Annotated in this window: 191 protein-coding genes, 3 tRNA genes and 1 pseudogene (1 of these 195 cut by a window edge); 104 read left to right on the top strand and 91 right to left on the bottom strand. The window is 37.2% G+C overall.

All coding sequences use genetic code 11. The features are described 5' to 3' along the window. Window positions 1-461 carry the 5' portion of a phosphatase PAP2 family protein gene (locus DSM03_RS09960; protein ID WP_128760369.1) on the bottom strand. Its footprint begins 112 nt before the window's first position, so 461 of the gene's 573 nt are visible here — the first part of the coding sequence; the start codon lies at window positions 459-461; the stop codon falls past the left edge of the window. Next, window positions 462-692 carry a hypothetical protein gene (locus DSM03_RS09955; protein WP_128760368.1) on the bottom strand — a complete coding sequence of 77 codons (231 nt, stop codon included), beginning with the start codon at window positions 690-692 and terminating at the stop codon, window positions 462-464. Between the two features lie 290 nt (window positions 693-982). Between DSM03_RS09955 and DSM03_RS09950 the strand changes: the two genes are divergently transcribed. Next, complete coding sequence (locus tag DSM03_RS09950; RefSeq protein WP_128760367.1) at window positions 983-2428, top strand: sodium:solute symporter; 1446 nt, start codon at window positions 983-985, stop codon at window positions 2426-2428. Here the strand turns inward: DSM03_RS09950 and DSM03_RS09945 are convergent. Beyond that, complete coding sequence (locus DSM03_RS09945; protein WP_128760366.1) at window positions 2399-2764, bottom strand: CoA-binding protein; 366 nt, start codon at window positions 2762-2764, stop codon at window positions 2399-2401. The genes DSM03_RS09950 and DSM03_RS09945 overlap by 30 nt on opposite strands. Window positions 2765-3169: 405 nt before the next feature. Between DSM03_RS09945 and DSM03_RS09940 the strand changes: the two genes are divergently transcribed. Next, window positions 3170-5617 (top strand): TonB-dependent receptor, encoded by a 2448-nt coding sequence (locus DSM03_RS09940; RefSeq protein WP_128760365.1) that lies wholly within the window; start codon window positions 3170-3172, stop codon window positions 5615-5617. Between the two features lie 189 nt (window positions 5618-5806). Here DSM03_RS09940 and ytxJ read toward each other — a convergent pair whose 3' ends face one another. After that, a complete protein-coding gene (gene ytxJ / locus DSM03_RS09935) occupies window positions 5807-6199 on the bottom strand; it encodes a bacillithiol system redox-active protein YtxJ (protein ID WP_128760714.1) in 393 nt (130 codons plus the stop codon). Between the two features lie 236 nt (window positions 6200-6435). Between ytxJ and clpB the strand changes: the two genes are divergently transcribed. The 8 genes from clpB to DSM03_RS09895 all read left to right on the top strand — a co-directional run bounded on the left by clpB (window position 6436) and on the right by DSM03_RS09895 (window position 16433). Further along, on the top strand, window positions 6436-9039 hold the full coding sequence (gene clpB, locus DSM03_RS09930; protein WP_128760364.1) for an ATP-dependent chaperone ClpB: 2604 nt from the start codon (window positions 6436-6438) through the stop codon (window positions 9037-9039). A gap of 652 nt (window positions 9040-9691) precedes the next feature. After that, the gene (locus tag DSM03_RS09925; protein ID WP_128760363.1) at window positions 9692-11368 is read left to right on the top strand and encodes an alpha/beta fold hydrolase; all 1677 of its coding nucleotides are present in this window, start codon (window positions 9692-9694) and stop codon (window positions 11366-11368) included. Window positions 11369-11854: 486 nt separating this feature from the next. Next, window positions 11855-12235, top strand: coding sequence for a response regulator (locus DSM03_RS09920; RefSeq protein WP_128760362.1), 381 nt, complete (start codon window positions 11855-11857; stop codon window positions 12233-12235). Between the two features lie 10 nt (window positions 12236-12245). After that, window positions 12246-13376, top strand: a complete 1131-nt coding sequence (locus DSM03_RS09915) for a sensor histidine kinase (protein WP_128760361.1) — start codon at window positions 12246-12248, stop codon at window positions 13374-13376. Window positions 13377-13652: 276 nt separating this feature from the next. Continuing rightward, on the top strand, window positions 13653-14198 hold the full coding sequence (locus DSM03_RS09910; RefSeq protein ID WP_128760360.1) for a hypothetical protein: 546 nt from the start codon (window positions 13653-13655) through the stop codon (window positions 14196-14198). A gap of 169 nt (window positions 14199-14367) precedes the next feature. Continuing rightward, window positions 14368-14775, top strand: coding sequence for a GNAT family N-acetyltransferase (locus DSM03_RS09905; RefSeq protein ID WP_128760359.1), 408 nt, complete (start codon window positions 14368-14370; stop codon window positions 14773-14775). A gap of 129 nt (window positions 14776-14904) precedes the next feature. Next, window positions 14905-15519 (top strand): hypothetical protein, encoded by a 615-nt coding sequence (locus DSM03_RS09900; protein ID WP_128760358.1) that lies wholly within the window; start codon window positions 14905-14907, stop codon window positions 15517-15519. 659 nt (window positions 15520-16178) lie between these two features. Beyond that, window positions 16179-16433 (top strand): hypothetical protein, encoded by a 255-nt coding sequence (locus tag DSM03_RS09895; RefSeq protein WP_072979841.1) that lies wholly within the window; start codon window positions 16179-16181, stop codon window positions 16431-16433. 175 nt (window positions 16434-16608) lie between these two features. On the opposite strand, the gene DSM03_RS09890 is transcribed toward DSM03_RS09895, so the two are convergent. Next, the gene (locus DSM03_RS09890) at window positions 16609-17052 is read right to left on the bottom strand and encodes a VOC family protein (RefSeq protein ID WP_128760357.1); all 444 of its coding nucleotides are present in this window, start codon (window positions 17050-17052) and stop codon (window positions 16609-16611) included. Window positions 17053-17260: 208 nt separating this feature from the next. Beyond that, the gene (locus DSM03_RS09885) at window positions 17261-18724 is read right to left on the bottom strand and encodes an alpha/beta hydrolase family protein (protein WP_128760356.1); all 1464 of its coding nucleotides are present in this window, start codon (window positions 18722-18724) and stop codon (window positions 17261-17263) included. Between the two features lie 1186 nt (window positions 18725-19910). Between DSM03_RS09885 and DSM03_RS09880 the strand changes: the two genes are divergently transcribed. Continuing rightward, window positions 19911-22226 (top strand): TonB-dependent receptor, encoded by a 2316-nt coding sequence (locus DSM03_RS09880; protein WP_128760355.1) that lies wholly within the window; start codon window positions 19911-19913, stop codon window positions 22224-22226. A gap of 80 nt (window positions 22227-22306) precedes the next feature. Here the strand turns inward: DSM03_RS09880 and DSM03_RS18975 are convergent, their stop codons facing one another. Beyond that, on the bottom strand, window positions 22307-22483 hold the full coding sequence (locus tag DSM03_RS18975) for a hypothetical protein (protein ID WP_161567066.1): 177 nt from the start codon (window positions 22481-22483) through the stop codon (window positions 22307-22309). A 541-nt stretch (window positions 22484-23024) separates the two neighbouring features. Here DSM03_RS18975 and DSM03_RS09875 point away from each other — a divergent pair. From DSM03_RS09875 to DSM03_RS09850, 6 genes are all read left to right on the top strand, one after another. Then, a complete protein-coding gene (locus DSM03_RS09875; protein ID WP_128760354.1) occupies window positions 23025-23561 on the top strand; it encodes a hypothetical protein in 537 nt (178 codons plus the stop codon). A 123-nt stretch (window positions 23562-23684) separates the two neighbouring features. Next, on the top strand, window positions 23685-24872 hold the full coding sequence (locus tag DSM03_RS09870; RefSeq protein WP_128760353.1) for a BamA/TamA family outer membrane protein: 1188 nt from the start codon (window positions 23685-23687) through the stop codon (window positions 24870-24872). 149 nt (window positions 24873-25021) lie between these two features. Beyond that, entirely contained in the window at window positions 25022-25840 is an 819-nt protein-coding gene (locus DSM03_RS09865; protein WP_128760352.1) for an oxidoreductase, read from the top strand. Between the two features lie 197 nt (window positions 25841-26037). Continuing rightward, window positions 26038-27255, top strand: coding sequence for an exonuclease SbcCD subunit D C-terminal domain-containing protein (locus tag DSM03_RS09860; RefSeq protein WP_128760351.1), 1218 nt, complete (start codon window positions 26038-26040; stop codon window positions 27253-27255). A 3-nt stretch (window positions 27256-27258) separates the two neighbouring features. After that, window positions 27259-30282 carry an AAA family ATPase gene (locus DSM03_RS09855; protein ID WP_128760350.1) on the top strand — a complete coding sequence of 1008 codons (3024 nt, stop codon included), beginning with the start codon at window positions 27259-27261 and terminating at the stop codon, window positions 30280-30282. 106 nt (window positions 30283-30388) lie between these two features. Beyond that, a complete protein-coding gene (locus DSM03_RS09850; RefSeq protein ID WP_128760349.1) occupies window positions 30389-30778 on the top strand; it encodes an acyl-CoA thioesterase in 390 nt (129 codons plus the stop codon). Between the two features lie 76 nt (window positions 30779-30854). On the opposite strand, the gene DSM03_RS09845 is transcribed toward DSM03_RS09850, so the two are convergent. After that, on the bottom strand, window positions 30855-31433 hold the full coding sequence (locus DSM03_RS09845) for a hypothetical protein (protein ID WP_128760348.1): 579 nt from the start codon (window positions 31431-31433) through the stop codon (window positions 30855-30857). Between the two features lie 418 nt (window positions 31434-31851). Between DSM03_RS09845 and DSM03_RS09840 the strand changes: the two genes are divergently transcribed. Continuing rightward, window positions 31852-33243: an aminopeptidase P family protein gene (locus tag DSM03_RS09840; protein WP_128760347.1), complete on the top strand. Its 1392-nt coding sequence runs from the start codon at window positions 31852-31854 to the stop codon at window positions 33241-33243. Window positions 33244-33246: 3 nt separating this feature from the next. Next, a complete protein-coding gene (locus DSM03_RS09835; protein WP_128760346.1) occupies window positions 33247-35499 on the top strand; it encodes a S9 family peptidase in 2253 nt (750 codons plus the stop codon). Window positions 35500-35805: 306 nt separating this feature from the next. On the opposite strand, the gene DSM03_RS09830 is transcribed toward DSM03_RS09835, so the two are convergent. The 5 genes from DSM03_RS09830 to bcp all read right to left on the bottom strand — a co-directional run bounded on the left by DSM03_RS09830 (window position 35806) and on the right by bcp (window position 41050). Beyond that, window positions 35806-36312, bottom strand: coding sequence for a hypothetical protein (locus tag DSM03_RS09830; RefSeq protein ID WP_128760345.1), 507 nt, complete (start codon window positions 36310-36312; stop codon window positions 35806-35808). A gap of 106 nt (window positions 36313-36418) precedes the next feature. Beyond that, window positions 36419-36790 (bottom strand): hypothetical protein, encoded by a 372-nt coding sequence (locus DSM03_RS09825; RefSeq protein ID WP_128760344.1) that lies wholly within the window; start codon window positions 36788-36790, stop codon window positions 36419-36421. 112 nt (window positions 36791-36902) lie between these two features. Continuing rightward, window positions 36903-38723, bottom strand: coding sequence for a cytochrome-c peroxidase (locus tag DSM03_RS09820; protein ID WP_128760343.1), 1821 nt, complete (start codon window positions 38721-38723; stop codon window positions 36903-36905). Between the two features lie 82 nt (window positions 38724-38805). After that, on the bottom strand, window positions 38806-40365 hold the full coding sequence (locus tag DSM03_RS09815; protein WP_161568057.1) for a PhoX family protein: 1560 nt from the start codon (window positions 40363-40365) through the stop codon (window positions 38806-38808). A gap of 235 nt (window positions 40366-40600) precedes the next feature. Next, on the bottom strand, window positions 40601-41050 hold the full coding sequence (gene bcp / locus DSM03_RS09805) for a thioredoxin-dependent thiol peroxidase (RefSeq protein ID WP_128760341.1): 450 nt from the start codon (window positions 41048-41050) through the stop codon (window positions 40601-40603). Window positions 41051-41132: 82 nt separating this feature from the next. On the opposite strand from bcp, the gene DSM03_RS09800 reads away from it, so the two are divergent. Both DSM03_RS09800 and DSM03_RS09795 read left to right on the top strand, forming a co-directional pair. Then, complete coding sequence (locus DSM03_RS09800) at window positions 41133-41789, top strand: endonuclease III domain-containing protein (protein WP_128760340.1); 657 nt, start codon at window positions 41133-41135, stop codon at window positions 41787-41789. A 1-nt stretch (window position 41790) separates the two neighbouring features. Beyond that, entirely contained in the window at window positions 41791-42156 is a 366-nt protein-coding gene (locus DSM03_RS09795) for a hypothetical protein (protein ID WP_128760339.1), read from the top strand. Between the two features lie 59 nt (window positions 42157-42215). Here DSM03_RS09795 and DSM03_RS19040 read toward each other — a convergent pair whose 3' ends face one another. Then, on the bottom strand, window positions 42216-42362 hold the full coding sequence (locus DSM03_RS19040; RefSeq protein ID WP_164918327.1) for a hypothetical protein: 147 nt from the start codon (window positions 42360-42362) through the stop codon (window positions 42216-42218). 58 nt (window positions 42363-42420) lie between these two features. Continuing rightward, window positions 42421-43005 (bottom strand): RNA polymerase sigma factor, encoded by a 585-nt coding sequence (locus DSM03_RS09790; protein ID WP_128760338.1) that lies wholly within the window; start codon window positions 43003-43005, stop codon window positions 42421-42423. 230 nt (window positions 43006-43235) lie between these two features. On the opposite strand from DSM03_RS09790, the gene uvrA reads away from it, so the two are divergent. The 13 genes from uvrA (at window position 43236) to DSM03_RS09730 (ending at window position 59002) form a co-directional block, all read left to right on the top strand. Continuing rightward, window positions 43236-46019: an excinuclease ABC subunit UvrA gene (gene uvrA / locus DSM03_RS09785; protein WP_128760337.1), complete on the top strand. Its 2784-nt coding sequence runs from the start codon at window positions 43236-43238 to the stop codon at window positions 46017-46019. A 232-nt stretch (window positions 46020-46251) separates the two neighbouring features. Then, window positions 46252-46803 (top strand): hypothetical protein, encoded by a 552-nt coding sequence (locus DSM03_RS09780; RefSeq protein ID WP_128760336.1) that lies wholly within the window; start codon window positions 46252-46254, stop codon window positions 46801-46803. Window positions 46804-46939: 136 nt separating this feature from the next. After that, window positions 46940-48355 (top strand): tRNA uridine-5-carboxymethylaminomethyl(34) synthesis GTPase MnmE, encoded by a 1416-nt coding sequence (gene mnmE / locus DSM03_RS09775; RefSeq protein ID WP_128760335.1) that lies wholly within the window; start codon window positions 46940-46942, stop codon window positions 48353-48355. A 293-nt stretch (window positions 48356-48648) separates the two neighbouring features. Beyond that, window positions 48649-50685, top strand: a complete 2037-nt coding sequence (locus DSM03_RS09770) for a S9 family peptidase (RefSeq protein WP_128760334.1) — start codon at window positions 48649-48651, stop codon at window positions 50683-50685. Window positions 50686-50830: 145 nt separating this feature from the next. Further along, the gene (locus DSM03_RS19110) at window positions 50831-51157 is read left to right on the top strand and encodes a Fic/DOC family N-terminal domain-containing protein (RefSeq protein WP_236638756.1); all 327 of its coding nucleotides are present in this window, start codon (window positions 50831-50833) and stop codon (window positions 51155-51157) included. After that, entirely contained in the window at window positions 51151-51915 is a 765-nt protein-coding gene (locus tag DSM03_RS09765; RefSeq protein WP_236638755.1) for a Fic family protein, read from the top strand. Before DSM03_RS19110 ends, DSM03_RS09765 begins: the two co-directional genes overlap by 7 nt. Before the next feature lie 184 nt (window positions 51916-52099). Next, window positions 52100-52324 carry a type II toxin-antitoxin system ParD family antitoxin gene (locus DSM03_RS09760; RefSeq protein WP_128760333.1) on the top strand — a complete coding sequence of 75 codons (225 nt, stop codon included), beginning with the start codon at window positions 52100-52102 and terminating at the stop codon, window positions 52322-52324. Further along, window positions 52324-52617 (top strand): type II toxin-antitoxin system RelE/ParE family toxin, encoded by a 294-nt coding sequence (locus DSM03_RS09755; protein ID WP_128760332.1) that lies wholly within the window; start codon window positions 52324-52326, stop codon window positions 52615-52617. Before DSM03_RS09760 ends, DSM03_RS09755 begins: the two co-directional genes overlap by 1 nt. A 57-nt stretch (window positions 52618-52674) precedes the next feature. Then, window positions 52675-54318: a class I SAM-dependent DNA methyltransferase gene (locus tag DSM03_RS09750; protein WP_128760331.1), complete on the top strand. Its 1644-nt coding sequence runs from the start codon at window positions 52675-52677 to the stop codon at window positions 54316-54318. Beyond that, window positions 54318-55697 (top strand): restriction endonuclease subunit S, encoded by a 1380-nt coding sequence (locus DSM03_RS09745; protein WP_161567064.1) that lies wholly within the window; start codon window positions 54318-54320, stop codon window positions 55695-55697. Before DSM03_RS09750 ends, DSM03_RS09745 begins: the two co-directional genes overlap by 1 nt. Then, complete coding sequence (locus tag DSM03_RS09740) at window positions 55694-57412, top strand: restriction system-associated AAA family ATPase (protein ID WP_128760329.1); 1719 nt, start codon at window positions 55694-55696, stop codon at window positions 57410-57412. The genes DSM03_RS09745 and DSM03_RS09740 overlap by 4 nt, the downstream gene beginning before the upstream one ends. After that, window positions 57412-58452, top strand: coding sequence for a hypothetical protein (locus tag DSM03_RS09735; protein WP_128760328.1), 1041 nt, complete (start codon window positions 57412-57414; stop codon window positions 58450-58452). Before DSM03_RS09740 ends, DSM03_RS09735 begins: the two co-directional genes overlap by 1 nt. A gap of 103 nt (window positions 58453-58555) precedes the next feature. Then, entirely contained in the window at window positions 58556-59002 is a 447-nt protein-coding gene (locus DSM03_RS09730; protein ID WP_128760327.1) for a hypothetical protein, read from the top strand. 316 nt (window positions 59003-59318) lie between these two features. Here the strand turns inward: DSM03_RS09730 and DSM03_RS09725 are convergent, their stop codons facing one another. From DSM03_RS09725 to DSM03_RS09705, 5 genes are all read right to left on the bottom strand, one after another. Further along, on the bottom strand, window positions 59319-62138 hold the full coding sequence (locus DSM03_RS09725; protein ID WP_128763134.1) for a M16 family metallopeptidase: 2820 nt from the start codon (window positions 62136-62138) through the stop codon (window positions 59319-59321). Window positions 62139-62230: 92 nt separating this feature from the next. Next, on the bottom strand, window positions 62231-63577 hold the full coding sequence (locus tag DSM03_RS09720) for a RagB/SusD family nutrient uptake outer membrane protein (RefSeq protein WP_128760325.1): 1347 nt from the start codon (window positions 63575-63577) through the stop codon (window positions 62231-62233). 10 nt (window positions 63578-63587) lie between these two features. Further along, window positions 63588-66992: a SusC/RagA family TonB-linked outer membrane protein gene (locus DSM03_RS09715; RefSeq protein ID WP_236638753.1), complete on the bottom strand. Its 3405-nt coding sequence runs from the start codon at window positions 66990-66992 to the stop codon at window positions 63588-63590. A 148-nt stretch (window positions 66993-67140) separates the two neighbouring features. Further along, on the bottom strand, window positions 67141-68295 hold the full coding sequence (locus DSM03_RS09710; protein ID WP_128760323.1) for a FecR family protein: 1155 nt from the start codon (window positions 68293-68295) through the stop codon (window positions 67141-67143). Between the two features lie 102 nt (window positions 68296-68397). Beyond that, on the bottom strand, window positions 68398-68922 hold the full coding sequence (locus tag DSM03_RS09705) for an RNA polymerase sigma factor (RefSeq protein ID WP_161567063.1): 525 nt from the start codon (window positions 68920-68922) through the stop codon (window positions 68398-68400). Window positions 68923-69447: 525 nt separating this feature from the next. On the opposite strand from DSM03_RS09705, the gene DSM03_RS09700 reads away from it, so the two are divergent. From DSM03_RS09700 to DSM03_RS09680, 5 genes are all read left to right on the top strand, one after another. Then, window positions 69448-69783, top strand: a complete 336-nt coding sequence (locus DSM03_RS09700; RefSeq protein WP_128760321.1) for a BfmA/BtgA family mobilization protein — start codon at window positions 69448-69450, stop codon at window positions 69781-69783. A 675-nt stretch (window positions 69784-70458) separates the two neighbouring features. Continuing rightward, window positions 70459-71865, top strand: coding sequence for an alpha/beta hydrolase (locus DSM03_RS09695; RefSeq protein ID WP_128760320.1), 1407 nt, complete (start codon window positions 70459-70461; stop codon window positions 71863-71865). A 1201-nt stretch (window positions 71866-73066) separates the two neighbouring features. Beyond that, window positions 73067-73438, top strand: a complete 372-nt coding sequence (locus tag DSM03_RS09690) for a response regulator (RefSeq protein WP_128760319.1) — start codon at window positions 73067-73069, stop codon at window positions 73436-73438. Then, window positions 73428-74576, top strand: coding sequence for a GAF domain-containing protein (locus DSM03_RS09685; protein ID WP_128760318.1), 1149 nt, complete (start codon window positions 73428-73430; stop codon window positions 74574-74576). The genes DSM03_RS09690 and DSM03_RS09685 overlap by 11 nt, the downstream gene beginning before the upstream one ends. Before the next feature lie 672 nt (window positions 74577-75248). Then, window positions 75249-77159 carry a S9 family peptidase gene (locus DSM03_RS09680; protein WP_128760317.1) on the top strand — a complete coding sequence of 637 codons (1911 nt, stop codon included), beginning with the start codon at window positions 75249-75251 and terminating at the stop codon, window positions 77157-77159. A 293-nt stretch (window positions 77160-77452) separates the two neighbouring features. Here DSM03_RS09680 and DSM03_RS19105 read toward each other — a convergent pair. Beyond that, window positions 77453-77622, bottom strand: a pseudogene (locus tag DSM03_RS19105) (IS3-like element ISLbl1 family transposase); the annotation flags it as partial. Between the two features lie 148 nt (window positions 77623-77770). On the opposite strand from DSM03_RS19105, the gene DSM03_RS09675 reads away from it, so the two are divergent. From DSM03_RS09675 to DSM03_RS09635, 9 genes are all read left to right on the top strand, one after another. After that, window positions 77771-78373, top strand: a complete 603-nt coding sequence (locus DSM03_RS09675) for a 3-keto-disaccharide hydrolase (protein ID WP_128760316.1) — start codon at window positions 77771-77773, stop codon at window positions 78371-78373. A gap of 116 nt (window positions 78374-78489) precedes the next feature. Further along, window positions 78490-78828, top strand: a complete 339-nt coding sequence (locus DSM03_RS09670; protein ID WP_128760315.1) for a hypothetical protein — start codon at window positions 78490-78492, stop codon at window positions 78826-78828. A 651-nt stretch (window positions 78829-79479) separates the two neighbouring features. Beyond that, window positions 79480-80991, top strand: a complete 1512-nt coding sequence (locus tag DSM03_RS09665) for a helix-turn-helix domain-containing protein (protein WP_161568056.1) — start codon at window positions 79480-79482, stop codon at window positions 80989-80991. A gap of 48 nt (window positions 80992-81039) precedes the next feature. After that, window positions 81040-81465 carry a barstar family protein gene (locus DSM03_RS09660; RefSeq protein WP_128760313.1) on the top strand — a complete coding sequence of 142 codons (426 nt, stop codon included), beginning with the start codon at window positions 81040-81042 and terminating at the stop codon, window positions 81463-81465. 113 nt (window positions 81466-81578) lie between these two features. Next, window positions 81579-82766, top strand: a complete 1188-nt coding sequence (locus DSM03_RS09655) for a DUF748 domain-containing protein (protein WP_128760312.1) — start codon at window positions 81579-81581, stop codon at window positions 82764-82766. 148 nt (window positions 82767-82914) lie between these two features. Then, complete coding sequence (locus DSM03_RS09650) at window positions 82915-83457, top strand: hypothetical protein (protein WP_236638750.1); 543 nt, start codon at window positions 82915-82917, stop codon at window positions 83455-83457. After that, window positions 83457-84308 (top strand): ABC transporter ATP-binding protein, encoded by an 852-nt coding sequence (locus tag DSM03_RS09645; RefSeq protein WP_128760311.1) that lies wholly within the window; start codon window positions 83457-83459, stop codon window positions 84306-84308. Before DSM03_RS09650 ends, DSM03_RS09645 begins: the two co-directional genes overlap by 1 nt. After that, window positions 84305-85138, top strand: coding sequence for an ABC transporter permease (locus tag DSM03_RS09640; protein WP_128760310.1), 834 nt, complete (start codon window positions 84305-84307; stop codon window positions 85136-85138). Before DSM03_RS09645 ends, DSM03_RS09640 begins: the two co-directional genes overlap by 4 nt. Continuing rightward, a complete protein-coding gene (locus DSM03_RS09635; protein ID WP_128760309.1) occupies window positions 85135-85785 on the top strand; it encodes a hypothetical protein in 651 nt (216 codons plus the stop codon). The genes DSM03_RS09640 and DSM03_RS09635 overlap by 4 nt, the downstream gene beginning before the upstream one ends. A gap of 21 nt (window positions 85786-85806) precedes the next feature. Here DSM03_RS09635 and DSM03_RS09630 read toward each other — a convergent pair whose 3' ends face one another. From DSM03_RS09630 to DSM03_RS09620, 3 genes are read right to left on the bottom strand one after another with little or no spacing between them, the layout of a single operon-like run. Beyond that, on the bottom strand, window positions 85807-87780 hold the full coding sequence (locus DSM03_RS09630) for a heavy metal translocating P-type ATPase (protein ID WP_128760308.1): 1974 nt from the start codon (window positions 87778-87780) through the stop codon (window positions 85807-85809). A gap of 41 nt (window positions 87781-87821) precedes the next feature. After that, entirely contained in the window at window positions 87822-88238 is a 417-nt protein-coding gene (locus DSM03_RS09625) for a Fur family transcriptional regulator (protein WP_128760307.1), read from the bottom strand. A 42-nt stretch (window positions 88239-88280) separates the two neighbouring features. Beyond that, window positions 88281-88622 carry a winged helix-turn-helix transcriptional regulator gene (locus DSM03_RS09620; RefSeq protein WP_128760306.1) on the bottom strand — a complete coding sequence of 114 codons (342 nt, stop codon included), beginning with the start codon at window positions 88620-88622 and terminating at the stop codon, window positions 88281-88283. 107 nt (window positions 88623-88729) lie between these two features. On the opposite strand from DSM03_RS09620, the gene DSM03_RS09615 reads away from it, so the two are divergent. Then, complete coding sequence (locus tag DSM03_RS09615) at window positions 88730-89362, top strand: nitroreductase family protein (protein WP_128760305.1); 633 nt, start codon at window positions 88730-88732, stop codon at window positions 89360-89362. 74 nt (window positions 89363-89436) lie between these two features. Here DSM03_RS09615 and DSM03_RS09610 read toward each other — a convergent pair whose 3' ends face one another. From DSM03_RS09610 to DSM03_RS09565, 10 genes are all read right to left on the bottom strand, one after another. Continuing rightward, window positions 89437-89748, bottom strand: coding sequence for a hypothetical protein (locus DSM03_RS09610; RefSeq protein ID WP_128760304.1), 312 nt, complete (start codon window positions 89746-89748; stop codon window positions 89437-89439). Window positions 89749-89907: 159 nt separating this feature from the next. Then, window positions 89908-91653 (bottom strand): hypothetical protein, encoded by a 1746-nt coding sequence (locus DSM03_RS09605; protein WP_128760303.1) that lies wholly within the window; start codon window positions 91651-91653, stop codon window positions 89908-89910. After that, complete coding sequence (locus DSM03_RS09600; RefSeq protein ID WP_236638776.1) at window positions 91646-93796, bottom strand: tryptophan-rich sensory protein; 2151 nt, start codon at window positions 93794-93796, stop codon at window positions 91646-91648. The genes DSM03_RS09605 and DSM03_RS09600 overlap by 8 nt, the downstream gene beginning before the upstream one ends. A gap of 65 nt (window positions 93797-93861) precedes the next feature. Next, window positions 93862-95100, bottom strand: coding sequence for a BatA domain-containing protein (locus tag DSM03_RS09595; RefSeq protein WP_128760301.1), 1239 nt, complete (start codon window positions 95098-95100; stop codon window positions 93862-93864). A 1-nt stretch (window position 95101) separates the two neighbouring features. Further along, entirely contained in the window at window positions 95102-95998 is an 897-nt protein-coding gene (locus DSM03_RS09590) for a DUF58 domain-containing protein (RefSeq protein WP_128760300.1), read from the bottom strand. A 3-nt stretch (window positions 95999-96001) separates the two neighbouring features. Then, window positions 96002-96994 carry an AAA family ATPase gene (locus DSM03_RS09585; protein WP_128760299.1) on the bottom strand — a complete coding sequence of 331 codons (993 nt, stop codon included), beginning with the start codon at window positions 96992-96994 and terminating at the stop codon, window positions 96002-96004. 9 nt (window positions 96995-97003) lie between these two features. Beyond that, a complete protein-coding gene (locus DSM03_RS09580) occupies window positions 97004-97624 on the bottom strand; it encodes a DUF4159 domain-containing protein (RefSeq protein WP_128760712.1) in 621 nt (206 codons plus the stop codon). Window positions 97625-97757: 133 nt separating this feature from the next. Then, window positions 97758-99074, bottom strand: coding sequence for a TldD/PmbA family protein (locus tag DSM03_RS09575; protein WP_128760298.1), 1317 nt, complete (start codon window positions 99072-99074; stop codon window positions 97758-97760). A gap of 33 nt (window positions 99075-99107) precedes the next feature. After that, window positions 99108-100748 carry a TldD/PmbA family protein gene (locus tag DSM03_RS09570; protein WP_128760297.1) on the bottom strand — a complete coding sequence of 547 codons (1641 nt, stop codon included), beginning with the start codon at window positions 100746-100748 and terminating at the stop codon, window positions 99108-99110. Window positions 100749-101118: 370 nt separating this feature from the next. Continuing rightward, window positions 101119-102501 (bottom strand): glycoside hydrolase family 28 protein, encoded by a 1383-nt coding sequence (locus tag DSM03_RS09565; RefSeq protein ID WP_128760296.1) that lies wholly within the window; start codon window positions 102499-102501, stop codon window positions 101119-101121. Window positions 102502-102777: 276 nt separating this feature from the next. Here DSM03_RS09565 and DSM03_RS09560 point away from each other — a divergent pair, with 276 nt between their 5' ends. Beyond that, entirely contained in the window at window positions 102778-103188 is a 411-nt protein-coding gene (locus DSM03_RS09560; protein WP_128760295.1) for a hypothetical protein, read from the top strand. 138 nt (window positions 103189-103326) lie between these two features. Then, window positions 103327-103539: a hypothetical protein gene (locus tag DSM03_RS09555; protein ID WP_128760294.1), complete on the top strand. Its 213-nt coding sequence runs from the start codon at window positions 103327-103329 to the stop codon at window positions 103537-103539. Between the two features lie 58 nt (window positions 103540-103597). On the opposite strand, the gene DSM03_RS09550 is transcribed toward DSM03_RS09555, so the two are convergent. From DSM03_RS09550 to DSM03_RS09515, 8 genes are all read right to left on the bottom strand, one after another. Then, window positions 103598-105154: an NAD(P)/FAD-dependent oxidoreductase gene (locus tag DSM03_RS09550; protein WP_128760293.1), complete on the bottom strand. Its 1557-nt coding sequence runs from the start codon at window positions 105152-105154 to the stop codon at window positions 103598-103600. 111 nt (window positions 105155-105265) lie between these two features. Further along, a complete protein-coding gene (locus DSM03_RS09545; RefSeq protein WP_128760292.1) occupies window positions 105266-106027 on the bottom strand; it encodes a glycoside hydrolase family 16 protein in 762 nt (253 codons plus the stop codon). After that, window positions 106027-108312: a beta-glucosidase BglX gene (gene bglX, locus DSM03_RS09540; RefSeq protein WP_128760291.1), complete on the bottom strand. Its 2286-nt coding sequence runs from the start codon at window positions 108310-108312 to the stop codon at window positions 106027-106029. The genes DSM03_RS09545 and bglX overlap by 1 nt, the downstream gene beginning before the upstream one ends. A gap of 2 nt (window positions 108313-108314) precedes the next feature. Further along, entirely contained in the window at window positions 108315-109961 is a 1647-nt protein-coding gene (locus DSM03_RS09535; protein WP_128760290.1) for a family 16 glycosylhydrolase, read from the bottom strand. A 20-nt stretch (window positions 109962-109981) separates the two neighbouring features. Then, entirely contained in the window at window positions 109982-112102 is a 2121-nt protein-coding gene (locus DSM03_RS09530) for a hypothetical protein (protein WP_128760289.1), read from the bottom strand. A gap of 14 nt (window positions 112103-112116) precedes the next feature. Continuing rightward, complete coding sequence (locus tag DSM03_RS09525; protein WP_128760288.1) at window positions 112117-113595, bottom strand: RagB/SusD family nutrient uptake outer membrane protein; 1479 nt, start codon at window positions 113593-113595, stop codon at window positions 112117-112119. Window positions 113596-113605: 10 nt separating this feature from the next. Then, a complete protein-coding gene (locus tag DSM03_RS09520; RefSeq protein WP_128760287.1) occupies window positions 113606-116641 on the bottom strand; it encodes a SusC/RagA family TonB-linked outer membrane protein in 3036 nt (1011 codons plus the stop codon). A 248-nt stretch (window positions 116642-116889) separates the two neighbouring features. Continuing rightward, window positions 116890-119715: a triple tyrosine motif-containing protein gene (locus DSM03_RS09515; RefSeq protein ID WP_128760286.1), complete on the bottom strand. Its 2826-nt coding sequence runs from the start codon at window positions 119713-119715 to the stop codon at window positions 116890-116892. Between the two features lie 106 nt (window positions 119716-119821). Between DSM03_RS09515 and DSM03_RS09510 the strand changes: the two genes are divergently transcribed. Further along, window positions 119822-120562, top strand: a complete 741-nt coding sequence (locus tag DSM03_RS09510) for a tyrosine-protein phosphatase (protein WP_128760285.1) — start codon at window positions 119822-119824, stop codon at window positions 120560-120562. Here DSM03_RS09510 and DSM03_RS09505 read toward each other — a convergent pair. From DSM03_RS09505 to DSM03_RS09490, 4 genes are all read right to left on the bottom strand, one after another. Further along, window positions 120559-121554: a polysaccharide biosynthesis protein gene (locus DSM03_RS09505; RefSeq protein WP_161567061.1), complete on the bottom strand. Its 996-nt coding sequence runs from the start codon at window positions 121552-121554 to the stop codon at window positions 120559-120561. The genes DSM03_RS09510 and DSM03_RS09505 overlap by 4 nt on opposite strands. Window positions 121555-121565: 11 nt before the next feature. Beyond that, window positions 121566-122708: an aminotransferase class I/II-fold pyridoxal phosphate-dependent enzyme gene (locus DSM03_RS09500; protein ID WP_128760283.1), complete on the bottom strand. Its 1143-nt coding sequence runs from the start codon at window positions 122706-122708 to the stop codon at window positions 121566-121568. A gap of 1 nt (window position 122709) precedes the next feature. Continuing rightward, entirely contained in the window at window positions 122710-123690 is a 981-nt protein-coding gene (locus DSM03_RS09495) for an MraY family glycosyltransferase (protein WP_161567060.1), read from the bottom strand. 177 nt (window positions 123691-123867) lie between these two features. Then, on the bottom strand, window positions 123868-124287 hold the full coding sequence (locus tag DSM03_RS09490) for an OsmC family protein (RefSeq protein ID WP_128760281.1): 420 nt from the start codon (window positions 124285-124287) through the stop codon (window positions 123868-123870). 134 nt (window positions 124288-124421) lie between these two features. Between DSM03_RS09490 and DSM03_RS09485 the strand changes: the two genes are divergently transcribed. The 3 genes from DSM03_RS09485 to DSM03_RS09475 are packed head-to-tail and all read left to right on the top strand — an operon-like array spanning window position 124422 to window position 126260. Continuing rightward, a complete protein-coding gene (locus DSM03_RS09485; RefSeq protein WP_128760280.1) occupies window positions 124422-124895 on the top strand; it encodes a hypothetical protein in 474 nt (157 codons plus the stop codon). Next, window positions 124896-125672, top strand: coding sequence for an aldose 1-epimerase (locus DSM03_RS09480; protein ID WP_128760279.1), 777 nt, complete (start codon window positions 124896-124898; stop codon window positions 125670-125672). It abuts the gene before it with no gap. A 45-nt stretch (window positions 125673-125717) separates the two neighbouring features. Beyond that, complete coding sequence (locus tag DSM03_RS09475; protein ID WP_128760278.1) at window positions 125718-126260, top strand: DUF4377 domain-containing protein; 543 nt, start codon at window positions 125718-125720, stop codon at window positions 126258-126260. A gap of 2 nt (window positions 126261-126262) precedes the next feature. On the opposite strand, the gene DSM03_RS09470 is transcribed toward DSM03_RS09475, so the two are convergent. Continuing rightward, complete coding sequence (locus DSM03_RS09470; RefSeq protein ID WP_128760277.1) at window positions 126263-129190, bottom strand: FAD-binding and (Fe-S)-binding domain-containing protein; 2928 nt, start codon at window positions 129188-129190, stop codon at window positions 126263-126265. A gap of 140 nt (window positions 129191-129330) precedes the next feature. Between DSM03_RS09470 and DSM03_RS09465 the strand changes: the two genes are divergently transcribed. Then, window positions 129331-129822 carry a hypothetical protein gene (locus DSM03_RS09465; RefSeq protein WP_128760276.1) on the top strand — a complete coding sequence of 164 codons (492 nt, stop codon included), beginning with the start codon at window positions 129331-129333 and terminating at the stop codon, window positions 129820-129822. A gap of 76 nt (window positions 129823-129898) precedes the next feature. Here DSM03_RS09465 and bshA read toward each other — a convergent pair whose 3' ends face one another. The 8 genes from bshA to DSM03_RS09425 form a co-directional block, all read right to left on the bottom strand. Beyond that, a complete protein-coding gene (gene bshA, locus DSM03_RS09460) occupies window positions 129899-131053 on the bottom strand; it encodes an N-acetyl-alpha-D-glucosaminyl L-malate synthase BshA (RefSeq protein ID WP_128760275.1) in 1155 nt (384 codons plus the stop codon). 73 nt (window positions 131054-131126) lie between these two features. After that, window positions 131127-134042, bottom strand: a complete 2916-nt coding sequence (locus DSM03_RS09455) for a serine hydrolase domain-containing protein (protein ID WP_128760274.1) — start codon at window positions 134040-134042, stop codon at window positions 131127-131129. A 10-nt stretch (window positions 134043-134052) separates the two neighbouring features. Beyond that, the gene (locus DSM03_RS09450) at window positions 134053-134538 is read right to left on the bottom strand and encodes an ABC transporter ATPase (RefSeq protein WP_128760273.1); all 486 of its coding nucleotides are present in this window, start codon (window positions 134536-134538) and stop codon (window positions 134053-134055) included. Between the two features lie 179 nt (window positions 134539-134717). Next, the gene (locus tag DSM03_RS09445) at window positions 134718-135509 is read right to left on the bottom strand and encodes a (Fe-S)-binding protein (RefSeq protein ID WP_128760272.1); all 792 of its coding nucleotides are present in this window, start codon (window positions 135507-135509) and stop codon (window positions 134718-134720) included. 31 nt (window positions 135510-135540) lie between these two features. Beyond that, window positions 135541-135975, bottom strand: coding sequence for an LNS2 domain-containing protein (locus tag DSM03_RS09440; RefSeq protein ID WP_128760271.1), 435 nt, complete (start codon window positions 135973-135975; stop codon window positions 135541-135543). Between the two features lie 33 nt (window positions 135976-136008). Then, window positions 136009-137352, bottom strand: a complete 1344-nt coding sequence (locus DSM03_RS09435; protein WP_128760270.1) for a 4Fe-4S dicluster domain-containing protein — start codon at window positions 137350-137352, stop codon at window positions 136009-136011. 5 nt (window positions 137353-137357) lie between these two features. Beyond that, window positions 137358-138308 carry an MlaD family protein gene (locus DSM03_RS09430; protein ID WP_128760269.1) on the bottom strand — a complete coding sequence of 317 codons (951 nt, stop codon included), beginning with the start codon at window positions 138306-138308 and terminating at the stop codon, window positions 137358-137360. A gap of 58 nt (window positions 138309-138366) precedes the next feature. Further along, the gene (locus tag DSM03_RS09425; protein WP_128760268.1) at window positions 138367-139464 is read right to left on the bottom strand and encodes an N-acetylmuramoyl-L-alanine amidase family protein; all 1098 of its coding nucleotides are present in this window, start codon (window positions 139462-139464) and stop codon (window positions 138367-138369) included. Window positions 139465-139693: 229 nt separating this feature from the next. On the opposite strand from DSM03_RS09425, the gene DSM03_RS09420 reads away from it, so the two are divergent. Both DSM03_RS09420 and DSM03_RS09415 read left to right on the top strand, forming a co-directional pair. After that, a complete protein-coding gene (locus DSM03_RS09420; protein ID WP_236638748.1) occupies window positions 139694-142411 on the top strand; it encodes a putative LPS assembly protein LptD in 2718 nt (905 codons plus the stop codon). Window positions 142412-142435: 24 nt separating this feature from the next. Continuing rightward, complete coding sequence (locus tag DSM03_RS09415; protein ID WP_128760267.1) at window positions 142436-142816, top strand: RidA family protein; 381 nt, start codon at window positions 142436-142438, stop codon at window positions 142814-142816. Between the two features lie 77 nt (window positions 142817-142893). Here DSM03_RS09415 and DSM03_RS09410 read toward each other — a convergent pair whose 3' ends face one another. The 4 genes from DSM03_RS09410 to DSM03_RS09395 form a co-directional block, all read right to left on the bottom strand. Further along, window positions 142894-143754, bottom strand: a complete 861-nt coding sequence (locus tag DSM03_RS09410) for an N-acetylglucosamine kinase (protein ID WP_128760266.1) — start codon at window positions 143752-143754, stop codon at window positions 142894-142896. Window positions 143755-143820: 66 nt separating this feature from the next. After that, window positions 143821-144822 carry a type I glyceraldehyde-3-phosphate dehydrogenase gene (gene gap, locus DSM03_RS09405; RefSeq protein WP_128760265.1) on the bottom strand — a complete coding sequence of 334 codons (1002 nt, stop codon included), beginning with the start codon at window positions 144820-144822 and terminating at the stop codon, window positions 143821-143823. Window positions 144823-144851: 29 nt separating this feature from the next. Further along, window positions 144852-145838, bottom strand: coding sequence for a 6-phosphofructokinase (gene pfkA / locus DSM03_RS09400; protein ID WP_128760264.1), 987 nt, complete (start codon window positions 145836-145838; stop codon window positions 144852-144854). Between the two features lie 221 nt (window positions 145839-146059). After that, a complete protein-coding gene (locus DSM03_RS09395) occupies window positions 146060-150388 on the bottom strand; it encodes a translocation/assembly module TamB domain-containing protein (protein ID WP_236643947.1) in 4329 nt (1442 codons plus the stop codon). 280 nt (window positions 150389-150668) lie between these two features. Here DSM03_RS09395 and tsaD point away from each other — a divergent pair, with 280 nt between their 5' ends. Then, complete coding sequence (gene tsaD, locus DSM03_RS09390; RefSeq protein WP_128760262.1) at window positions 150669-151706, top strand: tRNA (adenosine(37)-N6)-threonylcarbamoyltransferase complex transferase subunit TsaD; 1038 nt, start codon at window positions 150669-150671, stop codon at window positions 151704-151706. Between the two features lie 2 nt (window positions 151707-151708). Next, on the top strand, window positions 151709-152422 hold the full coding sequence (locus tag DSM03_RS09385) for a 16S rRNA (uracil(1498)-N(3))-methyltransferase (RefSeq protein WP_128760261.1): 714 nt from the start codon (window positions 151709-151711) through the stop codon (window positions 152420-152422). 8 nt (window positions 152423-152430) lie between these two features. Here the strand turns inward: DSM03_RS09385 and holA are convergent, their stop codons facing one another. Next, on the bottom strand, window positions 152431-153459 hold the full coding sequence (gene holA / locus DSM03_RS09380) for a DNA polymerase III subunit delta (RefSeq protein WP_128760260.1): 1029 nt from the start codon (window positions 153457-153459) through the stop codon (window positions 152431-152433). Window positions 153460-153569: 110 nt separating this feature from the next. On the opposite strand from holA, the gene DSM03_RS09375 reads away from it, so the two are divergent. From DSM03_RS09375 to DSM03_RS09365, 3 genes are all read left to right on the top strand, one after another. Then, window positions 153570-154016: a type I restriction enzyme HsdR N-terminal domain-containing protein gene (locus DSM03_RS09375; protein ID WP_128760710.1), complete on the top strand. Its 447-nt coding sequence runs from the start codon at window positions 153570-153572 to the stop codon at window positions 154014-154016. Window positions 154017-154025: 9 nt separating this feature from the next. Next, window positions 154026-155024 (top strand): glycosyltransferase family 2 protein, encoded by a 999-nt coding sequence (locus DSM03_RS09370; protein WP_128760259.1) that lies wholly within the window; start codon window positions 154026-154028, stop codon window positions 155022-155024. 90 nt (window positions 155025-155114) lie between these two features. Continuing rightward, a complete protein-coding gene (locus tag DSM03_RS09365) occupies window positions 155115-155945 on the top strand; it encodes an OmpA family protein (protein WP_128760258.1) in 831 nt (276 codons plus the stop codon). A gap of 78 nt (window positions 155946-156023) precedes the next feature. Here the strand turns inward: DSM03_RS09365 and DSM03_RS09360 are convergent, their stop codons facing one another. The 9 genes from DSM03_RS09360 to tgt form a co-directional block, all read right to left on the bottom strand. Next, window positions 156024-156641, bottom strand: a complete 618-nt coding sequence (locus DSM03_RS09360) for an L-threonylcarbamoyladenylate synthase (protein WP_128760257.1) — start codon at window positions 156639-156641, stop codon at window positions 156024-156026. 3 nt (window positions 156642-156644) lie between these two features. Continuing rightward, window positions 156645-156854, bottom strand: coding sequence for a hypervirulence associated TUDOR domain-containing protein (locus DSM03_RS09355; RefSeq protein ID WP_128760256.1), 210 nt, complete (start codon window positions 156852-156854; stop codon window positions 156645-156647). Window positions 156855-156948: 94 nt separating this feature from the next. Then, window positions 156949-157485: a DUF922 domain-containing protein gene (locus DSM03_RS09350; protein ID WP_128760255.1), complete on the bottom strand. Its 537-nt coding sequence runs from the start codon at window positions 157483-157485 to the stop codon at window positions 156949-156951. Then, a complete protein-coding gene (locus DSM03_RS09345) occupies window positions 157485-158735 on the bottom strand; it encodes an asparagine synthetase B (RefSeq protein ID WP_128760709.1) in 1251 nt (416 codons plus the stop codon). The genes DSM03_RS09350 and DSM03_RS09345 overlap by 1 nt, the downstream gene beginning before the upstream one ends. A gap of 161 nt (window positions 158736-158896) precedes the next feature. Continuing rightward, window positions 158897-160459: a replicative DNA helicase gene (gene dnaB, locus DSM03_RS09340; RefSeq protein WP_128760254.1), complete on the bottom strand. Its 1563-nt coding sequence runs from the start codon at window positions 160457-160459 to the stop codon at window positions 158897-158899. A gap of 169 nt (window positions 160460-160628) precedes the next feature. After that, entirely contained in the window at window positions 160629-161582 is a 954-nt protein-coding gene (locus DSM03_RS09335) for an acetyl-CoA carboxylase carboxyltransferase subunit alpha (RefSeq protein ID WP_128760253.1), read from the bottom strand. 94 nt (window positions 161583-161676) lie between these two features. After that, a complete protein-coding gene (locus DSM03_RS09330; protein ID WP_128760252.1) occupies window positions 161677-162594 on the bottom strand; it encodes a DMT family transporter in 918 nt (305 codons plus the stop codon). Then, on the bottom strand, window positions 162581-163657 hold the full coding sequence (locus DSM03_RS09325; RefSeq protein WP_128760251.1) for an LptF/LptG family permease: 1077 nt from the start codon (window positions 163655-163657) through the stop codon (window positions 162581-162583). Before DSM03_RS09325 ends, DSM03_RS09330 begins: the two co-directional genes overlap by 14 nt. Further along, a complete protein-coding gene (gene tgt / locus DSM03_RS09320; protein ID WP_128760250.1) occupies window positions 163658-164788 on the bottom strand; it encodes a tRNA guanosine(34) transglycosylase Tgt in 1131 nt (376 codons plus the stop codon). A 197-nt stretch (window positions 164789-164985) separates the two neighbouring features. On the opposite strand from tgt, the gene DSM03_RS09315 reads away from it, so the two are divergent. The 3 genes from DSM03_RS09315 to DSM03_RS09305 all read left to right on the top strand — a co-directional run bounded on the left by DSM03_RS09315 (window position 164986) and on the right by DSM03_RS09305 (window position 167567). Next, window positions 164986-165831, top strand: coding sequence for a transketolase (locus DSM03_RS09315; protein WP_128760249.1), 846 nt, complete (start codon window positions 164986-164988; stop codon window positions 165829-165831). Between the two features lie 84 nt (window positions 165832-165915). Next, window positions 165916-166869, top strand: coding sequence for a transketolase family protein (locus tag DSM03_RS09310; RefSeq protein ID WP_128760248.1), 954 nt, complete (start codon window positions 165916-165918; stop codon window positions 166867-166869). Window positions 166870-166982: 113 nt separating this feature from the next. Next, a complete protein-coding gene (locus DSM03_RS09305) occupies window positions 166983-167567 on the top strand; it encodes an outer membrane beta-barrel protein (RefSeq protein ID WP_128760247.1) in 585 nt (194 codons plus the stop codon). 69 nt (window positions 167568-167636) lie between these two features. Here the strand turns inward: DSM03_RS09305 and DSM03_RS09300 are convergent, their stop codons facing one another. Continuing rightward, entirely contained in the window at window positions 167637-168533 is an 897-nt protein-coding gene (locus DSM03_RS09300) for an FKBP-type peptidyl-prolyl cis-trans isomerase (RefSeq protein WP_236643946.1), read from the bottom strand. Between the two features lie 85 nt (window positions 168534-168618). Between DSM03_RS09300 and DSM03_RS09295 the strand changes: the two genes are divergently transcribed. Genes DSM03_RS09295 through DSM03_RS09285 form a run of 3 tightly spaced genes read left to right on the top strand, consistent with a single transcriptional unit; the run spans window position 168619 to window position 170094 of the window. After that, window positions 168619-169002: an RNA-binding S4 domain-containing protein gene (locus DSM03_RS09295; RefSeq protein ID WP_128760246.1), complete on the top strand. Its 384-nt coding sequence runs from the start codon at window positions 168619-168621 to the stop codon at window positions 169000-169002. After that, window positions 168992-169594: a methyltransferase gene (locus DSM03_RS09290; RefSeq protein ID WP_128760245.1), complete on the top strand. Its 603-nt coding sequence runs from the start codon at window positions 168992-168994 to the stop codon at window positions 169592-169594. The genes DSM03_RS09295 and DSM03_RS09290 overlap by 11 nt, the downstream gene beginning before the upstream one ends. After that, window positions 169591-170094, top strand: a complete 504-nt coding sequence (locus DSM03_RS09285; RefSeq protein ID WP_128760244.1) for a phosphoribosyltransferase family protein — start codon at window positions 169591-169593, stop codon at window positions 170092-170094. The genes DSM03_RS09290 and DSM03_RS09285 overlap by 4 nt, the downstream gene beginning before the upstream one ends. Here the strand turns inward: DSM03_RS09285 and DSM03_RS09280 are convergent. Next, window positions 170086-170604, bottom strand: coding sequence for a shikimate kinase (locus DSM03_RS09280; protein WP_128760243.1), 519 nt, complete (start codon window positions 170602-170604; stop codon window positions 170086-170088). The two genes, DSM03_RS09285 and DSM03_RS09280, sit on opposite strands and share 9 nt — an antisense overlap. A 121-nt stretch (window positions 170605-170725) precedes the next feature. Between DSM03_RS09280 and DSM03_RS09275 the strand changes: the two genes are divergently transcribed. From DSM03_RS09275 to DSM03_RS09265, 3 genes are all read left to right on the top strand, one after another. Then, window positions 170726-170798 (top strand) — tRNA-Lys (locus DSM03_RS09275). 70 nt (window positions 170799-170868) lie between these two features. Next, window positions 170869-170941: transfer RNA gene (locus DSM03_RS09270), tRNA-Lys, on the top strand. Window positions 170942-170999: 58 nt separating this feature from the next. After that, window positions 171000-171082 (top strand) — tRNA-Leu (locus tag DSM03_RS09265). A gap of 71 nt (window positions 171083-171153) precedes the next feature. Here DSM03_RS09265 and DSM03_RS09260 read toward each other — a convergent pair. After that, on the bottom strand, window positions 171154-171801 hold the full coding sequence (locus DSM03_RS09260) for an SDR family oxidoreductase (RefSeq protein ID WP_128760227.1): 648 nt from the start codon (window positions 171799-171801) through the stop codon (window positions 171154-171156). A 174-nt stretch (window positions 171802-171975) separates the two neighbouring features. Between DSM03_RS09260 and trxA the strand changes: the two genes are divergently transcribed. Further along, entirely contained in the window at window positions 171976-172272 is a 297-nt protein-coding gene (gene trxA, locus DSM03_RS09255; RefSeq protein ID WP_128760226.1) for a thioredoxin, read from the top strand. 5 nt (window positions 172273-172277) lie between these two features. Here the strand turns inward: trxA and DSM03_RS09250 are convergent, their stop codons facing one another. Beyond that, a complete protein-coding gene (locus tag DSM03_RS09250; RefSeq protein ID WP_128760225.1) occupies window positions 172278-173396 on the bottom strand; it encodes a DEAD/DEAH box helicase in 1119 nt (372 codons plus the stop codon). 212 nt (window positions 173397-173608) lie between these two features. On the opposite strand from DSM03_RS09250, the gene DSM03_RS09245 reads away from it, so the two are divergent. From DSM03_RS09245 to DSM03_RS09205, 9 genes are all read left to right on the top strand, one after another. Continuing rightward, window positions 173609-174469, top strand: coding sequence for a ChaN family lipoprotein (locus DSM03_RS09245; protein ID WP_128760224.1), 861 nt, complete (start codon window positions 173609-173611; stop codon window positions 174467-174469). 135 nt (window positions 174470-174604) lie between these two features. Continuing rightward, a complete protein-coding gene (locus DSM03_RS09240; RefSeq protein ID WP_128760223.1) occupies window positions 174605-175279 on the top strand; it encodes a TetR/AcrR family transcriptional regulator in 675 nt (224 codons plus the stop codon). Window positions 175280-175285: 6 nt separating this feature from the next. After that, the gene (locus DSM03_RS09235; protein ID WP_128760222.1) at window positions 175286-176953 is read left to right on the top strand and encodes a peptidase domain-containing ABC transporter; all 1668 of its coding nucleotides are present in this window, start codon (window positions 175286-175288) and stop codon (window positions 176951-176953) included. A 6-nt stretch (window positions 176954-176959) separates the two neighbouring features. Further along, window positions 176960-178309, top strand: a complete 1350-nt coding sequence (locus tag DSM03_RS09230; RefSeq protein WP_128760221.1) for an HlyD family secretion protein — start codon at window positions 176960-176962, stop codon at window positions 178307-178309. Further along, window positions 178306-179712: a TolC family protein gene (locus DSM03_RS09225; RefSeq protein ID WP_128760220.1), complete on the top strand. Its 1407-nt coding sequence runs from the start codon at window positions 178306-178308 to the stop codon at window positions 179710-179712. Before DSM03_RS09230 ends, DSM03_RS09225 begins: the two co-directional genes overlap by 4 nt. Window positions 179713-179797: 85 nt before the next feature. Continuing rightward, window positions 179798-180616, top strand: a complete 819-nt coding sequence (gene map / locus DSM03_RS09220; protein ID WP_128760219.1) for a type I methionyl aminopeptidase — start codon at window positions 179798-179800, stop codon at window positions 180614-180616. A gap of 21 nt (window positions 180617-180637) precedes the next feature. After that, the gene (locus DSM03_RS09215) at window positions 180638-181177 is read left to right on the top strand and encodes an HNH endonuclease (protein ID WP_128760218.1); all 540 of its coding nucleotides are present in this window, start codon (window positions 180638-180640) and stop codon (window positions 181175-181177) included. Beyond that, window positions 181177-181941 carry a class I SAM-dependent methyltransferase gene (locus tag DSM03_RS09210; RefSeq protein ID WP_128760706.1) on the top strand — a complete coding sequence of 255 codons (765 nt, stop codon included), beginning with the start codon at window positions 181177-181179 and terminating at the stop codon, window positions 181939-181941. The genes DSM03_RS09215 and DSM03_RS09210 overlap by 1 nt, the downstream gene beginning before the upstream one ends. 5 nt (window positions 181942-181946) lie before the next feature. Further along, a complete protein-coding gene (locus tag DSM03_RS09205) occupies window positions 181947-184037 on the top strand; it encodes a T9SS type B sorting domain-containing protein (RefSeq protein WP_161567059.1) in 2091 nt (696 codons plus the stop codon). Here the strand turns inward: DSM03_RS09205 and DSM03_RS09200 are convergent. The 8 genes from DSM03_RS09200 to DSM03_RS09165 form a co-directional block, all read right to left on the bottom strand. Beyond that, a complete protein-coding gene (locus DSM03_RS09200) occupies window positions 184030-185043 on the bottom strand; it encodes an FAD:protein FMN transferase (RefSeq protein ID WP_128760216.1) in 1014 nt (337 codons plus the stop codon). The genes DSM03_RS09205 and DSM03_RS09200 overlap by 8 nt on opposite strands. Window positions 185044-185046: 3 nt before the next feature. Further along, entirely contained in the window at window positions 185047-185406 is a 360-nt protein-coding gene (locus tag DSM03_RS09195) for a Na(+)-translocating NADH-quinone reductase subunit F (RefSeq protein ID WP_128760215.1), read from the bottom strand. A gap of 86 nt (window positions 185407-185492) precedes the next feature. Next, window positions 185493-186800 carry an NADH:ubiquinone reductase (Na(+)-transporting) subunit F gene (gene nqrF / locus DSM03_RS09190; protein WP_128760214.1) on the bottom strand — a complete coding sequence of 436 codons (1308 nt, stop codon included), beginning with the start codon at window positions 186798-186800 and terminating at the stop codon, window positions 185493-185495. 1 nt (window position 186801) lies between these two features. Next, window positions 186802-187533: an NADH:ubiquinone reductase (Na(+)-transporting) subunit E gene (gene nqrE / locus DSM03_RS09185; protein ID WP_128760213.1), complete on the bottom strand. Its 732-nt coding sequence runs from the start codon at window positions 187531-187533 to the stop codon at window positions 186802-186804. 51 nt (window positions 187534-187584) lie between these two features. Beyond that, window positions 187585-188232: an NADH:ubiquinone reductase (Na(+)-transporting) subunit D gene (locus tag DSM03_RS09180; protein ID WP_128760212.1), complete on the bottom strand. Its 648-nt coding sequence runs from the start codon at window positions 188230-188232 to the stop codon at window positions 187585-187587. 2 nt (window positions 188233-188234) lie between these two features. Next, a complete protein-coding gene (locus tag DSM03_RS09175) occupies window positions 188235-188969 on the bottom strand; it encodes a Na(+)-translocating NADH-quinone reductase subunit C (RefSeq protein WP_128760211.1) in 735 nt (244 codons plus the stop codon). Between the two features lie 2 nt (window positions 188970-188971). After that, the gene (locus DSM03_RS09170) at window positions 188972-190183 is read right to left on the bottom strand and encodes an NADH:ubiquinone reductase (Na(+)-transporting) subunit B (protein ID WP_128760210.1); all 1212 of its coding nucleotides are present in this window, start codon (window positions 190181-190183) and stop codon (window positions 188972-188974) included. Between the two features lie 5 nt (window positions 190184-190188). Then, window positions 190189-191541, bottom strand: coding sequence for a Na(+)-translocating NADH-quinone reductase subunit A (locus DSM03_RS09165; protein ID WP_128760209.1), 1353 nt, complete (start codon window positions 191539-191541; stop codon window positions 190189-190191). Between the two features lie 243 nt (window positions 191542-191784). Here DSM03_RS09165 and DSM03_RS09160 point away from each other — a divergent pair, with 243 nt between their 5' ends. From DSM03_RS09160 to DSM03_RS09140, 5 genes are all read left to right on the top strand, one after another. Next, window positions 191785-193044, top strand: a complete 1260-nt coding sequence (locus DSM03_RS09160; protein ID WP_128760208.1) for a type IX secretion system plug protein — start codon at window positions 191785-191787, stop codon at window positions 193042-193044. A gap of 99 nt (window positions 193045-193143) precedes the next feature. Beyond that, a complete protein-coding gene (locus DSM03_RS09155) occupies window positions 193144-194379 on the top strand; it encodes a DUF3667 domain-containing protein (RefSeq protein ID WP_161567058.1) in 1236 nt (411 codons plus the stop codon). Between the two features lie 2 nt (window positions 194380-194381). Beyond that, complete coding sequence (apaG, locus tag DSM03_RS09150) at window positions 194382-194768, top strand: Co2+/Mg2+ efflux protein ApaG (RefSeq protein WP_128760206.1); 387 nt, start codon at window positions 194382-194384, stop codon at window positions 194766-194768. A 131-nt stretch (window positions 194769-194899) separates the two neighbouring features. Beyond that, window positions 194900-196525, top strand: coding sequence for an L-glutamate gamma-semialdehyde dehydrogenase (gene pruA, locus DSM03_RS09145; RefSeq protein ID WP_128760205.1), 1626 nt, complete (start codon window positions 194900-194902; stop codon window positions 196523-196525). Window positions 196526-196677: 152 nt separating this feature from the next. Beyond that, window positions 196678-196956, top strand: coding sequence for a hypothetical protein (locus DSM03_RS09140; RefSeq protein WP_128760204.1), 279 nt, complete (start codon window positions 196678-196680; stop codon window positions 196954-196956). Window positions 196957-197008: 52 nt separating this feature from the next. On the opposite strand, the gene rsmG is transcribed toward DSM03_RS09140, so the two are convergent. Beyond that, window positions 197009-197638 carry a 16S rRNA (guanine(527)-N(7))-methyltransferase RsmG gene (gene rsmG / locus DSM03_RS09135; RefSeq protein WP_128760203.1) on the bottom strand — a complete coding sequence of 210 codons (630 nt, stop codon included), beginning with the start codon at window positions 197636-197638 and terminating at the stop codon, window positions 197009-197011. A 140-nt stretch (window positions 197639-197778) separates the two neighbouring features. On the opposite strand from rsmG, the gene DSM03_RS09130 reads away from it, so the two are divergent. Together DSM03_RS09130 and DSM03_RS09125 are read left to right on the top strand one after the other, a co-directional pair. Continuing rightward, window positions 197779-198885 (top strand): fatty acid desaturase family protein, encoded by a 1107-nt coding sequence (locus tag DSM03_RS09130; protein ID WP_128760202.1) that lies wholly within the window; start codon window positions 197779-197781, stop codon window positions 198883-198885. A 15-nt stretch (window positions 198886-198900) separates the two neighbouring features. Further along, window positions 198901-200097: a pyridoxal phosphate-dependent aminotransferase gene (locus DSM03_RS09125; RefSeq protein WP_128760201.1), complete on the top strand. Its 1197-nt coding sequence runs from the start codon at window positions 198901-198903 to the stop codon at window positions 200095-200097. Between the two features lie 73 nt (window positions 200098-200170). Here DSM03_RS09125 and DSM03_RS09120 read toward each other — a convergent pair whose 3' ends face one another. The 4 genes from DSM03_RS09120 to trkA all read right to left on the bottom strand — a co-directional run bounded on the left by DSM03_RS09120 (window position 200171) and on the right by trkA (window position 204747). After that, window positions 200171-200731, bottom strand: a complete 561-nt coding sequence (locus tag DSM03_RS09120) for a fasciclin domain-containing protein (protein ID WP_128760200.1) — start codon at window positions 200729-200731, stop codon at window positions 200171-200173. Window positions 200732-200823: 92 nt separating this feature from the next. After that, window positions 200824-201801, bottom strand: coding sequence for a YpdA family putative bacillithiol disulfide reductase (locus tag DSM03_RS09115; protein ID WP_128760199.1), 978 nt, complete (start codon window positions 201799-201801; stop codon window positions 200824-200826). Window positions 201802-201884: 83 nt separating this feature from the next. Then, complete coding sequence (locus DSM03_RS09110; RefSeq protein WP_420813132.1) at window positions 201885-203348, bottom strand: TrkH family potassium uptake protein; 1464 nt, start codon at window positions 203346-203348, stop codon at window positions 201885-201887. Between the two features lie 49 nt (window positions 203349-203397). Further along, window positions 203398-204747 carry a Trk system potassium transporter TrkA gene (trkA, locus tag DSM03_RS09105; protein WP_128760197.1) on the bottom strand — a complete coding sequence of 450 codons (1350 nt, stop codon included), beginning with the start codon at window positions 204745-204747 and terminating at the stop codon, window positions 203398-203400. Between the two features lie 217 nt (window positions 204748-204964). On the opposite strand from trkA, the gene ubiE reads away from it, so the two are divergent. From ubiE to DSM03_RS09090, 3 genes are read left to right on the top strand one after another with little or no spacing between them, the layout of a single operon-like run. After that, on the top strand, window positions 204965-205693 hold the full coding sequence (gene ubiE / locus DSM03_RS09100) for a bifunctional demethylmenaquinone methyltransferase/2-methoxy-6-polyprenyl-1,4-benzoquinol methylase UbiE (protein ID WP_128760196.1): 729 nt from the start codon (window positions 204965-204967) through the stop codon (window positions 205691-205693). A 4-nt stretch (window positions 205694-205697) separates the two neighbouring features. Then, window positions 205698-206399, top strand: coding sequence for a type IX secretion/gliding motility protein PorT/SprT (gene porT, locus DSM03_RS09095; RefSeq protein WP_128760195.1), 702 nt, complete (start codon window positions 205698-205700; stop codon window positions 206397-206399). Further along, a complete protein-coding gene (locus DSM03_RS09090) occupies window positions 206399-207148 on the top strand; it encodes a class I SAM-dependent methyltransferase (RefSeq protein WP_128760194.1) in 750 nt (249 codons plus the stop codon). Before porT ends, DSM03_RS09090 begins: the two co-directional genes overlap by 1 nt. A 32-nt stretch (window positions 207149-207180) precedes the next feature. Here the strand turns inward: DSM03_RS09090 and DSM03_RS09085 are convergent, their stop codons facing one another. Beyond that, window positions 207181-207753, bottom strand: a complete 573-nt coding sequence (locus tag DSM03_RS09085; protein ID WP_128760193.1) for a GNAT family N-acetyltransferase — start codon at window positions 207751-207753, stop codon at window positions 207181-207183. A gap of 15 nt (window positions 207754-207768) precedes the next feature. Continuing rightward, window positions 207769-208482: a TrmH family RNA methyltransferase gene (locus DSM03_RS09080; protein WP_128760192.1), complete on the bottom strand. Its 714-nt coding sequence runs from the start codon at window positions 208480-208482 to the stop codon at window positions 207769-207771. Window positions 208483-208487: 5 nt separating this feature from the next. Here DSM03_RS09080 and tamL point away from each other — a divergent pair, with 5 nt between their 5' ends. From tamL to rpe, 12 genes are all read left to right on the top strand, one after another. Continuing rightward, window positions 208488-211082, top strand: coding sequence for a translocation and assembly module lipoprotein TamL (gene tamL / locus DSM03_RS09075; protein WP_128760191.1), 2595 nt, complete (start codon window positions 208488-208490; stop codon window positions 211080-211082). Window positions 211083-211151: 69 nt separating this feature from the next. Beyond that, window positions 211152-212219, top strand: coding sequence for a class II fructose-bisphosphate aldolase (fbaA, locus tag DSM03_RS09070; RefSeq protein WP_128760190.1), 1068 nt, complete (start codon window positions 211152-211154; stop codon window positions 212217-212219). A 181-nt stretch (window positions 212220-212400) separates the two neighbouring features. Beyond that, on the top strand, window positions 212401-213258 hold the full coding sequence (accD, locus tag DSM03_RS09065; protein WP_128760189.1) for an acetyl-CoA carboxylase, carboxyltransferase subunit beta: 858 nt from the start codon (window positions 212401-212403) through the stop codon (window positions 213256-213258). 93 nt (window positions 213259-213351) lie between these two features. Then, entirely contained in the window at window positions 213352-213621 is a 270-nt protein-coding gene (rpsO, locus tag DSM03_RS09060; protein ID WP_128760188.1) for a 30S ribosomal protein S15, read from the top strand. A 255-nt stretch (window positions 213622-213876) separates the two neighbouring features. Then, a complete protein-coding gene (locus DSM03_RS09055; protein WP_128760187.1) occupies window positions 213877-216099 on the top strand; it encodes a polyribonucleotide nucleotidyltransferase in 2223 nt (740 codons plus the stop codon). 371 nt (window positions 216100-216470) lie between these two features. Then, window positions 216471-217277 (top strand): pyrroline-5-carboxylate reductase, encoded by an 807-nt coding sequence (proC, locus tag DSM03_RS09050; protein WP_128760186.1) that lies wholly within the window; start codon window positions 216471-216473, stop codon window positions 217275-217277. A 3-nt stretch (window positions 217278-217280) separates the two neighbouring features. Further along, window positions 217281-218051: a glutamate 5-kinase gene (gene proB / locus DSM03_RS09045; protein ID WP_128760185.1), complete on the top strand. Its 771-nt coding sequence runs from the start codon at window positions 217281-217283 to the stop codon at window positions 218049-218051. A gap of 57 nt (window positions 218052-218108) precedes the next feature. Further along, window positions 218109-219308 carry a glutamate-5-semialdehyde dehydrogenase gene (locus DSM03_RS09040; RefSeq protein ID WP_128760184.1) on the top strand — a complete coding sequence of 400 codons (1200 nt, stop codon included), beginning with the start codon at window positions 218109-218111 and terminating at the stop codon, window positions 219306-219308. Window positions 219309-219535: 227 nt separating this feature from the next. After that, window positions 219536-222259 carry an ATP-binding protein gene (locus DSM03_RS09035; RefSeq protein ID WP_128760183.1) on the top strand — a complete coding sequence of 908 codons (2724 nt, stop codon included), beginning with the start codon at window positions 219536-219538 and terminating at the stop codon, window positions 222257-222259. A 235-nt stretch (window positions 222260-222494) separates the two neighbouring features. Then, entirely contained in the window at window positions 222495-223358 is an 864-nt protein-coding gene (locus DSM03_RS09030) for a sigma-70 family RNA polymerase sigma factor (protein ID WP_128760182.1), read from the top strand. Between the two features lie 129 nt (window positions 223359-223487). Next, complete coding sequence (locus tag DSM03_RS09025) at window positions 223488-223958, top strand: BLUF domain-containing protein (protein ID WP_161567057.1); 471 nt, start codon at window positions 223488-223490, stop codon at window positions 223956-223958. 42 nt (window positions 223959-224000) lie between these two features. Beyond that, the gene (rpe, locus tag DSM03_RS09020) at window positions 224001-224660 is read left to right on the top strand and encodes a ribulose-phosphate 3-epimerase (RefSeq protein WP_128760180.1); all 660 of its coding nucleotides are present in this window, start codon (window positions 224001-224003) and stop codon (window positions 224658-224660) included. Between the two features lie 901 nt (window positions 224661-225561). Here the strand turns inward: rpe and DSM03_RS09015 are convergent. From DSM03_RS09015 to DSM03_RS09005, 3 genes are all read right to left on the bottom strand, one after another. Further along, window positions 225562-227481 carry an OmpA family protein gene (locus tag DSM03_RS09015; protein WP_128760179.1) on the bottom strand — a complete coding sequence of 640 codons (1920 nt, stop codon included), beginning with the start codon at window positions 227479-227481 and terminating at the stop codon, window positions 225562-225564. A 12-nt stretch (window positions 227482-227493) separates the two neighbouring features. Then, window positions 227494-228417 (bottom strand): PorP/SprF family type IX secretion system membrane protein, encoded by a 924-nt coding sequence (locus DSM03_RS09010; RefSeq protein WP_128760178.1) that lies wholly within the window; start codon window positions 228415-228417, stop codon window positions 227494-227496. Window positions 228418-228452: 35 nt separating this feature from the next. Continuing rightward, a partial coding sequence (locus DSM03_RS09005) for an Ig-like domain-containing protein (RefSeq protein WP_128763133.1) occupies window positions 228453-230686 on the bottom strand: 2234 nt, incomplete at its 5' end.

Here is a 230686-nt window from a genome sequence, read left to right as displayed (position 1 = left end):
ACTCCCACATAAATACGACTGTATCCAACTAAAATTGCCCAAAACAACAATACCGGGAAGATCCATTTGTATTTTGCCTTAAGTAATAAACCTACAAAAACAGCTAAAGCCATTGAGCTTGCAGCGTGTGCCGAAAAATACCCAAAACTCCCACAACGAACTGCTATAAAGCGCGCTTGCTCCATAATGCCTTCTTGACGGCAGGGACGCAAACGCTCAAAACCATGCTTAAAAACATTAGCAAGTTGATCTGTAGCTGTTATCAATAAAGCGACTGTTACTAAAGTGAGGAGTGTTCCTTTAAGACCAAAACGTTTAAAAATCAAGAACAATAAAACTGCATAAAGCGGGATACTCGACCATTTATCGGTAAGAAAAAGCCAAAACGGATCCCAAGTCTCTGTCCCCAGATTATTGAGGTAAAGAAACAGTTCGTAGTCCAGTTGCTTCAACACGTTCATCTACTCTTCTTCGTAGCGTGCAACCTCCCTGTCGTAAAAATCTGTTGCTGCCTGAATTAATCCTTCTGCTTCTGTTGCGAGTTCATCCTCATCATTTTTATCAAAATCTTCAAACCACTCTACATCATCGGTTTTCAAATCGATTATAAATCGTGGAAAATCGGTGTGTAAAACAAAAATAGATTCGGGATAATCTGTATTATCGCCCAGTATAAACTTAGGAAGTTCCATAGTTAAATTGTTATTGTTAAATAATCGCCAGACCAGCGAAGTATTCAATTGCTGTTGTCGTTTCCATTGCTGATAAAAAACACGAATCAGAAATGGGACTGCAAAGGTAAGTTTAGTTTACAGAATTCACCCAATAATCAAGATTTTAATACGAACTGATCAGTCTACATCTCAAGCAAAAATTCTATGAATATCATACAGCGTTGCCTCACTTGATCACAAATAAATAAGATGAAGTTTTATATCTTATCTTCGTCCACAGTTTTACAAATCCTATTTTTTTACGTTTTATGCAGCCCACAACCATTTTGCTACTCATTGCAGGCTACTTTATCACCTTAATGCTGGTTTCTTATTTTACCGGTAAAGGAGGATCTAACGAAGACTTTTTTAAAGCAAGTAAACAATCGCCGTGGTATTTAGTCGCTTTCGGAATGATTGGCGCTTCGCTTTCAGGTGTTACGTTTATTTCAGTTCCGGGTTGGGTAGAAGCCTCTCAATTTAGCTATTTTCAGGTGGTCCTGGGATATACAGTGGGTTATGCAGTGATCAGTTTAGTATTGCTGCCGCTGTATTACAGACTCAACTTAACCTCTATCTATACGTATTTAGAAGGTCGTTTTGGTACTGCATCCTATAAAACCGGCGCTTCCTTCTTTTTATTGAGTAGGGTAGTTGGTGCAAGTTTTAGGCTATATCTCGTGGCTAATGTGTTGCAATTGTTGGTTTTTGACAGTATGGGCGTCCCATTTTGGGTTACGGTTACCATCACGATTTTACTCATCTGGTTGTACACCTTTAAAAGCGGAATTAAAACCATTGTATGGACAGACACCCTGCAAACCTTATTTATGCTGACAGCGCTAGGAGTAGCAATCTATTTTGTCTCTGCAGATTTAGGATTAAATGCCGGGTCTATATTCGATTTTATTGCCGAAAGCAATAGGAGTCAAATGTTCTTTTTTGACGACTGGAAGAGTCAGGATTTCTTTTTTAAGCAGTTTATTAGTGGAGCTTTTATTGCAATTGTAATGACTGGTCTTGATCAGGATATGATGCAAAAAAACCTCACCTGCCGAAGCCTGAAAGATGCTCAGAAAAACATGTTCTGGTTTACACTTGTTCTTACGGTAGTAAACTTTGTTTTTCTTGCTCTGGGTGTGCTGCTTACCGTTTATGCACAAAAGAATGGGATTGAAGCTTCTAAAGATGATCTTTTCCCTTTTATAGCAACAAAAAGCGGACTTGGCTTTGGGATTGCTATTTGTTTTATTCTGGGGCTTATTGCTGCTGCATATTCTAGTGCAGATAGTGCGCTCACCTCGCTTACCACTTCTTTCAGTATAGATATTTTAGGTATCGAAAAGAAATACGATCAGACCAGGCAGGTAGCCATCAGAAAAAAGATTCACATCGCTGCTTCAGTAATTCTGGTGCTGGTAATTATTGGATTTAAATATTTAATAGCAGATGAAAGCGTGATCGCAAAACTTTTTGTTTTTGCAGGTTATACGTATGGCCCATTATTAGGGTTGTACGCTTTCGGTCTTTTTACAAAATGGAATGTAAAAGATAAATGGGTTCCACTAGCCGCAATAGCCAGTCCTATATTAGGCTATATAATCAGCGATCTGAGTATGCAGTATCTCAATTTTGAATTTGGTTTCTTTATTTTAATCCTCAACGGATTACTAACCTTTTTGGGCCTAGTAGCTATTCGTACTCAAAAGCACTAAAGTACAGGCAGACTCGGCTTCAATCCCTGCAGTTTCCAAAATTTTATAAAATTCCGGGTTTTCAGTACCGGGATTAAAAATCACCCGTTTGGGCTTAAGCCCTAACAGATACTCGTAATATTCTTCTTGACGCTGCGCATTGAGGTACAATGTCACCGTATCTATACCTTTCAGATCAGGTTTTCCGGTTTGAATGGTTATCCCCGTAACGGTACCTTCTCGCAAGCCTATTGCAACTACAGGCTGTTCCTTTTGTACCAAACGATTGATCGCCATATAAGAATAACGAATGGGTTTTAAGGAGGCACCCAGAACCAGCGTTTTTTTTGCTTTCATAAATCAAAGTTAAATGATTACGGCAGGTGTAACAATATCTTTTTTTAAATGGTCTATGTAATAGAAGTCGACTTCCAAGTTTGAATCGTTTAAAATTAGTTTTGATGGTTAGTGTTAATTTCTAACGTTCAGGCTTGAAAACCCGGGATTTAGCGGTCCCGGGTTTTCTTTATTTTATAACCAAGTACTTTTATACGCAACTTTAAATTTCACTTCCTTCACAAACCCTTTAAATTCAATATATTAGGATATATAAAATTTAGATTATCAAATAAATGTAAATTTTACTGTAACAGATTTAGCACATGTTCGTCTTTTAATAAACCGCTAATCACGGGATACTTTGTTTCTGCTAATATGCATTACAAAGTATTATGTTAAATCATCTATCAAAATCGAACAGTTATGAAATCTAACCAAGGGCTATTCAGCCTACTTTTTATTCTATGTACAACGTTGCTTTTTGCACAGCCCAAACCTACAGATGTGGTCACCGGTTCTGTAACGGGAGTTGTCATAGACGCAGACCTCAATCAGCCCATTCCTTATGCCACTATCGTCATTAGTAAATCAAATGGTGAAACGCTTACTGGTGGAATCACCAACGATGATGGCGTATTTGAAATCAAAAAAATACCGGAAGGGATCTACACGCTAAAAGTTCAGTTTATAGGCTATGAAGCTTTTGAACGTGACTTAAAAATTGACCGTCAGCACCGAGAGCACGATATGGGCAAACTCAATTTGAGTCCGGTTGCAGCAGAACTAGACGCGGTAAATATTGTTGCAGAACGCACTACCATTGAGCAAAAAATTGACCGCAAGGTTATTAATGTGGGAAAAGATCTTACTACTGCAGGAGCTTCTGCTGCAGATATTATGAATAACATTCCCTCTGTAAATCTTGATCAGCAATCCGGAGCACTTACCCTGCGCGGAAACAGTAATGTACAGGTTATGGTTGATGGTAAATTATCTAACATTCCACCAGACCAATTATTGAAGCAATTGCCTTCTAATTCGATCAAAAAAATAGAATTGATCACCAATCCTTCGGCCAAATACAATCCTGATGGAATGAGCGGGATCATCAACATTGTATTGCACAAAAATGTGAACATAGGTTTTAACGGAGACGTGAGTGCCGGATTAGCTTACGAGAAGAATCCACAATTCAACAGCGGTTTAAACCTAAACTACCGCAACGGTAAATTCAACCTATATTCTAATTACAGTAATACCATCGCAAAGCGCGCTAATTATGGTACTATTTTTCGCGAAGGTGATAATTCTACTCAGTTTTTTGATATGCTAAATGATCAAAACTCACATCTATTAAAAGTGGGACTGGATGTGTATTTAAATGACAAAAACACAATTTCGGTATTTACTTCTCAAAACAGCTTTAAAGGCGAGCCGGGCGGAACCATCAACATTGTGTATGAAGATGATGCTACGCGTAATTTGCTTCAGGATTTTGGAGCGGATATGGACAATTATTCTCAACAGTATAACTTTGACTATAAACTTGATTTTGAAAAAGAAGGTCACAATATTGAGTTTGAGGCAGACTACAACACTTTTGATGCTGATGAAGACACTTATTTTGATTTTACAGGAGCCACTCAGCTTTCTGACTATGAAGATTTTGTAAATACTAAAAGAGACCGAACGACTCTAAATCTAGATTATGTAAATCCGTTATCTGATAGTGAAAAGTTAGAATTGGGACTTCAGGCGATCTTGTTCAATACAGATATTGGTTACAGCAGTACGGGGCAATCATTCAACTCCAGCGGAAACCTCATCCCTACTCCTAACACACAGTTTGATTACAGCAGAGATATTTATTCGGCTTATGTGACCTATGGTAAAAGTTATAAAAAATGGTCTTATCAGGCAGGCGTGCGCGCAGAGCAGGTAAACGTTGCCGCAGATACCAATAGCGTAAGAGCATTTACTAATGACTATTTTGAGTTATATCCTTCGGCTTATGTGACCTTTAATCCTTCGGAAAAAAATCAATATCAGGTAAGTTACAGCCGTCGTATAGACCGTCCCGGAGTTGGTCAAGTAAATCCGATTAGAGAATGGAGTTCTCCTCTGGTTACCGAATATGGTAACGTAAACCTGAGACCGCAGTTTACCAACTCCATTGAAGCAAACTATACTCGTTCTTTTGAAAAAGGAAGCATTACAGCCGGCGTTTTCTACCGAATTATAGACGACCTGATCAATCAGGCAGTATATGTAGACCGTTTTAATCTGGATCGGATGGTGTTGACCAATGACAATTTTGATGCTACGACTGCATATGGTTTTGAGGTAAGCAGCAATTACAAGCCGTTAGAATGGTGGAGTATTAATGCTAGTTTTGATTTGTTTAATCAAACACAAATGGGTATCACAGAATCTTTAGATCCTAATATTGAAAACCCAACAACTGCAGACATCACACAGAACACTAAAGAGATCGAAAATACGATGTATAACATACGTATGATCAACAACTTTACAGCAACAAAACAATTGACATTTACTGCTTTTGCAATGTTTAGAGGTCCCGGAAAAGGCATACAGTTCTCAAACAAGTCGATGTTTATGACAAACATAGGCGCCCGCTACTCCATTTTTGAAGGTAAAGGAACAGTAAGTCTAAATTACAACGACATCTTCAATACGATGAAAGCACGCTTTACAGCTACCAATCCTTACACACTACAGGGACAATTTAACTGGGAAAGCAATACGTTTTATGTAGGATTTAACTACCGTTTTGGCGATAGTAAGTTCCGTGCGAAAAAACGTAAAAGCCGGGAAGACAATGTAAAAGACGATAGCGGAATGTTTTAACAAAATTTTAAATAAATTATTATATTATCATTTTTTTCACCATATTTGACAATATTACCAACCAACCTGTTAAAAACTACGGTTATTGTTTATTAGATTTAGCCGTCTTTGTATAAATAACCATTTAATAGGTATAAAAAACCCGAAGCGCTTGCTTCGGGTTTTTGCATTTATATACACTGTGCATTTCTAGAGTTTAGAACGCAGGCTTTCTGCATCAATAGCTCCGTGAGAAGTATGGTACACTGCTGTTCCATTTTTGATAAGTAAAATTTGCGGACTCTCATGTTGTACATTAAATTTTTCTGATATTGCACTGCTTATATCACGATGTGCTTTTAAGTCTAAGAAATAAGGTTCTATCTCCTTCTTATCATAATCATACGCATGCTCAAAACTACGCAAAGCCATTTTACTGATTCCACAGGTGGTACTGTGTTTAAAAATTAAAACCGGCACGGCATTAGAAACTTCAACGATCTCATCCAACTGTTGCTCACGCTCTAGCTGAATCCAGTTCATTTCTTTTATCTCTTCTTTTGCGATATCCCTCGCACTTTTAAACTTGTCAAAAAATCCCATTGATCGTAAACTTTTAAATTTCATTAACGCCCATTAGTTGAAGGCCGGCGTAAATTTAAGGAAACCAAGTGGGCTTTTGTACTAAGGATATCCAAACAAAATAACCGACAAAAAGACAGTGAAATCAAGCTCCTTGACTGACGAAAAGTCGGTTAAGTACACTGGTATAGTAGTTGCCATTGCTTACCCGAAAACAATACAACGATCCTCTCAAGAGGTATAAACATATAAACACGATGAACTTTAATAATTTTACGATCAAATCACAAGAAGCCATACAGCAGGCCCAGTCGCTTGCTCAGGGGTATGGCCATCAGCAAATTGAGAATGAGCATATTTTTAAGGCCATTCTTGAAGTTGATGAAAATGTTACTCCGTTTCTGTTACAGAAACTGGATGTGAATATCAATCTGCTCAAACAGATTTTAGAAAGCACGCTTACCAGCTTTCCTAAAGTAAGCGGCGGCGATATTATGCTGTCTCGAGAAGCGAGTAAAACGGTTACCGAAGCGGGTAACATCGCCAAAAAAATGAATGATGAGTATGTTTCGTTAGAACACCTCATACTCGCGATTTTTAAATCGAGTTCTAAAATAGGTCAGATCTTAAAAGATCAGGGCGTTACCGAAAAGCATCTCAAAGCAGCGATTGAAGAATTGCGTAAAGGCGACCGCGTTACCTCGCAAAGTGCAGAAGAAACGTACAATTCATTAAGCAAATACGCTAAAAACCTCAATCAGCTGGCCCGTGACGGAAAGCTGGATCCGGTTATTGGCCGTGACGAAGAAATACGCCGAATCCTTCAGATTCTATCGCGTCGTACCAAGAATAACCCGATTCTCGTAGGAGAACCCGGTACCGGTAAAACTGCAATTGCAGAAGGTCTTGCCCACCGTATCGTTGACGGAGATGTACCTGAAAACCTTCAGGAAAAACAGATCTGGGCGCTAGATATGGGTGCGTTGATCGCCGGTGCGAAATACAAAGGCGAATTTGAAGAGCGTTTAAAAGGGGTGATCAAAGAAGTGACCACTGCAGCAGGAGACATCGTCTTATTTATTGACGAGATCCATACCCTTGTGGGTGCTGGCGGCGGTCAGGGCGCAATGGATGCCGCAAACATCTTAAAACCTGCTTTAGCCCGTGGTGAATTACGCGCAATAGGTGCAACGACCCTAGACGAGTATCAAAAATACTTTGAGCAGGACAAGGCCTTAGAACGTCGTTTTCAGAAAGTAAATGTTTTTGAACCGGATACTGAATCTGCGATTTCCATTTTACGTGGTATCAAAGAAAAATACGAGACCCATCATAAAGTGCGAATTAAAGATAATGCGATCATTGCGGCTGTGGAGCTTTCGCAACGCTACATCACCAACCGTTTTTTACCCGATAAGGCGATTGACCTGATGGATGAAGCAGCTTCTAAAATGCGCATGGAAATCAACTCTAAACCCGAAGAACTCGATGTTTTAGACCGAAAGATCATGCAACTAGAGATCGAGATCGAGGCGATTAAGCGTGAAAAAGATGAAAGTAAACTCAAGTCACTCCACGCAGATCTGGCGAACTTAAAAGAAGAGCGTAACGAGATCAATGCGAAGTGGAAAAGTGAAAAAGATGTGGTAGACAATATTCAGAATGCAAAGCAGGATATTGAAAACTATAAGCTCGAAGCGGAGCGTGCGGAGCGTGAAGGAAACTACGGTCTGGTAGCAGAATTACGCTACGGCAAGATCAAACAAGCTCAGGAAGAACTTGAGAAATTGCAGGTAGCTTTGGCCGGTCAGGGGGAGAATACCTTGATCAAGGAAGAAGTAACCAGTGAAGATATTGCAGAAGTTGTCGCAAAATGGACTGGAATACCGGTGACCAAAATGCTGCAAAGCGAGCGCGAGAAACTTCTGTATCTTGAAACCGAACTCCACAAACGTGTGGTTGGGCAACAGGAAGCGATTGTCGCAGTGAGTGATGCGGTACGCAGAAGCCGTGCCGGCCTGCAGGATCAAAAACGACCTATTGGTTCGTTCTTATTCCTCGGGACCACCGGTGTGGGTAAAACCGAACTTGCAAAAGCACTGGCGGAATATCTGTTTGATGACGAAAACAACCTGACCCGTATTGATATGAGTGAATATCAGGAGCGTCACAGCGTAAGTCGTCTGGTAGGTGCGCCTCCGGGATATGTAGGTTATGATGAAGGTGGACAATTGACAGAAGCCGTACGTCGCAAGCCGTACAGTGTGATCTTGCTCGACGAGATCGAAAAAGCACATCCAGACACGTTTAATATTTTACTGCAAGTGCTGGACGAAGGTCGACTTACGGATAACAAAGGCCGCTTAGCCGACTTTAAGAATACCATCATCATTATGACGTCTAATATGGGTAGTCATATCATACAGGAGAAATTTGAGAGCATCAAAGATCCTGAGACTGCGATGGAAGGTGCTAAAATAGAAGTGCTGGGAATGCTGAAACAGACTATACGGCCTGAGTTCATAAACCGTATTGACGATATTGTGATGTTTACACCGCTTACGCGAAAAGACATCAAGAATGTTGTTGGTTTACAACTCAAAGGCGTGACTAAAATGCTGGGCAAACAAGGCATCACCTTAGATGCTACCTCTGAAGCTATTGCCTATCTCGCAGACAAAGGCTTTCAGCCAGAGTTTGGGGCTCGCCCGGTAAAACGTACGATTCAGAAAGAAGTGCTCAACCAGCTTTCTAAAGAAATCCTGAGTGGTAAGGTAACTACAGACAGTATCATTTTACTGGATGCCTTTGATGACGAACTCGTGTTCCGCAATCAAAACGATCTGGTCAATAACGACTGAAGAGCTCTGGTTGTCTAATAACTTAGAAGCGATCACTAAATAGGTGGTCGCTTTTTTTGTATTTTTAGATGTTCTCTTGCTTCAACACCTATTATAAAGTTGCCCCACTTATCTCAACTAATTATCTCATTAGCATATTATAAATACTCATTTTACATCCCGATTAATGGTGTCGGACAACACTATAAACTTATCGATTATAAACCGTATTTATAGGTTTAAAGTAATTGTGAGTAAAATTTCAAACAGTAGTTATTTCATCAAAATGAGGATTTAATCCTTACAGAAGAGACCAAAATTCAACAATAGATTGATTTTATAGTTTTTAGAACACGTATGATTTTTTTTTTAAAATCTAGAAAACATTTCTGAATATAACGTTGTAATGCAAAATAATAAGTTAAAATACATAATTAGTATTGCGATTTAAAAATTAAAAAACAACTTTATTATTTATATCACAACTTATAAAGAATCAAAAAAAACTTAAATACTCATCAAACGGACACTTACAGGTAAACACAATTCAAAATTAAAATTTATATTTACAGTTATAAATATTACTATTCCTAATTAAACAATATTTTAACATTTAATTAGTAAGAATAAACTACCCAAATTTTTATTTATAAAATATAATTTCCCCAATTTCATGAAGCCTAAAACGCGATATACTAAGAGTGGTTGTCTTAATATTGCCTATCAGTCTTTTGGATCTGGATCAATAGATCTGGTATACATACCTGGATGGGTTTCTAATATTGACCTCATGTGGGACTGCCCGGAGTTGGTTTATTTCTTTGCAGAACTAGGTAAAATCACCAGAGTCATCTTATTTGATAAGCGAGGGACAGGTCTTTCTGATCGGATTACCGAAATTTCTACCCTAGAAGAGCGTATGGACGATATACGTGCGGTAATGGATGCTGTAGGATGCAAAAAAGCTGTTCTTTTTGGTCATTCTGAAGGTGGATCTGCTTCTGCATTATTTGCAGCCACCTACCCTAACCGTGTTATTTCACTCATAACTTTTGGTATTTTTGCTAAACGCCGGTATGCACCAGACTACCCGTGGGCCCCTTCTGATGAAGAGCGTCAAAAGCTGTATGACATGATTGAGAATAACTGGGGCAGTGCAGAAAAAGATCTTGCAACTCTCGCTCCATCTATGTCTAAGAACACGGTGTTTATGAATTGGCTTGCAAACTACTTTAGGTCTGGAGCAAGTCCTAGTGCAGCACTTGTACTTACCAAAATGAATACCGAAGTGGATATCATTAATATTTTGGGATCTATCAAGGTACCGACTCTTATCCTACAACGTACTAACGATATTGATGTCAAAATTGAAGAAGGACGTTTTATTGCAGAACGTATCCCTAATGCTAAATTTGTAGAACTTGAGGGTGATGATCATCTATTTTGGATAGGGAACACATCACAAGTACTCAAAAACATTCATGAATTTATAACGCAAGAAAGTCTTCAACTCTATGAAGAACAGCTCTATACAATAGGAGCTGTAAAGATCATCTCAGAACAAAGACCCAGTGATAATGAACTCGCACAGCTTTCTGAATATGTAAATCACCACCGCGGTACAATCTTACTTAAGGAGGATGCTTTTTTTGTAGCTGTTTTTGAGGGACCCAGCAGAGCAGTTAATTGTGGTTTAGGTCTTATTGAAACGGCACAACGATTTGGTGCAGAAATTGTTATTAGCGTACACATTAAAGAATGTTCCGTAAATGAATCCCATTTCATCAACAGCGAGACTAGAAAGCTAATAGAAAAAATACTTAATGTGGCTTTGCCCAATCAAATTTTAGTCACCCAAACTGTAAAACATCTTTTATCTGGAGTAGGTCTGAGTTTTAAGAAACAGAGTAAGATCATATTAGATCCTACTATAGGTGAAGGCGAATCATTATTTGCTATTAAAGATGAGCTGAGTCTGAAAAATGAAATTGTGAATCCCATTCCCATCACATTACCATCTAATGATTCGTTCTTGGAAGATGTACTCAAAATCATTGATAACCATCTAGAGGATTATTACCTTGGTGTTGAGCTTTTGTGCAAGCAAATAGGCATGAGCGAAAGGCAATTACAACGCAAACTTAAAGCCACTACAAATAAGTCTCCTAACCAACTTATCTCATCGGTACGGTTGCACCGCGCTAAAGAACTCCTTCTGCAAAATGAACATAAAATTTCAGAGATCGCATATCAAACCGGATTTTCAAATCCTTCTTACTTCTCAAAATCTTTTAAGAGAGAATTTGGGTTAACTCCTTCTACTTTACAACAAAAATGTAATCAATTCTAAAAAACACTGAATCACCTTTATAAATCAAATTAGTAATAAAAGAAATCATTCGTAGTCCCCCAATGTCGGAAAAATTACAACACCTAAATACTCAATTTTATTTTGTCGTAAATATTATATCATTTGGCGTTTATGTGACATACGCTAGTGTAGCTCTATTAATACTTTTGCACACAGATTTAAACAAACAAAATTCAATGAATAAACAATTCAAATTAAAACCGCATTTTAATCATTTTGATCATAGACCATTTCACATAATATGTTGATTAAACCCACAATAAAAAACCGAAAGCCTTAAAATCTTATTCACTTAAAAACTGAGATCAAATTCTCCAAATATTAAATACTCAGTTCTTGAATAAATCCTGAAATTTTTGATTTCAAAACACGCATTTAACTAACAAATTCTACATATATAATGCTTATCTCCAAGCCCTTAAACAAAACTTTAAGCACTAAAAATGTATTTTTTAAATCTGAATTATGCTAAATCAAGATTTAAAAATATTAATTATAGACGATGACCCTATATATCATTTAATGATCACCAAATTATTAAGAAGTATTGGATTTCATAACATCAGGAATATTCAAGATTCCGTAGAAGGTTTGAACTATTTACTTAAAAATAAGCAACTGCCAGACATTTTACTTTTAGATATAAATATGCCTACTAAAAATGGATGGGACCTTTTAGATTCTCTGATCACTTCAACTGTAAACTTAAATGATATGCCTATTTATATAGTTACAAGTTCAATCGACAAGTGTGATATTAAAAAATCAACTCAGTATCCTGTTTCAGGTTTTTTAAATAAACCCCTTGAACCAGAGACATTAAAAAAAATATTAGTAGCTATTTAATTTAAAAACTGTGAAAACCCGAATATCTTATGATAGTATAGATACATCTACTCAAAAAAAGTTAGATGATCTGGTTTTTCTGGCTAGTCAGATTTTTAAAAGAACACGCTGTTTTATTTCAATATTTGAGCAAGGCAATGAGTTGTTAATCTCCCAAAAAGGCTTAGAGCTGAATCATTCTTTAAATGAAAATCCTTTTTCTAATTACTTGTTTAATTCTAACAATCAACCCGTATTTGTTTATAATGCATTAAAGGATGAGCGATTTAATAAAAGTAGTTTAGTCACCGGGACACCAGCTGTTAGATTTTATGCTGGTATTCCACTTGTTTCTTGTAAGGGAGTTATTTATGGTACTTTTTCATTAATGGATCGAGAGCCTGGTGAACTTAATAAAGATGAATTGACAGCTTTAAAAATACTTTCCCATAAGGCAATGTCTGAGCTGAATAGCAATAGACTTGTTTTAAACCAAAATAGCGCAGTAAAGGAATCTTATAAAGAATTATCTATTCTAGAAAATACAGAGTCATTTTTTTTAAAGAAAACGACTCACGAATCTTATTATGAAAATGCTTTATTTGAGATAGCTTTTGATGGGAACGCAAAACTCTTTTTTGTTAATTTTTTAAGTTCAGGATTTATACATCTGTATCCGGATATTGATCCCAATTTAAAAGTAGTGCCTCCTCTATTTATCTTAAAAAGATTAAGTAAACTAGATCGTTTTTCTTTTACCAAAGCTTTTCTTACAAGTATGCAGTCTGAGAAAGAATTAAAATTTGAATATTTAAAGAAATTCAAAAACGGTGATAGTGCCTGGTACCGTATTATTTTTTCGAGCGAAAAGAAGCCAAATGATAAATGGCTAATACACGGTATGGTGAAAAATATCACCTATGAGAAAGAATACAAAGCGGCCTTAAAAAAAATACTTTTTGATATTTCTCATATCATTAGAAAACCCATCACTACAATAATTGGTTTGTCAGATCTTTTAAATACAGTTGAAGATATATCGCTCAACGAAAGAATAGAACTGGTTAATTTGATTTCATTAGCCGCAAAAGATTTAGAAAAGCATACGTTGGATTTAAATTCGTATTATCAAAATAAAATGGATAATTTGGATATCCCATAATAGAAACTGAATCTTCTCTTTTATGCAATCAAAACGATCTGGTCAATAACGACTGAAGAGCATTAGTTGTCTAAAAACTTAAAAGCGATCACTCAATGGGTGGTTGCTTTTTTTTATGTTAAAAATTGAAAGGTTTCCAATGAAAACTTTTATCTAAAAACACTGATAACATTTAGATTAAATAGTTAAAATGGGTAGTTTTAAATTATGCTTAAAGTCCTGCGATATAATAGTGGCTTTATAAATGGGAAAATATCGGCTTCAAATAAATAAACCGTGACTAAAAAGAAAAAGAATCTGGATTGGCTAATCAAAAACTATATGCCTTTCTTCAATGAATTTGGTATGACCGAGAAAAACATTGTCAGTCATTATGAATTTTGGAAAAAAGAAGGCTCGGCAAGTATTGAAAATTATTTATGGTATTTATTCAATACTCTACTAGATGAAAATTCTAAACAGTCAACTAAACTAATAGATTTTTATAAGCGAAATGCAAGAATTTATTCTCAAATGATTTCATTTAGGAGAAAGTTTGAAAATAAAAAAGCTAATGAGATTCAAAAAGCGTACAACTTTAATCAAATAAATCTTGACTTAGAATCAATGAAGGATTCAAATCTAGAAATTGAATTTTTGATAGTTGGCGTGAATGATTGTAAACAAAGTGAACGAATCTCAAATAAACCAATTACGAAAGAGCAGGCTTTACTAAATAATACGATTCCTTATGATATGTGCTCAAGGAATACAGGCTGTGTTTGCCTCGTAGCAGTCAGGCCCAAACGAGACTCTGATGGAAAATTAATTTGGAAAGAATGACACTTTGATTTCCTAAGTTACCACACGATTTTGTGCTGTGATAAGTAATTAAAATTAGAGCAGAAAGCATAAAAAGCTCATCAAGGAACACAAAGTTGTTAACGCGCAATTCTATCTCGTGATAAGCAGTTAGTATACCGATAATATAGGGTTCATAAATAAGAACGAAATGAACATTAAACTTTCAGAAGAAAAGCAAATTGATACCACACAACTACTGGAATTGTATAAAGCCAATACGTGGAGTTCTGCTGATAAGCCAGTAGCATTGAAAAATGCGCTATTAAATTCGCATACACTTTTAACGGCCTGGGACGGTGATAAATTAGTGGGACTAGGCAACGCCATTTCAGACGGTTATCTTGTTGTTTATTATCCGTATTTACTGGTTCACCCGGAATACCAGGGCAAGGGAATCGGTAAAATGATTGTAGCAAAATTTCAAGAAATCTATAACCATTTTCATATGCAAATGCTAACCGCAGATGGGAAAGCCATTGACTTTTATAAAAAAGTAGGCTTTGAAAAAGCGGGACAAACAGTCCCGATGTGGATTTACAAGGGTAACGAACATTAAACTCAAAACAAGCTGTAGCTAATTGAATGATCTGTCTGCTTATCGCTCGTTGCCAAGTGATAGTATTGCGTGGTAAGCAGTTAGAAATATCTTCGCGTAATTACTAACTTGTAGGGCTAAGATCAAAAAATGAAAAAGCAAACTGAAATTAATCTTACTGATTTAAATCAGCTACGCTCGTCCGGAAAACTCTCTTTGGAACTATATTTTATTCAATCTCTTATCTTTTTGTGTCAAAAAAGAATTGTAAAAGTAATAGAGCAATCAAAAGATCATAGTTTTACCAATCGTGATTTGTTCTTAGTAAATATTGGCAGCGAATTTTTCTCCTATAATTCTGAAACTGAAGTAGCTCAATTCACGCATTGTCTGTCTGAAAAAACACAAACTGTTGAATTAAAAAATTTCATTGAATTAACACTTGGAGATAAAATTGCCAATCAAAAATCGATTAAGAAAAATATCAGAACTAAAACCTCTGCTACATTCATTCCACACAATAAAGATTTAAAGGCAGTTCCTACCGAATCCAAATACCTTAATTTTATTCCGGTATATAAAACTGATACGCCTCTGGTTGAGAAAAACGATAAATTAGAGGATGTTTTTATCGTTGCAGAATTACAAGATCAGATTGAATTATTTGATCGGGTCTATGAACAAGCAAAAATTTATATAACTGATAAAAAGAATAATTCAAAAAGATGGCATTGGGGTAAAGCAAATGCTTCAGGTGCCACATAAATATCTCTGAGGGTAAAGACCCGCTATTGCCGCGCTGCCTGTCCCAATGACCACAGGGAATTGTATCTCCCAATAGGCCGTTAGAAATATCAAAGTGCAATACTAGGCGCAACGGCACAGAAATTACACCAATAAAAAACGCTTGTATCTATAACTGAACTTATTGGAGATTTTTTTGGTCACCTTTTTAAAGTAATAGGCGCCGCCCTACGCTGGGCTTTTGGTAAACTTAAATGGTCAAATGGTAAGCCATTGACATTTAAAGAATACCTGTACGGCCCAAATCCAGATCATTCATTTGCAGATGAAGATGAGACAACTAATGCACTAATTGGAGGTATTGTATTTTTTACACTAGTATTAGCTCTATTAATACTCTTTATTTTTTAGTAAGATTTCAAATCAAAAAACAAAAACACTCCAAGCACGTGTTTCCGCAACCTGGCCCAAAGCATATTTGGAATTGTAGTGCGTGATAAAACGAATAAAGACATATCCTAACTTTTCATCTGGAGCAATATAAGCCCTATAGAGTTAGGGGCATTTCCTATAAAAAATAAGAGAGATTACCTTTTTAAAAAGGGTTAACTACACTGATTATCTAACCTATAGCCGCATTAAGTTTGCTTAACAGTATTAATCATTAAAACTTTTAAGCTATGCCACATTATGCACAGGGAACTTCAGGATGGACAAAATTAAAAGGGTATCAGGCCCTATGGGATCCTAAAATTGATTTGGGTAAATTCTATTTTACCACCTTTCAGGGAAAACGAGAGGAAACTCCGTATATGACCGCAGAAAATTTCGCCCGGGTTATCGATATCCTTAGAAACGAAACCCCGGTATATGGAAACGCCAGTACAGGATCTGTAACCACTCAAGCCGAAGAAGTAGGTGAAGAAGAGAGTTAGTAGCAAGAAACGCTCAGATACTCTTTATCTGCCAACCAGAACTTAAGCTAAGCCTACATGAAATGTGTAGGCTTATTTTTTCACACCTTTTGCTGCGCCGTTATTAACTCGAAAAAGATAGAATAAGCTAAGCGCGATACAATCGCGCAGGTATTAATCGTATTTTAATTAAGAATCAACCCTTCCCCTGATACTTCGGGTCGTAGTCAATCATCCACTCGATCCCATATTTGTCGCGAAACATCCCAAAATAAGAACCCCAGAAGCTATCGGCGAGTGGCACTTCAACCTTTCCGCCTTCAGACAGTCCGTTATACAGGTGGTCTGCTTCTTCCCTGCTGGCTGCACTGATTGAGATTTTACTTCGGTTTTCCTTCAGATTTAAAGGTCCAAGGGCAGGGTGAATATCACTGGCCATTAAAATATCGTCTTGACCTATGGGTAACGCGATGTGCATAACGCGGTCGCCATCTTCCGCGCTAAACGGAAAATCAGGATTGGGCGGCATATCTTTAAAGCGTATCACCATTGCGAACTCCCCTCCAAAAACCGATTTGTAAAAATGGAATGCCTCCTCGGCATTTCCGTCAAAATGAATGTATGGGTTGATTGAAGCCATAATGTTTAAGAAATTGATTGATACTAAACTCAAAATCAGCAATACTGCTACTCTAAAATAATGAAGATTTTGATACGGTTAATCGAAGTTTCTCAATAAATAGAACGCTTCCGATTAGTAAGCATTTGTTTTCTTTCAATTACCCGAAAAAATTGACGGCGCTTAACCAGATGAATTCTGATGTAATTGAATCACGCAACTGCAAACCTTACTGAACGCTGTCCCCCTTAAAAACCTGAAACTCCAGCAGGCCTGATTTTTCAAAGTCTTGCAGATTAGCTTCGGGCTTCTTTTTAAGATGAAAGTCAAAAAACCGCGTCACCAAATCGCTAACAATTTCGATTCCTTCTTCTGCATCGATGCTTCCGGTGCCCGCCAATGCCGGAACCGGGACCATAAACGGGATATCCATAAAATTGGGATGACCCGAATTCAATAATTTGGCCTCATAAAAATAATCGGTGCTCTTTTTGCTGTAGATGTGCGCGTTGATGTCTTCGTGCTCAGCCGGCCAGTCTGCTGATATATACAGGAAAGGTTTTTGAAACACCGTATCGATCTTAGTGCCCCATTGTATTCCGTCTAAATTAACTCCAGCCCTAATGCGCTCATCTGTAAGAGCAAGCTTCCCCGCCGCGCCCCCACCTACCGAATGTCCAAATACGCCAAGTTGATCCAACCGCATACTTCCTTCAAAAAATCCGTCTGCATTCCAAGCCGGTAATCTATCTAAAATGTCCTGCATATCTGTGACCCAGCGGTTCTGTATATCGTTTTCAAAATAATCTTGTATCGCATCACGTACGATAGGATGCCGCTGCTCAAAATCAAGCCCCCTTTTAAAAACCTCTTGAATAGGCGTTATGGTTTGCATCTGATCTGCTGCAATTTGCTGCTGGTAAGCATAATTAAAATATCCTGCTTCGCCATCTGGAAAAGCAGAACCCAGACTCTCATAGGTATGATTCATATTGATCACGATATACCCCTGGCTGGCTACTTCGCTGAGCAAGGCATAATAACCGGTTGCTTTAGAACCATAGCCATGTGAAAATAACAACACCGGAAACGCCCCATTTGCAACTGCTGCTTTAGGATAGACATAGGTATCTACGTAATCCAGATAATTTAGCGCCGAAGCAGGCAAACCATATTTGGTTGCAAAACCAGTCCGGCTTACGGGATCTACATACGTATCGCGTTTGGCATCTGCAGCAATTGAATCTGCGGGATACCAAATTTTTAAAACCAGTTTTCTGGTGTCGTTAGGATTGGCTGTAATGGGTTCGTCACGGTTAGTATCCACATAAACCGTATCTGTACCCACGGCATAAGGACCCCGAGGCTCGGGCAAATCAAAAACCGGAAGCGCAGCCGGTAAGATCCAGGCAGGAATTAGTAAAAGCGGAAACAGTACAAAGCGCAAAACACTTAAAACAGAAATTTTAAACACTTTAGAAACATCTGCTGTATATATTCGAATAGCTAAGATCACTGCCAAAACATAAGCCGGAAGGAGTTGCCAGCGATAGCCTTCTAACACAAGTTGAAGCATGACTACAGTGACCAAGCCAATGAGTATAAATTTTACACTAAAGCGCAGTGCGAATCTTTTCCATAAAAAAGGCAACAGGGTAAGTGTGATTAACAGAATGATTTCAAAAAGTCTCATAAGTCCGTATACATTTTATTAAAAGTGTTCATAAAACTAAATGATCCCTCAGTTGATTACGAGGTAGAATCCCTGTCAGAATACGTTATCTACCGCTGAAAATCAACCTGATGAAACATATAGGCTTTGGCCAACTCAAATATCCTCTTGTCGCCGCACAATTGCATCACGTACTAAACATGTATAAAACGGTATGATAAATACTTTCCTCTTGACATAAGACACAACTTGTAGTATATTAGCCATACACAATTCAAAATCAAACCACTACGCACGTTTAAGCATCAGTGTATGGTGAGTTCAGTGGTCACTATGGTTTTATAAACTTCCTAAAAAAATACGTTCACCCGAGGTTCACCCGCAGTTCACCCATAGTTCACCCGTGGTTTACCCATACATACCCTATGGATAAGGCATAGATAGAGCATAGATAACGCATAGATCATTAATAGATAACCGCCACATGACCAGAGGTCGTACCAAGGTTTTGGGTAACAACGTCTAATATCAATGTGTGATACAATCGCCCTAAAGCCTATCTTTTATAAGTTATCCTGAAATTTGGGATCAAAAAATACCATCCCCTCCATCCCATATGTATCACAGAACACCTCAAAATACGAACCCCAAAATACTTGGTCAACAAACACGTATCCCTTCCACCTTTAAAAAAAGCTTTAAATAAAGTTTCGGTCTCTTTTTGGGTTTTGACTGATTGCGATTGTACTTCAGTTTTAATGAATTTTAATGCCCTAGCCAAGGGTGAATAACGCGTGTTATTAAGATATAATTCTGTTAATAAGCAATGTGATAGGAATCTTGCGGTTTGCATGTTCTGCACTAAGTGGTAAATCAGGATTCTTCGGGTAAATCTTTAAAGTACCTCTCCTTTAATGCTTCACCCAATACCGATTTTTTAAAACTAAACACCTCTTCTTAATGACCCTTAAAAGAAGTGTGTGGATGGAGTGAAGCCATAATTTGAAGCTTAAAAGTTTAAAATTAAGTCAGATTTTAAACTTTTAAGGTAGTGTTACAGCTGTAGCATCCGAAAAAATTAGGATTAACCTCCTACGGTCGTGCCTGTTATAAACTCCTATATAAAATATATTTATTTTTATTTATTCTAAATAAAAACATTCAGTACATTCGCATCGTTATTTATAATCAATCTAATTAATATTCAATGAACAAATCAATACTCATGCTGCTGATTCTCCTGCAAACAGCCCTCTTTGCACAGCAGTCTCACACGCTTTCTGGTAAGGTGCTGGATGCTAATGCTAATGCGCTGAACAACGCCAATGTATATCTCGAAAATACCAATTATGGTACCTCAACAAATGCTTCTGGATTTTACAAGCTGAGCAATGTAAAGCCGGGAACCTATACACTTATCATTTCTGAAATGGGCTTTAAAACCTTGCGAAAAGCAAACATTAACGTAAATGGAGATCTTACTTTTAATGTAGAACTTCAGGAAGATGTAAGCGCATTAGATGACGTACTTATTTCCGGTCACGGTAAGACCCAATATGTAGAACGCAATCCTTCACCTTCGCTGCGTTTAAAACAAGACCTTAATAAAGTACCGCAAAACATTCAGGTTATTAGCGCTGACGTTATAGAAGATCAGCAAGCCATCAGTATGATGGAAAACATTACACGGAATGTAAGTGGCGCCCAGATGATTGAACACTGGGGGAATTTTGCCCGTATCAATATGCGTGGTTTCAGAATTCCTCCCTTTAGAAATGGCCAAAACGTACTTTCTACTTGGGGGCCACTCGCCGAAGATATGGCGCTGGTAGAGCGTATTGAAGTGGTAAAAGGTCCGTCTGCTTTTATGTTGTCCAGCGGAGAACCCGGTGGACTTTACAATGTGGTGACTAAGAAACCAACCGGAGTTTCTCAAGGAGAAGTTGGCCTGATGACCGGAAGTTACAACACCTTACGCGCCACCCTTGATGTAGAAGGTAAACTTTCTGAAGACAACAAACTACAATACCGTTTTGTAGGTGCAGGAACTACTCAGGAGGCACATCGTGCATTTGAAGAACAAAATCGTTACACGCTTGCGCCTTCGGTAAAATATTTAATCGATGAAAAAACTTCGGTTACCGCTCAGTACACCTATCAATATTATAAAACGCGTTTAATAGGTTCGGCTTACGTTTTCGCTCCCAGTGAGTATGCCAGTCTTGACCGTGATTTCACCCTGTCTGATCCTAAGTTAGGTCCGGCTATTATGCAAGAACATTACGGACTGGTAAATTTTGAACATCAATTGGATCTCAACTGGACTGTAAATGCCCAATTAGCTTATCTTAATTACCAGCACAGCGGTTCCAGTTTATGGCTTGACGGTACTTTTGGCGTTCAGGAAAATGGTGATTTAATACGTAGCCTAAGTATCTGGGACGCTAAAGAAGAAAAAAAATTGGGACAGGTTTTCATAAATGGTAAAGCTAAGACCGGTGCGGTAAGTCATAAAATTTTAGGTGGACTGGATTTTGGTAAGAATGAATATATAGCAGACTGGTCACAGGCGATCAATATTGATACAGAAGAAAATCCATATAATATTTACAATCCGCAGCCGCTCGCTGTAGCACCAGTCTTTGACCGCTCTGTACCTTTAACACAGCGTACCGCAGGCTTTATCAGCAGCGAGTACCTGGCGTATTATGTTCAGGATGAGCTCGGATTTTTTAATGATGATTTAAGACTAACCCTGGCGGGTAGATATACCGAAATGAAAACCAATTCTTACGGCTCTACTTCTACAGACAAAGTAGTTACCCCGCGTATAGCTGCTTCGTATTCAATATTCGATAAGTTAAGTGCATATGCCATGTATGACCAGTCGTTCTTACCTACTCAGGGAGCAAATGCCGATGGAAATGCTTTTGATCCGGTTACTGCTCAAGATATTGAAGGAGGGTTTAAATATGAGTTCGGCGATGGAAAGTGGAATGCTACCGCAGGGTATTTCAACATTCAAAAAGATAAAATCTTAGTACCGGGACCAGATCCTAACTATTCCATTCAAATCGACAGCGATGTGACTTCAAAAGGTTTCGAATTTGACCTGAGAGGAGAAATCCTCAACGGTCTGGGGGTGGTGCTGAACTATGCGAATACCAATGTAGAAGACGGAGACGGAAACAAAGTGGTAGGCTTCTCCAAACACATCACCAACGGATGGTTCAACTATAAATTTCAAGAACGTGCTTTAGAAGGATTTGGAGTTTCGTTAGGTTATCAATACCTCGTAGAGCGTTCAACCTGGGCTTGGGGCGCTGACGGCGAAACCGATCTCCCGGATTACTTTAGAATGGATGGCGCATTGTCTTGGGAAAATAGCAAATTCCGTGTGGCGCTTAACATCAACAATGTGTTGAATGAATACCTATACAGTGGTGCCGATTATGGTTCTTATGTATACTGGCAAAGTGAGCCGGGGCGTAATTTCAGACTCAGTTTAAATTATAGGTTTTAGAATTTATTTGCTCTTTATTCTAGACTTTAGATGCGATCACCTGCGGGTGATCGCATTTTTAAGATCTAACTATTTTGACATTAGTCTGAAATATTCTTAAAATCATCAAATTCAGCAGCTAACTTTTTAGCTTCCTCAATAAGTGTAACAGGATATCTATTCAACGCTAATATGCGAATTGCATTGCGGTTTTTAAGTTTTCCGGCCTTGAGTTTGTAATCAAAAATAACATCGATTGATAACAACCCGGAGCTCATCAAAAGAGCTGAAGATTTTTTTGCTCAAGACGCACGAGTAGAATTGATTTGTGCTGATGAATCAACGTGAATAAGAAACTATAACGGCGAAAAGTTTGATCTGATTTTTGCAGATGCCTGGCCAGAAAAATACAGTGAAATAGATCAAATTTTAGAACTTGTGAAAATGGGTGGTTTCTATATTATTGACGATAGGAAGGCACAACCCAATTGACCTGAAGGGCTTCAGGACAATGTAGATCAACTCGTTGAATATTTAGAAAACAGAAAAAACTTTAACCTCACAAAAATGAATTGGTCAACCGGTATCATTATCGCTACAAAAAAGAACTAAGAGAGCAGTAAAAGAGTAAACTACTTCGGGGTAAGCGTGTCTGCTGACAAAGACAGGCCCACTAGGCATTTATTAGAAACAAATTTTCAATTTCGCGGCAAGTCTCGGGGTATTAAACCCTTTGGGTTACTCATAAAAATATAATCACGACTAATAAGGTATGCTTTTATATATTTACCTTATCAATCAAATAGTTATTATTCTCCAATGAAATACATTTTACTCCTTAGCTTTTCTTTTTGTACTCTTTTTACACTAAATGCTCAACAACAATCCGGTGTAGAAAAAAGGCTGTTTTCAGTAAACATTTTGACTCCGGGCTTAGAATACGAAGTTGGGCTAACCAATACAACCACATTAGATCTTAGATTAGGTACTGGCTTCGCGTATCGCAAAGGCTTTTTTGGAGAAGGATATGGTGTTTACCCTATTTTTAACATACAATACCGCTATTATTACAATTTTAAAAAAAGGAATAATAAAGACAGAAACACTACAAATAACAGCGCTAATTACTTGGCTTTAAGTGGTGCATTACAAACTGGCAAACCTATAATTGGTAATCTGGAGTATTATGAAGATTACTTTGGCGTGATTGGGCCAATCTGGGGATTGCAACGATATTACAAGAGCGGGTTTAAGTTAGATCTCAATTTAGGAGGCGGTCTTGGTTTTACTGATTATAATAAAGCGTATTTCTCTCCAATTTTAGGCTTTCGCTTGGGGTGGTTACTTTTTAAATAGACTGCAATTCTGTATTTAATCAATCAGGATATAGGGTAATTCAGCTTAAAAATTAGGATATCCTTAGATATTGAGTTGGTTTTTTTCAGCTTGTAAAAGGCTATTTTTACCTGAAAACTTACTATGCTGAGAAAATTATGTTTCCTAATTCTAAAGCTTAGCTTAGTTCTCTTTTTGGGTCTCAAGATGCAAGCACAGGATACAGAATCTAAAGCTGAACAACCAAAAAGAGGATTTATTTCCCGTTACATCAACAACATCTTTAACGACACTGTCTCAAAAGAAAAAGCACAATTCTTAATTTATCCGGTAATGGGGTACCGCCCGGAAACAGGTGTTGAATTTGGAGTCGTTCCGCTGTATGTCTTCTATGCTAATGAAGATGTAAACAACAGACTTAGTGAAATAAATGCGTATGCTTTTTTTACGTTAAATGGTCAATACGGTCTTCGTATCAATCACGCTGTATATGCTGATCAGGACAAGTGGTTCTTTCTGGGTGATTTAGATTTTGAACAATTTCCGCTTAAATATTATGGCATTGGCAATACGGTTCCTAAAGAGAATATCGCTTTAGTTGATGCAACCCAAATACGGATCAAAGAGCGGGTTTTGAGAAACGTAGCAAAAAACTTTTATGTCGGTTTAGAAACTGATTTTAGAAGTCTGAGTAACATAACCTTTAAAAGTCCGGGTGAAGAAGAATCTTTAGTTGATTTTGATTTACCATTCGGAGCCGAAGGCACGACCAGTTTTGGTATGGGATTAGGATTGGTTTATGACGAGCGGCATAATGTATTGAATGAGCGCGATGCATTTTTCAGTGAGTTTGCCTATATCAACTACAATCCGTTCTGGAAAAGTGATGTAAAATATCAAATCATCACTACTGATAATCGATTTTTCAAAAAAATAGGAAAAAACGATGTGCTTGCTGCACAGCTTTTGGGTGAGTTTAATTTTGGAGGTGATGTCCCGTTTAACCAGCTCTCCTTTATGGGAGGAGAGAATATGATGCGGGGGTATTTTAAAGGGAGATATAGAGATCAGAATCAGCTTGCTGCTCAAATCGAGTATCGTTTCTTACCGCTCAAATTAGGGTTTACGAATCGTATTGGAGCTACAGTATTTACCGGTATAGGTGAAGTTTTTGATGGGTTTGATGAAATCAAAATGAGCAATCTAAAATGGTCTGCCGGTGCCGGTGCCCGTTTTTTACTCTTTCAGAAAAAGGATATTTATTTACGCTTTGATTATGCGTTTACTCCAGACGGAAATAATTTCTATTTAAGTATTGGTGAAGCTTTTTAAATACAGATTATCGTGTAAAATTAGCTGTCAAATCTCACCTCAATCTGAAACAAAAACATATAGTATTTAAGGTTATTTAATTTAAAGTATACCCTAAAACCGAAAGTGCTGCATTATTGAGTACCTTCAAAAGAAAAAGTAAAGCTACTATGCAAAAAGTTATTTTAATCACCGGGGCGAGTTCAGGTATAGGAAAGTCTACTGCCAAAAATTTACTTGAAAAAGGCCACACCGTTTATGGGGCAGCACGCAGAATTGAAAAAATGCAAGATCTCGAAAAAGTAGGAATGCATACGCAGTTTCTCGACCTGACCGATGAAGAATCTATAAAAACTTGTGTAAATACTGTTCTTGAAAAAGAAGGACGTATTGACGTGCTGATCAACAATGCCGGTTACGGATCTTACGGAGCCATAGAAGATGTTGCTATTGAAGAAGCAAAACGTCAGTTTGAAGTGAATATTTTCGGATTGGCGCGCATAACACAATTAGTACTCCCAGGTATGCGAAAAAATAAGCAGGGGCGTATTGTAAATGTTTCATCAATGGCAGGTAAAATATATACCCCTTTTGGCGCCTGGTACCACGCTACAAAACACGCACTTGAAGGCTGGAGCGATTGTTTACGCCTCGAATTGAAAGCTTTTGATATAGATGTGGTGATCATCCAACCGGGTGCTATAAAAACCGATTGGGGAACCATTGCAGCTAAAAACCTGAAAGAAAATTCAGGGTCTGGTGCTTATGCTGACTTTGCCAATGCTGCTGCAAACAGTATGCACAATGCTTACACCAGTGATCGCTTAACTGATGTTGGAGTTTTAGGAAAAACCATTGCCAAGGCAGCAACAGTAGGAAACCCAAAACGCCGATATGCAAAAGGTTTTATGGCAAAACCTGCAATGGCCTTACGCAAATGGCTAGGCGATGGGATTTATGAAAAGATTATTATGTCTCAGTATAAATGATGTTTAACACAATGTCATTCTAAAGTTTCTGACACTAAGTTTTCTTTAGCTAATATACTATTCGCTTAATATTCGGGTAGAAGCAATTAGCGATTATAGCTTTCAACTTTTTCACATTTAACCTTGAACAACCTTTCCGTTCTACTTATCAATTTTTGTAACTTCGGCTTTCCTCCTACGCGACTAAAATCGGGCACATGAAAATCCTGCATACCGCCGACTGGCACATCGGTAAAAAATTACATAAACACTATTTACACGCAGACTTTGAGCGCTTTATCAATTGGCTCATTCCGCTTATGCGTGATAAAGAAATCGAATTATTATTGATTTCTGGGGATGTATTTGATTTGGCCAATCCGTCTGCCGAAGCCCGCCGGCAGTACTACCTCGCGCTTAAAAAACTGAGTTCGCTCAATTGCAAAATAATCATTACGGGAGGGAATCACGATTCGCCCACGATGTTAGACGCACCCCGCGAAATCCTCGAAGCCCTTAACGTACACATCATTGGCGGTCTGCCGCAAAATCTTACCGACTGTCTCATCCCCGTGCCCAATAAAACTGGTGAAACCGAACTTGTGGTCGCGGCGATTCCGTTTTTACGGGATAGCGACCTGCGTGCTGCGGAAGAAGGCGTCACCTATGACAATCGTATTGAAGCCATTCGCAAAGGTATTGAAGCCACGTTTGCACAGGCAGCAGACCTGTGTAATCAAAATTATCCCGATCTGCCTGTGGTCGCTATGGGACATGTGTATGCCGCAGGCATCGAACCTTCAGACAGCGAACGCGATATTCAGATCGGTAATCAGGCGGCTTTTCAGGCGAGTCAGTTTGGGGATTATTTCAGTTATGTGGCGCTGGGACACATTCATAAGCCCCAACGTGTAAGCGCTACGATTCCTACGTTTTACAGCGGTTCGCCGCTTCCGCTTTCATTTAGCGAACGTAAAGACGAAAAACGGGTGTTGATTCTGGATACCAAAAACGGATTTGAACCTAAAAGCATACCCATTCCCACGTTTAGGGCCTTATATAAAGTGAGTGGCGATCTGGAAACCCTAAAAGCCAAATTAAACGCGCTTGCCCCAACCGGAGAATTGACAAGTTTGATAGAAGTCGAACTGCTCGAAGATCATTTTGACGCCAATCTAATCGCTCGGCTGGATGAGCTGGTGACCGGCTTTAACACACCGGGTCTTGAAATTGTAAAACACCGTGCGACTTTTAAAAACCGATTGAAACAAACCGGTCAGCTTTTTGAAACCCATCAGCATCTGGAAGATTTAAAACCCCAGGAAGTTTTTGCTAAAATGCTGGAGCAGCACAGTTACGATCCCGATACCAAAGCACAGGTGGGACAGGCTTTTCAGCAGATTGTAGAACAGCTCAATACCGCAGATCCCGCATAGACTATGAAAATTTTAAAAATAGACTTTCAGAATATCAATTCGCTACGCGGGGAGCATCATATCGACTTTACGCAAGAGCCTTTTTTGCAGAATACCTTGTTTGCCATCACGGGTCCTACGGGTAGTGGGAAAACGACCATTCTTGATGTGATTTCGCTGGCACTGTTTAATCAGGTGCCGCGTCTGGGTAAAATGAGTACAGGTGAAATCCTGAAAAAAGGAGCCATTCTTACCCGCAATCAGAGTGAAGCTTACGCTCGTATCACCTACCAGTGTAAAACCGGAATTTTCGCCAGTACCTGGTCAATTTCTACCGCACGCACGGGTAATCTGCGGGATTATCATATGGAAATCTCCAATCTGGAAACCGAAACCATTTTGGACCTGAAAAAGTCTGACGTTCCTACTAAAAATGAAGAATTAATCGGACTCAGTTACGATCAGTTTATTAAGTCTGTGGTATTGGCGCAGGGCGAATTTGCTAAATTTCTGCAGGTACCCAAAAAAGAGCGTGGAGCTTTATTGGAAAAAATAACGGGTACCGAAATCTACCGGCGCATCGGGCAGGAAGTGTATTTGAAGCATAAAGAACGTGCAACAGCAATTGAAGCCAAAAAGGCTAAAATTGAAACCTTTAAAGAGCAACTGCTTGATGAAAATAGGTATACCGAAAAGCAACAGGAAGCCGAAAACTTAAGTGCCGAAAAGAAGCAACTGCAGCAGGAATTAGAACGCTTAGTCAAAGAGATTGAACTGAAAAACAAGCTTCAAAAAGAAGAACACGAACTTCAAAAAACCACTGAAGAACTCAGTCAACTTGCGCTGCAGCAAAAACAATTTGATACCGAAAAAGGAGCGCAACTCAAAAAGCACCAGGAAATTCAGTTGTATGCTGATGACCTCAACCGCTGGCAAAGTCTACAGGAAAAGAGCGTTGAAAAACAACAAGAAATCACCACAGCTAAAGCTGCAATAAATAAAGCCGAAGCGCAGCACGAGGTTCTCAAAAAGCAATTTGCAGAAACGTTTAATTTAGCGATTAGTCCGGCTGATTTTCAAGAAAAAACAGAACGCTACAAAGCAGCAGTCCGGGAGCTGATTAATGCGCGTGCTGAGATTGCGACCACCTATAAAACAACCAAAAATCACATTGAAAGTCTTGCTAAGCCTCTGCAACTTGAGGAGACCTTAGCCAAACCGGAGACCTTTCAGAGAGAAGTCATCAAAGAGCAGGAAAGTAAGCGAGTGATGTATTCCAAACTTGCCACCGACTTTGATTTGCAAAATAATTCAATAACCCAGCTTCAGGAAAACTTACAGCAAAAACTGAAACAACTGCGACTGGCAGAAAAGGCAGAAACCGATTTAAAGAATCTTAAAAGCCAAATTCAGGAGCGGCAAACCGAGCTTGAAAAGATTGACAAAGAAAAATCCGGTTTACCCGATCAACTCAAAGAAATCGCTGCAAAAATCGAACTGAAAGAAGCGCAGCTACTGGCCAAGAAAAAAAGCCTGGAGGTCGAGCAATTGCAAAAAAAGCTGGAGGATTACCGTCGGGATTTAAAAGATGAAGAGCCCTGCCCACTTTGCGGGGCCCTGCATCATCCGTATGCAGAACATTTGCCGGAAATAGAAAACGGACTCCAAACCGAGGTAACACAACTGGAAGTAGCACTTAAAAGTCTGAATTCAAAACAGATTGAAATTCAGACTTCGTTCAATCAAAAAAAGGTTGATGCTGAAGCCTTAGAAAAAAGAATACAGGTTTTCACAGACCAACTCAAAACCGCGGAAATCGATTTCAACACTCAATTTGCAGCCGTGCTTCAAGAGCGACAGGATCAGGCTTTTTCAGAACTGGAAAAAGACCTGGAAGAGCAGGAACAGAAACTGACTCAGGCTAAAAGAGTACAGGAAGAGTTAGTGCTGCTTCAAAATTTAAAAAACGAAACGGAAGCTTTATTGGAGTTGTTGACTCAGGGAACCCAAAAAGCCGAGGCCATTAAAACTCGCTTTAACGGGTCAAATTTCGAATCTGAAATCAGTACTGCAGAAAACACCTGGAATCGCAACGAGCAAATCCTGACGCAGCAAAGTCGGACTTTTAAAGAGGCGGAAAAAACGAATGTATCTTTAAAAACACAAATTCAGGCACTTACCACTTCCCTACTCGAACAGCTCCGCCAAAAAGGATATGAAAGCATTGAAGATGCCCTGAAGGAACGATTAGATGCTTCAACCGCTCAAAATTGGACGCATGAACAACAGCAATTGCAAAACAACGGCGTTCGTTTAAAAACACTGCAACAGAAGCTGATTGACGAACTGAAAACTTTGAAAGAAACTGCGGGGCCGTTACCGCTTGAGGAATTGCTCGCACAACGCCAGACCAAGGCTGAAACGCTTGACCAAAAAGAAAAACGGGCTCAGGAAGTTTCCCGTGCGGTTTTAAACCACAAAGAAAATCTTCAAAAAATCAAGGAGCTGCAAGAGCAGATCGAGAACGAACTTGACCAGTCTAAACACTGGCAAATTTTGTTTGAGCTCATCGGCGATGCCACCGGAAATAAGTTTAATGATTTTGCACAGGATTTAACCCTTGCTCAATTATTACAACTTGCTAACAAACGGTTGGAACAGCTTACCGACCGCTACCGTATCGATCAACCCACAGGCGATGAAGACGACAGTCTGGTTGCAATTGACGAGCATATGGGCGGACAACGCCGTTCGATCAAAACCCTGAGCGGTGGAGAAACCTTTATCCTGAGCCTGGCTCTGGCGCTGGCTTTATCTGATCTCGCTTCGCGAAATATTGAAATCAACAGCCTCTTCATCGACGAAGGTTTTGGCACACTCGATCCTGAGACCTTAGATCAGACTTTAGATACGCTTGAGGTGCTGCAAGCCGAGTCGGCTAAGATGATCGGCGTCATCAGTCACGTAGACAGTTTAAAAGAACGCATCGCGACTCAAATTCAGCTTACCCAAAACGGACAGGGATACAGCACCTTAAAGGTGGTTTAACGCTATCTAAAATTTCTATTATCCCATAGAGGAAACGAGCTGTGTTTAGCCAAATTTAGGAGGTATAAATCCTAACTTTACAATAGAAATTTTAAAGACACATATCATGAATTTCCACACCCGAAAATGGATCAAACCACAAGATTTAAACCCCAACCGTTCCCTTTTTGGAGGTCGGCTTTTAGAGTGGATTGACGAAGAAGCTGCTTTGTACGCAATCATTCAATTAGAGAATCCGCGTACGGTGACTAAGTATATCAGCGAAATAGATTTTAAAGCCAGTGCCCGAGAAGGTGATATCGTAGAAATAGGTATTGAACCGGTGAAATTTGGCTCTGCTTCACTGACGTTGAAATGTGAAGTCCGTAATAAAATGACCCGACAAACCATTATTACCATAGATAAAATTGTTATGGTGGGTCTGGATGAAAACGGTAACGCCAAACCGCACGGTAAAACAGAAATCGAATACGTTAAAGACAGACTGGACGACTGATTTCAAAATTCCTTAAAAATAAAAAAGAGACCCTTGCGGGCCTCTATTAAATATTAATGATAAAGGGCTGTAAATTTTAGCTTCTGCTATAAATCACATCAGCATCTTTTACATTTTGAGGTAAATCCTCCATGGCATTATAGTAAGCATTCATATTATTAAATACACGGTCAGGGCGTTCTCCAATAATGATATATTTTACACTCATATCAGGAGCATTTAAGTTAACCTGATCCTGAATACGCATTTTTTTGTCTTGCAGATCAGTTCCCATATCTTCAAGCTTTGCGATTACAAATAACATTTTATTACTTGCACGAACTTCTTGAATGTCTAATGATTTTTCGGTATCTGCAATTTCTGCTTCTACAACGAGACTGCGCTCGATGTTTTCTTCGTCAGGCATGTTGACATCGATAGTTGGAACTTCTACCTCTTCTTCTTCCATCACTACAACGAGTTTAGGAACTTCTACAGTTTCAGTACGTGTGCTAATATCTACATCTGCCCAATCCACATCATATTCGGGTAATTCACCAGCTTCAGCATCAACATCTACATCTACTTCTGGTAATTCAGCACTATCTTTTTTTGTGACATCACAGCTTGTAAATAGAATAGTTGCAACTGCGATTGGAAGTATTAATTTTTTCATCTTTAGTTATTTTTAAGGTTATTAAGTAAAGCCAAGCTATCAACTGAATGCACCAAAATCCGTTAATGTCTTCTCAATTGATACTATTTTAACCTTAAACTCTCAAAATGTTAAGGTTTTTAGTATGAATTACACATCAATAATAGGTTTTGTAAAGGTTTTAGCTAATAAGTGCATACAATAGGGCAATTGCTGTTTATTCAGTCCCGATGCATTTTAATAATTTAGCAGCCCATGCCCGGTTTTTGGCGCTCTATATTCACAGAAATCTTCAAACCGGTGACGTAAACTACCTCGGGGCAAGTCCACGAGGATTCGTTAGAAACAAATTATCAATTTCAAGGCATCCCGATACCTATCGGGACGGAATATTAAACCCTTTGGCGTTGCCAATAAATTTTAAAACTTTTACACCTTTATGTTCCCTAAAAACACATACGTCAACAGACGAAACATCTTAAAACAAACCCTAAAAAGTGGCATCATACTGTTACCAGGTAACGGAGAAAGTTCGATGAATTATGCCGACAACTGGTACCCCTTTAAGCAAGACAGCAGCTTTTTATATTATACCGGGATTGATCACATTCCAGATCTCTATTTTCTGATCAATATAGATACCGGCGAAGAAATCCTTTTTGGAAACAATGCGACTCCCGAAGAAAAGGTTTGGATCGGCTCACCGGAAAAATTGGAAAGCTTCGCTGAAAAGTCAGGCTTCAATACTGTAAAGCCTTTAGATCAGGTTGCTTCTTATTTAAAAACCCAGTTAGATAAAGGCCAACACGTACATTACTTGCCCCCGTATCGCGGAGCTCAAAAGATTGCAGTTAGTAACTTATTAAACATTCCCCTTGCAGAAGTGGAAGCGAACAAATCAACTGCACTCATACAAGCTATTGTAGCACAGCGCGAACGTAAATCTGCTGAAGAACTTGTAGAACTGCACGAAGCGGTAAACATCACGCGTAAAATGCACGAGTATGCCATTAGAAATACAAAACCCGGAATGACCGAAATGGAAGTAGCCGGTGCTTTAAATGGTATAGCAGTAAGTGGCGGTGGTGGTCTTGCCTTTCCTATTATTTTAACTAAAAACGGACAATACCTGCACAACCACGCGACAACAGCAAAACTGAATGAAGGTGATCTGGTTTTATGCGATAGTGGTGCCTATAACAAAATGGGTTATGGGGGGGATATGACCCGTACCTTCCCTGCAAGCAAAACCTTCACCCCACTTCAAAAAGACGTCTATAATATTGTGCTCAACGCTCATAATACAGCAATTGAAGCTTTAAAACCGGGAATTCGTTTTAAAGAGGTGCATCTCTTAGCTTCTAAGAAGTTAGTAGAGGGGCTCACTGATTTAGGTTTGATGAAAGGGAATGCAGATGATGCTGTTGCTGCAGGAGCACACACCTTGTTCTTTCAATGTGGATTAGGCCATATGATGGGGCTTGATATTCATGATATGGAAAATATGGGCGAGCAGTATGTAGGGTACACGCCAGAACTTAAAAAAAGTACAGAATTTGGTTTAAAATCTTTACGTCTGGGTAAAGAACTCCAAGAAGATTTTGTGCTTACTGTAGAACCGGGCCTATATTTCAATCCGTTTTTGATTGACGAGCGCAGAGCTCAAAATAAGTATATGGATTTTGTGAATTATGAGGAAGTGGAAAAGTTCAAAACCTTTGGCGGTATCCGCGTTGAAGAAGATTTTGTAATCACAAAAGAAGGCAGTGAGCTTTTAGGGGAGCCACTTGCAAAAACTGTAGCAGATATTGAAAAACTAAGAAACAACTAAATCATGAGAATTTTAAAACACCTATTCGTTGTATTAGTGGTAGCCCATATAGGGCTTTCTGCTACCGCTCAGGAGCAAGATCCTGCTAAACTCACTTTAGATCGAATTTACTCATCTGAATTTAACGGTGACAATGCCCGCTCCATCAGCTGGATTAACGATGGTGACGCTTTTGTAACCATAGAGCGTACGGATTCTGGAGAAGATCAATTGATCAGATATGAGAGTAAATCTAACGATCAGGCAGTCTTTTTAAGTGCCGAGGCGCTTACACCTTCCGGAGCAAGTCAAGCTTTGCGTGTAGCAGATTTCAGCCTTTCTAAGGATGAAAGCAAAGTATTGATTTTCACCAATACCAGTCGGGTGTGGCGTTCTAATACAAAAGGCGATTACTGGGTTTATGATTTGGATACTAAAAAGCTGAAGCAACTCGGAACCGAGCTTCCCTCCTCTTCGCTGATGTTCGCCAAGTTTTCGGATGCTAACAAAAATGTCGCTTATGTTTCGGGGTTCAATTTATACGAAGAAGACTTCAAAACGGGTGAAGTAACGCAGCTTACCAAAGATGGAACCGGTGATATCATCAACGGAACTTTTGACTGGGTTTATGAAGAAGAATTTGGGGCTCGTGATGGTTTTCGTTGGAATCCTGATGGAAAACACATTGCGTATTGGCAACTGGATGCTTCAGAAATAGGCACGTTTTATATGATAAACAATACAGATTCGGTGTATGCTAAGCCTATTCCCTTGCAGTATCCTAAAACCGGTTACGATCCGTCTTCGGCTAAAGTAGGTATTGTTAATACCGAAACTCAAAAGACCCATTGGATCGCTGTACCGGGAGATGCCGTGCAACATTACATTCCTGCTATACAATGGATTCATGAAGACCTCTTATTGATTCAGCAACTAAACCGCAAGCAAAACACACTTAAGATCTTTACCTATATACCTTCTACAGACGCGATTAAAAACGTGTATACCGAAACAGAAGACACATGGGTTGATCTGGGTTATCCTGATGTTTCCGCCAATCAATGGGGTAAAAACGACTTGTTACTCACCGATGATCAGTCGGCTTTTTTAAGAATGAACGAGAATGACGCGTGGAGACACATTTATAAAGTGCGTCTTAAAGATGGTAAAAAGACGTTGTTGACGCCCGGTGCTTATGATGTAGCGGCTTTTTATACTGCAACAGATAAAGAAGTATTCTTTTCGGCTTCGCCAGAAAGCCCTGCGCAACGCTATTTATTTAAAGCATCACTAAGTGGAAAAGGAAAACCTCAGCGTTTGACTCCGTCAACATTTGAAGGAATCAATACGTATCAAATCGCTCCTAACGGAAAATATGCTATTCACAATCATACCGATGTAACTACACCAACTACAACACGTTTGATAAGTTTACCCAAGCATAAAACCATTAAAACCTTAGTTGACAATCAAGAACTAAAAGACAAACTGGCAACTTTAACCATACCGGAAACTGAGTTCTTTCAGATAGAGACCGAAGACGGTATTGTGGTTGAAGGTCGTATTACGAAGCCAACAGATTTTGATGCTTCTAAAAAATACCCGGTATTGTTTCACGTTTACGGTGAACCCTGGGGGCAAATGGCCACCGATAATTTCATAGGTCTATACGACATCTTTTTAGCGCAAAATGGCTTTGTGATTATCAATATGGATAACCGCGGTACACCTTCTCTAAAAGGAAGTAACTGGCGAAAGTCTATCTACCGAAAGGTAGGTGTGGTCAATTCTCGCGACCAGGCGATGGCGACAAAAGCTCTTTTGAAAAAATGGAGCTTCTTAGATGAAGACCGCGTTTCGGTATGGGGCTGGAGCGGCGGCGGTTCGATGACATTAAACTTGATGTTTAGATATCCTGAACTTTATCAAACCGGAATGGCTGTAGCTGCTGTAGCCAATCAGCTGTTTTACGATAACATTTATCAAGAGCGTTATATGGGACTTCCGCAGGAAAACAAAGAAGATTTTATCGAGGGTTCGCCTGCATCCTATGCAAAAGATCTAGAAGGTAATTTATTGGTGGTTCACGGTACCGGTGATGATAATGTGCATTATCAAAATATGGAGTATCTGGTAAACGAACTCATCGAAAACAATAAACAGTTTACGATGATGGCCTACCCGAACCGTTCACATGGTATTTATGAAGGCGCTAACACCCGCAGACACTTATATACGTTACTGACTAATTATTTATTCAGTCATAACGGTAAATAAATTAGTTTGAAGGCAAGCCTTGGGATAGTAAACCCTTTGTGGTACCAATAAAAAAACCTCGAGGAGCAAGACCACGAAACATTTGTTAGAAACAAATGTTCAATTGCTAAGCAAGCCTTGGGATATTTAAACCCATTGGCGGTGCCAATAAAAAAACCTCGGGGGCAAGACCACGAAACATTCATTAGAAACAAATGTTCAATTTCTAGGCAAGCCTTGGGATAGTAAAACCCATTGGCGGCGCCAATAAAAAAACCTCGGCTTCTTAGAAGACCGAGGTTTTGCCTATATAGGGGGAAAGGCAAATTAAGCAGCTACATGGTGAGCTGTTTTAATATGGAGTTGCTGAGCAATGGTATTTTTCCACTGCTGAGCGCGTTTCTGTTCAAAGTTTTGAGACGCATCAAAAAGTGAATCGTAAAAATTAAGTGTTACAGGAGTTCCAGTTCCTTGAGGAGTCAAGGTTAAAGCAAGATGCTCTAAAGTTGTGGATACCTTTCCGTCAATGCGTTTGGTTTTTAAATCTTCAAGGATATTCACCTGACTGAATTGAGTAAGGTCCAGGTATTCAAAAATGAGTTTATCTTGTATGATTTGACCATACAATAAAACATTTTTAGTCGGATCAATAGCTATTTGACGACCGTTCCACTTTTCGCTTTGCGCGAAAGACAAATCATTTTTAGAGGCCTCTTCTTTAAATTTAGCGTTGATCTTTTTGGTGGTGTTTGATCCAAAAAAGATAAAGAATATATAAGGTACTGCAACGATTCCCACCACAATGGCGAAAACCAAAATCATATCTATTTTCATAATAATAAGGTATGCTGTTTTTAAAATAGTGAAGGGATGCAAAGCATCACAAAGACGTATTACAGATTAACAAACTGCATACGTGAGTTTTAAAAAAGAATACAGATTACGGAAATAAATGGAATGGAAATATAAGCACCAGCCTGGCACACGACGGATTGATGAGTAGAGATCGCTCTAAATAGTTGGAATAAGCCGATAACGTAAACAGGTAAGGATGCTTTCCTGAGCCACTAAAATTACTAAAGCGATCTGCCTGCTGTTGGTGCAGTTCAACACTTACCGAAACTTCTTGCTCTTCAAGCGTGAGTTGCTCAACGGTAACCGCTTTGTCATTGGCACGCTCAATAACCGCCGTATGGTTTGAGGTATCGTGTTTTTGTAAAGAAGTCGTTTCTGAAGAAAAACCATACGTCGTCTGCCCTACTCCAAAAAGCAGGAACAAGAACATACATACAGAATAGATAAATGCCTTCATTACAGGCACAAAGTTAAAACAGCAACCTGTTAAGTTGTTGCTAAAGTTTGAACTATTTTACACAGCCACCCACATTTAAATATAATGAGCCTCAAACGCGCTTTAAAGAAAGCTAATATTCGGTTTCCTGAGGGACATCTGTAAGAGTTTTTAAGAAATCTACCAGAGCTGTTTGCTCAGTATCAGTAAGATTGAGAGCATCAAAGGGCAAAGTCTGGTGCGGTAAATCAAAGCCCAGACCACCACCGCCTCCCTTATTGTAAAAATCAATAACTTCTTCTAAACTTTGATATACGCCGTTATGCATATACGGCGCGGTAAGCGACACATTACGTACCGTAGGGGTTTTGAACATTCCTAATTGTATAGGCTCATTATACATAAAATAAAAACCCAGATCATCATCAAGTTGTTTATTAGCAACAGTCTCCGGAACCCCTATAACTTCTTTTTCAGTATCGGTAAAAAATGGCGGAACGGTTCCGCTGGTCAAGGGCATAAAGTGACATGTTGCGCACAAAGCTTTTCCCATAAACAAGTTCATACCCAGTTTTTCAGACGCTGTGAACGTGTCTACTTCGCCTCTGATATTCTTATCAAATTTAGAACTGAAACCGTTAAGCGTAGATATATAAGCCGAAAGTGCTTTTATGGTTTCGTCATTACTCCATTTACGGCGCGTACCAAATACTTCTTGAAAAGCTTTATAATACGTAGAATCTTTCAGGACCTCATCAGAAAATTCATGAACACTGCTGTTGAATTCCTCTTTATTGGTGAACACGCCCGAAATTTGCGCCAGTAAAGTCTCGGCTCTGCCATCCCAGAAAAAACCACGTTGAAAGATAGCATTGACCAAGGTAGGTGAATTGCGTTTTAACGGATTACCCGAGTTATTCAGATTGGTTACGAGTCCGTCTGTATAAGCCAACTTCGGATTGTGACAGGTCACGCAAGCCATATCCTTCGCCTGAGATAAGTTCTTATCAAAGAACAAGCGTTTGCCCAATGCAATTTTAGCTTCGGAAGGATTGCGATTGGTGATCGCCCTGAAGTATTCTATATTAAAAGAATCTTCTTCAAAAAAAGTGGGTGCATCAAAATTGAAGGGCTTATTCAACACAGGCTCCCATAAACCGGAAGTTTTGCGAATAGCAACCCAACTGCGCGTTATGGGATTGAAGTAATCTCTGATAAACGTATAACGGTCAAAAGTCTCAAAATCAACATTTGTCTCAATAAATGCAATCGCATCCTGAATCTGATATTTAAATTCCTGATCTAATTGGGCATCGTTTTCAACAATACGCTCAGCAATACTCAACTCATAAACACGTTGCAAACTTTGCAAGGATTGTTGGGTTTCTGCGAGCCCCAAACCGCTTACCGGCGTATCAAAACCGGCAATCGCCAAACTTATCATACGCATCAATTGCTGATGCGTAGCGATAAAAAAACGTTCTGCATTGAGTTCGCGCTGGGTGATATTGCCTTTTAAAATTTCTAAAAGTCCTTTGGTAAGCCGCAATTCATTTTGATAAATCGCTGCATTCGCCACACCTTCGTAAATAGACTCTTCCAGTTTTTGCAAACCAACAGGCTCCAGAACTTTCTGAGAATCGTCGGTCAAAAAAGGCAAGGCCGGTCCGTTAGCGCGATGTCCTACTTCAGGATTTATATACGATGCATAGGGTTCTGCTTTTTTAAAAGCAACACGAGCTTTTTTGAAGTATGTTTTAGTCTTAGGATCTTCAATAGGCGTTAGTGCCAGAGAATCTAAATACTGTATAGCAGTATCCAGATGATTTTTATAATATTCCTGAGCAGGTTGCCAGTCTACCAAAGCGGTGAGTTGATCCTGATCTTTGGTTTCGGTCTTACATGAAGTAACAAATGATGCAATGAGAATACCGGTTATTAAAATACGCTTCATACTAAAAAAAGATGCTGTTTGTATTTATGACAAAACCTCCACATGTTTGTGGAGGTTTAAAGACGTTAAATTATAAACTGACTTATCTAGGTAAACCTTGCAATAAGATTACCTGAGAACCTTGTCTGTTCTCACGACCGTCTATGATGTGCCCATCTAATCCCTTAAAGAAATCATCAGTCCAATAATGCGGTTGTAGCGCCAAAATAAAAGTACCCGCTACTCCTACTTTATCAGAAACATCAATTAAAGAACCAAACTCTCCGTTATACACAACGCCGGGATCTTCAGCTAAATTTTGATCAACTTTTAAACGTAAAACCACATCGATGTTATCACCATTTAGATCACTCTGGTAGATGTAGGAGTTGTGATTTCTAGAGAATGAGTTAGGGTCTTCCTGAAAGTATACATAGTTTTCAGTCACACAAATATTATCTGGACTTTGTAAGCTAGACAGGTTACCATCTGCATTATTGGTATCCGTGTTACCACTTACGACCTGAGTCAGTTTTCCGGTTAAAGGAGCAGCTTCATCCAATTCTAATTTATAGAGTGTTCCCCAGTCATTATAAGTACCTGCACCCGGACCTCTACCGGTTACCGCAAAATATACATTGCGGTTATTTGCCGCAGAACCTTTCTGATAATCTACATCTTCAACACGCATAAAAGCAGAAGCACCAACCGCTACACAAGCGTCTTCCATCTCACTCACACTCAAAGAAGAAGCATTAGGAATCGCTACAAACTCCACATCATAACTAGCTCTAAAATCAAGATCACCCTCATTGTAAATCTGATCTGCAGCAACATCAACAATACCACCGTTACCATCAGAAACCTGCTTTAATTTTAAAACATATACATTACCTCCTTCTAAATCGGCATCACCGTTTTCTGAGTAATACAACACTACCTGGCCTTCAGAACCACTAGAGTCATCATCACCACCTATAATTACGGTTTTACCGCTATAAGCGTCTTTAGGTAATGGTACTGCATTCTCCCAGGAAAACTCTCCCAATGCTGCCAGACCAAAATCTGCAGTGGGCGTTGGAGTCTCAACTAAAGGGTCTATCGCTTTTACTTTATTACTGTAGCTTTCTGATGCGGATAAGAAAATATCTTTAGCTCCACCGTGAATGGCGGCTTCACACATCGTAGCGCTACATTGACGTGCCCAGTCTGAAACACCTGAGTTTAACAAGTAATCACCTTTTACAGGAATCAAATTCTCATCTAAGAAAATACGTGAAACAGCATAGTGATCTTCATTATTCACCACATAGATATACCCATCGCTGTTAGGATCTTTTAAAAATCCTGCTCCATCAGCAGAACCTGCCATTTGAAAGTTAGTTTCCCCGATCACATCAGAAGTACTGATCAACGAATAAGGCTTAACAAAGTTAAAAGCCGGTGACATTTGTACGAGTGGAGCTAAGCTTGATTTGTTTGCAAACATTGCTGCAGTTGGGGTAAAATCTTCACCATCCTCACCGTCAATGCCGTCGGTTCCATCAACGCCATCAACTCCGTCTGCTCCATCAAGACCGTCTTCGCCTTCACAAGCAATAAATACAATACCTAGTGATGCGAGTATCATCAGATTAAAAAGAAGTTTTTTTAGTGTAGTCATTTTTAAATAAAGTTTGATTTTTAGTTTCAAACAAATCTATTCTTATGACGCGTCAAGAAGGTTAATTCAGTATCGTGGTTGAATTAACTTTGAATTAATTGAATATTAAAAAGGTTACCTAAACATCACTATTTAAACCTGTTCTAAAGACTTGTGTTAATGAGATCTAACGGATAACAAAAAAAAAGACCGCTAATAAGCAGTCTTTCAATTATTTATTTAAAATAAAATTCTATTATTCTAAAATCTGCGCAGCGTGATCTTTTGTTTTTACTTTTCCGATGACACGTGTTACCGTTCCATTCTCTACAATAAATGTGGTGCGATGAATCCCGTCGTATTCTTTCCCCATAAATTTCTTAGGTCCCCATACCCCAAAAGCATTGATAACTGTTTTATCTTCATCTGCTAATAACGGAAAAGGAAACTCATATTTTGTTTTAAAATTACTTTGGCGTTTTTCTGAATCTGCACTTACTCCCAACAGCTCGTAACCTTCAGCTTGTAGCTCTTTGTAATGATCTCTCAGGTTACACGCTTCAGCTGTACAACCCGGTGTAGAAGCCTTAGGATAAAAGAACACCACAACTTTTTTAGTTGCATAATCACTCCATGTAACTGCGTTACCGTCCTGATCTGTTGTTGTAAAATCTGGTACTTGATCTCCTTCTTTAAGCATGTTCATATCGGTTTAATTTTAGTATTATTACGCTAATTTATAATGAAGCACGTGCTTCTTTTGCAATCAGACCCTAAAATTACAGATAATGACTAAAGCTGATAAGGTAACCTTTGTTATAGATACGTTAAAGCGTTTGTATCCGCAAATTCCCATCCCGTTAGATCATAAAGATCCATATACATTGCTCATCGCTGTTTTGATGAGTGCGCAAAGTACCGATGTGAAAGTAAATCAAATAACACCGCTTTTATTTGAAGTTGCAGATAATCCGTACGATATGATAAAGCTTTCTGTGGAAGAAATACGGGAGATCATCAAACCGGTGGGCTTGTCGCCGATGAAAGCAAAAGGTATACACGGCCTCTCCCATATTTTAATTGACAAGTACAACGGAAGGGTTCCTGAAAGTATTGAAGAACTGGAGCAATTACCGGCTGTAGGTCATAAAACGGCGAGCGTTGTTGTGGCACAGGCGTTTAATATACCGGCATTTCCGGTAGATACACACATACACCGGCTCATGTACCGCTGGAATTTAACCAACGGTAAAAACGTAGTTCAAACCGAAAAAGATGCCAAGCGACTTTTTCCTAAAGATCTTTGGAACGAACTACACCTGCAAATCATTTGGTACGGGCGGCAATACAGTCCGGCCCGCGGATGGGATCTCAATAAAGATATCATCACCGCAACCATAGGTCGCAAAAGTGTTTTAAAAGAATATTATAAAGGGAAGAAATAGGGTGAAAACTATAAAAATTAATAGAGACAGTGTAGCTGCAGGAGATGATATAGATTCTCATTTACAAGAGATCACAATTCAATCCAATTGGAAAATATCAGATATCATCAAACACATTATTCTTAACAACTACCTCCCCTTAATAAGCGGTGGCAAAGCAACTTGGAGTGTAGCTATTGAAAATCCTATAGCTATTCTCACTCAAGAAACGAAATTCAAACCCAAATTGATTTGCATGCCAGAATATCCATATTCGGGCGAAACCTATGAAGTAAATATTAAACAAATTCATTTTAACTATCACGCTCAAGATGACCCTGAAAATGTATATAAAGTTTTAAGTCGTTTTAAATTGCCTCGGTCTTAAAAAATGATCTTAATAACCTTAAATCAAAAAGCCCCGCTGTTTAGCGGGGCTTTTCAGTTTTAATTGAGAAGGTTCTCAATCTTCCCAAATTTGGTATTCATAACACTTAAAGCCTTAGAATAATTTAAAATGCGGTTAACCGTCTCTTTAGAAGGTTGTAAGTTTTTATCGTGATCACACGATTTCTTGGAGTAAATGTTTTCCATCAAATGACGTTTGGTTAATAGTCTACCTATAACGCACACTTTTTAGATTTAGTTTATCTCAATTTGTTAAAATTATATTGTTTTTTTCAATCACCTTTCTCAGGTTGATCAACGCATAACGCATGCGCCCCAATGCCGTGTTGATGCTTACATCGGTACGCTCTGCGATTTCTTTAAAACTCATGTCTTTATAGATACGCATCAAAAGAACATCACGTTGATCTTCAGGCAATTCCTCAATGAGTTTACGCACGTCTTCTTCTACCTGATCTTTAATAATACGCTTTTCGGCGTTTAGATCGGGATCTCCCAAAACAGAAAATATGTTGAAATCGCCGGTATTATCAAATTTCGGCATGCGCTTGTTCTTTCTAAAATAATCAATCACCAGATTGTGCGAAATACGCATCACCCAGGGTAAAAACTTTCCCTCTTCGTTATATCCGCCGCGTTTTAAGGTGCGAATTACTTTGATAAAGGTGTCTTGAAAAATGTCTTCAGTTACATCCCGGTCGTAAACCTTAGAATAAATAAAACTATATATGCGTTGTTGATGTCTCGATATTAAAACAGAAAGTGCCGCTTCATCGCCCTGTATGTAGTTGCTGACCAGGACTGCGTCAGTTATTAACATATCTTCCATATAATTACTTTTGTAGGTTAAAGTTGATCCTTTGGGGATCGGTCAAAATTTTAAAAAGTAATTTTCAGATATAGGCCTTTCGCTATTTGTTAATATTGAGTCAAATATAACAACTTTCATTCCAAATAAACAACACCCCTTCTACAATTTTAACATTAACAGGACGTTGGGCAAATCTTTGATGGGTTATCCATACTATAAATTATCTTTGCACACCTATACTTATTGCTATGATCATTGACGTTTCTAAAGCGGACCCTAAACAGAATATCATCATTAAAGGGGCTAAGCTTCACAACTTAAAAAATATAAATACCATAATCCCCCGTAATAAACTGGTTGTAATTACCGGTTTATCGGGTTCAGGTAAGTCTAGCCTTGCATTTGATACACTTTATGCCGAAGGACAACGCCGCTATGTGGAGAGTTTGTCTTCGTATGCCCGCCAGTTTTTAGGGCGTTTAAACAAACCCAAGGTTGACTATATAAAAGGTATTGCCCCTGCTATCGCTATTGAGCAAAAGGTTAACAGTACCAACCCGCGTTCGACCGTGGGAACTTCTACTGAGATTTATGACTATCTCAAATTACTTTTTGCACGCATCGGGAAGACCTACTCTCCTAGTTCTGGAGACGAAGTCAAAAAAGATACTGTCACGGATATTGTTGAATATGTACGTGCTTTTGAAGAGCGCAGTAAATTGTTATTGTTGGCTCCATTTATTGTTGAAGAAGGGCGAAAGGTTGAAGAAAAACTCAATATCCTGCAGCAACAAGGGTATGCACGCATTAAAGTTAACGACAAGGTGGTGCGTATTGAAGAAGCCGGAAGCATCCAAAAAACAGATACACTCTTTTTGGTTGTTGACCGAATCATTAAAAAAGAGGATGAAGACTTTTACAACCGGCTGGCAGATGCCGTACAAACGGCATTTTTTGAAGGTAAAGGCGAAGCTTTTATAGAGGACCTTACTACGCATAAACAACGGCATTTCAGCAACAGTTTTGAGTTAGACGGGATGAGTTTTCTCGAACCTAATGTGCACCTATTCAGTTTTAACAATCCGTATGGGGCTTGTCCTACTTGTGAGGGGTATGGTGATGTTATAGGTATCGATGAAGATCTGGTAATCCCCAATACGGCACTTTCAGTTTATGAAAATGCGATTTTTCCGTGGCGTGGGGATAGTATGAGTTATTATAGAGACCAACTCGTGAATAACGCGTATAAATTTGATTTCCCGATACATAAACCGTATTTCGAACTTTCTAATGATCAAAAAGATTTGATCTGGAACGGAAACAAACACTTTGAAGGCTTACATTCATTCTTCGAATTTTTAGAATCAAAAGCTTATAAGATTCAGAATCGGGTAATGCTTTCGCGCTATCGCGGAAAAACCCGTTGTAAAACCTGTGGGGGCAAACGCCTGCGGAAAGAAGCCAATTACGTTAAGATTGGAGGCGCCACGATCACAGATCTGGTAGGTTTACCGCTTGATAAAGTAGCAGACTTCTTCAAACAGTTAGAGCTGAGCGAACACGATACCAAAATAGCAAAACGTCTGTTGACCGAGATTGAAAGCAGATTAGAGTTTCTTTCAAAAGTGGGGTTGAATTACCTCACGTTAAACCGAAAATCCAACACCCTTTCCGGGGGAGAATCGCAGCGTATCAATCTGGCAACTTCTTTAGGAAGTAGTCTGGTAGGATCTATGTATATCTTAGACGAACCCAGTATAGGTCTGCATCCTAAAGATACCGAGCGGCTGATTGAGGTGCTTAAAAATCTTCGTGATCTGGGGAATACGGTGATCGTGGTAGAACACGATGAAGACATTATGAAAGCTGCCGATGAGATCATTGATATTGGTCCGGAAGCCGGAACCTTTGGAGGTGATGTGGTCGCTGTAGGCACATACGACGAGATCCTTAAAAGTGATTCGCTTACTGCGAAATACCTCAACGGGGAACTGGAGATCAAAGTCCCCGAGACCCGCCGAACTTCTAAATATTATGTAGATATCATCGGTGCCCGCGAGAATAATCTGAAGAATATAGATGTCCGTTTTCCATTGGGGGTTTTTGTTGCCGTGACCGGAGTTTCCGGAAGCGGTAAAAGTACGCTGGTTAAAAAACTCTTATACCCTGCTATGCTTAAAGCGACGGGTGGGTACGGAGAGAAAGTGGGACAAATGACCGGCATCGAAGGCAAATACGATAACATCAATCATATAGAGTTTGTAGATCAGAATCCTATAGGGCGTTCTTCACGCTCTAACCCGGTAACGTATATAAAAGCTTATGACGATATCCGATCTTTATATGCAGGTCAGAAACTGAGTAAAATCCGTAATTTTCAGACCAAGCATTTCTCGTTTAATGTAGATGGCGGACGTTGTGAGAACTGTAAAGGTGAAGGCGAAGTAACGATCGAAATGCAGTTTATGGCCGATGTACATTTAGAGTGTGAAGTCTGTAAAGGAAAACGCTTTAAAAAAGAAGTACTCGAAGTCACTTTTGAAGGTAAGAATATAGACGACTTGCTCAACCTGACCATTGATGATGCGATAACATTCTTTAAAGAGCATAAGCAAGATAAAATTACGCGCAAGCTCAAACCGCTTCAGGATGTTGGTCTGGGTTACGTAACGCTGGGACAAAGCTCATCTACCCTTTCGGGCGGGGAGGCGCAGCGTATTAAACTGGCCTCATTTTTAGTAAAAGGTACCACCAAAGAAAAAAACCTGTTCATCTTTGACGAACCAACAACCGGTTTGCATTTTCATGATATTCAGAAATTGCTTACTTCCTTTCAGGCATTGATTAAAAAAGGACATGCTATATTAGTAGTAGAACACAATCTGGATCTGATCAAATGCGCAGATCACGTGATCGATCTGGGGCTTGAAGGTGGCGAGAACGGCGGACATCTAATTGCTTCCGGTACTCCGGAAGAGGTTGCTAAAACTAAAAATTCCTATACCGCAGCGTATTTGAAAGAGAAACTATAATTCTTACTCCTATAACTAGGATTCAAAAGTGCGAATTTTTACAATTCGCACTTTTTTTTCGACCAAGAACCAAACAATACAAAATACTTAAAAACAGTGTTTTAATAACAAAACACAATCTTCAAACTAAGCAATTTAAACTTCATTTTAATTTTTGGCACGCGGTTTGAATTGTATTAAGCGTAATCAGATTAGAACAGCTATTAAGTCCTGATCTATAAACTTTAAGACCATGAAACGCACTTTATTTTTAGTAGCAGCAAGTTTCCTAATTGGAGCTACTGCGCAGGCATCAGAACACATCACAACGGCTGAGCAAAATACAAGCAATAGCGTGCGTACCTACATGCAGCCTGTGGTTTTTATTGAACAGGGTATTGAGTTTTTGATCTACCCGGATGGAACTCTTGATTTTAATGCAACACCAGCATCTATACGCCTCAATGGAAATCATGTACGTCCAGTATATTATAACCCCAGAGATGTATATGGTACAGGTGCTAATTATCGCAGAGGTTATGTGAAATATTACCAAAATGGACAGGTAGCACAAATAGGCGGTATTACCATAGGGTATTTACACAACGGACAGGTGAACCGAATAGGTGACATTCCTGTAAACTATAAAAAAGGTGTTTTAGATAAAGTAGGAAATTTAAAGATACACTACGACCGTAGCGGTCGCATCTATAAGCAGACCGGAAGCATTTATAAAGGAAAAAAATATAAAAAAGAAGCGGTGCAGATCCATACCGTGTATGGGGATCGCAGTCGCAGATCGTAATGATAAGACTCGTCTGATTAACGAGTTATAGTTTGATTTTTTGGTTGGTTAGTTAGTTGAAAATCCCCGGTACATGTATTTGTCCGGGGATTTTTTATAAGCGCTCTTCAATGCAATATTTTGTAATTTTGCGGCTATGCACATTCAAGATACCATCGCTGCACTAGCCACTGCTCCCGGAGCCGGAGCAATTGCTGTAATACGCGTTTCAGGAGCCAACGCTTTAGACGTGGTCTCCTCTGTTTTTAAAGCCAAAAACGGAAAGATTCTTAAGGATCAGGAATCTCACACCCTTCATCTGGGGAATATTGTAGACGGCAAGCGTATTATTGATGAAGCTTTGGTTTCAATCTTTAAAGGAAAACGTTCGTACACGGGGGAACCTACAGTAGAGATCTCGTGCCACGGAAGTTCGTATATACAACAGGAAATTTTACAAGTGCTGTTTAGAAAAGGTTGCCGTGCTGCAAAGGCTGGCGAATTCACCTTGCGTGCATTTATCAACGGGAAGATGGACTTGAGTCAGGCGGAAGCCGTGGCAGACCTTATTGCCAGTGACAATGCCGGCTCTCATCAGATCGCTATGCAACAAATGCGGGGTGGGTTTTCTAACGAAATTGCTCAACTGCGTCAGGAGTTGCTCAACTTTGCTTCGCTGATCGAACTCGAGCTCGACTTTGCTGAAGAAGATGTGGAGTTCGCTAACCGGGAAGAATTTCAGAATCTTATTTCTAAAATTACCCGCGTACTCAAGCGACTTATCGATTCGTTTGCTACCGGAAACGTCATTAAAAACGGAATCCCCGTAGCGATTGTAGGCGAACCTAATGTGGGAAAATCTACCTTACTCAATGCCTTGCTTAACGAAGAACGTGCGATTGTAAGCGATATCGCAGGTACCACGCGTGATACTATAGAAGATGAAATCGCTATTGGTGGTATTGGTTTTAGATTTATAGATACCGCAGGAATACGAGAAACCGTGGATGTCATCGAAGGGCTGGGCATCAAAAAGACCTTTGAAAAAATCAGTCAGGCACAAGTCGTATTGTATCTAATCAACGCCGATAAATTTAAATCTCAACCCGAACTTTTTAGTCTTGAAATTCAGAAAATACGAAACCGTTTTCCGGATAAGCCTCTGGTTCTGGTCGCTAATAAAATGGATCACCTCAATACAGAACAACAGCAGACCATCTACAACCAACTTTCTGAACTGATACCTGAGGATTCAAAATCTACCGTTTTACTCATTTCGGCCAAAACCGGTACGGGTGTAGACGAACTTAAAGAGCAACTCCTGCAATTTGTAAATACGGGTGCGCTTCGCAACAATGAAACCCTGGTGACCAATTCGCGTCACTACGATTCGCTGCTCAAAGCTCTGGAAGAAATAGAAAAAGTACAACTGGGTATTGATGCCGGACTAAGCGGTGACCTACTCGCCATAGACATTCGCGAGGCTTTATATCACTTTGGTGAGATCACCGGGCAGGTAACTAACGACGAACTGTTGGGTAACATTTTTGCTAATTTTTGTATCGGAAAGTAATCTTTCCTTTAAACCATATCAGCTCCCCATATGGTGCAAATGCATCATAAGTCCTTTTTTGCGAGAAGAATTTGCAAAAATCCTTTTTAGATGCGGTTGATGATTATCTAAGCTAACGCATTTAATTTGCTTCATAGTTTCTATAATAAAATGGTTGGTGTGTGAAAGTTTTAATTGCATTGCTTAAAGACTTTCATTAGGAATTAGTATGAATTGGTATCTTCCATCACCTATTTTTGATGAATAAAGTGCAATCAATTAATATTCAATCTCAATCGAACTCATAAAATTTTATGAAAAGAATACTCTTATTTATCATTGTCCTATTAGGTATAAATAATACTATAGCACAACAACTAAAGAATCCTTCTTTTGAAGAGGTACTTTCCTTAAAAGCTGCTTCCAACGCAGTTATTTCTCCTGACGGAAAAAACGTCGTATTTCAATTACAAAATGTGGATTGGAATGAGAACAGGTATGATACCGAACTATGGATATCAAAAAATGGTAATCCACCATTTCAACTGACCAATACAAAAGAAAGTAGTAGTAATCCTAAATGGTCTCCTGATGGGGAATGGATTGCTTTTTTATCTACAAGAGGGGAAAATAACCAAATTCACGCTATTCGTTTAGCAGGCGGAGAATCCTTTCAGGTAACCAATACTAAAAGTAATATTTCTGATTTTGAATGGTCACCAGACAGTAAGCAAATCGGTTTCCTGCAACCAAAAGATAATTCCAAAGAAAAAGAAAAAAGAGCAGATAAATATGGAAGCTTTGAGGTAGAAGATAAAGAGTACGCTAACAACGAAATTTGGGTTATTGATTTTAAACCAGAAGCGTTGAATCAAACACTTTTACCGAATCAAATCAATGATTCTACCTACCTAAAAAGCCTAGAATCAAAGAAGCTATTAGACAAAGCTTCTTTTTCTATCAATAGTTTTAAATGGTCACCAGACGGTAGTAAAATTGCTTTTGACCATCAACCTGATGCCCTTATTAATAGTGATATACATTCTGATATTTCTATTTATGATCTTGATTCAAAAACCTATAAAACCCTAGTAAGCAATAAAAGCTATGATGGTTTGGCCTGTTGGTCCCCAAGTGGAAAAGCTATTCTTTATCAAACTGTTTTAAGCGACACAACGTCTTATTATTATTCTAACATCAAACTTTTTAGAATCGATATCGATGGCGCTAATAAAAAGCAGTTAGCAATAGACTTTGACGAAAACTTAAACAAGTTATCTTGGAATAAAAATGGAATTTTTGCTAATGCCTGGCTAAAAACAAAAAATAGATTACTACACATTAATCCTGAAAATGGTAAGGCTGAAGTTTTGGGTAATCTACCAGAAAGAATAAGGGATTATTCATTTTCAAAAAATGGTCAGAAATTAGCATTTACAGGGGTGAATGACGCTGATCTGGCCGAGATTTACGCTGCTGATTACCCAATAGAGAAAACGGAAAGTATAACAACATTTTCAAAACAGATTGAAAACTGGTCAACTGCAGATAGTGAGGTAATAACGTGGGAAAGTAATGATGGAACGCTCATAGAAGGTATCCTTGATAAACCAAAGGACTACGATCCTAAAAAAAAATATCCGTTGATGGTAATTATACATGGCGGACCGACTGGAATTTCATATCCAGAAGCAACAGCCTCCTACGTATACCCCAGGTTACAATGGCTCAATAAAGGAGCTCTGATATTAAGACCTAACTATAGAGGTTCTGCTGGGTATGGGGAAACGTTTAGAGCATTAAATGTAAAAAACCTTGGGGTTGGAGATTCTTGGGATGTTCTTTCTGGAGTTGCGTATTTAGAGAGCAAAGGGGTAATTGAAGCCGATAGTATTGGATGTATGGGCTGGAGTCAGGGAGGGTATATTTCTGCCTTTTTAGCAACCAACTCAGATAGATTTAAAGCTATTTCAGTAGGTGCCGGCATTTCAGATTGGATGACGTATTACGTAAGTACAGACGTTCATCCATTTACGCGTCAGTATTTAAAGGCAACCCCTTGGTCTAATAGAGAGATCTACGAGAAAACCTCTCCCATTACTAACATTGAAAATGCATCTACCCCTACCCTTATTCAACATGGGGAATTTGACACGAGAGTACCTATAGCTAATGCATACGAACTTTCTCAAGGCTTAAAGGATGTAGGCGTTGAATCTGAATTAATTATTTACAAAGGTTTTGGTCACGGTATCAATAAGCCAAAAGAAAAATTAGCAGCAATGTGGCACAATTGGAACTGGTTTGCGAAATATATTTGGGGCGAAGAACTGGAATTGCCTCAACAATAATTTTATGTTGAAACTAAAAAATACGTTATGCTAATATAATGTAACAGCACGAGGGTAATCATTACCCCTAAATATTAAACAAGGGTAATTTTTCAATATATTTACGCGCGTTAACGCGACGCACGTAACCAGTACTCCTGTTCAAATGACAGCATTTAATCGAGATGCACCCTATAACGAGCTTCCTCTTCTACCTTCAAAAATCAATTTGGAAACGGTAAAAGTATTGCGAAAGACTATCGATGCCAGTAGAGCATTAGCTCGGCTAAATGGTATGCTCACTAACTTGCCCAATCCTACATTATTTTTAGATACCATTCATTTACAAGAAGCAAAAGCTAGTTCTGAAATTGAAAATATTGTAACAACTAATGATGATCTCTATAAATCTATAGTTGCTGATAAAAGCTTGGAAACCCGGCAACTAAAGAGGTTATCAGTTACAAAGAAGCACTTTGGAAGAGTTTGTTAGACCTAAAAGAACGTCCATGTATTAGTACTAATCTATGCATTGAAATAGTACAACGTATTAAAAAAAATACAGCAGGTATTCGAAAGACACCAGGAACTGCTCTAAAAAGCAGTAAAGGAGAAATAATTTATTCTCCACCGGCAGGAGAAGAAGTTATAAGAGAGAAACTAGCAAATTTAGAAACCTTCATCAATGGAGAAGATAATCTGGACCCGTTGATTAAAATGGCGCTAATGCATTACCAATTTGAAGCAATACATCCGTTTAGTGATGGTAATGGGAGAACAGGCCGTATTCTGTTATTACTGTATTTAAAACTTGAAAAGTTATTAGATATGCCTGCTATTTATTTGAGCGAGTATATTATTAAGAATAAGGCAGATTATTACAGGAAACTACGTGATGTTACCGAAAATAATGATTGGGAATCTTGGATACTCTATATGCTTGAAATGGTAGAATTTACAGCAAATAAAGGTTTACAACGTCTAAAAGACGTAACTGATTTGATGCAGCAGATGACAACTGAAATTAAAGAGACCTTACCCAATGTCTACACAAAAGAACTAGTGGAAATAGTATTCAGATTGCCCTACACAAAACGTCAATTCTTAATTGATGAGAAATTAGGTACACCAAAAACAGTTGGTAATTATCTAATGGCTTTAGAAGAAGCAGGGTTTTTAACTTCGGAAAAGGTAGGTAAGGAAAAATTATATCTCAATCATAAGTTAATGGCTATTTTGGAAAAATCATAAATTTTCAAGTTTCCAAGGCTAGCATATTTAAAGACTCGTATTCATTCAAATAACATAATCTGAAATATTACCCTTTAATATGTTGATATTTGGGAAATGCACTTTGGCTCGATCGCAAAAAACCTTAGGAAAGCTTTACTTTTTATTTATATTATCTATATTTATCAAATATAGATAATTTGTTATGAATATTAGTTTCACTAAAAAACAGGAAGAGTATATCGCTAAGCAAGTCGCTTCTGGAGAATATCAAAATAACAGCGAAGTCATAAGAGATGCCTTAAGACTTCACGGCATCTATCGCGAAAAGGTAATACAAGATTTAAGAAAGGAAATTGAATTAGGCTGGGATGGTCCGGATAGTTCGATGACAATGGATCAAATTCTTGCATCCAAGAAAAAATCGTGATGAATCACTTTACCTTATCTAAAAAGACCCAGGAAGATATTGACGCTATTTATGAGTTTGGGGTTCACAAATTTGGAGAAAATCAAGCCCTAAATTATTTACTAGAAATGCGTTCTCACTTGGAGCTTCTTTTAAGTAATCCTGAAATAGGTAAACAACGTAATGAAATTAAAGATGGACTATACAGCCTCCCCTACGCCTCTCACATCATTTTTTATCGAATTCTAAAAAATCATTTAAGGATTGTTAGAGTCCTACATGGGAATAGAGATTTGAGGAAATTTTTAAAATGAGATAAATTTCATAATAGCCTCTTAAAAAGATAATTCTCACAAAATATTAATTAAAAGATGTTACAAAGCAATCCAAAATTAAGAGCTTTAATCATTAGTCTTTGGAATACTTTCTGGAGTGGAGGTATCGCAAACCCTATTACAGCTATTGAGCAAATAACTTATTTGCTATTTGTAAAAAGACTAGACGAACTAGAAAGCAAAAGAGAAGAAGACGCAAAATATGATTCTAAGTTCAATGGACTTTACACACCTTGGATAGATGAAAGCCTTTACAGATCAAAGACTAATGCTACTGAAGACGAAAAAAAGGAATTATTAAAAAAACGCAAAGAAGCGTTAGAGCCTAGACCAAGAAAAGAATTAAAATGGAGCTTCTTTAAATCTATGCCGGCAGACCAAATGCTTCTTCACTTTAGAAATAATATCTTCCCACATATTAAAGACTTAAATGACGAAAGTTCTTCATTTACAAAATATATGAAGAATGCCGTTTTTATCATTCAAAAACCCTCCTTGCTTAAAGAAGCCGTCAGAAAAGTGGATGAAATCTTTATTGAAATTGAAGCAGATGCTAAGGATGGTAAACAGTCATTTCAAGACATACAAGGTGATGTTTATGAAATGCTATTAAACGAAATTGCTACCGCTGGTAAAAATGGACAATTCCGTACACCTAGGCATTTAATTAAATTATTAGCAGAATTAACTGAACCCAAATTAGGACATAAAATAGCAGACCCAGCTTGTGGCACAGGTGGTTTTTTATTAGGTGCTTACCAATATATTTTATCAGACCTAGTACGTAAAAAAGAACCTGACTTATTACAAGTAGATGAAGATGGTTTTGAAAGAGCCTCTATTTCTTCTGTATTAGATGATAAGAACAAAAAAATATTAAACGATAGTATTTATGGATTTGATATAGATACCACTATGGTACGCTTGGGACTTATGAATCTTATGATGCACGGGATAGATAATCCTCATATAGAATATAAAGACACGCTGAGTAAAAACTATAATGAAAAAGGACAATATGATATTGTATTAGCTAATCCACCATTTACAGGAAAGCTAGATAAAGGAGATGTAAACCCAGATTTAGGAATTGATACAGGCTCTACAGAGTTATTATTTTTAGCACGTATTTCTAAAATGTTACGTTCTGGTGGTAAAGCAGCAGTAATTATTCCCGAAGGTGTTCTATTTGGTAGCTCTAAGGCTCAAAAAGCGACTAGAGAAATACTGTTAAGAGACAACCAACTAGAAGCCGTTATTTCTTTACCAGCTGGAGCGTTTAAGCCTTATACAGCTGTAAAAACAGCTATATTGGTTTTTACTAAGGTAAAAGAAAACAGTAAAAAATGGCATACCGAAAGAGTATGGTTTTATTCTTTAGAAAATGACGGCTATAGTTTAGATGATAACCGTAGAAAACTAAAAGAAAATCCATTACCAATAGCGAAAAGTGAATACACCGCTAGAAAAACAGCGGAAAATACGGACCGTAAAAACTACTTTTTTGTACCACTTACTGAAATAAAAGAAAACGACTTAGACCTAAGTTATAACCGCTATAAAGAATACGAATATACTGAGCAGAACTACGACCCACCTAAAGAGATTTTAGCCAAACTACTTGAAATGGAAGAAGGTATTTTGGCAGATATGCGAGAACTAAATGAATTGATAGGATGATGGAAAATTATAACTTATTTGATATTTCTACACCTAAACAATGGAAAACCATAAGCTCTAAAAACCTAAAAGAAGATGGGGAATATCCTGTTTATGGAGCGAATGGTATTATAGGATATTATGACAAATACAATCACGAAGAAGAAACTGTTTTAATAACTTGTAGAGGAGCTACTTGCGGAAGTGTTAATCTGTCTAAACCATTTTCATATATAAATGGAAATGCAATGGCTATAGATAATGTAGATAACTCTAAGATTAACACAAAATATCTATTCTATTTCTTTAAACAATACAACTTCAATAATGTAATTACAGGAACAGCTCAACCTCAAATTACTAGAACGAGTTTAAAAAATGTTACCGTAATTATTCCCGACCTCCAAACCCAAAACAAAATAGTAGCTTTATTAGACAGAGCCAATGCTTTGGTAAAACAAAGACTAGAGAGCATTGATTTATTAAATGAGCTTTTAAGAGCTCGGTTTTTGGAGATGTTTGGGGATTTAGTCATTGAGAATTATGAAAAATTTAAACAATTATCAGAAATAGCTTCTATTACGTCTGGAATTACAAAAGGAAGAAAAACCAAGCAAGAAATAATAGCTAATATTCCTTATTTAAGAGTTGCTAATGCTCAGGATGGATATTTTAATCTAGAAGAAATAAAAACTATTAATGTCACAAAAAATGAAATTGAAAGGTATAGTTTACACAAACTAGATATACTAATAACTGAAGGTGGAGATCCTGACAAGTTAGGAAGAGGAGCTGTTTGGGAAGAAGCAAATAGTAATTTTATATTTCAAAATCACCTATACAGGATAAGAATAAATGATTTAGAGGAGTATTCTGCATTTTGGTTAAGCTATTTAATTAGTAGTTATTATGGAAAGTATTACTTTCTCAAAGAAGCTAAACAAACTTCAGGTATTGCAACAGTAAATAAAACTCAAGTAAGTAAATTTCCAGTACCAAATATTCCAACAACTAAACAATTTGAATTTGAATCTTTTTACCACAAGATACAAACCCAAAAAGAAAGCTTAAACCAATCTAAAACCGAGTTAGAGCAATTGTACAATAGCTTATTACAAAGAGCTTTTAGTGGGCAACTCAACTTCAATGTAGATATAGAATTAGATGCTTTATTAGCTGCAATTGATATTGAACAAGACACCGACAAAGAAAAACACGATATCAAAGAAATTGCTACAGTCTATGCAGGAAGATTGTTAGAACGTATAGAAGAGCAAGAATTTGAAAACCAAATCCAATATCAACAAGCCAAACAAGTTTTGTTTCAAATGCTAGGAGAAGGCATTGTAGAACAAGCTTATGATGAAGAGGCAGAAGCTGTAAAACTGAAATTAGTATGAAGCTACTAAACCTTACCATACAAGATGAGTTTAGAAGCTTACACAAAGGCTTTAGCATAGATTTTCATAAGAATTTTGATTCTATGGATACGTTTCAGCCTTTTTGTTTTGCAGGTTTAAATGGTAGTGGGAAATCAAATGTTTTAGAAGCTTTAGCGTCCATTTTCTATCATTTAGAGTTTTGTGTATCAAAGTTTCGTCCCCAAAATTTTGATAAACATTTTAAACGGAATATTAGCACGCCAGATGCCTACACTTTGCAATATTTAATTGGTAAGAAAAATGAGTATCCAAGTAGCACCGAAGACTTAGTAAGAGTTGTAATCATAAAAGAGAAGAAAGCACCAGCAACGATTTATGTTTATACAAAAGTAACAGATGAAGTACCAGATTTAACTATGCCTTTAGGTCAAACCGAAAATAATGAAGGTGCTAAATTATATCTTCCTGATTTGGTTGTAGCTTATTCTTCGGGTGAAAATGAAATACTTAGCCTTCCCTTTATAAAAAATCGCTTAATCAATTTTGATAAGTATTGTGAAGATTATAAGAAGAACGAAATTTTTGGAGAACCTGAATCTAGTTTAATCTACATAGACGAAGGAATGAGTCAGGCTGTTTTACTGGCAGCACTTTTATTTGAGGATAAGAATACATTAAAACCATTAAAAAAAGAATTAGGCATACTGGCATTAGAAAGCTTTAGTATGCAGTTATATAATCACGGTATTCCTTTCAAGACGCAAAAGGAAATTGTTTATAATCCAATATTACTTCACGTTCAAGACACGTTAGAAAAACTAAAAAAATGTGCCACTTGCTGGAACGAATTTGATGATGGAATTGAAAAAGATGAATATACAGGGCCTTTCAATATTTTAAAACTAGATTTTTATATTAACGATGCTACTAAGACAGCCTTTAGAGCACATTTTAAAAATTCTTTTGAATTATTCCGGTTTTTTCAGGTGTTGTATGAATTAAATTCAAACATAGTTTCCAAAGGAATTAAGGAAGAAGTATACAGCTCAAAGGGGTTTTACACTAAAGGAAAATTACCCATTGCTGCTCCTAACGATAGCGTTTTTCATTTCCTTGATTATAAAATTCTAAAAAAGATAAAAGGAAAAACAGAGCCTAAAGCATTATTGTTGAGAGAATTTTCAGATGGAGAACAACAATTTTTACATACAATTGGTATTTGCTTAATGCTTAAAGACCGCAGAACGCTGTTATTGTTAGATGAACCTGAAACACATTTTAATCCATCTTGGAGAGCAAAGTTTATCAAAATTTTGAATGACAGTATTTATGCAGGTAGGTTGAAAAAATCACCAAATGGCGATTTTAATGTTCATTTATTAAAAGATGTAATTCTAACCTCTCATTCACCATTTATAATTTCAGATTGTATGCCAAATAATGTCATTTTCTTTGACAGGCATAAAGAAACAGAACTTGTAGAGGCAAAAAGTGCAAAAGAATTAGAGTTTAATACATTTGGAACTTCTGTAGAAACCATACTCGATGAGTTGTTTGATTACAACCAATCTATTGGAGACTGGTCAAACGAAGAATTACTGAAAATTCAATTTGATAGTATAAAAACAGAAACAGATAAAAAAGAATTAAAGAAGAAATTAAGAGTTTTGGGGCCATCCATTGAAAAGGATTTAGTCCTGGCAAAGTTGAATCGTTTAGAATTAGAAGGATAATGTTACGACTGTATACACCAATAAAGCACGATATTTTTACACTACACACGCTCTTAGAGAAAGTTGTATGTGATGTTTGGTGCACAGCCAATACTGATAGCTGTGATGGCAAATTAGAAAAAGCATTTAAGAATATTTATAATTATTCCTACAAGTCTACGCCAAAAGTCAAAAAGACCTTGAAAGATGAAGTAGAGCGTATTTATGAGAAATTTAAAAATTTCAATCAGCATCAGAAAAATCTAATTAAAGCATCATTTAAAGTAAGTAATTCAATTGAAGAACTCTGTAAGGGAACAATCTTGAGCTATAACAAAGAACTTCCACTGGATGTTCATAATGATATAAAAGACTTATTTAAATGGTGTTATGAAAATTTATTAGAAAAGGGCAAAGTTGCTGGTGATAAAATGGAATATTACAATCAATTAATAAAACATCCAGATAACGATTATAATGTCTGCCCTTGTTGCGGATTAATAGATATTGAATCATCAGAAAGTATCTGCAGAGAGGATTATGATCATTACTTACCAAAATCTAATTATCCATTTGCAAGTGTAAACTTTTTAAATCTTATTCCTATTTGTAAAAAATGTAATCAAGATAGAAAAAAAGCAAAAGACCCGATAGAAAAAGGTAGGGTTGCATTTTATCCATTTTCTTCTGAAAGGCATAACATAGAAATAAACCTCAATTATATAGCGGATATTAATAAAACAGATAAAGAATTAAATTTCCAAGATCTAAATATAATTTTAAGTGGTCAAAAGGATAAAATCGAAACTTGGGATTGGCTATTTGATATAGTAACTCGTTATGAAGACAATGTAAAAACCTTCTCTAAACGATTTTTAAAGGAAATAAAAAGAAGGCATGACAGATTTCAAAAATTCGATAGTTCTTGGACGTATTTGAATACATTAAATGAATTAATTGATGACTATCAATATGACTATTACGATGAAAAAAAGTTTTTAAAAATTGCATTTTTAAAAGCAATAAAGAATGATTCGAAATTCAAAGCTGTGTATGAATAATTTTTTAGAATGGAAATAAATCATTGTTATTTACTCAAATAATTGTACCTCGTATGTACCTCACTACTCCCCTAACCTATTATAAATAAAAGAAAGTTACTTATTGTATCGAGATACACTATTTATTGAAAAACTCATTGAAAAAGGGCTTTGTAATGAGTTTAGAATTAAATTAACGGATACCCCACATACCGTAATTGTTGATTCAATGGTGATTCATTTAACTACCACATCAGATACTTTTAAGAATCTAAATCTTAAAGGAACCCGTACTCAATTTCACTTCTTAGAAAATGATAAAACTATTGATAGTCTTAAGATAACCTTGGATAACGGGTCCGTTCTTTCGGCAAATGGTTCTATATCAATCAATGCCCTACTAGGTGAAATAGAAGAGAATTCGAGTTTAAATTTTACAAACTCCAAAATACAATCTGCAAAAATCAAAATTGGTAAAAATTCGCAACTTTCTATTGATAATGGATTTTATCACAATCCTGACCCAAAAGCGAAACTCATTTATGAAAAATTAAATGAGGACGATAACTAATCTCAATTTATAATCTATATGCCGTTTTTAATAATGTAATTTTCAATGATTTGAGCTGAATTCGTGCGAACTTTTTCTCAGCTGTAGGCTGAGAAAAAGCGGCTTATTTAAAGTTCTTAAACACAATTCTAAAAAATGGATTGCGTTCATTTCATTCTAAGCGACACGAAAATTTGCTTTCAATTCTAGGTTTAAAAAACTATCACTAATAGATTACATTACCCAAAGCACCCGTTTCCTTTTCGATAAGGATGAAGTTTTTATATTCAAGCAATCGAAAAGGAACTAGGAGTGACTATGTAAAACAGCTAATTAATTAGTCCTCTGGGAGTAATATGAACTCTGCGTAATTGGTATTATCAAAATAATGCTGTGCAGCTTCCTTAAAATAATCGGAATCAATCGCTGCTATTTTTTCCTTATAGTCTAAAAAGCTTCCATAATCACGACCCAAGGTATAAGCCTCTTTTATTTTTGAAATCCAAAAAGCATCGTATTTTAGAAACTCTTCCGTTCGGCTTAATTCTGCTTCTTTTATTTTATTTAAATTTTTATCGGAGACTCCATTTCTTTTAATATCTTCAATTTCTTCAAAAACTTTATTCTTTAGTGCCTCTATATTATTGGGATCGCAAGTAAAACGAACTTGCATTCTATACCATTCATAAGGTCTATCAGTAGTAAAGCCACTCACTCGAACTCCATAGACACCTCCCATCTTTTCCCTTAATTCTTCAGTAAGTCTGATTTTTAAAACTTTAGCTAGTAAATTCAGCTCTTCAGCTGTCTCTGGAGAATAGTTAAGCTTTCCGGTATAGCGCATATCTACATCAGCTTTATTTTCGATTCCTTTCTTAACAACTTTCTTTACATTTCCTGTAACTCTTCTCAGTCCTATGTCTTTCCAAGTGCTGTTTTCCTTAAGATCTGCAGGTAAGCTGGCTAAATAGATTGTAGCCAACTCTTTGATGTGTTTAGGTTCAAAATTACCAGCGAGCAAAAACGTAAAACCATTTGCATTTGAAAAACGCTCTTTATAAAAATTAAAAACCTCATCTATTTTAAGATCAGATTCAATTTGATCGGCTTCAAGCGGAATTGCTCGTAGGTGATTGTTCATCATCGTTTTGGCTATTATTTTTTCAAAATAAGAACCTGGGCTATCATCATTCCCTTTGTATAATTCAATTAGATTCTCTTTATGGGATTGAAAACTATTTTGATCTTTATTCGGTGCTGTAAAGTATAAGTGAGTCATTTGAAACATACGTTCAAGATTCTCTCGGTTACTACTTCCCGATATAAGCTCTTCGTAATAATTGATATAAGGAGTGACACTTATGTTTTTACCCATATTCAATTTGGTAAGCTGAACATTGGAAATAGAATTTATACCACTTTCTGAGATAATTCTACCTGATTCGCGAGCAGATACATATATACTGTCAGGCGCTATTGAACTTCCACCTTCACGGAAACCACTCATTTTAATCATATCATTTTGAAAAGTTGTGGGCTTTACAATTACAGTCACACCATTGGCAAATTCCCATGTCGTTGCATCAACTTTTTCGTTATAAGATTCTTTAACTAATTCTCCAGGCTCCGGCTTATTCTCCATAAGCGCTACGTTTGCCATATCATCAACATAGGGTTTTAACTCCAGGTTTTTGACCTCGCTTAATTCTGAAAGTAATGTTGTTTCAGTAGGTAATTGTTCTGAATCATTTTCTGGAGCAGTAAGAATAACCGCAATATCAGTTGTATTCACCCAATTTTCAGCTATTGTATTTACGTCCTCTAAAGTTATTTCCGGTAGCGTTTCTTTATAAAAATTAAATCTAAAATCTTCGCTTACTACAGGATCTTCAAAAGTGAAATTATCTATTAAAGCTTCCACATAAATACGATGTGGGATTTTGTCTGATTCAGTCTTGAACAATTCTGCATTTTGAATCATTTCATCTTTATAACGATCCAATTCTGTTTGAGTAAATCCAAAACGTCTAGCACGCTCACTCTCCTTAAGAAGCGCCTTATAACCTTCGAGTGCTTTACCTTCCTTTAAATTTGCTCGTAAAAAGTAGCTGTCTTTGTTTCCTAAGAAAAAACCTATTCCTGCAGCACCTGCTAAAAATGGAGTGTCTTTACTTTGAGCAATTTCTTCAAGACGTGCTCGTAGCATTCCGGAATATAATTTCTCTAGCATAGATGTTCTATAATCCTCAAAAGATATAGTATTATCGTGCTCCTTCTTATAATATATGGCTACAGAAGTTTTTTGAGTTTCCTTATCCGTAATAATTTTAGCAGCAGGTTTCTGGGCAGTTTTTATTTGATAAACCGTTCTTTCTTTAGGTTCCTCAGTTGGTTTAAGGTCTTTAAAAAGTTGGTTAACTTTCATTTCTATATCCTCTGCATCAAAATCTCCTACGAGTACAAGTGCCATCAAATCTGGTCTGTACCAATCCCTATAAAAACGTTTCATCGCGTCATAGTCTGAATTTATAATAACGTCAAGTGATCCTATTGGCAAACGATCTGCATAGCGTGCATTATTAGTAATCACAGGTATTGACTGATCGTACATTCTGGATCCTGCACCACTACGTGCTCGCAATTCTTCCGCCACTACCCCGCGCTCATTATCTATTTCTTCATCAGAGAACGTAATTCCTCCTGCCCATTCTTTTAAAATTTGCAAGCTGGTATTAAAGATGTCATCATCATCTGTGGGAACGGTAAGTTTATAAACTGTCTCGTCAAAGCTGGTGTGTGCATTTAAATCTGCACCAAACTGCACCCCTATACTTTGTAAATAATCTATAAGTTCATTTTTTTTAAAGCTTGTCGTTCCATTAAAAGCCATATGCTCTACAAAGTGAGCTAAACCGAGTTGATCTTCATCTTCTAATATTGACCCCGCATTGATCACCAGTCTCAATTCAGCTTTATGTTCTGGACGGGTATTATTTTTAATATAATAGGTTAATCCATTATCTAAGGTTCCGGTAACCACTGATGGATCTAAGGCTAATTGCTGATCTAAATCTGAAAAATCTGTTTGCTGTTGTGCACATACAGTGGCCATAAAGCCTAGTAATAACATACTTAGGTTTATAAATAAACGTATCATAAATATCTTTGTTTTTAAGGTAAGAGAATTACTTGCTGTTTTTTACAACGAGCAATCCTGAATAGAAAAAATTTAGGTTCTAATGCTACTTATTAGAAATTATAACCTGGGTTTTGATCGGTCAAATCAATAAACTCATTACCCTCTATTTCTGCTAAGGGTAGTGGAAGTATGTATTGATCTACACTTGTGATTGTTGATTTAAGCTCCATGGCCTTATCAAACCGTATTGCCGCAAACCAGTCAGATCCATTTTCAAAAGCGAGTTCTTTGATGATTTCTTCAAAAATTAAGTCCAGCACTTCTTCATGAGTAGTTGCTACCGCATCTGCATTACCTGCTCTATTGCGTATTACATTAAGAGGTATAAGGCTAGCTTCTATACTTGCTCCATTACGTGCAAGCGCTTCTGATTTTATAAGATACATTTCTGCTAGTCTCAGAAAGTAAGTAGGTCTAAAGGTTGTTTCATTATTTGTTTTGAGTACCGTTGTTCCTGAGTATGTAAATGGCTGTCTGGGATCACCTGTCATCAATTCGGGAAACCAAGTTGTTCCTGCTCTTCCCGAATAAAACCGCTTTCTATTATTTTGATCGGTATCCGAATCTGCATCTCTATATATTTGCAAGATGATTTCTTGTGAGTTTAAACCTTTGTTAAAAGTCTCTGCATAAGTAGGCTCAAGTGTTCGTGTTCCAGAATTAATAACGGCCTCAGCCAGTGCAGCTGCTTCTGTATAGTTACCCATAAATAATAAAACCTTAGCTTTTAATGCTTGAGCAGCAACCTTAGAAGCTCTATAGTTAACACTAAACTCGGGTGCGTTTTCTATAGCAAAATCTAAATCTGTAAGAATTTGATTATAGCATTCTGAAACCGTACTACGAGGTTTACTACGGGTTACAAAATTAACCGGTTCAGTTCTGATAACTACACCCAGCTCACTGGATAAATTATAAAACTGACCGAAATAGCGCAACAAATCAAAGGTTGCCATTGCACGTAAAAAATGAGCTTCTCCAATAATTTCTGTCCGCAGCGTGGGAGTTATCTCACTATCCGGAAGTTCCCGAGTAAGTTTTATACTGTTGTTTGCAGCATCCATAACCGTATAAATGATCTTCCAAAAATTATTGATATTGCCATTATCAGATAATAAATCATTCTCCGCAAATTGAGCATTTGCACTTCCTCCTCCGGCTGTACTCATCGTACCAATCATTGCGCTGGGAATCAATTCAGAATACATATAATAATGCGATACTGTAAAAGAAACAATCTGCCCGTATGCTCCATTAAGAAGGGCTTGGGCATCATCACTATTTTGGATAACATTATCCGGAACTAGATTATTAGGTGGATTTTGATCTATAGCATCAACAATTTCACAAGAAACCGTAATTAGTGCTAATAAGCTATATATTATATATTTTTTCATATGTGTAGAATTAAAATCTTAAGTTGACACCTACGGTATAGGCACTTTGAAGCGGGTATCGGTTCGTATCTCTCCCAGAACCGGAGATATCATTATCAAATAAGCTTCCACCTTGTGGATTTGCACCTGGATAATTTGTAACTGTAAATAGGTTTTGAGCTATTGCATATATTGCAAGGCCATTAATAAACGAAAAACGCTCTAAAAATTCTTTTGAAAAATCATAGCGGAGATTAAGCGTGTTTAGTCTTAAATACGAACCGTCGTGCACATAAAAGCTCGAGATTTTACCATTTCCATTAGGATCACGATATACTGATCTTGGAACGTTGGTTGGGTTTTCTGCAGTCCAGGCATTAAGGACATCGATGGTCTTATTTTCACCAAGAAATGAATTCTGAAAGTTTATACTTCGTGACTGTGAGAACCATAATAGGTCATTTCCTATTGCATAACTAAACTGCGCCGAAAGTGATAGTTGTTTGTATCTAAAAGTATTCGTAAAACCTCCATAAACATCTGGTCGCGCATCTCCTATCACTTGTTGATCAAAAGATGATATTATGCCATCGGGAATACCGTCTGGGCCTGAGATATCTTTAAAACGAATATCTCCCGGTGAGGTCTCCTCATCTTGATAGACTCCACCCGGAGCACTGGAGTTTAACCCATCAATTGTTACCTGATCTTGAAAAATTCCTTCTGCAACATATCCGTAAATCAAACCTATCGGGCTTCCTTCACGTAGGCGCCCACCATTACCGGGAATTCCTGTTACAAATCCCTCACTATCCTTATAATCATCTGATATCTTCACCAATTTATTGCTGTTTTTGGTAGCGTTGATTCGTAAATCCCAAGAAAAATCTTTAGCGCGTATCACATTAAAGTTTACTAAAAGCTCTAAACCTTTATTTTGGGTTTCTCCTACGTTTGCTAAAATTGCATTAGATCCCGTATTACCCGGAGGTATGACGTCAAAAATCGCATCCTTCGTGTTCTTCTCATAATAGCCGAACTCTCCCGATATACGGTTATTTAAAAGACCGAACTCTATGCCGAAATCAAGTTGTTGGGTGGTCTCCCACTTTAATTTGTCATTACCCAACTGGGTTAAAATCACAGCGCTTCCTGCATAGAAATAGGTTTCGTAAAGAGTGCGCCACTGGTAAGGACGAAAATCTTGCTGTCCTGTAGTACCTAAACTCGCTTTAAACTTTAAATTGTTTAAGGTTTTGTCTCCCTTTAAAAAGCGTTCCTCCGATGCTCTCCAGGCAACAGCAGCCGCTGGAAAGAATGCATATTTATTTTCTACAGCAAACTTTGAAGAGCCATCTACCCGACCCAAGACTGTTAATAGGTACCGGTCGTCATAATCATAGTGTACACGACCAAAATAAGAATGCAAACCAGAACCCTGACTTGTTGAGAGCCCACCATTGCTAGAGGTAGCATTGCTTACATTACTTAAAACTCCATTGCTGAAACCTTCTCCAAAGGCTTTATTGTAAGAAGAAGTTACTTTTTCAAAAGTAGTCCCAAGTACACTCTCAATATTGTGTAAATCATTAAAGGTCTTGGAATACGTAAGATTTGAATTCCACTGTACCACAGAAGATTCAGTTCTACTGTCTTGCGCATACCCCGCTCCATTACCTTGCAAGCGACTCCATCCACCACGGTATAAAAACTCAGGGTAATAACTATTTTGCTTTCCAATATTATAGTTAATCGATAATCGGGTTTCTACTTTAAGACCTTCTACAAGTTCTAATTGGGTGAAAAATGTTCCTAGAAATAAAAATGTCTTATTACTGTTTACCGCTTGTGATAGTGCTTTTGGATTTTCCAAATTATAACCATCTGAAAATGAATAGTTACCTTCTTCATCAAAAACAGGTAGATCAGGTCTATAGACATAAATACGATCAAATAAACCGGAATCTGCCGCATCCTGATCAGAATAAGTCGTTTGTAGACGTGTACCAAAACTCCACTTTTCGGTAGCCTTCGTATTCAGATTTAAATTTAAGGTATAACGTTTTCTAGACGCTCCTTCTAATGCGCCTTGCTCATTAAGTGCAGACATTGACGTTGAATACTGGGTGCTTGCGTTACCACCACGTATACTCAAGTTGTAATTTGAAGACACCTGATTGGATGGATTAAGTTCTTCTTCCCAATTTGTATTTGCTGTACCAAAATAAGAACCATCTCGTATACTTTGTGAAAAAGCATCTGTACTCGAACTGTTATTTACAGCTGTAAACCACACATCCTTAAATTGGTCTGCATTAAGCACATCTAGAGTAGGTGTATTTTGAACAGTTGTTGAAGCACTAAATTCAAATTGCGTTTTGCCGTCTTTGGTTCCTTGTTTTGTGGTAATTACAATTACACCATTAGCAGCTCTAGAACCATATATTGCTGCTGCAGATGCATCTTTTAAAACCGTAATCGATTTAATATCACTGGGATTAATGTTTCCAATAGGCGTGCTTAGTCCCTGATTGTCCAATTCCTGCCCCAGATTACTACCTTCGGTTCCCCCAATAGGAATATTACTTTCTGCGACTACGGGAATCCCATCGATTACATATAAAGGTTGATTAGAACCAAAAAGCGAAGTGGTTCCACGTATGCGTATTTTGGAAGCCGAGCCTGGTTGACCACTAGGCGAACTCACATTTACACCCGCAACGAGACCTTGCAGACCCTGATCGATATTGATAGTCGGTGCTTGATTTTGAAAACTTTCCATATCAACAATACCTACCGAGCCGGTAATGTTTTCTTTTTTCACCTGCCCATATCCTATTACAACAACCTCGCTCATTTCTTCAAGTGACTCTTTAAGCGTAATATCAATTTGGTTGCGACCGTCAATAGTAGTCTCTAAAGTTTCAAAACCTACATATGAAAAAACAAGGGTCGCTTCAGGGTCTGCAGTAATTGAATAGTTCCCGTCAAAATCTGTAGAAACACCTTTTTGTGAATCTTTGATTTTTACAGTGACCCCGGGGAGCATAACTCCTTTACTATCCTGTACTGTACCCGTGATCTGCATTTGCATCGCATTTTTTGAAGCTTCTATTAATGCGCTTACAGCTACTTGTGGAGAAGGCTTAAGTACAATCAGATTTTTCCGAATAACATAATCTGTATGTGTACTGGCCAAAATCTGATCAAGAACAACCTGAATTTCTTCTTCATTAAAATTGATATTCAATAATTTATCTGTATCAAATGTTTTTACATTGTAGATAAATTTATAGTCAGTACTTTCCTCGATTTGCTCCAAAACTTCTTGCACACTTACATGGTTGAGATTTAGTGTAACCTTGAGTCGTTGGGAATAAGAGTTTGCTTGTAAACTAAATAGGGAAGCAAACAATAATAGCGTAGTTAGTTTCATCGCTAAAGAATGTTGTTGGAAACAAGACATTACATGCCTTGTACAAATAGGTATTTTCATACATTTACAGTGTTAGGTTAATTAATTTGAACTAGTTGACTTACATTTATTAGATCAGGGAATGTTGACGCATTTCCTGATCCTTTTTTTATATATCTGTTATTGTTATCACATTATCCTTATACGTAAAATTGAATGGGGTATCTATAGCAAACGCTTCCAACACTTCGGTTACGGTTTCTACATCAAAACTGGCGTTAAAACGTTCCTCTTTAATCGTAGTGTTTTTATTGATTACCCTCACACCGTATTTACGTTCGATTTTCTTTAGGATGTCAGAGAATGAAGCATCTCTTATAATTAAGCGTCCAGCTAACCAAGCTGTATGCTCCCACATATCAGCATCGGTTACGTTTAGAGTTGCTTCTTGTTTGGTATACAGTCCTAATTGATTTGGTGAAAGCATAATTGATTGAGAGTCTTTATCTAAATCATCATACATTTTGACAGAACCTTCAACAAGAGCTACTGCCACAGTGTTATCTTCACTATAGGAATTGATATTAAAAGATGTTCCCAGTACCTCTACATTAACTCCATGTGTATTTATAATAAAAGGCTGCTTTTTGCTTTTACTCACCATAAAATAGGCCTCTCCTTTTAACGATAGCAAACGCTCTTGTCCCGGTTTAAAATTAACCGGATAAGTAAGTCGGCTTCCTGCATTAAGACGCACAACAGAACCATCACCTAGTTTTAAAGTAAACGTATTCCCGTTGGGTACATTCAAAGTATTGTATGCAATTTCTTTTTTAGCTTGTGAAAATTTATAGCTTAAGGTATCCGCTTGTTGAGATGCGATTTGTGATCCTGCTTTATCAAATAGCTTGATAGTCCTTTCTGAATCAATCACTTCTATTGCTCCATCTTCAGTCTCTATACTCAGGGTATTCGAATAGTCAGTAACATCTTTAAACGGACGATACAAAAAATTTAGAGTAATCAGTATACCAGCTACAGCAGCAACAGCAGCATAATGCCAAAAACTCAACTTTCTACGAACTGGCATTTGAACAATAGTCTTGCGACTTTCAACCTTATTTAAAACCGCTTCCCAGGCTTTGTGTGTATCCAGATTTTGTAATTCCTGTAAATCACCTCCTTGTGATTTAAGTAAAAGTAGTTTCTCGTAAAACTTTTTATTTTCAATAGATTGGTTAATCCAGTTGTCAAATAAAACTGCTTCTTTGGGATTTAAACTACCGTTGAGTTTCTTTATAAGAATATCTATTTCTCCTTGCATAGCAACCACTTTAATTAAGGGTTCTACTAATTAAGAGCAGGAAAAATTACTTTGGGGTGACTCGAATTCCGAAAATATTTAAAAAAAGTGAAAATTTAACATTTAAAAGCTAGTAAAAAACCATAAAACTTGAGCAATCCTCATCGACTCACGTAAGATCTTATATGCTTTTTTAATATGTGTTTTGATGGTATTTTTAGAAATGTTGAGACTATCTGCTGCTTCTGTGTATTTATATCCATGCAATACACAAAGCTCAAACGCTTTACGACATTCTTTTGGTAATAATTGCAATTCGTTCAAAAGAAGCTGAGATTCCTCTTGTTTTATAAGTTTTGCTTCTTGCGTAAGAGCTATTGAAGCGATGCGATCTTCTACTGGAGTTAAAGAGTTGGTTTTTGATTTATTACGCAGTTCTTTTAAACAACTGTGATAAATACTTGTTTTTATATATGCTTTGAGATTATTTATATGATCTAAATTATCGGAGTCTAATAACCTAACAAAAACATCTTGTACAATATCTTGTGCATCATCCTTATCAAGTAGATACCCATATGCATAAATACATAACGCCTTATATTCCTCTTGGAAAATAGATTTTATGAAAGTATCATTAGTATTCAAATAGGTTCTATCAAATTTAATTGTTAACGATAATTGAGAAAATGCAAAATACAACACTGATAAATAGTGTAAAGGTATTTTTAGGAATAGCCATTTTCAGAGCACCAAAATTACAATTATAGCATATTTCAATCTTAAGTTTTAAATTCTTTAAATCTAAAAAACTTACCTTTTTTCATATGTATAACAGTTCATTCCTTTTTTCCTGAAGAACTAATTGAGCTTGAAACACTTTGCATAATTAGGCTCCACAATAACACCTTTTATAAAAATTATCCTCAATTCAATAGTTTAAATAGATAACAAACCATCGTAAATACTTCAATGATAACTATGGGTGCTAAACTAAGGGGATAAGCAAGAGGGTAACACGCTGTGCGATGTTACGGACATTATTTTTACGACTAAAACATTGTATTTCAAATATTTAATCCAGTTATAAATTTTTGGGATAAATAGTTTAAAAAGGTTTCTCAAGCCTTATTTATAGGGCAAGTGATTATCCTAATTTTAAATTTTAAAGCTATGAGTCCTAAATTTTCCAGAATCAATTTTCATACAGAAACTGTTGAGCGCTTTAAAAAGTACGCCATAGCAAATGATGCGAATTATACTAAAACCTTAGAAGCCATTTTGAACTTTTTTGAGAAGTATTCGATCAATCCTTTTGTACCCTTTGATGATTCCGTACACAGTTTACACCTATTAATTGATAAGCGCATAGATGCTGTTAAATCAGTCTTAAGAACAATTGAAAAAGAGCAATTGAAGCCAACCGAAGAACTATTAGAACGCTTGTTTAAAGGTCAAAATGATAAAAAAAACTTGCTTGTGGAGGGAAAGAATCTTAACATGGAATAGTCTTGTCTTGAAGCTTGGGACGATTAGCTTTTTGATACAATTTTCTATTAGATGATTAATAGAATTAGCAGAAAATTTCTTTACTTTTTTTCACAAGCTTTTACTGCTATTTGACTACTACGCTAGTAAATAAAAAAGGAATTAATTTTTCGTTTAAAAAAAAACCTGTCTTTTGTGAAGGCCTTTTAGAAAGAAAATATTCTGAGTGTTTCAGCAAAAAGGATATAGCGATTTACATTGTGTAGGAATGTCGCTCATTTATGGTTAATTAGCGTAGTGCTACTCTCTTAAGGAGATTTTAAGGGAAAAGTCTTATTTCTTAATTTAGAGAGCGCATCCAAATCGCTTAAAATGACGTTTACTCACTCTGGAAAAATAGTTACTAATTGCGCTTCTAAATCGTGTCGCTCTCTGGTGTAACGCGCTATAAATTTCCTTTAAGGATCTATGCTAGTTAATTCAAAATGCATTACCGATACACACTCTGTTATGTCATGAGCCAAATAAATTATTAACTTCAGTTTACTCTACATTGAAGGTGTAACTTTTAGTGGAAAAAATAAAACAACTAAAATTTAAAATTCCGGGCTCTCTAGGCAACCCTCACTATAAAATCGGCGTCTTATTAAGTGAGGATTATTCCTTGCATAAACTAACTTTTAAAACCTATTCCTTTTGAAAAATCGCATTCCTTTCGTTATCCTTTTTATCTATTTCCTAAACCTCGTTCCTGTACAAAGTCAATCATGTCCCGAGCTTGACAGCATACCTGAGCTCAAAGGCTCGGTTTGTTTTACCGCCAAAGCTCCTTTAAATTATAAAGCAGGTGATACCAGTAAGATTGAGTTATTTATTAGAAAATTCCCGGCTGTTCAAGAGCGTAAAGGTTCCATCTGGTTGATCCCGGGAGGACCGGGAGAATCAGGAGCGAGTATGTACCCTTTGATCGATCAGTTCTCCAAACTCTTTCCGAATCTGGATATTTTTATTCCAGACCACAGAGGCACCGGATACTCCAGTAAACTATGCCCTCAAGAAGAAGCTGTAGACTCACCTGATGGCATGGCCTTGGTGAATGACGAGTGGGGCTCCTGCTTTAATTATATGTATACTAATCTGGATTACGTAAAATCCTTTACTATTACTAATGCAGCTAAAGACCTGAGCTTATTGATCAATACCTATTCTGGTTCCGGGGAACGCTATATCTATGGGGTGTCTTATGGAACCCAACTCGTATTGCGCTTATTACAATTGGAAACTGTAGCTTTTGATGCAGTTCTTTTAGATTCTCTGGTTCCGCATCAAGAAGATGTTGCTTATGATTTGAGTCACCGCTCGTTAGTAACCAATGATGTTGGATTGTCTTTGCTTCAAGACCTTGATCAAAGAAATTCTAATGAAGAATCTCTGAAAACTCAGTTGAAAGCTATTTTAGAACGTGCTAAAACCGATACAGCGTTTGGCGCTCAACTGCCCAAACAAGACTTGACCATCCTTTTGGGAATGATGCTCGACCTTCCTACTGTACGGAATACCATTCCGGAAATTATAAAGGGACTTCAGGACGATAACTTTGATCCGCTGCAGCAGGCCACACAGCAAATCACCTCCTTTTATACAGACTATGGTGCCGCTTATCCCTCTGCTACCAATTCTATTCCATTGACGCAGGTGATCACAGCTTCAGAAAATAATCTAAGACCTGAAATGACTAAAGCAGAAGTAGCTCTGGAGTCTGAAGAATTGCTCTTTAAAAGTCCGCTCCCCAACCTCATTGCTGAAAACTCCATGCCTACCTATACGCGTGATACCTACTTTGGAAAGACACCCAGTCAACTGCCACCAACCTTAGTTATCAATGGAACGCTGGATCCTAAAACCCATATTGATGGCGCAGAACGACACTATAAACTTCTTGCTGAAAAGAACCCTTCAGTATCTTTTGTAAGGGTTCAAAACGCACCACACTTTATCGCACTTTTTGCTCCACACGTATTTGACAAGGTAGTAACCGAATTTGTAAACAAAGGTGCTATCAAAAATCAGACAGTTACTGAGCAAAGCCTTTTAATTGATTGAAAGCTGTTCTAATATCCTTGTTTTCTAAATATAATTTTGGAACTTATAAGTTCACTCACGCCCGTTGTATATGCCCTGTAACATGTAGTGAGCGTAAACCTCACTACGGGCATAAAAGTACCCTGGACCCTAAGGTTCATTATATAGTTCATTTAGAGTATCGGTTAGTGTTCTTTCATCAGCACGGCTTCGTTTCTTGAGTTAATTCATAAACAAGCTCACGCCTTTATATGCCTCATGACATTTAGTGAGGTTCAGAGACCTCACCTTCCGCGTATATAAGCACCCTCTAAAAATTAGTGATCTAACGAATCCGAAATCGAGGAAAGACCCGGTACCTCCTGTCAGCATAAAACAATTAGACAAACCTACTTTTTAGGATTTATAAAAAAAAACCAAAAAAACATTAACTCAACTTCTTCAAATCTGACGGTTTGATAATTCATACTGTTTAATTTGAGTAGAGAAACAATCCGAGAATTAAAAAATTTAGAAGTTAGATTTGATGTGACAACCTAATGGGAAAAAATCAAAATTTCTAACACGTGATTAACAGATCACGGTTGTACACCTATTTTACAGCTCAAGCACCTTAAAGCCCTATAAATAAAGGATTCGAAGATATTGTATCGGAAACAGATACTATTTTAGTTAAACGGAGTTCCTGAATTTTACCAAATCCTTATCAACAGCTTACTTAAAGTGCACTAATGGTTGCAGATAACGTACCTCTCCATTTTGATCATAACAAAACCATCAAATTTTAGTTGGACCAAAATAGAGCTAAAGGAAAAACACGATATGTTTCCGGAGCAAAAATTCAAACGATACCGATCAATTTGAGTTATAGGCTCCTGAGATAATCTCAATGCCTGTTATGGAATACAAAGTATTTGGAAACCTTATCGTTTAAAGACAAATACATAAATCGTACTGCGTTGTTGAATTCGTAATACATAAACTAGGCTTTTAGATATATAATTTAAAACAGAAAATGACTGTTAAAGACTAAGGCTTTTGAATGAAAAAGCATCAGGAAGTACTCTTAAATCATATTTGATATTTATCAAAAAATAAGTATAAGTGAACAAAAAGGCATGTGATCTTTTTATAAAAAATCGACAAAACATCTATTTTTGCTGATTTAATACATTTTGCTTAAATTCTTCCGTTAAACTTACTTTAACGTCAAATATTAAAATTGGAAATAGAAATACTCATAGTTGACGACGACCCTATATTTCATTTAATGATAAGTAATCTATTAAAAAACTTAGGAGTATCAAAGATTAAAAGTATTTTGGATCCTAAGGAAGGTTTAAATTATTTACTAACCCATAAAGATGTACCCGACATATTATTTTTAGATATAAACATGCCCAAGCTCAGTGGGTGGCAATTACTCGATAGTTTAAATAATTCTAAAGTAGATCTCTTGAGTATGAAAATTTATATTGTGACAAGCTCCATTGACAAATATGATAAGGATAAATCTAAAGAATATAACATTGTAAACTTCCTAAATAAACCTCTTAAACCAAATACCCTGCGGAAAATAGTAGTTGAATTTTAGTATTAAAAGTGCTTTGAAGAACCTGATAAATTATAGCTCTATAAATACCGAACCTCAAAAAGAGTTGGATGATCTTGTTTACCTCGCAAGTCAAATTTTTAATACCCCAATTTCTTTAATTTCTATACTTGAAAAAGACAGACAGGTGTTTAAATCAAGAATCGGACTCGAGTTGGATCAATCTTTAAAAGAAGATTCTTTCTGCCATCATACGCTTCATCATCCAGACCAACCATTAATTGTAACCGATGCGCTTAGTGATAATCGCTTTATTAAAAGTCGTCTGGTTACAGGCTATCCAAACATTAGATTCTACGCAGGTATTCCTCTTAAAAATAGTAAAAATGAAATTTTTGGAACTTTTTGTATTATAGACAAGAAGCCAAGAGTAATAAGTGAAAGTGAAATTAAGTGCTTAGAGATACTATCTAGGAAAGCAATGTTTCATCTCAATTCAAGAGAAATTATTTCAAATCAGAAGAAAGTCCTTAAAGAAACCTCTAAAAAAATTATTAACCTTGAACGAATAGAGACTTCCTTAAATAAATTAAACACTATTTCGAATTATGAGAATGCTCTTTTTGAACTGGGTTTTAAACAAAATTCTAATGGGTTCTTTTTACGTTTCCTCAGTGAAGGCATTAAAAAATTATATCCTGATTTAAATACCAGTTTAGAAGAAATCACTGCGGTCTATATTTTAAGAAACTTAAATCCAAAACAGCGCTTTAAAATTATTAGACGTTTTTTAACCAGTTTAAATTCTGAAAAAGAAGTAAAGTTTGAATATCTAAAGAACCTCAACGGCAATAAAGTCTGGTATCGGGTGATTTTTTCAAGTGAAAAGAAAGAAGCTGATTCTTGGCTAGTTCATGGTATTGTTAAAAACATCACCTATGAAAAAGAATATCAAAGTGCTCTAAAAAAAATACTTTTCGATATTTCTCATATTATTAGAAAACCCATAACAACCATAATCGGTTTATCTGATTTGTTGAGCAACAATACCAATTTAAAACTCGATGAAAAACTAGAAATTGTCAATCTGATTTCAATGGCTTCAAAAGAATTAGAGAAATATACCGTAGGTCTGAATTCTGATTATCAAGACAAAATGGATAATTTAATTGATTATTGATCTTTCTAAGAACAAAGAGTTTTCTTCTCTTTAAACTTACTAAAAACTGTACCCGATCAGTTGAGCATGTTCGTATTCAATTTATTTTAAAAGGGTTTATAACGAGATCCTTTTTACCTTACCCGAAAAATTTGTTTTATTGATTTTTTAAATAAACATCCTACTACTTGGGGGTCTAAGTAAAAGGTCTTCCTGGAATTTAAAGCTTTTAAACTTAGATTTCACGAAGTCTGTTAATTGAATAGATAAAGATATAGTTCCCAAAAGTGCTTGTGCTTACAGCAAGCTAAAGCAGGCTCATTAATACATATAAAACGAATATAGGGCAAAGAATGTTGCGGATTTACTTGCTCTCCGGATGTGTTAGTTCTGCTGAGTTTAAAAAAAGTGCACAGTACAATTTAAAATCGCCTTTAAGAAGCACCAAAGCATCTATCTCAAAAGAACTGGAATTGCTTACTTCTTGACAAAATAAGTGGTAATCTTAATCCTCTCGTTGTTCTTTCTAATTAGCTATCAATTTAAAGAGCATCAAACTGAAGCCGTTTAAAATACATACTTCGTGATCGCTTAATTGGAAATTCCTACGGATTTTCCGCTGGTTCATTCCCTTTTTGCTAAATTAATGCCTTAATCACACCACGATCCTTACACCTCAACGTTAGTACCAATATGAGAAATTACATTACCTCAATAGTAGTATTACTAGTTTTTCAGACAACGCTCTTGGCTCAAGATAATATTGTCGCATACGGTATTCCTGATAACGTATTTAAAAAAGAATACGCTGAAATCAATAAATACAGAAGTCAAATTAATTTCCCACCTTTTATAGGTTGGAGTTTAGACAGTAAAAAAATGCTATTTAATGGTGGTAAGAGCATGTATGCAATGAAAAATTATAAGTCTGAAATTAAAGAATATAAAAAGTCTAGCCAAAATTTTAGTTCTCATCTGTCACCAAATCATAAATATTTTCTCTATCAAGAAGATGAGAACGGAGATGAAGAGTATCAACTGTTTGTATACGATATAGCTAAGAATACAAATAAAGCACTATCAAAAAAAGGAGACAAAACTTACGACCCGTTTTGGAGTTCAGACAATAGTAAAATTGCTTATAAATCCAATAAAGAAAAGGCTGCACGTGTTGATTTATACGTACGAGATATTTCGAAAGAAAATAAGGCAGAACTCGTTTTTAAGGACTTTTCGGATGATGGACAGATATATGATTGGAGCTCTGATAAAGAACTAATCTTAGCTGTCAAAGTTATTTCAGAGAATGATAAAGTACTGTATCTAATTAATGACAATTCTTACGCAATTGAACAATTAAATTCTGGTAATACTGAAGTAGCTTATTCAGATGCTAAATTTATCCCTAATAGAAATGCCTGTTTCATAGTTTCAGATGAATTTTCAGAATTCTTACAACTCCATTATTATGATTTGGCAACTAGAGAGTTTACGACAATTACTACAAATATACACTGGGATGTTGAAGCGATAACCATTGATAAACAAGGACAGAAAGCTGCATTTAGTACTAATGAAAATGGATTATCACAACTTTACATTTTAGACATACCTACTCTAAAATATACTAAAGTGAATGAGGTCCCTAATGGTATTATAAGCGATTTGACCATGAATCCAAAAGGAACAGAAGTTGGGTTTAATTTTTATTCAAGCACCTTCAGTAGAAAGATTTATGGATATACTATAAAAGAGAATAGGTTAAATCAATATACGAGAAAAGGTAAACCACAAACAGATTCAATCGTTTTTGTAAAGGCAGAACCCTTTACATTTAAAAGTATTGACACCAAAACAAACAATGAATACAAGATACCTGCATATATCTATAAATCCAAAAAAGAATCATCACCTGTTTTCATAGACATTCATGGAGGCCCTGAATATCAGGCTAGAGCTTCTTTTAATGGCTTTTATCAATATTTAGTGAATGAACTGGGTGTAACGGTGATAGTTCCAAACATTAGAGGCTCCAATGGCTATGGAAAGACCTATATGAAAATGGATGACGGTCTCAATCGAGAACATGCTATTCAGGATATAGGAGGGTTACTCAAGTGGATTAAACTTCAAGATTATTTAGACGAAAATCGTGTTGCTATTCACGGAGAGTCTTATGGTGGTTATGTGGTTCTTGCCTCACTTGCAAAGTTTCCGAACGCTATAAAATGTGGAATCGACATCGTCGGTATTTCGAATTGGATTACGTACCTAAATAATACAAGTGCTTACCGAAGAGATTTGAGAAGGGTTGAATTTGGTGATGAACGCAATACGGAAATGAATACCTACTTAAAGAAAATCTCACCGGTTAATCAGGTCAATGACATAAAATCCCCATTGCTAATTTTTCAAGGATTACATGACCCTAGAGTCGATTATAGAGAAGCTGAACAGATGTATGAGTCCATAAATAAGCAAGAAAAAGAGGTTTGGTATGTCTTGGCCAAAGATGAAGGTCACGGATTTCATAAATACAAGAACTACTTATTGCAAAAAAATCTTACGATATCATTCCTTAAAAAACATTTATCTATAGAATAAATTCTGGTGCTAACAGTACTGCCTGTTGCAAAAGTTAGCAAAAAGATAACATAGGGTTTATAAGCAATTTAAAGGTGGGTCTTAATTCATGGGATGCAAGGAACCTGTGCTGAGTTAAGCGAATTAAAACCATATCACGAGCTGTTGTTCTTGAATATTTTAATCTTAAATAAATTAAAATGAACTAAAAGATGCCAATCCCCCTTTTTAAAAATACCCTGTTTCATTCAGCTTCTTTGAACTATTTCATTAAACGAGCTATCTCTTTTTATTAATCGGTCATGTACCTTGCGCGGTAAAAGTATTTTTGCCACAATTCTTGTGCACTTTACGCCACCGGTAAAGAACAGCAGGTAATACATCCAAGTCCTCACAATCTTGTGCCACACGGCCTTTGCTACAACTCAATTCTAATGCTTTTTGCTTAAGCGCTGTAATACTATTTGGCTTAACGTCTTGTAATTGCTAAGTTAAGGACCTGTAATCAGCAGCATTCAGCTATAGGTCCAGTTTAATGTAGTATTTCCAGTCAATGGAATTTAGAAATAGTAGCGTGAAAGATTAACATAAAAAATAATCGTAATTTACCAACTAGTGAAAAGTAAAGTAATATGAGAAAAGTAGTTTTAGCTGGTTTAGTACTGATTTTCTGTTTCGGATTTCAATTGCATGCTCAGAAAAAATCGCTGTTCAATGGAACGAATCTAGAGGGTTGGACAAACTATGGTACTGAAAAATGGTATGTTGAAGATGGATTATTGGTTTGTGAAAGTGGCCCGGATCAGGAATACGGTTATTTGGCAACAGATAAACAGTACAAAGATTATGTTCTAACCTTAAAATTTAAGCAAGAAGCAGATGGTAATAGCGGAGTTTTTATTCGTTCTACAATTGAAGGGACTAAAATTTCAGGTTGGCAGGTAGAAGTAGCTCCAAAAGGAATGCACACAGGGGGTGTTTATGAGTCTTATGGCAGAGGATGGCTGATTAAACCAACTCCTGAAAAAGAAGCGGTATTAAAAGAAGGAGAATGGAATGCAATGAAAATTAGAGTGGTCGGTGATGAATTAACTTCCTGGTTAAACGGCGAAGAAATGGTCTCGATTGCTGATGAAAAAATTGGAAAGGGAGTGGGTTCTATTGCTTTACAAATTCATTCTGGAGGCGGAATAAAAGTGAAATGGAAGGATATTATGATTGAAGAACTAAACTAGTTTGATTAATGAAGCAGAATAAGCTGCATGAGCCAATTGTTAACAGCAAAAGAATACAAGGGTGTGCAACGAAGAATTCCATTTCTCAAGCAATTGAAAAATATTAGATACCCTCTATGATCGGATTAATTTTACTGTACTGGATCGGAAAATACTATTATCAATTAGCAGAAGCTCACGGTAAAAGCAAATGGGGTTTTGCCATGCTGGGCATTGTTGCCTATTATGTGGGTGCTGTTGTTTCAGGTATCGTATTAGGTATTGTTATAGAGCTTATTGCTCCGGGTTATTTTGATACGATCAATGATTTTCTGCTGAGTCTGATGCTCCTTCCTTTTGGTATTGCCTGTACCTATTTACTCTACTATTATTTCAAAAGATCCTGGGAAAAGCAGGCCCCAAAGATCAGTATTGAAAAAAGCGATACTAATGAACAAACGGAGGTTGGTCTTTAAATAAGCGATAGACTTATTTAGAAACCTAAATCTATAAAACCTGACTCATCATTAGCTAAATAAAGAGCAAACAAATTCTAGTAATAAGATGATTAATGATGCCATAATTCTATTTTAAATTAACAGCCCCCTAAGAGGTTTTAAAGGACGATGATTAAGATTAAATTAGTTGTTTTTATTTTTAGAATACTAGGGTTCAAACATATCCCTAATACCTAGAACAGCAAATTACTGTTACCCTTGATTTATAAATAACGACCTGTATTTTATAAATCCAGATATAAGGAAAAAAAATAAAAAACTCAATTACAAGTACTTAAAAAGCTATTTCACATATAAATGCAGTTAAATACTAAACTCATAAACTCAACCAAAAAGCAGCAAGAATAGTTATGAAAACCTTTAATTTGTAGGGTTCAAGGTTGACCAATTGCATTCAGTATGATTAAACAGTTCTTCGCAAAAAAAAATCTCCCCAATACTGTTTTAGTAAATCTTGTCTTGATTCTTTTTTTAAATACTACAATTTGTATAGGTCAGGAATTACAAATTGAATGGAAACAAAAAAGCCTCACTTTTAAGCAAATCAAAGACAGTATAGCGTCTAAATATCCAGATTTAGAATTGGCGCGTCCTTACGCACAGATGTATTTGGATAAAGCCAAACTCAAAAATGATTCCCTAGAAATAGCTACCGGTTACGATTATCTTGCGCGCTTATACGATCCTCTCATAAATATAAAATATGCTGATAGTGTTATTTTATACTCCTTAAATTCAAAGCATAAAAATTTTCCCACAGTTGGCTACCAAGTAAAAGGGTATTGGCTTTATCAAATGGGAAACTATCAAGAAGCCATAGATGCCTATTTATTAGCCTACAATTCAGCTATTGAAAAAAACAACATACCAAGGCAAATAGAAAGTGTTAACGCTATTGTGGCGCTAAAAGACAGATGGGGAGATTCTAAAGAATCTTTGATTTTACTTAAACAGCAGCTCAAACTAATCAAGAATCAAACCAATTATCGAACTGATTTTAAAGAAGATTATTTATACAACCTTTATAACACTACATTATCCTACCAGAGAAATAAGCAGTATGATTCTGCTTCTATCTTTATAAATAAAGGAATACAGGAGAGTCTGGCATTACAAGATTCGTTGAGCTATTATGATTTTGTTTTTACCTCAGGAATAAATTTGTTGAAACAAAAGGATTTTCTGAAAGCTAAAGACAGTTTAGAAAAATCGAAACCGTATATAGACAACTATAGATTACAAATTTACCATTCTAATTTAGCCAGAGTTTATAAAGGACTGGGCGATTTAGAAAAATACGAAACACATCTGAAAATCACAGACTCTTTATACGAAGTAGGAAAAGACCCTTCTCCTGATTTAAGGAACATTTATAGTGAACTTGCTGATATCTACAAGTCTAAAGGAGATGTAGTTCTTGAGCTCAAATACATTAATAAACAAATAGCTATTGATAGCGTATTGACTGCTAATGAAAATTACATCAGTACAGCTATTGTTAAAAAATATGACATTCCTAAATTAAAATCAGAAAGAGACCAGTTGATTAAACAACTTAATGACTCAAAAAGTTCCCGTACATTAGAAAACTATAGTGCTATTAGCATCTCTGTTGTTCTTACACTACTATTGGCTTATCAGTTTTTTAAGAGATATACCTACAAAAAGAGGTTTCAACATCTGATGGAGACTAGGGCTGGTGATTCCGAAGATAAAAAAAACAGCGCCGTTGAATCAGCATCCCAGGCACTAGATATTTCAAATGAACTGGTGGCTGAGATTCTGACTAAATTAGAGGTATTTGAAAAAAGCAAAGGCTTTTTAAATAAGGATTTAAAGTTGTCCACTTTAGCAAATCAGTTAGAAACAAATTCTACTTATTTATCGAAAACGATCAATGCCAAAAAGGGAAAGAACTTTTCAACGTATCTCAAGGATTTACGCATAGAATACGCTGTTAAACTCTTAAAATCAAATCGTAAATTAAGAAGTTATACGATTACAGCGATTGCTCACGAAGTAGGTTTTAAAAGCTCTGAATCGTTTTCAAAAGCTTTCTTCTCCAAAACCGGTATCTATCCTTCTTATTTTATTAAACAGCTAAATAAAGCGGATGCTTAGTGTTACTGATCGATCACAAATACAAAGCAATCTTAAACTCTAAACGCCATGCAAAAGCCCAAGGTCTATACATTAAACGCTGCTCGCTTTGATACACTTGCTGGTTTTTATACCACACTGTATCGCGTGATTCCCTTTTTACCAGAGTATAAACCGGCCCACAATCTCGATGCGCTTCATGATGTGCTTTATTCCGGTTTTGGTAAGCTTCCGGTTATTTTGATTTGGAAACATGCACATAAAAGCAAACAAGACTTGGGCTTCGAAGCCACTCGGGATTTCTATCAGAGTAAACTACCTCAGGGTATTAAACCCTGTGGCGGTACCAATAAAACTAATAGCGGTAATCCTTATAACATCCAATGGGTACATAACAAGATAACCGCATTAGAAAATGATCAGGGAGAAACACTTTTTGAGATTCTACTGGAGCTATTTGCAGCGCACAAAACCTTTCGACTCATCCTCAATTAGAACTATTTTGTATATCTGTACGATTTAAAAGCGCGCTTAAAGCTTAATATTCCGTTAAGCAGCGCGCGTTTTTCCAAGAAGCTTAATAAATTGGCTGCTTCAAACGCTATATCATGGCAGATTCAGAGACGAAAAGATCGCGCTACAAGAAAAAAAGATATGTGATTCCCATAGTTCTGATCGCACTTTTAATTGCATTCAGAATTTATCTTCCCACTCTGGTTAAAAACTACGTAAATAAAGTACTGGCCGATATCCCGGGCTATTACGGTCAGGTAGCAGATATAGATATTTCTTTGTACCGTGGGGCGTATGCCATTGATGGTCTATACCTTAATAAAGTAAACGCAGATACGCAGGTCCCTTTCTTAAACTTCCCTAAAACCGATATTTCAGTGGAATGGAAATCAATTTTTAAAGGTAAAATTGTTTCCGAAATTGAAATGCTTAGTCCGGAAATTATTTATGTTTTTGAAGATCAACAAACCAACAATTCGGAAGGGGATGCAGATGTTGATGACTGGACCAAAGCCATAACAGAACTGGTTCCATTAGAAATAAACCATTTTGAAGTACACGATGGAAAACTGGCTTTTGTGCAACTTGCTGCAGATCCTAATGTTGACCTTTCAATAGAAAAACTCGAACTCACCGCAGACAATTTGCGTAACGTGGTAGCACAAAATCGGGTACTCCCCTCGCCTATAAAAGCAACCGGAATTTCTTTTGGTGGCGGAAAAATACAGCTAGACGGTGCACTCAACATCCTCAAAGAAATTCCGGATATGGATATGGAGCTTTCGCTACAACAAGCCAATGCCACCGCACTTAATGATTTTACAAACTATTATGCAGGGATAGATTTCGACAGCGGTACAGTAGAATTATACAGCGAGCTTGCCATTGCAGACGGTTACCTGAAAGGCTATATGAAACCGCTTCTAATAGATACTAAACTCCTTGGTCAAGAAGATGGTTTCCTGGAAACTTTGTGGGAAGGCTTTATCGGCTTTTTTAAATTTGCTTTGAAAAATCAACGTACTGATACCCTGGCTACCGAAATACCACTTTCCGGGGATTTAAATAATATTAAGGCCGGTGTATGGCCAACGATCGGAGGGATTTTAAAGAATGCCTGGATTAAAGCATTTAAGGGAGAAACTGACGATTCTATAGAGTTTAAGGATGCGTTTAAGGAAGAGGCTACTTTAACCGGAAAAGAAAAAAGAGAAGCCAGAAGAGCAACTAGAAAACAAGAACGGGAAGAACGCAAAGCAGCTAAAGCGAAAGATTCGGTATAGTATCGTAACGTTTCGCTTCAAAACCGTGAACTCCTATTAAAAGGAATGGCATTTTTTAGTTATTCCTGAAAAATTAAGTTAATCTATATGCTAAACAATATTTAAATCTGCTATTTGTTTATTATTGCAACTAATAGGTCTCCACTTTATGATGCATTACAGCGATTTGCCGAAGCAGCCTACGGTTTTTATGTCTTACTGGAATGTAGGTAAATTACTCTATGGCGCGCTGTTTTTATTTATTTTGGAAACGGTTTTTTACTACACTAAATTTCTGGAAGCCTATACAGAAGAAACCATCCTTATTATCGCATTCTGGCTTTGGTCCCTGATGTTTTCATTTATTCATATATTTTTAGTTACAATGGATGTCTGGTCGCGTTTTCAGAATTACAAACGGGTAAAAGATCATTTATTTCAGCACGGCTTTACGCCTAAAATCGCAGAGCATTACCGGGGAAGTAAATGCCAGCGTATGGCGTTGATAGCTGCAGCTAAAGAACTGGGTATGGAAACCGAAATCAAACAATACTATTACGAACTAGGTGTAAAATGGTATCATTTTATACCTCAGTTCATGGTTCAGGACCCCTGGTTTCCCTTTAAAAAATACTTTTGGTCCAGAACCTTTTTAGAGAAATATTATGAGCCTAAATTTGATTTTAGAAACGCTAAAAAATTAACGGCTTAATGCTACACGCAACAGAATTAAGCAAGTCTTACAAATCGGGTAACGCGCTTCACAACTTTTCTATTGAATTAAAACCGGGTGTCATCTCTGGCTTATTAGGCAGAAATGGAGCAGGCAAAACCACTTTATTTAAGATTCTGTGCGGTTTGATTACTCCAGATTACGGCACGGTGGCTGTAGCATCCAAACGAGCAAAACCAATAGGTGCAGTTATTGAACAACCCGGCTTATACGGCTACCTAAACGCCTATGAAAACCTTAGACTGTTCGCGCAAATTCAGAAAGCTCCTGCCGATGTAAATAGCGTCAAAAACTATCTGGAAAGCGTGGGACTACCCGTAGACCGTAAAGATCCTGTACGCAACTTTTCTATGGGCATGAAACAACGTCTGGGCATTGCGATTGCGCTACTCAACGATCCGGATATTCTGATTCTTGACGAACCCTTTTCGGGTCTTGACCCAACCGGTGTTGCTTCGCTTATCAAACTGATTAAAAAACTGGCTACTCAAAATATCGCTATTTTGCTTTCTTCGCACTTGATGACCGAATTGCAAAAGTGTTGTGACTATCTCTATGTCATAGACAACGGGACTTTGGTAAATAAAGGGGAAACCAGGATGCTACTTGACGGATTAATTTCGAGGTATACGATCACTGCTACTAATATTGAAACGAGCAGAACACTCCAACCCTACTTAGTAGCTGCTGAAAAAAATACGGCCTCTATCAAATGCAGCAGTGAACACATACCGGGAATCTTACAAAATGTATTGGAAGAAGGTTTTGCGGTAACTTCATGCCTGCCTGATATCACCTTAGAACAATTGGTAATTCCGTTAGCACCATGATGATCCCATTATTAAAAGCCGAATTGTTCAAACTTTTTCGCGAAAGTAAAACCTGGTATGCGATAGGAGCAGTTCTATTGATTGAAGGCATTATCCTAACCGCTGCATATTATCAAGGTGCCACCATCTTAGAATTGCTCTTAGACAACCTCAGACAATCTTTTTATTTTGAAGGAAATCTGCTCAATGGCAACTTGCTGTTGTACATTATCCTGAATTCGCTGTGGTTTAATTTACCGCTCATTTTGATGATCGTAAGCTCTGCCCTCATCACTGAAGAATACAAAAACGGAACCTTAAAAACCTTGATGTTACAAGCTGTGAGCAAAGGGCAACTCATCACAGCAAAATACATCACTTCCTTTATTTTTACAGCACTTATTCTGGCCTTGCTGATGCTCACCACTTTTATTCTAGCTTACAGTATTTTTGGCAGCGGAGATCTGGTCGTGTATTTAGGAACGCTTAATTTTTTCCCGGCAGACGAGGCTTTTAAACGCATTTGCTTCGCTTTTGCTTCCGGTTTGTTGAGTATGCTGTTTTTTACCACGGTTAGTCTTACGCTGGGGATTTTGCTTAAGGAACCGGCTAAAACCTGGATTGCTTCAGCTTTTTTTCTGATTTTATGCTCGTTATTGCTTAAAGCTGATTTTGGTTTACCCACTGTAGAACGTTTCTTTTTTCCGAAGCTTACCAATGCGTGGCAGCATTTTTTTGATTATGAATTGGATATAAATTCTATTTTGATAGACAACCTGTTACTTGCAGGATATACCGTGTTTTTTGCTGTAGTAGGGATTTATCTGTTTACTAAAAGAGATATAGGATGATAAAATACTTATGCCTAATTGCTGCACTATGTTGTGTTTTATACACTTCGGCTCAAGAGATTGATACTGATTTAATTGCGATTAAAGAACGTATGGATGCAGTGAATGGGTTTACTGCAGATCTCGAACTCGACTTAGAAGCTCCTTTCATCAATATGCCCACCAAGCACGCGTCTATGGAATATCAAAAGGGAAAAGACATCAGGTTTTCTAGTGATGATTTTGTGGTCTTACCCAAACGCGGACTCGATTTTGCTTTGTCTGAATTATTTGAGCATCCCTTTATTACTGTAAACCGCGGTGAAGAAACACTTCACGGAATCTCTGTAAAAGTACTCCATGTGATCCCTACCGGGGATGAGTCTGATATGGCTTTAGCAACGCTGTATCTTGATACTCAAAATCAACGTATCGCCGCTTCTGAAATTACTACCAAAAAACAAGGCACTTACAAGCTGGATATGAAATACACCGCAGCTCAGGATATTTTACCCGATTACGTCGAAGTTTCTTTTGCTATCGAAAAGCTCAAAATACCCTTGAATTTTATGGGTAGTGATACCAAGATAGATCGAAAAACCATGCGTAATATGGATACCAAAACCGGAAAGATCAAACTGAAGATCACCAATTATAAAATCGATTAATCACGGGTTATCCTAACCGGGTTACCACTTCATATTCTGCAAACGCACGGCATTTAAAATTGCCAGAAAAGCAACACCTACATCAGCAAATACTGCTTCCCACATAGTGGCCAAACCACCTGCTCCCAGAATAAGTACAATGGCTTTTACTCCAAAAGCCAACGCGATATTCTGCCAAACGATCTTGCGGGTAGATTTCCCTATTTTAATCGCCTGTGCCACTTTTGAAGGTTGATCAGTCTGTATGATGATAGCTGCTGTTTCTATTGCTACATCACTCCCTAAACCTCCCATAGCTATCCCCACGTCACTGGTGGCTAATACTGGTGCATCATTAATACCATCACCTATAAACGCAACTTGAGTCGTTTTATCTTGTTGTAGTCGCTCCACTTCGTTCAATTTATCTTCCGGAAGTAAACCTCCTTTTGCATAATCCAGACCGAGTTCGTTTGCGGTTTGTTGCGTAATGGCATCTTTATCCCCTGAAAGCATGATGATCTGCTTGATTCCGGCTTTTCTAAGCTGGATTACGGCTTCTTTCGCATCGACTTTCAATTCATCTGCAAGCACCACATAGCCCGAAAATGCAGTGTCAACAGCAACCATAACAACAGATTCTACGATCTCATCCACCTCAGCAGGCACAGGAATATTATGAGCAGTCAGCAACGCTTTATTTCCTGCCAGAACGGTTTTTCCATTCACGTTTCCTTTTAAACCTTTACCGGCGATTTCTGAAACTTCGCTTGCAGAAAAAGCAACGCCTTGCACATGGTATTCACCCACAGCGGTTGCAATAGGATGTGTAGATTGAGCTTCTATAGCGGTAAGGTAATTCATCAATTCGTCTTCAGAAAAACCCGATTTGTTTTCAATCTGTTTGATCTTAAAAACACCTTGAGTTACGGTTCCGGTTTTATCCATCACCACGGTATTTATCTTAGTTATCGCATCTAAAAAAGAAGCTCCTTTAAATAAAATCCCGTTGCGCGATGCAGCCCCCAGTCCCCCAAAATACCCTAACGGAATCGAAATCACTAAAGCACACGGACATGAGATTACCAGAAAGATCAACGCTCGATATAACCAGGCTCTAAAAACATAATCTTCCACAAAAAAGTAGGGTAACAGCGTAACTGCAATTGCAAGAACAACCACGATAGGTGTATAAACCCGTGCAAACTTCCGGATGAATAACTCGGTTTTAGACTTTCTGGAGGTTGCATTTTGAACCAAATCTAAAATACGGGCAATCGAACTGTCTTTGAATGCAGCTGTGGTTTCCAGTTCGATAACGCTTTCCAGATTGATGCTTCCGGCATAAACCGGCGCTCCTTTTTTTACCGTATCGGGTTTACTTTCTCCCGTTAATGCAGCCGTGTTTAGAACTGCTTGATCACTCAGTAACCTTCCATCTAAAGGAATCTTCTCTCCTACTCGTACCTGAACCTTTTCGCCTACAGCAACTTCATCTGGTTCAACAGCGGTAAACGCATTCTGACGAAAAACCAATGCTTCATAGGGTCTTACATCCAGTAGGGCTTTGATATTGCCTTTAGCCTTGTCTACCGCAGCATGCTGAAACAACTCACCCACCGCATAAAACAACATCACGGCAACCCCCTCAGGGTATTCTCCCAATGCAAATGCACCGATAGTCGCTAGGGTCATTAAAAGAAATTCAGTGAAAAAATCCCCGTTACGAATATGCTCCCAGCCTTCTTTCATCACCGGGAATCCCACCGGGATATAAGCTACTATATACCACGCCAAACGCATGTATTCTTTAAAGAAAGTAACTTCAAAGTAATCTAAAGCAATGCCGGTAACCAGTATCACAAAACTAAATATACCCGGAATATAGGTCTTAAAGCCAGCTCCTTGGTCTCCGTGATCGTGATTGTCATCTGCGTGATTAGGCCTTTTTGTATTCGTAGAACAACAGCTGTCGTTCTCGTAGGTAGGTGTGGTATTTTGAGCTTCTGTATTCATAGGTGCAAGGTCTATAAATAAGCAATGCAACAGAAGTGCAATTAATAGGCACTACAACTATCGCAGATGCCTTTCACGACCAGATTGGCATCCTCAGCCATAAAACCTTCGGGAAGGTTGATGTGTGGTATTTTATGTTGAGTAAGACAAATGGTCTTATCGCAGGAATTACAATGAAAATGTAAATGCAAATCCCTATCGATTTCACAATTACAGCCCGGTTCACACAAGGCGTATTTCAACACGCCGGTACCATCATCTATTTGATGTACAATCCCTTTTTCTTCAAAGGTTTTTATCGTTCGGTATAAGGTCGTACGTTCGGCTTTTTGAAATGCCTGTTCAACATCGGTTAAGGCCAGCGCATTGTTTTTCTCAGCCATATATTTGTATATTAAAATACGCATCGCCGTAGGCCGTATGCCGTTACTGTCTAATTTGCGTTCTATTTCGGTCATTACAACGTATTTTAAATGGGTTCAGAAAATGAAACTTTATAATTAGTGCGTTATCAGCTCCCGATGCTTCAGCCCCCAGGTTGCTATTACTTCGGTTAACTCTTTTAACGAAGCGCCATAAGGTGTTATTTTATAATGAACACAAACCGGCTTTGTATGTGCTACGGTACGCTCAATGAGTTTATTCATTTCTAAATCTTTCAATTCCCTACTCAGCATTTTACCGCTAATGCCGGGCACTTGACGCATCAATTCTGAATAGCGCATTCCTTTATAACACAAACAAGCTATGATTGAAACCTTCCATTTGCCGCTTAATACATCCATCGTATCGTGAATTGCCCGTATTTTTTCATTGCAGGTTAACAGCTTCACATCTTCCATTTCAATTGCTTTAAGTGGTTACTCAAATGTCACTGACACTTTACGTCACAAAGTTACTTTATGTCACTAAGCTTAACTAATTTTGCTTCTTATAAATAAATAGTACTATGAGTTTAATAGAAGATCTTAAATGGCGCTATGCAGCTAAAAAAATGAATGGCGAGCAGATACCAGAAGACAAATTAAATTATATTTTAGAAGCTGCCCGCCTGGCTCCTTCTTCATCAGGTTTACAGCCTTATAAGATATTTGTGATTTCTAATAAAGAATTGCTGAATAAAATTAAAGATGTAGCTTGGAATCAAAGTCAGGTTGTAGACTGTTCTCATCTGCTTGTTTTTGCTGCTTGGGATGGTTATACTGATGCGCGGGTAAGTGCGGTTTTTAATTATACTATGGATCAACGTGGATTGCCTCATGAGACTATGGATGATTATAAACAAAACATCATGAGTTTATACGAACCTTTAGGAAAAGAGTGGCAAGCTGACCACGCCGCTAAACAAAGTTATATTTCATTTGCGATGGCTATAGCTGCAGCAGCGGAGCAAAAAGTGGATGCGACCCCTATTGAAGGCTTTTTACCTCCTGAAGTCGATAAACTTTTAGAACTTGAAGGAAGCGGGTATAAAAGTACCTTGCTTCTGACTTTAGGGTATCGCGATGCGGATAACGACTGGCTTGTGAATATGAAGAAAGTGCGTACCCCAAAAGAGGATTTTATTACAGAAATAAAATAACACGTCAAATACAAGCACAAAAAAGCCCGGAGTTCCGGGCTTTTTTTTTATTAATGAATCAGGGGATTTATTAATTATTTTCTTACAGTTTCTATTATACCTTGCGTTGATGAAGTTGGAGTTCTTTCTACAGGAGTATACACAACTTTAAAAGTCTTACCTTCTAAATTACCGTTTATTAAATCAGGACTTTTAGTCTCTTCATAAGCCTCTAAAACAACAGCTTGTTGATTGGTGTTAGTAAAAAAGTAGTAACCACCTTCATACCCGTCAAATGTAAGTTGATTTTGAACAACATCCTCATGCACTGACGCTGTTGATTCTGGGCTATTAAAGCCGCTTAAACTGATTACTACGATACTAAATATGGTGATTAAAGTTTTCATTATTCTCTTATTTATACCTCTAATTTACAAAGCATAAACCCCTAAACAAGATGTCTTAATCATACTTTAGCATCAAATACTAAAGCTTTCCTAATAAACAACCCAATACATCATTTTTTAAGAAAAACCTTAAGATTTAGCGTCTTAACAATAATCTTTTTAATCCTTTGCCTGTTTGGGTTCCAGCCATAAATATCCCATTGCCAGAAGGAAAATCATAAGGAAATACAACGGGTTAATAGCTTGTTTTAAATAAAGGGGAGTTTCTTCAGAAGCGCTGCTTTTGAAATAATTTTCGTTTGCCAGTATTCGCGCTCTGGATGATTTTGCCTGCCAGTCTAAAGAATCCAAAACATAATAAGAATGGGTTGAAACAATAGAATCTGTTTTTAGTTGCAATTGATGCCAGCCGGATTGTTCTGGGTAAAAAGTAACACTCCACAGATCTTCAATATCAGGATCTCCCGAAACAGGAAGTGAAGCTCCGCTCGCATCTTGTACTTTAAAATCGTTTAACGTGGTCCTGAATTGTATGTCATAGGGTTCATTTTTATAAACCGACTGGTGAGAATCCTCCCAATACACCACTTCATCTTCAGCTCTTAAAACTGGTTTTAAAAGTTCACTCCACACCGCTTTATAAGCAGCTTTATTTCCTTTAAGCTGTAAGGCATAGGTATTTGTCAATACTGTAGTACTCACGCTACCAAAACCCAAAAATCGCTGAGCTGCCAGTAAAGAATTTCCACTTTTTAAAGTCGCATTTATATCTGAGCTGGGATTAAATAAATATCCAAATATTGAGACACGCACTCCGTTTTCTAAGTTAATTTCGCTTAGTGACGTACGCGTAAACTTAAAATTCAACAGCGGTTGATTCCCGTAAAACAAATTTTCGTCTGGCATTAGAAAAACACCCATTCCCTGCTGCGCTACTGCTGTACGAACCGCATACTGTTCTTTTCTCGAAAGCGAATTCCAGGCTCCTCCATCCAGAATCACCAGATCTATAGTTTCTAAAACTGTAGTATTTAAACTTTGAAGCGTTTCCCGTTCCCGGTTAAAATACTCATACTTAAACTTACCTTGCGTCAAGCGGTTGCGAACTAAAACTTTATGATTCAATGCTGCTAAGAAGTTCTTCAGATACTTGATCTCAAAAGTAGGAAAGGCATTAAGCATTAAAATATTCAACTGCTGTTTGGGAAGCACATGTAATGGAAGTGGTTCGCGTTGAATTTCAATCCCGGTGGAATCTTTTTCTACCAACTCATATACAAAATTGCCCGGTGCTTTTAATCTCGCTTGAAGCGAAAAAACCGTATCCTGACTTCTGTTGAATCTCACAGAATCGATCGCTAGATTTCCCGGAGCTTCTAATACGATTTGATTTCCTATTTTAGGTTTAGCATACTGTGCTTTTACATTCCATGCATCACCTTCAACCGCACTCGTTTTATAATTCACGTTGTTGATACCGGCAGGAAATGCTCCTGATAAAAATGCTACATTTTTGTCTGCTAACTGCCAGAAATCGTAGGGTTGAACCCCGGTTCCCAAAATGAATACCTTACGCAAAGAATCCAATTGAGATTGTAGTATATGATCGTTATAAATCACTTCCTCGAGCTTTGGATTCGTTTTTTTAAGACTATCCAACTGACTTTCTTGATAACCTTGGGTCAACAATACACCTTGTTTGCCTTCGATTTCAAACCTACTTGCCGGCTTCAATGCTAAAACCGCTAAAGCTAAAATTGCTACCAAAGCAACCCCGATGCGTATCACAAAAGTACTGCTGCTTTTTCGAGACCATTCTTTGATTAAAAAAACCACAAAAAGAACAACTGTACTGAACAGCACAGGAATCCAATAATCGATATTTATAAAAGTAAAATCACTCATCAGCGTCTAACTTTTTAACCAGCAACGCGTCTAATTTGCTATAATGTGACTTTATTTTTGAAGGATTTGCTTCCTGCTCGGGTAATGCTTTTAGGAGTCCGTTTTGTAAACGTTTTAAGTCTTCAACTTGGGTATTCAGGTTTTTAGAAATCCACCGCAGTTGTTGCAAAGTCTCTAAGTAATTTCCCGGATGCTCTATCGCCAAAGCTGCCAATTCATTACCTGCCGCTTCAAAAGTTTCTTGATCTACAGAAGTTATTTCCCTTTGATGTGCAATCAATTGTTCTAATCTGCTAATCGCTTTCCGCAAAGCTTTAAAGTTTTCAGATTCTTTAAAATCTTCTTGCTTTGTAAAACTATCCACATCTTTGAGTTCACCACTCAAGCGCTTATCTTCTTTTATAGGTGGCGGGTCAAACCCGATGCGATGCACGTAAATACGGGAACTATTTTTTAGTTCCTGAATCAGTTCTAAGGCTTCATATTGATACGGCAACGATTGTTTTGGGTCATACATACGCAAATGCAACTCAGCATCCCACATAATGTTTAATGCCGCTCGCAGCTTACGCTTAAGCGACTTCGCAAAAAGCGTCGATTCCTCAGGATCATCGTGGTTGTGCACATACTTTTCCAGTGGATTTTCCTCTTCACCTTCTTTCTCTTCGTGCTCATGCTCATCTTCCACAAGATTATGCTCGTTAGCACCGTCATGCTTGTGTGAGTATTCTGCAAGCAGATCATCGGTTTCAGCTTCAATCGCTCCGGGGTCTCCTTGCTGTGCAGCCAGACCACCTTCTGCTTCATCCCCCATAAATTCCCCGTATTTTAACCGCAAACTTTTCTGGTCAAATGCCAGTTCATTACTGGTAGTATTAAACGCTTTAGTACTAAGTTTAGACTTGTTTTTGATCAGTTTTTCGGTGTCAATGATGAGTTGACGCTGACTTCTAAAATAATCAGGAATCAGGTCTACTCCCATCCCGCCGGCCTCCACAAACTCATACTGGGTCGTGTCTTTAATCACGGCAAAATAGGTTTCACTTCGGGCGATATTAGGTTTAGGCGTTTTTAAATCTTGCGCCTGAATATAAAAATAGAGTTCATCTCCCGGTTCCATGTTAAGAGCATCCAAATTGATTTTTTGTAAAAGCGATTGCTGTTTAGTTCCTGTTGCTATGGCAGTATTAAATGCAATTTTCTCCTCCCTAAACTTCACCGATTCTCCCGAGCCCCGACTCACCGTTGCAACAATAAACGCATCGGCAATACCATAATCATCAGTGATTTGAATTTCAAAACGGATTGTTTTTTCATCCTGGGGTTCAAAAGAAGTAAATGGGTCTAAATTGAATATATCTACTTGTGGTGCTTCGTCGTACATGGTTTCTATGCTATGCAAATCCGATATATAGACGTTGCCCAGCGTATCTACAAACTTAAAATTGTAAAAACCGGAAGCTGAGACGTGTTGACTTCTTTGATACGTATCTCCGTTGGGTTGCATCAAATACTGTGTTGATTGACTTTCCATAAAAACAGAATCTACTTTCTGATCAAACTGCAAACTCCACGTGATCTGTGAACCTTCAAGTGCTTTGATATCCATACTTTCAGTACTTCTTGAACCTAAGGAAGTGTATGCAGGATAACGCAGCTTTACCGATTGCTTGATGATTTTAGGAGGGATTTGTTGCGCTTCAGAAGAATCAACCGCCCGAACGATCATTTCATTTTCAGGTTTTACAGAGTGATTTGGTGACCGTGTACCTGTTGCTTTAAAAACGGTAAACACAATTAGTAGGGTTGCAAGAGCTCCCAAAAGGCAGATACCAAAACGCTTATAATGTACCGGTGGTTGTAAACTTTTAAGTTCTGCAGCTATTTTTTCTTCGGTTCTGTAACGTTGAATTTGCGCTAAACGCGTCAACTCTTCTTTAGGTTGAAAAACCAGTGCTGCGCTATATTCTGAATTTTGCAAATTGCCATCAACAAATTGAATAACACGTGAAATAGGTATTGAAAAAGGCTTAAAAATCACCAGTCCGATTAAGCCCATTAGTATAAAAACAAGGAGACTTAGCGCTATTTGAAACGACAATATATAGAGCGTAGCAGCAGGGATTAAAGCAAACAATACCACTTGCAACCACAAATGGGTTTGCCACCGTTGCTTAAATTTTAAAACGTTATGTTGCCCGGTACTCCTCATTGCTTTCGTATTCGGGATACCATGCGTTCAACGATCAAAACAAGTACAAGAGCCAACCAAAACCAGGGCGCAAATGGGATCATCGATGCTTTATCGAGCTGATTATCCTCATCAATTTTTAAAGGTTGTATCCCTTCGGAAGAAGCTACTCTGTTATCGTATTTATAAATTTCGATCGCTAGTTTCGGATGCAGGTTGAGTAAAGGCAACAACTGTTCAGGGAGATGGTTTGTAACTGCATGCTTACGCGTAATGAGTTGAGTCAACACATAGTTTTTAGCATCAACCGGCTCAATCAAATGAGTTGCAAATGCATCAGGATTAAACAGTAAGGTGATACCGTCAACTTCAGGGGGATTATTAGGCTGCAGCCAAATTAGAACATCTGCTTCTATTTCAGAAGGGTTCTCAATCTGCTTGAAAACTATAGGTTGATTCAGATAACTGTTTAAGGCTTCAAAACCAGCTTTTAAAAATGGGATCTGCGAGGTCAGCGAATCTGTTGCTGAAAAAGAAATAGAAAGGGTGTCGGTTGCGATTAGGCCAATACCTTTATTCAAATCCTGAGCATTCTTTGATGCTACAAATTCCTTAGTAAAATACAATTTATCACTAGTGCTATGCACGCTTAAGACCTCAACCGAATCCTGAAATTGACGCAACTGCAGAACCTCATCAACAACAGCAGTAGAATCAATCGTTATCCAGTTTATGTTTTCAGGAATTTCGGGACGCTTTCCTTTTAAACTTTTTGCTAAAGATTGCGAATACACCACAATATGATCAGCCTGTAACTCTTGAAGATCTTGAACTAATTGCCAGTAATTTATTGTGTTAGTATCTATTAATGTATCTTCAGGGTTATACGCCGAAAAACCCTTTTGTAAGAGCTTCACCTCCTCCTTTTCTGCCAGACTGTCAAGCACGAGTTTAAAAGATTGTAATTCTAGTAAACCAGGTTCTACGAGATAGACTAAATCTTGTTTTTTTGTTTGTGCTTTAGCAAAAGGCTCTGCCAAAATAAACACCAGCAACGCAACGGCAAGCATGCGCAAAAGCAACAAAATCCACTCGTTAAGATGCAGGCTGTTACTTTGTGTAGTTTCAGACTCCTGAAAGATGGAGATACTACCCACTTGGATTGTTTTGCCCTCACTTTTGCTCCACAAATGTATCGCCACGGGAACAGCGAGTCCCAACAAAGCCCATAAATACAGTGGATTAGCAAAAAACATATTATACTAAGTTTATGCGTTTTTTTAAAAACAAATTGAGAGTTGCTCCAAGCGGTTCGCCCATTGTAAATACCTGATGGCTTATGCCTTGGTTCAGTAACACTTCTTCGGTCTTTTTCAGTTTGTTAGTTAGATTTTCCAAATAATGTGTTCGGGCTTCTTTTGCTGCAACCTTTAATTTTGTACCGGTTTCTAAATCCTCAAAAGTTACCGTCCCGCTATATTCAAAATTCAGTTCACCTTTACCTAAAATCTGCAGTACTGCGACCTCATTTCGAGACGTTTTCAAAGCTTTTGTAAAGGCTGACAGTTCATCCCCGTACTCATACATATCCGTAATAAAAAAAATCAATTCCTTGCGGCCGCGCTCATGCAGACGCTCGTTTGTAATAGCATGAGGCGGCCATTTCCCGATAGTTTCAATACGGATCAATTCCTGTAACAACCGGTTAAAATGCTGCACACTGGCTTTAGGGTAGATCGTGGTTAAGTTGTTTTCGCTTAACGCAAAAAGACCGACTTCATCTCCCTGTTTGTGTGCGAGATAAGACAGACTTGCCACAAGAACCCGGGCATAATCCATTTTTGTCAGATCCCCTTCTTGATGCAACATGGAGTTACTCGCATCAAGAATAAACTTCACTGAAACTTGAGATTCTATCTCAGATTGTTTGATATAATAGCGTCCCGAACGCGCTAACATTTTCCAGTCTAGCAAACGCAAGTCATCGCCCGGTTCATACCCACGGTACTGACTGAATTCCATACCACTACCCAGACTCTTACTGTGGTTCAAACCTTGCAAATATCCATCAACAACCACCCGAGCCAGCAGGCTTAGGCCTGACACCTCATGCAGGATTTCGGGTTTTAGGAGTTCTTGATAGTTGGTTTGCATCGGTTATAAAATTGTGTCTACTAGTTTCTGAGTAACCCTATCGGTATTGATGTGTGCTGCTTCGGCTTTAAAATTCACAATTACGCGGTGGCGCAAAACAGGGAACGCTACAAACTTTAAATCGGCCGGGGTTACTGAGAGTCGACCTTGTGCTAAAGCTCTTGCTTTTGCTGTTAAAATCATCGCCTGCCCCGCACGTGGACCGGCTCCCCAGCTCACCCATTGTTTGACGTAATCATCTGTTGTTGTTTCGGGGCGTGTAGCACGTATTAGTTTACTCACCTTAGCGATTAAATCATCACTTATAGGAACTTCACGAACCAACTCTTGTAAACGAATAATCTCCTCTCCAGAAATCACCGAATTGACTTTAGCTTTCTTAGAACTCGTTGTCGCTTTTAAAATCGCAGTTTCATCGGTTTCTGTTGGATACCCGATACGGATGTACAGTAAAAATCGATCTTGTTGTGCTTCTGGCAACGGGAAAGTTCCTGATTGTTCAATAGGGTTTTGTGTTGCCAAAATAAAGAATGGCTTATCCAGAGAATAGGTTTTTCCTGAGTAGGTCACTTCAAATTCCTGCATAGCCTCAAGCAAAGCAGCCTGAGTTTTTGGTGGAGTACGGTTAATCTCATCAGCCAGTATGATGTTTGAGAAAATAGGTCCTTTATTGAATTCAAAGAATTTCTTCCCGGTGGTCTGATCTTCTTCAAGGATTTCGGTTCCTATAATGTCTGATGGCATCAAATCTGGCGTAAATTGAATACGCTTAAATTTTAAATCTATAGCTTGCGCCAACGTGCGGATCATCAAGGTTTTGGCAAGTCCGGGAACACCTTCAAGCAATGCATGACCACCCGCCAAAAAGGTAATCAACAACTGCTCTACCGTTTCTTCTTGCCCTATAATTATCTTACCGATTTCTTGTTTGAGCTGTGTGATCTTTGCTATAAGGCTATTAACTTCCTGCTCTATTTTTACCAATTCGTTATCCATATTTTTAAGTTAAGAGGTAAGGGCATACATCACAATATTCACCCCAAATCGTGTATTGTCTATTCTATAAAATCGTTTATTTCTAAAATCGTAATCCCACTCGCAACCATAATCTTTATTACTATACAAAACTCCTATTCTGCCATTGACAACTATAGCTTTAAGGTATTCATGAACGAGATCATCACCCCAGCCATTAAGCTCCTGAGAAGTTGTAGGCGGACCGTCATCAAATTCAAAAAAAGAGGAATAAATTTCGTGGTCATTGGGAATTTTCTGGAGTTCATCTGGACCAAAAATCTCTTCCATCTGCCGTTCAAAAGATTTAGCAAAAAGTCCGTCTATGTCGTGGTTACAATCATCTGCAAACACAAAACCGCCGTTGTTTACGTACTTCTCAAAATTTTCCCGCTCTTTTGGAGTAAACTGTACCAGTTTATGCCCCGAAATGTAGCAAAACGGACATTTAAAAATTGCATCGTTACTTAGTGAAATGATGTTTTCCCGAGTATCGATTTTAAGCGTTGTATATTCCACCAGCGAATTGAGGAGGTTAGACGGCATACGCTGGTCAACATCCCAGTCGCCCGACTCGTATTGCAGTCTTGTGAAGAAAAAATTGTTGTTCAATGTAAGAAGCAATGAGGGTTTAAATTTACTTGTGACGTTTGGTTTTAACCATAAGCCAAACTCCAGTATTTTGTTTGAAAAAAATAAAACTGGCTACTTAAAAAAGTAACCAGTTTTTGTTTGTATTAAATACTTACACAGCATCTGAAAGGCTGGTAAATGTAAAGTCTCGAATCTTCATATACGGGATAAGGTTACCATTAACGCGGACCTGCTCACCCAACTCTTCCAGGTTGTTGAGCATAATGACAGGACTCTCATTAAAACGGAAATTCTTCACCGGGTATTTGATCTGACCGTTTTCGATGTAAAACGTTCCGTCACGAGTTAGACCTGTAAACAACATGGTTTGTGGATCTACTGAACGAATATACCAGAAACGCGTAACTAAAATTCCGCGTTTTGTACTTTTAATCATATCATCAAGCGAAGCATCACCACCTTGCATAATCATATTGCTGGGATACGGTACCGGATCAACCCCTTGTTGCGATGCCCAATACCGGTCATACGCCAGGTTTTTTACTACTCCATTTTCTACCCATATTGTTTTTTTCCGTGGTAAACCTTCACCACTCCAGGTTGAAGTGGGCACATCTGGGTGCAGAGGATCTGACCAGATGGTCACACGCTCATCTACAATTTTGTCACCCAACTTTGTTCCGCCGCCTTCTTTAGACATAAAGCTTCTCCCCTCATCTGCAGTACGTGCATTAAAGGCACGTCCCATATTACCCAGTAACTCTTCTGCAGCAGCAGGCTCCAGTATCACCGTGTAACGCCCCGGTTCAATAGCTCTTGCCTCGCGCGACATTACCGCTTTATCAATTGCTATTGCAGAAGCTTCTTCAGCATCAAATTTTGAAATATCATTATAATCACGCGTCACCCAACCAGAACCTGTACCATCATCGGTACGCATAGTCACAGTGAAATCAACATTTGTAGACTTGTTATAAGCGAAAAGTCCGTTTGAGTTGAGCATAGCGCTAAAACCGGCACCGTCATCCAAAAACCCAGCTGCGGTTACCTCTTTTTCACTTGCAGGTTTGATACTTTTTGCTGCAACATCTGCCCTAAATTCCGGAGTTGTATTTGCTGTAGCTTCTGAATAGCTCACCGACTCATCATAAGTTTGGGGTCCTAGAGGCTCCATAAACTCTGGGTTCTCAGGAGAAAGTTGCGCCAGTTCTTCTGCACGACGCACTACTTTCTCTAGGGAAGCATCGTCAAATTCATCTATAGTTGCTGTGCCTGATTTCTTTCCAAAGCTAGCTTCAACTGCTAGACTTTGATTAGATTGGTGCCCAGCCGTAGAAACGGTGTTTCGGGCATAACGAATATTGCCGCTTTCACTTCCGCCAAGGTTAATCACGCACGCATCAGCTTTAGAAAAGCTCATTGCCTTCTCTAATATCTTACGTGCTTCTTCTTCTGTATATATTGCCATTGTACTTTGTATTAATTAGTTAGATAAAAGAATTTAGACAGATCTTCCTGTATTAATCACATTCACACCGTCAAAACGCGTTGTAGAACTACCGTGAGAAACAGCACTTACCTGAGAAGGCTGCCCCTTACCGTCAAAGAAAGACCCAAACAACCTGTAGTCGCCTTCATCACAAATCTTTGCACAGGAATTCCAAAACTCTTGGGTATTAGACTGGTAGGCAACATCATTAAGCATTCCTACAATCTTACCCTCTTTTATCTCATAAAATACCGTACCGCCAAACTGAAAATTATAGCGTTGCTGATCTATGGAATAACTACCACGACCTGCGATATAAATTCCTTTTTCTACATCTTTGATCATTTCTTCAACAGAATACGGTTCTTTACCTGCTTCAAGCGATATGTTTGGCATACGCTGAAACTGCACATCATTCCAGCTTTGTGCATAACAACATCCGTGAGATTCATTCTGATCTAAAATGCTTACCTGATCCCGAATCGCTTCGTAATTGACGAGGATACCGTTACGAATTAAATCCCATTTCTTAGTCTTCACCCCTTCATCATCATACCCCACAGCACCAAGAGAGTGCGGTTGCGTTTTATCTGCCACGATGTTTACAATATCACTACCGTATTTAAAGTCTCCGGATTTCCATTTGTCTAGAGTGGCAAAACTGGTTCCGGCATAATTTGCTTCATATCCTAAAACACGATCAAGTTCCAGAGGGTGACCTACAGATTCATGAATAGTCAACCCAAGGTGATTAGGCTCTAAGACTAAATCGTATTTACCCGGTTGTACAGACTCTGCAGTAAGCATTTCTTTGGCCTGCTTTGCAGCAGTAGTTGCATCTTCTATAATATCATAACTGTTACGATACAGATTGAATCCTGCCGGACTCATTAGCTTTTCACTTTCAAGACCGTCCATATATTCATATCCCATTCCCATAGGAGCACTCAATGCCTGGCGGGATTTAAATTTACCGGCTTCTCTATCTATGGCTGTGACCCCAAAAGTTGGCCAGATGCGGTGAATATCCTGGTCGATGTATGATCCATCTGTTGAGGCAAAGTATTTTTGTTCGTTTACCATAAATAAAGCCGAATTCACAAAATTGGCCCCAGCATTCATTGCGGCAGCGTTTGCATCAAGTAACAGTTCCACTTTTTCAGAAACCGGTACTTCTCTAAAATCCTTTTTTAAGGGTGTTTTCCAACTTACTTCACCGTGAGCTTCAACCGGAGCCAAAACCACAGGGTCTGTTTGTATTTTTGAATTTGCCTTTGCAATAGCAACCGCTTGCTGTGTTGCTTTTTTAATACCTGCATCGGTCACATCATTTGTTGATGCAAAACCCCAGGTTCCGTTTGCAATGACACGAACACCCACCCCAAAAGACTCGGTATTCACAACGTTTTGTACCTTATCTTCACGGGTAAAAACATATTGATTGAGGTAACGGCCTATACGTGCATCTGCATAGGAAGCACCTAGAGAACGTGCAGTATTCAATGCTACATCTGCTAAGGATTTTTTGGTAAACAGATCCAGACCGGGTTCTAATAATGCTTCAGCAGCAATGTCATTACCCATCATCGAGACAGGTAACATTAATGCTCCTGCTCCAAGACCAGTAAGTTGAACAAAGTTTCTTCTTTTCATAAAAACAGATAAGTTTTGATTAATGAATGCTTTAGCCTTAAAAATCAAAATCTTAATATTTTCTAAACAGAAAAGTGTTTTCCGCAGTGGTATTTAAGATAAGACCTGAAAGGATAGGCTCTAAACTAATTGATTAAACAGCAGTAATATCTTAAAACAATCTTAAAAACTTAAAATTTTAACATTAATATCAAAATAAATTATTGGTATTTTAACCAAAATGTATATTCTATAAAATCAATGAATCTTCGTTGAGAAATATTAAAAACAAACCTTTAAATTTAAGAATAATTAAAAGAGAAGTCTGAGATAGAACTCATACTTCAAACTTCTCTTTTTTCTTACGTAAATCAATATAAACTGCCCAAGACTAGCTACGGGTAAATCCGGAAACATTTTCGTGAATCAGTTCCTGATCTCGTATAGTATCTACCTTTATGTTTTTTAGCTCAATGTTTTTAATGGGCTTTTCAGCATCTCCTAAAATTCGAGATATAAAATCAACATGAGTTGCGGTGACCTTATTCATAAAAACATCTTCAATGGGTGTCAATCTGCGTTCATTAGTAGGCACCAGATCTCTCCATTGATACAACACATCTGTTTCAATTCCTAAAACACCTTTATCTATACGACCGGCCTTTATATTCTCCATGAAGATATTTTTTACATATCCTCCGCGGCGTTCATTAGTCTTGATAAAAAGTAAATGATTCAACTTTGCATTAGGCGCTACCTCGCAATTTTCCATATACACATTTTCCACACCGCCTGACAGTTCGCTACCTATCGCAAGAAGTTGATGACCGTTTTTAACCATACAATTACGAATGACTACATCTTTAACCGGTGTATTGAGACGCCATGCATCTTGGTTACGGCCAGCCTTTACAGCGATCGCATCGTCTCCCTGATCAAAAACGCAATCTTCAATCAAAACACGCTGACTCATTTCGGGATCTACACCATCGTTATTATGACCGTGAGCAAATACATGTACATTACGTATGGTCACATCTGAAGATAAATACGGATGAATCACCCAGAATGGACTGTTCTCTATGGAAATATTCTCAAGTAATACATTTTTACAGCGGTTGAACTGAATAAACTGTGGTCTAAAATTAGCTGAATCATTAACCATTTGCCGCTCTTCTACAGGTATATCTTTTGAAGCCATCTCATACAAGCGTTTTAAGTTTTGCATATGACCGGAAGGTCTGGCAAACCAGACTTTCCAAATATCCATTTTTGCCTTTAAAATTCCTGTACCGGTAATGGCTACATTTTTACAATCGTAGGCATAAATAAGTGGAGAATAATTATAACACTCCATACCTTCCCAGGTGCTCAGTACAGCCGGAAGATAATCTTGAGGATCTCCTGAAAATAAAAGCGTCGCTCCTTCCTTTAAATGAAGATTTACATTACTCTTAAAATGAATCGCTCCAGTCAGCCACTCACCTTCAGGAATAACTACAGTACCCGCCCCTGATGCATTTGCAGAATCTATGGCTGCGGCAATCGCTTGCGTGTTTTTTATTTTATCACTTTTAACTGCACCAAAATCAGTAATTAAAAATTGAGGTGTATTACTAAAATCTGGAGTTTTAACTTCAAAATTTCCAAAAGGCGCTAACACTGTTGTAGTATCTATAACTAAGTTATGAACCTGAGATCGGGATACCTCTTTCTTACAAGATGTATTAATAAGCAAGATGGAAATCAGAAAAAAAGCAAATATGTTTTTCATAAAAATAAATTGAAAAATGATATTGAAAAATAATGAGTTTCAATAATCTATTCATCCTGCACCGCCCTGCTCAATTTGGTGATTATAAACAGTTAATCTTAATTTTTACAAGTCATTTAAATGTAAAATTTACTGTTCATCGTTTTTCTATGTTAGAATATCTAATTTATTTCAATACGTATATAACTTAAAATCTAATAAAGTAAGTTTATAATTAACCCCTTTACAAGTCGAATTCTCTGACTAATAACTAATAACTAACAAAAATCTACGCCCATGAATTTAGTTTATAAAGGTGAAAACCCACTCATCAGTAGTGCAGTCAGAAGAACGAGCGAGGTACTTCACAGTGCTTTTTTTCAAAAACATTTAATAGACATTTTCTCTGAAGAAAAAAGAGACCAGATAAATATCTTATTGGACTCGATCTCTAAATCCAATTCAGATATTCTTATTAAAACCTACTGGAATCCCTTTAAAAAGAGTTCTATGACTTATGATGTAACTAATCAAGCACTTAATATAAATATCGCAAACCTTAAAAAGTCTAAAAGATTTATATCTCAACAACTAGTAGAGAATTATTCTCTTTTAGAATTGAGTAAAATAAATGGGGACCAGGAAAACGGGGAAGCCAATAAGGCTTTAGCATCAAAAATGTCATCTTTGGCAAAATACTATGCTTAATTAACACTTGATTTTAAGTCAGTTATGCACCCTTTAAAATTTTAGCTAAAAAATATTAAAAATCAGCCTGAGTCGTGTTGCACGTATTCATATTTGAAGTACATTCGCCCGCATTTTTAACGCAATAAATCTTTATTTATGAAACGCAATATTTTAGCTGGTTTCGCTTTGAGCTTAATGATTACTGTTTTTTCTTGCAGAGAGTCTGCTCAAGAATCAACTGAAGAGACAATGGAAGAAACTTCTATGGAAGAAGTAACTCCAGAGGCTCCTGTTGAAGAAGCTCCTGTTGAAACTCCTGCTGAAGTTGTAGTTGACAGCGCTGCTGTACCTGCTCCTCAAGCTGAATAATAAGTCTTAAGCTTACGAAATTCAATTCAAAGCCTCGCTTTTGCGAGGCTTTGCTTTTTTAGGATATATACTTTTTAGCTATTGCATCTACACAGTTGATACCATCAATAGCTGCAGACATAATTCCGCCGGCATAACCTGCCCCTTCTCCACAAGGATAGAGCCCACTGATCGCTATATGTTCTAAAGTCTCAGGATTACGAGGAATAGAAACCGGTGAAGAAGTACGGCTTTCCGGAGCATGTAAAACAGCATCTTTAGATAGGTAGCCCGGCATTTTCTTTCCGAAGATCACAAATGCTTTTTTCAACCGTGAAGCAATTAAATCTGGCAAAACTATATTTAGATCTGCACTTACAATTCCCGGTTGGTAAGAAGTTTTAGGAAAATCATCAGATAGTTTCCCTGTTACAAAATCAGTCATACGCTGTGCGGGCACTTGCTGTGTCTTACCTCCAGCAACCCAACATGCATGCTCCACGGCTTTCTGAAAATCAAGACTTACAAAAGGGTTATCTGGTGCGTAATCAGGTAAATCTTTAGGCTCAACACTTACTACGATTCCAGAATTTGCATACGGATTGTTACGCTTACTCGGGCTCCAACCGTTTGTAACCACCTCATCGGGAGCTGTAGCGCAAGGAGCTATGATTCCACCGGGACACATACAGAAAGAATATACCCCCATCCCATCTATCTGTTCTACCAGACTATATGCAGCTGGTGGCAAATAAGGGTTGTCAGTCTCTCCGTGGTACTGAATGTAGTTAATAACTTCCTGCTGATGTTCTATACGCACACCAAGCGCAAAGGGTTTTGCTTCAATCTTAACGCCTTTATCATGCAACAAGTAAAAAATATCACGTGCCGAATGACCAGTAGCCAACACGACTTCATTAAAATCAAAATGATCTGCATGATTAATAACGATTCCTTTAATGGCTTTATTTTCAATAATGAGATCGGTCAGTTTAGCATTGAAATGAACAGCTCCTCCTGCTTCAAGTATAGCATCACGCATTGCAGAAATCACCTTGGGCAACTTATTAGTACCTATATGTGGGTGGGCATCAACTAAAATATCCTCATCTGCTCCAAAATGTACTAACCATTCGAGCCCCTTTAAAACGTTACCGCGCTTTTTAGATCGCGTATACAATTTTCCGTCAGAATAGGTACCGGCACCGCCTTCACCAAAACAGTAATTAGATTCCGGATTTACGATTTGATCTTTATTGATTTTGGCCAAGTCCCGGCGACGTTCCCGCACATCTTTTCCTCGTTCAAAGACTACAGGCTTTAGACCGGCTTCAATGGCACGCAAAGCTGCATAAAGTCCGGCAGGACCGGCTCCAATTATTGCAATTTGAGGAGCTTGTGAAACATCTTGAGGAATAAAAGCATTAAGACTTTTGCGCTTCTCTCCCGTTTGCCAAATCTCAACCTGTAACTGCAATTTTACCGGTTTATTACGAGCATCTATAGAGCGCTTTCTAATGCGCCAGTCTGAAACCATATTCGGTTTTACTCTGGCTTTTTTTAAAGCCTGTTTCAAAATATAATCCCGTTCTTCGAGTAATTCAGGTCTGATGGTAATTGAAGTAAGTATGCTCATAGACTGCAAATATACTTGCTATTTAAATAGATTTGGCAGAAACCCAAAAAAGGCGCTGTCTTACCAACAGAACCTTTTAAATAATAATTAATCCCTAAATTAAATCAAGACTTACAGCTTGTAAACTCTTACATAGTCAATACTAAATTCCTGCGGAAAAATACGATCGTCAACTTCAGGACCTCCAAAGTTTCCCCCAATAGCCATATTGATTATGAAATAGAAAGGCTGATCAAATGGCCAAACCGCTTTATTTTTATCTTCAGGATTGTAAATAAATACCGATTGATCATCTACAAAAAATTCAATTTGTTCAGGAGACCATGCTGCTGCATAAACGTGATAGCCTTCTTCAATAGCTTCAAACGTTGTTTTTTTACTAAAAGCACTATCTCCATGACCGGCAGGAACATGTAATGTGGTATATACCATATCCGCTTCTCTTCCTACATATTCTAAAATATCAATCTCACCGCTGGCAGGCCACCCCACTTGTTTGATATCACTACCGAGCATCCAGAAAGCCGGCCAAATTCCTTGTCCTATAGCGAGTTTTGCACGAGCTTCCATTCTACCGTATTGAAACACATGTTTTCCTTGTGTCGTAATACGCGTAGAAGTATATTGGTCTCCATCTTTTCTTGCGGTAATAATCAACTTGCCGTCTTCTAATCTATGGTTATCTTTCGTATAAACCTGACGCTCGTTATTTCCCCAACCGCAAAGATTAGGGCAACCATCGCCTAACTCAAAATTCCATGAAGTAAGATCTAATTCATTACCGTTAAACTCATCTGACCAGACCAACTGTGGCTGTTGTGCCTTACAGGAATATAACACCATAAGAGCACAAAGTAAAAAGAGCTTTTTCATTAATTTTTATATTGAAAAGTTGCTTTTTGCAAATCAACCGAATTACCTCCTATCATCACATCAAACTCACCAGCTTCTGCTTCCCAAACCTTATTTGCTGTATAGAACGCTAATGTTTTAGGCGAAATGGTAAAGCTTACTGTTTGTGTTTCTCCCGGCTCTAAAGTAACCTGACGGAAATCACGAAGCTCTTTTACCGGTCTTGTGCGGCTGGCAACTAAATCATGGATGTAAAGCTGAACTGTTTCTTTACCGGCAACATTACCGGTATTTGTGATATTTACGGAAAGCTCTATCCATGAATCCCCAGAAAATTCAGAAGCACTCAGCTGAAGCTTTCCATATTCAAAAGTGGTATAGCTCAATCCATAACCAAACGGGAATAAAGCCTCTCGTGATCCGTCCTGATAGCCAGAATACGTTACCATAGTACTAGAAGGTCTTCCGGTATTTTTCTGGTTGTAATACAAAGGCTCCTGCCCCACGTTACGCGGAAAAGAAACCGGTAATTTACCAGAAGGATTGTAATCCCCAAAAAGTACATCTGCAATGGCATTACCCGCTTCAGAACCTAAAAACCAGGTTTCTAAAATAGCAGGTACTTGATCGTTAGGTTTGCTTAAATCTAAAGGTCGCCCATTCATTAAAACTAAAACAATATTGTCATTAACTTCAAAAATTGCATCAAGCAGTTCTTGCTGAACTCCACGTAACTGAATACCGGTTTGACTGCGGCCTTCACCGGTTTGGAAAGCATCTTCTCCTAAAACCATAACCACAACTTCTGAATTTTCAGCAGCTGCTACGGCTTCAGTAAAACCAGATGTATCCGTATCATTAATTTTTAAAGGCATTAGAAAGCTGCGCTCACCCATCCCTAAATCAGCTCCTTTGGCATAATTAATTTGGGTTGTTTTATCCACCGCATTCTTAATTCCTTCTAAAACAGAAACCGCTGAATTCTTATCAGCCTGTGCACGCCAGTTCCCTAAAGGTGAATCGGTATCAGCTGCTAACGGACCGATAACAGCGATACTATTTAAACTTTTCGTTAAAGGTAAAACTCCGTTTTCATTCTTCAACAATACAATAGATTTACGAGCGATAGCTCTTGCTGCCTCAAGGTGTTCTTTTGCGAGTAAAACCTCTTCTTCCCGTTGCGCATCACTGTATTTATAAGGATCTTCAAACAAACCTAAATGGTATTTTACGCGTAAAATTCTACGTACCGCATCATCCAATATAGCTTCATCAATTTTGTTTTGAGACACTAGAGGTTCTAAAGCTTCCTCATAGACGCGACCTTCCATATCCATATCACTACCGGCAACAACTGCTAACTCACCTGCCTGCATTTTATCTTTAGCGTAACCGTGCGAGATTAACTCAGCGATAGATCCCCAGTCTGAAACCATAAACCCTTTATAATTCCAATCACCTTTTAAGATGTCTCGTTGCAGATAATTAGATGCTGTTGAGGGCACACCATCAATCTCGTTAAAACTATTCATAAATGTCGCTACACCTGCTTCAGAAGCAGCTTTAAACGGCATTAGTATCGCATTGTGCAGTTCAGATTCTCCCACATTAACGGTATTGTAATCTCTACCTGCTTCGGCAAAACCATAACCGGCAAAATGTTTAGCACAGGCTGCGATCGTAGCAATATCAGCAAGATCACCTCCTTGAAAACCGTTTATACGTGCAACGCCAATCACACTATTTAAATACGGATCTTCACCGGCACCCTCCATAATACGGCCCCAACGCGCATCGCGAGAAACATCTATCATAGGTGCGAACGTCCAGTGTACTCCGGATGCAGCGGTTTCTTTTGCCGCTATACTCGCACTCAATTCCATGGCTTCAAGATCCCAACTCGCGCTCTCACCTAATGGTACCGGAAACATGGTTTTATACCCGTGAATCACATCATAACCAAAAAGCAACGGAATCTTCAAACGAGAATGCTCCATCACCACTTTTTGAGCTTCTCGTGTTGCTTCAGCAGTAAGCACATTAAGCATAGAGCCTACCTCGCCATTCTTTAGCTTTTCTAATTTGGTTTTAGAATCAATATCAGACGGAGCCCCGGTAACATCAAAGCTACCGTTGTATTGCACCATTTGACCAACTTTTTCCTTTAGGGTCATCAACTCTAGAATCGAATCGATTTTATGCTCTACAACCGGATCTAAATTATTAATCCCTTTTGTTTGCGCCGTTATTTGAAAAACGGGTACAAACAAGAGAAATGCCGCTACTTTTAAATATTTAATTTTCATGATTAATCCCTTTGATAAACCCGTACATAATCTACTTCCATCGCAGATTCTTGAAAAGAAGCTTCAACATCTCCACCCAGATTTCCGCCCATAGCAACATTGAGAATCATAAAGAAATCTTTATTGAAAGGTGTACTGTCGTTATTTTCAAAAATGTGGTAAACCTCATCGTCTACATAAAAACGAATTTGTGTTTCGGTCCATTCTGCTGTATAGACATGGAACTCAGCCGATGCCGTAGCTACTGTTGTTTCTTCAGAAATACCATTTGCACCCGAATTGCCCGGAAAATGTAAGGTAGAAAGTACCTCATTCTGATTGCGACCCACATGCTCCATAATATCAATCTCACCGGTTCCCGGCCAAGGATTAGTTTGATAATCTGCACCCAACATCCAGATTGCTGGCCACGTACCTACTCCCTGAGGTAACTTCGCTCTGATCTCAAAACGACCATAAGTAAACTCCTGTAAACCTTCTGACTTTAAGCGTGCTGAAGTAAAATCAAATCCGCTAAAAGCTTCGCGCAGAGCAGTAATTTTCAAGAATCCATCCTCTACAATAACATTTTCAGGTCGGTCTGTATAATACTGCAATTCGTTATTACCCCAGCCTACTTGACCGTTACCAAGGTCATACGTCCAATTAGAAGGATCAGGTGCTCCATTAGTATCAAACTCATCTGACCAAACAAGATTAGAAAAATCATCGTCTTCGACTTGTGGTCCAGAACCCTGTACTGGTTTTTCTGATGTTAAAATCACATACCAGGCTAATCCTTGATCATTACCCTGAACAGCTCGTAAAAGCATACGATTTTCGGTAAGAGACATTATTTCATATTCATTAGTCCCAATATAATACCCCACAAAACCATCATCACCAAGTGTCATTACCGTACCGCGCTTGCGCTCTGCCGCAACAACAGATTCAGATGGAGCTAATGTAACCGCTTTCTCTCCTGAAGTATCAAACTCATAACAGCTATCATCTGGAGATTGTCCACCTACGACGCTTGCATAAGATCTATTGAAAAAAGATGCTCCTTTATTATCGTACTCATAAGTTAGATTTTCACCATTAGAAGTACTAAAAATAAACTCATCATCATAAGCGCATGTCGCTGCAGGAATATCTGCTAATGCAAAGGGCTCTGTAAATGAAAAGAATGCCCAGAAATAATTTTGAGTAGGATCATCATTATTAGGTCCTACACCCAGATGATTGGGTACATCTGCCGCCCAATACCATGTTTTAGAACTACCACCCGTTAATAATTGAATAGCATCAGGATCTGAAAAATCACTTTCAACCGTAACTTCGATCAATCTAGAACTACTTACACCAGCTTGCCCGTAAGCCAATACAGTAACCTGATACGTATTTAATCCTGTCTTTGTAAAACGTTTAGTGTACACTCCGCTTGGAGCAACCGCTGTTGATCCATCAGGAAATGAAAAGCGATACGTAACTGCGTTATCTGCAGAAGCAGTAAATGTCACATTACCCGAGCCATCATCAGTCACATCTATAGCAACTTCTAAGTTCTGAGGAACCTGTATTTGCTCTAATGTATTGTCATCATCCTGACAACTTAATACTGTAAACAGTATAAAGCAATAGGATGCTATTTGAATTATCTTTCTCATAATATCTTACTATTTAATTCCTAGTTATGGAAGTATACATTATCAACATAAACTGTTGTTTCTCCGGCAGGACCACCAGAATAAATCAATTGAGCAATATTAGACTGCGAAGTAAGTCCTGTAAAGTCTGCTAGTGGAATGTCTAAAGTAACCCAGCTGTTGCGGATGAAATCTCCGTTATCAAAATTCAGAACAATCTCGTGCTCGCTGTCATCGCCACCTTCAAAGGTTCCGTCAGCTCCAAAATCAACCAATTTGATCCTGATTTGCGTAGCATCTCCCGTCCAAACATCTGTACTAAAATGGGTCATCCCACTAGCATCAATTTGAGAAACCGGTTCTGCTCCTACAAAATTTAATTCTGAATATTTTTTTACAGCATCACCTGCTACAGAAATAGCTTCAAGCACAGCCGAAGACCAATCTGTCCTCCACGTTGCCATATTTACATCTGAATACGCATCACTAAATAATGAAATTACATTAGCAGCATCAAAAGCAGGTGTCGGTGCAGCTGCTTGCGGGCTATCTGCTACTGAAGCACTCGCATTGTAGAAGTACAAGTTATCTATATAAAAAGTACCTCCGTTATCCGGCTGTACATCAAACTTAAATTGAAAAACACTATTAACTGAAATTCCCTGATCTGTAAATGCTGAAAGTGGAATATCTATACTGGTCCATTCTCCTGCAGTAACTTCTAAGTTAACTGGGGTTTCTCCTGAAGTATCAATTATAAAAAATGGGATGGTTGTATAATCTGCTGACCATACATCAATATGCACAAATTCATATGCGGAAGCGTCAAATTCACCTCCAAGATCTATTCCCTGATAGTTTGCATTTCCATATTTAATTGCCGCATTTCCATTAAGATCAACTTGCTCGTATGTTGTTGATTGCCCCCAGTTTGGAAAATAATTCACCGATGCCGGATCTGTATACGAATCACTGAAAACCGAAAGCACATCAGCTTCTGCTGCAGTCGGAGCAGTTGCAGCCATCAAGGGTTCTGTAGCGCCACCTGTCTGCTCTATATCATCAACATAAAATGTTCCTGCTGTGGTTCCGGGACCATCAACAAAAATAACCATCGTTGCATACTGCCCTGTTGGCACAAAAGGCTCGCCAACACCCTGGTTTCCGTCGATATAACTTTTAACAGCTTCAGTTGCAAAATCAAAAGTTAAGGTTTCCCAACCAGAACCGCTGTGTGTTTTGGTGATTTCGTTCTGACGCTCGCCATCTACTCCGCCTTCAAACTTTAATAATACTGGCACCTCTACATTAGACCAGAATTTCATCGTGATGGTTTTATTAGCCCCACTAAAGTCTACCGGAGTACCTAATGTAAATGCCCCACCTTCATATTGTGCACCAGAATTTGTAATCGCTCCTACGTTAGATTCGGTCATATTAGCTCCTGAAAGATCTGGATTTGTAACCACTTCAAAAGATGCTCCATTAAAAGTACCGAAAGCATAATTTACTGTTGGGTCATCAAAAGTAATAGGCAATACGATAGGATCTACAGCACCAGTAATGGTTACTACTTTTGTCAATTCTATAGTATTTACACTTGCACCTTTTGCTACTACACGAACGCTATATTCTCCCGGTTCTGCATAAGTAAATTCTGCAGATGCATCAGCCATAACTGTAACTGGCTCTTCATCATCGTTAGCTCCAAAATACACATCAAACATCGTTGCATTATCTGCTGTAGGTGTTACTACCGCAGTCAAACCACTAACCACAGTTTCAAAAGAAAGGTTCTCTGGTGCTGTAAACGAAACCTTCACAACCTGGTTAAACTCGCTAGTCAACCCTGTAGAACCTGTTGCTACAATACGTATTAAATACGCTCCTTCTGTATAGGTATAAGAAGCAGTTTCACCTGCATTAATGGTTTCAGGCTCCGAACCTTCTACTCCAAAATAGATAGTAAAGGTTGAAGCCCCCTCACCTACCGGTGTAATAGTTACTACACCTGTGTCATCTTGTGTAATGCCAAAATTTGCAGTTACTCCTGTAGGAGCAGAAATATCCTGAAAAGCATAATTTGTAATCACATCATTTTCACAACCTGTAAAAACAGTAACTACCGCTAAAAATGCTACTAGTAATTTTAAAATTTTCATCGTATCGTAGTGTATTAATTAGTGTATCCCTGATTTTGTTCCCAACGGTTTCCGGCAAGTTCAATTTCTATTGCAGGAATCGGGAAAACTTCATTTTTATTTGACGTAAAACCGTCTATATTTTGTGCTGCTCTGCCGGTACGAACTAAATCAAAAAAGCGATGTCCTTCACCTACCAATTCGAGTCTTCTTTCTGCATATATAAAATCTGTTAAGGCAGCTCCTGAAGCAGTGATATCGTGATCGGTATCACCAAAAGCTCTTCTGCGTACACGGTTTAAATATTGCTGTGCTAATCCATCATTAGGATTTGCCTTACGGTTATGTGCTTCTGCTGCCATAAGCAATACATCAGCAAAACGTATAGATCGGTAGTTGTTAGGGTTGGTTAGGTTTGCATCACCTAAGTTCGCATCTCCTTTACGGGCGATATATTTTCTGTTATAAAAGCCAGTATGCTCAAAACCTTCATTATAAGTGGCTCCATTAGCTGCTGCAAATTCTTCTATATTAAGAATAGCGATATCTCTACGTGAATCACCCGGTTCAAAAGCATCATACGCCGCCTGAACAGGAACATTAAAACTAAAACCACTATCAAAAAGAGGTCCTGAGTAATTTCTGATTCCGTTAAAACCTACAGCTACATTACCTTCACTACACTGTAAACATCCAAAACCTGCCCCTTCTTTATCTGTATACTGAACTTCAAAAACAGATTCTATACTGTTTTCTCCTTCTTGTTCAAAAATGATGGAATAATCATCCACTAAATCATAAGGTCCTGCAATCACCTGATCTAGAGCATCAGCTGCTTCAGTGAATTTATCTTGATACAAATAAGCCTTACCCAAAAGTGCTCGTGCAGCACCGCTGGTTATACGACCTTGCTGGGCCTGAGTAGCCGGAAGTGTTTCTGCAGCAAAAATCAGATCTTGTTCAATTTGTGCATACACCTCAGCTTTTGGTGTGCGCTCTATATTGAATTGATCTCCAAAAAGTAAGCGCTGATCTACTGCTAAAGGCACATCGCCAAACCATTTTACCAGTTCAAAATAGAAATAAGCTCTTAAAAAACGTGCCTGAGCTATTACCTGATCTTTTCCAGAGAAATCAGTTTTATCCTGAAATTCTAATATATAATTTGCACGATTAACACCCGCAAACATCCATCCCCAAATATCACGCAACTGCTGATTTACCGGAGTATGGGTCATATTATCAATCTGTTGAATTCCCGGAGTATCTGTAGCGCTTTCGCCACCGGCTAATGTATTATCAGAAGCTATCTCACCAACCATCACATTGAGATAGGTCGCTTGCAATAAATCATAAGCTCCTACTAATGCTTCCTGATAATCTTCTTCAGAGTTAAAAAAGTCTTCAGAATTTTCGTTTATAGGGTCAACTTCAACAAAGTCATCGCCGCAAGCCACAAATACTGCTGAAGCTAGTATTGTAATAAACCCTAAATATAGTTTTGTTTTTTTCATCGCTCTTCTGTTAAAATTTGAAGTTCATTCCTGCTGTATAGGTTCTGGGCACCGGATAGAAACCCTGGTCAATACCACCACCTATTGGTGCACCAGACGACGCAGAAGGATCGTATCCATTATATTCTGAAAGTGTAAACGCATTAGTTACAGCTATATAAAAACGTAGTTTTCTAATCCCTAACTGCTCTAAAACGTCACTACCTAAACTATAGCCTAACTGCACATTTTGAAGTCTTAAATATGACCCGTCTTCAACATAAAAGTCTGAAAATAGTAAGTTAGAGTTAGGACCAACGGTAACTCGAGGATAGGTATTTGTAGATCCCGGACCTGTCCAACGGTCTAGTACATAATTAGTTTTATTGGTCAAATTCTGATTACGATCGTATGAACGTACAATGTCATTACCTATGGAAGCAAAAGCGTAGGCCGTAAAATCAAAATTCTTATAGTTGAAACCTAAATTAAGTCCCATTGTAACATCTGGAATAGGATCACCTATATTGATACGGTCATCACCATCAATCACTCCGTCATTGTTTTGATCTACATATCTTAAGTCGCCCAATGTTGCATCTGCTTGTGTTGCATGTGCATCAACTTCGGCCTGAGACTGAAAGATTCCATTAGTTTGTAAGCCGTAAAAATATCCTATAGGGAAACCTGCTTCCATACGTGCAGGAGGTTCCTGACCAAAACCAAAACCACCTCCGGGAATAAATCCGCTTTCATTACCTACAGCAAGCACTTCATTTTTAAGTGTTGTAAAATTGTAGCTTAGATTGAAACTAGCATCATCACTTATATATTCATCATAAGAGATCGAAAATTCAAAACCGCTATTCTCTACGCTTCCTGCATTAACAATAGGTGCTCCTGCTCCCGGTGCATAAACGCCCAGAATTCCAGACACTTGAGGCACCAGTAATAAATCGTCAGTACGGCGTTTGAAATAATCTACAGTAAGATCAATTTTATTGTTAAACAGACGCGAATCAAAACCTACATCAAAAGTCTTTTGACGTTCCCATTTAATTTCTGGGTTAGAAAGTTGCCCTGCAGCAACACCGTTTACCAATTCGTTATCAAAAACGTATGTACCTTCAGCATTTAAGGTTGAAATGTATCCAAATGCTCCAATACGGTCATTACCCAGAATACCGTAACTGGCTCTCATTTTTAAGAAGTTTAAAATATCATTACTTCCGTAGAATGGTTCATCGCTCAATACCCAACCGATAGATGCTGACGGAAAATATCCGAATTTATTCTCTGGTCCAAAATTTGAAGAACCGTCACGACGCACAACAGCAGAAAGCAAATAACGTTCTTTATAATTGTATTGAACGCGTGTAAAATAAGAAAGCAAGCGTTGGTCAAATTCATTTGGACCACTAATATCCCGAGCATCAATAACTTCTCCTGCTCCTTCTAAGCTGGCTTCAGCAAACGTATTCCCAGGAACATCACGCCCTGTGAAGTTGTAAAACTCTCCACTGGTTTTAAATGCAGACATACCCAACAAAACAGTAAGATTGTGATCGTCAGCAAACGTATTTTTATAGGTTAAAAAGTTATCAAACGTATAATCTCTAAAAAAACTATCATTTACAAAATATTGATTAACACCTAAGTTGTTAAATACTTTTCCGTCACCAAAATTCAATCCTGCCGGTAAAAAGCTACGACCACGAACTTCTGAATAGTTAAACTGATAGCGGGATTCTACAGTAAAATGATCCCAAAAATTATAAGAAAGTCCAACTGTACCAGTGATCTTATCTACTTCATTATTATTAAATGTATTTGCTATTTGTGCAATAGAGTTAATTACTTCGTTCCCTAAACCATCTGCGATGGTAAAATCACCATTGGCATCCCGTACATTAAATGTAGGTGCCATATTAACGGCGTTAAACAAAACAGAACCTAATGCATTCTCAGAAAGCGTTTTACGATTAGAATGCGTATAGATCGCCGTTGTAGAAAGTTTTAAATTTTCTAAAATATCTAATTTATAGCTGCCTCTACCTGTTAAACGGTTGAAGTTTACAGCGCCGCCACCTACAATACCGTCCTGATCTAAATAACCGGCTCCAACAGAATATGCAGATTTTTCACCTCCTCCGTAAACCGTTGCATTTACATCAGATAATAAAGCTTGTCTAAAAACCTCATCTTGCCAGTTAGTTCCCTGACCTAAACTTGCCAAATTAGGAAAAGGCGGAGCCTGGTTTCCTGCTACATAAGCTTCGTTGATTATCGCTCCATATTCCGTAGCATTTAAAACCGGAAGCTTACGTGTAGTCTCTTGCAGTCCTATATAAGAGTCTACATCAACACGCAAATCGGTATTTTTACGACCACCCTTCGTTGTAATAAGAATAACACCATTTGCAGCACGCACACCATAAATACCAGCGGTAGCATCTTTTAAAACGTTGATGCTTTCAATGTCATTAGGATTGATGACACTTAAATCTTCGATTACAGCACCATCAACAAGAATTAATGGTCTGTTGTCTCCATTAGTGGAAATACCACGAATGGAGATTGTTGAAGCACTACCCGGAGAACCCGAATTTGAACTGATATTCACACCGGCAACTCTACCTTGTAAAGCTTGTTCTACACGGACGGGATTCTGATTTTCAATAGTCTCTGAACTTACAACACTAACCGCACCTGTTATTTCTTTCTTCGTTTGAGTACCATAACCCACAACAACAACTTCGTCGAGTGTGCTCGCATCTTCTGTCATCTGAATTGACAGATCCGTAGCGCTTGTAACAACAGTCTCCTGAGTTTGAAAACCCAAGAATGAAAAAACAAGTGTACTTTGAGGCGGGACATCTACTGTAAATAAACCGTCAAAATCTGTACTGGTACCCGTACTGGTACCTTTTACTATTACGTTTACTCCCGGAAGGGGCATTCCTGACATATCTGTCACCGTACCCGTCACGCGAATAGCATTGCCCGTCTGACTAAAAATCCCGGTACTGAGCAACCCGAATAAGATCAAGGATAATATTGATTTCATAAATTATATTTTGGAAATCAAAGCTAAACCTAACTTTTACTGAAGAATAAAAACCCACCTCAACAAAAAACATACAATCTAAAATGTCCTATATATTACAATAGGAACTTAACGAAAACGCTTGCGTTATAAGGCTTTTGAACAAACGTTAAAATTTAAAATGTAAAGGCTATAAACACCTAAAAACAAAACTACTAACGTTTTCGTATAGGTAATGTATAGGTGATTTTAAGAATTGATGAGGTGAGTTAGACACTTAAAACATATTCTACAAGCCCCTCTTCGTGCTCCAACTCCATTTTTTTGCGCAAACGATATCTTTTGATCTCTACACTTCTAACCGAAATATTTAATAATGGCGCAATTTCTTTAGAAGAAAGATTCAACCTTAGGTATGCACAAAGTTTTAAATCATTTGGAGTAAGCTTGGGATGAAGTTCTTTAATTTTTTTTAGGAAATCTTTGTCTGCATTGTTAAACGCTTCTTTAAAGAATTCCCAATCCTTTTTAGGATTTAGGTTTTTATCGATGATCTTGATAACTGATTTTAATTCTTCCTCTTGTGAATCTGCTTTCAATTCTTTTTTAATAGCATTCAGCAACTCGTTCTTTTTTACAATATTCATCGTAGAAGCTGCCAGCTCTCTGTTTTTACTTTCTACATCTTGTTGGAGCTTTTCATTTTGAAGCCTCATGATTTTCCGTTCACTTTCATAGTTGGCCAATTCCAGTTTTCTCTGATTGGTCTCAATAAGTGTTTCTTTCTGCTTGCGATAATGTTTCCTGTTATAGATCTGTATCGCGATAAATAATGCTATCAGCAACACAATGTAAATCACGATCGCTACAACAGATAAATACCAGGGTCTTGCTATACTGAATGGATACGAAGCGGTATTTTCTGAAATCTGATCACCAATACGTGCCCGTACGTTGAACTCATAATCACCCGGAGGCAAATTCTCAAAAGTAGCTTGAGAAACCGTTGACCAACTAGACCATTCCTCATACATTCCGTCTAAACGGTATTGATAAACCACAGACCGAAACTTATCATATTCTGCTACGCTATAATCAAAAACGAAGGAATTATTTTTATAGTTAAAAGGTTCAGCAGTTGCTAGTGCTACAAAATTCTGTTCCTTCTTACGCGATTTATTCTGAATCGTTCTTAGAGTTATGGTGTAAGGTTTAAAATCTAACTTTTTAAGATCAAAGAGAATATAGCCGGTTGCATTACCAAAAAGATAGGTGTCATCACCAAAATCTGTAATGTTCTCAAATCCAGAAATATCTTTTCTCGTCTTAGAAGGCAAGGCAATACGCCGTACCTTTAATTCATCAGCAAGTATCCCGGGTTCAAAATACATGATCTCCTGTGCGTTAAAAGCCCACAGTTTATCATTAATGCCATCATAAGTTAATTTTCCGGAGGTATATTTAGCTGTATCTAAAAAGCCATTACTGAGTACCGTATCCTTTACAAAGCTTTCTGCACCCTCTTTTAAAACATAAATTCCGTCTTCAAAGGCGTAAAGTAATTTATCTTGATAACTTATTAAACTTGACTTGGCTCCCTTAGGAAGTTTTTCAACCAAATCATAATTTAAGATCTCTGTATAATTTACATTGGCTTTCAGTTTAAAGACCCCTTTATATTCGTGATTTACATAAATAGTTTGATTTGCTGCAATACCAAAATAGCGACTGGAAATATCAAAACCCGTTAGTTTATTTCGCACGTGCCATTTAGAATTAAACTTCTCAAGGATGTACAAGCCATTATAATTGCCCTGAATAGCCAAATTCTTAGAGGTATCAAGCAATTGTATTTTCCAGGTTCCGGGTGTATCTGCAATCTTTTCTACTCGGTCAGCATGTACTATAAAGGTCCCCTCGTGGTGTCCACATAACAGGTCATTTCCTAAAGTATTCAAATTCCACACTTGTCCTTTAGTTTCAGGAATTAAGGCATATCTAGCATTTGAAACATCATTCTTTTTATAAAACAGTCCTTGATTCGTCCCTAAATAACTATAACCTTTATGTTTGGCAGCTGCGTATACCGAACCTAATTTACCTACATTATCGGTATAAACTTTAAATGCTGTATTAGTGTTGATAACGCTTATTCCATTATCTAGACCCAACCAGACGTGAGCATCTTTATCTTCAAAAATGCTTAGCACCGTATTGTTTCCCAAGCCCAAATTCTGGTCAATCCCGTAAATTATATCACCTTCAGAAGAAAGGTGAATCAATCCGCTTGAGATCGTACCCAGCAGGACCGAACCGTCGGTAAGCTTTTTGGCCGTATATATAGTTTTATCTGAAAGATAATTTGTGGTGTTCTGATTCCAGATAATGGGATTGCCAACCCCCAGCTGAAATATGCCATTTTTTTGAGTTACGACTATATAATTCTCATTTTTCTTAAAAAAAGAAACTACAAGGTTATCTAAAAAGGTCTGCGATTCTGAAATCAATATCGCACTGCCGTTCTGCAATTGGAATAAGCCCAACCCTTCCTGCTGAAAATAAACAGATCTATCAACTGAAAAAGATTGTGTAATAGAAGATTCTGAATCAAAAATCTCAAATTCTTGTGTTGTACTGTTAAAGCTATAAATGCGATTTAAAGATTGAAATAAAATCAAATCATCAATCGCCAAAATATTCCAAAACTGTTCGTCTTCTATCAGCGAAGTTTCTAAAGACTTACTCAGGGAAGTATATTCGAGTAAACCGGTGTTGGTATGTTGCCAATAACCAAATTCCATATAATTACCGGTGTAAACACGATCGTCTACAACAGTAACAGATCTTAAAATGGTATTGTTTGGTGACTTATAAAGTCTCCATTTTGCACCGTCATATTCTAATAATCCGGAATTGTTTGCTACATATATAAAATCCTGATCGCCCTGAGCCACGGCCCAATTCTGATTTTCTGCAGCATAATCTTCTGGTGTGAAATTGAGAACAGGAGGAAGCTCCTGAGCAGACAATTCTACAGCAACAAAAGCTAGTATTAAACCAAAAAATAATTGCAGATTTCTTAAAAAACTAAGCATAGATGAGCAATTTACTCAATTAGCTTTAATAGTATAACAGTACCTTATATATAAAATGCTAGGCATACGATTTAGAATGCTTAATTTTGCAAAAAATTAAAACCCAATGTTCTCAATTTTCAGCTCAAAGAAATTCTTAGTCAGTAAGCTTGGTGAATTTACAGATATTCACAATCATATACTACCCGGAATCGACGATGGTGCAAAAACTCCAGAGGATTCTTTAAAACTACTGGCTGGCTTCAAAGAATTTGGCATTACAGATTTGATCTGCACCCCGCATACAATGAGTGATTTTTATGCCAATACTCCAGAAACTATCTTGGCAGCAGAACACAATCTAAAGTCCTTTTTAACTGAAAATGGTCACCAGGATTTTAAAATAAGATCATCTTCTGAATATATGATGGATTCCGGACTGGTAGATCTATTGGACAGCAAGCAAATTCTACCACTTAAAGACAACTACGTCTTGGTTGAAATGTCTTACCTGCAACCTCCTGTTAATCTTAGAGAGATCTTATTTAAAGTAGGTAACGCCGGCTTTACACCGGTTTTGGCACACCCGGAGCGTTATGCGTTTTATCACGCTAAATATGATACGTTTACTGAATTGAAAAGCATCTGCAAGTTTCAATTAAATGCACTTTCTATTAGCGGCTATTACGGACCCGGAATCGCAAAAATCGCACTACGCCTTTTAGCTGAAAATATGTATAATTTTATAGGTACAGACACGCATCATATGCGACACATAGAAAATCTGAAAAAGGTAAAATTTGCCGGAAAGTATGAACAAGCAATCGAAAAAATAATTAGTAATACAACGGCTACATTTAGCTTCTAATCCTCAATACATAAGTTATTGAGCGATTTTAAGGCTTCTTGTTCATCATAGGATTTTGCCGCAAAAAAACACCTTTCTAACAGTTCTAGATTAAAATGCCGCTGTTTCATATTTCTTAATTGAACAAGAGGGGAACCTTCTATTCGAATGATGTTCTCTGAAGTGTTTTTTAAGGATTCTTCTTGTTTTTCAGACTTTGGTAAGTCAATAAATTGTATTGGGTATTCTTCTGGTAAAATATTTTTAAAATCTCGAATCACCTGCTGAGCTATTTCAAGTATGGTGAAAACCTTAGGGTTTTTCGGAATGAATATTCCGCTGCAATCTTTTTGAGCTAGAAGCCAGTCTGTTATGTCATTAATTTCTTGAACAGGTATGAACGCACGTTTTACGTTTTGACCTTTAATTTCAAGCGGTAGATTTAACGCTATCCGATTTTTAAAGACAGGAACTACAGAACCAGATGAACCGTAAACATTGCACAATCTCAATGTGCAAATTTGAAGCAGCGAACCTTCTTGTTTTTTCAATACTAAATAATCTTCTACAACTTTTTTAGTTCGTCCCATCACGCTTACCGGCTCTACGGCTTTATCGGTAGAAATAGAAATGAAACGTTTTACACCAGCGGTCGTTGCGCTATCTATTAACAGCTTTGCTCCATAAATATTGGTTGTAATCGCAGCACAAATATTATGTTCCATTAAAGAAACGTGTTTGTAAGCTGCCGCATGAAATACGGATGTGATTTTGTGTTTCTGAAACAGAAAATCAATAAAAGCTGAATTACAGATACTTTCTGTAAAATAAACGAAGTTCAACTTGGGATAATTGATTTGAAGTTCTTTAATCAGGTTGGATAACCCAGTTTCTGAAATATCAACCAGAATAAGATGTTTGGGGTTTTTAGAAGCGAAATTGAATACTAACTCGCGACCGATGCTTCCGGCTGCTCCCGTAACTAAAATCACCTCTGAACTTAAATCTATCATGTTGCTCTTCATTAATCTGAAAAATAAGCAATTAGGGCATCTTTGATTCTATCAAGCTCATCAACTGTCATTCCGGTTCCTGATGGCAAGCACAGACTTCGTTTCCAAAACTCTTCGGCCGTAGCATTCCCAAAATATTTCTGATGGGTATAAATTCCCTGAAGGTGTAAGGGTTTCCATAAAAACCGGGATTCAATTGCTCGCTTTTCAAAATAAATACGGAGTCCTTCGGGACTCTTCAGTGACGATTCTTTAAACCGAATTACATTCAGCCAGTAGTTAGAATACAGCTCCTTATCAAAAGGTTCAAACAAGTCCACCTCATCAATTTCGTTAAAAATAGCTGCATAGAATTGATGTATTTTCCGCTTTGTGGCAACCCGCTCATGCAATGTTTTCAGTTGAGCGATCCCCAAAGCCGCATTGAGACCAGGCATTATATAATTATAACCCACATTATCGTGCTCAAAACCAGAAGCATTCATTTTTGCCTGACTCGCCAAATGTCGCGCTTGAGTAGTGTCATCTGTGTTTTTGCAAATCAGAGCTCCGCCACCACCGGTGGTTATCAGCTTATTTCCATTAAAAGAAAGAATTCCATAATCACCAAAAAGCCCACAAAATTGCTCACCAACTTTACTCCCTAAAGCTTCGGCAGCATCTTCTATTAAGGCTATCTGATATTTCTTAGTAACTTGAGCAATACGCTTAATTTTAGCCGGGATTCCATAAGAATGCACTACGATTATAGCCTTAGGCTTATCTCCTTTTTGCATTAATGATTCGACAGTATTTTCTAAAACCTCAGGACACATGTTGTAGGTTTCAGCTTCGCTATCTATAAAAATGGGGTTTGCGCCTAAATAAGCAATAGGATTAGCCGTTGCAACATAGGTCATCGTCTGACACACAACAGAATCTCCTGCTTTTACACCTGCAAGAATCAATGCTAAATGTAAAGCTGAACTACCAGAGTTGAGCGCAACAAGATCTCGTTTTGTACCCAACGCTTTCTGTAATGAATTTTCAAATTCTGTAACAAATGGTCCACCTGCAGTGATCCAGTTATCCTCAATAGCACGGGTAACCTCAGCAATTGCGTTTGCATCAAGCTGTGGTGCAGAAAGTGCTATTTTATGAGGTTTATGTTTCAAATTATTGCTTGGTGTTTTTCTTAAAGTTTTTGATCAGAAAATCTAAATATACGTGAAGCGCAACTAACAGCATTACTTGAAGGATTAAAAAGAACCACAAACCAATTAGAGGCTCCATAAATAAAACCCCGCCAAGTAAAATCAGGGTTACAACAAAAACCAAACTTACAATTTGTGTATGGGTATATCCCAATCTTAGTAATGCGGAATAACTGTGTAATTTATCCCGTTTAAAAAGAGGTTTTCTTTTGTACAAACGCAACAATAAAACACGTACCGTGTCAAAAACGGGATACCAAAACAAAGTAGTTATCACCGGCAAACGCTGCTGATACGATTGTAAGCGTATATTGGAAATAGCTAGATCTGCCTCTAGAAAAACAATGCAAAAAACCGCACACATAAAACCCAGAAATAAGGAGCCACTATCTCCCATAAATAATTGGGCCGGTTCTTTATTAAATCTTCTAAATGCAAATAAACCGGCTGCCGCACACATTAAAAAAATACCAGAAAATGGAGTTTGAAAATAAAGTAAACCCAGAAAAAAAAGTAGCGCAACTGTCGTAGCTAAGCCATCTACGCCATCTATAAAATTGAACGCATTGGTTAAGAGTAACAAGATAAATATAGAAACGCTTGTACTTAGATAATAAGGCATTCGGTAGAAACTTTGCTCATATATAACCGATTCTAAACGCAAATCTCCTGATAAAACAACAAAAACAATAATCGCAAGTTGGATGAGTAACTTACTCCTCCATCCTAAAGGTTTTAGATCATCAACGAGGCCCAACAAAAACATCGCTGCAAAGCCTATTAAAATGTATATATGATTGAGAATTAAATAGCTTCCGTCACAAATTAAAGCGGTGCTAAAAATCCCTATGAACAATGCGATGCCTCCTGAAGCAGGAGTAGCCTTTTTGTGCAGTTTTTTTCCACCGGTATTATCTATAAAATAGCCAGAATACTTAGGCATACTCAACAGCCTTGCAATTGCATATGTCATTGCAAATGCTAACAAAGCCGGCAAAAAATAAAGCAATAATTGTGGCACTAGGTGTTATTTTATTTTCAAATATACACTTTACCCATGTGACTCTAAGACATAAAAAAACCGCCCTGAGGCGGTTCTTTTTTTATAGTTCAAAAGATCTTACTCTTCTAATGTTGCATCTAAAGTGATTTCGGCTTTAAGTAATTTTGATACCGGACAATTTTCTTTTGCTTTTGTCGCAATTTTTTCAAAAGTTTCCGCATCACATCCCGGCACTTTACCTTTTAAGGTTAAGTGAACTTTAGTGATTGCTCCGTCTTCAAAAGTTACTTTTGCGTCGGTGTGCAAATTCTCTGGAGTTAAATCTTCTTCTCCTAAAAATGCTGATAATTGCATCGTATAGCAACCGGCGTGAGCTGCCCCTATTAATTCTTCAGGGTTAGTACCTTTTCCGTCCTCAAAACGAGTTCCGAATGCATATTTAGCACCATCTAAAACTGTACTTTCAGTAGAGATTGTTCCCATTCCGGCTTTAATTTGCCCTTTCCAGTTTGCAGATGCGTTTCTTGAAAATTTCATATATCTATTTTTTATTTTTTGGTTTAACTAAAACTAACTATCAGGCAGCTTCCTCACAACTATTTTAAATATAATTTAGCGTTTATAGCCCTAGTATTAACGGGCTTTAACAGCATTTTGGTTAAATTGCAAGTATGAAAGCAGCTACGGTAACGCAACTCAAAAAAGAATTAAAACACAAAGATGAAGAAGAACTGCTTCAAATCTGTTTGCGGCTGGCAAAATTCAAGAAAGAAAACAAAGAATTACTCACCTATTTACTTTTTGAATCGGATTATGAGGCGGGTTATGTTGCCAGTGTAAAAGAGGATATTGATGACCAGTTTGAATCGATAAATAATAAGAATTATTACTGGATGAAAAAGTCTGTTCGTAAAATCCTAAGGGAAACTAAAAAGTACATTCGCTATTCCGGAAACAAAGAAACTGAAGTGCAACTCCTGATTTATTTCTGCGAAAAAATGAACACGGTTAGACCTGCGATTCGGAATAATAATACGCTGCGTAATCTCTATCTTAGACAACTGGAATACATCCATAAAAAAATTGAAGCACTGCACGAAGACCTGCATCTTGATTATTATAACGCACTAGAAAATCTAAATTAAATGACACAATTACAACTGAACAACCAAGCGGTTTCAATAGATAAAGGACAATTATCAAGTTATAAAAAGGATGATCACGAATATATACATCAGGTAGGAAGTCCCGGCTGGGGAAAATCTGATGATGAGATGTTTCCGGTTATTGGGCCTACCGATGAAGCACATTTTAAAGTACAAACCCCAAAAGGTGAAGCCATTTTAGATCAGCACGGTTTATTGCGTGAACTTACGTACAAACTGACCAGCTCTACAGAAACTTCTGCTGTTTTTGAAAAAACATATAAAGCCGAGACCAAAGTCAAAAATTCAAAATTCCCTAAAAAATCTACAGAAGAATGGCTGTCATGGCCTTATGATTTCGTCTTTAAAAAACAATTCAAGCTAAGTGAAAACGAGCTTAAAATCGAATTTATTATCAGCGGAGAAAAAGGAATGCCGTTTATGCTGGGGTATCATCCTGCATTTAAACTACATACGGAAACGCCTATAGTTCAAAATGCAAAAAAAGAGATTTCTTTAGAAGAGATTATGGCTGTGGGAAGCCGGGCCTATCAAGTACCAGATTGTAGCGAAATCAGTTTAAGAGATGATAAAAACATAACGCTTAAATCTGAAGGTTTTGGCAACTTTATGCTCTGGACTGAAGTCACCAATATGCTCTGTATAGAGCCTATTAGTTTTTATCCTTACGCGGTAAAACAAGAAAATTTACACGAAGGTTTTCAGACTTTAAATAATGGTGAAGTTCGATTTACAGTTAAATTAAAATTAAATTGAAGCAACCATTCTCCTGATTTGCATCTATATAGAAAACAATCTATTATGAAACATATATTAACGCTAGTTCTTTTATGTATTTGTCTGTTTTCCTGTACCAATGATGATGATGAGGACAGTCAAACTGTAAACCTTAAAGTAAATCATTATCGCAATACTGGTGTAGGAGAAGGTCAATATTTGACATTGCTAATTCAGGAAGAAGAAGCTATTGGTTCTTCAGAATGGAGCAGACTATACAGACCCATAGAAGATTTTAACTATGTGCCCGGCAAGATTTATGACCTTACTGTTGAGAAAATGAAAGTAAAAAATCCTCCCGCTGATGGGAGTTCTATACGCTATAAGTTAATTCGTATCAATAATACAGAAGATGTTGATGCTGATACAACTTTTGAAATCGACCTTAAAAGTCACGGTAATAACTTTGTCAGATTGGACTCCGGTTTTAGCATTTTAAACGAGATAGAAATTGACTGTAACCTCTTATGTGATGAAATGACTCAAAAACTAGAAACTCAAGATCGAGTTATTGGTAATTTTAAACACGCTTTTCCTAATGGAATAGTTTTGTTAGCTATCAATTAGATCTAAACCAGGGCATTCCTCAAAACAGTTACGGGATGTACTGCTTCACGCTGCGTCCCGTCTTTTATTTGATGTCTGCAGCTTGTTCCGGGAGCTACGATCAAAGTTTCGCCAGTAGCCTTCCTAACCGCTGGAAACAAAGTTTGCTCCCCTATTTGCATACTTAAATCGTAATGTTCTATCTCGTATCCAAAAGATCCCGCCATACCACAACATCCAGACGGAATAATGGTTGGTTTAAAATTAACTGGTAAATTGAGAATATTAAACGTATGCTCTATACCGCTCAATGCTTTTTGATGACAATGCCCGTGGATTTTAAGTTTTTTTGATTCGGTAGTAAAAGAGGTTGCTTTAATACGTTCTGCTTTGATTTCAGCATTTAGAAATTCATCTATAGTAAATGTATTTTTCGCAAGCTTTTTAGCTGCTTCAACATCTTTTGCCAGCCTGATGTATTCATCTCTAAATCCTAAAATAGCTGAGGGTTCAATACCAATTAATGGATGTTCTTCATCAATTAAATCTTTAAAAGTCTGAATGTTTTTCTGAGCAGCTTTCCGTGCATATTTTAAAAAACCTTTTGATATAAAAGACCTGCCACTTTCTGCGTGGGTTACAATGCGTACTTCATAATTCAACCGCTGCAATAAGATCACTGCATCTTCCCCTATCTGAGCGTCCAGATAATTAGTAAACTCATCGGCAAATAGATAAACGGTCTTTATAGGATTTTTTGGATTGAATGCTCTGAGCTTTTTAAAGCGCTTCCGTAAGGTTCTTTTTGCCAAAGGCGGAAGACTACGCTCTGGAGCTACTTCTAAAGTTTTTCTGATGAATTTACCGCTCAATTTGGCTTTGTACAATCCGTTTGTGATACCGGGAAGCACCGCAGCAAATTTGTTTAAATACGCATTAAATGCAAAAGCACGCGTTCTTAACGAACTTCCATTTTCTTTTTTATATTGATATTCAAACTCTGCTTTAAGAGTAGCGACATCAACATTACTGGGACATTCACTCGCGCAAGCTTTACAGCTGAGACAAAGATCAAATACGGCTTTCAATTCCTTATGATTGAAGCTGTTTCTACGCTCAGAACTCGTTAAAATTTCACGGAGTGCGTTAGCTCTGCCACGCGTAGAATCTTTCTCATCACGGGTTGCACGATAACTGGGACACATTGTTCCACCGGCTTCCGGCATCTTTCTACAATCACCAGAACCGTTGCATTGCTCTGCAGCTCTTAAAATCCCCTGAGTATCACTAAAGTCCATAAGCGTTTCAATTTCCGGCTCGTCACGATCTGGTGTATACCGTAAATGCACATCCATAGGTTCTGAGTTTACCAGCTTTCCGGGATTGAAAATATGTTGAGGATCAAAACTGTTTTTAATGCGTTTTAAGCGCTCATAATTGGCACTGCCTAACATCAACGCTACAAACTCTCCGCGCACGATACCGTCACCATGCTCGCCGCTCATAGAGCCTTTATAGTTCTTTACCAACTGTGCGACCGCAGTAGTTATCTGTCGAAATAAAACAACATCATCAGCTTTCTTTAAATTCAAAATAGGTCGCAAATGCAATTCACCGGCTCCAGCATGAGCATAGTATACCGCATCCTGTTTAAATTTTGCCATTAACGCACTAAACTCTTTAATGTAGGGCACAAGATCCTCTAAAGCTACCGCGGTATCTTCAATACACGCCACAGCCTTGCGATCGCCTACGATGTTACCCAATAAGCCCAAGCCTGCTTTGCGCAATTCAAGAGCTTGCATAATCTCAGACCCTTCTAAAGTAGGATAAGCATAACTTAAGCCTGAAGCTTCTAGAGTTGCAATCAATTCTATAGCTGCTTTGCGAGCCGTATCAAGTGTTTCAGCGCGTACTTCAAGCATCAAAATCGCTTGTGGATCACCTGCTATAAAAAAGCGGTTTTTTTGTTGCTCGCGGTTGTTGAGCGTGCAATCTAAAATAACCTTATCCATCATCTCACATGCGTACAGCTTATGTTGCATCGCCGGGGCAACAGCCTCTAAACAGGCTTCAATACTTTCAAAATGCGCCGCGACCATTACTCCATTTGCCGGTGGTAATTCATCGAGTTTTAAAGTGATTGCTGTTGTAAAAGCTAAAGTACCTTCGCTTCCTGCCAGTAGTTTGCACATATTAAAGTGCTCAGAGCTACTTGCTTCAAAAACTGAATTATCAAGCAATGCGTCTAATGCATAACCGGTGTTTCTACGGTGGATTTCAGGCTTGGGATAATGCTCGCGAATATCCTTTTGGGATTCAGGATTTTTTAATTCTTCAAAAATACTTCTATATACATCGCCTTCTCTACTTTTTAATTTCCGCTTTTGCGAAAATTCTTCTGGTGTGATTTCAGTAAATAACGCTTCCTTTCCGTCACTCAGGAGCGTTTTAAGCTGAACTACTTTATCACGCGTTACTCCATATTGAATAGAGGTTGTTCCCGAAGAATTATTTCCCACCATACCGCCTATCATACAGCGATTTGATGTTGATGTATTCGGCCCAAAAAATAAGCCATGTGGCTCCAGAAACCTGTTGAGTTCATCCCGAATCACTCCCGGTTGAACAGTAACCGTTTTATTGACTTTATCAAAAGAAATGATCTCAGTAAAATGTTTAGAAACGTCAACCACAATACCATCTCCCACGCATTGACCGGCAAGCGAAGTCCCTGCTGTTCGCGGTATTAAACCAACCTGATGAGCACCTGCAAATAAAATGAGATGCTTTAGATCATTTTCATTTTTTGGAAAAGCAACAGCCAGCGGCAACCTGCGATAAACTGAGGCATCTGTAGCATATAAATGCTTGTACAAATCATCGTGAACCAGGTTTCCTTCTAAAGAATTGGCAAGTGTTTTTAAAGCTTCTGACAGGTGTGAAATCATAGGCTAAAGTTACAATTATTCCTCTTGAAGCCATTAACAAATGATTAGATAAGCTTAACAAAATATTGGCGCAGTACGTGTAAGCACAGCGGTTTTCTAGAATTACATTTGCAGTACTAACATTTAAAATAATTACAATTATGAAAAAAGTATTAATTGCGTTTGTACTTATTGCAGGATTTTCATTTACATCACAAGCTCAGGATATTGCAAAAAATGCATTAGGTCTTAGATTGGGTGATAATGATGGTTTTGGTGCCGAGATATCTTACCAAAGAGGCTTAGGTGATAACAACCGTTTAGAATTGGATTTAGGTATTAGAGACGGAAATAACTATGACGGATTTAAACTTGCAGGTCTTTACCAATGGGTATGGAATATTGACGGAGGTTTCAACTGGTATGCTGGTGCCGGTGGTGGTCTTGCATCTTATGGTTATGATGACAATCGTTATGATGACGACACTTTTGTATTTGCAGCAGGTGATATAGGTATTGAATATAATTTTGATATCCCGTTAGTTCTTTCTTTAGACTTTAGACCTGAAATTGGTTTTGGTGACGGTAATGATTATTATGACAACGACGATTTAGATTTTGATATCGCACTAGGTATACGTTATCAGTTTTAATCAATCAAAAATAGAAATATAAAAAAGCCGAGAATTTTAAAATTCTCGGCTTTTTTATGCGTAATCGTGAGTTCTTCTAGGTTAAAGACTCTTTAGTTTTGGGTTGGTTTTTAGTAATTGCTTTAGCATAAACCTCTTCATACATCGGTACAATTTTTTCTATACCAAACTGCGTTGCTTGCTGTCTTGCCTGCAATTTAAATTGAGCCAGACTATCGTTTGTTTTTAGAATTTTAAGCGCATTACTCGCCATATTATCAACAGCTCCTACATCACTTAAATAGCCTGAAAAACCTTCAGTATTTACTTCAGAAAGTCCCCCAGCATTTGAGGAAATCACCGGCACTCCATGTGACATCGCTTCAAGCGCAGCAAGACCAAAACTCTCTGCCTTAGAAGGAAGCAAAAACAGATCAGAAAAACAAAGAATCTTATCGATCTCATTACTGTTTCCTAAAAAAATCACTTTTGAAGCAATACCTAATTTTTCAGTGAGAATCTCTGCAGGAGCTCGTTCTGGCCCCTCTCCTACCATAATAAGTTTTGCTGGTATTTTCTTTTGAATAGCATAAAATGTCTTAATTACATCAGGAATACACTTTACCTCCCGCATATTACTGATGTGTGTAATTATACGTTCATTTTCAGAAGCCATTAATCCGCGTTGACAATCTGTAAACGAATTTTTAACCGTACTGAGGTCTATAAAATTAGGTATTACCTTGATCTTTCTTTTGATATCAAATAAACGATTGGTATCGTCTTTTAAACTCTGTGAAACCGAAGTCACCACATCACTTTTATTAATACTGAAAGTTACTGCCGGTTTGTAAAAAGGATGATTTCCTACTAAAGTAATATCGGTTCCATGCAAGGTTGTCACCATAGGTATGGTTATTCCTTCTTGCTGAAGCATTTTTTTTGCCATATAACCTGCATATGCGTGCGGTATTGCATAATGCACGTGCAATACATCTATATGATAGGCTTTGATAATGGTAACCAGTTTACTGGAAAGTGCTAACTCATAAGGTTGAAAGTGAAACAGCGGATACTCCGGTACATTTACCTCGTGAAAAAATATTTTCTCATTAAGAAGATCAAGCCTAACGGGCTGTTTATAGGTAATAAAATGAACTTCATGACCGCGTTTAGATAACGCGATACCCAGCTCTGTAGCAACAACACCACTACCTCCAAAAGTGGGATAACAAACTATAGCAATTTTCATGACGTAAAATTACCAATTATTACGTCAGCTCAAGAATTAAAATTCTGGTTTTAATCATTATTTAGGGTCAGAATCATGGCATTACAGCATTTTCAATGACTTCTTGAATACGTGTTCTCAAGTTTGAAGAAATTAGCTTTCTGTTATCTGCCGTAGGAAAAGTACGATTTGAAAGAAACACGTAAATGATCTCTGTATTGGGGTCTGCCCAGGTAAACGTACCGGTAAAACCACTATGACCAAAACTCGACTTAGAGACACAACCGCAAGTAGGACCAGCTGTACCCAGCTGAGGTTTATCAAAACCTACGCCTCTACGCACTCCTTCAGAACAATAATAGCAGGTATTAAATGTGTCCATAGTAGCTTTTGAGAAATAGCGTTTTCCACCATAATATCCATTTTGCAGATACATTTGCATCATCTTGGCAACATCGTTAGCATTACTAAAGAGACCGGCGTGACCACCTATATTATCTTCCATAGCTGCACCCATATCATGCACATAACCTTGTACCTGCTGCATACGCCAATAGGTATCATTTTCTGAAGGCACAATATTATTTTTTGCGATGCGCTCAAGAGGTTTATACCCCATATTATTTGCTCCAAGAGAATTGTAATAATACTTCTGCGTCAAACCATTCAAATCATCTCCTTCTGTATCTTCAAGATATTTTTTAAAAAGAAAATAAGACAGATCGCTATACTTATAAACCCGTCTGCTTAACAAGTCTGAATCTGCAATAATTTTTACAATCGTATCCGGGTAATCATTGCGCAGGTACATATCCTCTGCAACTTTTATATCAAAATTATCTTCAGGTCGGGTACGATAGTATTTTTTTGAAAGCTTTCCCGATTCATCAAACGTTGCAGTGTAAAAAGGTATCCAAGGTTTGAGTCTGCCATAATGCGACAAGACTTGTTTTACGGTGATATTTTGTTTATTAGACCCTTGCAATACCGGAAGTAAGGTCCCTAATTTGTCATTTAAAGTCAGCTTTTCTTCGTCGTAACGCTTCATAAGAAGCGGTAGCGTAGCCAGAACTTTTGTCATCGAAGCCAGATCGTAGACATCATCAAGTGATACTTTTTGCTTTTTAGTATAAGTATGATATCCAAAGCCTTTCTCATAGATCACTTTACCGTGACGTGCTACAAGGACCTGTGCTCCAGGAAACATAATATCGGTAAGGCCTTCTTGCATCAGTTTATCAATTTTGCCCAGTTTTTTAGAATCCATCCCTTCTTCTTCAGGGATACCATATTTTAAACGGCGCAGTGATCCGGTCTCGTAACTGGTATTGATCCTGAACTCATCTCCTATAGAAACCGGAAGCTTCCCCTCGGCACCAATAGCGCCAAAAATCAGTTGAGCACTCAAATCCTGGGCGATCTCACTATTTTGGTAAGACATAATCACGCCTTCAATATGCTGAGTGTTTTTCAATTTTAAAAGCGCATATGGCCTCACGAAAACATCTAAAACTGTTTTTTTCTCAGCTGCAATTGCTTCAATAGTTGCTATGTCTTGAGCCGAAAAAGAATAAGATTTCCACGGATTATCATTAGAGCGGTGAAAACCGATAATCACATAATTAAAGTCTTTCAGCTTTGGAAGTAGCTCTGTTGCAGAAGAACCGGTGATTTTTGTTATTTCAGCATATTTTTTTAAAGATTGAAAAAATGTATCTCCGCTATCATCTCCTAACTCTACATAGGCGATTTTCTTGTCATCAAGATCTTTTACAGGCAAAATCGCCTGACTGTTTTTCAGAACGGTAAGAGCGCTGGCCATTGCTTTGCGGTAAACCACTTCATCTTCAGCTTTGTTGAGATCTTCGTAAAGATTTGCAGTTTCAACCGGCTGATATTTATTTAAACCTACCTTAAACTTTGCAAATAAAATCTTCTTTACGGAACGTGATAATCTGGTTTCTGTGATTTCACCTTTATTATAAGCTTCTTCTATTTTTGCAACCGCTTTTGGTACATTTTCGCTGATAAGCAAAATATCATTTCCGGCTTTAAAAGCCTCCAGATCAATCAATCCAGGCTCTTTATAATTAGAAGCACCTTTCATGTTCAATGCATCAGTAAAAATCAGGCCTTGAAATTTGAGGCTATCTTTTAGCAAACCGGTAACCACTTTGTGAGAAAGAGAAGTTGGGAAACCTTTTCTACTTTCTAATGCCGGAACGTTAAGATGCGCGACCATAATGCTTGCAATACCCGCATCGATCACCTTTTTATAAGGATACATCTCTATAGAATCTAGTCGCTTGCGCGTAAAGGGTATTGTAGGCAGAGTTTTATGCGAATCCTGATTGGTATCCCCGTGTCCCGGAAAATGTTTTGCACTACCCAAAACTCCAGCTCCCTGCATACCTTTTATAAAGGCCACACTTTTATCGGTAACATTATCACGGTCTTCTCCAAATGATCGATTACCGATTATTGGATTTTCTGGATTGACATTGATATCTACAACCGGAGCAAAATTGATATGCACCCCCATTCTTTTATTGTGTAAGCCGATCTGGCGTCCCACCTGCTCAACTATCTTATTGTCTTGGATAGCACCCAAGGTCATATTCCAAGGGAATGCATAAGTAGAGTCTAAGCGCATGGCAAGCCCCCATTCAGCATCCATCGCAATCATCAATGGAACTTTACTTGCCTCTTGAAACTCATTATTGAGTTTTGCCTGACGCATAGGACCACCTTTAGAAAAAATAACGCCACCTATATGATTATTTTTGATCAAGGTCTTTATAGCGTCAGTCTTAGACTTTGGGTCGCTACTAAAAACATCAACCATAAACAACTGACCTATTTTTTCTTTTAAGGTCATGGAGTCGTAAATGCTATCTACCCAAGCTTGTTGTTCAGAGAGTTCTTTTGCAATTAATGGATTCTTGGTTTGTGAGTAGCCCGTAAAGGCCATTATGAGTACTACTCCTAAGAGTAAACGATCTTTTAGCATATAATTCTTTTTATTTAAAGAAACGGCTGTGCCAGCTTTCTATTGCAGGCACTTCCCAATGTTCTAAATATTCCTCTTTAGTATTCACTAAATTATTGAAAACAGTAGTGTTTTTACCTACAGCACCATCTTTTGCCATTTTTTTAAAATCTGCAAGCGGTTTAAAGTGTAGTCGATCATTTTGAATATAGGTCACATTCATTTTATCGAGAAGAGAAATATCAAACTCCTTCTCCAACTGTTGTATAAAATGTACTTGCGCATCTATAGAACAGCCACTTGCTGAGCTGGCGCTTTGGTCTAGTGCAATAGCGATAAAACGATCGTATTTTATTTCGAAACCCGCATTAAGACTTGCTCCGTGAGCCGTCCACTGCTGTAGAAATGCAGTCAAATATTGCTGAAGTTTAGGAAGTTCTTCTTCTGAAAATTTACGGTCGCTTTGGTAAATCCATAAGCGTGCATTATCTGGTAATTCTTTAAAAGGAGTCAACATAAAGTTAAGAGAAATTTATTCTCACAAACTTAAGGTTTATATAGCATGCCTTTAAAAAAGATAGTGTTAAAAGGCTCTAAAATCAAAGCTTTATATATAAACATAAGCAATAAATTAAAAGAGCATAAAAAAAGCCACCCTAAATAGAGTGGCGTTTAATAATTAAAAATAAGTTTTAATTATAAATCTTCAGCACTGGCTATCATCTCTGCAATATCCAGAACTTCAACTTTGTTTTCTTGTTCTTTATTTTTAACACCGTCTGTCATCATCGTATTGCAAAACGGGCAACCGGCTGCAATAACTTCTGGTTTTGTTTCTAAGGCTTCTTCAGTACGCTCGATGTTTACATCTTTAGTACCCGGCTCAGGCTCTTTAAACATTTGAGCTCCACCTGCGCCACAACAGAAACCTTTAGTCTTACAACGTTTCATTTCTATAAGTTCTACCTCGAGCTTCTTTAGCAAATCTCGTGGAGCTTCATAGATACGATTAGCTCGTGCTAAATAACACGGATCGTGAAAGGTTATACGCTTTCCTTTAAACTTCCCTCCTTCTACCGTTAAACGACCTTCTTCGATTAACGCTTTTAGAAATTGGGTATGATGCAGAACTTCGTAATTGCCTCCCAGACCGGGATATTCATTAGCAATTGTATTGAAACAATGCGGGCAAGCTGTGACAATTTTTTTTACTTCATACCCATTAAGCACTTCGATATTAGTGACCGCTTGCATTTGAAATAAAAACTCATTACCTGCACGCTTTGCCGGATCACCGGTGCAGCTTTCTTCGGTACCTAAAACCGCAAAATCTACCCCCGCTTTTGCTAGTAACTTAACAAATGCTTTAGTGATCTTTTTTGCACGGTCGTCAAAACTTCCGGCACAGCCCACCCAGAATAAAACTTCTGGAGATTTGCCCTGTGCCATATATTCTGCCATCGTAGGTACTTTGATAGCTTCTGCCATAGATAATTGTTTTATACGTTAGTGTCTAAAATCAGTCCTTAAACACTTCAATAGTTACATCTTTTTCTACAAGATCTGTAAACTTCCCTTTATAACGGGTAGCTCTTACCAAGTGATTGTCAATCCAATGATAATTACCGCCACGAGGTTTACCCATTAGTAAGCTGTGATAGTTAAAGCCGTGTTTGTTTAACCAATTTTCGGTTACTTCACGGTGCTCTTCTGTACGTGATGTAAAGAAGCAAATGATATGACCTTCATCGTACCATTTGTTTAAGGTAGCTAAAGCATCAGGAAACGGCTCACAAGTCCCCATACGCTCTGGTTCTTCGTTAGGAACATCTTCAGTAATTGTTCCGTCTATGTCAATGAGGTAGTTCTTAACCCCATCAGGTAACACAGGACTTACGTGCTCTCCGTCTTGAAGTTTTTCACTTAACATTTTTTCTACTTCCTCTTTTTTCATGAGTTCTCTATTTAGATATTTACTGGTTGGTTACTAGTTCTCATTAATCCAATTTGCCCTGTCCATTTGATTAAATGGCCACGGTGCTGCATTATTTTCGATATTGGTCATCGCGTTATTTAAATCTGTTGGCGCAGCACTCTGCTCCATCACAAGATATTGACGCATATCCATAATTATAGACAACGGATTAATACCTACCGGACAAGCTTCTACACACGCGTTACACGTAGTACACGCCCATAATTCTTCACGGCTAATATAATCATCTAATAATTGTTTGCCGTCTTCTTTAAACGATCCTTTATTAGCATCTATATTTTTACCGATATCTTCTATACGATCACGGGTTGCCATCATAATTCTACGCGGCGATAATTTTTTACCTGTTTGATTTGCCGGACACTCGCTGGTACATCTACCACACTCTGTACATGTGTAAGCATTGAGCAGTTGTACCCAACTTAAATCTGTAGCTTCACTGGCACCAAACTTAGCAGGAACCTCATCTTCAGCACCTTCTTCAGGCATTGCATACGGGTCTGCATCAGGATCCATCATCAATTTAACCTCATTAGTTACAGCTTCCAGATTATCAAATTGACCTTGTGGCTTCAAACGTGCAAAATAGGTATTGGGAAAAGCCAATAAAATATGCAGGTGCTTAGAATAGTATAAATAATTAAGGAATACCAAAATTCCTAAAATGTGAATCCACCAACTGGTACGCTCAATAAGTATTAGGGTCGAAATGCTTAAGTTTTCAAATAAAGGTGCAATAAACTGACTAACAGGAAAAGACCCAATAATACCCGAAGCGCTAGCGTAGTGCGCAGCGCCTTTAGTCTGAAGCGTTAAATCTGCAGCGTTCATGGTTAAAAATAACACCATTAAAACCACTTCAAAATACAATATCAGATTGGCGTCTAATTTTGGCCACCCTTTCATCTCGCGATTGAGAAACCTCTTTATATGTAGAATATTTCGACGTATCCAAAAAATGATAACACCTACTAAAACAAGCAATGCAAAAATTTCAAAAACAGCGATTAAAAAATCGTAAAATCCTCCTAAGAAACTAAAGATTCTATGTGTACCAAAAATCCCGTCGATAATAATCTCAAGAACTTCAAGATTAATAATGACAAAACCTAAATATACCAGTACGTGAACGATACCTGAAACTGGTCTTCTAACCATTTTATATTGCCCTAGAGCAATTTTGGCCATATTCTTCCAACGTTGTGGTTTGTTGTCGTTACGGTCTTCATCACGACCTAACTTGATATTACGAATGAGTTTTTTAATATTCAGCACAAAAAAACCAACTCCTGCTGCAAGAGCTATAACAAACAAAATATTAGGCAGATACTGCATAAGTTTTATTTAAGTGAATCTTTTGGCTGCTCATAAGAACCGGGATTTTTACCAAAAACTGAAAAATGCACATAGCGCTTTGGATTAAGCTTTATGTCTTGCATCAACTCTTCCATCTGTTTTGTGGCACGCTCTAAATTGTTATACATCTGGTCGTCATTGATAAATTGACCAAGCGTTCCCTCTCCACGTTCTATTTTAGATGATATGCTTTCAAAGTCTGCAAGAACGCTCTCCATTCTTATAACTAAAGCATTGATATCTACTTTTGAGAGACTATCACTCACTTTATTAAAATTAGCAGACATTTCATCAAGATTAGTAAATGTTCTTGACAACTTCTGATCGTTATCTGCAAGTAGCTTATTTAGACTAGAAGAAGCCTGCTTAAAATTGGTAGCAGTTGCATTAATATCTTCTATGGTTTCTCTAAGATTCTTACGCGTTTTCTGATCTAAAACATCAGATACACCAGTCAAAACAGAATCTGTACTGTTTATCACAGATTCTACCTTAGCCTGAAGTGGGGTAAGACGTTCATTTACAAGCTCAAAAATACCTTCATCAATGGTACCTTCAAGTGTATCACCAGATTCTGCTGCTTCTCCCTGCTCATAGTCCGGAACGATAGATAAGTTTTTACCACCTATCAACCCACCTCCATAAATCTGAGCTTTACTTGCTTTAGAAAACTGAAAATCGTTTTGAATATTAAAGGTCACTAACAAATCTCCCTGAGAATCTGCAAAATCTATAGATAAAACCTTACCTACAATAAGACCATTTATAGTAACATTAGAACCTGGCGATAAACCTTCTACATTATCGTAGATGGCGTAATAGGTACGGTCGTTGTTCAACAGGTTATTGCCTTTTAAAAAGCTATAGCCAAAGATTAGCAGAGCAATAGCAACAACTGCTAAAAGACCTGTTTTTACCTCTCTAGAAATGTTCAATGTAATATTTTTTGATGAGCCTCAAATTTAGGAATAAATTCTATTAGGGCTTCGTACGCTAACTTTTATTTATAAAATCATTAGCGTTTTGCTTAATACCATTTTTAAAAGCGACGATGTATGCTGTCTTAAACCCTTTAGCCTGAGCTTCACGCAACATACGCTCTATTTCTGTATAATTTGAGGTGTCGCCATAATAATACTTATACAATTTACCTTCTTTAGATCTAGAGATCCCACGCAGTCCTTTAAAGTTGTATGGTTTGGGATCAACACTTTTACTACTTGCCGCAATTTGTACTTTAAAGATCGCCCCTTCTACAACAACATCTTTTACTTCAGCAACGGGTACTTCCTTTTGAAGCCCTAAGAAGTTATTGGTTAATACATTCTCTTTATATTTTTCAACAGCTTGCGCTATAGCATGAGCAATTTCTCTCTGACCACTTGAAGAATTTAAAAATCTACCTTCGTCGTTATTGGTTATAAAACCAGTCTCAATAAGAATACTAGGCATAACGGTTTGGTGCAAAACCACAAATCCTGCTTGCTTTACACTACGATCTTTTCGCTTCAGTTTCTGTCTAAAATTATCTTGAACATAACTCGCCAGCTGTATACTCTGATCTAAAAACTCTTCCTGCATCAGCGTAAGTCCGATTACAGATTCTGGTGAATTCAAATTATACTGGGCATATTTTTCTTCATAATTATCCTCTAGATAGATCACTTCGTTTTCGGCCTTAGCCACCTCAAAGTTTGTTTTATTACGATGCAATCCTAATACGTATGTTTCTGCTCCAGAAGCTTGTGAATTGTGTGCATTGCAATGTACCGAAATAAATAAATCTGCTTCAACACGGTTTGCAATATGCCCACGTTCTTCAAGACCTATAAAAACATCTGTTTTACGGGTATAAATCACTTCTATATCCTTTCGCTTTTGAAGCTCATCACCTATTAATAAAGCAATCTTAAGGGCAATATCTTTTTCTTTAATACCATTTCTCGTGTTTTTACCCGGGTCGTGACCACCATGACCGGCATCTATGACGACGATAAATTTTTTAAAATCATCGGGCTTGAGGTTGGCAAAAACCTTTTTTGAAGGAATTATAAAAAGAAATACTAATATATAGATTGCGGTCGTTCTCATATTTGGGTAACGTCAATTAAAGTCTAACTATTTTATATACTGCCTGGGATTCGTATACTTGCAGCCAGAGCTTAGAAATTATAGTCTTTTAGAATTTGAAATCAAAGATTTTTCCCTTGAGTTTAATTCGTCCATATTTAATGGTAATACTTTAGGGCTTCTAAAAAATAGATGTAATTTTGGCACTTTGATTTTTGCCCTTACATTTACAAAAATAGTATTAATCCCATTGCAAACAAAGATCCTTTCAGTACTGCTAGTTCTAGGCTTAAGCCTTTTATACTGTGGGTCTTTATGGTCTCAGGAACTACCGGTTAACACGCTTAATAAGATACCTGCAGACACCTCTGGCGTTAACTCCCGCTTAAAACCTAAGGGAACCCTATTAACGGAAGAAAAACCAGAATCTCAGCAAGACAGCACTTTACAAGATAGTATCGCTACTCCCAGAGAAGCATTAACCGATATTGTCAAATACAGTGCCACTGATTATTCTAAATTCAATAGAAGAGAAAATAAACTCTATTTGTACAACGAAGCACAGATCAACTATACAGACATTAACATTACTGCGGGGCAAATAATCGTAGACAATAATACCAACACGGTTTTTGCTAAAGGAATTAAAGATTCTACAGGTTATACACAAGGACCTGTTTTCGTTCAGGGAGCAAACACTGTAGAACCTGATTCTATTAAGTATAATTTCAAAACTGAAAAAGCCCTCATTTACGGTTCGCGTACGCAGCAACAGGAATTCTATATTAAAAACGAAGTGAGTAAGCGGGTAAATGATTCGGTCGTTTTTATGAAAAATGTTCGTTTCACTACAAGTGAAAATGAGGAGGATCCTGAATACTATTTTTACGCCCGAAAAGTAAAATTTGTTCCCGGAAAGAAAATCGTAACCGGCCTTGTAAACATGTTTGTTTACGATGTACCTATTCCACTTGGAGTGCCTTTCTCTTATTTTCCTATGGAAAAAGAAACCAGTGTTTCTGGTTTTATAATGCCATCCCCGGGACAAACCAATGAAAGAGGTTATTTTCTACAAAATGGAGGGTACTATTTTGCCGTTAACGACTATATGGATCTCACCTTAACGGGGGATTATTATACGAATGGCAGTTATGCGCTAAGAGGGAGTAGTTCTTACAGGAAGCGGTACAAATTTAGTGGTAATGTAAACATACGTTATGAAAGACTCTTAAACGGCGAGCGAGGCCTCCCCAATTTTGCAGAGACAAATACCTACAACATACAGTGGTCGCATAGTCAGGATTCTAAAGCAAGTCCTAATTCTCGCTTTTCCGCATCGGTTAACTTAGGTAGTAGTAATTATTTTACCCAATCTACGAATATTGACAACACCGCAAGTCGGTTAACAAACACCCTGAGTTCATCAGTATCCTATTCTAAAACCTTTCAGACAGTACCTCAGGTCAACCTTGCTTTAACTGCAAGACATTCTCAAAATACCCAGACGCAAGTAATTAACATGACCTTACCCAGTCTGCAATTAAATGTAGACCGTATTTATCCTTTTGCTCCCAAAAGCGGTTCTAAGAAAGGGTTTATTCAAAATATAAACTTCAACTACAGCGGTAGCGGTGAAAATCGTATTGTAACTACAGATAGCTTATTTTTTACTGCACAGATGTTTAGAGATGCAGATCTAGGCATTCGCCACAGTATTCCCATTACTACCAACTTTAAACTTTTTAAACATTTTAGTGTTTCTGCAAGTACTAATTATCAGGAAAGTTGGGTTTTTGAAACGATAAATCAAGGTTACGACCCCAACCTTCGGGAAGTTGTACGCGACACTGTTAATGGCTTTGATTCTTTTAGAACGTATAACTTCAGTACCAGCCTGGGTACGACAGTTTATGGACAAGCTAATTTTGGGGATGATAAAAAAATTCAGGCAATACGTCATACGATGAAACCTTCTGTTTCTTTTAACTACAATCCGGCATTTGATCAATATTACGAGACGTATCTTGCTCCTGAATTGGACGACCCTAATGGCGATTTAACGCGTGAGGTTACCTATTCTCGATTTGAAGGTGGTTTTTATGGGGCACCTAGTAACTTTAGTTCTAGTGGTATCAGTTTTAGCGTAAATAACACGCTTGAAGCTAAAGTGCGTGATAAAGATAGTACCGCCATTGAGCCAAAAAAAATAGATCTTATTAGTAATCTGGCTATATCAACAAACTATAATTTCTTGGCAGATAGTTTAAGATTGAGTCCGGTTTCTGTGAGAGGAACAATCCCCATTATTCAGAGTAAATTGAGCGTCAACTTCAATATGACACTTGATCCTTACGCGTTAAACAACAACAACAAACGTATTGACAAACTCAATATCGCCAATGGCGGAAGCCTTTTTAGACTTACCAATGCTAGTGCAAACTTTGGATATTCGTTCAGCAGCAAAAGCTTTGGTAAAGAAAATGACGACCTGGAGGATGAAAACACTCAAACTTCCCGAAATGGTGGTAGGCGGGATAATTTGTTAGGTGAAGACAGCAGACAGCTTCAGAATAAATTTAATGATACCGAAGGTGCAGAAGAAGATCCTGATGAAAAACAAAAATTATACAATTACACCATCCCGTGGAATTTACGGGTAAATTATAACGTGAATTATGGAAATGCGGCACGCCAAGATCTGATTACTTCTCATGCGATAAACTTTAGTGGAGATGTTGAGTTGGGCGAAAAATGGTTTGTTGGAGCTTCTTCCGGTATAGATCTTACTACAGGAAAATTCACACCTACACAATTAAGATTTGCTAGAGATCTAGAGAGTTTCAATATGACTTTTGCCTGGACTCCTTTTGGAACCTATGCATCGTGGAATTTCTTTATAGGTATTAAATCTAGCGTCTTGAGCGATTTAAAATACGAGCAACGCCGCACGCCAGATCAACGTCTTTAAACTAACCTGAAAACCTTTTACATTATGAAAAAAATAATCAGCACTTCAAACGCCCCAGCACCAATAGGCCCATACAACCAAGCTGTTTTTGCTGGCGGAACTCTTTATGTTAGTGGTCAAATTCCACTCAATCCGGAAACCGGAGAATTAGTAAGTGGTGATATTGCTGCAGAAACTAAAATGGTAATGCAAAACCTAAAAGCCATTCTCACCGAAGCCGGACTTACATTTGAAAACGTAGTTAAGAGTTCAATTTTTTTAAGCGATATGAATAGTTTTGCTGCTGTAAACGAAGTTTATGGTACTTATTTTGACGAGCAAACTGCTCCTGCACGTGAAACTGTAGAAGTTGCAAATCTTCCGAAGTTTGTAAATGTAGAGATTTCTATGATTGCTATTAAGTAGATAAAACCTTTATTAAATAAAAAAACCTGAAAGAATTATTCTTTCAGGTTTTTTTATTTAAAGCTTTTTGGTTATCACTATACCATCATGTAGTTTTTGTGATATGCTACAAGGCCTTCAATAGGTCTTTTTAAAACTTTACCTATTTCCAAGTCATACTCACTTAAAAGTGATTTCAACTCATCTTGTAGATAAAATGATATCGAACCTACAAAATGAACCGGAATTTCTTTAGCATTATCAAACTGAAGAATCTGGTGCTCAATAAACAGTTTAAAACCTTTTCTGATTAACTTTTTACAGTAATCATGGTCTTTATTTGTTATTATAAAACGAGCGAATTGTGCTAAATACGTGTTTGGGTTAGGCATTTTGTATAAATGGTTTTTTATACTCTCTGCTGTAAGATCAAACTGTTTAGCAAATTCGTAAGCCAGTTCCTTAGGTATTTTATTAAAATGAAAATCACGTAAAAGCTGACGCCCAAAATAATTACCACTACCATCATCCATAAGGATGTAACCTAATGAGGTAACTTTTTGCTCTATATTCTCACCATCATATAAACTGCAGTTAGAACCTGTACCTATAATACAAACAATTCCTGCCTCGTTTCTCTTAGTAGTAGCATAAAGCGCAGCATATGTATCTTCTTTGATATTAATTTCCTGAGCTTTATCAAAAAAGTCTTCAAAAACACCCTTGATTAATTCTTTGGGCTTGTGAGTCCCGCATCCTGCACCATAAAAGTGCACGTGTGTCACATCATGACGATGTTTATACAGCTCGTAATTGTTAATGATACGTTCTGTTAAGATCTCTGCAGACAAAACCTGTGGATTTAATCCAAAAGTTTGCGTTTGAAAAATCTCTGCGCCTTCAGCATTTAATGCGATCCAATCTGTCTTTGTCGACCCGCTATCTACTAATAATATCATGTGTCATAAGAGTTTAAAAAAGCCCTTAAACTATTGAGTCCAAGGGCATGTATTCAATTAAAGCGATTATAGAGCGTTAACGTATTCTGCTAAGTCTACTAATTTATTAGAATATCCAAACTCATTATCATACCAAGATACGATCTTGAAGAATTTAGAATTCAACTCAATACCAGCACCTGCATCAAAAATACTGGTGCGTGCATCACCTACAAAATCTTGAGATACAACTGCTTCTTCAGTATAACCAAGAACTCCAGCCATCTCCCCTTCAGAAGCTGCTTTAAAAGTCTTCTTGATATCTTCGTAGCTTGTATCTTTAGAAAGCTTCACGGTTAAATCTACTACTGATACATCTGTAGTAGGAACACGGAAAGCCATACCTGTTAATTTTCCTTTCAATTCAGGAATTACTTTAGTTACTGCTACAGCAGCACCAGTACTTGCAGGTATAATATTTGCCATTGCAGAACGACCACCTCTCCAGTCTTTCTTAGAAGGACCATCTACTGTCATTTGAGTAGCAGTAGTTGCGTGTACAGTTGTCATTAAAGCTTCTTCGATGCCGTAAGCATCATTAAGAACTTTTGCTAATGGAGCAAGACAGTTTGTAGTACAAGAAGCATTAGAAACGATCTTATCACTTGCTTTTACATCTTTATGATTAACACCCATAACAAACATAGGTACATCTTTAGAAGGAGCAGAAATAACTACTTTCTTAGCACCAGCTTGGATGTGGTAATCTGCAGTTTCCATAGAAGTAAAAATACCTGTACACTCTGCTACAACATCAGCTCCTACTTCATCCCACTTAAGGTTTTTAGGGTCACGCTCAGCAGTAATACGTACAGTTTTACCATCTACAACAAGATTACCGTCTTTTACTTCAACAGTTCCGTCAAAATTACCGTGTACTGAATCGTATTTTAAAAGGTATGCTAAGTGTTCTACATCGAGTAGGTCATTAATCGCCACAACATCTACGTTATCACGTTTTACAGTTGCTCTAAAAACGATACGACCAATACGGCCAAAACCATTAATACCTAATTTTAAATTTCCCATCTTATTTACTATTTGATTTCTATTACTAATTATGTGGTCATTATTTCAGACACACGAACAAGTTCTTTATTAATATGTGTTTTTCCTTTAATTGCTTTCTCAAGCGGATAGAGTTTCATTTTTTCATGCTGAATCCCTACCATATAATTGCTTTCTCCTTCAAGAAGAGATTCTACAGCTTTCACCCCCATTCTACTTGCGAGAACACGATCGTAACAGCTAGGAGAGCCACCGCGTTGCATATGACCTAAAACAGCCACTCGGACGTCATAACCTTCAAGGTTTTCATCTACATAATCTTTTAGTTCAAACACATTTTTACCAGTCTTATCACCTTCTGCGACCACAACAATACTTGAAGTTTTACCACTGGCTTTACTGCGTAGCAAAGATTCTAATAATCGATCTAGGCCTAAATTCTCTTCAGGGATCAATATTTCTTCGGCTCCTGCACCTACTCCTGCATTCAAGGCGATGTGCCCCACATCACGACCCATAACCTCAACGAAAAACAAGCGATTATGAGAACTTGCCGTATCACGTATCTTATCAATCGCTTCTACCGCTGTATTTAACGCTGTGTCGTAACCTAAGGTTTTATCAGTACCACTTATGTCGTTATCAATTGTACCTGGAATCCCAATCACCGGAAAGCCGTATTCTTGATTGAAAACAAGTCCACCGGTAAATGTACCGTCTCCACCTATCACAACAAGACCGTCAATCTTATTTTCCTTTAGATTATCAAAGGCAATTTTTCGGCCTTCCGTGGTTCTAAAGCGATCAGAACGAGCAGATTTAAGCATCGTCCCTCCTCTATTAATTATATCTCTTACACTACGCGCATCCATCGGTTCAAAATCCCCATCAATCAACCCTTCATATCCTCTGTAAACACCTACGCATTCAATTTTGTGAAATGCACATGTACGAACTACTGAACGAACTGCTGCATTCATTCCCGGGGAATCACCTCCGGAAGTCAAAACTCCGATTTTTCTAATTTTTTGTGTCATTTACTGTTGAATGAGAAGTAAAAATAGCAATTGAATTGCATTTTCCTAAGCCAAACTTGATGAATTTGGCGGCATTCGCAATTTCAATCGTTATCGTTAACAACTATTTTTTTAAAAAGGATAAAATTGGGGGATTTATAATCTATATACCCCCTTTTTATGAGATTAAAAATTTAATTAACCTCAAAATATCATATTCTCAAAGGAATATAGAAATTGTATTACTGCTCTAAACCGTTGTATGGAATTTCTGAATCTGGCTGAATGACTTTTATTTCTTCTTCAACCTCGCGAGCTTTTCCTTTGAAGATTTTCTGAATAAGCTCTTTGAATGTATTAAAATCTACCGAGTATGACAAACCAGCTCCCTGAGTATACCCCTCATTGTTTCGGGCTACGAATTGAATATCTGTCTGACGGTTAAAAATAGTCGCGCGCAGACTTCCATCTTCATTGAGTAAGAAATTTACCTCTACATCACCCACAACGGCTTGCTCACTGATCCCTCCTACCGGCACTCCCACTTTACCATTAATGATCACTTTTTGAGATATCTGGGTCGAAAGCGTAAAGCCAAAACGACCTGAAGTCTGTAAATCCGGACGATTATCTGCCTGAACATAGTCAAGACCTACATTAAATTTCCCATCCTTATCAGAAAGTAAATCATTAAAAATTCCTGAAGCGGTCTCAATTAGGTTACCATAAGCGGCAGATTGAGCGTCAATCCCATTTTGGCTAAAGAAAGATCCCTGAGTCACGAGCGAGAACGCCTGAAGTTCTCGTGTCGCACGGTTATCTAAACGATAAGCCAACTCAGAAGTCACAATGGAACTCGTATTGGGGAATTCAAAATCAAAAGTTATCTCTGGTTGAACCAGCTCTCCGTCAAGATTGATGATGACACTTACCGGTATTTTACGGTTAATAGATGGATTATCTAATAATATAGAAGGATTTGCCTGTGTTTTATAAACTGCGCTAATATCGAGCAAGGCTTCGGCAGGATTACCATCCCAACTTATTTTTCCTTCCGGAAGGATATCAAATTGTTTTTGAACAACTCCACTATACCTAAAATTGTAAGAACCTTGATAGGGTGTAAAGTCACCAAACATATTAAACTTACCGTTTGTGTTAATCTGTATCAGCAAGAAACCTGCACCTCTTCCTTTAAGTGTACTTCCGTTCACTTCATCAACTACGATTTCTACTTCAGCATCACGAGTAACTTCCAGATCAAAATTGAGCTCGAGCCCTTTGATCTCTTCAATAACAACTTCTTCACCCTTTAAACGTGCTGCTTTTTCTTTCGGACTTAAGAAATAAATTTTACTATTATCTCCAAACGACTCAGTATCACTTAAAGGAATTTTAAATACGGTGCCTTCTTCAGTTGTGGCTTCAACATCAATAACAAGCTCGTCTGTAGGCCCTTGTAACTGAGCACTTCCGCTAATAAAAGCTGTACCATAATATAGCGCAAAATCATCTGGCTCTGTATCTAAAACTAAAAGCCGATCTGTATTTACATCAAGATCAAGCTCCCAATCTCTAAAAAACTGATGACTTATGGTCCCCGAAAGTGTTCCTGTCGTTTTGTATTTGGTATCTGCAAGTGATACAGAACCAAATCTAAAATCCTGATCACTAAGACTGATTCTCGCCGTACCTTTAAAATCATAATCTGTATTCAAATAAGGAATCTCCAAACCAGCTTCTCGTAATAGAATTTCACCATCAATATCTGGATTCCTGTAATCTCCCGTCACTGAAGCTCTTCCGCTAGCCAAGCCCCGTATCGAAGAAATCACTTCACCTCCTAAAGGACTAAATGCTTTTAAATTCAATTTTCGCATCTGAACATCCAGATCTATTGCCGGTGTTGCTTTATTCACATTAATACTCCCCAGTGCAGTTAAAACCTCGACATCTTCATTAATCAGGCGGGTATTGATATCATAACTTGTGAGACTTTCATTCCCCGAAACGGAGAGGTCGAGATCTCCCATCAAAATATCATTAACCGTAAAATTTGAAATATTAACAGTACTGTTAGGTAAGTAAACACCCTCTTTCTGCAAAATATCTAGATTACCATTTACCAGACCACGCATATCTAAGCTGTCTACATACGGCATAATATGCGACAAACGGACGCTTTCGAAATTGGTTTTAATATCTTTAAACGTACTATCTCTTACAACTCCCTCAAGCGAAATACGTTCTTTATCATGAGATAAGATCAATTCTTTTATATCCCAATCCAGAAAATTATTATCAAAAACAACCTTGTTATTTTTGTTATCATCTTCATTCAACCACCACAAGTTATTTTTAAACTTCAGGCTACTTTTCTTAAATCCTATTACAGAGTTATTCTCCTCATTAATGGTATGATAAAAACTCAAATCAAAAACATCTTGCTTTGCAGGCCCTCCTTTAAACTCTGAACGAACAAACAGCGTGTCTTTTAATGTAACATTAATGAGATTAAAATCGCTTACACCATATATACCACTACCTATACTATCTGCTTCTACGTATGCATTAAAAAGCGGATTCTTATTGTCTACTCGCACATTTATAGCTTCTGCCAGAACACCATAAGCTTTAATTCTAGGAGACCTGAAGGTTAATTTAAAATCAGAATCATCTGAAACCACACTGCCTCTCAAATAAGTATCGGGTTCTAATTCAACATCAGGTACCAAAACTTCTACAATCTTGCTGTAGATCTGAATATCAAAATCCATGAATTGATTTTCAGTGATCGTTTCGGGTTCATAGTTTGTATACAAGCTACCTACAGCATTCTGAAACAAGGCTCTTACATCTCCTAATTTAAAAACTCCTGAAATCTGTCCTGAAATAATATCAGGCGAATTCATAGTTATTGTACGGATTCCGCGTCTAAAACCAGAAGTAATCACAAAATCCTGAAACTCATATAAGTCATTTGCATTTTCAAAACTTGCATTTGAAAATGCAATAACTCCGCCGGTATCATCTATGTTTGTACCGCGCATATCCATGACCACCTTACCTTTTAATACAGCAGAAGAATCTTTAAGAAAATGGAGTTTACCCAAATCTATTTGATTGATTTCTGCGGTAAAATCATAGTTATGTATCTCTTCTGACACATCTACCAAACCATCAAAAGTAAAATCTGCATTAGGATCTCTAACACTTAGTTTTCCGTCAAAAATGGGATTCTTTAAATTTCCGGAAACGGTAATTCCTTTATAGGTGTATCCTTGATAAGTAACATTACTTATGATTCCTTCTAAGCGTGTATCTAAGGTTTCGGCTTTAACTCCAGATCCATTCACTCGCATATTAAAAGTCATAGTACCCAGTTCCGGAACTTTTAAAAGCCTCCCCATATTAAATTCTTTAGCCTGTAGCATACCTACATAAGAAGCCTGTGACATATTCTGAGTATTCTGCAGGTCTATATCGGCTTCCAGAAATCCCAGATCGGTCTGAATAAGACTTTTTGTGTAAACCGTATTTTCGGTAACATTTACAATTCCGTTTAAATCAACAGTTCCTAAACGCACCAATTCTTCAGGGAGGTTAGTTCCTAAAATATTGGGCAAAAGTGCTGTTAGGTCTAGATAGTTGGTTTTTAATTGTCTGTAATCTCCTTCTATAGTAAAGGTATTATCATCACCCAATAAGCGACGGAAACGCACATTTCCTACAATACGGCTGTTATTAAAACCTGCCAGATCAAAATCAGTCACCGTAAAATCGTTGAGAGTTCCCAGCATTTTTCCGGAAAGCAATAGTTTATGATCTGCTCCAAATTCTGAATAGAAAGCTTGTAAATCTGTTGTGGATATTTCGCTTTGCGCAAAATCAATATTAAAAGTTACTCTATTATTAAAATCTTGAAAGGCATCATCTTTTGTATCCAGATAAGCATTTCCGCGAATCACCGAATGCTCTGTAGAGAGCTCCATATCATTTAAAACTATCTCTTCTGGATTGTATTTAAAATCTGTTTTAAGACCTCTTAAATTATAGCCACGATCTGCATCAAACTGCAAATCATTGATCTGAGCCGTTATCTCTACATCGTTTAGTTTAAAATCCTCAGCTAGTAAATGCAAGTTTTTATAATCTACAACAACCGGACTGTCTAAGTCCTCATCTGTAAATCTAAAATGCATATTGCTTAACTCTACTTCAGAAGAAGAAAGCTTAAATGGAGTACCCGGGGATTTACCGGTATTGAATTTCTGAGAAAACACATACAAGTTATCATTCTCCTCACCTGCATATTTTTTAACAAAGAGCTTTGCACCATTTAAATGCACATATCCCAGATTCATCTGGTTATTGATTAAAGCCCGAATACTTAGCAAACTGGTTTCTACTTCTTTTGAATAAATAAGCGTATCCTGATGATGATCTTTTATATAAACCTGCTTAATCAAAGCATTACCGTTATATTTTAGACTGATTCGCTTAATAGAGATTGAAGTCCCGTAAGTCTCGTTAATAGAACGGGTAACTTTATCTGCAATCGTAGTTTGCACAGCAGGTATAGAAAATATGATTAATAGCAACGCAAAAACACCTATTAGAATGAACAGGACTCGCGTAACTATTTTTCTTAATTTTCTGATACGTTTTTAAGTTTTAACTTTGCTACACGCTTTAATTATGCAAATAAAGCAACAGCGTATTATAAAATTGATTAACAAACACCTAGAGTCACAAAATCTAATACTGATATAAACTCTACTAACTACTACGGAAGTAACTTAGCTTTTATCGAGTAAAAGTACATTAACATTCCCTATACCTAGCGCCATAATGTCAAAAAATAACACCTATATACTTGCTATAGAATCTTCTTGTGACGATACAGCGGCAGCTGTGCTCTACAACGACAAAACCCTTGCAAATGTTGTTGCCGGTCAGGCGGTACATGAGCAATATGGTGGCGTTGTGCCGGAGCTGGCTTCTCGCGCACATCAGCAAAATATTGTTCCTGTTGTACACGAGGCTTTGCGCAAGGCAAATGTAAAAAAAGAACAGCTTAACGCAGTAGCTTTTACCAGTGGACCGGGACTTATGGGTTCACTTCTCGTAGGTACATCTTTTGCAAAATCTTTGGCAATGGGACTCAACATTCCGTTGATTGATGTTAATCATATGCAAGCGCATATTCTGGCTCATTTTATTGACGAAGAGGGTTTTGACAAACCACAATTTCCATTTCTGGCGATGACGATCTCTGGCGGTCATACGCAAATTGTACGCGTAGACAGCTATTTTGAGATGACAGTTTTAGGTCAAACACTTGATGATGCCGTGGGTGAAGCTTTTGATAAAAGTGCAAAAATATTAGGATTACCTTATCCCGGCGGACCTTTAATTGATAAATATGCGCAATTAGGAAACCCTAAAGCTTATAAATTCACCAAGCCTAAAGTAGGCGATCTCGATTTTAGTTTTAGCGGATTAAAAACTGCGGTTCTATATTTCTACCAAAGAGAAATTGCTGCAGACCCAGATTTTGTTGAAAAGAATCGCAACGACATTTGCGCCTCTATTCAATATACTATTGTAAATATCCTGATGGATAAGCTAAAAAAAGCCGTTAAACAAACGGGAATCACTCAGGTTGCTATTGGCGGTGGTGTTTCTGCAAACAGCGGTATTCGTAAAGCTTTAAAAGATGCCGAAGGTAAATACGGCTGGAAAACATTTGTTCCAAAATTTGAATACACAACAGATAATGCTGCGATGATAGGTATTGTGGGTTATCTAAAATACACCCAAAATGAGCTTGAAGCAACAGAGTACGCAAACACGCAGGTAATGGCTCAATCTCGTTTAAAACTATAAGTATGCAATTATTTTACAGTCCGGATATTACTGCAGATGCAGTAGAAGCTACTTTCCCCAAAGACGAGAGTAAGCATATTGTAAAAGTGTTACGGAAACGTATCGGAGATGTATTAAATATTACTAATGGAAACGGTAATTTTTTTAAGGCCGAAATTAGTGCTGCAAGTCCATCAAAATGTACAGTTAAGATCCTTGAAGTTACAACTGAAAAACCGTTGCCGTATCATTTACATCTTGCTGTTGCCCCCACCAAACTCAACGATCGTTTTGAATGGTTTTTAGAGAAAGCTACTGAAATAGGCATTTCTGAGATCTCTCCTATTATTTGTGACCACAGTGAACGGAAAGTGATTAAAGAAGAACGCTATGAGCGTATTTTGCTGAGTGCGATGAAGCAATCATTAAAAGCCTTTATACCAAAACTAAATCCTGTAGTTACTTTTTCAGAATTTATAGAGAGCCAGGCTGCATTTAATGGAGACCGCTTTATTGCACATTGCGAAGAGACCAATCGGTTTTCACTCAAACAGAAACTTCATCCCAAACAAAACACTCTCATTCTTATAGGCCCTGAAGGTGATTTTTCGACTTCAGAAATTGAAACAGCTATTCAAGCTGGTTTTGCACCTGTAATGCTGGGAGAAAGTAGACTACGTACTGAAACTGCCGCAGTAGTAGCGACTCATAGTGTTGCGTTTGTAAATGAGGTTTAAGGAATTAGCTACGCCATAATTTGCACAAGTAACTCTTTAAGTAAATCTCCTTGTGGAATATTATAGGCTCCAACCCCTTTGCTTTTAACATCTGCTGTACGCAGTAAATTCACTACGTGACTTACTTTTTTCATCGGGTAATTGCGAGCTGCATCTACATATTGCCCCACAAAATACGGATTAACCTTCAGCGCTTTTGCCACCGAAGACTTGTCTTTGCTGGGCAACCCGTGATAAATCAATAAATTCTGGAAGAAACTAAACAGTAAAGCAACAGTTACAACCATCGGGTTATCCTTTGGGTTTTGTGCAAAGTAATTGATGATACGATGCGCTTTTACAACATCTTTATCGCCAATGGCTCGCTGCAACTCAAAATTATTGAAGTCTTTGCTAATCCCGATATTTTGCTCTACCGCAAGCGGACTGATTGTGCTTCCTTCCGGAAGTATCAAACGCAACTTTTCAAGTTCGTTATTAATTTTAGACAAATCTGTACCTAAAAATTCAACAAGCATATGAGCCGCTTTCGGTTCAACCGTATAGCCTTTACCTGTCATCACCCGGCGAATCCAATCCCCAACTTGATTCTCGTAAAGCTTTTTACTTTCAAATATGAGTCCGCTTTTTGAGATGGCTTTATAAACCTTCTTTCGTTTGTCAAGCTTTTTATATTTATAACAAAAAACCAAAACTGTGGTAGGCTGTGGGTTTTCTGCATAAGCCTCTAAAGTATTTTTATTCTTATCAGACTGTGCTAAAATAGCTCGAGAAAGATCTTGAGCTTCTTTAACAATAACAACCTGTCGCTCTGCCATCATTGGGAAGCGCTTAGCTTGCGATACCACATCATCTAAGCTCACATCACGACCGTACAACACCATCTGATTAAAACCGCGTTCTTCTTCGGTAAGCACATTATCTGCGATAAAATCTGCTAATTGATCGATATAATACGGCTCTTCGCCCATCAAAAAATAGATGGGTTTCAGATTTTTATTTTTGATATCTTTTACAATACGTGTAACCTCTTCCACAAAGTCTGAGTTGAAATTTTCTATTGTCTGAAGGAAAAATAGAAGAATTGGCCCGAAGATTTAAATCTTGTTGAGTGCTTAAATTCTATAGGTTGATTACCTTTGAATCGATGCAAGAATTAAACTTTCCTCAATATCCCTTCAGGCTCAAAAGTAGCGAAAATAAACCGCTTATATTTGATGAGATCCGCAAAAAATTCGTGAGGCTAACGCCCGAAGAATGGGTGCGTCAACACACCGTCGCTCATATTTTAAATACGTATCGCTACCCCATTTCACTTGTAAATGTTGAAAAAGAATTAAAACTTAATCAGGTTTCTAAACGTTACGACGTGGTAGTTTTTAAACCTAATGGAAACATTCAGCTCATTGTAGAATGCAAAGCGCCAAAAATTAAGATAAATCAAGAAACCTTTGACCAGATAGCCCGGTACAACCTGGCTTTAAAAGCCGACTATCTGATGGTGACAAACGGATTAAACCATTATTATTGCCAAATGGATTATGAAGCTAAAAAGTATATCTTTTTACCGGACTTTCCTGTTTATACTCCATAACACCTGACTTTGAAAACTGCAATTGTCATACTCAACTGGAATGGTAAAAAGTTACTTGAACGCTTTTTACAAACTGTGATTACTCATAGTGAAGCACTGGCTACTATTTATGTTGCCGATAATGCTTCAACTGATGATTCTGTAAGCTTTGTAAACCAAAATTTTCCTCAAGTTCAGATTATTCAAAATACTAAAAATGGAGGTTATGCTAAAGGGTATAATGATGCACTAGAAGGTCTTGATGAAGAACTTTTCATTTTAATGAATAGTGATATAGAAACTACCCCGGGTTGGTTACAACCTATTATTGCTTTATTTTCAACAGACAAAAGACTGGGCGCTGCACAACCCAAGATCAAAGACCTCAAAAAGAAAACGCATTTTGAATATGCCGGTGCTGCTGGTGGCTATTTAGATGCTTTAGGATATCCATTTTGTAGAGGGCGTATTTTTGAAACTTGTGAAGAAGACATTGGTCAGTACAATGATATAAAAGCTGTTTTCTGGGCTAGTGGCGCTTGTTTAGCAGTGCGCAAAGAAGTCTTTTGGCAAGCCGGTGGTTTAGACGAACTCTTTTTTGCACATCAGGAAGAAATAGATTTATGCTGGCGTATTCAAAATCTGGGTTATAGTATAAAATCTATAGGAACGAGTGAGGTTTATCATTTGGGTGGAGCTACTCTGGAACAGATGAATCCGCAGAAAACCTTTTTGAATTTCAGAAATAATCTGATGCTTTTGCTCAAGAATATTTCAGGAGCTCAAGTCTATTTAATTTTATTTGCAAGACTTTGCTTAGACGGTATTGCTGCACTAAAGTTTTTAGCAGAAGGAAAACCAAAACATTTTCTTGCAATTCTTAGAGCACATTTTAATTTTTATTCGCTGATTCCTAAACTACTTAAAAACAGGAAGCAAACTGCGGGAACAAAGAACTATACTGCCATAAACTCTATTGTATACAAGTACTTTATCCGTCATAAAAAGTATTACAACGACCTATTTTAACAAATTTTAAAGTATTGTTAAGTTTGAGCTTTTAGGCACTAATTTTAATACATTTGACGTTACTAAAAATTAAAGATAACAACTATAATTATGAGAAAATTAATGATTGTATCGGCTTCAGCCTTGATACTTCTTTCCTCTTGTGTGTCTCAGAAAAAATATGCGGCATTAGAGGCTAAACAAAAAGAAACCCAGGATATGCTTAATTCAGCTACCGTAAAACTAAATGCTTGTTTAGCACAAAGTGAAACGATGAAGGAGCAGATCACAGACCTTAGAAATACAAACAACAGTCTTATAAATACACAGGGAAATCTTACTACTCTTTCTGCTAAAGGTGCAGAAAACTTAGAGAAGTCTTTGGAGCAGATGAAAGAAAAAGATCTTCAGATCAAAACTTTCCGTGATGCTATAAACAAAAAAGATTCGGTAACTCTTGCATTGGTTACCAGCCTTAAAGGTGCTATAGGAAATCTTAATGACGATGATATTGAAATTAATGTTGAAAAAGGTGTGGTTTATGTATCTATATCAGACAAGTTATTATTTAACAGTGGTCGTTGGGATGTAACTAACCGTGCTAAAGAAGTTTTAGGTAAAGTTGCTACTGTTGTAAAAAATAAGCCTGAAATCGAGTTTATGGTTGAAGGTCATACAGACAGCAAACCTATTAGTACTTCAGTAATTGAAGATAACTGGGATTTAAGTGTGAAGCGTGCAACTTCAGTAGTACGTATTTTGCAAGAAGAATTTGGTGTACCACCAGAGCGTATGGTAGCAGCAGGTAGAAGTTACTACGTGCCTTTAGCTAGCAATGATACTGCAGAAGGTCGTGCTCGCAACCGTAGAACACGCATCGTAGTTCTTCCTAAGTTAGACCAGTTCTACAAAATGATTGAAGACGGAATGCCTAAAAACTAATTAGATTTAGTTTTAAAATATTAAAACCCGGTCTTGCGACCGGGTTTTTTCATGTATTCTATTTTTAGAATTGGCTGTTTAAATTGTCAAATCACCTTTTCCTTCTCTAATTAGCACTGCTTCCCCACTGGTTAAATCAATAACAGTTGAAGGAATATTACCTCCATACCCACCATCAACCACAACATCTACAAGCTTATCCCATTTTTCTAAAATAAGTTCGGGATCTGTGGTGTATTCTATCACATCATCCTCGTCATAAATCGAAGTTGAAATTATAGGGTTTCCCAGATGTCTTACTATTGCTCGCGCAATAGTATTATCAGGCACACGAATTCCTACCGTTTTCTTCTTTTTAAACACTGTGGGTAAGTTATTATTGCCTTGCAGTATAAAAGTATAAGGACCAGGCAAGGCACGTTTCAACAGCTTAAAAGTAGGCGTATCAATCTGACGGGTGTAATCAGATAAATTACTAAGATCTTCGCATACAAATGAAAAGTTAGCTTTTGCCAATTTGATTCCCCTTAACTGAGCTACCCGCTCTAAAGCCCTGTTGCTGGTGATGTCGCAACCTAAACCGTAAACGGTATCAGTAGGATAAATAATTACCCCATCATTTTTTAAAACCTCTACAATGCGTTTTATATCTCGCTCGTTAGGGTTCTCGTCATATAATTTAATAAACTCTGCCATTGGCTATACCTTTTCAACTTCGCTTTCTAATTTGAGAATTTTAGAACCGTCTTCTTGCTCAATGACAAGTGCTTTATTCCCTTCTTCTCCTTTGCGGGTAATTTTGCTACCGGCTATCGTACGGGTGATTTCTTTAGAAAAACTCTCTATAACCTTTCCGGTTGCAGTACCGTTTCCCCATTTCCATTTAACTTCGCTTCCTTCTCGTATCATGTTTTTTTCTTAAAGTTAATTGACAGAGGCTTTTTAAAACGAATTTCTAACAGAAGATTAACGCGAAGATTAGACTAAAAGGAAATTTAAGACGTTAGTGCGACCATCGTCTGTATATGTACAATAGATTTTGCACTTTACGTTCCCATTGTGCTTCTGCTTCTATATTTTGAGAGTGTTCCGTTTCAATATCAAACTGAGTCTGCATTGCTCTTCGGGAGCGTTCTATAGGTTTGTAAATTGCATCTACTTCTTTCTGTGAATTCTTCGAAAATTTAAACTCGGCTATCGCTTTACGCAACATCCGGGCGTGAACTTCAGAAATATCAAAGTGAGTCTGCTCGTGAGCTAGCGTATGCTCATCGATCAGGTTAGGCTTATACCAAGAAAGTTTGGGATAAAAATTTGCTTGAATAATCGATTTCTCTTTTACTAAATAACCTTTACTTATCGTGTATCTGTGACTGATACCGGTATTAGCAGTAGCGGTATAGCTGGTTGAACGGTCTGGCCTTCCTCTAAAATCTGACCATTGCAGCATTTTATTTTCCTGCCAGGGAAAACGATAAGATTTTTTCTGAACACCTAGTAAAAGTGTAGCGCAAATCAACAAAGACAAAACGCGGATCATCAGGTTTTTTGCTTTTTCTTTTTAGCTGCGGGAAACAAAATATTGTTTAAAATAAGACGATATCCCGGACTGGTAGGATGCAGTTTCAACTCGGTTTTGGGATCCCCCACTAAATGCTGATAATCTTCAGGATCGTGACCTCCATAAAAGGTAAAAAAGCCTTTGCCTTTTACACCATGAATGTAACGTGCCTCGCCATTTGACTTATTTTCACCTAAAACCAAAACAGTAGGTTTTAAAACTTCAGAATTGTAGGCGGTAGTTTGCCCCATAAAGCCTTTAACCAATGCCGTATGATTTTGACACAACATAGTAGGCACAGGATCCCACTTAGCAGAAAAGCTTTTTAAGCTGAAATAATCTGCGTCGTTATTAACTCTTCTAAACGGCGTGGTATCTATATTTGAAAATTCATACCGCTGCGGGTTTTTCTCAAGATCAAAATCTCTAAAAGCAAACGTACTGCTAAAATCTATTTTTGCCTGATAATTTGCCTCTGAAGCGTCTCCATCAAACATAGGCTCACAAATATCTACACCTGCGGCAGACAGTGCAATATCAAAGCTGTCTGTGGCGCTACACATCGCAAACATAAATCCGCCTCCTATGACATAATCACTTATTTTAGTTGCTACCGCAAGCTTCTCTTGCGAAACTTTATCATAACCCAAAGCTTTTGCTAAAGCTTCAGCGTCTTTTTTCTCCTGAATATACCAGGGTGCGGCACGATAACGCCCGTAAAATTTACCATATTGACCTGTAAAATCCTCATGATGCAAATGCAGCCAGTCGTATAAAACCAACTCATCTGCTAACACCTCACGGTCGTAAATCTTTTCATAAGGAATTTCTGCATATTCTAAAACCATTGTAACTGCATCATCCCACGGCACTGACCCCTCTGGAGTATAAACCGCAATTTTAGGAGCTTTCTCAAGTACAACCGCCTCCATATTTTGCGACGGACTCTCAATCTCTTTTAAAATATTTTCTGTTTTTGCATCGCTTAAAACTTCAAAAGAAACACCCCGTATCTGGCACTCTCTCCGTAAAGCTTCGGTATCTGGTAAAAGAAACGATCCCCCTCGGTAATTGAGCAACCACTTTACTTTTTCTTGCTTAGCAAGCGTCCAGTAGGTTATTCCGTATGCTTTTAGATGTTCCTTTTGACTTTCTGCATCCATAGGTATTAAAACATAAGATGCAAATGCTGAAGCGTTGAAAGAACATAAGAAGGCTATTAGTATAATTTTTGAAAAATAAGTGTAGCTTTTTAGTCTCAAGAGTTATTTTTTTATCCTGTTCAATTTACAACGATTCAAAGATTATGCCTAGTATACTTTTAATTTAGATTCCATAAAAAAGGAAGCTTTATCAGCTTCCTTTTTATTCAAAATATATTTTAGATCAATTAAAACGGAACCTCATCTTCTCCGCTCCTGTCAAAACCACCATCATTCATAGAACTACCAAATGCCTGATCTGGCGTTGGGAACGTATCTGGTGTAAACGTATCATCATTAGCTGCTGCGTTTTGATTCATCGCAGATTCAAATTGATACGGTGTATTAAAGTCATCCAAGTTGTCAAACTTACCTAAGTGTCCTAAGAACTTCAATCGTATATTTTCCAGACCACCGTTACGGTGTTTTGCAATAATAAATTCTGCCTGACCATCTGTAGGGCTACGCTCTTCATCATCCCACTCGTCAATTTTATAATATTCAGGACGGTAGATAAACGACACAATATCTGCATCCTGCTCAATCGCTCCAGATTCACGAAGGTCAGAAAGCAGCGGTCTTTTACTACCCCCACGCGTTTCAACCGCTCGCGATAACTGAGAAAGTGCAATCACCGGCACCATCAACTCTTTTGCAAGCGCCTTGAGGTTACGCGAGATCATCGAGATCTCTTGTTCCCGGTTTCCTCCTTTTTGGCTGCCTCCTGCGGTCATTAACTGCAGGTAGTCAATAATAATCATTTTGATGCCGTGTTGAGAAGCCAGTCGGCGTGCTTTTGCACGTAAGTCAAAGATGGAAAGTGATGGAGTATCATCAATAAATAAAGGTGCTTTTTCAAGCCCTTTTACTTTTACATTGAGTTGCTCCCACTCATGCTTTTCCAATTTACCGGTACGTAATTTTTCTGAAGAAAGTCCGGTTTCTGAAGATATCAAACGGGTTATCAACTGTACCGAAGCCATCTCCAAAGAAAAGAAAGCCACCGGAATACCTTGTCCAACAGCGATATTACGCGCCATAGAAAGTGTAAGAGCTGTCTTACCCATACCCGGACGAGCCGCAACAATAATTAAGTCACTGGCCTGCCACCCGGAAGTTAATTTATCAAGACGGTCAAACCCGGAAGGAATACCTGAAAGACCTTCTTTATTAGAAATCTCTTCAATTTTCTTTTTAGCCTGAATTACCAAACTCTGTGCAGTTTCAGAACTTCTTTTAATATTTCCTTGAGTAACCTCATAAAGTTTACTCTCAGCATTATCTAGCAGGTCGAATACATCTGTTGTCTCGTCATAAGCTTCCTCGATGATTTCGTTAGAAATCTTAATCAAACTACGCTGAATGTATTTCTGAAGTATGATACGCGCGTGATACTCAATATGTGCAGAAGACGACACTTTTTGAGTTAATTGTATAAGGTAATAATCTCCACCAGCTTGGTCGAGTTTAGCCATTTGCTTCAATTGCTCAGAAACAGTTAATAAGTCAATTGGCTCGCCATTTTCAAATAACGCACGTACAGCATCATAAATATGCTGATGTGCTTCTTTATAAAAAACTTCTGGGCTAAGAATATCTATAATTTCATCTACGCCTTTCTTATCAATCATCATAGCCCCCAGAACAACTTGCTCTAAATCAACAGCTTGAGGCGGCAACTTACCACGTTCCAAAGAGATGACATCTTTGTTGGGTTTAATATAATTAGGTTTAGTTTTCAGATTTTCCATTAGAGCGAATGTAAAAAATTTGTTAAGGCAGAATCAACTTTTCCACGTAGCCATTGTTCACCATAAGTTAACAATTAGCTTGTTGATAACTAAATAATCTTGTTAACAACCATAAAAAAATCCGAAGCACAAAACTCCGGAATTTAGTCGCAAGTGATGTTTAAGTGTATTAGCCTTTAAACACACCCATATTAGAATATTTATCCATACGTTTTTCAACCAAATCTTTTGGTGATAAGTTTTTAAACTCATTATACGCTTTCAAAATCTCTTCTTTTATTGTAGAGAAGGTCGCTTCGCGGTCGCTATGTGCACCTCCTAAAGGTTCTTTTACGATCTCATCAATGATCTTCTGTTTTTTCATATCTTTTGCTGTTAGCTTTAAAGCTTCTGCCGCCTGTTCTTTAAACTCCCAGCTCCTCCATAAGATAGAAGAACAAGACTCTGGCGAAATCACAGAATACCAAGTATTTTCTAACATCAGCACTTTATCACCAACACCTATACCTAAAGCTCCTCCACTGGCTCCTTCGCCAATGATCACTACAGTAATAGGCACTTTAAGACGCGTCATTTCTAGAATGTTACGCGCGATAGCTTCTCCCTGCCCACGTTCTTCTGCTTCAAGTCCGGGATATGCTCCCGGAGTATCAATAAAACAAACTACAGGAATACCGAATTTCTCTGCGCTTTTCATCAAACGTAATGCTTTACGATAGCCTTCTGGGTTTGCCATACCAAAATTGCGGTATTGGCGGGTCTTAGTATTATAACCTTTTTGCTGACCGATGAGCATAAAACTCTGATCGCCTATTTTCCCCAAACCACCTATCATCGCTTTGTCATCTTTAACATTGCGGTCTCCATGAAGCTCAAGAAAGGTGTCGCCGCACAAAGCTTTGATGTAATCTAAAGTATAGGGACGATTAGGATGACGCGAGAGTTGAACTCGTTGCCAAGGCGTTAAGTTCTTATAAATCTCTTTCTTAGTCTCTTTAAGTTTTTTCTCGATCTGCTTGCAGGTATTGGTGACATCTACATCACTCTCTTCACCAATAAGTGAGCATTTCTGGAGCTGTTCTTCTAGCTCTTTAATAGGTTGTTCAAATTCTAAATATTCCATTATAGGGGAAATTTTTAGTTAGCTGACAAATATAAAGGTTTTAAAAAGCTTCTCCCAAACCCTTATCGGTTTTTAAACCGGTCAATAAAAAATTTTATTCTATAGTCTTTACAACTCTCAATGATCTGTCTGTCTTTCTTTTACGTGCATTTTTTAAAATTCCATTGAGAATTACTGTGCATAAAATCAAGATAGCTCCTAGATAAAAACCTGTATTCATCTGCTCAGCATCGCCTAAAATTAGAAATGCAAGGATGATTCCGTAAACAGGTTCCATATTTGTGGTTAGCATTATAGTGTATGGTGTGAGATGTTTCATCACTTTTACCGAAGCAAAAAATGCATAGGCAGTACAAACTGTAGCCAGAATAACTAAATACAACCAATCTAACTGTTTCAGCTGAAAAAATTCTGCATCAAACCGTGCTGTGAACGCAAGGAATAAAGTTATAAACAGCGCTCCTGTAAACAGCTCATAAAATGAAATTACAATAGGATTATGTTTCTGTGCATATTTACCGTTGATCAGTGTAAATACAGCAGAAAGCAAAGCTGAAATAAGCGCAACGATAATACCTTCAGTATACCGAGTCTCTACCTCAAAGATTAAATACAATCCGCAAATTACCAGCAAACCAAAAATAATCTCATACCAGATTACTTTCCGTTTATAAAAAATAGGTTCCAGAATACTGGTAAAAAAAGCACCGGTACTCATCATTGCTAGCGTAATAGAAACATTTGATATTTTTACCGCTCCAAAAAAGGTTAGCCAATGCAGTGCAATTATGATTCCTGCAACAGTTAGCCCCAGTTGGGTTTTTCGGTTAGCTTTTAGCGAAATACCTTTAAATTTTATATATAAAAACAAAACTGCCGAAGCTATAAGCATACGATACCAAACGAGTTCTGTGGCACCTATACTTATAAGCGCTCCTAAAACAGCTGTAAAACCCCATATAAAAACTATGAAGTGTAGATGCAGGTAACTCTTGAGATTATCGTTTCGCACGGTTGAGTAAGTATATGGCTAAAATTCCAAATAATACATTAGGAAGCCATACAGCTACCATAGGGGAAAAGTCTGATTGTTCTGAAATTGTACCAAAGACTTTATCAAAAAAGATAAAAATGAATGCAAGTGAGATACCTAACGCCAGGTTAATTCCCATTCCGCCGCGGCGTTTCATAGAAGAAACAGCTACTGCAATAATCGTTAGGATATAGGCACTTACCGGTAAACTGAAACGCTTATAAAGTGTTACTTCATATCTATTAATCGCTGACGATCCTCTCGCCTTTTCCTTAGCAATAAATTCTCGCAATCGTGGAGTGGTAAGCGTTTCAGCAATATATTCTAACGGAGTTAAATCTTCTAGATCAAAAGAAAACAACGTATCTAGTTTAGATTCAGATATAAGAATATCTCCTTCTTTACCTATAATGCGTTTCTTATATCCATTGAGCCGGTAAAGGGTATCTTCCGGTCTGTACACAATACTGCGTGCCTGAATCTTATATTTTAAGGTATTATCCTCAAAGTGCTCTAGTGTAAAGTTTTGCCCCATTTTACTGGAAGGTGTAAACCTGCTTACATAGATATAGTCATTATCATTAATCTGGCGGTACACATTTCGGGTTTCTCGAGCTGCTTTTCCATTCTTCAGGTATTCATAGGTAAACTCATTGAAACCTCTACTGGCATTAGGTGCTAAATAGGTTCCTAAAATATAAGCTCCCACACAAACAATAGAAGCTCCTATTATATAAGGTCTTAAAAAACGGTAGAAAGAAACGCCACTACTCAAAAAAGCGATAACCTCTGTATTGTTTGCCAGTTTTGAAGTAAACCAAATCACCGACAAAAACAGAAATAACGGAAAAAGAAGATTCGCAAAATAGATCGTAAAATTAAGATAGTAAATAGCCACCTCTATAAAAGGCACCTCGTTAGCTAGCATTTTATCTATCTTCTCAGCAAGGTTTACGGTTATCCCAATAGGGATAAACAACACAAGCATAGTAATAAAAGTACCTAGATAACGCTTGAGAATGTACCAGTCAAGAATTTTCATCTAGAGTCTTTTATCCATTTGTTTTACCATTTTTTCTTTCCAGATATAAAAATCACCAGCAATAATATGTTTACGTGCTTCACGCACTAACCACATATAAAAGCCTAGATTGTGCAAGGTCCCTATTTGACGGCCCAGGGCTTCGCTTACAGTAAATAAGTGACGTACATATGCTTTAGAATATGCCGTATCAACCCAAGTTGTACCATCTGGATCTAAGGGAGAAAAGTCGTCTTCCCATTTCTTATTTTTAATATTTATGGTTCCGTGCTGGGTAAACAAAGTTCCATTACGACCATTACGTGTAGGCATCACACAATCAAACATATCTACACCTAACGCAATATTCTCTAATATATTGATAGGAGTTCCCACACCCATTAAATAACGCGGTTTATCTTCCGGTAGGATTTCGGTAACAATCTCTGTCATTGCATACATTTCTTCAGCGGGCTCACCTACTGAAAGTCCACCAATTGCGTTACCTACCGCTCCTGAATTTGCGATGTATTCTGCAGATTGTTTTCTAAGGTCTTTGTAAGTACTTCCTTGAACTATCGGGAAAAATGCCTGATCATATCCGTATTTCACTGGTGTTTTTGCAAGATGATTAATACATCTGTCTAACCAGCGATGCGTCATATGCATCGATCTTTTTGCGTAATTATAGTCACAAGGATAAGGTGTACATTCATCAAATGCCATAATGATATCTGCACCTATAGTCCGCTGAATTTCCATCACCCGCTCTGGCGTAAACATATGAAACGAGCCATCTATATGTGATTTAAACTTTACCCCTTCCTCTTTGATTTTTCGATTTGCAGATAAAGAATAAACCTGATACCCTCCACTATCAGTAAGAATGTTTCGATCCCAATTCATAAACTTATGCAACCCTCCAGCCTTTTCCAGGATTTCGGTTTGTGGTCTCAGATACAAATGATAAGTGTTTCCTAAGATAATATCTGGATTTATATCTTGTTCTAGCTCCCGCTGATGCACTCCTTTTACAGTGGCAACAGTACCCACTGGCATAAAAATGGGGGTTTCAATAGTTCCGTGATCTGTAGTGATTGCTCCAGCACGTGCCTTACTGGCAGCGTCTTTTGTAACAAGATTAAATAGCATAGTATAATTTAGAGCGGCAAAGATAAAACTATTTAAGAGATAGTGTCTGGCACAAAATGACCATAATAAATGCATTTTTTACACTTAAAATTCAAAACTTCTTAAATTTCCTTAAAACCTTAGTAATATATGGGTTATTGATTGTAATACCTGCCTAAAATGGGTATTTTTGAATTTCAAATTTTAACTTAATCAAAATGCCAAACACAAAACAATTAGAAGATTTTGTCTCTCAGGTAAGAAGAGACATCGTAAGGCAAGTGCACGGAGTAAGTTCTGGTCACCCAGGAGGTTCTTTAGGGTGTGCTGAATTCTTTGTAGCCTTATACCAAGAAGTAATGAAACGTAAAAAAGGTTTTGATATGGACGGAAAAGACGAAGATTTATTCTTCTTGTCTAACGGTCACATTTCTCCAGTTTTTTACAGCGTTTTGGCTCGTTCTGGCTATTTTCCTGTTGAAGAATTAAACACATTTAGAAAAATAGATTCTCGTCTTCAAGGTCACCCTACTACTCACGAAGGCCTACCGGGTATTCGTATTGCTTCGGGATCTTTAGGTCAGGGAATGAGCGTTGCACTTGGCGCTGCTCAAGCTAAAAAATTAAATGGTGATGATAACCTTGTATATTCTCTTCACGGTGATGGTGAATTACAAGAAGGTCAAAACTGGGAAGCTATTCTTTATGCTGCAGGCAACAACGTTGACAACCTTATCGCTACAATAGACCTTAACGGTCAGCAAATAGATGGTAGTACAGACGATGTTCTTAATATGGGTAGCGTACGTGCTAAGTTTGAAGCTTTTGGCTGGGATGTTTTAGATATCGAAAAAGGAAACGACATCGAAGCGATCATTGCTGGTCTCAACGAAGCTAAATCCCGTACCGGAAAAGGTAAGCCCGTTTGCATTTTATTACACACAATTATGGGCCACGGGGTAGACTTTATGATGGACGGTCATGCTTGGCATGGTAAAGCTCCTAACGATGAGCAATTAGAAAAAGCTCTAGCTCAAAATTCAGAGACCTTAGGCGACTATTAATTAGGGCGTATCTTCAAAACAATCTATTAATTTAAAAACCACCCCTATTTGTTTTAGTCCTTAGATTAAAATGGGGTCAGAAATATGAAAAAATTCACAAATTCAGGAAATATAGATACACGTTCTGGTTTTGGAGCAGGTATGGACGAACTTGGAAAAACTCATGAAAATGTTGTTGCTCTATGTGCCGACCTTACCGGTTCTTTAAAACTGAATGATTTTGCAAAAAATCATCCAGAGCGCTTTTTTCAAACCGGTATTGCAGAAGCTAATATGATAGGTATGGCTGCTGGTATGACAATAGGCGGTAAAATACCATATGCTACTTCATTTGCAAACTTTGCTACGGGTCGTGTTTACGATCAAATACGTCAGAGTGTTGCTTATTCAAACAAAAATGTAAAGATCTGTGCATCTCACGCAGGTTTAACGCTAGGAGAAGATGGTGCAACACACCAGATCTTAGAAGATTTAGGTTTGATGAAAATGTTGCCAGGAATGACAGTGATCAATCCTTGTGACTTCAACCAGACAAAAGCAGCTACAATGGCTATCGCAGATTATGAGGGTCCTGTTTATCTTCGTTTTGGTAGACCAAGTGTACCTAATTTTACTGAAGCTGACGGAAAATTTGAAATAGGAAAAGCATTACACCTTGTTGAAGGTTCTGATGTAACTATTCTTGCGACTGGTCACTTAGTATGGCATGCTTTAGAGGCTGCTGAAGAATTAGAAGAAAAAGGAATCAGCGCCGAAGTTATAAACATACACACCATCAAGCCACTTGATGACGAGGCTATCCTTAACTCTATCAAGAAAACACGTTGCGTTGTAACTTGTGAGGAGCACAATTATTTAGGAGGTCTTGGCGAAAGTGTTTCTGGTCTTTTGGCTAAAAATGATCCCGTTTATCAAGAGTTTGTTGCTACAAATGATACTTTTGGTGAAAGTGGCACACCCGCTCAATTAATGGAAAAATACGGTCTAAATACTAAATCTATAGTAGAAGCCGTTAATAAAGTGCTAGCTAAAAAGTAAGCACTTTTAGATATGTTCCTAAAAATGCTTGCTTTTATCAACCAAAATTAATCAGTCTTTAAGCTAGACATTTTTAATTTTAACCGCTCAATTTGAGCACAACTTAACTTGATATGAAAAAAGTATTTTTAGGAATTTTATTTTTAGTCGTGTCTTATGCACACGCACAATCAGAACCGGGGTATGGTATAAAAGCCGGTCTTAACTATGGAGGAACTGGAGATATTTCAGACTCTGCAGAAAACGCTTACCAAGATCCCAGTAGTGACATAGGTTACCATGTTGGAGTTTTTGGCCGTACCGGTGAAAAACTATATTTCAGACCAGAACTTGTTTATACAAAATTAAACTCTACTTATGAGGATGATAATTTTAGTATGCAAAAGCTAGACATGCCATTATTAGTAGGTTTAGAAGTAATAGGTCCACTCAACGTTTTTGCAGGTCCTGCATTTCAATATATTTTAGATACTGAATATGACGGTATCACCTTAGGTGATGTAAAAAATGATTTTACGGTAGGTTTAAATATCGGTGCTGGTTTAGCATTAGGTAAACTAGGTATTGATTTACGTTATGAACGTGGCTTTGGAGATAACGAAGCTGAGTTCTTAGACAATAACGGTATCATTACAAGCGGTGATCGTATAGACACGAGACCTGATCAATTGATCTTAAGTTTTTCGCTAAATCTTTAAAATCCTAAAATATAAAAAAAGCCCGTTATCAATATGATAACGGGCTTTTTATTTTGTATTTATCTGAACCTAGCTGATATCTGGATCTAGATAGTCAAAAACACCATCATTGTCAGAGTCTATATAAATGGTGTTACCATCCTCATCAAAATCAAGTTCATCACGGGTAGGTGTTCCATCACCGTCATCATCGGTATCCAAATAATCAGGAACTCGATCTCCATCTGTATCATCAAGAAGTTCGTTTACATAGTTATTCCCATTAATATCTTCTTTCCAGTTTGGAACTCCGTCATTATCATTATCTGTATCCTCAATTGCACGATAGAGATCAAATGTAAAAACCAGATCAGAATATGCACCAAAACCGGTACCTGAACTGTTGAAATACGCTAAACCACTTGGAATAAATACTGCTCCAATACCATAGTCTCTGCCAAAGTTATACGTACCATCTTCATTTTGAGAAAATTCAGTACCAGCTCTTAGCTCACTCACTCCATTAGCAAAACCAAATACAACCTGAGTTAAATCAAACCAAACTGGAGTAACAGAACTGTCAAATTTATTTCCACCTAAAACATTACCTTGATAATTCACAAGGGTTGAGTCTGCGAATGTAGGTTTGATCCCTGCTCCTTCTTGTGCTTCTAAAACATAAAGTTTATACTCGGTATCTTGAAAGGTATAATTTCTTGTAACCACTTGTTCAATAAGCGGTATCTTATCTGCATTATCACCACTAATTGTGTCAAAAACAATTTTATAATCAAAATCTACAGGTTTATCAGCAAATTCTTCATAATTGTAAAAATGAGTTTCGAGGTAGGTCGTTAGATTAACTGAGCTTTCTGACTGCACCTCTCCACGATCACGTATTTCAACTTCTGTTGTTCCGTCATCATCTTTTTTACAAGAGACAATAATTAAAAGGCCCAGAGCAGCCACTAATACATTTCTTACCATAGTCATCATATTGCTTTTAGGTCGCGCAAGATACAATTTTACGCTATTTTTGTATTGTTAAAAACGAGCTTTAAAGCAATAGATTATGCGTGTTGATAAATATTTGTGGTGTATACGGTACTTTAAAACCCGTTCTATCGCTACAAATGCCTGTAAAAAAGGACAGGTTAAAATAAATGATGTTGCAGTAAAACCCTCAAGAGAAGTTTTTCCTTCAGACACTATACAGGTAAGAAAAAACCAAATCAACTATGTTATTGAGGTTTTAGCACACCCTCCTAGCCGAGTTGGCGCTAAACTGGTAGGTTTGTATTGTGCAGATAAAACACCTGCAGAAAATCTTGAAAAATTAGATCTGTTAAAATACTCTAAGGACTATTACCGTAAAAAAGGTACCGGAAGGCCTACTAAAAAAGACCGCCGCGACCTGGACGATTTTCACGAAAACGACGACTTTTTTGAAGACTGATTTAAACAAAAAATATTGGGAAAACAGATATTTAAATCAGGAAACCGGCTGGAACATTGGTACTATATCAACACCTTTAAAAACATATGTTGATCAGCTTACTAATAAAAGTCTGAAGATTTTAATTCCGGGTGCTGGTTTTGGTCACGAGGCTCAGTATCTAATTAAAAATGGCTTTCAAAATGTAACGGTGATTGATCTTTCTAAGACTGCTTTAAACCAGCTTCAAAAGTCTTTACCTCAAGTTTCATCTTCTCATTTTATAGAAGGAAATTTTTTTGACCATACAGGAAATTACGACCTGATTCTTGAACAAACTTTTTTTTGTGCTCTTCAGCCAGAACTAAGACCAGACTATGCTGAAAAGTGTTTTGAATTATTAATGCCTAACGGAAAACTAGCAGGCGTCTTTTTTGATTTCCTATTAACGAAAAATGGTCCTCCCTTCGGAGGAAGTTTTATTGAATATCAAAAACTTTTCTCTGAATACTTCAGCATAAAAACTTTAGAACGGTGTTATAATTCTATAAAACCACGAGATGGCAAAGAACTCTTTTTTATCTTTGAAAAATTAACAACAACGACCCGATGAAAACTGCCGTGCAGACCATACTTAATCACGAGGATATTCAAAATAAAATACGCCGTATTGCTTATCAGATCTATGAGAGTAATGTAGATGAGCAAGAAATTATTCTAGCCGGTATTGCCCTAAACGGCTATGTGATCGCAGAGCGTCTTAAAACAATTCTCGAAGAAGTGTCTGACCTTAAATGCACACTTTGTAAGGTTACTATGAATAAAATGGAACCTCAAGGCACCGTTGAAACTTCATTAGATGCAACAAAGTATCAAGATAAATCCTTAGTCTTGATTGATGATGTTTTAAATTCTGGAACCACACTCATTTATGGTGTAAAATATTTTCTTGACGTTCCGCTGAAAAAATTTAAAACCGCAGTATTGGTAAATAGAAACCATAAAAAATACCCAGTTAAAGCAGATTTTAAAGGAATTTCTCTTAGCACTTCTTTACAAGAACGCGTTAAGGTGCGCTTCAAGCCGGGTAAAGATTCTGCAATATTAGAATAGTTTTTCGTCTAGTTCGCTTATCAATTGGGCTACTGTGTGTCCCTCAACTCTAATTTTTAGATCTGCCTGATTGTAGTAAAAACTGCGCTCAAATAAATGCTTACGCACAAACTCTTCTAACTTCTCTGGTGTATCCTGATGCTTTAAAACAGGTCTGTGATCGCGCTGTGACGACAAACGATTAGTTAATTCTTCAACTTTTACATTTATATATACTGAAGTTCCTTCAGCGGCTTTTATACGCTGCATAGCATCACCATAGCAAGGTGTACCACCTCCAAGACTTATAATTGTATTATCAAAGCCATCTAAAAGCTCTTGTAGATAACAAGCTTCTTGCTTTCTAAAGTATATTTCTCCTTTTTCTTTGAATAGATCAGCTATACGTTTCCCTTCTTTTTCTTCAAGGTATTCATCAAAATCGATGAAATTCATATTTTTTTCTCGAGCTAAAATCTTCCCTAAAGTAGATTTCCCCGATCCCATATAGCCAATTAAATATATTTTCATTATTAAATTTACTGATTTTCAGAAGCCTATAACTGCCTCTTTATTTTTATTCAAATTTATCATAAAAAGTCTTGTGTAGATAAAAAAAATGGATGTATATTTGCACCCGCATTTAAGGAAAGACTTGGTAGCTCAGTTGGCAGAGCATCTCCCTTTTAAGGAGAGGGTCCTGGGTTCGAGCCCCAGCCAAGTCACAAAATATAAACCAGATCTCAACGTCTGGTTTTATTTTTTAAGATTGTTTTGAATTGAACTAAGATTACCGACTTGGTAGCTCAGTTGGCAGAGCATCTCCCTTTTAAGGAGAGGGTCCTGGGTTCGAGCCCCAGCCAAGTCACAAATCAAAACCAATGCAACAGTTGGTTTTAATTTTAATGTATTTTTGAATTAAATAAACCCGGATGCTGAAATTGGTAGACAGGCACGGTTGAGGGCCGTGTGTACTTTGTACGTGTGGGTTCAAGTCCCATTCCGGGTACTACCAGAACTAAACAAACCCTGTAACGCTCTTGCTTTACAGGGTTTTGTTTTTTTTATAAAATTTTCGCACTAAAATGCTTTAATAGCATCTTCAATACGCTCATCTCCTTCTATCATCTCAAATACCGCATTATGAGCCACATCATCATTAAGAACATGTACTAAGGTATAAGCAACATCATCTCTTGTGATTTTTCCGGGCTCTACGTCTATTGCAGCCTCAATTTTACGAGTACCAGTTTCATTTTTTAAAGTTCCGGGGCGTAAAATTGTATAAGTCAGTCCACTTTTCTTCAGATAGTTATCTGCATTTCTTTTTGCTTCGAGATAATGACGCAACGTATCGCTGCTTTCTGGATTATCTGCACTAATAGAACTGAGCATCACAAATTTCTTTACCCCAGCATCTTTAGCAGCATCTATAAGACTCTTAGCACCTTCCTGGTCTACAGCAGTAGTTTTTTCAGGACCTGTATTTCCACCAGAACCAGCAGCAAAAATCACTTTATCGATACCTTTAACCACGTGAGATAGATCTTTTTCCAGATCACCCAAAACTGTATCTATGTCTTGAATTTTAAATTGCTCTTGCTGTTCTTCTTTACGCACCATAGCAACAGGATTAAAATATTGAGACTCTTTTAAATAAGAAACAACTTGTTTTCCAGTTGTACCGTTTGCTCCTGCTACCAGTACATTTTCTTTATTCTTTTCCATAGTATTGTTTTTAAGTGTGGCCAGTTAATTTGTTCATTTGCAAGTTACAACGCAGATAAAGCTTTGCATAAAGCATTAACGCCCTTTAACGCGTATAACGAGACATCTTAGCATAGTATTAAGATGTAGTTAAAGCATTTTCCTAATCGATATAATACTTCTAATTTTGTAGATATGAAAACAAGCTTTGGCAACCTTACAGATTCAGAAATCCCGGTTTTAATAGATTTCTTTGCGACATGGTGTGGTCCGTGTCAAACCCTTGCTCCTATTCTTGAGGATGTGAAAAAGGATATGGGCGAAAAAGTAAAAATTATCAAAGTAGATGTAGACAAAAACCAAACGCTTGCTCAAAAATTTCAAGTGCGCGGTGTGCCCACTTTAATGCTTTTTAAAGACGGAAAACAAGTATGGCGCCAGAGCGGAGTACTAACCCGCGCTGACCTAAAAAAGGTTATTGAAAGTTATTAATTAAATTAACGGCTTTTAATTTCTCCAAAACCTATTCCCAAAGCTTTCTCATAATTTCTAAGAATACGCAGTTCTTTTGAAGTCACTAGAGCCAGTGAAAGCCCTTCTTTGCCGGCACGTGCAGTTCGACCGCTGCGATGCGTATAGTATTCTTCCTGATCTGGCATCTGGTAGTGAATTACAAATGTAAGATCTTGAACATCCAGACCGCGCGCAGCTATATCTGTAGCTACTAATAACCGAAGGCTTTCATTTTTGAATGCACGCATCACTTTATCACGCTCTTTCTGCAACATATCCCCTTGTAAAGCTTCCGCAGCAATATTTTTTGCCACTAACTGTTTAGCTAATTTTGCTGTGGCTGTTTTGGTCTTACAAAAAATAATTCCACGCTCCCCCCCTTTACTTTTTAAAAAATTCAGCAAAATGGGCAGTTTCTCTGTTTCATCACACTGTAAAAACTTGTGATCGATGTTCTTATTTACAACATCTCTACTTATCTGAATGCGATGCGCATCAGCATTCATATGCTCATTTACAATTTGCTTAATACCGTGAGGCATTGTCGCCGAAAACAACCACTTGTTCCCAACATCCCTCACAAATCCTAAAATCTCGTCAAGTTGCTGCTTAAAGCCCATACTAAGCATTTCATCAGCTTCATCTAAAACAACTGTTTCTACCTGAGAAAGGTCTATAGCTTTACGATTAAGCAGATCAATAAGCCTCCCCGGAGTTGCAACAACTATATGTGTGGGACGAGACAGATTTTTGATCTGAATATCTATTTTCTCTCCACCATAAACGGCTTCGGTAAAAATCTTATCAGTGTATTTTGTAAATCGAAACAACTGCTTTGCCACCTGTTGACTCAATTCACGAGTGGGACACAAAATCAACACCTGAATGCTTTTTTGTTTGGGGTTTACCTGCTCAAGAATAGGTAATCCATACGCAGCAGTTTTACCCGTACCGGTTTGTGCCTGTCCTACTAAATGCGTTTTTCCCTCCAGTAAAAGAGGAATCACTTCAGCTTGTATTGCTGTTGGAGTTACAATTCCTAATTCATTCAACCCTTTGATCAAACCATTACTTAATCCAAGCTCTTTAAAATTCTGTGCCATTGTTTCTATTTAGAGTTGCAAAGATAGGCAACCCAACAGCGATTTAGATTAATTAAAAAATTAAGATTTAAACAGAGATCCAGGCGTGATAATTTCAGCTCTCAGTAAAGCTAAAATCTTGCTTCGATTTATGGTCTTTGCAACTAAACCGTATTAAGTTACCCACACTCTCACTTTACATAAAGTTGTATTTTTAGAATTAAAACTGAGCCATGTTTAAACATCTTCTACTTATCACAATATCTGTATTTCTCCCTGTTTCGATTTTCGCTCAGGATAAACCAGCTTACACTTTGTTTGATGCTTCAGGCAATTCAGTGACATATCAAACGATGCTTGACTCTCTTCAGCATAAAAAAGACGTTATTCTTTTTGGTGAAATGCACGACAACCCTATCGCTCATTGGTTAGAGTTAGAGGTCACTAAAGATCTGTTGGAGACTCAAAAACTTACTCTGGGTGCAGAAATGATTGAAGCTGATAACCAAGCTCAGATCAATGCCTACTTAAATGACAGCATAGATCTCAAACAATTAGATTCTACAGCCAGACTTTGGATAAATCATAAAACAGATTATCAGCCGCTTATTGATTTTGCTAAAACGGAAAATTTAAAATTTATAGCAACGAATGTTCCGCGACGTTATGCTAGTATGGTTTACAAACAAGGCTTTGAAGCTTTAGACAGTCTTTCTTCTGAAGAAAAACAATGGATTGCCCCTCTCCCCATAACATTTGATTCGCAATTACCACGCTATCGTAAAATCCTAAAAATGATGGGAGATCACGGCTCTCCAAATCTCGTAATGGCCCAAGCTTTAAAAGATGCGACGATGGCATATTATATTATAAAAAACCGAAAGCCTGATCACGTATTTATTCACTACAACGGTTCCTATCATAGTGATTTTCACGAGGGGATTTTATGGTATTTGCAACAAGCTGAACCTAACCTTAACTATACAACTATTAGCAGCGTTTCACAAAAAAACTTAGAAAATCTTGAAGAAGAATATTTAAATCAAGCAGATTTTATAATCGTTATTGATGAGGATATGACCACCACTTACTAATTAGTAACTCAATTTCAGGCGATTATCATTTCTAAAAAATTATATCAAATAACTATAACGATATAGCTTAAAAAAATTGTAAAATTTTCAAAATTGATAGTATTACTATTAATTTTGCGAATAAATATATTTTTTATGAATGATTTACTTCGAAACCTGAAGATCTCAATTAATGAAAGCATCTATTTAAAAGATCCTGAGTCTTCAGATCTAGGTAAACGTATAGTAGAGCACGGAATTCTGTTGATCAACGAGTTGGGTTTTGACAATTTTACATTCAAAAAACTGGGTGAACATATACAGTCTAACGAGAGCTCTATTTACCGGTATTTTGAGAATAAGCACAAGTTCTTAATATACCTTACTAATTGGTATTGGGGTTGGAAAGAATACCAACTGGCATTTGCTACTATAAATATCAAAGACCCTAAACACAAGCTCAATCAAGCAATAGAAATTCTTACACGTGAAGTAGAAGAAGATCAATCCTTTAATCATATTAATGAGGTAGCATTAAATAAGATTGTGATTAATGAATATTCTAAATCGTATCTCACTAAAGAAGTCGACGACGAGAACAAAGAGGGTTATTTTCTGATTTATAAGAGACTATCTAATCGTCTCAAAGAAATGATCGCAGATGTAAATGAGGGTTATCCTTACCCTTCGAGTCTTGCAAGTACCATTCTTGCAGGTTCATTACATCAACACTTTTTGAAAGATCATTTTACTTCATTGACAGATTGCGGAGCAAAAACCTCCCCTTCTCAATATTTCATCCACCTGACATCAAACTTATTAAACTCCTAAAATTTTATGGATAATAAATCATTAACGCCCTGGCAACGTTTTATACGTCTGCTGCAGTTAGAAAAACAAGATTTTCTTCAGATTCTTTACTACGCCATTTTTGCCGGTATCGTGAGTTTATCGCTTCCGTTAGGTATTCAGGCGATTGTAAACCTAATTCAGGGAGCGCAGATCACCACGTCGTGGATTATTCTCGTTGTTTTAGTAACACTAGGAGTAGCTTTTGTTGGTGCGCTTCAATTGATGCAGATACGTATTGTTGAAAACATTCAGCAAAAAATATTTACACGTGCCTCTTTTGAGTTTACTTATCGCTTTCCGAAGATAAAAATGAGTGAGCTTAATGATTACTACCCACCAGAATTGGCAAACCGTTTTTTTGATATTCTTACAATTCAAAAAGGATTATATAAACTTGTTCTTGATTTTCCGGCAGCTTTGGTACAAATCGTATTTGGACTGATCTTACTATCTTTTTACCATCCATTCTTTATTTTTTATGGATTGCTTCTGATCATTTTGATCTATTTGGTTTTTAAATTTACAGGAAATACGGGACTGCAAACCAGTCTTACCGAATCTAAATACAAATACAAAATCGCACATTGGATTCAGGAAATTGCGCGAACGCTTGTGAGTTTTAAACTTTCGGGTCGCTCCAGTCTCGCCATTAATAAGAATGATGCCCTAGTTAGTGATTATATTGATTCTCGAGAAAGTCACTTTAGAATTTTGCGTATTCAGTTTATGCAAATGATAGGATTTAAAGTGCTTGTTACCGCCGGTCTTTTATTGATAGGTGGTATTCTGGTACTCAATCAACAGATGAATATTGGTCAGTTTGTCGCTGCAGAAATCATCATTCTACTCATTATAAATTCTGTTGAAAAACTAATTTTAGGACTGGAGAATTTTTACGATTTACTTACTGCTTTAGAAAAAGTAGGTCAGGTTGTAGACAAAGAATTAGAGCCTCAAAATCTTGACAAACCTTTTACTGATGCAGATAATCTTACTCTTGAACTGAAAGATATCAGTTATATAGATACAACAGACAATAAAACTATTCTTAAAGACATTTCGCTTACTGTCAATCCAGGAGAGCATCTTCTGATCAATGGCCCTAACGGAAGTGGAAAGAGTACCTTATTAAAAATTATCGCAGGGATCCTTGAACCCACAGCCGGTGAGTTTTACATCAATAACAAATCGTTTAAAGGGATTAACCCGAATCATTACCGTTCATTATTGGGACAGTCTTTCCCTGAAGAATCTCCATTTGAAGGAACTATTTTAGACAATATTACTTTTGGCGATCCTACAGTACCCGAGAAAGACGTGGACTGGGCGATTAAAAATATGGGGCTTTCAGAATTCATCAAAGAACAGCCTAAAGGGCTTCACACTATGATTAAGCCTGAAGCGCAGCGATTATCTCGTACTATCGCAGATAAAATAGTTATGGCGCGCAGTATTGTACGCAAGCCTAAAGTCCTGATTTTAAAAGAACCTCTAACTAAATTTTCTGCAGAAGAAAAAGAGCGTATCGTTAATTTCATTTTTGACAAGTCTAACAGTTGGGCTGTAATTGTAGCCAGTAAAGACCGTGCTTGGCAAAATTGCTGCGAACGCACTTTATGGTTAGATGGTGGTAAAATTTCAAACTTAAACTAAAAAGCTATGCTTAATATATCACACGATAAACTAAACGAAAAGGTTGATATTTCGGGCTATAAAGCTTCTAAAAAAGTTTTAGATAAAAAGCACTATACTTACTTCAACCGTTTTTTAAAAGTGTTTTCAGTAATCCTGATCGTAATTCTCTTTTTACCTTGGACACAGACCATTTCAGGTATTGGATATGTAACAACCCTGACTCCTGAGCAAAGACCGCAAACCATACAATCACCTATTCCCGGACGTGTTGAGAAATGGTATGTAAGAGAAGGAGATTTTGTAAAAAAGGGAGATACAATCTTATTTATTACCGAAATCAAAAACGAATACTTTGATCCCAATCTGGTCGAACGTACCGAACAACAGGTACGCGCAAAAGCAAGTTCTGTAGCCTCCTACAAAAACAAAGTAAATGCTTTAGGAAACCAGATAGGAGCTTTAAGAAATGAACGCACTTTAAAATTGCAACAAGCCGAAAACAAACGTATTCAGGCTGGTTTAAAAATTAAAAGTGATAGCATAGATTATGAAGCTACAAAAACAAACTTGCGCATTGCAGAACGTCAGTATGAGCGAACTTTAGCGCTTCAACAAGAAGGTTTAAAAGCAGTTACAGATGTTGAAGAAAAGCGACTGAAACTTCAGGAAAGTCAAGCTAAAATAATTTCTCAAGAGAATAAACTACTTGCCAGCAGAAATGAACTTTTAAATGCAAAGATTGAGCTTAATCGTCTCGAAGCTACCTATGCTGATAAAATTTCAAAAGCACAAAGTGATCAGGCTACGGCGCTTTCTACTCAATATGACACAGAAGCTGCGGTAAGCAAACTAGAGAATAGCCGCACCAATTATGAGATACGTAATGCGCTGTATTATGTACGTGCACCTCAGGATGGTTACATCAATAAAGCCATTATAGGTGGTCTGGGAGAAACATTTAAGGAAGGGCAGCAATTAGTAAGTATAATGCCATCTAACTTTGACATTGCCGTAGAAACCTATGTGAAGCCTATAGATTTACCGCTGATTCATCCCGGTGAAAAAGTACGTATTCAGTTTGATGGATGGCCTTCTATTGTATTTAGCGGGTGGCCTTATAACTCTTTCGGAACCTTTGGAGGTAAAGTAGTTGCTATTGAACGCTTTATTAGTGCTAACGGAAAATACCGTGTATTACTTGCTCCTGATGAAGAAGAGCAACCCTGGCCAGAAGAATTGCGCATAGGAGCCGGAGCAAACACACTGGCTCTTCTAGAAGATGTGCCTATTTGGTATGAATTATGGCGAAAACTAAATGGATTTCCTCCTAATTACTACACACCTGCCAGCTCACCTGAAACTAAAAAGAAATGAAAAACACGCTAGTTTTACTTTTATTTTTGACAGGTTGCTTTAGCCTCTTTGCTCAGGAAGATGAATTGCAAATACTAAGCTTTAAAGAATATATGAGCCTGGTAAAGCAAAACCATCCGGTAGCAAAACAGGCGCAACTCATAGGTGAAATCGGTGAAGCAAAATTATTAAAGGCTCGCGGTGGTTTTGATCCTAAAGTTGAAGTTGATTTTGATCAGAAAGTTTTTAAAGAGACCGAGTATTACAATTTGCTTAATGCTACTTTTAAAATCCCCACTTGGTATGGTATTGATCTTAAAGCACAGTTTGAGCAAAACGATGGATATTATTTAAATCCGCAGAAGACAGTACCAGAAAATGGTCTTTACACTGCGGGAATCTCAGCATCTTTAGGTCAGGGCTTATGGATTAATGAACGTATGGCTACCCTTAAACAAGCCAAATTATACCGAGAACAAACTAAAGCAGATCTCGATATCGCAGTGAACACCATTCTTTACGATGCATCAGTCGCGTATTTTGAATGGCTTCAGGCTTATAAAAAAGTAAGGCTTTATGAACGATTTCTTGAGAATACAATAATCAGATTTAAAGGGATTAAAACCAGCGCGCTTGCCGGAGACATCCCGTTAATTGATACCACTGAAGCTAAAATAAGTGTACAAAGTAGAGAGTTGAGCCTGAAAGAAGTTCAGCTGGAGTTCATTCAAAAAAAACTTGAACTTTCTAATTTTTTATGGGTGGGAAATAATATCCCTGTCGAATTACAGCCGGGAGTTTTTCCGCAGAGAGATTTAGATTTTGTAATTGATGAAACCTTAAACATCACAGGTTTTGATCTTGCAAATTTTGAAGTTGAAGAACACCCTAAAATGCGCTCGCTTTCTTATAAAGTGCAAGGCTTAGAAATCGATAAACAATTTAAAGGCAATAAGCTTTTACCTGTAATTGATGTCAACTATAATTTTATCACTTCAGAACCAGATGATCTCAACACATTTTATACGCAAAATTATAAAGCGGGTTTACGTTTTAAAATGCCCTTATTTCTTCGGAAAGAGCGCGGTGATTTGAAACTGGCTCAATTGAAATTGAGAGATACAGAATACGAGTTAACCAATACTCGCTTACAACTTAAGAATAAGATTTTAGCTGTAAACACAGAACTTAACACTCTTGAAGAACAAAATGTTTTAGTGTCTGAATTAGTGGTTAATTATGATGCGATGTTAACTGCAGAAGAGCGCAAGTATCAAGTAGGTGAAAGTTCAATCTTTCTCATAAACTCGCGAGAATTAAAACTCATAGATTCTCAATTAAAACAGATTGAAATCACCAATAAATTCTACAAAGCAAAGGCTAAACTCTTTAAAACCATTGCAAACAATCCTGATAGTCTTTAAAATGCTATTTATGCTGTTTTAGTTTCTATTTAAAAGCCATCTAATAAGCTAAACTTTGTACCTTTGTGCCTCCTAAAAAAGAGACATGATTATAGTTAAAACAAGGGAAGAGATAGAATTGATGCGCGAGAGTGCCCTTATTGTTTCTAAAACTCTTGGTGCACTAGCATCAGAAGTTAAACCCGGTGTAACCACACTTGAACTAGATAAAATCGCAGAAACTTGTATACGTGATCACGGTGCTATACCAGGATTTTTGGGTTTATATGATTTCCCAAACACATTGTGTATGAGCCCCAATGAGCAGGTGGTTCATGGGATTCCGAATGACAATCCATTAGAAGATGGTGACATTATTTCTATAGATTGTGGTGCTTTAAAAAATGGATTTTACGGAGATCACGCCTATACTTTTGAAGTAGGTGAGGTAGAACCGGAAACTAAAAAATTACTTCAGGTTACTAAAGAATCGTTATACAAAGGTATCGCTGAATTTAAATTTGGTAATCGTGTAGGTGACGTGGGATATGCAATACAAAAATATTGTGAAGATCACGGTTATGGTATCGTACGCGAGTTAGTAGGTCACGGTGTAGGAGCTACCATGCACGAAGATCCTGAAATGCCTAACTACGGAAGACGCGGTCGCGGAAAGAAATTTATTGAAGGGATGGTTGTAGCAATAGAACCTATGGTAAATCGTGGTACACATCGCATCAAACAGCATCGTGATGGATGGACAATTACAACCCGTGATAATGAACCTAGTGCTCATTTTGAACACGATGTCGCTTTAGTTGACGGAAAACCTGAGCTTCTTTCAACTTTTAAGTATATTTATGATGCCCTAGGCATCACCAGTGATGAAGAAGACGCTTTTAGAGCAGAACCAATTACCAACTAACCAAAAATACCACCAAGTGCCATGCAGCTAGAAACTTGGATAGATTACAGTGAAGAAAACTGGGAGGAAGATTATAAAATAGGCCTTTCGAACTATGGAAGAGTACGTAGCTATAGCAAAGACCCAAAAGGGAATTTGATTAAAGGCGGTCACATTAATGGTTATGTTACTGTGAACGTAAAACTAGCAAACGGAAAGCGACGTAATTTTTATCTGCATAAACTTTTAGCAAAAGCATTCTTAACTCCCGGTGAAAACGAAAAAGCTGTTTTACACCTCAATCATGATAAAACAGATAACAGGATAGCTAATCTAAAATGGGCAACACATAAAGAGCGTTATGCACATCAAAAAACAAGTCCATTAGATATTAAAAGGCGTACTTCTGGAGAGCGTCATTATACTAAACTCTCTTATGCCGAAGCAAAAGTGCTCAAGAAAAAACTCCTTGACCCTAATAGGCGTACTCGTTTAAAAGTTTTAGCTAAGCAATTTGGTGTTTCAGAAATGCAATTACACCGTATAAAAACCGGTGAAAATTGGGGTGACCTAAAAGTATGATTGCAAGTCTTTTTAAACGAATTTTAAATCTCGTTCCCAGACCTTTATTGATCCGTTTAAGTTATGTGGCACGACCTTTCTTAGCATTTAGCTTAAAGGGTGATCGCTATGAAGACCCCATTGATGGTAAAACCTTTCGTAAATTCTTGCCGTACGGTTATGGGAGTCCGCGCGAAAATGTACTTTCCCCTTCTACCCTATCTTTAGAACGTCACCGGTTACTCTGGCTTTTTTTAAAAAAGGAAACCGATTTTTTTTCTGCACCTGCAAAAGTGCTACATTTTGCTCCGGAACAAGCATTTTACAAACGCTTCAGAAATCTCAAAAACTTAAACTACACCACTACCGATCTGTTTTCGCCTCTTGCAGATGTTAAAGCAGACATTTGCAATCTGCCTTTTGATGACAATACTTATGGTGTCATTTTATGCAATCACGTTTTAGAACACATACCAGACGATACTAGAGCGATGCAAGAACTCTATAGGGTTTTAAAACCAGGTGGAATGGCTATTTTGCAAATTCCACAAGAAATGTCACGAGCAACAACTTTTGCAGATGACACCATCAAAGATCCAAAAGAACGTGCAGCTATTTTTGGTCAATACGACCACGTACGTGTTTATGGAAGAGATTATTTTGATAAATTACGCAGTATAGGTTTTAAGGTTAAAGAAGTTGATTATACCAAAAAACTTTCAGCATCAGAAATTGACAGGTACAGATTGGCAAAAGATGAGATTCTTCCGGTGTGTTATAAATGATCTTTATGAAAAAAAGCTACTTAATCCTTATTGCATTTCTAACATTCAGTAATTGGATTTTTAGCCAAGCAAATGACTGTACTGATGCTATTTTACTTTGCGGAAATACACCCGTTGGAATTGAACCACAAGGAGTAGGTTTTGACGAATTCAGTTTACCAGGTAATTTTGCACCTCCTTGTTACAGCTTCAATAATCAAACAGTTTGGTTTAGGGTTGAAATTGATCAAGGAGGAACTTTAGGTTTTGACATCATACCAGATAATGGAACCGATGATTATGACTTTGCTGTTTATGGGCCTGTAAGTGATTGCGCTAATTTAGGTATGTCTATAAGATGCAGCAGCACCAATCCACTAGCAGCAGGAGTAAGTGGCAATACGGGCTTAAATGCCACTGAAACCGATTTATCTGAAGGTCCCGGTCCAAATGGCAATGGTTACTTAAAAGAACTTGACACACAAGCCGGAGAAACATACTATATTTTATTAGATAGAGCTCACGGAGCTTCAGGATTTCAAATCAATTTGAATGGAACAGCAGTTCTACCTCAAAGCCCAGACTTTAACACACCACAGAATCTCGAAACCTGTGACGATGATGGTACTGAAGATGGCTATGCTCGTTTTAATCTATTAAGTCAAGCTTCAGCAATTACCAGAAACTTCCCTAACTCAAGAGTGAGCTTTCACGAAAGTTTAAATGATGCGAACTTAAATCTAAATCCCATAGCCGCAACAACCTACACAAATACAAAAGCAAACAGCCAAAGGATCTACGCACGTGTTTCAAGTGTAATCGGACCTTGTACTGAAATAACTTCGTTTGATCTCATTGTCAATCCGCTTCCTTCCTACAACAATCCCAACGAATTGTATATCTGCGATGCAACAGGAATCGTAAATTATGATCTGTCAGCTCTTAGCGAAAGTATCACTGGCAACTCACCCAATCTGGTCATCTCTTATTATAGATCTGCCATCGAGGCGCTAATGAATCAAAACCCAATACAGGATATTAACGTACCGCTAAGTGGAATTACTGTTCACTTTTTAGTGAGAAACACTGCTACCAACTGTTTTATTTTTGATGAATTTGACATCAGCTATCAAAACAGTCCGGCTCTGGTAAAGCCGGCACCACTTATCTATTGTCGGGATGATAATATGACGCTTACTTTCGATCTTTCTAATATTGAAGAAGTAGCTTTAGATGGATTAAATCCTGATGATCATGACACTTACTTCTACGAGACAGACGCTGACCGAAATGACGATGCCAATCGCTTGCCTTTACTCTGGGATACAGAAGCTATTTCTAAAACTGTATTCTTAAGAAGCATTAATAGTATTACGGGTTGTTTTGCTGATGAATCTTTTGAAGTTCAAGTTATAGAGTCTCCAGATTATACATTTAAAGAAATTCAATATTTATGTATTGATGCGCCCAATCCAAAAATCTTAAGCATTGATAGCGGTTTTGATTTTTATGAGTGGAGTACCGGGGAAAATGGCACTACATTAAATGAGATTGAAATTACACAAACAGGAACCTATAGCGTAACAGCCTATAACAGCTTTGGTTGTTCAACCACAAAAACTACAGAAGTACGATCTTCTGAAGCTGCAACGATTACCGGTATTGAAATTACCGGACTAAACTACCCCAGAAACGAAGCTACTATTACAGTTACCGGAACTGGCGTCTATGAGTTTGCTATTGACGGAGGACCGTATACAACAAACACAACTTTTACCGGTTTATCCAGAGGGTATCATACTATTGCTGTAAAAGATACACAAGGCTGTGCCACTACCATTTCAGAGCCTTTTTTAATTCTAGACTATCCAAGGTATTTTACTCCCAACGGTGATGGCTATCACGATACGTGGCAGTTAATAGGTCTGGATGAATACCCTGGGGCAGTCATAAGAGTCTATGATCGTTACGGTAAATTATTGAAAGAACTGGGCGCTAATAGTAATGGATGGGATGGCACTTATTTAGGTACTCTTTTAAAACCAGACGACTATTGGTTTGAACTAATTTTACCCGAAGGCGAGCGTGTTACAGGTCATTTTAGCCTGATTAATTGACAGGCACTAAATAATCTTTAAAAGAATCTGACATATAGATTTTAATGCTATCTTCTACTGTTCTCGTGTACATTAGATAAGCATCTACTCCGCTTGTTTTATTTAAAACTGCTTTAGATTTTTCAAAACCCAATGCCATAAAAGCAGTAGCAAAAGCATCTGCTTCTGCACAAGAATTAGCAATCACTGTTGCGCTAAGAACATCACTTTTTTCCGCAAGGCCGGTAATAGGATTTACAGTGTGTACAAATCGTTGCCCAGTAATAGAATCTATTCTAAATTTCCGGTAATTACCAGAACCTGCCATCCCTTTATTGTGCAGTGAAACGGCTTCAGTATAATCACGATCTGTAACCGGTGCATTTATGTTTTCAATACCTACACGCCATTCTTGTTGTTTATCTAGGTTATGACCTCGCGCAAGAAGTTCGCCTCCCAATTCAATCAAATAATTTTCGACACCATTAGCCTCGAGCATTTTACCTATACGATCTATACAATAACCTTTTGCTATACTATTAAAATCGAGATAAACCGACTTATTATCTTTTTGAATTTTCCCCTTGGAAGTAATCTTGATCTTATTCAAACCAACATATTGTTTTAAAGAGTCTAAAGTTACTGAATCAAGTTGATTCAAGCACTTTTCTGGACCGAAACCATATGCATTCACCAAAATACCTACCGTAGGATCATAGACTCCGTCAGTGGCTTTATATACCTTTTTAGACAGCTCTAAAACTTCTTTAAACATTGCATCCACGACCACAGAAGTATCTCCGGCATTTATACGGGAAATATCTGAATCTGTTTGATAGGTGCTCATCGATTTATTAATAACAGCAATTGTTGAATCAAAGTGTTTGGCTACTTCAAAACGCTCTGCACTATAAAACTGAACCTGATACCCAGTCCCTAATGCCTGACCAGAGAGCACAACCAACTTGGGATCTGGCTTGCAACTTGCCATTAATGTAAAAACAATAAAACTATAAATAAATCGCATATGTCAAATCTCTTGAAGTCCATTATATATTACCGTATAATCATTCCCTTTTTCAACAGGTTTGCCATAATCTGAAGCGCTACCTAAGCCTACTCCTGCGTAAAATGTTCTGGCATTAAACTTGGCAGCATGTTCTTTCATTTCCTGCATAAAAACAGGGTTGTATTCAGAAACATTTTCAGGATACTTCTTAACTCGTACTATTACAAAATGAAGCTTCTTATCTCGTAGAGCTACAAATTGTGGGTTACGTTTCAATTCTGAATTAACACCTAAAAATTCAAACCCTTGTTCTTCAAGATCTTTACCTACGATATTCATCGCAAGGTTGTGAAGCTCTTGTTCGCTTAATAATTCTACCATTTTGCAAAGATAGTATGCCTGAAATTAGGGCAGTAAAAAAGCTGCTACTTTCGTAACAGCTTTTTTTAAAATTTATTAGAATTTGATTATCCTCCAAAGTCATCAAAACGGATGTTCTCATCAGGAATACCAAAATCCTCACCCATTTTCTGAACAGCTTTGTTCATTAAAGGCGGTCCACAGAAATACAATTCGATTTCTTCTGGCTCATCGTGTTTTTCTAAATACTGCTCAATTACAGCATTATGAACAAACCCTGTGAAACCATCACCAGGACTATCTATATCTTCTTTTACTTTCCAATTATCTTCTTCTAAAGGCTCAGAAAGAACTAAGTAAAACTTAAAGTTCTCAAATTCTTCTTCTAAATCACGAAAGTGTTTTAAATAAAACAATTCACGCTTAGAACGACCACCGTACCAATAGGTAACTTTACGACCTGTTTTTAATGTTTTGAATAAGTGGTACAAATGTGAACGCATTGGGGCCATACCAGCTCCACCACCTACATAAAGCATTTCTGCCTCAGACTCATTAATGAAAAATTCACCATAAGGACCAGAGATTGTTACTTTATCACCTTTCTTTCTACTGAAAATATAAGAAGAAGCAATACCAGGATTTACATCCATCCAACCGCCTTTAGCACGATCAAAAGGTGGAGTTGCAATACGCACGTTCAACATAATCTCTCTTCCTTCTGCAGGATAAGAAGCCATTGAGTAGGCACGCTCTACAGTTTCAGTGTTCTTCATTACAAGTGGCCAAAGTTTAAACTTCTCCCACTCTTCTTGAAATTTATTAGGATCGTCATGTTCCTCAGGATGCGCAGTAATGTCCATATCAGAAAACTTAACAGTAGTTTCAGGTATTTCTATCTGAATGTAACCACCCGCTTTGTAATCCATATCTTCAGGAATCTCAACTACGAATTCTTTAATAAAAGATGCTACGTTATAGTTACGTACAACAGTTGCTTCCCATTTTTTAATACCAAATACCTCTTCAGGAATCTGGATGTTCATGTCTTGCTTTACTTTAACCTGACAAGCTAAACGAGCACCAGCTGCTAATTCTTTTCGCGTAAAGTGTGGCGTTTCAGTAGGAAGCGCTTCGCCACCACCAGACATTACGTGACACTCACACTGAATACACGTACCACCACCACCACAAGCAGATGGTAAGAATACTTTTTTTCCTCCTAAAGTTGAGAGTAGTGAACTACCAGAATCAACTTCGATTTCTTTTTCGCCATTTATGGTAATTTTTACCGGACCTGACGGAGATAATTTTTCTTTTGCAAAAAGTAGTAATCCTACTAACACAAGGGTTAGTACTAAAAACGCTACTACAGTTGCGGCTATAACTCCTCCTGTACTTGCTGCTAAAAACATATTACTTGTTATTTATTTCTTGAGATACTTCAGCTAAAGATTCATCTTCTGTTGCCGCATCTTGTTTTTGAACTTCTACTTTAGCTACTTCATCAGTAGTTTCAGTTTTCTCTTCACCACCAGTAAGCATCCCTCCAAAACTCATAAAACCAATCGCCATAAGACCGGTAATGATAAAGGTGATCCCCAGACCCCTCAAAGGTGCAGGTACATTAGAATATCTGATTTTCTCACGGATTGCAGCAATTGCAAGAATTGCAAGAAACCATCCGATTCCTGATGCTAAACCATAGTTAAATGCCAACCCTAAAGTTTGAATATCTCTTGATTGCATAAAAAGTGATCCACCAAGTATCGCACAGTTTACAGCAATAAGCGGCAAGAAAATACCAAGTGAAGTATATAATGCTGGGGCAAATTTCTCAACTACAATCTCCACAAGCTGAACCATGGTCGCAATGGTAGCAATAAAGAGAATGAAAGAAAGGAAACTCAAATCATAGTCTGCATACTCAGCACCTAACCAGGTAAGGGCACCCGGGCGTAATACATATTGATCTAATAACCAGTTCATAGGCACAGTAACTGCTAATACAAAGATTACAGCAGCACCCAGACCTACAGCGGTAGAAACTTTTTTAGAAACAGCAAGGTAAGAACACATCCCTAAGAACGTGGCAAAAACCATATTGTCAATAAAAATTGATTTAAAAAATAACTCTACGTGTTCCATTTTTTTATAATAAAAAGTTAGAAAGAAGTTTTAAAGCTCCAATCGTAATCTTTAGTTTTCTTCAATTAATGCACTGTTTCTAGAACGCTGAATCCAGATGATAATTCCAACAACAATTAGCGCCATTGGGGAAAGCAGCATAAAACCATTATTCTCATAACCTATTGCATACAATCCTGTTTTAGCGATAGGATCTCCTAAAACTTTAAAGCCTAGTAATGTTCCAGAACCTAAAAGCTCTCTAAAGAATCCTACTATGATAAGAATCAAACCGTATCCTGCAGCGTTACCAATACCATCAAGAAAAGATCTGTAAGGTCCGTTTCCTAAAGCAAAAGCTTCAAAACGCCCCATAATAATACAGTTTGTAATAATAAGACCTACAAAAACTGAAAGCGTCTTACTCAGTTCATAAGCAAAAGCTTTCAGAACCTGATCCACTATAATTACCAAGGCCGCAACCACTACCAGCTGAACAATAATTCTAATTTTAGAAGGTATGATATTTCGCATAAGCGAAATCACCACATTACCTACAGCTAAAACAAACACTACAGAAAGCGCCATTACAATAGAAGCTTTAAGCTGAGCAGTAATCGCCAGAGCAGAACAGATACCTAATACTTGAATTGTAATCGGGTTGTTATCTGCTAATGGGTCTAATAAAAGCCCCGTATCTTTTTTAGATAATAATGCCATAATTATAATTTTAAGTCTTTTATATAAGGAATGTAAAGCTTAACAGTGCTGTTAATCATTGCAGTTACACCATTACCTGTAATAGTAGCTCCTGCTAAAGCATCTACTTTACCATCATCTTTACGTTCGTTAAGTGGATCATTGTTTCCTTTTGCTACAGTGATTCCTTCGTATTGAGTACCGTTCATGATCTCTTCTCCGGTAAAGTCATCCATAAAGTAGCGCTCTTTGATGTTTGCTCCAAGACCAGGAGTTTCCCCTTTATGATCAAAATAAACACCTTGAACCACATAGTCAGCATCTAAAGCAACAAAACCCCAGATTGCATCCCAAAGCCCTTTACCATATAAAGGAATGATGTAATAATCTTCACCTTCTTTTTCTCCAACAAACAAAGGTAGTTTGCGCTCAGACATATCTTTTGCCAGTTCTCCTTTAAGGTCTATAAGATATGCAGAACTGTCTTTTGTAACTTGACCATTCTGTATAACCAATTGCTCTTTGATGTATTTTGAGAATTCAGCTTCTACTTCACTAGTAGGAATAAAATTCACAGATCCTTCAACATTCTCATTGATGCCCATTGCGTAAAGAATGTTTTGCTGTTTTTCAAAGCGCTCATTTTCAGTAATCGTAGGCTTTAAGCTTGATGCTGTAAAGGCTAACAATGCCCCAACAACAAGCACCATAACTACAGCAAAGATTATCGTGTAACTATTTTTATCTGTATTTGCCATTATTAAGCAGTTTTAAGTTTTAAACGTTTCATACGCTTTTTCACATTCGCCTGTACCACATAGTGATCAATAGTAGGAGCAAAAACATTCATTAAAAGAATTGCTAAAAATACTCCTTCCGGGTAAGCCGGATTAAATACACGTATCATAATCGAGAAAAAACCAATTAAGAAACCGTACCAGTATTTACCGGTATTAGTTTGCGCTCCAGACACAGGATCTGTTGCCATATATACAATACCAAAAGCGATACCGCCTATTATTAAATGTTCCCAGAAAGGTGTGTTCATAAGACCGTAAAACTTACTTCCTTCTGAAATCCACCCTTGATCAACAACACCATTGAAAATAAGCCCCATTACAGCTGCACCTACAATTGCACTAAAAATGATTCTCCAGCTTGCAATCTTAGTGAACATTAAAAACAGACCTCCTAAAATGATTAAGAAGGTTGAAGTTTCTCCCACAGAACCCGGTATAAAGCCAAAAAACTTATCAGCAAAATCATATACTACAGAAGAGTTCTGAGCATAAGCTCCTAAGATAGTCTCACCAGAAATAGCGTCAGGAGTTCCCACAACATCTTTTGCACCGTGAACCCAAACTTTATCACCACTCATCCAAGTAGGATATGCAAAGAATAGAAATGCTCTAATAGTTAATGCAGGATTAAGAATATTCATTCCTGTTCCTCCAAAAACTTCTTTACCTATTACAACACCAAAAACAACAGCAACTGCTAACATCCATAATGGGATATCAACAGGAACAATTAATGGTACAAGCATTCCGGTAACTAAGTAACCTTCTTCTACCTCATGACCTTTAATCACAGCAAAAATAAATTCTACCCCAAGACCTACTAAGTAAGAAACAATCACAAGTGGAAGCACTGTAATAGCTCCCATAGCAAGATTGTCCCAAGTGAAGAAATTACCAAAAAGGCTTGCCTCTCTTATAATTCCGTTTGCAGCGTCTACAGCAGCATAATGCTGATAACCTGCATTAAATATACCCCATATCAAAACAGGGATAAGCGCCATGATCACCGTGTTCATGGTACGCTTTAAATCGTCTACGGCTCTAATATGAGAACCGTTATGAGTAGTTTCATTAGGTGTATAAAGAAAAGTATGAAGCGCATTAAAAGCAGGCGCCATTTTCTTACCCTTGAAATCCTCTTTAATTCCGTGTAGTTTTTCTTTTAATCCCATAGCTTTTATCCTATTTCTTCGTGCATTAAATCAAGTCCTTTGCGAATGATTGCCTGGTGTGGTTGTTTTGACACGCATACAAATTCGGTAAGTGCAAAATCTTCAGGAGCTACTTCATACATACCTAAGGCTTCCATTGCATCAAGATCTTGTACCATACAAGCCTTAAGTAATTGAAGTGGATAAATATCAAGAGGAAAAACCTCTTCATAATTACCAGTCACCACAAATGCTCTGTGTTCACCGTTTGTATTAGTATCTAAGTCGTATTTCTTATTTGGGAATAACCAAGAGAAGGTTAATGCTCTTGAAGAAGAAATTTTATTAAAAACAGGTTTATTCCATCCAAAAAGCTCGTAATCATCACCCTCAGGGATTACAACAAATTCATTATGGTAGTATCCTAGATGACCATCTGCTGCAACTTGATTTCCGGTTAAAACATTCCCGGAGATCATTCTTACATTGTCACTATTAATACCTGCAGAATATGCAAAAGTAGAAACCTCTGCCCCTATTTTTGTTTTGTAATATTTTGGCGCTTTAACCTCAGAACCAGAAACAGAAATAACACGCTCCGGATTGAATTTACCGGTAAGGAAAAGCTCTCCTATAATAACAAGGTTTTCTGGAGTAATTGTCCATACAGTCTCCCCTTTATTTACCGGAGCAATTTTGTTAATCTGCGTACCTACGTTACCACTAGGGTGTGGACCAGAAACAGTATGCATCTCAACTTCACTAAGATTTTCAAAAACAGAGTTTGAAACTTTAGCAACACCAAGATAAACTTTACCAGAAGTCAACTTACTCAACGCAGTAATTGCAGCCTGTAATTGTACTTCCTTTCCTTTTAAACTGAAGTTATAATCAGGAGCTAAAGGAGCACTGTTGTGACCAGAAATGAAGATAGCATCTGGAGTAGTTTTTGTACTCGCGATGATATCATAAGGCCTCTGCTTAATAAATGGCCATAAGCCAGATTCTAGCATACGCTCTTTAATGGCCTCTGCACTGGCGGTATTTACATCAATGTTTGAATGCACTACAGAATCATCTGTACCATCTGCTTCAATAACTAAATGTGTAATTACACGCTTGGCGCCTCGTTTGATTTCAGTGAGTGTTCCACTAACTGGTGAAACAAATTTGATACTCTCATCTTTCTTAGCATAGAAAAGTGGCTCTCCTGCTTTAAAGCTAGTTCCTTCTTTAAACAGCATCTTTGGAGTTACAAGATGAAAATCTGAAGGCTTGATCACATAGGTTCTTGATTTAGGTGCATCGGCAATAGTATGCTCGGCCTCACCCACTAACTTAATATCAAGACCCTTTTTGATCTTAATGTCTTTTGACATAGGAAGTATATGTTAAAGTTCTTGTTATCCTCAACCCTTTATATGCTTGAATTGAGGTGTGCGAATTTACAAATTTTAGAAGCTTATAACACAAACAATAATATAAAAATCTGGCCGGATAATTTTTGTTACATTTGAAGGCGCTCAAACCGCTTATAACAACTAGTTTTATCTCTTATTGAGACTGTTTCCAAATAATGTTTGATGCCAGTAAATTTGCTTCATTACACTTGATTTTTTAAAATGAAAACGTTTTCGGTTTTTTACATGTTATTTTTCTTCTTAACAGGATTTGCTCAGGTGGCAACAGAAACTCCTGCTCCAGCCTACATCAAAACCGTTCAATTTTATGGAAATACAGCACAAAGTCAACTGCCTTTGTTACGATTGGGTGACCCGCTAAGTTTAAGTTTTGATGATATAATAGGTGATGAAGCAGATTATTATTACACCATCACCCACTACAATTATGACTGGACACCTTCAGTTCTTGCAAAAACCGAATATCTAAAGGGTATAGATGATGTGCGTATTATGGATTATACAAATTCCGTAAGCACACTTCAACTTTACACCCATTATGAATTGCAGATACCCAACCAGTATACTACCGCCATTGTAAAATCTGGAAATTATTTATTGCAGGTTTTTAATACAGATGATGAACTTATTTTTTCTAGAAAATTCATGATCTATGACCCTCAGGTAACAGTGGGTGTAGAAATTTTACGTACACGAAATCTAGAGTTTATCGAACAGAAACAAGTTATAAACTTTAATGTAGACTCCGGTGAATCTGTTTTGATCAATCCTGAAAAAACTATAAAACCACTTATCATTCAAAATAACAATCTCAACAACACCATTTCTAACCTTATCCCACAATACAGTATAGGCAACCAACTTCAATATCGTTATGACGAAGAAGCTTCGTTTTATGCCGGCAATGAATTTTTTGATTTTGACAATAAAGACATTCGGGCAGCAACAAATCGCATACAGTACATAGAGCTCATCAACCTCTATCATAATTACTTATACGGAAATACAACCCGTGCAGACAAGGTTTACACATATAATCCTGATCTTAATGGGAATTTTGCAATCAATACCATTCAAGGAAATGAACCTAAAGTAAATTCAGAGTATGCCTGGATTCATTTTAGCTTAGATCACCCTTTACGCCCTGAAGATGAAGAAATTCATATCTATGGAAACTTTAATAATTACACTCTCGAAGAGGCGACTAAAATGCACTATAATCCAGAAAGCGAGCGCTACGAACTAGCCTTATTACTCAAACAAGGATATTATAACTACAAATATACCGTCACAAAAAACGGAGAGAAGCTACCCTACAATCCCGTTGATGGAGACTTCTGGCAAACTGAAAACAATTACGATGTGCTCATTTATTACAAACCACCGGGAGGTCGTTTTGATGAACTCATAGGAGTAGGCAACGCTTTATCTACTTCAATCTCTAACGTGCGCAGAAACTAATAACACGATTTATTTTGGTGCAGTTCTTAAAAATCAATTTTAAATGGAGACCTTAGTATTTTAATCTCCATTTTAGAATAATCGTTTTATATTTAGATTGTGAAAGAAAAACTACAACAATCTTCTCGAAAATCACTCAACTACCGCGGTAACGAATGCCTCAATTGCAATCACCCCTTAGAATTAAGTGACCGTTATTGCCCATATTGTGGTCAATTAAATTCCACAAAAAAGATTTCGCTAAATGATTATTTTGGCGAATTTATTATTAGCGTAGTTAATTACGACTCCAGGTTTAGATATACTATAAAAGACTTGCTCTTTAAGCCAGGTGTTATCACACGTAATTACGCTAAAGGACAGCGTATGCGTTACGCGAACCCTTTTAGATTTTTCCTAAGCGTAAGCATTATCTACTTTCTTTTAAGCGGTTTTTTAGACTTTGTGAAAATCAATGAAGTAGATGCTAATAATCAATCGCTGAAGAACATTTTTAATTTAAATCTCAACTCAGAAAATCCAGAAATACCATTAGATTCTATCAGCTATTATAAAGAGCTAGGCTTAAAAGTTAAAGATAAAGAAAGCCTTAAGAAGCTACCCTTTGCATATATAAGAGAAAGCAGCTTAGATACTATCAACTTTTTTAAAAGAACGACTAGAAAATTTAAATTATTTCAAGACTTCTCAATCAAAACTAAAATCAAGAGTCCCTCACAGGCTATGGACAGTCTGGATTACTCAAAGACCAGACTCAATATTTGGATTTATGAAAAAGAGAAAAGTTTTGAACGTATACTAGATAATCCCATTGAATTTGCTAAATATCTTACCCAAAAAATACCTCTATTCCTATTCTTTCTAGCACCTGTTTTTGCCTGCTTCTTTTTATTGATTTACTTTAAAAGATATTCTTTCAAATCTATTCTATCAGAGCTTACAAACAATTCAAACCCTAAGCTTCTTGTCTTTTTTAAAATACCCTATCTAGGCAGAATATCACTTTATTTAATTGCCGGATTCAAAAAATTATTTATTGTAAAGCGCAATTACAATTATATGGAACACGTGATATTCATTTTCCATATTTTCACATTTCTGTTTTTAGTATTATTACTCTTATTAATTCCTGAATACTTACTGAATGAAGATTTCCTTTCTGGTATTTTTATAACATTTGTAGCTCCATTTTACTTCTACAAAGCCCTACGCAACTTTTACCAAGAAAGCCGATTACGCACTATTATTAAGTTTTTCATATTAAATATTGTATTTTTAATGCTAGGAACATTTGCAGGAGCTTTGTTTTTTATACTCACTGCAGCTTTGTATTAAACATGGTAGAACAAGTCACAAAAGGCATACGCGTATCTGTAGACACCTATTTTGAAGGTTCTTTTACAAAGAACAATGAGATGTTTTATGCGTTTGGCTACCGGGTAAGCATTACAAACAACAGTCAAGACACTGTACAGTTACTTAGCAGATCCTGGTTTATCTATGACGCGCTCAATGTGAGAGAACAAGTAGTGGGAGAAGGCGTTATTGGGAAAAAACCTGTATTGAAACCCGGTGAGACCCACACCTACAATTCTGGTTGTTTGCTCAAGTCTCCTTTTGGTGCTATGAACGGCCACTATACAATGATCAACTTTTCAAACTCTGGTCAGTTTCAGGTAATGATTCCTACATTCAAACTGAGTGCTACACACGTTCTCAATTAAGGCGCTCATAAAGCCAAGTTCATTTTACATATTTAAAGAAAATACACCCCCCTAGCATTCAGGTGTTGCCTTTATTATTTTGTAACTTCCGCGGCTTAGAATTCAATAAGAACACAAAAAAATAAATAACTATGTCAAAAGGATTTTTTGAAGTACCGGTTGCTATAAATGAGCCTGTTAAAAGCTATGCTCCCGGAACTCCAGAACGCGAAGAAGTATTAAAAACTTACAAAGATTTATACAACAGCACAGTAAATGTGCCTCTATATATTAATGGTGAGAAAATAGAAACAGGAAACACACGTACGATGTCTCCTCCTCACGATCACAAACACACATTAGGAACATACCAATTAGCTGAAAAATCTAATGTAGAAGATGCAATTTACGGAGCTCTTGAAGCTCGTAAGAAGTGGTCACAAATGCCTTGGGAACAACGTGCTGCAATCTTTTTAAAAGCTGCAGAGTTAATTCAAGGTCCTTACCGTTATAAAATTAATGCAGCTACAATGCTTGCACAGTCTAAAAACATTTATCAAGCTGAGATTGATTCGGCCTGTGAGCTCATTGACTTTTTACGTTTTAACGTACAGTATATGAGTGAGATTTACACAGAACAGCCAGAGTCTTCTTCTGCAGCTTGGAACCGTGTAGAGCATCGTCCATTAGAAGGATTTATTTACGCGATTACTCCATTTAACTTTACTGCAATTGCCGGGAATTTACCTGCAGCTCCTGCTCTTATGGGCAACACTGTTGTATGGAAACCTAGTGATAGCCAAGTGTATTCTGCACAAGTAATAATGGAAGTTTTTGAGGAAGCTGGTATTCCTGATGGCGTTATCAATATGGTAACCGGTGATCCCGCCATGATTACTGACACGGTATTGGCTAGTCCTGATTTTGCTGGGGTTCACTTTACAGGTTCTACTCACGTATTTAAAGACATCTGGGCAAAAATAGGTGCAAATATTCACAACTATAAAACATACCCACGCATCGTAGGTGAAACTGGTGGTAAAGATTTTATACTAGCACACCCTACAGCAAACCCTAAACAAGTTGCCACTGCTATTTCTCGTGGAGCATTTGAATTTCAAGGTCAGAAATGCAGTGCTGCAAGCCGTGTTTATGTAGCAAAATCAATATGGAATGAAGTAAAAGATTTCCTTTTAGAAGATATTAAGTCTTTTAAAATGGGATCTCCGGAAGATATGAGTAACTTCATCACTGCTGTTATTCACGAAGGCTCTTTTGACAAATTAGCCAAGTATATTGATCAAGCTAAAAATGATTCAGAAGCAGAAATCATTGTAGGTGGTAACTGTGACAAATCCACTGGTTACTTTGTAGAACCCACTGTTATCTTAACAACAAATCCTAAATATACTACGATGAGTACCGAGCTTTTTGGCCCAGTTGTTACGATTTATGTTTATGAAGACGAAAACTGGAGCGAAACTTTAAAATTAGTTGACGATTGTGAATATGCATTAACAGGTGCTGTTCTAGCAAAAGACCGTTATGCGATCACTGAAGCTACGCAAGCATTACAAAATGCTGCCGGTAACTTCTACATTAACGACAAGCCTACAGGAGCTGTTGTAGGTCAGCAACCATTTGGTGGAGCAAGAGCTTCAGGTACAAACGATAAAGCAGGTAGTATTCTTAACTTGCTAAGATGGGTTTCTCCACGTCTAATAAAAGAAACATTTGTAACTCCAGTAGATTACAGATATCCTTTTTTAGGAGAATAAATACCCTCTTTGAATAATTTTAAAAGCTACCAGAAAACCGGTAGCTTTTTTTATTTTGCCTCTCCCAATGTTAACTTAATGTTACGTAAACGTATTTTTAAGGTTAATTAAATCTATTTTCTTATCTTTACTTTATATAAAATATCATGACTATGACGACGGAGGATAAAAAAATGTATGTACTGAAAGTGAAATATTCAGTTATAGATGTTTCTAAAAAGAAGAGTAACAGAAAGATAACACGTAAGAAGGAGAAGTTGTATCTAGTGCGTGATCCTGAAAGTATTGATGAAAAACTTAGAGAATTAGAAGATTCTTTATTAGAAATCGATCAAGAAGAACGCACAACACTCTTAAACAGAGCTCAAGAATTTTTGAGAAGTTTTGGAACCAGATGCAACAGAACGTATTTAAACATGCTTAGAACTTAATAAAAAAGCGACTTAAAAAGTCGCTTTTTTTATGTTTATCAATATCTTATTTTCAACCTTTATACTTCAAAGGAAAATGCACCACTTTTTTAGTCTCATAAAACTCTTCCTTAAAGTAATCTTTTAGATCATAGATTTTTGCAGATGTATACAGCGCTAACTCCTCAGTGAGATCTCCACCTTTAAGATAAAGAATACCGTTTTTCAATTCGTGCTCACTTTTCTTAGCAATTTTTCCTTTCACCCATCTCACAAAAGTTTCCATCTGAGCTACCGCTCTGCTCACGATAAAATCATATTGTCCATCTATATTCTCTACCCTATCATTCGTGACTTTTACATTTTTAAGTCTTAAGCCCTCAGAAACTTCTTCAACCACTTTTATCTTTTTACCGATACTATCAACCAAATGAAACTGTGTTTCCGGAAATAAAATAGCAAGAGGAATACCGGGAAAACCACCACCAGTACCAACGTCTAGTATCGACGCTCCAGGCTTAAAAGATTGCACTTTGGCTATACCTAATGAATGTAAAACGTGTCTCAGATAAATTTCATCAATATCTTTTCTAGAAACGACATTGATTTTAAGGTTCCAGTCTTGATATAATTCGTTCAGCTTTTCAAACTGAAGTAATTGATTATCATCTAGATCTGAAAAATAATGCTTAATAAGTTCCATATTCAACTTTTATAGCAACAAAATTAGGATTTAACGCGTTAAATTAAGGTATTTACAGACCTTAAAAAGATATAAATCTTATTTTTGAGGTTGCATTGTAAACACCCTCTAAAGTGTTGCTTACATTAAGCAAAAAGTTTATGGAAAATATTAAAACAATAAAATTTTCGCGAGTAGATTCGACTAAGTTTTTCCGAACACTCAACAAGCGTGTTAACACGTATTTTAAAGAAAATAATGTAGAACGCACCGGCAACTGGAAACTGTATGTCAAAACCGCTGTGATGTTCTCCTTATTTCTAGCACCTTACTTCATACTCTTAACATTAGATCTTCCGGGCTGGGCTCAACTTTTACTAACCATTGTTATGGGAGTTGGTATGGCCGGTGTAGGTATGAATGTTATGCACGATGGTAATCACGGCTCTTTTTCGAAGAAAAAATGGGTTAATAAAATAATGGGTAGTAGTATTTATATTCTTGCCGGCAACGTTTATAACTGGCAGGTTCAACATAACGTACTACATCATACTTACACCAATATTCATGGTCATGATGAAGACTTAGAAGCGGGTAGAATCCTGAGATTTTCTAAGCATGCTCCTTGGTATAAGCATCACCGTTTTCAACATTATTACTCAATTTTTCTTTATGGCCTTCTGACTTTTAACTGGGCGATAACGACAGATTTTCTACAAATGAAACGCTACCTGAAACGTAAACTTTCTTATGGTGAGTTTCCTAATCCTAAGTTAGAATGGACTAAACTGGTTATTACAAAATTAATTTATGTAAGTATCTGGATCATCCTTCCTATTCTTGTTTTGGATGTTGCTTGGTGGAAAATACTAATTGGCTTTTTTCTAATGCACTACACTGCCGGAGTAATTCTAAGCGTTGTGTTTCAATTAGCGCACGTTATTGACGAAGCAGATATGCCATTGCCAGATCAATCCGGAACGATGAAAAACACATGGGCAATTCACCAGTTATTTACTACCGTTAATTTTTCAACAAAAAATAAAATTGTAAACTGGTTTACCGGTGGGCTTAATCATCAGGTTGAGCATCACATTTTCCCACACATCAGCCACATTCACTACACGAAAATTTCTAAAATCGTTCGCGAAACGGCTAATGAATTTAATTTACCATACAATGAGTATAAGACTACACGCAAAGCGATTATTGCTCATTTTAAATATTTAAAAGAGATGGGGATGCAACCCGCTCTTCAATCAGCTTAATTTTTACATTTTTAAATGGAAACACTTACCAATCAACTATCTGACCGAATTAATAATTTAGCAGCATCTGCTACACTTGCTATGGCTGCAAAGGCTCGTGAACTGCGTGCTGAAGGCAAAGACATCATAGGTCTTAGCCTTGGAGAACCAGACTTCAACACGCCAGATTTTATCAAAGATGCTGCTATACAAGCTGTAAATGACAATTACAATTCATACACTCCCGTAGACGGATATGTAGAATTGAAAGACGCAATTATTAATAAATTTAAGCGTGATAATAAATTAACTTACGATCGTTCTCAAATCGTAGTTTCTACTGGAGCAAAACAGTCTTTATATAACGTAGCACAGGTATGTCTTAATCCTGGAGACGAAGTGCTTTTACCTTGCCCTTACTGGGTGAGTTATTCAGATATTGTAAAACTTGCAGAGGGTGTACCGGTTGAAGTTGAAACTTCTTTGGATACCGATTTTAAAATGACTCCAGAACAACTGGAAGCTGCTATTACTCCAAAAACAAAAATGCTTTGGTATAGTTCTCCTTGCAACCCAAGTGGATCTATTTACAGCGAAACTGAATTGCGCGCTCTTGCAGATGTACTTCAAAAGCATCCTCAAATCGTTGTGGTTAGTGATGAGATTTATGAGCATATTAATTACGTAGGTGGTCATGCGAGTATGGCTCAGTTTGAAGATATGTATGATCGCGTAGTTACTGTAAATGGTGTTGCAAAAGCTTTTGCTATGACCGGATGGAGAATAGGTTATATTGGCGCTCCTACTTACATCGCTCGTGCTTGTAATAAAATACAAGGTCAGGTTACCAGTGGTGCTAACTGTATCGCTCAGCGCGCAGTGATCACTGCTCTTGAAGCTCCTGTGAGCAAAATTCAATATATGGTTGATGAATTTAAAGAGCGTAGAAAATTAATTCTAGGTCTTTTAAAAGACATCGAAGGTTTTGAGTGTAATGAGCCAGAAGGTGCATTTTATGTGTTCCCTAATATTTCTCACTATTTTGGAAAAACCTTAAACGGCACGACAATTAACAACGCTTCAGATTTTGCTTTATACATTCTAGAGCAAGCAAATGTTGCTACCGTTACCGGTGAAGCATTTGGAAACCCTAACTGTATACGTATTTCTTACGCTGCGAGTCAGGATCAAATTAGAGAAGCTCTTGCTAGAATAAAGAAAGCTGTTTCTTAATTTCAGCATTCCTATAACAAACAAAAAGCGACCTGTTTAGGTCGCTTTTCTTATCTCATAGCTTATCTGAATTTTACATTTCAGGAAGGAGAACCGTATCAATTACGTGAATAACACCATTTGATTGGTTTACATCAGCGATAGTTACAGTTGCAATATTACCGGCTTGGTCTTTAATTTTAACCACACCTCCATCAATCATTCCCCACAGTTTTTGACCGTTAACAGTTGTCCACTCAGCAGTTCCTCCTGCAACTTTAATATCTTTCATAATATCTGCTGCAGAATGCTTTCCTGCAATTACGTGATACGTAAGTACACCTTGTAACGCTGGTCTGTTTTCTGGCTCAAGAAGAGTAGCTACGGTTCCTTCTGGTAATTTGTCAAAAGCTGCATTTGTTGGAGCTAAAACAGTAAAAGGACCATCACCTTGTAAAGTCTCTACTAAATCTGCGGCTTTTACTGCAGCTACCAGAGTTGTGTGATCTTTTGAATTTACTGCATTCTCAACGATATTTTTTGTAGGATACATTTCTGCTCCTCCTACCATTTTAGTTTCTTGTGCAGTTACAACAGTTGTTGCAGTGATAAATAAAGCGATAAAAAGTGTTGATAGTGAATTTCTCTTTTTCATAGTGTAAGTTTTTTTTAGTTACGGTTACACATACGAGACAAATCGATTAAAAGGTTTTCGTAATACATTCCTTTAGGAAAATATTAACTAAACTAAGCCATCTGAGAGATTTTACTTTTAATATGCTCTAAGATCATATCTGCATGAACACGTGTGTTTTCTATAAACAATTTACTTGTTTTGAGTCCACTATTAATAACACCGGCAACATAAACATTAGGTAACGGTGTTTCTAAAGTTTCTGGATTATGAATAGGCTTTTTATGATTTTCCTCATCTACAGGAATTCCTAAATTTTCAAATAAGGAATAATCTGGCATATAGCCTATCATAGCCAAAACAAAGTCGTTCTCTATTTCAACTTCTCCTTCTGGAGTGTTCAACACAACAGAATGCGGTTTAATTTCGGTAACCGAAGTTTCAAAATATGCCTTGACCGAACCTTCTTTGATCCTATTTTCAATATTGGGCTTGATCCAGTATTTTGTTTTTGGATAAATCTCATTACTACGAATAGCCATCGTAACCTCAGCACCCTTATAAAATGTTTCAAGAGCCACATCACAAGCCGAATTTGCGGCTCCAATAACCAAAATTTTTTGATTAACATATGGATGCGGACTGTCATAAAAATGCTTAACCTTAGGAAGATCTTCTCCCGGAATATTCAATTTACGAGCGGTATCATAGAAACCTGTAGAAACAATTACAGCTTTAGTATTAAACTGCTCTTTTGGAGTATCTACAATATAACCATCTTCAGTTTGTTGCATTCCAGATACAGGCGTATAGAGCCGTACATTTAATTTCCAACTTTCATAAACCCTGCGGTAGTACTCTAAAGCTTCTTTACGTGTAGGTTTATCATTATGCGCCACAAAAGGCACATCACCAATCTCGAGCAGGTTTGAAGTCGAGAAAAAGGTCATCTGTTCTGGGAAATTATATAGGGAGTTTACCAGCACTCCTTTTTCAAGAATGATGTAGTTGAGTTTTGCTTTTGTTGCTGCAATACCACAGGCTAAACCTATAGGACCACCACCTATTATAATAAGATCGTAATTTTTCAAGACACTATTTTTTTTTGTAGAATTTTAGCTTTAAAAAAGTCTCTTTAGGCTTTAATTCTTATAATCAGTAAAGTTAAACGTTACTAGCGGTTACGCCAAAAGAACGGAGTTAACAGTATCAAAACAGTGAACAGTTCCAGACGACCTATCATCATCAAAAATGCACACCACCACTTGCCTACCATTGGCAATGCATCAAAATTATTAACAGGACTCAAAATCCCAAATGCAGGACCTACATTACCTAGCGAAGAAGCAGAACCTCCCAAAGCGGTTGCAAAATCGAGACCTAAAGCCGCAAGGCCGCAAGCACCTATGATCCATGCGAGTAGGTATAATATGAAAAATCCTAATATATTAAATACAATTTCTTTAGAGACTGCTTTACCATTATGACGCACAGGAAGAATTGCATTAGGATGCAACGTACGCTTAAACTCAAGCACGCCATTTCTTACAATCATCAAATGCCTAACAACTTTAATACCCCCTGAAGTAGAACCGGCAGAACCTCCTAAGAACATCAATCCAAAAAAGATTACAGTCGCAAAAGGTGCCCACATTGTGAAATCTGCTGAAACAAATCCCGTGGTAGTAATTACAGAAATCACCTGAAACAACCCGTGCCTTATAGCACTCTCATATTTTCCTAACACCATAGGGTGGTCTATTGAAGAGACTGAAACATCTGCACGCAGTATAATGATGAGAACCACTAATATGGTAAAACCTACCGTAAAAGCTGTATACAATTTAAATTCCTCGTCTTTCCACACGGAGCGTAATTTTCCTTTAAAAGCGAAATAACTGAGTATAAAGTTTGTACCTGCCAGAAACATAAATACGATAATAATCCATTGTATTGCGGGATTATCATTCCAGTAAGCAACACTGGCATTCTTTGTACTGAAACCACCAGTTGACAATGTACTCATCGCATGGTTAATTGCATCAAAAAATGACATCCCTGCAATTTTAAGCAGAATGGTTTCGGCAACCGTATACCCAAAGTAAATAAGCCAGAGACGCTTTGCAGTATCAGTAATTCTGGGGTGCAATTTATCTGCATTAGGGCCTGGAGCTTCCGCAGCAAAAAGCTGCATTCCACCAATTCCCAACAAAGGAAGAATCGCAATAGCAAGTACAATAATTCCCATACCGCCTATCCAGTGCGTAGTACTACGCCAAAATAGAATTCCTTTAGGTATGGCTTCAATATCATTTAAAATAGATGCTCCTGTGGTTGTATAACCACTCATCGTTTCAAAAAAAGCATTGGTAAAAGAAGGGATTGCACCGGTAATCAAATACGGAAGACAGCCACTCAGCGACATAAAAATCCATCCAAAGGTAACAACAACGTATCCTTCTCGTTTTTGAATTTCCTTTTTATGATCTCGTGTAAAGAACATAAAAAGCATTCCCAAAAATAATGTGATCAGCCCCGAAGAAATTATCCCCAATGCTACTGAAACATCATCATAAAAATAACCAACTAACGCAGAAATAAGCATAAAACCGCCATTAAAAAGCAGCAATACACCCATTAGATGAAAAATGATTTTGTAATTAAGTCTGACTCTGTTAGGCATGTAGTTATATAAACATACGTTCTACTTTATTTATAGAGCGCAGCAGGCAACATACAACAATGCGATCACCTACCTGAATTTTATTTTCTCCTAAAGCAATAATTCCTTCTCCATCACGCACAATACCACCTATGGTAGCAGACCTTGGAAAGTCAAGGTCTTTTATACGCTTGCCTATAACTTTAGAATTAGGTTTAGCGATAAACTCAAGCAATTCTGCATTCATATTGTTGAGTTTAGTCATTGCTACAACATCTCCTTTTCTAATATATCTGAAGATATTATTGGCCGCTAATAATTTTTTATTAATCAACGTATCTATACCTATACTATGAGACAGCTGAAAATAATCCATATTCTCAACTAAGGCAATTGTCTTCTTAACACTCTTAGACTTTGCAACTAGGCAAGACATAATGTTGGTTTCGCTATTTCCGGTTACAGCAATAAAAGCATCCATATCATAAATATTCTCTTCCTCTAGCAATTCTACGTTTCTTCCGTCACCGTTAATCACCAAAGTTTTAGGCAGTTTTTCGGCGAGATCAAATGCTTTATCACTGTCTTTCTCCACCAACTTTACATTAAAATTGTGCGAACACAAGTCACGGGCGGTTTTATAACCTATTTTACTTCCGCCTAAAATCATCACATTTTTAATCTGCTGCTTTGCCTTACCGGTCAACTTGTAAAGTTCTTCTACCCCACCTTTAACCGTCATAAAATAAACCTGATCCCCTTCTTTAAAGATTGTATCTCCACGAGGTATCAAAGTATATTGCGTTCCTTCTCGTTGTATCGCAATAGGCATAAAATGCAAACTCGGGAATATACGCGCTGCTTCTTTTACACTTTTCCCCACAAAAGAAGCAGTACGACTTAATGAAGTCCCCACCATTGTCAAAGCTCCGTTCTCGAACTCATAACTATCGTTAAATGCAGATTGATTGAGCAATAATTCTATTTCTGAAGCGGCTAAACTTTCAGGAGATATCAATTCATCTATACCAAATTTCTTAAACCCGGCTACCTCTTGATTCGCTATAAATTCAGTATTAGAAATACGAGCAATAGTACGCTTTGCTCCCATTTGTTTGGCGAGTACACAAACGGTAATATTTGTCGTTTCGCTAGCTGTAACTGCAATAATCAAGTCTGTACTATCTATACGAGCTTCTTTAAGAACAGCTATTGATGTAGTGTCCCCTCGTATTGTACGGATATCAAGATGCGTATCTGCATAAGCAATCCTATCTTTATCTACATCAATAAGCGTGATGTCCTGAGATTCAAAAGACAGTAATTTAGCCAAATGAAAACCTACTTCACCGGCACCTGCAATAACAATCTTCATAGTTGAGTTTGAAGTAATCTACTCAGAAGCAAGTCTACTAAGTAGTAATATGACAACAATATATCTAAGAGGTTTTTCCTCAAGTTCACTACCCACTTGGTGAGTAAAACCTTGCAAAGATAGTAGATTTAATAGAGATAACTTTAAATATAACAGCCTTCTAAAATAAAAGCGCTAACAGATTTACAAATACTATATTTGCCATTAAAAACAAGTTATGAGCGGCAGCGTGAACCCCTATAAAAATTCTGATAGATCAAAACGGGAACAGGTAGAGCAAATGTTTGATACTATTTCTGGTGAGTATGATGGGCTTAACCGGGTAATCTCTTTCGGAATAGATATAAAATGGCGTAAAAAAGTAGTGAAGATGGTAGCTGCTACCCGACCTCAACGCATTCTTGACGTGGCTACAGGCACGGGCGATCTTGCTATAAATCTTGCTGAAACTAAAGCCAAAAAAATAATCGGACTTGACATTTCTGTCGGAATGCTTAACGTAGGTAAAGAAAAGATTAGTGCTAAAAACCTGGATCAAACTATAGAAATGGTTCAAGGGGATTCTGAAAATTTACCTTTTGAAGACAACTATTTTGACGCGATAACCGTAGCATTTGGTATTCGTAATTTTGAAACTTTAGAAAAAGGTCTTGCCGAAATTCTAAGAGTTTTAAAACCTGGAGGGATTTTTGTTATTTTAGAAACTTCAGTTCCTACAAAGACTCCATTTAAACAAGGTTATGGCATTTATACTAAAACCTTACTCCCTCTTATAGGTCGTGTCTTTTCGAAAGATCGTGAAGCTTATGCTTACTTGAGTGAAAGTGCTTCGGTTTTTCCTTATGGCGAAAAACTCAACAATATTTTACGCAAAATAGGGTTTACTCATGTTAAAGACCACCCACAAACTATGGGGGTCGCTACCATATATTCGGCATCAAAGTAAATCTATGCGTATCATTTTTATCTTTTTATTCCTGACTATTGGGCTTGTTTCTACAACTAACGCTCAATTTTTAACCCGCGAGCGAATTCTCAACGATGAGAACTTTGACAAAAAACCTTGGAGCTGGGGGTACTACTTTGGGATAAACAGATATGATTTCAATTTTGATTATAAAGAAGAACGCCCAGATATTTTCGTAGAACAAAATTATGGCTTCAATGTAGGTTTATTGGGCAACAAGCGTATCAATGATTATCTAGATTTGCGCCTGATGCCGGGGCTGGTTTACAATGCCCGTACTTTATTTTATTTAGACATTCCGGGAGAGGATAATGACAAAATGCGCGAATTAAATTCTACCTATATTCATATTCCTTTACTATTGAAGTTTTCAACTAAAAGGCTTAATAACTTCAGACCTTTTGTAGAAGGTGGTTTTAGTTGGTCATACAACTTATCTAGTAATGAAAAGAATCCTGATGACAACAGCGCAGGACAATTTAGAATGACAAACAACACTTTCTATTATGAAGTGGGCTTTGGCATCGATTTTTATTTACCTTATTTTAAATTTTCACCAAGCATACGCGGTGTTTTTGCACTTAGTGATGAGCTAGTTAGAGATGAAAACCCTAATAGCTTATATACTTCAAATATAGAAGTTATGCAGTCACGCGGAATATTCTTAAACTTTACCTTTCAATAATGTGGGAAGCAGATTTATATAGAGAAAAGCACGGGTTTGTATTTGATTACGGAAAAGACCTCATCAGTATGTTGAACCCCAAAAGTGGCGAACGCATACTTGATTTAGGTTGTGGTACCGGTGAGCTTACGGCAGAAATTGCTGAAAGCGGTGCTGAACTAGTAGGTATTGATGCTTCAGCTGAGATGATTAAGGCTGCACAAGATAAATTCAGCAACATCAAATTTATTGAGGCACGTGGCGAAAGCTTTATAGACTCTGAACAATATGACGCTATTTTTAGCAATGCTACGTTACACTGGATTTTAAATCCTGAAGCTGCTATTTCTGCTATGTATAGTAATTTAAAAACAGAAGGAAGATTACTTCTTGAAATGGGTGGGAATGGTAATATTGAAACTATAATATCTGCTTTGAGTGCTGTTCTTAAAGAAAAAGGATATCTCAAACAATCTCGCACCATCAATTGGTACTTTCCTAAATTAGGTACATATTGCCACTTTCTAGAACAGCGTGGTTTTCAAGTTACTTTTGCGCATTTATATGAGCGCCCAACAAAACTGAAAGATCCTGAAACCGGAATAATTGACTGGTTACAAATGTTTGCCGGAAAGTATTTTACAGACATCCCGGAAAACGATGCTGCTGAAATACGAAAAATCACACAACAACGTGTTTACGAAAATTTACATAAAGACGGATTTTACTATGCAGACTATAAGCGCTTACGTATTTGTGCTTTGAAGTAATAATATTTACTTTGTCTAAGTTCATATCTTATTTAATCTTCATTTTTCTCCCATTCCTCTTTAATTATACTGTAAACATAAGTTCCTTTACTCTCTCCGTAAGACTGGATATTATATTCCCTTAAAAGCCCTTCTTTAACAGCACCAATTTTTTCAATTGCTATTTGAGATTTCTGGTTTTTTATATCTATTTTAAACTCTACTCTTCTCAGGTTTAAACCATTAAAACAATAATTCAAAAGAAGCCTCTTACAAATTGTGTTGACACCTGTTCCTTGAAATTTTTCACCAATCCATGTCCATCCAATTTCCAACCTTTTATGCTGAAAACTAATATTTCCAAACATTGTCAATCCAATCGGATTACTATCTTCCTTACTTATAATTATAAAAGGATAAAGTTCTTTATCCTTTTTTGACTTAAGACAAAAGTTGAAATAATCAATTAAATCATTTCTGTTTTTCACTTTTGCTCCAAATTCACCTAATTCTGAATTATAGCTTATTGTTTCAATTTTACCTATATCATCAAATGATAATGGATGTAATAAAACCGCCTCATTTTCAAGTATCAATTCAGATGAGAAAAATTTTTCTAAATCCATTATAGCACATATTTATCAACTACGTTTAAACTCACTTACAAGTATTGCCCCGGCGATTGCAACATTTAGACTTTCTGTAGTGCTTTGTCCAAACTGAGGTATACTTATTTTATGCTGAATATTTTCAGCAACCGCATCAGAAATTCCGTTTGCTTCGTTACCCAAAATTAAGATTGCATCTTGTGGAAGCCCTTCTTTATAGACAGATTTACCATCCATAAACGCAGCATAAACCGGCAGCTCTTGTTTTTGCAAATAATGAGATAGATCAGTATAAATCAGATTAACTCTAGTAAGTGAACCCATTGTTGCCTGAACAACTTTAGGATTAAAACAATCTACTGTCTCTTTAGAACATATAAGATTTTTAATACCGTACCAATCGCACAAACGAATTAAGGTTCCCAGATTACCGGGATCACGTACATCATCCAAAACGAGTTGAAATCCCGCTTCTACGTTATTAAGATCTTCAGGGATTTCAAATAGAGCCAATGCCTTTTGAGGCGTCTTGAGAAAACTTATTTTTTTTAGTTCTGCAGCAGTAACTTCAGTAGGTTTTTTATCCTTAAAATACCCCTCAAGCGCAAAGAGACTGTGCAAGTTAAAGTTGGATTCTAAAAATTCAGAAATACCTTTTAAACCCTCAACCACAAATAGACCATGCTGTTGTCGGTACTTTTTTTGAGCCAGACTCGTTATTAATTTTATTTGGCTTTTGCTAACCACGGCTAATGTGTATTTTTGAAGTTATTTTTATAAAGAAGCCCTTGCAACAACTTTCCGCAAAAATAGGATTTATTATCATACCGCTACTTATACTGGCAGGATGTGATGCTGTCAAGCGCGTTCCCGACGGAAAGCTATTACTTACCAAAAATACCATTCTGGTTAATGGTGAGGAGAACGAGGCTTACAACATCAATAATATCCCCTACCAGCAGCCCAACACTAAATTACCGTTACTGGGTTCTCCACTAAGACTTTATATCTATAACTGGGCACGTCCCGATCTAGACTCTATTTTACAAGTAAAACTGAATGATAATGATCAACGTACTTTAAAATTCTGGTCTGCGATTCTTTCACGTAAACAGCTGGATAAATACATTGAATTTAAATTAGATTTTAACGATGTTCTGAAAAATTTCGGAGAAGAACCCTCTATCATTTCTGACAATTACAGCGGGCGTTCTGCAAATCGTCTTACAGAGTATTATAATAGTAAAGGATGGTTTAATGCCAAGACCTCGTATTCTATAAAAAAAGATAGTTTAGAAAAAAGTGGTCAGGTTATTTATGAAGTAGAAACCGGCAAACCTTATTTTATAGATTCTTTAAAAACCTTAATAAAATCTCCGGCTGCAGATTCTATTTACGAGCGTCATAAAAATGCTTCTTTTATCAAAAAAGATGCACAATATGAATTGTTAGATATCAACGCAGAAACCAGTCGCATCACAGATTTAATGCGGAATAATGGCTTGTTTCATTTTGATCAGGAATTCATCAGTTTTGTAGGAGATTCTGTAAATACAAATCATAAAGTAAATCTTGAATTGAATATAAGAAACCGCGAAATTCGCGCTCGCGATTCTATATACGAGCTTCCTTTAAAAGTGCATAAAATAAGCAAGGTTAATATCACGACAGATTACGGTTATGCGTTGAGAGACACTGAATATTCAGACAGTATCGAACTGAATGATCACCATCTGTATGCTTATGATAAAATAAGATACAAGCCTAAATACCTTACCGATGCCGTTTTTATAGAACCCGGCGATACCTATAGTGATGAGTCGCGTAACCAGACCTTAATACGCCTTAGTCAGTTAGGAACATTTAGGTATCCAGATTTACGATTTTCTGAAGATCCTGATGATCCAGAAGGGACAGACCTTATTGCAAATATTATGCTTACCCCCTTGCCTAAGTTTAATCTTAGAGCAGATTTTGATGTTTCTACCTCAAATATTCAACGTTTTGGTATCGCAGGCGGTGGCTCTTTAAGAATACGTAATGTTTTTGGCGGGATGGAAACCTTACAAATTTCAGGTAGAGCAAGCATAGGAGACTCTAGGACAGCAGCAGGAAGTAACAGCCCTGAACTTTTTGACATTACTGAAATTGGCGCTGATGTAAGTCTTACTATACCGAGGATCTTCTTCCCTATTCGAACCAATTTTATCGCTCCAGAAATGTCACCATCTACCAGTTTTACAACCGGTATAGGTATTCAGCAAAATATAGGTTTAGACAAGCAAAACATTACAGGTGGCATAAATTATAAATGGACACCTTCAGAAAATTTGAATTACCGTTTTGACCTCTTTGATATTCAATATGTGCGCAACCTCAATGTCTCTAACTATTTTAATGTTTATGAGAACTCTTATGAAGAGCTTAATAATATAGCTTTAAATTACCCAAGCCAAGTTACCGGCTTTCTTAACGAGAACGGAAATCTTTCTATACCAGACGGATCTTTAGCTTTTATAAATGCCGTTCAAAACAGCACAATCACACTCACAAATTCAGAGTTTAGTGATGTGGTAAATATCGAAGAACGTCGCCAGCGTTTAACAGAAGACAACCTTATATTAGCAACAAGTTTTACCTATTTTAAAAATACCCGCAAAAATCTATTTGATGATGAGTTTACCAGCTTTAGGGCTAAGCTAGAGCTTGCAGGTAACACGCTAAGTGCAATTAGCGACTTAGTTGGTCTCGAGAAAAATGATGATGGATCGTCTAGAGTTTTGGGTGTTAAATTCTCTCAGTATGTTAAAACCGAACTTGATTTTATCAAGCACTGGGATTTTGGTAATGATAACATTTTAGCTTTTAGAGCCTATGGCGGTATTGCAATTCCGTACGGAAATTCAAACAGCATACCATTCATAAGAAGCTTTTTCGGTGGGGGGTCCAATGACAACAGAGCCTGGCAAGCATATCGATTGGGGCCCGGAAGCACCAACAGTCCTAATGATTTTAACGAAGCAAATATGAAACTCGCTTTTAATCTAGAGCAACGCTTTACATTTTTAGGCGACTTAAAAGGTGCTATTTTCACAGATGTGGGTAATATCTGGAATGCACTAGATAATGTAGATGACCCGCAAGCGACCTTTACCGGTATAAGCAGCCTTGAAGATATAGCAGTAGGTACTGGTTTTGGTTTACGCTACGATTTCAGCTTTTTTGTTTTGCGTTTTGATTTAGGTTTTAAGACATATGATCCTGCTTTAGCAGAAGGCGAACGCTGGTTTAAGAATACAAACTTTGCAAACGCAGTCTACAATGTGGGTATTAACTATCCTTTCTAATAGAATTAAGAGGTCAAACCCTAATTATTTATTAATTTTATGCCCTCTAACTAAGTAAACAAACAAATAATGAGTCATAGTATCAAACCGGGAGTTGCGACCGGAAAAGAAGTTCAAGCAATTTTTAAACACGCTAAAGAAAATGGGTATGCTTTGCCAGCAGTAAATGTAATAGGTTCTAACACAATTAATGGTGTTTTAGAAACTGCTGCAAAACTTAATGCTCCGGTAATTCTTCAGTTTTCTAACGGTGGTGCTCAGTTTAACGCTGGTAAAGGCTACTCTAACGAAAACCAACAAGCGGCAATCGCTGGTGGTATCGCAGGAGCAAAACACGTTCATGAACTTGCAAAACGCTACGGAGCAACTGTAATTTTACACACAGACCACTGTGCTAAAAAATTATTGCCTTGGATTGACGGACTTCTTGATGCTTCAGAAGAGTATTATAAAGAACACGGCCACTCACTTTTTAGCTCACATATGATCGACTTGAGTGAAGAGCCATTAGAAGAGAACATTGAACTTTGCAAAAAATACTTAGAGCGTATGAGCAAAATGGAAATGACTCTTGAAATTGAATTAGGAATCACTGGTGGTGAAGAAGATGGTGTAGACAACTCTGATGTTGATGTTTCTAAATTATACACTCAGCCAGAAGAAGTTGCTTATGCTTATGAAGAATTAAGCAAAGTAAGTGATCAGTTTACTATCGCTGCTGCTTTTGGTAACGTTCACGGGGTTTATAAGCCTGGAAACGTAAAATTAACTCCTAAAATTCTTAAGAATTCTCAGGAATATATCACTAAAAAATATGGTGTAGAAGAAAACCATATCGACTTTGTATTTCACGGAGGAAGTGGTTCTACTGTAGAAGAAATACGTGAAGGTATCAGCTACGGTGTGATTAAAATGAACATTGATACAGATTTACAATGGGCATTTACTGAAGGTATTCGTAAATATTTTGACGCTAATGCTGATTACCTTCAAGCTCAGATAGGTAACCCTTCAGGTGCAGACAGCCCTAATAAAAAATATTATGACCCTCGCGTTTGGTTACGTAAAGGAGAAGAATCTTTCATTGCTCGTTTAGAAAAAGCATTTGAAGATTTAAATAACGTAAATACTTTGTAATTTCGCTTTTGCGAAAATAATATTGAAACCTCAGAATTGATTTTCTGAGGTTTTTTCGACCTATAAATTAACGGGCTCATTTTATAATGCTAGTTTTGGTCATTTAGTAATTTGAGGGCGTCCCCTAATAGTATTTAAATCTCACAGTTGTGAGTAGCTTACAAATTAAAAAGCACAAATTATGGCTTGGTTTAAACGGAAAGAAAAAGGAATACAAACCGCTACCGAAAACAAAAAAGATGTACCCAAAGGACTTTGGTATAAATCCCCTACTGGTAAAATCATTGATGCAGATGAACTTGCAAAAAACTTTTATGTAAGCCCGGAAGATGATTACCACGTTAGAATAGGTAGTAATGAGTATTTTTCGATCCTTTTTGATGAAGGTAAATACAAAGAACTAGACAAAAATCTTACTTCTAAAGATCCATTAGGATTTGAGGATACTAAAAAATATGTAGATCGTCTTAAGGATGCTGAAGCAAAAACCGGCCTCAAAGATGCTGTACGTACGGCTGTAGGTAAAAGTTTTGGTAAAGATCTTGTTATCGCTGCTATGGATTTTAAATTTATAGGTGGCTCTATGGGGTCTGTTGTAGGTGAAAAAATAGCACGTGCTGCAGATTATTCTTTAAAAAACAATGTGCCTTTAGTGATCATCTCAAAATCTGGAGGTGCCCGTATGATGGAAGCTGCATTATCATTAATGCAATTAGCAAAAACATCTGCTAAATTAGCTCAGTTAGCCGAAGCTAAAATACCATATATCTCACTTTGTACAGATCCTACAACAGGTGGTACTACTGCCTCATTTGCGATGCTAGGAGATATCAATATTTCTGAACCAGGAGCTTTGATTGGCTTTGCTGGCCCTCGTGTGGTTAGAGATACAACTGGTCAAGAATTACCAGAAGATTTTCAAACTGCAGAGTTCTTAAAAGAACACGGTTTCTTAGACTTTATTACACATCGTAAAGAACTTAAGAAAAACATCAATCTTTATATTGACTTGATTCTTAACCAGGCAATTCGTAATTAAAAATTTAGTTCCAATTTGAGAATTAATTGTATCTTTGCCGGCTCAACGGGATAGCCTCGTTGAATACATAAAAACTATTTAAATAATATTGGCATGTATCTTACTCAAGAAAAGAAAGATGAAATTTTCAGTCAGTTCGGTAAAGACAAAAACGATACTGGATCTGCAGAAGGGCAAATTGCGTTGTTCACACACCGTATCAACCACTTAACAGGACACTTAAAAAATAACCGCAAAGATTTTAACACAGAGCGTTCATTAGTAAAATTAGTAGGTAAGCGTAGAGCTTTACTTGACTATTTAACTAAGAAAGATATCAATAGATATCGTGCTATTGTTAAAGAATTAGGTTTAAGAAAATAATTCTTATTATAAACGGGGCTGACATTTCAGCCCCGTTTATTTTTAAAAACTGATTGTTTCAATCAAGTTTTGAGCATTCAGTAAAATAAAAACCATACTTTTGGTTAAAGTCCCGCAAGGGCAAAGAAAGCTATCCTTAGGTTTTTCATTGGTCAAACACTACACACAACAACACAACGACCCTGCCGCTAACCTTAATGGTTTGCAGCTAATGTTTAACAGTATCTTTTATAGGTACAGATGAAAAATCAAAATATGATTCCAAAGACTTTCAAAGAGGTCATAGACCTTGGTGATGGTAGAGAAATCTCTATCGAGACCGGAAAACTTGCAAAACAGGCTCATGGCTCTGTTGTTGTTCAATCTGGTAAATGTATGTTGCTATGTACTGTAGTTTCCAACTACAAGCAGAGTGATGTTGATTTTCTTCCGTTAACGGTAGATTATCGTGAAAAATTTGCGGCAGCAGGCCGCTACCCCGGCGGTTTCTTTAAAAGAGAAGCACGTCCTAGTGATGGTGAAGTATTAACAATGCGCCTTGTTGACCGTGTACTACGCCCACTTTTCCCTAAAGATTACCACGCAGAAACTCAGGTTATGATTCAGTTAATGTCTCATGATGACGATGTTATGCCTGATGCAATGGCTGGTCTTGCTGCTTCTGCAGCAATTCAACTTTCTGATTTCCCATTTGAATGTGCTATTTCTGAAGTTCGTGTAGGCCGTATAAATGGTGAGTTTATTATCAATCCATCAAGAACTCAACTTGCCGAATCTGACATTGATATGGTAATTGGTGCTTCTGCAGATTCAGTAATGATGGTAGAAGGTGAGATGGATGAGATTTCTGAAGAGGAAATGACTGAAGCGATCAAAGCTGCTCACGAAGCTATCAAAGTCCAGTGTGCTGCTCAGATAAAACTTGCTGAAGCTTTTGGTAAAAAAGAAACTCGTGAATACACAGGAGAACGCGAAGACGCGGATCTTGAGAAAAAAGTTTACGATCTTAGTTATGACAAAGTTTATGAAGTAGCAAAAGCAGGATCTTCTAAACACGAGCGTAGTGCGGCTTTTGAGACTATTAAAGAAGAAGTAAAAGCTACTTTCTCTGAAGAAGAGTTAGAAGATTTTGGTGATTTAGTATCTAAGTATTATCGCAAAGCGGAAAAAGCAGCTGTACGTGATCTTACTTTAAATGAAGGTTTACGTCTTGATGGCCGTAAGACTACAGAGATTCGCCCAATCTGGTGTGAAACTGATTATTTACCATCTGTACACGGTTCTTCAATCTTTACACGTGGGGAAACTCAGGCTTTAGCTACTGTAACTTTAGGTACATCCAGAGAAGCAAATCAAATAGATATGCCATCCTTTGAAGGTGAAGAGACATTCTATTTACATTATAACTTCCCTCCTTTCTCAACTGGTGAGGCGCGCCCAATTAGAGGTACTTCTCGTCGTGAGGTAGGTCACGGTAACTTAGCACAACGTGCTTTAAAAGGAATGGTTCCTGCTGATTGCCCATACACTGTGCGTGTTGTTTCAGAAATTTTAGAATCTAACGGTTCTTCTTCAATGGCAACCGTTTGTGCAGGTACAATGGCAATGATGGATGCTGGTGTTCAACTTAAGAAACCGGTTTCTGGTATCGCTATGGGATTAATTTCTGATGGTGAATCTGGTAAATATGCAGTTCTTTCTGATATTTTAGGTGATGAAGATCACTTAGGAGATATGGACTTTAAAGTTACCGGTACTGCAGACGGTATCACAGCTTGTCAAATGGATATTAAAGTAAAAGGTCTTTCTTACGAAATTCTTGTAAATGCTTTAAAACAAGCTCGCGAAGGTCGTTTACATATCTTAGAAAAAATCACTGATACTATTGCTACCGCGCGTGAAGACGTGAAAGAGTACGCTCCTAAAATGGTATCTGTACGTATTCCTAATGAGTACATTGGTGCACTTATAGGACCAGGAGGAAAAGTAATACAAGAACTTCAGAAAGAAACAGGAACAACTATCGTTATTAACGAAGATCCTGTTACCGAAGAAGGTGTTGTAGAAATCTTAGGAACCGGTCAAGAAGGTATCAATGCAGTTCTTGCTAAAATTGACTCTATCACCTTTAAGCCTGTAGTTGGAAACAGCTATAAAGTAAAAGTGATCAAGATGTTAGATTTTGGTGCTGTTGTAGAATACCTTGATGCTCCAGGTAACGAAGTTTTATTACACGTATCTGAACTAGCTTGGGAACGCACTGAAAACGTGAGCGACGTTGTAAATATGGGAGATGTATTTGAAGTGAAATATTTCGGTATTGATTCTCGTACCCGTAAGGAAAAAGTATCGCGTAAAGCATTACTTGAAAAACCTGAAGGCTACAAAGAACGCGCTCCAAGAACTGATAATAAAGATCGTGGTTCACGAGATAATCGTGGTCGTGACAACAGGAACAGAGATCGTAAGAGAGATTAATTTCTTTATTTACAATTTAGAAAAAGGAGCCAAAATGGCTCCTTTTTTTATGTACTATTATTTGAGTTTGATTCTCCACAACCAGAAAAACTATTATAAATTATATTCAGCTATTAATAATTATGAAATATAGTGTGTTGTTACTGCCATAAAACTGACACATATACAGTATTTGTCAGTTTTTCTGCCAATTATGGAAAAAAGGTTTTCTGCTCTTTTTTTAACATTTACTTAATATTCCCCCGCTAGCTACCATCTGCTGTAGCGTGAGAAGCTTTTTTCTATCTGAAAAAAGAGATATTCCCTATTTCATGAAGTCTCGTATGGTACTTGCAACTAATAAGGCGAACTAATTAATTAAAAACTATTTAATGAAAGTATTAGTATTAGGTGCTGGCAATATGGGACTTACCTACGCAGAAGGTATGGCAAGCTCTCCATTTTTAAATAAGCGCAAGCTTATGATCTTCGATGTCTCACCTCAAAAAACAGAAGCTTTATCAACCATGGCTCAGTTTGATGCTTATGATAGTATCGAAGAATGTGTGCCAAAAGCAGATGTTATTTTTATCGCGGTAAAACCTTACCACAGCCAATCATTATTTGAAAATATTAAACCATACATCAACCAAGAACAATTATTTGTTTCTCTTATGGCTGGTGTTACAATTAATACTATTCAAGAAGGATTGGGGATAAAAAAAGTTATAAGAACAATGCCTAATCTACCTGCTAAAGTAGGTAAAGGAGTTACTTCATTTACAGAATCTAAAGAAGTAAGCAGAATTGAATTGCTTACAGTAAGAAGTTTATTAGATACAACTGGTGCTTCAATTCATGTAGAAACAGAACAATTTATTGATGCTTCTACAGGTATTTCTGGGAGTGGACCGGCATATGTATTTTATTTTATGCAATCTATGCTAGAAGCTGCTCTTAAGATGGGATTCTCTGGCAACGATTCAAAAGTATTGGTTTCTCAAACTTTTGAAGGTGCTGTAAAGCTCTTTAATGAGTCCGATTTAACTCCGGAAAAATGGATGGATCGTGTAGCTTCTAAAGGAGGCACAACGCGTGCAGCGTTAGACTCTATGGAAGATAATAACGTAAAAGAATTAATTAAAGAAGCAGCTTACGCAGCTTTTGACCGAGCAACAGAACTTGGTAAAGAAAAATAAATTATGAGCACAAAACGTGTAGTTATAAAAGTAGGAACAAATGTAATGACTAACAGGAATAACCGTATTGTAGGTCCTGTTCTTCATGAGTTAGTCAGACAAATTGCCGAACTTTATGAAAAAGGTTATCAGCCTGTATTAGTTTCTTCAGGTTCTGCAATTGCTGGTAAAGAGGTATTGGGTGATTGTGATTTTAAAGACCCATCTACAAGAAGACAAATTTTTTCTTCGGTAGGTCAACCTCGTATGATGCGTCATTATTATACAATGTTTAATAGCTTCGGAATGCATTGTGCACAGTTATTAGCAACAAAGCGAGATTTTGCTCCAGGTAAACATCGTGAGAATATGATAAACTGCTATGAAGGATTATTGGCGGAAGGAATTGTCCCTATCGCAAATGAAGATGATGCAGTATCTCTGACGATGTCTATGTTTACAGATAATGATGAACTAGCAAGTCTTGTAGCAGAGTTGATTAATGCAGACGCATTAATTTTATTAACTGATACAGATGGTTTGTACACGGGTCACCCCGATGATGACGATTCAGAAAAACTTACAGAAGTACACCCAGAACAAAAAGTTGAACAATATGTTCAGGAAAGTGATAAAGCTGAAGGTGAAGGTCGTGGCGGAATGAAATCTAAGCTTAAAATCGCTAAAGAAGCCGCTCGAAAAAACATCACATGCTACATAGCAAATGGTAAAAAACACAATGTGATTGTTGACCTTTTAGAAGGAAAAGAGATTGGAACAAAATTTCAGGCTTAAGCAATTAACTGAATAGTTCATACTCAATTCTAATTATTAACAAAAAAAATAAGTAATATGCAATTACTAAATTCAGATATAAAAAACAAAGTACTCGACTCTATGATGCAGATTATAGAAGCGAGAAAAGTAGAAATACTAGAAGCTAACAAAAAAGATCTTGAAGCTTTTAATAGAGATGATCAGGCACTTTATGACAGATTAGTTGTAAATGATGTTAAGATTGAAGGAATGATTCAAGCCATTCGCGAAGTGCGTAATCAAGACGATCCTGTAAGTCAGGAAATTTCTAATGATACTCTTGATAGCGGACTTAAGATCATCAATAAAACAGCTCCATTTGGTACGATAATGATTATTTATGAATCTAGACCAGATGTAACTATTGAAGCAGCTGTATTAGCATTTAAAGCGAATAACAAAATTCTGCTTAAAGGTGGTAAAGAAGCTTTCAATAGTAATGTTGTTCTTGTTGATTGCTGGAAACAAGCTTTAAAAGAAAATGGCCTTGATGAATCTTGGATCACGATGTTACAAATGAATCGTGAGAAAACTCAGGAATTCCTTAGAAACCCAGATCAACCTTTAGATTTAATCGTGCCAAGAGGAGGAGAACGTCTTATTGGTTTTGTTAAAGAACACGCAAAATGTGCTGTACTTGTAAGTGGTAGAGGTAATAACTTTTTATATATACATCCTAAAGCAGATTGGGCTAAAACAATAGAAGTTATCATCAATGCTAAGACTGATAAGATTTCAGGATGTAATGCTTTAGATAAAGTATTAGTAGATAAAAACCTTCCGGAATATGAGTCTCGTATAAAAGAATTGAACGAGATTTTAAAAGAAAAAGGTGTTGAAGTTTTAGCTGATAATATCTCTAAAGCTGTTCTATCTGACAATGATGTCATTCCAAATGAAGATACTTGGTATGAAGAATTTTTAGCAATGAAAATTGTACTGGGAGCTGTGGAAGATATGGATGAAGCTATGCGTAAAATCAATACTTATAGCGGCGGTCATTCCAGTGCTATTATGACAACAGATACTGAAGCTGCTACAACTTTTATGGAAAATATTGATACTGCGGCAGTTTATCACAATGCTTCTACTCGCTTTACAGACGGCGGTCAGATGGGTGTAGGCGCAGAACTTGCAATAAGTACTGATAAACTACACCATAGAGGACCATTAGGTCTTAAACAACTTGTAACAAATAAGTATTACGTTTATGGAGATGGACACATAAGAGTATAATTGATTTTATACCTTGACAATAACGAAAAAAAGGGCTCAAATATTTGAGCCCTTTTTTTCGTTATATACAGAATGAGCTTAGAAAATTTATCTGAAATCTATTTATTATAAGGCTCTAGATACACAAGGCGCTTTCCTACAAGTGAAATTAAATATTATTCATTATAAATGATTAATTTAGCATTTAATCGAACAATATGTGACCAACTCTAAGTTCCTGACACCCAATGAGCTCATTTATAGAACGCCTTCTAAATCATAGGGCAAGTAAAATTAAACCTGCCTTAGCAAGTGAAAATCCCATTGCTAATTTTTTTAAATATTTGTTTGATTTAGGGTCTTCTGGAGCTCGGCTTACTTTAATAGAATCTAAGATTAAAGGATATGAATTTTCTGAGGATACATACATCAGAGAGTTACAAATCGCTCATTTTTATCTAGAATTAGAAAACTACCTCATCTATCACGATTCTAGATATATAAATACCGAAGCAAACCTTCGCTCAGAAATAAAAATAAATTTCCCCGATCTAACAGAATCTGAAGCATTTTTACCGCTATACCATTCCGGCAAAAATCAGGAAATCATCATTTCAAGACTCTTTCTACTTATAATTCTTAAAAAGTTTAAGGATGAAGATTTCGATCTAAACACTACAAATGCGTGGATTAAAATTATAGAGACCCAGTTAAAAGAGTCTGTTAGTACAGACTTAATTAAACAGATTAGCGCGTTTAGAAAAATAAAAGATGATTCTTTAAAGATCAATCAAGAGTTTGGTGAAATTTTTGGTCAAGACTTTGTAGACTCTGTTTACTCTACTACAAAAGAAGAATTTTTCAATTATTATAAACTTACGCCAGCGGTAACCAGTATATCTGATATAATACCACAGTTGTTTACTTCTCTATTAAATCAGAGTCCTACTACTCTATTTTTTGACAAACTTAAAGAACCTATACTAGATAAAGAAGAAAATAAAATTATAGAAGAACCTGTCAAAATTGATACTACTAAAATTTACATTTTGGAAAATATTCTGGATGCATATCTCCTTTTTGATGCTAACGGCATTATTAAGGATTGTAACAGTAAGGCTTCGATTATGTTTAATCTAAACAAAAATGAGCTTGTTCAAAAATCTATTTATTCATTATTACCTTCAGCAGTAAGCAGGGATATTAAATACGATATTTCTAATCTTTACAAGGGTGTAGAAAGTGAAATCATTGGAACTTGTGTTGAACTGGATATTTCTACTGCTCCTAGTGAAAAAATGCCTTGTGAACTTTCATTCAGTAATAATTTTTCTGAACCAGCTGATACTTTTACGCTTTTGATAAAAGATATTTCGCATCGTAAAGATTCTTTAAAAGCTAAAATTAATGCAGAGCGTACTGCAGAGGCAAAATCTACTTTTTTATCAAACATGAGTCATGAAATTAGGACTCCGTTAAATGTTATCTTAGGTCTGTCAGAAATCTTATCAAATGGCAATCTTAAAGACCAAAAAACAATAAAGAAGAATTTAGATGGAATATCTTTCTCTGCTAAAAACTTGCTTTCAATTGTTAATGATATTTTAGATTTCTCTAAGATCGAAGCTGGAAAATTGACTTTGCAATCTTTAGATTTTAACTTGAGAGAAGTCGTATACAATCTGGCTACCGGTTTTGAAATAAAAGCTCGTGAAAAGGGCGTTCAGTTTATTGCTGAAATAGATGATCAAATTCCTGATATTATTATTGGAGATCAGTACAGGCTTAATCAAATAATTACCAACTTGGTAGGTAATGCCATAAAATTCACAAAACGCGGAAGCATTAGTCTCAAACTTCAGTTTATTGAAAAGAATACTGAAACTGTAAAAATCAAATTCAGCGTTAGTGATACCGGCATAGGTATCGCAGAAGATAAGCTAGAAAGTATTTTTAAAAGTTTTTATCAAGTTGACGAACCTGAACTTGCTAAAATAAACGGCTCAGGACTCGGGTTAACAATAACTCGAGAGCTTATAACTTTGAAGAAGGGAAAGCTTGAAGCAAAAAGTACGCTTGGTAAAGGTTCTACCTTTGAGTTCACATTAGATTTCAAAATCAGTCACCTTAAAAAATTGAAAGATATTGAGCAGGACTTTAAAAATCAAAACCTAAGCCTTAAAGGACTAAGAGTTCTTGTTGCAGAAGACAATAAAATGAATCAATTCTACATCAGACAATTATTACAAGGGCTCGATGTGCAGGCAGACATTGCAGAAAATGGTCAAGAAGCTGTTGCCATTTATCAGGATGCTAAAGCTAATTATGACTTAATTTTAATGGATATGCATATGCCCGTTATGAACGGCTTAGAAGCCATATCTTTAATACGGGAATCCAATAAAGACAGTCTAAATAAAGTACCTATTGTTGCCTGCTCTGCAGATGTTTTCCCAGAAGCTCGTAAAAATGCAATTAAAGCTGGGATTGATTTTTACCTTACTAAACCTCTAAAAGAGGATGCTCTTAAAGAAGTATTGTATTGGCTGGTTGCAGATGAAGGAATGAAAACTAAACCAGTCATTGGCAATGTTAAAACTGAAGAAAATACAAATACCTCTGTTTCAGTAGATATAAAAAATCTTTTTGAAATTTTTGATGGAGATAAAGAATTTATAATCTCGCTTTTAGAAGTATTTATAGAGGAAACTCCAAAAGATCTCAATAGTTTAAGAAATTGTGTGGCAAGAGAATACTATCCTAGAGCAAGTACTTTAGCCCATAAAATGAAATCAAGTTTTATGAATCTCGGTCTCACAAAACCTGGGCATTATTTACAACAAATTGAAGCCAATATAAACAATCCAGATAAAGTCAAAAAAGCAAAAGAAAGTTTAAAATCTTTTGAAGAATTTTACGATAGAGCGTTAGTTGATGTAAATCTTCAATTAATTAAGCTTAAAAGCAATTAAAATAACATACTAACAATCAAACACCTAACAACAATTTTCTTTCAAAAACGATTGAGAGTGTTAATTTTTTCTAAAAATTTATTCTGTTTTTTGTAACCTTTCCTTGTATAATTACGTATAACAAGTATATCGCTACTCAAATTTCTTATAAAGCGATGGTTTAAAATTGATTTAATGTGGTTATTACCGCAAGTATTAAAGCCTTTTACTAATTAATTTAAATACGGAATGTTTTATGAGACAGCTTAAAATCACAAAACAGGTTACTAATAGAGAAACCGCATCTCTTGATAAATATCTTCAAGAGATAGGTAAAGTAGATCTTATTACAGCAGATGAAGAAGTAGAGTTGGCTCAGCGTATCAAAGCCGGCGATCAGATTGCTCTAGAAAAACTTACTAAGGCTAACCTAAGATTTGTGGTATCTGTTGCTAAACAATATCAAAATCAAGGCTTAACGCTACCTGACCTTATTAACGAAGGAAACCTGGGTCTTATAAAAGCTGCAAGGCGCTTTGATGAAACCCGTGGTTTTAAGTTTATCTCTTATGCTGTGTGGTGGATCAGACAGTCTATACTTCAGGCACTTGCTGAGCAATCACGTATCGTGCGTCTTCCGCTCAACAAAATAGGAAGCATCAATAAAATCAATAAAGCTTTTGCATTTTTAGAACAAGCTAATGAGCGTCCCCCTAGTCCTGATGAAATAGCCAAAGAGCTAGATATGACAGTAAATGACGTCAAAGAGTCCCTAAAAAATGCCGGCCGTCACGTAAGTATGGATGCACCTCTAATACAAGGTGAAGATTCTAACCTATATGATGTATTGCGTTTTGGAGAATCTCCTAACCCTGATCGTGAACTTCTAAATGAGTCTCTTAGCACCGAAATAGAACGTGCTCTTGACACACTTACACCTCGCGAAGCAGATGTAGTTAGATTGTATTTTGGTTTAGGAAATCAGCATCCTATGACCTTAGAAGAAATAGGTGAAACTTTTGATCTTACACGTGAGCGTGTTAGACAAATTAAAGAAAAAGCGATTAGAAGATTAAAACATACATCTCGCAGTAAAATCTTAAAAACCTATCTAGGATAGTATTTTTTTACAAGAATTCGTTAAAAATAGGGGTATAAGGTAGTTTTTTTATAAATTGCAATAGAATTAAACTCCAGATAAAATATTTAACCCAACAACAGTTCATCATAACTGTTCGTTTTTTGATTGATGAATGAATCCCCGGCTGATTACCGGGGATTTTTAGTTTATGATGTTTTATACCTCATTTATATGATCTATTTCTTGGTTTACATTAGCACAGCTTGCAATCCTACAGATATTGGAATGCTTAGCAGTGTAATTAATCAGGTGGCTCAAAAAAATAAAGATCAAGGTATTTCAGGATTTTTATATTATAAAGATGGCACCTATTTACAGCTTCTCGAAGGTGATTTTAAAATGGTAAATACGTTGTTTCATAAGATCATAGAAGATGACAGGCATACAAATGTGACAGTTATAGTAGAGAATAAAATAGAGCATCGCGTTTTTAACGACTATGAATCTGGTTTTCTGGTTCCGAAGGATAAAAAGCAATACCAAAAGCTAAACGATTATCTCAGTTACTTAAAACTACTGGAGAATGACGAAATTAATAATACAATTTCTATCCTTGAGTCTATTATTTCTAAAATGTAATGGTATTTTTAACTCATTAAAAATTTGAATAAAAACACATTTATGAAACCTATTTACTTAGCTCCTTCAGTTCTTGCTGCAGATTTTGCTAATCTTGAACGTGATATTAAAATGGTCAATAACAGCAAGGCAGACTGGTTTCATATCGATATTATGGACGGTCTTTTTGTTCCTAATATATCTTTTGGAATGCCGGTTTTAGAAGCCATTACCAAACACGCAGAAAAGACTATAGATGTACATTTAATGATTGTAGATCCTGATCGCTATATAGAGACTTTTGCAAAGCTGGGGAGTAATCGCCTTACAGTACATTATGAAGCCTGCACCCATTTACATCGCACAATTCAAGCTATTAAAGTTGCCGGTATGAAAACAGGAGTAGCTCTCAATCCACATACTCCGGTGAATTTATTAAAAGATGTTATCAATAATATTGACCAAGTTCTGATTATGAGTGTAAATCCCGGCTTTGGCGGACAGTCTTTTATAGATAATACGTATAAAAAAATCAGAGAGCTAAAAGAAATAATTTTAACTCATAATGCAGACACGCTTATTGAAATTGATGGTGGTGTCACAAATAAGAACGCAAGAGAGTTGGTAGATTGTGGAGCAGACATCCTAGTTGCCGGTAGTTATATCTTTAAATCTGAAGATGCTGCTAAGACTATTGCAAATATGAAAACGATAATTTCATAAAAAAAAGCAGACTAGATTCTAAATTAACATACTCGTAACGCCCCCTACAGCATACGAATCTTGTCTATATTTAGTCTCCAAGTCTGCTTGTCTTTAAAATTGCAAAACTGCACTTTTAAATTCTACTCAAAGAAACTAAATAGGTTTTATATTACTTTACGGAATTCCTTACTACCCCTAATATTTAACATATAAAATATTATTTTTTTAAAGAATGAGGTATTTGTCTTTCTTAAATTATCTGATTTACAGTTTCAATTTAAACTTAAGCCTTAAATTAAAAAGATCATAAAGACAGCAACTTTTTGTCACTACTAAAAGTGCATTAAGATTAAACTGTAAAATAATAGAAAATAAAACTGGTAAAAGCACTGCCTTTGTTATCAAAATTGAAGTGAGCCTTGTAATAAAGTTATTGCTAACATTACCAATAGAAATAACAGCGAAGTTTATGACAATATTATTTGTAGAACAAACCACTATACAGATGGTTTTTCTCAACCGGAAGCTAAAACCATCCTATCTCAAAGTGATATAATTCCGTAAAGCATCTGCACTGCATTTTCTCAGTTGAGAAATCTATTTTTAGCTTCCTAAGATTATTGTGAACAACAAAATACCTGTGGCAATAGCAGCATTAATATCAAAATAGAAAAGCAGACCATCCTACTTTAAAATAAGCATCAGCCCCCTACAGCTGCTGCATATAAGTATAGACAAGTCTGCTTATAAATTATGATTAAAGGTACTAAGCTATATTTTTTAATAAACAGTTTTAACAAAAAAACAAGAATATCATTGATATTTTGACTAAAGAATACACGATATAAACTAAGAAACTCCCTCTACTGAGGGAGTTTCTACGTTAAAATCTAAATCGAATTGATTTTAACGCCTCTCATTACCTGCTCACGACGATAAATTCTGATCGTCTGTTTTCTGAATATTCTAATTCTGTACAAGTTTTACCATCTTCATCACAAATATTAATAGGTCTAGACTCGCCATAACCTATCGCACTTTCTATTCTTGAAGGTTCTATCCCGTGATCTAAAAGCCATTCTTTTGTAGATAGAGCTCTATTTGTAGACAATGTCTTATTGAAATAATCTGTACCTCGCTGATCTGTATGCGATTCAATTTTTATGATCATTTCAGGATAAGCTTTCATTGCATCTACTACTTTGCGAAGTTGTATTGCTGCAACATCTGTAATGTTATACCTGTAATACTCAAAATAAATCGGGTCAATTCTAATTTTTTCTACCTCTCCTTCTGTAACAAAAATCTCTGAAAGATCTTTTAGCCTAAAGTCAAGCATGTCCATTTTAAGGTTTGGTAAGACATCTGTAGTGAAATTTAATTGGTCTTCACTAAATCCTGCTTTACGAGCTTCAATTTTATAAGTAGACCCACAAGTTAATTCTACAGCATAAGCACCCTTTTCATTTGTTTTAACCTTGATATATTCAGTATTTGATTCATCGTAAACGGTAACGTATGCGCCTGCAATAGGCTCATTAGTTTCTATATCATAAACAGTTCCTGATATATATTGAACACACTTAGGCAAGTTGTATTCAAAAGCATAAATATCATCTCCGCCCTTACCACCTGCTCTGTCTGAAGAAAAGTAACCAGTGTTAGGCTCAATACCTTCTAAGTATGCAAAATCATCAGCATTTGTATTTATTATAGGTCCCAAATTAATTGCAACTCCATAAATACCATCTCTGTAATAAGATTTATACATATCCAAACCTCCAAAACCTACGTGACCTCCAGATGAAAAGTATAATATATCATCTTTAAAAAACGGAAAAAAGTCATCAACGATAGTATTGATATTAGGTCCTAAATTCATTGGTTTTGAATAGGTTCCATCTTCATAAATATCACAAACATAAATATCTGCTTTACCATAACCACCCGGCATATCTGATGCAAAAAACAATTTTTTACCGTCTGGAGTTACATAAGGCTGCCCCGTAGAATAAGTATCTCCATTAAAGGAAAGCAATTCCTTTTTATATTTTTTAGCAGACATGTCTACCCTATAAATTTTAAAATAATTCTTTTTCCCTTTTTCAAACACCTTCCGATTTCCGGTTTGATAACTAGATGCATAGTATAAATATTTACTATTTGGTGAAAAAGTAGCCGTTCCATCATGAAATTCACTCGTCAATTGTTTACTAAATAATTCTACTGCATCTGCACTATCTGACTCAGGATTTTCAGTTTTATAAATAGATAGATAAGGTGTGTCATCACGCTCATACAGGCCTTTATTCACATAATTTCTTCCAGATGTAAATACAAAACTGGTCTGATTAAAACTCCCACCAAAATCAGCATATTGAGAGTTAAAATCCAGATTACGTACTTTATAAAGCGTATCTCCTCTTAATAAATCTTCAAAGCGATCACGTTCTTCATAATGATTGTTTAAAGCTTCAACTGACTTTGCTTTAAAATAGCGTTCTGCAACTTTCTCAGCTTCATCATAAAGCTTCAATCTTCTTAAAGAATCATAATACTGATACCCCTGAGTAGAATTTGTATTAGGTCCTACTGTGTTGTACCATTTTTGATATGCTTCTTTTGACTGAGCAAAATTCTTAAGGTTGTAATATGTATCACCTATTTTCATATAGGTTTCGGGTTCTATATAATTTGCATTTTCTACATAAGCCTCAAATTCTTTTGCCGCATCAATATAGACTAAGCGGTCATAAAACTCATTTGCTTTTTCCAGATGATTTTGAGCAACTACATTGAGACTTACTAAACAAATAATAATTAAATATATACGTTTCATAGAGAGGGATTTTTAAAAGAATCTGGGAGAAAAAGTTGCACCACGCTTACGAGCCAGAGAGAATTTAATCAAGATCTCATGACTCCCATTATTATACTGGTTAAAGTCTGAAGTATTATAATCATAAGCATAACCTATAAAGATGTTGTCTGTTATCTGAAAACCTGCGAGCCCACTCACTGCAGCATCTATGCTATAAGAAACCCCTGCTGTAAATTTCTCAAGAAACAAAAAGTTAGCAGACAAGTTTGCTTTTAAAGGAGCTCCTTCAACATAATCAAAAAGCACTGCTGGCTTAAACTTGGTATTCAAACCAATATCAAAAATGTATCCTCCTATTAAGTACATATGAAGCTCTTCGGTATTAACCATTACCTCTTCTTCATTAAAATATTCCTGAGTGAAAAAATTAGGTGTAGAAAGTCCCAGATACCATCGGTCTGTGTACAAATAAGATCCTGCCCCTAAAACTCCTAAAAACTGATTGTTTATGTTATTCATAAACTGTGGGTCATTAGGATTATCATATATTCCCTTTCTAAAATCTACATTCAAAACTCTAAAACCGGCCTTAAGACCAAAGGATAAATAGGTCTGCGCCCCTAATTGAATAGCATATGAGAAATTTCCGTCGATATTTAGATCTTCAGAGGGACCCAGAACATCCCGGGTAATGTTTAAGCCCAGACCAATATTATAAGTTACCGGTGCATCTAATCCAAGATTAATAGTTTCGGGAGCACCATCAACACCGGTAAACTGAGCTTTGTAATCAGCGATAATATTGAAATTATCTGATGACCCCGCATAAGCTGGATTAATGGTCATCGTATTGTACATATACTGCGTATAGTTTGGTTCTTGTTGCCCGTAGAGACTTAAAGTCCCAAAGGCAATCAAAGAAATTTCGATTAAATAGGTTACTATTTTTGTCATGGTAATTAAATTTTAAAATGAGAGAATTTTTTTAATTATCGTGCTATATAAATCCATCCGGTAAGCGTACGCTCTCCGTCGCCCAGTTCAAGAGCGTAATAATAAGTACCTACCGGTAAGCCTACTGACTTATTAATAGAACTCGCAACATTAGAAACGCCATTCCAGCTATTGTTATAACCGTTTGCAGTGTAGACTAGCTGCCCTACTCTGTTAAAAATATTGAGTCTATTATTTGGGTAGTTTTCTATACATCTTATCGTAAAGAGATCATTCATACCGTCACCGTTTGGTGAGAATTCATTGAAAACCATCAAGCAATCTGGATCTATTTCTACTTCAGAAGAATTATTATCGGGATTACTATCTACAGGATTTGAATTCAAAATAGTTGCTACGTTTCGGTAATTACCGGTTTCTAATACAGTTGCGGTAATAGTTAAAATAGTACTCGTATTAGCCGCGAGTTGTGGAATTGACCACTCACCAGTTAACGGATTGTAATCACCAATAGGAGCTGTAAAACTTTCAAACTGAAGTCCTGACGGTAATGCTTCCCCTACCATTATTGAGGTAATATCGGTCTGACCATTATTTGTAACTTCGATTGAATACACTATGGTCTCTCCTATTACCGGAGTTAAGATATTTACTGTTTTAGAAATGGTAAGATCTGAACAAGCAGTCGTTGTAACATTTAGCGTAGCTGAAGTGTTTACGATACAACTTAACGTTGTGTCATAATCCACACTTACACTGTTATCTCCTGCTGCATCCCATACTACTATTACAAAGTTATCTGAAGTACCACCTCCTGAAACGATGCTTCCTCCAGAAGTAATTGCCCATACATAATTAGTCATCCCAGATTGTGTGGTATACACTATTTCCGTACCTAAACAAGCCGTTGGTTCTGAAGCATCTATATTAGCAGATATTGGTTGCATTAAGGTAGTTGTTACAGCAAGTCTGCTACTACCTATCACACCATCTACAATGAGAGCCGCATAATAAGTAACTCCATTCTGAAGCGGTGTATTAATATCTAAAACCGCTCCGTTGGTTTCTTCAGCAAACCATACTACATTAGGTTGATCTAAAACGATATCCATTAACGTAGGTTGATCTGTAGTACAAAACATTTGATTCATCTCGCCAGTTGGCATACCTAAATCTATGGTTAACTCATCTATTGTAGCGTCTGTTGAAACATTTCCTAAAGCATCAACAAGTGTTGCTACAACATCATAAACACCTTCTGGAATTTCATCTCCTGCCGGAACCGTTAACGTCCATGTACCATCACCATTATCTACTAAATCTCCGGCTCCCTCAGCATAGGTTTGTCCATTTACACTAACGGTTAGGTCACCTGCTGAATCTGCAGTACCTGTTAATATTGGAGTGACATCAGCCGTAGTAAGTGAGTTCACAGTAGGCACTGTTAACCCTGAAGTATCGATCGTAACTTCATCAACTGTAGCATCCATCGAAGTATTACCAGCCGCATCAGTCGCAGTGGCCATTACATCATACGTACCATCGGCTAAAGCATTTCCTGCCGGAATAACTAACGTCCACGTATCATCACCGTTATCGGTTAAGTTTCCATCCCCTTCGGTATAGGTTACTCCATTAACCACAACAGTCAAATTATCAGCGGAATCAGCTGTTCCGGTAATTGTTGGAGTAGTATCATTTGTAGTTAAAAAGTCTACCGTTGGAATCGTAGGCGCAGCAGTATCAATGGTCAATTCATCAACTGTTGCATCCATTGAGGTATTATCAGCAGCATCAGTCGCAGTGGCCATGACATCATAAGTTCCATCAGTTAAAGCATTTCCAGCCGGAATAACTAACGTCCACGTATTATCACCATTGTCGGTTAAGTTGCCGTCTCCTTCAGTATAGGTTACTCCATTAACCACAACAGTCAAATTATCAGCGGAATCAGCTGTTCCGGTAATAGTCGGAGTAGTATCATTTGTGGTTAAAAGATCAACAGTTGGAATCGTAGGCACAGCAGTATCAATGGTCAATTCATCGGTAGTTGCGTCTGACGAACTGTTACCTGCAGCATCAGTAGCTGTAGCCATCACATCATACGTACCATCTGCTAAAGCATTTCCTGCCGGAATAACCAAAGTCCACGTATCATCACCGTTATCGGTTAAGTTTCCATCCCCTTCGGTATAGGTTACTCCATTAACCACAACAGTCAAATTATCAGCGGAATCAGCTGTTCCGGTAATAGTCGGAGTAGTATCAT

Source organism: Leeuwenhoekiella aestuarii (assembly GCF_004104055.1).
Lineage (GTDB): Bacteria > Bacteroidota > Bacteroidia > Flavobacteriales > Flavobacteriaceae > Leeuwenhoekiella > Leeuwenhoekiella aestuarii.
Note: the sequence above shows the minus strand (reverse complement) of the source record. Positions and strands in the feature narration are given on the sequence as shown.

Coding starts and splice junctions, on each gene's coding strand:
- DSM03_RS09955 (WP_128760368.1), bottom strand. CDS start 692: ATGGAACTTCCTAAGTTTATACTGGGCGATAATACAGATTATCCCGAA.
- DSM03_RS09950 (WP_128760367.1), top strand. CDS start 983: ATGCAGCCCACAACCATTTTGCTACTCATTGCAGGCTACTTTATCACC.
- DSM03_RS09945 (WP_128760366.1), bottom strand. CDS start 2,764: ATGAAAGCAAAAAAAACGCTGGTTCTGGGTGCCTCCTTAAAACCCATT.
- DSM03_RS09940 (WP_128760365.1), top strand. CDS start 3,170: ATGAAATCTAACCAAGGGCTATTCAGCCTACTTTTTATTCTATGTACA.
- ytxJ (WP_128760714.1), bottom strand. CDS start 6,199: ATGGGATTTTTTGACAAGTTTAAAAGTGCGAGGGATATCGCAAAAGAA.
- clpB (WP_128760364.1), top strand. CDS start 6,436: ATGAACTTTAATAATTTTACGATCAAATCACAAGAAGCCATACAGCAG.
- DSM03_RS09925 (WP_128760363.1), top strand. CDS start 9,692: ATGAAGCCTAAAACGCGATATACTAAGAGTGGTTGTCTTAATATTGCC.
- DSM03_RS09920 (WP_128760362.1), top strand. CDS start 11,855: ATGCTAAATCAAGATTTAAAAATATTAATTATAGACGATGACCCTATA.
- DSM03_RS09905 (WP_128760359.1), top strand. CDS start 14,368: ATGAACATTAAACTTTCAGAAGAAAAGCAAATTGATACCACACAACTA.
- DSM03_RS09900 (WP_128760358.1), top strand. CDS start 14,905: ATGAAAAAGCAAACTGAAATTAATCTTACTGATTTAAATCAGCTACGC.
- DSM03_RS09895 (WP_072979841.1), top strand. CDS start 16,179: ATGCCACATTATGCACAGGGAACTTCAGGATGGACAAAATTAAAAGGG.
- DSM03_RS09890 (WP_128760357.1), bottom strand. CDS start 17,052: ATGGCTTCAATCAACCCATACATTCATTTTGACGGAAATGCCGAGGAG.
- DSM03_RS09885 (WP_128760356.1), bottom strand. CDS start 18,724: ATGAGACTTTTTGAAATCATTCTGTTAATCACACTTACCCTGTTGCCT.
- DSM03_RS09880 (WP_128760355.1), top strand. CDS start 19,911: ATGAACAAATCAATACTCATGCTGCTGATTCTCCTGCAAACAGCCCTC.
- DSM03_RS18975 (WP_161567066.1), bottom strand. CDS start 22,483: ATGAGCTCCGGGTTGTTATCAATCGATGTTATTTTTGATTACAAACTC.
- DSM03_RS09875 (WP_128760354.1), top strand. CDS start 23,025: ATGAAATACATTTTACTCCTTAGCTTTTCTTTTTGTACTCTTTTTACA.
- DSM03_RS09870 (WP_128760353.1), top strand. CDS start 23,685: ATGCTGAGAAAATTATGTTTCCTAATTCTAAAGCTTAGCTTAGTTCTC.
- DSM03_RS09865 (WP_128760352.1), top strand. CDS start 25,022: ATGCAAAAAGTTATTTTAATCACCGGGGCGAGTTCAGGTATAGGAAAG.
- DSM03_RS09860 (WP_128760351.1), top strand. CDS start 26,038: ATGAAAATCCTGCATACCGCCGACTGGCACATCGGTAAAAAATTACAT.
- DSM03_RS09855 (WP_128760350.1), top strand. CDS start 27,259: ATGAAAATTTTAAAAATAGACTTTCAGAATATCAATTCGCTACGCGGG.
- DSM03_RS09850 (WP_128760349.1), top strand. CDS start 30,389: ATGAATTTCCACACCCGAAAATGGATCAAACCACAAGATTTAAACCCC.
- DSM03_RS09845 (WP_128760348.1), bottom strand. CDS start 31,433: ATGAAAAAATTAATACTTCCAATCGCAGTTGCAACTATTCTATTTACA.
- DSM03_RS09840 (WP_128760347.1), top strand. CDS start 31,852: ATGTTCCCTAAAAACACATACGTCAACAGACGAAACATCTTAAAACAA.
- DSM03_RS09835 (WP_128760346.1), top strand. CDS start 33,247: ATGAGAATTTTAAAACACCTATTCGTTGTATTAGTGGTAGCCCATATA.
- DSM03_RS09830 (WP_128760345.1), bottom strand. CDS start 36,312: ATGAAAATAGATATGATTTTGGTTTTCGCCATTGTGGTGGGAATCGTT.
- DSM03_RS09825 (WP_128760344.1), bottom strand. CDS start 36,790: ATGAAGGCATTTATCTATTCTGTATGTATGTTCTTGTTCCTGCTTTTT.
- DSM03_RS09820 (WP_128760343.1), bottom strand. CDS start 38,723: ATGAAGCGTATTTTAATAACCGGTATTCTCATTGCATCATTTGTTACT.
- DSM03_RS09815 (WP_161568057.1), bottom strand. CDS start 40,365: ATGACTACACTAAAAAAACTTCTTTTTAATCTGATGATACTCGCATCA.
- bcp (WP_128760341.1), bottom strand. CDS start 41,050: ATGAACATGCTTAAAGAAGGAGATCAAGTACCAGATTTTACAACAACA.
- DSM03_RS09800 (WP_128760340.1), top strand. CDS start 41,133: ATGACTAAAGCTGATAAGGTAACCTTTGTTATAGATACGTTAAAGCGT.
- DSM03_RS19040 (WP_164918327.1), bottom strand. CDS start 42,362: ATGGAAAACATTTACTCCAAGAAATCGTGTGATCACGATAAAAACTTA.
- DSM03_RS09790 (WP_128760338.1), bottom strand. CDS start 43,005: ATGGAAGATATGTTAATAACTGACGCAGTCCTGGTCAGCAACTACATA.
- uvrA (WP_128760337.1), top strand. CDS start 43,236: ATGATCATTGACGTTTCTAAAGCGGACCCTAAACAGAATATCATCATT.
- DSM03_RS09780 (WP_128760336.1), top strand. CDS start 46,252: ATGAAACGCACTTTATTTTTAGTAGCAGCAAGTTTCCTAATTGGAGCT.
- mnmE (WP_128760335.1), top strand. CDS start 46,940: ATGCACATTCAAGATACCATCGCTGCACTAGCCACTGCTCCCGGAGCC.
- DSM03_RS09770 (WP_128760334.1), top strand. CDS start 48,649: ATGAAAAGAATACTCTTATTTATCATTGTCCTATTAGGTATAAATAAT.
- DSM03_RS19110 (WP_236638756.1), top strand. CDS start 50,831: ATGACAGCATTTAATCGAGATGCACCCTATAACGAGCTTCCTCTTCTA.
- DSM03_RS09760 (WP_128760333.1), top strand. CDS start 52,100: ATGAATATTAGTTTCACTAAAAAACAGGAAGAGTATATCGCTAAGCAA.
- DSM03_RS09755 (WP_128760332.1), top strand. CDS start 52,324: ATGAATCACTTTACCTTATCTAAAAAGACCCAGGAAGATATTGACGCT.
- DSM03_RS09750 (WP_128760331.1), top strand. CDS start 52,675: ATGTTACAAAGCAATCCAAAATTAAGAGCTTTAATCATTAGTCTTTGG.
- DSM03_RS09745 (WP_161567064.1), top strand. CDS start 54,318: ATGGAAAATTATAACTTATTTGATATTTCTACACCTAAACAATGGAAA.
- DSM03_RS09740 (WP_128760329.1), top strand. CDS start 55,694: ATGAAGCTACTAAACCTTACCATACAAGATGAGTTTAGAAGCTTACAC.
- DSM03_RS09735 (WP_128760328.1), top strand. CDS start 57,412: ATGTTACGACTGTATACACCAATAAAGCACGATATTTTTACACTACAC.
- DSM03_RS09725 (WP_128763134.1), bottom strand. CDS start 62,138: ATGATACGTTTATTTATAAACCTAAGTATGTTATTACTAGGCTTTATG.
- DSM03_RS09720 (WP_128760325.1), bottom strand. CDS start 63,577: ATGAAAAAATATATAATATATAGCTTATTAGCACTAATTACGGTTTCT.
- DSM03_RS09715 (WP_236638753.1), bottom strand. CDS start 66,992: ATGAAACTAACTACGCTATTATTGTTTGCTTCCCTATTTAGTTTACAA.
- DSM03_RS09710 (WP_128760323.1), bottom strand. CDS start 68,295: ATGCAAGGAGAAATAGATATTCTTATAAAGAAACTCAACGGTAGTTTA.
- DSM03_RS09700 (WP_128760321.1), top strand. CDS start 69,448: ATGAGTCCTAAATTTTCCAGAATCAATTTTCATACAGAAACTGTTGAG.
- DSM03_RS09680 (WP_128760317.1), top strand. CDS start 75,249: ATGAGAAATTACATTACCTCAATAGTAGTATTACTAGTTTTTCAGACA.
- DSM03_RS09675 (WP_128760316.1), top strand. CDS start 77,771: ATGAGAAAAGTAGTTTTAGCTGGTTTAGTACTGATTTTCTGTTTCGGA.
- DSM03_RS09670 (WP_128760315.1), top strand. CDS start 78,490: ATGATCGGATTAATTTTACTGTACTGGATCGGAAAATACTATTATCAA.
- DSM03_RS09660 (WP_128760313.1), top strand. CDS start 81,040: ATGCAAAAGCCCAAGGTCTATACATTAAACGCTGCTCGCTTTGATACA.
- DSM03_RS09655 (WP_128760312.1), top strand. CDS start 81,579: ATGGCAGATTCAGAGACGAAAAGATCGCGCTACAAGAAAAAAAGATAT.
- DSM03_RS09650 (WP_236638750.1), top strand. CDS start 82,915: ATGATGCATTACAGCGATTTGCCGAAGCAGCCTACGGTTTTTATGTCT.
- DSM03_RS09645 (WP_128760311.1), top strand. CDS start 83,457: ATGCTACACGCAACAGAATTAAGCAAGTCTTACAAATCGGGTAACGCG.
- DSM03_RS09640 (WP_128760310.1), top strand. CDS start 84,305: ATGATGATCCCATTATTAAAAGCCGAATTGTTCAAACTTTTTCGCGAA.
- DSM03_RS09635 (WP_128760309.1), top strand. CDS start 85,135: ATGATAAAATACTTATGCCTAATTGCTGCACTATGTTGTGTTTTATAC.
- DSM03_RS09630 (WP_128760308.1), bottom strand. CDS start 87,780: ATGAATACAGAAGCTCAAAATACCACACCTACCTACGAGAACGACAGC.
- DSM03_RS09625 (WP_128760307.1), bottom strand. CDS start 88,238: ATGACCGAAATAGAACGCAAATTAGACAGTAACGGCATACGGCCTACG.
- DSM03_RS09620 (WP_128760306.1), bottom strand. CDS start 88,622: ATGGAAGATGTGAAGCTGTTAACCTGCAATGAAAAAATACGGGCAATT.
- DSM03_RS09615 (WP_128760305.1), top strand. CDS start 88,730: ATGAGTTTAATAGAAGATCTTAAATGGCGCTATGCAGCTAAAAAAATG.
- DSM03_RS09610 (WP_128760304.1), bottom strand. CDS start 89,748: ATGAAAACTTTAATCACCATATTTAGTATCGTAGTAATCAGTTTAAGC.
- DSM03_RS09605 (WP_128760303.1), bottom strand. CDS start 91,653: ATGAGTGATTTTACTTTTATAAATATCGATTATTGGATTCCTGTGCTG.
- DSM03_RS09595 (WP_128760301.1), bottom strand. CDS start 95,100: ATGTTTTTTGCTAATCCACTGTATTTATGGGCTTTGTTGGGACTCGCT.
- DSM03_RS09590 (WP_128760300.1), bottom strand. CDS start 95,998: ATGCAAACCAACTATCAAGAACTCCTAAAACCCGAAATCCTGCATGAG.
- DSM03_RS09585 (WP_128760299.1), bottom strand. CDS start 96,994: ATGGATAACGAATTGGTAAAAATAGAGCAGGAAGTTAATAGCCTTATA.
- DSM03_RS09575 (WP_128760298.1), bottom strand. CDS start 99,074: ATGGCAATATATACAGAAGAAGAAGCACGTAAGATATTAGAGAAGGCA.
- DSM03_RS09570 (WP_128760297.1), bottom strand. CDS start 100,748: ATGAAAAGAAGAAACTTTGTTCAACTTACTGGTCTTGGAGCAGGAGCA.
- DSM03_RS09565 (WP_128760296.1), bottom strand. CDS start 102,501: ATGAAAAACATATTTGCTTTTTTTCTGATTTCCATCTTGCTTATTAAT.
- DSM03_RS09560 (WP_128760295.1), top strand. CDS start 102,778: ATGAATTTAGTTTATAAAGGTGAAAACCCACTCATCAGTAGTGCAGTC.
- DSM03_RS09555 (WP_128760294.1), top strand. CDS start 103,327: ATGAAACGCAATATTTTAGCTGGTTTCGCTTTGAGCTTAATGATTACT.
- DSM03_RS09550 (WP_128760293.1), bottom strand. CDS start 105,154: ATGAGCATACTTACTTCAATTACCATCAGACCTGAATTACTCGAAGAA.
- DSM03_RS09545 (WP_128760292.1), bottom strand. CDS start 106,027: ATGAAAAAGCTCTTTTTACTTTGTGCTCTTATGGTGTTATATTCCTGT.
- bglX (WP_128760291.1), bottom strand. CDS start 108,312: ATGAAAATTAAATATTTAAAAGTAGCGGCATTTCTCTTGTTTGTACCC.
- DSM03_RS09535 (WP_128760290.1), bottom strand. CDS start 109,961: ATGAGAAAGATAATTCAAATAGCATCCTATTGCTTTATACTGTTTACA.
- DSM03_RS09530 (WP_128760289.1), bottom strand. CDS start 112,102: ATGAAAATTTTAAAATTACTAGTAGCATTTTTAGCGGTAGTTACTGTT.
- DSM03_RS09525 (WP_128760288.1), bottom strand. CDS start 113,595: ATGAAAAAAACAAAACTATATTTAGGGTTTATTACAATACTAGCTTCA.
- DSM03_RS09520 (WP_128760287.1), bottom strand. CDS start 116,641: ATGAAATCAATATTATCCTTGATCTTATTCGGGTTGCTCAGTACCGGG.
- DSM03_RS09515 (WP_128760286.1), bottom strand. CDS start 119,715: ATGCTTAGTTTTTTAAGAAATCTGCAATTATTTTTTGGTTTAATACTA.
- DSM03_RS09510 (WP_128760285.1), top strand. CDS start 119,822: ATGTTCTCAATTTTCAGCTCAAAGAAATTCTTAGTCAGTAAGCTTGGT.
- DSM03_RS09505 (WP_161567061.1), bottom strand. CDS start 121,554: ATGATAGATTTAAGTTCAGAGGTGATTTTAGTTACGGGAGCAGCCGGA.
- DSM03_RS09495 (WP_161567060.1), bottom strand. CDS start 123,690: ATGCCTAAGTATTCTGGCTATTTTATAGATAATACCGGTGGAAAAAAA.
- DSM03_RS09490 (WP_128760281.1), bottom strand. CDS start 124,287: ATGAAATTTTCAAGAAACGCATCTGCAAACTGGAAAGGGCAAATTAAA.
- DSM03_RS09485 (WP_128760280.1), top strand. CDS start 124,422: ATGAAAGCAGCTACGGTAACGCAACTCAAAAAAGAATTAAAACACAAA.
- DSM03_RS09480 (WP_128760279.1), top strand. CDS start 124,896: ATGACACAATTACAACTGAACAACCAAGCGGTTTCAATAGATAAAGGA.
- DSM03_RS09475 (WP_128760278.1), top strand. CDS start 125,718: ATGAAACATATATTAACGCTAGTTCTTTTATGTATTTGTCTGTTTTCC.
- DSM03_RS09470 (WP_128760277.1), bottom strand. CDS start 129,190: ATGATTTCACACCTGTCAGAAGCTTTAAAAACACTTGCCAATTCTTTA.
- DSM03_RS09465 (WP_128760276.1), top strand. CDS start 129,331: ATGAAAAAAGTATTAATTGCGTTTGTACTTATTGCAGGATTTTCATTT.
- bshA (WP_128760275.1), bottom strand. CDS start 131,053: ATGAAAATTGCTATAGTTTGTTATCCCACTTTTGGAGGTAGTGGTGTT.
- DSM03_RS09455 (WP_128760274.1), bottom strand. CDS start 134,042: ATGCTAAAAGATCGTTTACTCTTAGGAGTAGTACTCATAATGGCCTTT.
- DSM03_RS09450 (WP_128760273.1), bottom strand. CDS start 134,538: ATGTTGACTCCTTTTAAAGAATTACCAGATAATGCACGCTTATGGATT.
- DSM03_RS09445 (WP_128760272.1), bottom strand. CDS start 135,509: ATGGCAGAAGCTATCAAAGTACCTACGATGGCAGAATATATGGCACAG.
- DSM03_RS09440 (WP_128760271.1), bottom strand. CDS start 135,975: ATGAAAAAAGAGGAAGTAGAAAAAATGTTAAGTGAAAAACTTCAAGAC.
- DSM03_RS09435 (WP_128760270.1), bottom strand. CDS start 137,352: ATGCAGTATCTGCCTAATATTTTGTTTGTTATAGCTCTTGCAGCAGGA.
- DSM03_RS09425 (WP_128760268.1), bottom strand. CDS start 139,464: ATGAGAACGACCGCAATCTATATATTAGTATTTCTTTTTATAATTCCT.
- DSM03_RS09415 (WP_128760267.1), top strand. CDS start 142,436: ATGAAAAAAATAATCAGCACTTCAAACGCCCCAGCACCAATAGGCCCA.
- DSM03_RS09410 (WP_128760266.1), bottom strand. CDS start 143,754: ATGATATTATTAGTAGATAGCGGGTCGACAAAGACAGATTGGATCGCA.
- gap (WP_128760265.1), bottom strand. CDS start 144,822: ATGGGAAATTTAAAATTAGGTATTAATGGTTTTGGCCGTATTGGTCGT.
- pfkA (WP_128760264.1), bottom strand. CDS start 145,838: ATGACACAAAAAATTAGAAAAATCGGAGTTTTGACTTCCGGAGGTGAT.
- tsaD (WP_128760262.1), top strand. CDS start 150,669: ATGTCAAAAAATAACACCTATATACTTGCTATAGAATCTTCTTGTGAC.
- DSM03_RS09385 (WP_128760261.1), top strand. CDS start 151,709: ATGCAATTATTTTACAGTCCGGATATTACTGCAGATGCAGTAGAAGCT.
- DSM03_RS09375 (WP_128760710.1), top strand. CDS start 153,570: ATGCAAGAATTAAACTTTCCTCAATATCCCTTCAGGCTCAAAAGTAGC.
- DSM03_RS09365 (WP_128760258.1), top strand. CDS start 155,115: ATGAGAAAATTAATGATTGTATCGGCTTCAGCCTTGATACTTCTTTCC.
- DSM03_RS09360 (WP_128760257.1), bottom strand. CDS start 156,641: ATGGCAGAGTTTATTAAATTATATGACGAGAACCCTAACGAGCGAGAT.
- DSM03_RS09355 (WP_128760256.1), bottom strand. CDS start 156,854: ATGATACGAGAAGGAAGCGAAGTTAAATGGAAATGGGGAAACGGTACT.
- DSM03_RS09350 (WP_128760255.1), bottom strand. CDS start 157,485: ATGATCCGCGTTTTGTCTTTGTTGATTTGCGCTACACTTTTACTAGGT.
- dnaB (WP_128760254.1), bottom strand. CDS start 160,459: ATGGAAAATCTGAAAACTAAACCTAATTATATTAAACCCAACAAAGAT.
- DSM03_RS09335 (WP_128760253.1), bottom strand. CDS start 161,582: ATGGAATATTTAGAATTTGAACAACCTATTAAAGAGCTAGAAGAACAG.
- DSM03_RS09325 (WP_128760251.1), bottom strand. CDS start 163,657: ATGAAAATTCTTGACTGGTACATTCTCAAGCGTTATCTAGGTACTTTT.
- tgt (WP_128760250.1), bottom strand. CDS start 164,788: ATGCTATTTAATCTTGTTACAAAAGACGCTGCCAGTAAGGCACGTGCT.
- DSM03_RS09315 (WP_128760249.1), top strand. CDS start 164,986: ATGCCAAACACAAAACAATTAGAAGATTTTGTCTCTCAGGTAAGAAGA.
- DSM03_RS09310 (WP_128760248.1), top strand. CDS start 165,916: ATGAAAAAATTCACAAATTCAGGAAATATAGATACACGTTCTGGTTTT.
- DSM03_RS09305 (WP_128760247.1), top strand. CDS start 166,983: ATGAAAAAAGTATTTTTAGGAATTTTATTTTTAGTCGTGTCTTATGCA.
- DSM03_RS09300 (WP_236643946.1), bottom strand. CDS start 168,533: ATGGTAAGAAATGTATTAGTGGCTGCTCTGGGCCTTTTAATTATTGTC.
- DSM03_RS09295 (WP_128760246.1), top strand. CDS start 168,619: ATGCGTGTTGATAAATATTTGTGGTGTATACGGTACTTTAAAACCCGT.
- DSM03_RS09285 (WP_128760244.1), top strand. CDS start 169,591: ATGAAAACTGCCGTGCAGACCATACTTAATCACGAGGATATTCAAAAT.
- DSM03_RS09280 (WP_128760243.1), bottom strand. CDS start 170,604: ATGAAAATATATTTAATTGGCTATATGGGATCGGGGAAATCTACTTTA.
- DSM03_RS09260 (WP_128760227.1), bottom strand. CDS start 171,801: ATGGAAAAGAATAAAGAAAATGTACTGGTAGCAGGAGCAAACGGTACA.
- trxA (WP_128760226.1), top strand. CDS start 171,976: ATGAAAACAAGCTTTGGCAACCTTACAGATTCAGAAATCCCGGTTTTA.
- DSM03_RS09250 (WP_128760225.1), bottom strand. CDS start 173,396: ATGGCACAGAATTTTAAAGAGCTTGGATTAAGTAATGGTTTGATCAAA.
- DSM03_RS09245 (WP_128760224.1), top strand. CDS start 173,609: ATGTTTAAACATCTTCTACTTATCACAATATCTGTATTTCTCCCTGTT.
- DSM03_RS09240 (WP_128760223.1), top strand. CDS start 174,605: ATGAATGATTTACTTCGAAACCTGAAGATCTCAATTAATGAAAGCATC.
- DSM03_RS09235 (WP_128760222.1), top strand. CDS start 175,286: ATGGATAATAAATCATTAACGCCCTGGCAACGTTTTATACGTCTGCTG.
- DSM03_RS09230 (WP_128760221.1), top strand. CDS start 176,960: ATGCTTAATATATCACACGATAAACTAAACGAAAAGGTTGATATTTCG.
- DSM03_RS09225 (WP_128760220.1), top strand. CDS start 178,306: ATGAAAAACACGCTAGTTTTACTTTTATTTTTGACAGGTTGCTTTAGC.
- map (WP_128760219.1), top strand. CDS start 179,798: ATGATTATAGTTAAAACAAGGGAAGAGATAGAATTGATGCGCGAGAGT.
- DSM03_RS09215 (WP_128760218.1), top strand. CDS start 180,638: ATGCAGCTAGAAACTTGGATAGATTACAGTGAAGAAAACTGGGAGGAA.
- DSM03_RS09205 (WP_161567059.1), top strand. CDS start 181,947: ATGAAAAAAAGCTACTTAATCCTTATTGCATTTCTAACATTCAGTAAT.
- DSM03_RS09200 (WP_128760216.1), bottom strand. CDS start 185,043: ATGCGATTTATTTATAGTTTTATTGTTTTTACATTAATGGCAAGTTGC.
- DSM03_RS09195 (WP_128760215.1), bottom strand. CDS start 185,406: ATGGTAGAATTATTAAGCGAACAAGAGCTTCACAACCTTGCGATGAAT.
- nqrF (WP_128760214.1), bottom strand. CDS start 186,800: ATGTTTTTAGCAGCAAGTACAGGAGGAGTTATAGCCGCAACTGTAGTA.
- nqrE (WP_128760213.1), bottom strand. CDS start 187,533: ATGGAACACGTAGAGTTATTTTTTAAATCAATTTTTATTGACAATATG.
- DSM03_RS09180 (WP_128760212.1), bottom strand. CDS start 188,232: ATGGCATTATTATCTAAAAAAGATACGGGGCTTTTATTAGACCCATTA.
- DSM03_RS09175 (WP_128760211.1), bottom strand. CDS start 188,969: ATGGCAAATACAGATAAAAATAGTTACACGATAATCTTTGCTGTAGTT.
- DSM03_RS09170 (WP_128760210.1), bottom strand. CDS start 190,183: ATGGGATTAAAAGAAAAACTACACGGAATTAAAGAGGATTTCAAGGGT.
- DSM03_RS09165 (WP_128760209.1), bottom strand. CDS start 191,541: ATGTCAAAAGACATTAAGATCAAAAAGGGTCTTGATATTAAGTTAGTG.
- DSM03_RS09160 (WP_128760208.1), top strand. CDS start 191,785: ATGAAAACGTTTTCGGTTTTTTACATGTTATTTTTCTTCTTAACAGGA.
- apaG (WP_128760206.1), top strand. CDS start 194,382: ATGGTAGAACAAGTCACAAAAGGCATACGCGTATCTGTAGACACCTAT.
- pruA (WP_128760205.1), top strand. CDS start 194,900: ATGTCAAAAGGATTTTTTGAAGTACCGGTTGCTATAAATGAGCCTGTT.
- DSM03_RS09140 (WP_128760204.1), top strand. CDS start 196,678: ATGACGACGGAGGATAAAAAAATGTATGTACTGAAAGTGAAATATTCA.
- rsmG (WP_128760203.1), bottom strand. CDS start 197,638: ATGGAACTTATTAAGCATTATTTTTCAGATCTAGATGATAATCAATTA.
- DSM03_RS09130 (WP_128760202.1), top strand. CDS start 197,779: ATGGAAAATATTAAAACAATAAAATTTTCGCGAGTAGATTCGACTAAG.
- DSM03_RS09125 (WP_128760201.1), top strand. CDS start 198,901: ATGGAAACACTTACCAATCAACTATCTGACCGAATTAATAATTTAGCA.
- DSM03_RS09120 (WP_128760200.1), bottom strand. CDS start 200,731: ATGAAAAAGAGAAATTCACTATCAACACTTTTTATCGCTTTATTTATC.
- DSM03_RS09110 (WP_420813132.1), bottom strand. CDS start 203,348: ATGGGTGTATTGCTGCTTTTTAATGGCGGTTTTATGCTTATTTCTGCG.
- trkA (WP_128760197.1), bottom strand. CDS start 204,747: ATGAAGATTGTTATTGCAGGTGCCGGTGAAGTAGGTTTTCATTTGGCT.
- ubiE (WP_128760196.1), top strand. CDS start 204,965: ATGAGCGGCAGCGTGAACCCCTATAAAAATTCTGATAGATCAAAACGG.
- porT (WP_128760195.1), top strand. CDS start 205,698: ATGCGTATCATTTTTATCTTTTTATTCCTGACTATTGGGCTTGTTTCT.
- DSM03_RS09090 (WP_128760194.1), top strand. CDS start 206,399: ATGTGGGAAGCAGATTTATATAGAGAAAAGCACGGGTTTGTATTTGAT.
- DSM03_RS09085 (WP_128760193.1), bottom strand. CDS start 207,753: ATGGATTTAGAAAAATTTTTCTCATCTGAATTGATACTTGAAAATGAG.
- tamL (WP_128760191.1), top strand. CDS start 208,488: ATGTGTATTTTTGAAGTTATTTTTATAAAGAAGCCCTTGCAACAACTT.
- fbaA (WP_128760190.1), top strand. CDS start 211,152: ATGAGTCATAGTATCAAACCGGGAGTTGCGACCGGAAAAGAAGTTCAA.
- accD (WP_128760189.1), top strand. CDS start 212,401: ATGGCTTGGTTTAAACGGAAAGAAAAAGGAATACAAACCGCTACCGAA.
- rpsO (WP_128760188.1), top strand. CDS start 213,352: ATGTATCTTACTCAAGAAAAGAAAGATGAAATTTTCAGTCAGTTCGGT.
- DSM03_RS09055 (WP_128760187.1), top strand. CDS start 213,877: ATGATTCCAAAGACTTTCAAAGAGGTCATAGACCTTGGTGATGGTAGA.
- proC (WP_128760186.1), top strand. CDS start 216,471: ATGAAAGTATTAGTATTAGGTGCTGGCAATATGGGACTTACCTACGCA.
- proB (WP_128760185.1), top strand. CDS start 217,281: ATGAGCACAAAACGTGTAGTTATAAAAGTAGGAACAAATGTAATGACT.
- DSM03_RS09040 (WP_128760184.1), top strand. CDS start 218,109: ATGCAATTACTAAATTCAGATATAAAAAACAAAGTACTCGACTCTATG.
- DSM03_RS09035 (WP_128760183.1), top strand. CDS start 219,536: ATGAGCTCATTTATAGAACGCCTTCTAAATCATAGGGCAAGTAAAATT.
- DSM03_RS09030 (WP_128760182.1), top strand. CDS start 222,495: ATGAGACAGCTTAAAATCACAAAACAGGTTACTAATAGAGAAACCGCA.
- DSM03_RS09025 (WP_161567057.1), top strand. CDS start 223,488: ATGAATGAATCCCCGGCTGATTACCGGGGATTTTTAGTTTATGATGTT.
- rpe (WP_128760180.1), top strand. CDS start 224,001: ATGAAACCTATTTACTTAGCTCCTTCAGTTCTTGCTGCAGATTTTGCT.
- DSM03_RS09015 (WP_128760179.1), bottom strand. CDS start 227,481: ATGAAACGTATATATTTAATTATTATTTGTTTAGTAAGTCTCAATGTA.
- DSM03_RS09010 (WP_128760178.1), bottom strand. CDS start 228,417: ATGACAAAAATAGTAACCTATTTAATCGAAATTTCTTTGATTGCCTTT.